Consider the following 229,994-nt stretch of genomic DNA (forward strand, 5'->3'; position numbering starts at 1 on the left):
CGGCCGCACCGCCCGGCACCGGCCGCACCGCCCGGCACCGGCCGCACCGCCCGGCACCGACGGCGGGCGCGCCCCCCGCGCGGTTACGCGTCAGGCGACGCAGGCGAAACCGGCAGGCCCGCCGCCCGCCACGCCTGGAAACCGCCGATCAGATCCGTCGCCCGGTACAGCCCCAACTGCCGCAACGACACCGCCGCGAGGGACGACGCATACCCCTCGTTGCAGACCACCACCACCCGCAGACCGTGCCCCGTCGCCTCCGCCGCACGATGACTGCCCCGCGGATCGAGACGCCACTCCAACTCATTGCGCTCCACGACCAGCGCCCCGGGAATCAGCCCGTCCCGCTCCCGCAACGCCGCATACCGGATGTCCACCAACAGCGCCCCGTCGGCCGCCTCGGCGAACGCCTCCCGCGCCGTCACCCGGTCCAGCCCGTCCCTGACCCGCTCCAACAACTCATCGATGCCCACCGGCTCCGAGCCGTCCCCGCTCACTGCCAGTCCTCCGGACGCTCGACCTGCTCCACCCGCAGCACCGCACCCGTACGGCTGTACCGCCGGATCAGCGGCAGCGGCGGATAGTAGGCATGCACCGAAACCGCATGCTCGGTCCGGGACTCGTTGCGTACCTCATGCACATGATGCGGCCCGAAAGCCCGGCCCCCGCCCGCCCCCAACTCCCTTGAGCGGTCCACCCCTTCGGCGAGCTCCAGCATCCTCCAGCCCTCGGTGGGCAGCCGCGCCGCGAGCGAATCCTCCCGCAGCGCACCGGCCGCCGTGGCGAACGCCCCATGGGAACCGCCATGATCGTGCCACCCCGTCCCGGTACCCGGGGGCCAGCCGATCAGCCAGGCCTCACTGCCACCCGGACCATCGAGGCGCACCCACGTCCGCCCCTGATCGTCGAGCGGCAACGAAGCGATCAGAGCGGTGTCCGCGGCGGTACGGCGGGCGAAGTCGAGCAGCTCCGCCGCACTCGGCGCAGAACCAGAACCGGAGCCGGAACCAGCACCGGGCCCCGCCGTGGCGGAGGAGGCGGGCACGGAAGGGCGGACAGGAGGGCTGACAAGAGGACTGACAGAAGGGCTGACGGAGAGCGACACGAAGGACCGTCCTGAGGAAGTTCGCGAATGCGCGCGTACGGCCGACGGCAACACAAGGGCGCGGCGGCACGGCGCGGAGGGAAAGGCGAATCAGCAGGACGGACGACACACGCAGCCCGCATAGCGGACGAGGTCCATATGGACCCTCCGCCACAGGCGCACATCGGTGTCGGTCACGTTTCGGAGTAGACCATGGACGCCTGCGCCGGTCAATCAGTGTTCGCATGGCGGATGCCCCATGGCGGACACAGCCCACCGACGACCGTTCACCGATGACGGCTCAGCGACAACAGATCACCGATGACAACAATCGACAGCTGTCACTTGACGTCCGCCGTCCGCTCCGCCTCCTCCACCCCCACCGCGCCGTTCCCGGCCTCCCCGCTCCCGGCCCCCACACCACCGGCCCCACCGGCACCCCCGGCAGAAGCACCCCCCACACCCCGCCCCGCCCCACCCCGTACCGCATCGGCCGCCGCGAACAGCTCATCGGGCTGCACCCCGTTGAACGCCGCCACCAGATGACCATCGGGCCGCACCAGCAGCACAGCATGGGCCGGAGCCCCCGGATACGCCTCCGCCACCAGCAGCTCCGCATCCAGCGGAAGGGCACCCACCGCCGCGTCCAGCGCCGGCATCACCCCCGCCGTCAACCAATGACGCCGATCCCACACACCCGTACCCGGAGCCACGAGCACCACAAGCAGCCGGCCCCGGCCCAACCGGTCCCGCAGCGGCACCGTCGCACCGTCGGGCGCCATCACCAGCACATCCGCCGCCGGACCACCCCACTGCGTACCCACCGCGATGTGCGACTCGGCCGGCTCCGGCGCCAGCGGCGAATCCGGGTAAGCCGGCGGAGCACCCAGCGGACCACGCCCCAGATGACCATCCGTCACCAACGCGTCATGACCCCGCGCCGCCCCCGGAATCCACCCACGCAACCCCGCCCCGCCCCGCAGGACCGGCAACGATTGATCGGCCGCACGCAGCCGGGCCGCGACCGCCGAACGCCGCTCCGCCTGATAGCTGTCCAACAGCCCCTCCGACACCCCGTGATGCCACGCCCGGGCCAGCTTCCAGGCCAGGTTCTGCGCATCCCGCAGCCCCTCGTCCAGCGCCTGCGTGCCGAGCGCACCCAGCAGATGCGCGGCGTCCCCCGCCAAAAACGCACGCCGCACCCGCCAGCGCCGCGCCAGCCGGTGATGCACCGTATGAACACCCGTGTCCAACAGCTCGTACGGCCCGGCCTCACCGCACCAGCCCGCCAACGTGTCCCGGATCCGGCCCACCAACGCGTCCGGCGTGACCAGTTCGGCACGCGGCGGAAGCAGCCAGTCCAACCGCCACACACCGTCCCGCAGAGGCCGCGCCGTCACCTCGTCACCACCCGCCCGCCACGGTGGCAACCGGTGCGACAACGCCTCACCCGGCCACGGCAGTTCCGTACGCAACGCCACAACGGCCTGCCGCTCCACCGCCGTTCGGCCCGTGAAGCGCACGTCCAGCAACTTGCGGACCGTGGAGCGGGCACCGTCGCAGCCCACCGCGAAACTCCCGCGCCACCACGTCCCGCCCGGCCCCGACGTGTGCGCGGACACACCCTCCGCGTCCTGCTCCAGCCCATCCAGACGGCTGTGCGGGACGATCCGCACCAGACCCGAGGCGGACACCGCGGCCCGCAACCCACGCGTCAGCGCATGCTGCGGCACATGCACCGGCGACGGCCCGCCGCCCCCCGGCCCCTCGCCGAACTCGACACGACGCAGCAGCTGACCACGCCGCATCGACCGCCACGCAACCCAGCGGGCCCCCTCGTCCCGCACCGCCGCACACCCCAGGCCCGCCACGAACGCCGCGATGTCCGGCCGCAGCACGACCGTACGCACCCCGCGGGGCTCCTCCTTGCCGGGCCCCTCGTCCAGGACGACGGACGGCACCCCCTGCGCGGCCAGCGACAGAGCGAGCGCCAGTCCCACCGGACCGGCGCCGACGACGATCACCGGGTCCACGGCGTGGCTCCAAAGACGCGTCGGGACGGCTTGCAGGTGGCGCGGGGAACCCGGTGCACGATCACAGAACGTATGCAACCCACTGCGCGTGCTTGCGTCAAGTGACGGAGGCAGCGACGCGAACGCCACTGCCTCATATGCCGTCAGTTCGTGGCGGCAGGCGCCACATCCGGCCCATCGGCCCCGTCGGAGGCCGGCGCCGAACCCGGCCCGTCACCGGAGACCGGAGCGGCGGCCGACACCGCGATACCGGTCTTCGCCCGACGCCCCCGCTTCTCGATCCACGTGGCCAGAGCCGACAGCAGCAGACACATCGCCACATAGATCGTGCCGATCACCACGATCGTCGACACATACGGGTACTGGCCGTTGACCTGCGTATTGCTCGCGATCAGACGCGCCGTCTGCAACAACTCCGGATACAGGATGATGAAACCGAGCGACGTGTCCTTCAGCGTCACCACCAACTGGCTGATGATCGTCGGCAACATCGCACGCACGGCCTGCGGCATCAGCACACTGACCATGACCTGCGTCTTGCTCATCCCCAGCGCGTACGCCGCCTCACGCTGCCCCCTGGGCACCGCGTTCACCCCCGCGCGCAGCACCTCCGCCTGCACACAGCCGTTGTAGATCGACAGGCCCAGCGCCAGCGCCCACATCGAATAGTCGGCGAGGAAACCGATCCACACCGCGTAGATCGTGATGAGCAACGGGATCGAACGGAACAGCTCGATGAACGCCGTCGCCACCCACCGCACCGGCTTGTGGTCCGAAAGCCGGCCCACCACCAGCACCACACCCAGCACCAGCGAACCCACCGCCGCCAGACCGAACGCCTTCAGCGTGGCGAGCACCGCCTCGGCGATGTTCTGCCGAATCCCCGCGTAGTTGAAGATGTCCCACATCGCGTAGTCGAGATCGCCCTTGGCCGACAGCCGCACCACGGCCACCACGACCAGAGCGAGCAGGGCGAGCGAACCCACCACCGCATAGATCCGGTTGCGGACGACGGCCTTCGGGCCGGGGGCGTCGTACAGAACGCTGGCACTCATCGGGCGACCTCCATGCGGCGCTCCAGAAGACGGAAGAGACCGCTCATCGCGAAGGTGACGATCAGATAGCCCAGAGCCACCCACAGGAAGACCGGCACGATGTCGTAGCCGTCCTCACTCATCAGCTTCTGCCAGCCGAACAGCTCGGCCACACTGAACGCACCCGCGATCGCCGAGTTCTTCGTCAGCGCGATGAAGATCGAACTCAGCGGCGGGATGACCGTCCGGGTGGCCTGCGGCAGCACGATCAGGCTCAAGGTCTGCGTGAAGCTCATCCCGATCGAACGAGCCGCCTCCGCCTGCCCCAGCGGCACCGTACTGATGCCGGACCGCACCGCCTCGCACACGAACGACGCCGTGTAGAAACCGAGCGCCAGCGAACCCAGCAGGAACGGGCTCATACCGGGGAAGAAGATCTCCGGCACGACGAAGAAGAAGACCAGGAAGAGCAGCGTCAGCGGCGTGTTGCGCAGCAGCGTCACCCAGGCCGTGCCGAAGAACCGCAGCGGCGGCACGGGCGACACCCGGAAACCGGCGAGCAGCAGTCCAAGGACCAGGGCGATGACCGAGCTGACGGCGGTGATCTCCACGGTGCCTATGAAGCCGTCGCGGAACTCCGCGAAATGGTCGAGCAGTACGTTCATGGGGTCTCCGCGTCGGCGGGCAGCGGCTGGGGCATCGGTCGGGACAACGGGTGCAACGGGTGCACCAGGTACAGCGGCTGCACCGCACACAACGGGTGCAGCGGGTGCAGCGGATGGGGCAACGGGCGAGACCTCACGGCCTCGCGAAGAACAGGGCCCGGCGCCCCGTACCGCGTACGGGACGCCGCGACCCGCGTCGATCAGTAACGGGCGACGGCCGGCGGAGCCTGGTACGCCGAACCGGACAGGCCGAGCGTGGCGTCGTAGATCTTCTTGTACGTGCCGTCCTGCTCGTGCTTCTCCAGCGCGCTGTCGATGAAGTCACGCAGCGCCTTGTCGTCCTTGTTCATGCCGATGCCGTACGGCTCCTCGGTGAACGGCTTGCCGACGACCCGCAGCTTCTCCTTGTTCTTGGCGGCGTAGCCCTTGAGGATCGCGTCGTCCGTAGTGACCGCGTCGACCTGCTTGGACAGGAGCTGCTGCACACAGTCCGAGTACTTCGACAGCTCGACGACGGAAGCGCCGTACTCGGGCTTCTTGATCTCCTGGAGCGGCGTGGAGCCAACGATCGAGCAGACCTTCTTGCCCTTCACCGCGTCCTTGCCGGTGATCGAGGTGTCGTCCTTGCGCACCAGGAGGTCGGCGCCCGCCTTGTAGTACGGCCCGGCGAAGCCCACCTGCTGCTTGCGCTTGTCGTTGATCGTGTACGTGCCGACGTAGTAGTCGACCTGGCCCTTGGAGATCGCCGTCTCACGCACACCGGAGTCGACGGTCTTCCACTCGATCTGGTCGGCCTTGAAACCCAGATCGGCGGCGATCATCTTGGCGATCTCGACGTCGAAGCCGGAACGCTCCTTGGTCGACTGGTCCTCGAAACCGAGGTAGGGCTGGTCGGCCTTGGAGCCGATGACCAGCTTGCCGCGCGCCTTGGCCGCCTTGAGGGTCGGCGAGTCGAGCGTGACGCCGGAGGCGACGGTGTACGTGGGCAGCTGCGGCGCGCCGCTGGAACCCGGCTGGGCGGCCTGCTTGTCACCGGCGGAGCCTGACTTGCCGCCACAGGCGGTCGCGGTCAGGGCGAACACGGCGATCGCCGCGACGGCGGCGGACTTGCGGAGCATCATGGCGAACATTCCTTGTGTCGTTGGTCGGTGGTCGTCATCGGTCGGCGACGGCCGTTCTGCTACTGCCCGGTGTCACGAACTGCCCGGTACCAAGGGCCAGTTGACCTTGGATCTCGGTCATCTGTCAGCTGTTGTCCGACAGTCGCCGTGGCCCGACGGCCATCGGGCCACGGCCCCGGCCGTCGTCACCGGGCAGCCGGGCCGTATCGGGCGGCCGGTCCGGCCGGCCGGACCTCGGCGGTCGTCGACAGCGGTCGGCCGGTCAGCGGTCGGCCGGTCCGGGGCGATCGTCGGCAGCCGTCAGATAGCAGTCGTCAGCCGTCAGATGGCAGATGGCAGATGTCGTCAAGCGTCAAGTCGTCAGTGGTGCAGGATCTTCGACAGGAAGTCCTTGGCCCGGTCGCTGCGCGGGTTGCTGAAGAACTGGTCGGGCGTGGCCTCCTCGACGATCTTGCCGTCGGCCATGAAGACGACCCGGTTGGCCGCGGAGCGGGCGAAGCCCATCTCGTGCGTGACCACGACCATCGTCATCCCGTCCCGCGCCAGCTGCTGCATGACCTCGAGGACCTCGTTGATCATCTCAGGGTCCAGCGCCGAGGTGGGCTCGTCGAAGAGCATCACCTTCGGGTCCATCGCCAACGCCCGCGCGATCGCGACACGTTGCTGCTGACCGCCCGAGAGCTGCGCCGGGTACTTGTCGGCCTGCGTCCCCACACCGACCCGGTCGAGCAGGGTCCGCGCCTTCTGCTCGGCGGACTGCTTGTCCGCCTTGCGGACCTTCACCTGGCCCAGCATGACGTTCTCGAGGACCGTCTTGTGCGCGAACAGGTTGAACGACTGGAAGACCATGCCGACATCGGCCCGCAGCCGCGCCAGCTCCCGGCCCTCCTGGGGCAGCGGCCTGCCGTCGATCGAGATCGCCCCGGAATCGATCGTCTCCAGGCGGTTGATGGTGCGGCACAGCGTGGACTTCCCGGACCCCGAGGGCCCGATGACGACGACGACCTCGCCACGGGCGATGGTCAGGTCGATGTCCTGGAGCACATGCAGCGCGCCGAAGTGCTTGTTGACGTTGTTCAGCACGACCAGGTCACCCGACGCCGGTATGGCGTCCTCGGTCCCCTTGGCCACTGATACTCCGCTCATCGGCTTCTTGCTCCGTCCCACTCGGTTGGGGAGGACCGTAGTGGTGAGTTGTGACCAGCGTCATTACATCTGAGCGGAACTTGAGCATAACGATCCGGTAGCGCCGCAGCACTCTGGGTGAACGGGCACCCCGGCGGAATACCGGCTCCGTAACGGATGATGCGAAGGGGCGGGCGCCCCCTTGACCGAAGTGGCGACCATGGGCATGGATTCGGGGGTACGTGCCGTGATGCGGCCGATGAACACTTCGTGCGCGGGCCCCGAGCGGCCTCGACGCAGCCAGGGAGGGGGGCCATGAGACTGCTGCTCGTCGAGGACGACGACCACGTCGCCGCCGCCCTGTCTGCCGTCCTCGCCAAGCACGGCTTCGAGGTGAAGCACGCCCGCAACGGAGAAGAGGCGCTGCAGGCGCTCCTTCCCGACGAGCGCTGCACCAGACCGCCCTTCGGCGTGGTCCTGCTCGACCTCGGACTGCCCGACCAGGACGGCTACGAGGTCTGCGGCAAGATCCGCAAGCGCAGCTCCATCCCCGTGATCATGGTGACCGCGCGCGCCGACGTCCGCTCCCGCATCCACGGCCTGAACCTCGGCGCCGACGACTACGTCGTCAAGCCCTACGACACCGGCGAACTCATCGCCCGTATCCACGCCGTCATCCGGCGCCCCCCGCCCGGCGCGCGGCCCGAGTCCGACGACACCGAACTGCGCTTCGGCCGCGTACAGATCGAGCTGCCCACCCGCCGCGTCAGCGTCGACGGCGAAGGCGTCCAGCTGACCCGCAAGGAGTTCGACCTGCTCGCCCTCCTGGCCCAGCGCCCCGGCGTCGTCTTCCGCCGGGAACAGATCATCAGCGAGGTCTGGCGCACCAGTTGGGAAGGCACCGGCCGCACCCTCGAAGTGCACGTCGCATCGCTGCGCTCCAAACTGCGCATGCCCGCACTGATCGAGACCGTGCGCGGCGTCGGCTACCGGCTCGTCGCGCCGGCCGCCCTCTGAGGCCCGAGAAGCCCGGTGCGCACCCGACTTCTCCCGCTCCTCATCTTCCTGCTCGCGCTCGTCCTGGTCGCGTTCGGCTTCCCGCTCGCCCTGAGCGTGGCCCACGCACAGCAGCAGGCGGTGGTCATCGACCGCATCGACGACACCGCACGCTTCGCGGCCCTCGCCCAGTTCGTCACCGCCCCCGACGGCAACGACACCAGCAGCGCGGAACGGCTCACCACCCTGGAGGAGGAACTGTCGCGCTACTCGACCCTGTACGGGATCAAGGCCGGCGTGTTCTTCCGCAACGGCAGCGCCATGGCGAGCGCCCCCCAGGGCTGGCAGGCGCCCGCCAAGGGCCAGGGATACCTCGCCTTCCACGAGGCGCTCGCCGGACGCCGCAGCCACGACCCGGCCCAGGTCTGGCCGTGGCAGCGCGGCCGCCTGGTCGTGGCCTCGCCCGTGGTGCGCGAGGGCGACGTCATCGCGGTCGTGGTCACCGACTCGCCCACCGGAAGCATGCGCTCCCACACCCTGCGCGGCTGGCTGCTCATCGGGGCGGGCGAGTTGGCGGCGATGCTGCTCGCGGTCGGCGCGGCGGTCCGGCTCACCGGCTGGGTGCTCAGACCCGTACGCGTCCTGGACGCCGTCACCCACGACATCGCCACCGGACGCATGAACTCCCGCGTCGCCGCCGCCGGCGGACCGCCCGAACTCCGCAGGCTGGCGCACTCGTTCAACGAAATGGCCGACAACGTCGAGGAAGTCCTGGAACAGCAGCGCGCGTTCGTCGCCGACGCCTCCCACCAACTGCGCAACCCGCTGTCCGCCCTGCTGCTCCGCATCGAGCTCCTCGCCCTCGAACTCCCCGAAGGCAACGAGGAGATCGCCTCGGTGCGCACCGAGGGCAAGCGCCTGGCCCAGGTCCTCGACGACCTGCTGGGCCTCGCCCTCGCGGAGCACGCCGCGGCGGATCTCCGGCTCATCGACATCGGGGCGCTGGCGGGGGAGCGGGTCGCCGCCTGGCGCCCGCTCGCCGAGGACAAGGGCGTACGGCTGCGCGCGGACGGATCGGCCGCCGCGACCGGCTGGGCGGACCCCGTGGCGCTGTCCAGCGCGCTCGACGCGGTGATCGACAACGCGCTGAAGTTCACGCCCGCGGGCGAGGACGTCCGGGTCTCCGTGGGGGCGCGGGGTCCCCGGGTCAGCGTGACGGTGACCGACCGCGGCCCCGGCCTCACCGACGAGGAACTGGGCCGCGTCGGCGACCGCTTCTGGCGTGCGGGCCGTCACCAGAACGTCAAGGGCTCGGGCCTCGGCCTCTCCATCGCCCGCACCCTGCTCGCAGCCGGCGGCGGAACGATCGCCTACGCCCACCACGAGCCGAACGGCCTGAGCGTGACGGTCACGGTGCCGCGTACGCAGCCGGAGGGGTGAGCACCGCAGGGACGCCGCCCGGCAGCGGCAGCCGACATGTGACAGCGGACAGCCGGCAGCCGACAGCTGACGTGTGACAGATTTCAGATGTCGTCGGTCAGCTCGCGTCGGTCAGATCGCGACCCAGGACCACCGTCACGGCTTCACCGACCGGTAGTAGTCCCGTGCCCCGTCGTGCAACGGCAGCGGCGCCGTGTAGATGGCCGTGCGCAGATCCACCAGTTGGGCCGCGTGCACTTCCCGTCCGATCCGGTCGCGGCTGTTTATCACCGTACGCGTGAAGCCCTCGGTGAGTGCGGCGTTCGTGCGATCCGTGGTGACCAGGAGGTTCGCCACGGCGATCGTCGGCACGGGAACGCCCCGCTGGGCCTTGGGGTAGGCGTCGGCGGGCATGGTCGCCGCCCGGTAGTAGCCCGTGCTGCCGTCCGCCTTGTGGAGCGCCGACACCAGGTCGGCGAGCGGCACCAGCCGGATCGGGTACGCCTCGGACAGCCGCAGGACTGCCGTGGTCGGCAGGCCCCCCGACCAGAAGAACGCGTCGATCTGATGGTGTCGCAGCAGGTCGGGCATGGTGTCGATGCCCGCGGGGACCGGGGTGATGTCGTGCTGCGGGTCGAGGCCGGCGGCCGGCAGCAGCCGGTCGGCGAGCAGCCGTACGCCGGAGCCCGCCTGCCCGACGGCGACCCGCTTGCCGCGCAGGTCCGCCACGGAGCGCACGGGGGAGCCCTGGGGCACGACCAGCTGGACGTAGTCGTCGTACAGCCGGGCGCAGCCGCGCAGCCGGTCCGCGCCCGGCTTGTTGTCCTTGCGGAACTTGTCGACGGAGTCGGCCGTGGCGATGGTGAAGTCGGACACGCCGTCGGCCACTCGTTGCAGGTTCTCCTGGGAGCCCTGGCTGGTGCGGAGGTCGACCTGGACCCTCGGGAGGTCGGAGGCCAGCGCCTGTTGCAGCAGTTCGCCGTAGCGCTGGTAGACCCCGGTGCGTACCCCCGTACTGAAGTCGATCTTCCCGGCGGGGGTGCGGCCGCCGAACGGCACCAGCCACCACAGGAGCAGCCCGAGGGCGACCAGGGCGGCCGCGGCCGCGGTCAGGGCGCGGCGGCGGCTGAGCCGGGGCAGGGCGGGGAGCATGGCTGGATCCTGCCAGTTCCCTGCCCGGGAGGACCAGGGGTGGTTCCGGCGGGTTCGCCTGGCGTACCGGGCTTTCGCGGCCGGTGCCGCCGGGCTCGGCGCTTGATCGGAGCCCTTACCCTGGACGGGTGAGCGGTATCGACGTGGCAGGCGGAGCGGTGGACGGTTTCAAAACGTACGAGGTGCGCACCTACGGGTGCCAGATGAACGTCCATGACTCCGAGCGGCTGTCCGGCCTCCTCGAAGGGGCCGGTTACGTCCGTGCGCCCGAGGGCGCCGACGGCGACGCCGATGTCGTCGTGTTCAACACCTGCGCGGTGCGGGAGAACGCGGACAACAAGCTGTACGGCAACCTCGGCCGCCTCGCTCCGATGAAGACGAAGCGGCCCGGGATGCAGATCGCCGTCGGCGGCTGCCTGGCGCAGAAGGACCGCGACACGATCGTGCAGCGGGCGCCCTGGGTCGACGTCGTCTTCGGCACGCACAACATCGGCAAGCTGCCGGTGCTCCTGGAGCGCGCCCGCATCCAGGAGGAGGCGCAGGTCGAGATCGCCGAGTACCTGGAGGCGTTCCCCTCCACCCTGCCGACCCGCCGCGAGTCCGCGTACGCGGCCTGGGTGTCCATCTCGGTGGGCTGCAACAACACGTGCACGTTCTGCATCGTTCCGGCGCTGCGCGGCAAGGAGAAGGACCGCCGGCCCGGCGACATCCTGGCCGAGATCGAGGCGCTGGTCGGTGAGGGCGTCTCCGAGATCACGCTGCTCGGGCAGAACGTGAACGCGTACGGCTCGGACATCGGTGACCGTGAGGCGTTCAGCAAGCTGCTGCGGGCCTGCGGGAACATCGAGGGTCTGGAGCGGGTGCGCTTCACCTCGCCGCACCCGCGGGACTTCACGGACGACGTGATCGCCGCGATGGCCGAGACCCCGAACGTGATGCCGCAGCTGCACATGCCGTTGCAGTCGGGTTCGGACACCGTGCTCAAGGCGATGCGCCGCTCGTACCGGCAGGAGCGTTTCCTCGGGATCATCGAGAAGGTGCGTGCCGCGATTCCGCACGCCGCGATCTCCACCGACATCATCGTGGGCTTCCCCGGCGAGACCGAGGAGGACTTCGAGCAGACCATGCACACGGTCCGTGAGGCCCGCTTCGCGAACGCGTTCACCTTCCAGTACTCCAAGCGCCCCGGCACGCCGGCGGCGACGATGGACGGGCAGATCCCCAAGGAGGTCGTCCAGGACCGCTACATGCGCCTGTCCGCCCTGCAGGAGGAGATCTCCTGGGAGGAGAACAAGAAGCAGGTCGGCCGCGTGTTGGAGGTCATGGTCGCGGAGGGCGAGGGCCGTAAGGACGGCTCGACCCAGCGTCTGTCCGGCCGTGCCCCCGACAACCGTCTCGTCCACTTCACCAAGCCGGACGACGAGGTGCGCCCGGGCGATGTGGTGACCGTCGAGATCACCTATGCCGCCCCGCACCACCTGCTCGCCGAGGGCCCGACGAGCGCGGTACGCCGCACGCGTGCGGGCGATGCCTGGGAGAAGCGCAACGCCGAGCCCGCGCGGAAGCCGGCCGGGGTGATGCTCGGTCTGCCGTCCGTCGGCGCGCCGGCTCCGCTGCCGGAGCCCACGGGCGGCTGCTCGGTCCTCTAGCCGGACCGCTCCCGCTGCCGGTGTACGGGCGGCGGTGGCAGGGCCCGGGCGCCGGAACCGGACTAGGCTTCGGATCATGCTCGTAGCCGCCGCTGTCTGCCCCTGCCCGCCCCTCCTGGTGCCCGACGTGGCCGCCGGTGCCGCGCCGGAACTCGACGCGGCCCGCGACGCCTGCGCCGACGCGGTGGGCCTGCTCGCCGCGTCGCGGCCCGATCTCCTCGTCGTGGTCGGACCGGCCGAGCAAGGGGGCACGTTCCGGCAGGGTGCGGTGGGTTCGTTCGCCGGGTACGGCGTGGACGTCCGCGTGCGGTTGGGGCGCGGCGAATCGGCGGCTGCCCCGAGTCTGCCGGTGTCGCTCGCGGTCGGTGCCTGGCTCTTGGAGCGCGCGGGATGGGCGGACACCCCGGTCGAGGGGCTCGCCGTCGCCGAGGGCCTCGACCCGAAGGCCTGTATCGCTGCGGGGGAGGAGCTGGCGTCCCGGGCCGACCGGGTCGCCCTGCTCGTCATGGGCGACGGCAGTGCCTGCCGCACGCTCAAGGCGCCGGGCTACCTGGACGAGCGGGCCGCCGGATTCGACGAGATCGCGTCCGCCGCGCTCGGCTCCGCCGACACCGCCGCTCTGATGGGTCTTGACGACCGCCTCGCGCACGAGCTGAAGGTGGCGGGACGGGCGCCCTGGCAGGTGCTCGCCGGTGCGGGCAGCGGCGCCGCCCTCGCCGGGCGGCTCCTCCACGAGGACGCGCCCTACGGAGTCGGCTACTTCGTCGGCGTCTGGTCCTGAAACCTGGTGGGCGTGGTCTGTTTTTGGCCATTCTCGAAACGCCGCACGGAAACGCCGCGCGCCGGGCGCCGCGCGCCGGGCGCCGCGCGCCACACGCCGCATGAAACGTCGCACGCCGCACGGAAACGCCGCACCGAGCCGCATCGCCGAGCCGCCGCACCGAGCCGCCTCACCGAACCGCTTCCGGCCCGTCGTCGGGGCGGCGGCACACCGGAGGGCCGTGGAGCCGGGCAGCTCCACGGCCCTCCGGTGCGCGTGGTTCGGGGTGGGGGACGCCTACTTGCGGACGCCTTCGCCGGCCTCGTTGTCCGCCGCCGCCTCCGCCGACTGCTGCTTGGGGATCTCGACCCCTTCGGCGGCGGCCTCGGCCGGCTCCGCCGCGCCGGACTCGTCGGCGTCCTCGGACACCTCGTGGGCCTCGGCCGCCGACGTCTCGGCGGAGGTGTCGGGGCTCGCCCCCGCCTCGGGCTCGGCCGTCAGCGTCGACCCCGCGGCCTCCTCGGTCGAAGCCTCGGCGGCCTTACGGCGAAACCTTGAAAAAACGCCCATATCTACTCCAAAACGTACTCGTGTGGGCGAAATCCCGCGCCGACCGGAGCGCCTCATTGCGTCGCCCGGCGGCACCGGTCGACAAACCGGCGTTCGGAACCTCGCAACAGGCAACGAACCCGACCGTGTGCCGTCACGTAGCTCGTTCGGGGAGGAGCCGTGAGGTTTGCGAGACTGTGCCGGTGAGAAGTGCAGCTCCCGCACCGCGGGTCATCGCCGTCGTCGGCCCGACAGCGGCCGGAAAGTCCGATCTGGGCGTCTTCCTCGCCCAGCAGCTGGGCGGCGAGGTCGTCAACGCCGACTCCATGCAGCTCTACCGGGGGATGGACATCGGTACGGCCAAGCTGACGCTCGACGAGCGCGGCGGCATCCCGCACCACCTCCTCGACATCTGGGACGTGACGGAACCGGCCAACGTGGCCACCTACCAGCAGCTCGCCCGCGCCGAGATCGACCGGCTGCTCGCCGCGGGACGCACCCCCGTCCTCGTCGGCGGGTCCGGGCTCTATGTGCGCGGCGCGATCGACGTACTGGAGTTCCCCGGCACCGACCCCGAGGTGCGCGCCCGCCTGGAGGGCGAGCTGGAGGAGCGGGGCCCCGGCGCCCTGCACGCCCGCCTCGCCGCCGCCGACCCGGAGGCGGCCCGCGCGATCCTGCCCAGCAACGGCCGCCGGATCGTCCGCGCGCTCGAAGTGATCGAGATCACCGGCCGCCCCTTCACGGCCAACCTGCCCACCCATGAATCGGTGTACGACACCGTGCAGATCGGCGTCGACGTCGGCCGGCCGGAGCTCGACGAGCGCATCACCGTGCGCGTCGACCGGATGTGGGAGGCGGGCCTCGTCGACGAGGTGCGGGCCCTGGAGGAGCGCGGGCTGCGCGAGGGGCGTACCGCCTCGCGGGCGCTCGGCTACCAGCAGGTGCTCGACGCGTTCGCCGGCGAGTGCACCGAGGAGGCGGCGCGCGCCGAAACGGTCCGCGCCACCAAGCGCTTCGCGCGCCGTCAGGACTCCTGGTTCCGGCGCGATCCGCGCGTCCACTGGCTGAGCGGAGCGATGGCGGACCGGGCGGAACTCCCGCGCCAGGCGCTGGCGTTGGTCGAACGAGCGGTTACAGCCTGATCACGTGATGGCATCGGGACGCCCCGCCGGTCATCCCGGCGCTGCTGCCCGTGCCATCATCAAACGTCGATCGACCAGTGGAGTCCGAGTTGGGAGGGCGCGTGGCGATGGAGGCCGGCCCTCGCGACAGAGAGCAGGGATCGCGGCAGGACACCGCGCGCCCCGGCTCGACGGGCCCCGATGCGCCGGTGCCGCACCCCGCGCAAGCGGAATCCGCCGAGGACGCCGCCGACGGCGGGCGGGCGCCGCAGAGCCCGACACCGACACTGGGTTCCGCGGTGCTCGGCGCCTCGGGCCTGAGCCCGGACGGGCCGGAGGACGGCTCCGTCGGAGCGGTCCCCGACGGCGGTGAGGTCGAGGTCGAACTGCGCCCCCAGCGCCGCCTGAGGATCTGGCAACTCGCCCCCATCGTGATGCTCGCCGCCCTCGGCTCGCTCATGTTCGCCTTCCCGCTCGCCTTCGAATTCGGCGACGGCGGACCGGTCGTGGCCATGCTCGGACTGCTCATCAGCTGCTGCGCCGCGGGCTGGGGCATGATGGCCGCCCGCCGCGTCGGCCACACCTGGCCGGGGCTGCCCGGCCGGGGCTCGCGCGAACGCCCCAACTGGCGCGTCCTGGTCCTGTACGTGGTCCTCGCCGCGGTCCTCGTCACGCTCGCCGTCTGGCGCGTGGCACGGCTGCGCTGAGCCCCGCAGCGGCCGACCCAGAGGCCCGCAGCGACCGACCCAGGGCCCCGCAGCGGCCGAACCAGAGGCCCGCAGCAACTGATCCACGGCCGCCCAGCCGCCGAGCCCGGGCCTCGCCGCCGCCCACGGCGGACGCATCGGCGGGCTGTCGGTGGGCCCCCGTACGATTGACGCGTGAACACCTCACCCATCGCCTTCCTCAAGGGCCACGGCACCCAGAACGACTTCGTGATCGTTCCCGACCCGGACAACGCGCTCGACCTGCCGGCCGACGCCGTCGCCCGGCTCTGCGACCGCCGGGCCGGGATCGGCGGCGACGGACTGCTGCACGTGGTGCGCAGCGCCGCCCACCCCGAGGCGAAGGCCATGGCCGACGAGGCCGAATGGTTCATGGACTACCGCAACGGCGACGGCTCGATCGCCGAGATGTGCGGCAACGGCGTCCGCGTCTTCGCGTGGTACCTGGTGCGCGCCGGGCTCGTCGAAGCGGGCGACCTGGCCATCGCGACGCGCGGCGGCGTCAAGAAGGCGCACATCGCCAAGAGCGGTGACGTCACGGTGTCCATGGGCCGCGCCCTGCTCCCCGAGACCGGCGTCACGGTCACCGTGGACGGCCGCAGCTGGCCCGCCCGCAACGTGAACATGGGCAACCCGCACGCGGTGGCCTTCGTGGACGAGCTCGACCACGCCGGCGAACTGCGTGCGGTGCCCCCGTACAGTCCCGCGGGCGTCTACCCGGACGGGGTCAACATCGAGTTCGTCGTGGACCGCGGCCCGCGCCACGTGGCGATGCGGGTCCACGAGCGCGGCGCGGGCGAGACGCTGTCGTGCGGCACCGGCGCCTGCGCGGTCGCCGTCGCCGCCGCCCGCAGGGACGGCGCGGACCCGGCGCTCACCGGCACCCCGGTGACGTACACCGTCGACCTTCCGGGCGGGACGCTCGTCATCACCGAGCACCCGGACGGCGAGATCGAGATGACGGGCCCCGCGGCGATCGTCGCCGAGGGCGTCATCGACCCCGCGCTCCTGGCACGCTGACCGGCCGGGCGGGGCAGGCGCCCCGCCTTGACCGGACCGGTCGGTTTCGAAACGGCGATGGCCGAAACCTTCGCTCGAATGGGTGATCCGGTTCACGCTCGGCGAGAGCGGGACTGCGCCACGTGGTGGGGTCGGTAGCATCAAGCACCGGTCCGACGGGGCACGCCGGTCCCTCATCACCGGTCGATGCCGCCGGAGGTGCCCCCATGAGTGCAGAGGCCCCACATCCTGGTGCTCAGAGCCGCCGCCGCGGCCGCCCCCGGATCGACCTCCGCCGCCTCGGCCGAGCCGCACTGCTCGGCCCGGTCTCCCGCGACCGCCTGCCCGACGCCATCGGGCACGTGGCCGACGCCCACCGGGCCCACCACCCCGACGCCGACCTGGCCGTGCTGCACCGGGCGTACGTCCTCGCGGAAACGTCCCACCGCGGCCAGTTCCGCAAGAGCGGCGAGCCCTACATCACGCACCCCCTCGCCGTGACCCTGATCCTCGCCGAACTCGGCGCGGAAACAACGACGTTGACCGCCTCGCTGCTCCACGACACCGTCGAGGACACCGAAGTGACACTCGATCAGGTGCGCACCGAGTTCGGCGAGGAAGTCACCTATCTGGTGGACGGCGTCACCAAACTGGAGAAGGTCGACTACGGGGCCGCAGCCGAACCCGAGACCTTCCGCAAGATGCTGGTCGCCACCGGCGACGACGTACGCGTGATGTCGATCAAGCTCGCCGACCGGCTGCACAACATGCGCACCCTCGGCGTGATGCGGCCCGAGAAACAGGCCCGGATCGCCAAGGTGACCCGGGACGTCCTGATCCCGCTCGCCGAACGCCTGGGCGTGCAGGCCCTCAAGTCCGAGCTGGAGGACCTCGTCTTCGCGATCCTGCACCCCGAGGAGTACGAGCGCACCCGGATGCTGATCGCGGCCAACTCCGGCACCCTCGACCCGCTCACCGGCATCGCCGACGGGGTGCGCGCGGTGCTGCGCGAGGCCGGCATCAACGCCGAAGTCCTCATCCGGCCACGCCACTTCGTCTCCGTGCACCGGGTGCAGATGAAACGCGGCGAACTGCGTGGCAGCGACTTCGGCCGGCTGCTCGTCCTGGTCGGCGAGGACGCCGACTGCTATGCGGTCCTCGGCGAACTGCACACCTGCTTCACGCCGGTCGTCTCCGAGTTCAAGGACTTCATCGCCGCACCCAAGTTCAACCTGTACCAGTCACTGCACACCGCGGTCGTCGGCCCCGGCGGCGAGGTCGCCGAAGTCCTCATCCGCACGCACCAGATGCACAAGGTCGCCGAGGCGGGCGTCATCGCGCTCGGCAACCCCTACACGGGCGGCCTCGGCGACGGCGCGCAGCAGGCGGGCGACGAGCGGGAGGACCCGACCCGGCCCGGCTGGCTCTCCCGGCTCCTGGACTGGCAGCAGAACGCCCCCGACCCCGACACCTTCTGGTCCTCGCTGCGCGAGGAACTGGCGGGCGACAGCGAGATCACGGTGTTCTGCGCCGACGGCCACACCCTGGTCCTGCCGGCCGGCGCGAGCTGCGTGGACGCGGCGTACGCGCAGTACGGCGCGGTCGCCCACGGCTGTATCGGTGCCCGCGTCAACGGCCGCCTGGCGACGCTCAGTACGGTCCTGCACGACGGTGACACCGTGCAGCTCCTGCTCGCCCAGGACGCCACGTCCGGGCCCTCCGCCGACTGGCTCGACCACGCGAGAACCCCGGCCGCGCGAATCGCGATCAGCGGCTGGCTCGCGGTCAACCCGGAGGGCGTCAAGATCCCGGCCGCGGCCCCTAGGCCGCAGGTCAACGTCCCGGCCGACCGGCGCTCGGGCGGCAATGCGGTGACCGACCTGCCCGATGTGACGGTCCGTCTCGCCGGTTGCTGCACCCCGGTGCCGCCGGACACGGTCACCGGGTTCTCGGTCCGCGGCGCCGCGGTGACCGTCCACCGCCAGGAGTGTCCGGCCGTCGCCCGGATGAAGGCGGTGGGGCGGGCGCCCGTGGAGGTGCGCTGGGGGGAGGCGGCCGCGTGCCGGGTCACCCTGGTCGCCGAGGCCTTCGGCCGTCCCCGTCTGCTCGCCGACCTCACGGAGGCCATCGCCGCCGCCGACGTGGCCGTCGTCTCCGCCACCGTGGAACCCCCCAGTGAACAACGGGTCCGCCACACCTACACCCTTCAGCTCCCGGACGCGGCAGGCCTGCCCGCGCTGATGCGGGCCATGCGGGACGTGGCCGGGGTGTACGACGTGAGCCGGGCGCAGCATCCGGCTGCCGCGGGCTGACGACCGACCCGCGACCGGCAGATGTGGGATGACAGCTTTCATCATCTGACCTCTGCCCAGCGCTGTCTGACCTCCGGGCAGCGCCATCTGACGTCTGCCCAGCACCGTCTGACGCCTCTTCAGCTTCATCCGCAGTCGCCCGGCCCCGTCTGTCACCAGCCATCAGCCATCAGCCATCAGCCATCAGCCATTCGCCGTCCCCCGGCGCCCGTCGCACGCCCCCGTCGGTGGTCCGCGCCCCGGAGCCCCCCGTTCGGGTGGCGCTCATGCGCGTCGGCCGGGTGGGGCCCGCTCCCGCTGGTAGCGGTAGTCCATGCCGCTCACCCCCCGCCGTCCCCGTTCCCGCCGTCTGCGTGCCGTGCTGCTTGCCGCCGCGGCGGCGTCCGTAGTCGCCGCGGCGCTGCCCGCCCCGGTGCCGCTGGGCATCGGGGACCCGCTGTTCCCGCATCTGGGCAACCCCGGGTACGACGTCCTCTCGTACGACATCGGGCTGTCCTATCCGGGCAACAACAGCACGCCCCTGGAGGCCGTCACCACCATCGACGCCGTGGCGACCGACGGCCTGGAGCGGATCAACCTCGACTTCGCCCGGGGCACGGTGCACGGCGTCGAGGTCAACGGGCGGGCCGCGGACTTCGCGAGCGCCGACGAGGACCTCGTGATCACTCCGCAGGAACCCGTCCGCGTCGGCGAGCGGCTGCGGATCACCGTGCGGCACACCAGTGACCCGAAGGCGGCGACCGACGGCGGTTGGGTGCGCACCACCGACGGGCTGGTGATGGCCAACCAGGCCGACGCCGCCCACCGGGTGTTCCCCTGCAACGACCACCCGTCCGACAAGGCGTACTTCACCTTCCGCGTGTCCGCCCCGGCGGACGTGACGGTCGTCGCCAACGGGGTGCCGGCCGCCCGGGAGCGCCACGGCGGCCGGATCGTGTCGACGTACCGCAGCAGTCACCCCATGGCGACCGAGCTGGCCCAGGTGTCGATCGGGCGTTCGGCGGTGCTGCACCGCGAGGGGCCGCACGGGCTGCCGGTCCGCGATGTGGTCCCGGCCGTCGACAAGGACCGTCTCGAGCCGTGGCTGCAGAAGACGCCCGGGCACATCGAGTGGATGGAGCGTCAGGTCGGGCGGTACCCGTTCGAGACGTACGGGGTGCTCATCGCGGGCGCCGAGACCGGGTTCGAGCTGGAGACGCAGACCCTGTCGCTCTTCGAGCGGTCGCTGTTCGTGCGGCCCGAGTTCCCTGCCTGGTACGTCGACTCGGTGATGGTGCACGAGCTGGCCCACCACTGGTTCGGGGACAGCGTCACGCCCCGCTCGTGGTCGGACCTGTGGCTGAACGAGGGGCATGCCACCTGGTACGAGGCGCGCTACGCGGAGGAGTTCGGCAAGCACCCGATGGAGCGGCGGATGAAGAACGCCTACGCCCTGTCCGACGGCTGGCGAGCCGCGGGCGGGCCGCCGGCGGCGCCGCGGGCGACCGCGCCGGGCCAGAAGATCGGCATCTTCCGGCCGGTGGTCTACGACGGCAGCGCGCTGGTCCTGTACGCGCTGCGGGAGGAGATCGGGCCGAAGGCGTTCGACCGTCTTGAGCGGCGCTGGGTGCGCGACCACCGCGACTCGACGGCCTCGACGGCGGACTTCTCCGCCCTGGCCTCGGGGATCGCCGGCCGCGATCTGTCCGGCTTCTTCCGGGGGTGGCTGTACGGGGAGAAGACGCCGGCGATGCCCGGGCACCCCGACTGGCACAGCGCGACGCCCCGGCGCGCCTGACCGGTCACGGGCCGTGGCCCGATGGGCGCGGGGGCCGTGACCGGGGCCCCGCAGGGCCCGGAGGGCCGGAAAACCGGGATGACGGCCCTGGAGGCACCGTGCGACCATCGTTCACGTCGGCGGCGCTGCCGGGGCCGATTCCGTCCGGGAATCATTGGGGCTCATTACGCGTTGTGACCGACACAGCCGGAATCCCCCGCGGGGAGTCCGGTCCGGAATTCCAACGACGTAAAGGATCCAATGACCTCCTCTTCATCTTCTTCCCAGGACGAGCAGAGCTTCGCGGACACGCACCGCACCGAGAGCCTTCGGGCCGATGCCCTGATGGAAGAGGACGTCGCCTGGAGCCACGAGATCGACGGAGCGCGGGACGGCGAACAGCTGGACCGCTCCGAGCGTGCCGCCCTGCGGCGCGTGGCGGGCCTCTCCACCGAGCTCGAGGACGTCACCGAGGTCGAGTACCGGCAGCTGCGCCTGGAGCGCGTGGTGCTGGTCGGCGTCTGGACCACGGGGACGCTCAAGGACGCGGAGAACTCGCTCGCGGAGCTGGCGGCCCTCGCCGAGACGGCGGGCGCCCTGGTGCTGGACGGTGTCTACCAGCGCCGTGACAAGCCCGACCCGGCCACCTACATCGGCTCCGGCAAGGCGCAGGAGCTGCGGGACATCGTGCTGGAGACCGGCGCGGACACGGTGGTGTGCGACGGTGAGCTGAGCCCCGGCCAGCTGATCCACCTGGAAGACGTCGTCAAGGTGAAGGTGGTCGACCGGACCGCCCTGATCCTCGACATCTTCGCCCAGCACGCCAAGTCCCGAGAGGGCAAGGCGCAGGTGTCCCTGGCACAGATGCAGTACATGCTGCCGCGTCTGCGCGGCTGGGGTCAGTCGCTGTCCCGTCAGATGGGCGGCGGCGGCTCCAGCGGTGGCGGCGGCATGGCGACGCGTGGTCCCGGTGAGACCAAGATCGAGACGGACCGGCGGCGGATCCGCGAGAAGATGGCGAAGATGCGCCGGGAGATCGCGGAGATGAAGACCGGCCGCGAGATCAAGCGCCAGGAGCGCCGTCGCAACAAGGTGCCCTCGGTCGCCATCGCCGGTTACACCAACGCCGGAAAGTCCTCGCTGCTCAATCGCCTCACGGGCGCGGGCGTGCTGGTGGAGAACGCGCTGTTCGCCACCCTCGACCCGACCGTGCGCCGGGCCGAGACGCCCAGCGGGCGGCTGTACACGCTGGCCGACACCGTCGGGTTCGTCCGGCATCTGCCGCATCACCTGGTCGAGGCGTTCCGCTCCACCATGGAGGAGGTCGGCGACTCCGACCTGATCCTGCACGTGGTGGACGGCGCGCACCCGGACCCGGAGGAGCAGCTGGCCGCCGTGCGCGAGGTGATCCGTGACGTGGGTGCGGTGGACGTGCCGGAGATCGTCGTGATCAACAAGGCGGATGCGGCGGACCCGCTGGTCCTGCAGCGGCTGCTGCGGATCGAGCGGCATTCGATCGCGGTCTCGGCGCGTACCGGGGCGGGCATCGAGGAGCTGCTCGCGCTCATCGACACCGAACTGCCGCGCCCGCAGATCGAGATCGAGGCGCTGGTGCCCTATACGCACGGGCAGTTGGTCGCCCGGACGCACGCCGAGGGCGAGGTGATCTCCGAGGAGCACATCGCGGAGGGCACCGTGCTCAAGGCGCGGGTGCACGAGGCGCTCGCCGCCGAGCTCGCCCCGTATGTGCCGGCCGCGCACTGAGCGCACTTGACGCCGTAGTGCAGTAGTGCAGGCCGCGAGGCCCGCACCCCTCATCGCAGGGGTGCGGGCCTCGCGCCGTTCGGGGTCACGCGTGCGGCGGTGGGTTACCGGCCGCCGTACTTCGCGCTCATCGAGTCGAAGAGCGCCTTGGCGCCGGCGCCGAGCTGGGGTCCGGCCAGCCAGCCCGAAGTGACCGGGCCGATCGAGGTGTTGGAGACCAGCTGGGCCTTGCCGTCGGGGCCGTTCATGAACCAGCCGCCGCCGGAGGAGCCGCCGGTCATGGTGCAGCCGATGCGGTACATCGCGGGCGTGCCGGGGCTGATGGACAGCTGGCCGGGGCGGTCGACGCACTTGAACATCTGCAGGCCGTCGTAGGGGGGTGCGGCCGGGTAGCCCCAGGCGCCCATCGAGGCGACGGAGTGGGCCTTGGGGGCGGAGAAGTTGACGGTCAGCGCGTTGCCGACGGTCTCCTCCAGGGACTTGGTGCCGTTCTCCGGCTTCACGTGGAGGACCGCGTAGTCGTAGGGGGCGCCGGTGCCGCCGGTCGGGCCGCCGTTGTTGATCCACTCGCCGGACGTGGAGGCCCAGTCGGCCCAGAACACGCCGTAGGGCGCGATCTGTTGCGGCCGTGCGTTGTTGAGGGCGGCCGCCGACTTCCCCTGGTCGTTGTAGGAGGGCACGAAGGCGATGTTGCGGTACCAGCCGCCGGAGCCGCCCTGGTGGACGCAGTGGCCGGCGGTCCACACCATGTTGGACCTGCCGGGGTGGGCCGGGTCCTTCACGACGGTGCCGGAGCAGACCATGGGGCCCTCGGGGGAGTCGAAGAACACCTTGCCGACCGGGGCCGCGTAGTTGTGGTACGGCAGCTTCTCCTGGACGGCCCGGACGGGTGCGGGCTCCGGGTCGGAGATGCCGGTGCCGCCGCTCGCGTCACCGGCGGCCATGGTCTTCTGCGGGTCCTTGGCGGACTTCATCCGGTCGGGCTTCCACAGCCCGGCGATCTCCGGGTTGACGAAGTCCTTGGCCTCGCGCAGCCAGGTGTCCTTGTCCCAGTTCTTCCAGCCGCCGTTCTTGTACTTGTCCAGGTCGACCCCGTGTTTCTTGAGGGTGTCGGCGAGGTCGGACGGACCGCTGGAACCACCGCTCGGCCGGGCGGAGTCCGAGGCGGACGGCTTGCTGTCCGCGCCGTCCCCGCCCGGGCCGCACGCGGTGGCGGTCAGTGCGAGAGCCGCGGCCAGGCCGGAGACGGCGAGCAGCGGACGTATGGATCGCATGAAACGATTCCCCCTGGTGAGACTGCCCCCACGGGCAGGTGTTGCCATGTACTTGTCACGGTGGTGGGCGGACCGGTTCCCGGCCCCCCCACCACGGGCCCCCACTATGCCTGCTCGGCTCGCGGGGGACGCGCGGGGGTCCCGGCGTTCACAGGACCCCCGCACGGCACTACCGTCCGGCGTACTTGGTGCTCACCGAGTCGTAGACGCCCTTGGCCTCCTTGCCCAGGCGCGGTCCGGCCAGCCAGCCCGCGGTGACCGGGCCGATCGAGGTGTTGGAGACGAGCGAGGCCCTGCCGTCCGAGCCCGTGGCGATCCAGCCGCCGCCGGAGGAGCCGCCGGTCATGGTGCAGCCGATGCGGTACATCGTGGGCAGGCTCGCGGCCAGCGAGAGCCGGCCCGGCTTGTCCTTGCACTGGAACAGCTTCTGGCCGTCGTAAGGAGGCGCGGCCGGGAAGCCGTTGGCCGCCATGGAGCTGATCTTCGGCACGGCCGGGGCGTTGAAGTCGACGGGGAGCGCCCCACCGACCGTCTCCTCCAGGGACTTGCCGTTCGAGCCCTTCTCCGGCGTCACGTGCAGCACCGCGAAGTCGTACGGAGCACCCTGGCCGCCGGTCGGGCCGCCGCCCTCGATCCACTGCTGCGAGGTCTGCGCCCAGTCCGCCCAGTACACGCCGTACGGGGCGATCTGCTGCCGGGTGGCCTTCTGCAACTGGGCCGTCGGCAGGGCGGCGTTGTTGTACGAGGGGACGAAGGCGATGTTGCGGTACCAGCCGCCCTTGGCACCCGCGTGCACACAGTGGCCGGCGGTCCAGACCATGTTGGACTTGCCGGGGTGGGCCGGGTCCTGCACGACCGTCGCGGAGCACACCATCGAACCCTCGGGGCTGTCGAAGAACAGCTTGCCCAGCTCCGGCAGGTTCTGGTGGTACGGAGCCTTCACCGCGGCGGCCCTGACCGGCGCAGGGGCCGGGTCCGTGATGCCCTTGTCGCCGGAGATGTCGTGAGGGACGGACTCCTTGGGAGGCTTGTCCGCCTTGCGCATCCGGTCCGGGTCCCACAGGCCCTGGATGATCGGGTTCACGTAGTCCTTGGCCTCACGCAGCCAGGTGGCCCTGTCCCAGTTCCGCCATGCGCCGTTCTTCCACTTGTCCAGGTCGATCCCGTGCTTCTTGAGCTGGTCCAACACATCGCTGGGGATCTGCAGTTGGCCGGTGGCGCTCGCGGTCGCGGAGGCCGACGGCTTGCTGTCGGCCGTGGAGTCGCCGGGTCCGCAGGCGGTGGCGGTCAGCGCCAGCGCGGCCGTCAGACCGAAGGCCGCGAGGGCCGGCGAGACCTTGCGGCGCGTTCCCCTCCCCGTGCGCTCGGCGCTGGACGGGCGTATGGGTCGCATGTCGAATTCCCCCTGGAACTTCGTCTTCACAGCGTCTTCGTCTTCTGCACTCGTGGAACGTGTGGAACGCGTCGAGCTCTCGAACCGCGGCACCGGGGCCCGATGCCGTGATGCGGCCCCCACTATGCCGGTGCCGGTGGGGACGGTCGGCGGCAGGGCCGCGGTTCCGTCCCGACCTCCACGCCCGCCCCCACCGGCGGGACGGTCCCCGCCGACGGGGCGCGCGTCCGGGTGCCCGGGTAAGGCGAACCTTGCTTCGGAGCAAGGAACTTGCGCGCGGCCCGTGATCCGGGGCTGCCGACGTCGTTGGTACGTACGGGGGACATCAGCACAGCGTTCAGCGTGGGCGTACGAGTCGCGCAACGGACGCGACACGGAACCGTCACAGCGGGAGGACCAGCAGTCGTGGCCGTGACCGAACCAGCAATGACGGCACTGCCCGGTGCCCACGAGGGAATCCTGCGCAGGCAGTCCCTCCGGGAGTCGGCGGCCCGCACCTATGCGCGCTCGCTGCCCATCGTGCCCGTGCGGGCACGCGGGCTGACCATCGAGGGCGCGGACGGGCGGCGCTACCTCGACTGCCTCTCCGGCGCGGGGACACTGGCGCTCGGCCACAACCACCCCGTGGTGCTCGAAGCGATCCGCAGGGTCCTCGACTCGGGAGCCCCGCTGCACGTCCTCGACCTCGCGACGCCGGTCAAGGACGCCTTCACCACGGAACTCTTCGCCACCCTGCCGCGCGAACTCGCCGAGCACGGCCGGATCCAGTTCTGCGGACCGGCCGGCACGGACGCCGTGGAAGCGGCCCTGAAACTGGTGCGCACCGCCACCGGACGCACCGGCATGCTCGCCTTCGACGGCGCCTACCACGGCATGACCGCCGGCGCCCTCGCCGTCTCCGGCGGCGCCCACGACGTCCGGGTGACGCGGCTGCCCTACCCGCACAACTACCGCTGCCCGTACGGGGTGGGCGGCGAACGCGGGGCCGAACTCGCCGCCCGCTGGACCGAGCACCTCCTGGACGACCCCAAGGGCGGTGTCCCCACCCCGGCCGGAATGATCGTCGAGCCGGTGCAGGGGGAGGGCGGGGTGAACCCGGCGCCCGACGCCTGGCTGCGCCGGATGCGGGAGATCACCGCGAGCCGCTCCATCCCGCTGATCGCCGACGAGGTGCAGACGGGCGTCGGCCGCACCGGCACCTTCTGGGCCGTCGAGCACAGCGGGATCGTGCCCGATGTGATGGTGCTCTCCAAGGCCATCGGCGGCTCGCTGCCGCTCGCCGTGATCGTCTACCGCGACAGTCTCGACGTGTGGAAACCGGGCGCCCACGCCGGCACGTTCCGCGGCAACCAGCTCGCCATGGCGGCGGGCGCCGCCACCCTCGCCCACGTCCGCGAGAACGGGCTCGCCGACCGGGCCGCCGTCCTCGGGGCGCGCATGCTCGGCCAGTTGCAGGGGCTCGCCGCCGACCAACCCTGCATCGGTGACGTACGGGGCCGGGGCCTGATGATCGGCGTCGAACTCGTCGACCCCGCGCGCGAGGACCTCAGCTCCGGGAACCCGGCGCCCCCCGACCCCGCCCTCGCCGCCGCCGTCCAGCGCGAGTGCCTGCGCCGTGGCCTCATCGTCGAACTCGGCGGCCGGCACTCCAGCGTCGTACGGCTGCTGCCGCCGCTCACCCTCACCGACGAGCAGGCCGTGGCCGTCCTCGACCGGCTCGCCGACGCCGTGGCCGCCGCCGCCCGCACCCCGCACGCGGGGGCCGACGCGGAGGCCGGCGCGCACCGCCGCGCCGGAACCGGACCGGCCCACTGACCCACGACCGCCCCACGACCTCCCAGGACCACCCCGCGAACTCCCGAGGAAGACCGCCGTGAACCCCACCCCCGCACCCGACGCGCCCGAGGCCGAAGGCCCCCTCGGCGCCCACCGCGGCCCGCTCGTCGCCGAGCCGACGAGCGTGCCGCGCCAGAAGGCCGGGATCCACGGCGAACGACTGACCGGCCCGACCGGCCCGGACCCGCTCGACGACGCCGACCCCGAGGCCGCGGCCGAAGCGGCCGCCGTCGAGAACCTGCTGCGCTGCTGGGTGCGGGAGAACGACCTGGCCGCACCCGACGGCCCGCTCCTGCGCATCACGCTGCCCGCCAGCGGCACCGCGCTGCTGGTGCCCGTGCCGTACTGGTCGCCCACCGGCTGGCACCGGTTCGCCCGGCCCGCCCTGCACGGCGGCACGGCCGGTGCCCCGCCGGCCGACGCCGTCACCGTCGCCGCTCTCCTCGGCCGGGAGGCGGGCCTGAGCGGGGGCGCCGACCTGGTGGGCCGCGTCGCCGACTCGGTGCGCCGCACCGCGGACTTCATCGCCGACCGGCGCAGCCGACCCGGCCCGCGCGAGGACGCCGACCTCTTCCTCACCGCGGAACAGTCCCTGCTCCTCGGCCACCCCCTGCACCCCACCCCGAAGAGCCGCGAGGGCCTGTCCGAGACGGAAGTGCGCCGCTACTCACCCGAGTTGCGCGGCTCCTTCCCGCTGCACTGGCTGGCGGCCGACCCCGCCGTCCTCGCCTGCGACTCCGCCTGGACCGAGGGCGGCCGCACCATCGGCGCCGCCCAGCTCGCGCTCCGGTTCGCCGACGGCCTCCAACTCCCGCCCGGCACCGTCCCGTTGCCCCTGCACCCCTGGCAGGCCCGCGACGTCGCCCAGCGCCCCGACGTCGCCGCCCTCCTCGACGCCGGGCTCCTGCACGACCTGGGCCCGCACGGCGAACACTGGCACCCCACGTCGTCCGTCCGCACCGTGCACCGCCCCGGCGCCGACGCCATGCTCAAGCTGTCGCTCGGCGTACGCATCACCAACTCCCGTCGCGAGAACCTCCGCAAGGAACTCCACCGGGGCGTGGAGGTCCACCGGTTGCTTCGGGCCGGCCTGGGCGAGGAATGGCAGGCCGCCCACCCCTGCTTCGACATCGTCCGCGACCCCGCCTGGCTCGCCGTCGACACCCCGGACGGCGAGCCGCTGCCGGGCCTCGACGTGGTGGTGCGCCACAACCCGTTCGCGCCCGGCGACGACGCCGTCTGCATCGCCGCCCTCACCGCGCCGCGCCCCATGCCGGGCCGCACCGCGATGCACTCGCGCCTCGCCGATGTCGTGGGCCGGCTCGCCGCCCGCACCGGCCGCCCCGCCACCGCCGTGAGCGCCGAGTGGTTCCTGCGCTATCTCGACCAGGTCGTACGCCCGCTGCTCTGGCTGGACGGCACGGCGGGCATCGCCCTGGAGGCGCACCAGCAGAACACCCTCGTCCTGCTCGACCCCGACGGCTGGCCCGTCGGCGGCCGCTACCGCGACAACCAGGGCTACTACTTCCGCGAGTCGCACCGCGCGGCCCTGGAGCGCCGCCTTCCCGGCATCGGCGCCACCAGCGACACGTTCGTGCCCGACGCCGTCACCGACGAACGCTTCGCCTACTACCTCGGCATCAACAACATCCTCGGCCTCATCGGGGCCTTCGGCGCCCAGCACCTCGCCGACGAACGCGTCCTGCTCGCCGCCCTGCGGCAGTTCCTCGCCAGGGCCACCGGCCTCGGCTCGCCCCTGTCCGCTCAACTGCTCGACAGCGCGACCCTGCGCTGCAAGGCCAACCTGCTGACCCGGCTGCACGGCCTCGACGAACTCGTCGGCCCGGTCGACACCCAGTCCGTCTACGTCACCATCACCAACCCCCTTCACACCAACGGGACTTGACCCGTACGCACTGCTGAGAGGAGCGTCGCCGTGCCCCCCACCGATGCGAGCACCGACGCCGGCGCAGGCCCCGGCCCCCTACCGGGGGAGGCGGCCGACGACACCCTGGACCTGGAGCTGCCCGACGAACTGGTCGCCCTGTTCGACGCCGACAGCCCCGCGCCGCACACCCCGGCCGCGGACGCGCCCGGCCCCGGCGACCTCGACCCGGCTGACCCCGGCCCGGCGCACCCCGGCCCTGGCGAAGGCGACGGGCCGGCCGCCGAAGCCCGAGCCGGCACCGGCACCGGCGCCGGACCGCTACCCGTACCGGGGGCAGCGCCCCCACCGGGGCTCGCACGCCCGCCCGGAGCCGTGCCCCCGCCGGCGCTCGCCGCGGCGACGACCAGCGCGTCCCCTGCGGAGCCGGAGCCGGGCCCGGCCCACGGCCCGGCCCCCGTGCCGGGAGGCGGCTCGGTGGCGGGATGGCCGGGCGGCCCCCGGCCGGACCTGCCCGCCGCGGTGCCACACCTGCCCGCCCCGGTGCCACACCGGCCCGCCGCGGCGCCGGACCTGCTCGACTCACCCCGTGACTGGGCTCCCGCCGCCACGCCCTTCGGCTCGTTCGACCTCGTCCCCGTGCGTCTCGATCGTGACCTCGCCCTCCTCGCCCAGTGGATGAACGACCCCGCCGTGGCCGCCTTCTGGGAGCTCGCGGGACCCGATTCCGTCACCGCCGCCCATCTGCGCGACCAACTGGACGGCGACGGCCGCAGCGTGCCCTGTCTCGGTGTGCTCGACGGAACTCCCATGAGCTACTGGGAGATCTACCGGGCCGACCTGGACCCGCTGGCCCGGCACTATCCGGCCCGCCCGCACGACACCGGTGTCCATCTGCTCATCGGCGCCGTCGCCGACCGCGGCCGGGGCGTCGGCACCACCCTGCTCAGGGCCGTCGCCGACCTGATCCTCGACAACCGTCCACGGTGCCCCCGCGTGATCGCCGAACCCGATCTGCGCAACACCCCCTCCGTCTCCGCGTTCCTCGGCGCCGGCTTCCGCTTCCACGCGGAAGTCGACCTGCCCGACAAGCGGGCCGCCCTGATGGTCCGCGACCGCGCGCTCAGGAACCTGCTGTGAACGCCCCGCCGCTCCGCATACACCCCCAGTCCCGAATCGGTCCCACCCCGAGGAGTCTTCGTGCCGAACCCTGCTTCCCCCCGTGACTCCCGCGGACCCCTCGACGCCCCGGTCCCGCCCGGGCTGCTGGCCCCGCCCGAGCTGAACCGCGAGGCCTGGGACCGCGCGGGACGCCTCCTCCTCGCGAAGATGATCGGCGCCTTCGCGTACGAGGAGATCGTGCGTCCCACGGTAGAACCCGCCACTGACAATCCCGGCTCCGCCGGCGAAGGCAGAGGTCACTACGGGTTCGCCCTGGACGACGGCAGCACCGTCACGTTCCTCGCCCGGCGCGGCGCCTACGGCGGCTGGCAGGTGGACCCCGATTCGGTGCGGCGGACCGGGCGGGCCGCCCCGGCGGACGAGCAGGCGGGCCGCCCCCTCCCGCCGCCCGAGCCCTTCACCGACCCCGTCCGGTTCCTCGCGCTCGCCCGCCGCACCCTGGGCGTCGACGGCGCCACCTTCGGCCACCTCGTACGGGAACTCACCGCCACCCTCGCCGCGGACACCCGGCTGCACTCCACCGCGCTGCCCGTGGCCCGCCTCGCCGACCTCGGGTACGCGGAGCTGGAGGGCCACCAGACCGGGCACCCGTGGCTCGTGCTCAACAAGGGGCGGCTCGGCTTCTCCGCCGACGACGCCGCACGCTGGAGCCCGGAGGCCCGCACCCCGGCCGCGCTGCCCTGGATCGCCGTCCGCACCGACCTCGCCGGCTACCGGGGCGTCGAGTCGCTCGCCACACCGGACCGCCTCTACGCACGCGAACTCGACGCCCCCGTACGTGAGGCGTTCGCCGCCGCGCTGCGGGCCCGGGGCCTGGACCCGGCGGCGTACCTCTACCTGCCGATCCACCCCTGGCAGTGGACGGAGATGATCCTTCCGTTGTTCGCCCCGGCCGTGGCCGACCAGGCGATCGTGCCGCTGCCCAGCGACGGCGATGTACGCCTGCCGCAGCAGTCCATCCGCACCTTCCTCAACCTCTCTCGCCCCGAGCGCCACACGGTGAAACTGCCGCTGTCCATCCTCAACACCCTGGTCTGGCGCGGCCTGCCGACCGAGCGTACGGTGGCCGCGCCCGCCGTCACGGCCTGGGTGCAGGGCCTGTGCGAGCGGGACGCCTTCCTGCGGGACGAGTGCCGGGTGATCCTGCTCGGCGAGGTCGCCTCCGTCGCCGTGGAGCACCCGGTCTACGACCGCGTCACCGAAGTCCCCTACCAGTACAAGGAGTTGCTGGGGGCGATCTGGCGCGAGCCGCTGCCGCCCAGGCTCGCGCCGGGGGAGCGGGCCCGCACCCTTGCCGCACTGCTGCACACCGACCCCCAGGGGCGGGCCTTCACGGCCGAACTCGTCGCCCGCTCGGGCCTGGCGCCCACGGTGTGGCTGCGGCGCCTGTTCAGCGCCCTGCTGCCGCCGCTGCTGCGCTTCCTCTACCGGTACGGGACCGTCTTCTCGCCGCACGGGGAGAACGCCATCGTCGTCTTCGACGGCCAGGACGTGCCCGTACGCCTGGCGATCAAGGACTTCGTCGACGACATCAACGTGAGCGCCGAGCACCTTCCCGAGCACGACTCGATGCCCGACGACGTCCGCGAGGTCCTGCTCACCGAGGAGCCCTCCTTCCTGACCCAGTTCATTCATTCGGGGCTCTTCGTGGGCGTCTTCCGGTTCCTGGCCCCGCTGTGCGAGGACCAACTGGGCGTCCCGGAGGCCGAGTTCTGGGCCCTGGTGCGCGACGAGATCGTGCGCCATCAGGCCCGCTTCCCCGACGAGAAGGAGCGCTACGAGACGTTCGACCTGCTCACACCCCGCATCGACCGGCTCTGTCTGAACCGGAACCGACTGCACACCGACGGCTACCGGGACCGGCCCGAGCGGCCGCACGCCACCGTGCACGGCACCGTGGCGAACCCCCTCGCGACAGCGGAGTGATCGGATTGTCAGTGGCGAGCCTTAGGCTGGTCCGGCTATGACGAAGCCTTCACTCCCCGAGCTCCTGCACGCCGCCGTCACCGCCGTCGGCGGCGTGGAGCGGCCTGGCCAGGTCACCATGGCCACGGCTGTCGCCGACGCGGTCGACGACAGCTCCCACCTGCTGGTCCAGGCCGGGACGGGCACCGGAAAGTCCCTCGGCTATCTGGTGCCCGCCCTGGCGCACGGGGAGCGCGTCGTGATCGCGACGGCGACGCTCGCGCTGCAGCGCCAGCTCGTGGAGCGCGACCTGCCGCGCACGGTGGACGCGCTGCATCCGCTGCTGCGCCGCCGTCCCCAGTTCGCCATGCTCAAGGGCCGCTCCAACTACCTCTGTCTGCACCGCCTGCACGAGGGTGCGCCGCAGGACGAGGACGAGGGGCTCTTCGACCAGTTCGAGTCGGCCGCGCCCACCAGCAAGCTGGGCCAGGACCTCCTCAGGATGCGGGACTGGGCGGACGAGACGGAGACCGGCGACCGGGACGACCTGACCCCGGGCGTCTCCGACAAGGCGTGGAGCCAGGTCTCGGTGTCGTCGCGCGAGTGCCTGGGCGCCACGAAGTGCGCGTACGGGGCGGAGTGCTTCGCGGAGATGGCCCGGGAGCGCGCCAAGCTCTCCGACGTCGTCGTCACCAACCACGCGCTGCTCGCCATCGACGCGATCGAGGGCGCCCCGGTGCTGCCGCAGCACGAGGTCCTCATCGTCGACGAGGCGCACGAGCTGGTCTCCCGGGTCACCGGCGTCGCCACCGGCGAGCTCACCCCCGGCCAGGTCAACCGGGCGGTGCGGCGCAGCGCCAAGCTTGTCAACGAGAAGGTCGCCGACGGGCTGCAGACGGCAGCCGAGGGTTTCGAGCGGGTCATGGAGCTGGCCCTGCCCGGCCGTCTGGAGGAGGTCCCGGAGGACCTCGGCTACGCCTTGATGGCGTTGCGCGACGCGGCCCGCGAGGTAGTCTCGGCGCTCGGCGCCACCCGCGACAAGTCCGTCCAGGACGAGGACGCCGTGCGCAAGCAGGCCCTGGCGATGCTGGAGACGGTGCACGGCGTGGCGGAGCGCATCACCAACGGCTCCGAGTGGGACGTCGTCTGGTACGAGCGCCACGACCGCTTCGGCGCCTCGCTGCGGGTCGCCCCGCTCTCGGTGTCGGGCCTGCTCAGGGAGAAGCTGTTCACGGACCGCTCGGTCGTGCTGACCTCGGCCACGCTCAAGCTCGGCGGGGACTTCAACGGGGTGGGTGCGTCCCTCGGCCTGTCCCCGGAGGGCACCGAGGGCGACGATGTGCCGCAGTGGAAGGGCCTGGACGTCGGCTCCCCCTTCGACTACCCCAAGCAGGGCATCCTGTACGTCGCGAAGCACCTGGCCACCCCGGGGCGGGAGGGTTCGCGCGGCGACATGATGGACGAGCTGGCCGAGCTGGTGGAGGCTGCCGGTGGCCGCACGCTGGGCCTGTTCTCCTCGATGCGGGCCGCCCAGGCCGCCGCCGAGGAGCTCAGGGGCCGCCTCGACAACCCCATCCTGCTGCAGGGTGAGGAGACGCTGGGTGAGCTGATCAAGACCTTCGCCGCCGATCCGAAGACCTGTCTGTTCGGCACGCTGTCGCTGTGGCAGGGCGTCGACGTGCCGGGCCCGAGCTGCCAGCTGGTGGTGATGGACCGCATTCCGTTCCCGCGGCCGGACGACCCGCTGATGAGCGCCCGCCAGAAGGCGGTCGAGGAGGGCGGCGGCAACGGCTTCATGGCCGTGGCGGCCACGCATGCCGCGCTGCTCATGGCCCAGGGCGCCGGCCGCCTCGTCCGGGCGACCGGGGACCGGGGGGTGGTCGCGGTGCTCGACCCGCGGCTCGCCAACGCCCGCTACGGCAGCTATCTGCGGGCCTCGCTGCCCGACTTCTGGTACACCACGGACCGCAATCAGGCGCGGCGCTCGCTCGCGGCGATCGACGCGGCGGCCCGGGCCGACGGCAAGTAGCACCGCGCGGGGTGGCACCGAGCGGGCACGGGAGCGGACGGACGGGAGCGGGGCCGAGTGCCTCCGGCGCTGTTCCGCCCCCGGAGGGCAGTACCGGAGGGCAGTGCCGGAAGCCAGTACCGGAGACGGCACGGGCCGGGGACAGGGCAGGGCCCCGGGACCGGCGCAGGAGGTCCCGGGGCCCGGTTCAGAGCCGGCGGAGGGGTCAGACCCGCCGGAGCACCGCCACGACCTTGCCCAGGATGGTCGCTTCGTCGCCGGGAATCGGCTGGTAGGCGGCGTTGTGCGGGAGCAGCCAGATGTGGTTGTCCTCGCGCTTGAAGCGCTTGACGGTGGCTTCGCCGTCGAGCATGGCGGCGACGATGTCGCCGTTCTCGGCGACGGGCTGACGGCGGACCGTCACCCAGTCGCCGTCACAGATCGCGGCTTCGATCATCGAGTCGCCGACGACCTTCAGGACGAACAGCTCGCCGTCGCCGACGAGCTGGCGGGGGAGCGGGAAGACGTCCTCGACCGACTCCTCGGCGAGGATGGGACCACCGGCCGCGATCCGGCCGACCAGCGGCACATAGGAGGCGGCCGGCTTGCCCGCGGTGTCGGTGGGCTGGCTGCTGGGCTGGTCGGAGCCGCGGACCTCGTAGGCGCGCGGCCGGTGCGGGTCGCGGCGCAGGAAGCCCTTGCGCTCCAGGGCCATCAGCTGGTGGGCGACGGACGAGGTGCTGGAGAGGCCGACGGCCTGACCGATCTCCCGCATCGACGGCGGGTAGCCACGGCGCTGCACGGAGTCCCGGATGACCTCGATGACCCGCCGCTGCCGATCGGTGAGGCCCGAGCTGTCCGCCCTGATCCCTGGGGGCCGGCCCGGCAGGGAGCGGGCGGGCCTTGCGGGGTCCGCCCCCTGGTTCGTGACTGCGTCATTCATGGCATGCACCGGCTCAAGTCGGGTCTGGGAGCGGTCCTGGGCAGTGATGGTGGCACTGTCTGCGGTGGTGGTCACGTCGGCCCCTCTCGAATTGGTCTCCCTAGCTGGACAACGGTAGTTGCTTTCGAAAGGTTGCGCCAAACACACGTTCGAGTGAAAAATCGCAGAACGCGCTACGCGGCCCTGAGGGTGGGTGTATGTGCGAGTCCCGATGAGGGGCCCGTCGAACGGCAATTCGGTCCATTACGGTACCCTTCACCGCTGAGGCGGACGCTTGGCGACCTGCCTCCGGGGGACCGTTCCGGCGGCCGCCGCGTGTCGCGTACGACGACGGCGCCCCGCGGCACAGTCTGTCATCCGGCACCCCGCGATCCGGTGCTGCGACGCGCCTCCCGTAAGGTCCTCGGCGGCCGGAAATCGGCGGGCCGGGTGCGCCGCCGAGGCTGTCGGCCCGCGACACGCGGTAGGGCCGGATAAGCGGCAAAACCCTAGATCTAGTGGTTGGCTTGGTGCAGCCACCCAGAAGTTGTGGTCCTGGTCCTTCGAGGTCCCGGCCATCGCCTATGCTGGTGGTCGCTTCGCGGGCGGATTTCCGGGCCTGGTGAGGCTATTCAGTCGTGCTGTGAAGGAGGGTTGGGAACCATGCACTGCCCCTTCTGCAGGCACCCCGACAGCCGTGTCGTCGACAGTCGGACGACCGACGACGGCACGTCGATCCGCCGGCGCCGCCAGTGCCCCGACTGCTCCCGTCGCTTCACGACGGTGGAGACGGCCTCGCTGATGGTCATCAAGCGCTCCGGCGTGACCGAGCCCTTCAGTCGCACCAAGGTCATCTCCGGCGTCCGCAAGGCATGCCAGGGACGGCCGGTCACCGAGGACGCCCTCGCCAAGCTCGGCCAGCGGGTCGAGGAGGCGGTGCGGGCCACCGGGAGCGCCGAGCTGACCACCCACGACGTGGGTCTGGCCATACTCGGCCCGTTGCAGGAACTCGACCTCGTCGCGTACCTGCGCTTCGCGTCCGTGTACCGGGCGTTCGACACCCTTGACGACTTCGAGGCGGCCATCGTGGAACTCCGCGAGCGGCAGCCCACCGGGGACCAACCCGGCGAGTGCGAGGCAGGTGCGACCCCCGAGGTCCCCGTGCCCGCCACCGCTGCCGACTGACCGAGGGGCCCGTTGCGGGCCGCGGTCGCCGATCGGCGGCATCCAAGACCTGCCAGGGGTGCGTTTCGGCTGCGCCCGTGGCAACAGACAGACACCGTGCCCTGGGAACATTCAGGCACTTTTGGGCGTTTTTGCCCGCGTATGGGAGGCGGCAATGACAGAGACGGCGAGCGGCCCGGCACGAGGTTCCCGAGCCAAGGGATCCAAGGCCACCAAGGGTCTGCGTATCGAGCGCATCCACACCACCCCCGGCGTGCATCCGTACGACGAGGTGTCCTGGGAGCGCCGTGACGTCGTCATGACCAACTGGCGCGACGGCTCGGTCAACTTCGAGCAGCGTGGCGTCGAGTTCCCCGACTTCTGGTCGGTGAACGCGGTCAACATCGTCACCAGCAAGTACTTCCGCGGGGCCGTCGGCACCCCGCAGCGAGAGACCGGTCTCAAGCAGCTCATCGACCGGATCGTGAAGACCTACACGAAGGCCGGCGAGGACCACGGGTACTTCTCCTCGCCCGCCGACGCCGAGATCTTCGAGCACGAGCTGGCCTACGCCCTCCTGCACCAGATCTTCAGCTTCAACTCGCCGGTGTGGTTCAACGTCGGCACGCCCCAGCCGCAGCAGGTCTCGGCCTGCTTCATCCTGGCCGTCGACGACTCCATGGAGTCGATCCTCGACTGGTACAAGGAAGAGGGCATGATCTTCAAGGGCGGCTCCGGCGCCGGCCTGAACCTCTCCCGCATCCGCTCCTCCAAGGAGCTGCTGTCCTCCGGCGGCAACGCCTCGGGCCCCGTCTCCTTCATGCGCGGCGCCGACGCCTCGGCCGGCACCATCAAGTCCGGCGGCGCCACCCGCCGCGCGGCCAAGATGGTCATCCTCGACGTCGACCACCCCGACATCGAGAACTTCATCGAGACCAAGGTGAAGGAAGAGGAGAAGATCCGCGCGCTGCGTGACGCGGGCTTCGACATGGACCTGGGCGGCGACGACATCACGTCCGTCCAGTACCAGAACGCCAACAACTCGGTCCGCGTCAACGACGCGTTCATGAAGGCCGTCGAGCAGGGCGGCAAGTTCGGCCTGACGTCCCGCATGACCGGCGACGTCATCGAGGAGGTCGACGCCAAGTCGCTCTTCCGCAAGATGGCCGAGGCCGCCTGGGCCTGCGCCGATCCCGGCATCCAGTACGACGACACCATCAACCACTGGCACACCTGCCCGGAGTCCGGCCGCATCAACGGCTCGAACCCGTGCAGCGAGTACATGCACCTGGACAACACGTCCTGCAACCTCGCGTCCCTGAACCTGATGAAGTTCCTCAAGGACGACGGCCTGGGCCACCAGTCCTTCGAGGTCGAGCGCTTCGCCAAGGTCGTCGAGCTGGTCATCACCGCGATGGACATCTCCATCTGCTTCGCGGACTTCCCGACCCAGAAGATCGGCGAGAACACCCGCGCCTACCGCCAGCTGGGCATCGGCTACGCCAACCTCGGCGCCCTGCTGATGGCCACGGGTCACGCGTACGACTCCGACGGCGGCCGCGCGCTCGCCGGTGCCATCACCTCCCTGATGACCGGCACCTCCTACAAGCGCTCCGCCGAGCTCGCCGCGGTCGTCGGCGCGTACGACGGCTACGCCCGCAACGCCGAGCCGCACCAGCGCGTCATGAAGCAGCACGCCGACGCCAACACCGCGGCCGTGCACGTCGACGACCTGGACAACCCGATCTGGGCCGCCGCCACGGAGGCCTGGCAGGACGTGATCCGGCTCGGCGCGAAGAACGGTTTCCGCAACGCGCAGGCCTCGGTCATCGCGCCCACCGGCACCATCGGTCTCGCCATGTCGTGCGACACCACCGGCCTGGAGCCCGACCTCGCCCTGGTCAAGTTCAAGAAGCTGGTCGGCGGCGGCTCGATGCAGATCGTCAACGGCACGGTGCCGCAGGCGCTGCGCCGCCTCGGCTACCAGGAGGAGGCGATCGAGGCGATCGTCGCCCACATCGCCGAGAACGGGAACGTCATCGACGCCCCCGGCCTGAAGACCGAGCACTACGAGGTCTTCGACTGCGCCATGGGCGAGCGTTCCATCTCCGCGATGGGCCACGTCCGCATGATGGCGGCCATCCAGCCGTGGATCTCGGGCGCCCTGTCCAAGACGGTCAACCTGCCGGAGACGGCGACCGTCGAGGACGTCGAGGAGGTCTACTTCGAGGCGTGGAAGATGGGCGTCAAGGCGCTCGCCATCTACCGCGACAACTGCAAGGTCGGCCAGCCCCTCTCCGCCAAGACCAAGGAGAAGGAGAAGGAGGCGGTCACCGCCAAGGCCGAGGAGACCATCCGCACCGCGGTCGAGAAGGTCGTCGAGTACCGCCCGGTCCGCAAGCGTCTGCCCAAGGGCCGCCCGGGGATCACCACCTCGTTCACGGTCGGTGGCGCCGAGGGCTACATGACGGCCAACTCCTACCCGGACGACGGTCTGGGCGAGGTCTTCCTGAAGATGTCCAAGCAGGGTTCGACCCTCGCGGGCATGATGGACGCCTTCTCCATCGCCGTCTCGGTGGGCCTGCAGTACGGCGTGCCGCTGGAGACCTACGTCTCGAAGTTCACCAACATGCGCTTCGAGCCGGCCGGCATGACGGACGACCCGGACGTGCGGATGGCGCAGTCGATCGTCGACTACATCTTCCGCCGCCTGGCGCTGGACTTCCTGCCCTTCGAGACCCGCTCGGCCCTCGGCATCCACTCCGCCGAGGAGCGCCAGCGTCACCTGGACACCGGTTCCTACGAGCCGGCCCTGGGCGACGACGAGCTGGACGTCGAGGGCCTGGCCCAGTCCGCACCGCGTCAGTCCGAGCCCCTGAAGGCCGTCGCCGCGCCGAAGGCGGTCGAGGCCGAGGCCCCCAAGGTCGCGCACAACTCGGCCGAACTCGTGGAGATGCAGCTCGGCGTCAGCGCCGACGCGCCGCTCTGCTTCTCGTGCGGCACGAAGATGCAGCGGGCCGGCTCCTGCTACATCTGCGAGGGCTGCGGCTCGACCAGCGGCTGCAGCTGACACCGCGTCGGCACCTATGGGTGAGCGCACCGCGCTGACCTGAGCGCACCGCCCTGAGCGCACCGCCCTGAGGGGACCGGCACACGCCGGTCCCCTCAGTCGTGTGATGACGTCATCCGTTATCCGTCACCCGTCACCTGTCAGGTGCCGTCTGCGTGCTGTGGACCGGGGCTCAGGGGACCGGGGCTCAGGCGGGTGACGCGCCCATAGCGGCGATGAAGGCGTCCGGGTCAAGGGTGAATCCGCGGATGTCCGCCCGGAATTCCCACGCCCCGGAAGCGCCCCGGACGAACTCGGCGACCGTCGCCGCCCTCGCCCCGGCGACTTCGGCGAAACCGTGCCGGGACAGTTCGGTGTAGCCCTCTCGGATGCGGATGCCGGGATCGGCCACGTCGCCGAAGACGAGGGGCCCGGCCGTCTGCTGGATGACCACGCCGACCACGACGCGCGCGTGTCCCTCCGGCATGCGGCCCAGGTCGATGGTCATGACCTCGTCATAGCCGAGGCCCTGGCCCGTGCGACTGTCGCGGTCGAGGGAGATCGTGCCCTCGGGGGAACGCCGGTCGAAGTACACCGAGTAGGCGGGCGGCCCGTAGCGTGCCGCCGCCGGATAGACCCCCGCCACCAGATCCAGGTCGTGGGCGGGGGAGCCGAGCGGGCTCGGGTCCCATCGCAGTGCCACCTCGACCGTGCCGAGTCCCTTGCCGATGCCGCTCATGCCCACGCCCTCCCCAGGTCCGTCGCCTCCGCGTCCCTCCATGCTGTCACGCTCCGTACCCCCGTGGCTCGAAGTGGACACCGGCGCCGAGGGGTTGGCCCGCCGCGCCCCAGGTGATCGGCCACGGCGGTGACGCCTCGCCCACGCTCCGGATGCCGAGGAGGACGGTGCCCACGTGCTGCGGTCGCCGGGTCCCGAGGGCCGGCGGGACCTCTGCTCGCTCGCCCAACAGGCTCTCCATCGAGCCGACTTGACCGTCGTGAACTGCTACAGCTCCTCGCACCCGCGGTCCCGTTTCGCGGGCCGGATGATGGCGCACGGGTCGCGCCCGGAGTGCGCCGGGCGCTCGTCCGGGACGAGCTCACCACCGTTCGTCCGGACGGCGTCGGAGAGCGCCGCCGGGCGGCCGCAGACGAGCTCGCGGAGGTGTTGTCAGAGGCCTTCGATACCGTGATGGAACGGGAAGATCTCGTACAACCAGGTGCGTCGGCAACGGGGTTGAGTGATCGGGAGGGCCGTCTTGATGTTCGGAAGTGGACTGGGGTTCGGGGTGCTCGGCATATTCCTGCGGACATAGTCCGCCGGAGCCTGACGGGGGCGCGCCGGTGCGCCGTACGATGGCGCGGTGCTGGTCAAGTGGAGTCGCTGCACCGTGGTGGACCGCCGCGGTTTCGAGCGGGGACAGCGGAAATGGGCGGGGCTCCTCGGCGAGCCCGGTTTCCGGGGGCAGGGCGGCGGCTGGAGTCGGCGGCGGCCGGAAGTGGCCCATGTCTTCGGCTTCTGGGAGAGCCGGGCGTTCTACGACTCCTTCATGGCGCGGGCGCACGACCGGCTCGCCGCCACCCAGTCCGGCACGTACAAGGACATCGAGACCAAGCTCTTCGACCACCGCTTCGACGTGAAGACCGGCTTCGAGCCGCGCTTCACCGACGCGGACGTGGTCCGGATCGCGCACTGCACGGTGCACGAGGACCGGGTCGAGCACTTCGCGCTGATGCAGCAGCGGGTCTGGAACCCGGCGATGGCCGGCTCCCCGGGCATGCTGCGCGGGGTGTTCGCCGAGGCGCCCGGCCATGAGTTCCTGGTGCTCTCCATGTGGCGGTCGGCCGCCGAGCGCGGCAAGTACCGGGCCGACCGGGTGGAGCGGCTGTCCCTGCGCGCGGAGACCGAGACGGACGTCGCGGCCCTGACCGGCGATGTGGTGCAGCTCGACGCGGACTGGACGGTCTGACACCGGCCCCGCCTCCCGCGAAGGGGCGGTCTGACACCCGGCCCCGCCTCCCGCGAAGGGGCGGTCTGACACCCGGCCCCGCCTCCCGCGAAGGAGCGGTCCGGCGTGCTGCGGGCGGCGTCTACGCCGGATGGAGGCCGGACAGGTGCTCGATCGCGGCGCGGGCGATCTAGGGTTTGTGTCATGGCAAGACCACGGCGCATCGTCCTCGTCCGGCATGGCGAGTCGGAGGGCAATGCCGACGACACCGTGTACGAACGCGAGCCCGACCATGCGCTGCGGCTCACCGGGACCGGGCTGCGCCAGGCCGAGGCGACCGGGGAACGGCTGCGGGCGATGTTCAAGGACGAGGGCGTCAGCGTCTACGTCTCGCCCTACCGGCGCACCCACGAGACGTTCCGCGCCTTCGGCCTCGACCCCGCCCAGGTGCGCGTCCGCGAGGAGCCGAGGCTGCGGGAGCAGGACTGGGGGAACTGGCAGGACCGCGACGACGTCAAGCTCCAGAAGGCCTACCGGGACGCGTACGGGCACTTCTTCTACCGGTTCGCCCAGGGCGAGTCGGGGGCCGACGTCTACGACCGGGTCGGGGCGTTCCTGGAGAGCCTGTACCGCAGCTTCGAGGCGCCCGATCACCCGCCCAACGTGCTGCTGGTGACGCACGGGCTCACCATGAGGCTGTTCTGCATGCGCTGGTTCCACTGGAGCGTGGCCGACTTCGAGTCGCTGTCCAATCCGGGCAACGCCGAGACCAGGACACTGCTGCTCGGGCCGGACGGCCGGTACTCGCTCGACCGGCCGTTCCAGCGGTGGCGTGCCCCCGAGCCGTACGGGATCACCGGATAGAGTGGCTGGGCGATGACCGCTGACTCCTCCACAGAATCACTCGACACGCGCTTCGTACGCGCCCTGGACAGCCTGCGCGGCCTGTCCGTCGGGGACGCACTGGGTTCCCAGTTCTTCGTCCCCGCCCACTACCCCCTCCTCAAGCGCCGGGAACTGCCCGAAGGCCCCTGGCAGTGGACCGACGACACCGAGATGGCCTGCTCGGTGCTCGCCGTGCTCGCCTCGCACGGCCGGGTCGACCAGGACGCGCTCGCACTGTCCTTCGCCCACCATCACGATTTCGACCGCGGCTACGGCCCCGCCGTCAACCGGATGCTGCGCCTGGTCCGTGAGGGCGGGGACTGGCGGACGCTGGCCTCGGCCCTCTTCAAGGGCCAGGGCTCCTGGGGCAACGGCTCCGCCATGCGGATCGCGCCGCTCGGCGCCTGGTACGCGGACGATCCCGAACAGGCCACGCACCAGGCCGAGATCTCCTCCTACACCACCCACCAGCACCGCGAGGCGGTCGTCGGAGCGATGGCCGTCGCCGCGGCCGCGGCCCTGGCGGCGGCCCCCGCGGGTCCTCCCGCGCCGGGTGATCTCCTGGACGCGGTGATCGCGCTCGTGCCGCGCAGCGCGGTGGGGGCGGGGCTGCGGCGGGCACGCGACATGCTCGACTACGACGACGCGGCCACGGTGGCCGCGGTGCTCGGCTCCGGACGGCGCACCAGCGCGCACGACACCGTGCCGTTCGCGCTCTGGTCGGCGGCGCGCGGACTCGGCGACTACGAACGGGCGTTCTGGACGACCGCACAGGTCGGCGGCGACGTCGACACGACCTGCGCGATCGTCGGCGGAGTGATCGCCGCGGCTCCCGCGGGCGCGCCCCCGGCGGTCTGGCGCGAGCGCACCGAGGCTCTGCCGGACTGGGTCCCGACGAACGCCCGCTGAGGAACGGGCCCCGGGCGGGAACCGCACGGCCCGAACACGGCCCGAACACGGGCTGAGCGCCGCCTGGGAGCCGCCCGTGAGCCGCCTGTGGACCGTCCGGGGAGACCTGGGTGTCGCGGGCCGCCCCCGGCGGCGTAACCTTGCAGGCGCCATGCCGTACGAACCACCCACCCACAGCGTCGAGCGCTCGATTCGCGCCACCACCGGCGCCAAGATCGTCGCCGGTGTCGACGAAGTCGGACGCGGGGCGTGGGCCGGTCCCGTCACGGTCTGCGCGGCCGTCACCGGACTGCGCCGCCCGCCGCTCGGGCTCACCGACTCCAAGCTGATCAGCCCCAAGCGCCGCACCGAGCTGGCCGCGGTCCTGGAGGGCTGGGTCACCGCGTACGCGCTCGGTGACGCCTCGCCCGAGGAGATCGACGAGCTGGGCATGACCGCCGCCCTGCGGCTCGCCGCGGTGCGCGCCCTGGAGGCGCTTCCGGTACGGCCGGACGCGGTGATCCTCGACGGCAAGCACAACTACCTCGGCCTGCCCTGGCAGGTCCGTACGGTGATCAAGGGCGACCAGTCCTGCATCGCGGTTTCCGCCGCCTCCGTGATCGCCAAGGTGCGACGGGACGCGATGATGGCCGAACTGACGGGCACCCAGGGGGAGTACGCGGGATTCGGCTTCGCCGAGAACGCCGGCTACCCCTCGCCCGTCCACAAGGCGGCCCTGGAAGAGCTGGGCCCCACCCCCTACCACCGGCTGTCGTGGTCGTATCTGGACGCGCTGCCCCGGTGGCGGCATTTGAAGAAGGCGCGGCTGTCCGCTGAGGCGGCCGCACTCGAAAGCGGGGGACAGCTCGGCTTCGACTTCTGACCCGGAGGACGGCCGGGGACCCATGGGTTCGAGGTCCGTTCTCCGCAGGGTGCGGCCTCGTTCGCGGAGCCTTTCGGTCCGTTTCCCGGACGTGCGAAAGTCCCCTCTCGCGTCCCGAAATCCCTGGACTTTCCCGCCCAGTTGCGGGGAGACTCCGCCACGATCGCACCTTTGTGCCCACCCGCCGGTGACGCCTTCACCGGCATTTGATAGACATCCACTCATGCCTCTCATCCCCGAGGAGCCTCAGATTCACGAGAGTGCCCAGGGTCCCCGCGTCACCCCGGCCGCCGGCCGCACCGCGCAGACCCCTCGCCCCGTACCCGGCCCGCGTACCGCGGCCGCACCGCGTCCCGGACGTCCGGGCCCCGGCCCGGCCCGGCCCACGCCCCCCGCGCAGCGCTCGCACACCTCCGCCGCGCCGACCCCGCCGTCCGGGCCGCCCAGCCCGGCCGGTCCGCAGATCCAGCTGATCCCGGCCCCCGCCGACGGCGCGCTCGACGCCGCGGGCGAGGCGGTGGACCTGCTGCTCGACACCGGCCGTGCGCCGGGCGACATCCTGGTCCTCACCACCGGTGAGCAGCACCCGTGGGCGGCGCACGAGCTGTCCTTCGGCGAGGACGCCTACTGGGCCCAGCACGACGCCCGGGACGACGTCTTCTACGCCGCCGCGGCCCTGGTCGAGCGGGCCTCGGCCCGCCCGGTGGTCGTCGTCGCGGTCAACGGCGACGGGGACGAGGACACGGCGGCCCGCGCGCTGCCGCTCGCCCTGGCCCGCGCCGGGACGCTGCTCATCGTGTGCGGCGACCCGGAGCGGATCAACACGGCACTCGGCGCCGGAGTCTGATCCGGCCCGGCCGGTCCGATCGCCGGGCCCCGCGCGCTCGACCGGGCGCGCGGGCCGGCCATGCGGTACCGACCGGCCATGCGGTACCGCCGGCCGTGTGATGACGACTGGCTGTGTCATGGCCGGCGGCCGTGCGATGACGACTGGCTGTGTCATGGCCGGCGGCCGTGCGATGACGACCGGCCATGCCGCGAGAGCACGGCCGACCCCGATGCCCGGGCGGGCCGACGCGATGCCGGACCGGATTCCGGGCCGTGCCGAAACGGTTCAGCGCGCGGCAGTGCGCCGGAGCATGTCCACCGCGGCCGTGCCCGAACGCAAGGGCAGCGGCTCGGCCAGTTCGCTCCCGGCGTCGGCCAGTGAGCCCGGCCCCGAGATCGAGCTGGGACGGCGGCCACCGCGCCCCTCGCCGAGCACCTGCCAGCCGTCGCGCGTGAGCGTGATGTACGCGCCACAGCGCAGCCCGTGCAGTGTGCAGGCGTCCCGAAGACCCCACATCCAGGCCCCGTCCTCCTCCGTCCACCGCTCGTCGCCGTCACGGCAGTAGAGCAGTACGGCGGTACGCACGGGGGTCCGGCGGCGCAGGTCGTGCGGGATGACGCGGCGCAGCTGCGCGAGCAGCGCGTTGCGGAACTCCCATCCGTCGGCCGGTGCCGCGCGGCGGGCGAACGACGCGCTGGCGGCGAGCCGTTCCTCGTGGTCGAGGACCGCGACGACGGCGGTCGTGGGCGTCGGACGGTGCCGGGCGTGCAGCCCGCTGACGACCTCGCGCGGATTGCGCAGCAGCGGAATGCCGGCGGCGGCCCATTCGGCGGGCTCCAGGATCCGCCCGAAGCGGTTCGCGGAGTCGGCCGATACGCGGGTGGACGCTGCTGCCGAAGCGGCGGACGGAGCGAATCCGAAGGTCACGGTCCTCCCTTCCGAATACGCGCCCTCAGTGCGGGCGGCGCCGGGTGGGGACACACCACGGCACAGCCCTTCAGGACCACAGGGGGACCGTGCGGGGGCGGCTCCAATTCTTCCCGTCGCGAGGTCGGGCGGCAACGAGCAATTGACGTCGCTGACCTGAATCGACGGGTATGGCACTCATATCCCTGCCCAGCGGCACCCCCGGTCACCCCTGCCCTTACGCCTGGACCGCGAGGACCAGCGGGAACACTCCCGCGGCTCCGGAGCGGCGCAGCAGCCTGGCCGCCACCGCCAGCGTCCAGCCCGTGTCGGACGCGTCGTCGACCAGGAGCACGGGGCCCCCGGTTTCGGACAGGGCTGCGGACAGCGCATCGGGGACGACGAACGCATGGTGCAACGCCCGCACCCGCTGGGCGCTGTTGGACTGCGCGATCGGTGCGCCCGCCGGGCCCTCGGCGTACTCCAGGGACCCGAGCAGCGGCATCCGGCCGATCTCCGCGATCCGCGCGCCGAGCGAGGAGACCAGCGCGGGCCGGGTGCGCGAGGGCAGCGTCACGACACCGGCCGGCCGGGGCGGCGCTTCGGGCCCGCCCGAGGCCCAGCCTCCCCGGCCCTTGGCCCAGTCGGCGAGGACGCTCACCACGGCGTGGACCACATCGTCGGGCACCGGCCCGTCCGGGGCGTCGGGCGCGAGCATCGGGCGCAGCCGGTTGCCCCAGCCGATGTCCGAAAGGCGACCCAACGCCCTTCCGGAGAAGGCCTGTTCACCCGCAGGGATGCGGCCCTTCAGATCGATGCCGATCGCCGCGAGACCGGTGGGCCACATCTTGCGCGGCTCCACCTCCACGCCGGGCCGGGTCAGCTCACCGCGCGCCTCGTCCAGAGCCGTGCCCGACACGTCGGCGCTGAAGCGGACGCCCGCGCAGTTGTCGCAGCGCCCGCACGGCGCCGCCTGTTCGTCGTCGAGCTGGCGGCGCAGGAACTCCATCCGGCAGCCCGTCGTCGAGGCGTAGTCGCGCATCGCCTGCTGCTCGGCGGAGCGCTGGCGGGCCACCCACGCGTACCGCTCGGCGTCGTACGTCCAGGGCTCGCCCGTGCTGGTCCAGCCACCCTTGACCCGGTGGACCGCGCCGTCCACGTCGAGCACCTTGAGCATGGTCTCCAGACGGGTGCGGCGCAGCTCCACCAGGGGTTCGAGGGCGGGCAGCGACATCGGGCGCCCGCTCTGCGCCAGCACGTCCAGGGTGCGCCGCACCTGCTCCTCGGGCGGGAAGGCCACCGACGCGAAGTACTTCCAGATCGCCTCGTCCTCGCGGCCGGGCAGCAGCAGCACCTCCGCGTGGTCCACACCGCGGCCCGCGCGGCCGACCTGCTGGTAGTAGGCGATGGGGGAGGAGGGCGAGCCGAGGTGGACCACGAAGCCCAGGTCCGGTTTGTCGAAGCCCATGCCGAGCGCCGAGGTGGCGACCAGCGCCTTGACCCGGTTGGCGAGCAGATCGTCCTCGGCCTGCTGACGGTCCGCGTTCTCCGTCTTGCCGGTGTACGAGGCGACGGTGTGCCCCCGCCGGCGCAGATACGTGGTGATCTCCTCGGCCGCCGCCACGGTGAGCGTGTAGATGATTCCCGAGCCCGGCAGTTCGTCGAGGTGGTCGGCGAGCCAGCCCAGGCGATGGGCCGCGTCCGGCAGCGAGACCACGTTGAGGCTGAGGCTCTCGCGGTCCAGGGGGCCGCGCAGCACCAGCGCGTCCGAGCCGCCGCCGGTGCCGAGCTGCTCGGCCACGTCCGCCGTCACCCGGGCGTTCGCGGTCGCCGTGGTGGCCAGCACCGGGACCCCCGGCGGCAGTTCGGCCAGCATCGTACGGAGCCTGCGGTAGTCGGGCCGGAAGTCGTGGCCCCAGTCCGAGATGCAGTGCGCCTCGTCCACCACCAGCAGGCCGGTGGCCGCGGACAGCTTCGGCAGCACGTTGTCCCGGAAGTCCGGGTTGTTGAGGCGCTCCGGCGACACCAGGAGCACGTCCACGGCGCCCGCCGCGACCTCCTCCTGCACGGTGTCCCACTCCTCGGGGTTGGCCGAGTTGATCGTCCGGGCGGTGATGCCCGCGCGGGCCGCCGCGTCGACCTGGTTGCGCATCAGGGCGAGCAGCGGCGAGACGATCACGGTGGGGCCCGCGCCCCGGGCCCGCAGCAGCGCCGTCGCCACGAAGTACACCGCCGACTTGCCCCATCCGGTGCGCTGCACCACGAGCGCCCGCCGCTTGTCGGCGACCAGCGCCTCGATGGCCCGCCACTGGTCCTCGCGCAGCCGCGCGGTGCCGGTGGCGTCCCCGACGAGACGGGCGAGGACGGTGTCGGCCTCGGTGCGCAGTTCCGCGTTGCTCGTGTGCTCCATGCCCCCATACAACAGGACGGGTCCGACAATCGCGGACCGAAGCGTCCCCGACCGGTCTGCGGGGACGCACGGCGGGGCGGCCAGTACTTGTATGACCAGCGCTTTTGTCCTGTGGACAACGTTATCCACAGGGGTGGTGGGAAGTCCGTGACCGCGCGAACCTCGGGGCATGCGAGACACGAACGAGCACGACGAATCCCACGACTCCCCGACCCATGACCGCGGGCCGCAGGCGCCCGGGCTCCGCCCTCCGGTGCGGCCCGGGGCCGAGCTCCACGACGCGGAGGCCCACGGCCCCCGGCACTACGGGCCCGAGGCCCCCGAGCCCGCGTTCCACGACCCCGCTGCGCACGGTGCGTCCGCCGAGCCCCGGATCACCTTGCGCGGCCCGGCCGAACTGGCCGACGCGCTGCCGTACTTGCTGGGCTTCCATCCGACCGACTCGATCGTGCTGGTCGCACTGCACGGCGAGAGCGGGCGGTTCGGCGGCCGGGTGCGGGTGGGGCTGCCCGCCTCGCCGCAGGAATGGCCCGACATCGCCGACCAGCTCGCCGAGTGCCTGGTGACCGGAAGCGAGCGGCGCGGACCCCGGCCCGACGGCATCGTCGTCTTCCTCTGCCACGACCCCTCGGCGGACGGCACCGGGCGCCAAGTGATGGAACGGCTGCGGCCGTTGGCCCAGCGGCTCCGCACCGCGTGCGGCAGCCTCGACGTCCCCGTACGCGAAGCGCTGTGCATTTCCGACGGCCGCTACTGGTCGTACTGCTGCCCCGACACCCGCTGCTGTCCGGCCGAGGGCAATGTGCTCGCCCTGCCGGGCACCTCCGTGATGGCCGCGGCCGCCACCTACGCGGGCATCCAAGTCCGGGGCTCCTTGCGGGAAATGGAGGAACGGCTCACGCCCTGGCGGTCCCCGGCGCCGGTGGCCGACCAGGAGCGGGCGCTCGACGCGGCGGCCGCGGCGATGTTCCCCCGCATCCTGGGCGGCGGCGACCGGCGGAGCGTGGCCGACGAGACGCTGGACCTGGCGTCCCGGCTCATGCGGCGCATCGCAGAGGCACCCGTGCCGCCTCGGAACACGGATGGCCTCGGCGGGTCCGGGCGGGGCCCGGGCACCCTGCTGCTCGGCGGAAACGCGGCGGACGAACTCGACGACGGGCTCATCGCCCATGACGAGGCGGCGGCCGTGATCCTGGGCCTCCAGGACCGTACGACCCGCGACTGGGCCGCCGAATGGATGGAGGAACCCGACGCCGGCCCGGCTCTGCGCCTGTGGCGAGCACTGGCCCGGCGCTGCGTCGGACCGTACGAGGACCATGCCGCCGCGCTGCTCACCCTGGCGGGCTGGGTGTCCTGGTCGACCGGCGACGAACCACACGCCCGGGTCGCCTTCGGCCTCGCCCTGCGGGCCGACCCCGAATACCGCTTCGCCCACCTCCTGCACCAGGCCTGCAACCAGGGCCTCGACCCGGAGGAGCTGCGCGTCTGCCTGCGCGAGGAACGCGCCGCACGGCTCGCGGGGCCGGGTGACACCGGAGCCGCTACCGCGCCCGGGGCCGCTTCCGTGCCCGTGCCCGGGGGCACTTCGGCGGCCGAAGCGGCTTCCGTTCCCGAGTCCGCTTCGGAGCCCGAAGCCGAGGTCTCTGCGGGGCTCGTGGCCGAGGCCGCCTCGGAGCCCGTGCCCGGTGGCGCCGCAGCGACGCAACCCGGCCCTCTACCGGCGCCCCGTCCCAGGTCCCGGCGTGACGCCCCCACGCCTTCGGGCCGGCAGGGTGCCAACCGGCAACGACAGAAGGGGAGTTCGGTCCGACCTGGTGGGTCCGGCCGCCCCGAGGCCTCCCGGCCCGGTCCCGCCGGCCCCGGGCCGGACAAGGCGCGGGTGCGGGTGCGCCGACGGGGCGGGGAGCCGGTGACGGGGGAGGAGTGACGGCGGGATGGGGCCGGCCGGCCCCGGGGCGGGAGCCGGGAGGGCGACCCGTCCGTGACCCGGCCATGGCCCGCGGCGTTCACGTGGAGGGCGGCGCGGTACCGGGCACCGCACCCCGCCGACGGGCGGCGGCCTCCGTGTCGGGCGACCGCCCCCGTCCCCGCCGCCGCCCGGACCGCGCAGAAGGGTACGCAATGGCGCCCACCGCACCTCCCCCTCCCGGTACCGGGAGCCCGCCGGGACCGGCCCCGGCGAGGCCCGCCGGACCGCTCGGCGAGCTCCCGGCCGTGCATGCCGCCGTGATCTGCGTGGCCCTGCCGGGCCTCGCGGTGTCGCCGGAACACGGACAGCTCACCGGTCACGGCCTCGAAGGGTTCTACCAGCACGGCCGACGGCTGCTGTCCCGCTGTCAGTTGAAGGTGGCGGGCCGGGACCCGATCGCCGTTCAGGGCAGGTCGATATCGGCGGACCGTGCCCGCTTCCTCGCGGTGGTGCGGACGGCGGCGGACGGCGGGCCCGACCCCGAGATCGCCGTCGAGCGGATCCGGCAGGCGGACGGCACCGAACGCATCACGCTGACCAGCTCGTCGGCGCGGCCGCTGCGCCTCCCGGTGGAGATCGCGCTCGGCAGCGACCTGGCCGACCTCGGCGCGGTGGCCGCGGGCCGCGCCGGCCCCGAACTGCCCGCCAGCGTGCACGACTCGGGCATGCGCTGGACCTCGGGCGCCGCCCATTGCACGGTGACGGCGCAGCCGCCGCCGACCGACGCGCTGGCCTCCGCCGGGGTGCTGCGCTGGGCGGTGGAGCTGGCGCCGGGCGGCTCGTGCACCATCCAGCTGAACATCAGGAACGGGCGGCCCGCACGGCCGCCAGGCCAGGGGGCGAGCCCGCTGCCCTCCCCGCAGGAGGCCAGGGCCGAGGGCGACGACCCGCGGGTGGCGGCGCTGCTGCACCGCAGCGTCGACGACCTGCGGGCCCTGCTGGTCCGCGACCCGGTCCGTCCGGCCGATCTGTACGCGGCTGCCGGGGTCCCCTGGCGGTGCGGGCCGGCGCCCGCCGAGGCGCTCTGGGCGGCGCGCATGGCGCTGCCCCTGTCCACACGGCTCGCCGCGGGCACCCTGCGCACCCTGGCCTGGATTCAACTGGCCGGTACGGACGCGGAGTCGGGGCGCATCCCGGGCCCGTTCCGAGACGCGGGGCCCTATCTGCTGCCGGGCTGCACGGGAGTGGAGGCCACGCTCGCCTTCCCCGTCGTCCTCGCGGAGGCGCGCCGCTGGGGCCTGCCCGAGTCGGAGGTGGCCGAGCTGCTGCCCGCCGCCGAGCGGTGTCTGCACTGGCTGGCCTGCGCCCTGGGCGACGACGGCTACCTCGCCGAGAGCGGCCCCGTCGCGGCCGGACTCGTCCGGGCCGAGACCCAGGCCCACGTCCACCGGGCCGCGCTGCTGGGAGCGGAACTGCTGAGCGAGTGCGGCCGGCCGGGCGCGGACGCCTGGCGCGCGCGGGCCGGGGCGCTCAGGGAACGGTTCCGGACGGAGTTCTGGCTGGACGACCTGGGGGGCGGCCGGCCCGCCGCCGCCCGTACCGCCGACGGCAGGCCCGTGCCGCTGCTCGGCGCGGGCGCGGCCCACCTCCTGGACACGGGCCTGCTCGGCGGCGGCCGCCTCGCCCCCGGGCTGCTGGACAAGGTGCAGACCGAACAGCTGGCCCGACTGCTCGGCGGCCCCGCGCTGGACTCGGGGTGGGGGCTGCGCGGGCTCGCCGTGAAGGAGCCCGGGTACAACCCGTTCGGGCACCGGGCGGGCGCGGTGCGGGTGCACGAGAGCGCGGTCGCCGTCGCGGGCCTGGCCGCCGCCGGGTACGAGAAGGAGGCCGTCTCCCTGCTGCGGGGCGTCCTGGCCGCCTCGGAGGCCTTCGGCCACCGGCTGCCCGAGATGTACGCGGGGGAGCAGCGCACGGCGGGCAGCGTGCCCGTGCCGCATCCCGCGGCCTGCCGTCCCGCGGCGGTCGCGGCGGCCGCCGGCATCCAGTTGCTGACCGCGATTGCCGGGATCCGCCCGGACGCCCCGGCCGGCGCGGTCGCCCTCGATCCGATGCGCTCGGCCCCGCTCGGCGCGGTCCGGCTCGCGGGCCTGAGCGTCGCGGGGGAGCCGTTCACCGTACGCGTCAGCAGGCTCGGCGTCGGCATGGTCGAGCAGGCCGCCGCGGGACTCCAGTTGGGAGGCTGAGCGTGGTGGGCACACCGGGAGGTGCGCCAGGAGAAGAAGTGCCGAACGGTGTCGAAGGGAGTGTTTATCGTCAGGCAGACGACTATGATCGCCGCATGTCGCCCTACGACCCGTCGGCCTTTCCGCCCTTCGCCGTGACCGTCGACCTGGTCGTGCTGACCGTGCGCCGCCACGCGCTCTGCGCGCTCGTGGTGCGCCGCGGGGAGCAACCGTTCCAGGGGCGCTGGGCGCTGCCCGGCGGATTCGTCCGCGACGACGAGGACCTCGCCATGGCGGCGGCCAGGGAACTCGGCGAGGAGACGGGTCTGTGTGCCTCGGACCCGGCGGCCCCGGCGCTCGCCAACGGCGCCCACCTCGAACAGCTCGCTACGTACGGCGACCCTCGGCGTGACCCCCGCATGCGGGTGGTCAGCGTGGCGCACCTCGCCCTCGCCCCCGACCTGCCCGCGCCGCGGGCCGGTGGCGACGCGCACAGCGCGCGCTGGGCCCATGTCGAGGACCTGCTCGGCCAGGAGGGCGGCTTCGGCCGCGACGGCGAACAGCCCGCGCCGCTCGCCTTCGACCACGCCCGGATCCTGGCCGACGGGGTCGAACGCGCCCGGTCGAAGATCGAGTACTCCTCGCTGGCCACCGCGTTCTGCCCGGCCGAGTTCACGGTCGGTGAGCTGCGCAGGGTGTACGAGGCGGTCTGGGGCGTCGCGCTCGACCCGCGCAACTTCCACCGCAAGGTGACCGGCACCCCGGGGTTCCTGGTCCCGGCCGGCGGCACGACGACCCGCCAGGGCGGCCGCCCCGCCCAACTGTTCCGGGCCGGCGGCGCCACACTCCTCAACCCGCCGATGCTGCGCCCCGAGGTCTGAGGGCGCGGCCCGACGTCGCGGCCTGCGTCGCCGTCCGGCGCGGCGGGGTCCCGAGGCCGCGCGCCCGTCGATGCGGTCCGGGGTGCCTGCATGGCGACGCCCGCCCGCCGTTGTGGGCGAGGCCGCCCGGCCGGTCACCCGCCGAGTCGCAGGCTCGCCCCGCGCCAGCGGGCGCGGGCACTCTCCCTCCGCGGCCCGGCAGCCCCGCAGTACCCGGTCGTGCGGCGAGCCGTCCCGCGGCCCTGTGCGCGGGCAACCCCTGCAGTTGCGCTCGCCCCGCCGTCGTACGCGAAGCCGCGCACCGGGCGACCCGGCCCGAAACACCGCCGGACGGAAGGCAGCCGCTCTGCTGCTGTTCGGCGCGCGGGCCCCTCGCGGTTGGCCCCGCACGTGCCGTCCGGCCGTCCCTTTCGCGCCCAAAGGCCTGACATCCGGGGCCACATCACCCCGACCCTGCGCCAAAAGTCCGAAATGTCGCGTTATCTTGCCGGTACCCGCCCTGCCGCCGAGCGGTCTCAACTACCGCGAGAGAAACGATGCTCCAGGCAATCGGACTCACCAGCGCCCCCCGCCGAGACCTACCGCCCGCCGTGGACGACCTCACCTTCGAGGCGAGACCCGGGCAGCTCACCGCGCTGCTCGGTGCCCCGGGATCGGGCCGGACGACGGCCCTGCGTCTGATGCTCGAACTCGAACCGGGCCGGGGCGTGACCTACTTCCGCGGCCGCCCCCTGCATGAACTCGCCCACCCCGCCCGCGAGGTGGGGACCCTGCTCGGCGATGTGCCCGGCCATCCCGTGCGCACCACCAGGGGTCAGCTCAAGCTGATGTGCACCGTGGCCGGGGTGCCGGTGTCGCGTGCCGAGGAGATGCTCGAAGTCGTCGGCCTGTCCGGCGTCGCCGACCAGCGCCTGGGCACGCTCTCGCTCGGCATGGACCGCCGCCTCGGTCTCGCCGCCGCCCTGCTCGGCGACCCGCACACCCTCGTCCTCGACGAGCCGGCCGAGGGGCTCTCGCCCCGCGAGAACGCCTGGCTCTACGGCCTTCTGCGCGGCCACGCCGACCACGGCGGCACCGTCCTGTGCACCTTCGCCGACCCGAAGGAGGCCGCCCGCGTCGCCGACCGGGTGGTGACCATCGAGGGTGGCCGGCTCGTTGCCGACCAGGACGCCACCGCGTTCGCCCGCACCCGGCTGCGCCCGCGCGTGGCCGTCGCCACCCCGCACGCCGCCCGCCTGAGCGCCCTGGTCAGCCGCGAGGCACGGGCCGCCCAGCGCTCGGTCGAAGTGGTCGCCGAGGACGGCAACCATCTGTCCGTGTACGGCAGCAGCTGCGCGGAGGTCGGGGAGACGGCCTTCCGCAACGGCGTACTGCTGCACCGGCTCGCCGACGAGGTCGGCGACAACGGCCCGAGCGTCACCGTCCCACCCCGGGAACGCCCCGAGCGCCCCCGGAGTTCCCACCCGCTGCCCATCGCCCCCCGCCCTGCCCGCACCCCGCTGCGCCCCCTGCGCTACGAACTGCGCAGACTCCTCGGCGTACGCACAACCTTCCTTCTGGCGGCGGGTGTTCTGGCCGCGTCGGCGGTTCTCGCCGTACTGCTCGCGCGGTCCGGGCAGACCGAACCGCCGCGCCTCCTCGCCGGCTGGCCCGCGCTGCTGCCCCTGCCGCCCGCCGCGCTCGGCGCCGGGCTGTTCGGCGCGCTCGCCTTCGGGGACGAGTACCGCTACCCGGCACTCGCCGCCGACCGGGGCACGGTCCCGCGCCGGCTCGGCCTGCTCCTCGCCAAGCTGGTCGTGACCGCCGGGACGGCCCTCCTGCTCGCGGGCCTCGCGGTCGCCGTCGATCACCAGGCCCTGCGCCTGGTCTACGGCGCCGGCGTCATGGGCCCGGCGCGCGAATGGCTCGGCCTCGGCGCGGGCTGGGCCGCACTCGCCGTCGGCTGCGCCTGGGCAGGGCTGCTCGCCGCCGGGATCTTCCGGGCCACCAGCGCGGGCCTGGCTGCCGTGCTCGCCGTGCCCGTCGTCGTCGTACCACTCCTGCGGAAGGCCGTGGACGGGCACTCGGTGCGGTCCGTCGCCGGGCTTCCCGACCGGCTGCGCGACCTGGCCTGGGTGCGGTGGCCGCACGCGCTCGACCACTGGCTCGTCGCAGCCCTGCACCTGATCGCCGAACCGGTCGGAGCCGCGCTCGCGCTCTCCCTCGCCGTTCTCGTCTGCGCCTATCTCCTCACCGGCCTTCGCGCCAGGGCCCGTTGGTGAGTCGCGCACGGCCGCCGCGTGAGGTTCTGTCCACAACTCCCTTGGGAATGCCCGCTTCTTTCCGATAAAGCGTCAATTGCGGGGGTGGCGGTGATCACCCTTTCGTGTGCTTTTCACCAAAGACCTCAAGGGCCACGGGAGTCCCGCCGACAAAGGGTGCATGAGCACCCTTGCGCACACCATGATGACCGCCCGCACCGCCGACGCCGGCCTCGCGGCCCCGGGCGAACTCGACCGCTACCCCTACGGGGAGGCGCGCGCCGCCGACCGGATCGGCGCCCCTTCCTGGGACGGCGGAGACACGGAACTGGGCCGGGTGGGCCGGCGCGCGGCGGGCAGTCGCGGCCGTGGCCTGCACGGTCAACTCGTCCAGCAGCTCGGTCAGATGATCGTCTCCGGCGACCTCGGCGCGGACCGTCCGCTCGTCCCCGAGGAGATCGGCCAGCGCTTCGAGGTCTCCCGCACGGTCGTCCGCGAATCCCTGCGCGTGCTCGAGGCCAAGGGTCTGGTCAGTGCCCGGCCCAATGTCGGCACCCGGGTCCGCCCGGTCGCCGACTGGAACCTCCTGGACCCCGACATCATCGAGTGGCGCGCCTTCGGCCCCCAGCGCGAGGACCAGCGCCGCGAGCTGGCCGAGCTGCGCTGGACCATCGAGCCGCTGGCCGCCCGCCTCGCCGCGGGGCACGGCCGCGAGGACGTTCAGCAGCGCCTCGGGGACATGGTGGAGATCATGGGCCACGCCCTCGCTCAGGGTGACTCGATCACCTTCTCGCGGGCCGATGCCGAATTCCACTCGCTCCTGATCCAGCTCGCCGGCAACCGGATGCTGGAGCACCTGTCCGGCATCGTCTCGGCCGCGCTCCAGGTATCAGGGTCACCGATCACCGGCTGTGACCGTCCCTCGGACGCCTCCCTCGCACACCACGGACGGATCGTGGACGCCCTCGCCAACGGCGACCCGATGGCGGCCGAGGCGGCCATGCGTCAACTGCTCACCGTGCACCCCGAGGTGGAGCGCGTCGTTCCCGCCCCGCGCGAGCACTGAGCGAAGCCCCGCCGCACCAGGCGTGCCGCCGGATCCCGGAGGGGTCCGGCGGGCTCGAATATGGGGTATCTGTCCCTTGTGAGCCCTTGGTCGCCTTTGGGGTGTGACTCGGGCCACGAAGATTGCGCGTAACACTCCTCGAAACCATGCGATGACTTAAGAGGTAACAGTCGAGGAGGGAATGCAGCGGCCACGCGTGGCGCTGTACAGCTCCGAGGTTCAGCCCGCGCCCCCGGCACATCCCCAGCCGGTGGTCGTCGGCTCCGGCCCGATCCTGGGCGGGGCCGGAAGCCGTTTTCCATCGTTTCGAGAGGTTGTTCGTGTCGGCCAGCACATCCCGTACGCTCCCGCCGGAGATCGCCGAGTCCGAGTCTGTGATGGCGCTCATCGAGCGGGGAAAGGCTGATGGACAGATCGCCGGCGATGACGTGCGTCGGGCCTTCGAAGCCGACCAGATTCCGCCGACCCAGTGGAAGAATGTTCTGCGCAGCCTCAACCAGATCCTCGAGGAAGAGGGTGTGACGCTGATGGTCAGTGCCGCGGAGTCACCGAAGCGCACCCGCAAGAGCGTCGCAGCGAAGAGCCCGGCCAAGCGCACCGCCACCAAGACGGTCGCGGCCAAGACGACCGTGACCACCACCAGGACCGTCGCCGCCTCCGCGGCCCCGGCCGAGAGTGTGGACGTGTCGGCCGACGAGGCCGACGACGCCCCCAAGAAGGCCGTCGCCAAGAAGGCGGCCGTGAAGAAGACCGCCGCCAAGAAGACGGTGGCCAAGAAGACCGCGGCGAAGAAGACCGCCGCCAAGAAGGGCGACGACGAGGAAGCCGTCGAGGGCGACGAGCTCCTCGAGGACGCCGCGCCCGGCAAGGGCGACGACGAGGAGCCCGAGGGCGAGAGCAAGGGCTTCGTCCTGTCCGACGAGGACGAGGACGACGCTCCGGCCCAGCAGGTCGCCGTCGCCGGAGCCACCGCGGACCCGGTCAAGGACTACCTGAAGCAGATCGGCAAGGTCCCGCTCCTCAACGCCGAGCAGGAGGTCGAGCTCGCCAAGCGCATCGAGGCCGGCCTGTTCGCCGAGGACAAGCTGGCGAACGCGGACAAGCTCGCGCCGAAGCTCAAGCGCGAACTGGAGATCATCGCCGAGGACGGCCGCCGCGCCAAGAACCACCTCCTGGAGGCCAACCTCCGTCTGGTGGTCTCGCTGGCCAAGCGCTACACCGGTCGCGGCATGCTCTTCCTGGACCTCATCCAGGAGGGCAACCTCGGCCTGATCCGTGCGGTCGAGAAGTTCGACTACACCAAGGGCTACAAGTTCTCCACGTACGCCACCTGGTGGATCCGTCAGGCGATCACCCGCGCCATGGCCGACCAGGCCCGCACCATCCGTATCCCGGTGCACATGGTCGAGGTCATCAACAAGCTCGCGCGCGTCCAGCGCCAGATGCTCCAGGACCTGGGCCGCGAGCCCACCCCGGAGGAGCTGGCCAAGGAGCTCGACATGACCCCGGAGAAGGTCATCGAGGTCCAGAAGTACGGCCGCGAGCCGATCTCGCTCCACACCCCCCTGGGTGAGGACGGCGACAGCGAGTTCGGTGACCTCATCGAGGACTCCGAGGCGGTCGTGCCGGCCGACGCGGTCAGCTTCACGCTCCTCCAGGAGCAGCTGCACTCGGTGCTCGACACCCTGTCCGAGCGTGAGGCGGGCGTGGTCTCCATGCGCTTCGGCCTCACCGACGGCCAACCGAAGACCCTGGACGAGATCGGCAAGGTCTACGGCGTGACCCGCGAGCGGATCCGCCAGATCGAGTCCAAGACCATGTCGAAGCTGCGCCACCCGTCGCGTTCGCAGGTGCTGCGCGACTACCTCGACTAGGTCGCGTTCGTCCGTACGGCATCAAGGGCCCGTTCTCCTTACGGAGGCCGGGCCCTTGCACGTTTCACCGGGTGCGGCGGGTGGCGCCCTGGCTGACGCTGGGTGTGCTTGTGTCACCGAGAGTCAGGAGACCGTATGCCCCGCTGCATCGCCCGGGCCGTCTCAGGGGCGGCCGCCCTTGGGGTCATCGCACTGGGGGCGCCGCTGCCCGCGGCCGCCGACGAGGTCGTCATCGGTGGGCAGCCCGTCAAGATCTCGGACAGCCCCTGGGTGGTGGCGCTGTCCAGCCGTGACCGGTTCGGAGGTACGCGCGCGGGCCAGTTCTGCGGGGGAGTGGTGGTGGGTCCCACCACCGTGCTCACCGCGGCCCACTGTCTGCGCAGCGACGTCCTGGGCGCGGACGTGTCGAAGGTGCGGGACCTCACGGTCATCGCGGACCGCACCGAGCTGCGCTCGACCGCGGGCGAGGAGATCCCGGTGAGCGCCACCTGGACCAACCCCGGCTACGACCCGGGGACCAACGCGGGCGACCTGGCGGTCCTGACCCTGTCCCGGCCGCTTCCCGCGGCCTCCGCGATCCCGGTGGCCGCGACGGGCGACCCGAGCTACCGGGCCGGCACCCGCGCCACGGTCTACGGCTGGGGCGACACCTCGGGCGGGGGCAGCTATCCGACGGCGCTGCGGGCGGCGCCCGTGTCCGTCCTGTCGGACGCGGCCTGTACGCGCGCCTACCCGCCGAACTCGGACGGGACGTACGAGGCGTCCACCATGCTGTGCGCAGGCGATTCCAGGGGCGGCCACGACGCTTGTCAGGGCGACAGCGGCGGCCCGCTGGTGGCCCAGGGACGACTCATCGGCCTCGTGTCGTGGGGCAACGGCTGCGGGCAGGCCGACAGCCCCGGGGTCTACACGCGGGTGTCGGCCATCGCCAGGCCCGCGGGCGGCTGACCGGACGGGCCCGGCGTCCGGACATGAGAACGGGCGGCCACTCCCCCTGCACGGGGAGTGGCCGCCCGTCGCCGGTCCTGGACCGGCCCTGGCTCGTCGTGATGCGAGGTCTCAGTGGTCCTCGTCGCCTGCGGACTCGGGCACCGCCGTGAGGCGGTCCGTCTCGTCCTGTATGTCAGCGGCGATCTTCTTCAGCTCCGGCTCGAACTTACGTCCGTGATGAGCACAGAAGAGCAGTTCGCCGCCGCTGGTCAGGACTACGCGAAGGTAGGCCTGTGCGCCGCAGCGGTCGCAACGGTCGGCGGCCGTCAGGGGGCTCGCGGGGGTCAGAACAGTAGTCACGTCGCCTCTTCTCTAGCTCGACGAGCTGTCGTACCAGGGTCAACATCCAACCAGGCCGAAAACGTTCCCGCTCGTGGCTTTTCCTCGAAAGTTCTTGGTCAAGGTGGCTGTCTGCTGCCGGTTGGCGGCGAATGAGCCGTATTGCGGAGCTTTACGGGTTTCGCGTTGCTTGTCTTGTTTGGCCCTCCCGGCGGGGTTGCCGGTTGTTCATGAGGACGTGCCCGGAGCCTAAATGGTTCATGCCTGAATGGGAACGTGATATCCGCATCACCCCAACGAGGGATCGAACATGTTTGCGACGCTGGACTAGCATGAGGATTCGCGAGGGTTGCGTGACAACGGCTCTACCAGGCCTCGGTACCCTCTGACCGGCGACCGACGCCGGCCCCTTACCCATCGGGGGCGCAATTGAAATTCAGCGAGGAGCGAACTGCGTGACCGCCGAGACGTCCGTTCCGTCCACTGCGCTGCTGAGCGGGGCAGACCGCGACGGCTCCAACTACACCGCTCGGCATCTGCTCGTACTCGAAGGCCTCGAAGCCGTCCGCAAGCGGCCCGGCATGTACATCGGGTCCACGGACAGCCGCGGCCTGATGCACTGCCTCTGGGAGATCATCGACAACTCCGTCGACGAGGCCCTGGGCGGCCATTGCGACCACATCGAGGTGATCCTGCACGACGACGCCTCCGTCGAGGTGCGGGACAACGGCCGGGGCATCCCCGTCGACGTCGAGCCCAAGACCGGGCTCTCGGGCGTCGAGGTCGTCATGACCAAGCTCCACGCCGGCGGAAAGTTCGGCGGCGGCTCCTACGCAGCCTCCGGCGGCCTGCACGGCGTGGGCGCCTCCGTGGTCAACGCGCTCTCGGCCCGCCTGGACGTCGAGGTCGACCGGGGGACCACCCACGCGATCAGCTTCCGGCGCGGCGTCCCCGGCATCTTCACCGAGCAGGGGCCCGACGCGCCCTTCGACCCGGGCAACGGGCTGCTCAAGGGCAAGCGCGTCCCCAAGGGCCGCACCGGCACCCGCATCCGGTACTGGGCGGACCGCCAGATCTTCCTGAAGGACGCGAAGCTGTCGCTGGACACGCTGTACCAGCGGGCGCGGCAGACGGCGTTCCTGGTGCCGGGTCTGACGATCGTGGTCCGGGACGAGCGGGGACTCGACGGAGAGGGAAAGACGGAGGAGACGTTCCGGTTCGACGGCGGGATCAGCGAGTTCTGCGAGTACCTGGCGCAGGACAAGGCCGTCAACGACGTCCTGCGGCTGTCCGGCTCGGGGACCTTCAAGGAGACCGTCCCGGTCCTGGACGACCGCGGTCACATGACACCGACGGAGGTCACCCGTGAGCTGGGCGTGGACATCGCGCTGCGCTGGGGCACCGGCTACGACACGAACCTGAAGTCGTTCGTGAACATCATCGCCACGCCCAAGGGCGGCACCCACGTCTCCGGGTTCGAGCGGTCGGTGACCAAGACCGTGAACGAGGTGCTGCGGTCGGTGAAGATGCTGCGGGTCGCCGAGGACGACGTCGTCAAGGACGACGCCCTCGAAGGCCTCACCGCGGTCGTCACGGTGCGGCTGGCGGAGCCGCAGTTCGAGGGCCAGACCAAGGAGGTCCTGGGTACCTCGGCCGCCAACCGGATCGTCGCGAACGTCGTCGCCAAGGAGCTGAAGGCGTTCCTGACCTCGACGAAGCGGGACGACAAGCAGCAGGCCCGGGCCGTGATGGAGAAGATCGTCGCCGCCGCGCGGACGCGGATCGCGGCCCGTCAGCACAAGGAGGCGCAGCGCCGTAAGACGGCCCTGGAGTCCTCCTCGCTGCCGGCGAAGCTGGCGGACTGCCGCAGTGACGACGTGGAGCGCAGTGAGCTGTTCATCGTCGAGGGCGACTCGGCGCTGGGGACGGCGAAGCTGGCCCGCAATTCGGAGTTCCAGGCGCTGCTGCCGATCCGGGGGAAGATCCTCAACGTTCAGAAGGCGTCGGTCTCCGACATGCTGAAGAACGCGGAGTGCGGGGCGATCATCCAGGTCATAGGAGCCGGGTCGGGCCGTACCTTCGACATCGACGCCGCCCGCTACGGCAAGATCGTCCTGCTGGTGGACGCCGATGTGGACGGGGCGCACATCCGGATCCTGCTGCTGACGCTGTTCCAGCGCTACATGCGGCCGATGGTGGAGGCGGGCCGGGTGTTCGCCGCGGTGCCGCCGCTGCACCGCATCGAGCTGGTCCAGCCGAAGAAGGGCCAGGACAAGTACGTGTACACGTACTCGGACAACGAGCTGCGCAGCACCCTGCTGGAGTTCCAGCGCAAGAACGTCCGCTACAAGGACACCATCCAGCGCTACAAGGGCCTGGGTGAGATGGACGCCGACCAGCTCGCCGAGACCACCATGGACCCCCGCTTCCGCACCCTGCGACGGATCAACATCGGGGACCTGGAAGCCTCCGAGCAGGTCTTCGACCTCCTCATGGGCAACGAAGTCGCGCCCCGCAAGGAGTTCATCACCAGCTCCGCCGCCACCCTGGACCGCTCACGCATCGACGCCTGAGACCGGTCCCCCAGGGCCTGACGAGCGCCGGTCCGCGGAGCTCCCGCGGACCGGCGCTCGCCGTCTCCACCCACGGGTGGAGAGCAAACCTCCACCCGCGATCCACCCCTGGCCCGATGCGTCTGACCAGGTCGTTTCCGTAGCGTCGTAGATGTACGGAGGAGCCGGACCCCGGCTTCTCGTCCGTTTCGTCTTCTCGTCCTCCGGAGGCTTCGATGTCCGCGCTCAACGTGCTGGTGGCAGTCGCGGTGGTGGCGCTGATCCTGGTCCGCCAGTTCAAGCCGCAGCAGCTCGGAGGCTCCGGCCGCAAGTGGTGGGTGGTGCCCGCCGTTCTGGCGTTCTTCGCCGTGAAGGACGGCGGGCTCATCGACCAGCACCACCAGGCCGGGTCCGTCACCCTGCTCGGCGCCGAGCTCGTCACCGGTGTGCTCATGGGCGTCGGCTGGGCCTGGACGTCGCGGATATGGACCGAGCCCGACGGCACGGTGTGGTCCCGCGGCACCAAGGCGACCGCCGGGATCTGGGTCCTCGGCATAGCCCTGCGGGTCGGACTCGCCGCCCTCGGCGCCCTGGCCGGGATCCACATGGGCACCGGCGCCATCCTGCTGGCGCTCGCCGCCTCCCTGATCGTCCGCGGCGGCATCCTGATGTGGCGGGCCCAGCCGGCCCTCGCGTCGTACGGTACTGCTGCCGCAAGCCCCGCCCCGCAGGTGTGGAAGGACCGCGTGTGACCCTGGAGACCTGGCTCGGCTGGCCTTCGCGGGAAGCACTTGCCCGCGAAGGCCTCACGCGTGCCAGACGCAATCTCGCCCGGGCCATCCGGGCCGTGGTGTTCACCGCCCTGCTCTGGTCCACGCTCACCGAAGAGCACGCGCCGGGAGGCTGGGCGTGGGTGGGCGGCATCGCTCTCGTCCTCGGCTGCGCCCTGCTGGGCCGGGCGTTCTTCCGCTTCACCTACGACCACCGGCTCTGGCCCTCGTTGGCCGCGCTGGTGCTGGTCATGGGCGGCGCGGCCGGGGCCAGGGCGGCGGGCTGGCCGGTGCTCGCCCTGGTCATGTTCTGCGGCTGCGCGGTGACCGCCCTGGGACGGCTGCCGCTGGGAGCCGCCGTCCCCTGCACCGCGGTGGCCCTCGCGGCGTACTCCCTTGTCAACAACGACAATTGGCTGACCACCGTGGTGACCGTGGCCGGGCTCGGGCTCGCCGGATATGTGCTGCGCCTCGACGCGGAGGCCCGCGGCAGCGCCCAGCGGCTCCTCGCCCAGGAGCGGGCGGCGCGGGCCGCCGAGGCGGAGTCGGCCGCGCTCGGCGAGCGGGCCAGGATCGCCCGCGAGATCCATGACGTACTGGCCCACAGCCTCTCGGCGCAGCTGGTGCACCTGGAGGCGGCGCGGCTGCTGATCGAGCGGGAGCCTCCCGGGGAGTTCCGGGAGAAGATCCTCGAACGGGTGGTGGCCGCCCGGGGCATGGCGCGCGAGGGGCTCGCCGAGACGCGCCAGGCGCTGTCCGCGCTGCGCGGCGAGATGACCCCGGTGGAGGACTTCCTGCAGGCACTGATCGAGGGAGCCGGCGTCGGCTCCGGTTTCGCCCAGGGCACCGGCGTTCAGGTCGCGGGCGAGCGCAGGGCGCTGCCCGCGGAGGCCTCGCAGGCCGTGCGCAGGGTGGCTCAGGAGGCCCTGACCAATGTGCGCAAGCACGCGCCGGGTGCGGCCGTCGCCGTGCGTCTTGAGTACCTGCCCGATGAAGTCGCCCTGGAAGTACGGGACTCGGGCGGGCGCAAGCGGGCGGGGGAGCTCGCTGTCAGTGGCTGCGGTTACGGTCTTCTGGGGATGAGGGAGCGCGCCGAACTGCTCGGCGGCACCCTGGAGGCCGGGCCGGATGAGGAGGGCTTCGTGGTGAGACTGAGGGTGCCCGCATGAGCGGGAACGGGCCCGAGGCAGGGGCGGGGGCACGGGGGACGATCAAGGTGGTCGTGGCCGACGACCAGTCCGTGGTGCGCGAGGGCATCGTGATGCTGCTCGGGCTGCTCCCCGGCATCGAGGTCATCGGCTCGGCGCGGGACGGCGAGGAGGCGGTCGCCCTCACCGGCCGGCTGGCACCGGACATCGTCCTGATGGACCTGCGCATGCCGCGCTGCGACGGCGTCGAGGCGACCCGCCGCATCCGCGCCGAGCATCCCGGCACCGAGGTGGTGATCCTGACGACGTACGCCGACGACGACTCGCTCTTCCCCGCCCTGCAGGCCGGGGCGCGGGGCTATCTGACCAAGGACGCCGGGGGAGACGAGATCGTCAAGTCGATACAGGACGTGCTGGCCGGGCAGGCGGGCCTCGCCCCCTCCGTCCAGCGCCGCCTCCTGGAGCGCGTGACGGCGCCGCCGCCCGCCCCCGCCGCGCCGGCCGAGCTGCCCGACGGGCTCACCACGCGCGAGGGCGAGGTGCTCGGGCTCGTCGCGGAGGGGATGTCCAACTCCGAGATCTCCCACGCCCTGCACATCTCGACGGCCACGGTGAAGACGCACATCAACAACATCTTCGGCAAGACGGGCATGCGCGACCGCGCCCAGGCCGTGCGCTACGCCTACCGGCACGGACTGTCCCGGCCGCCGGGCAGTTCCCACCCCTGATGAGGGATCTTCGTCACCTAATGGGGTGAAGTGGGCGGCATACGGAGGCTCAGGGCCTCCCGCTCTGCCCATCCTTGGGCACGCGGCCGAACGGGGCCGTGGGCAAGGAGAGTTGTTCGGTGGAGAAGCAGGAGGGGCGTGATCCCGCGGCGGCGCGGATCGACGACCCCTGGTACGACGCCCTGGCCTCCGGCTGGGGCGAACTGGACGGTGAGCCGGCGTCCGCGACCGTGCCCGCCCAGCAGCGCGCGGACGGGGGAGAACGCCTCAGCCCGGCGGAGATCTACCTCGAAGTGCACCGCAGCGCGGCCTTCCAGGAGGTGCGACGCCGCTACCGCCGGTTCGTCGTCCCGGCCACGGCCGCCTTCTTCGCCTGGTACCTCGCCTATGTGATCACCGCGGTGAGCGCCCCCGGTCTCATGTCGCGGCCGGTGGCCGGTGCGGTGAACGTGGCGATGGTCGCCGGGCTGGCGCAGTTCCTGTCCACCTTCCTGCTGACCTGGGCGTACGCCCGCCACGCACGGCTGCGCCGGGACCGGGCCGCGCTGGAGTTGCGCTGGGTGGTGTTCGAGCAGAACCAGCAGAACCAGAACGGGCGCACCGCCCCGCCCGGCCCCGGCGTCAACGGCAGCCGGCCCGCTCGGGGCGACCAGCACGCGCGTCGGCCCGAACCGGGTCGTGGGGCCCGGCGCAACGACGGACAGGGAACGACACGGGGAGCCCACAGGTGATCGTCGGCGGGGACCATCAGACTCTGGCGCTGCTGCTGTTCAGCGCGTTCGTGGCGGCCACGCTCGCCATCACCACCTGGGTGAGCCGCAACCGGCACGGCTCTGCCGAGGAGTTCTACACCGGGGGGCGGCTCTTCTCCCCCCTGGAAAATGGTTTTGCCATCGCGGGCGACTACATGTCGGCCGCCTCCTTCCTCGGTATCTCCGGGCTGATCGCGCTGTTCGGCTACGACGGGATGCTGTACTCGGTCGGGTTCCTCGTCGCCTGGCTCGTCGTGCTGTTCCTGGTCGCCGAACTGGTCCGCAACTGCGGCAAGTTCACGCTCGCCGACGTGGTCGCGGCCCGGATGAGCGAGCGCCCGGTGCGGATCGCCGCGGGAACTTCCTCGGTCACCGTGTCCGTTCTCTATCTGGTGGCGCAGATGGTCGGCGCGGGCAGCCTGGTCGCCCTCCTGCTCGGCGGCACCAGCGACGCCGCGCGGAACTGGACGGTCATCGGGGTCGGCGCCCTGATGGTGGTCTATGTGTCGCTCGGCGGGATGCGGGCCACCACCTGGATCCAGATCGTGAAGGCCGTCCTGCTCATGGCCGGCACGATCACCCTCACCGTGCTGGTGCTGCTGCGCTTCCACGGCAACATCGACGCGCTGCTCGACTCGGCGGCCGACCACAGCGGCCACGGAAGGGAGTTCCTCGCCCCCGGCCTCAAGTACGGCGGTGACTGGACGGCGCGGTTCGACTTCATCAGCCTGGGCCTGGCCCTGGTTCTGGGTACGGCCGGGCTGCCGCACATCCTGTCGCGCTTCTACACCGTTCCGACCGCGCGGGCGGCCCGCCGCTCGGTCGTCTGGTCCATCGGACTCATCGGCGGCTTCTACCTGATGACGATCGTGCTCGGCTTCGGCGCGGCCGCGCTGGTCGGCTCGGCCGAGGTCAAGGCGTCGAACCCGGCGGGCAACACGGCCGTCGCGCTGCTCGCCTACGACCTGGGAGGCGGAGCGGGGTCCACCGGCGGGACGGTCCTCTTCGCCGTGGTCGCCGCCGTCGCCTTCGCGACCATCCTCGCCGTGGTCGCGGGCATCACCCTGGCGTCCTCGGCGTCCGTGGCCCACGACCTGTACGCCTCGCTCCGGCGCCGGCACGCGAAGCAGCGCAGCGAGGTGGCGGTGGCCCGGGTCGCCTCGGTGGGGATCGGGGCAGTGGCCATCGGCCTCGGTCTGCTCGCCCGGGACCTCAACGTGGCGTTCCTGGTGGGCCTGGCCTTCGCGGTGGCCGCCTCGGCGAACCTGCCGGTGCTGCTCTACTCCCTGTTCTGGGGGAACTTCACCACGCGCGGGGCCGTGTGGTCCGTGTACGGAGGCCTGGTCCCGGCGCTGTTCCTGGTCCTGGTCTCGCCGGTCGTCTCCGGCAGCCCCGAATCGCTGTTCCCCGGCGTGGACTTCCAGTTCTTCCCGCTGCAGAACCCGGGCCTCGTCTCCATCCCGCTGGGTTTCCTCGCGGGCTGGCTCGGCACGGTGACGTCGCGTGAGGTGCCGGATGAGGTGGGGTATGCGGAGGCGGAGGTGCGGGCCCTGACGGGTGCGGGGGCTGTCTAGGCCCCCTGCGCCCCGACCCCCCGGGGCTCCGCCCCGGCCCCGCGGGGTTTGCCCTCCGGCCCGCCCGTGACTCGGGGTTGGTTGGGTTCCGGCTCCCTGGGGCTGCGCCCCAGACCCCGGGGGGTTTGCCCTCCCTCCCGCCCGTGCGGCGGGTTGTATCGGCTGAGCCCTGGGGCTGCGCCCCAGACCCCTGCGGGGGCTCTGCCCCCTGCACCCCCGTTCGCGCCTGAACGGCGCTCGTCCTCAAACGCCGGACAGGCTGAAGGTGCCCCAGCACCGGTATGGCCAGGGGCGCGGGGAACTGCGCGACCAGCCACCCACGGTCCGCAGCCGAGAAGGGTTTTGGGGGCGCGGGGAACTGCGCGATCAGCCGCCCACGGCGGGCGGACGAGGGCGCTTTCGGGGGGCGCGGGGAACTATGCGCATGGCGCCCACGGTCCTCACCCTCAAGGGGAGTTGGGAGGCGAGCCCCCACAGGGGGTTGGAGGTGCAGGCCCCTCCACACGGGGCCAGGGGGTTGGAGGTGCAGGCCCCCAAACGGGGCCAGGGGCCAGGGGGTTGGAGGTGCAGGCCCCTCCACACGGGGCCAGGGGGTTGGAGGTGCAGGCCCCCAAACGGGGCCAGGGGCCAGGGGGTTGGAGGTGCAGGCCCCCAAACGGGGCCAGGGGCACAGGCCCTCGCACGGGCTGCCTGGGGTGCAGGGCACGGCGGCCGGTTGGGGATGCAGGGTGGCGTGGCGCGGGACCAGGGGTGGGGGCCTCACACCGCCCAGGCGTATCGGTGTTCGGGGCGGCCCGTTTCGCCGTAGCGGAGGGTCAGGCACAAGCGGCCCGACTGTTCGAGGAGGCGCAGATAGCGCTGGGCCGTCGAGCGGCTCAGGCCGGTGCGGTCGGCGACCTCGTGGGCCGACAGCGGATGATCCGCGGAGTGCAGCACCTCGCGGATCAGCTCGGCCGTCGGTACCGAGTGACGGCTCGGCAAGCCGGTGCGCAGGGCCGCGAAGATCCGGTCGACCTGATCCTGGTCCTGGGCCGCGCACGGCCCGTCGCCGGCGCCGGTGGCCCGGTCCACCGTGCGCCGCAGCGTCGCATACGAGTCGAGCTTGGCCCGCAGCCCCGCGAAGCTGAACGGCTTGACCAGGTAGTGCAGTGCGCCGTGACGCATCGCGGCCTGGACGGTCGCCACATCGCTCGCGGACGTCACCATGATCACGTCACTGCGGTGGCCCCGCTCCCGCATCCGGCGCACCAGGCTGAGCCCGGTCTCGTCGGGCAGGAAGTGGTCGAGCAGCACCAGGTCGATCCGCCGGCGCTCCAGCGCGGCCAGTGCCTGGGCGGCACTGTGCGCACGCGCCACGACACGGAATCCGGGAACCTTCCCGACGTACGCCGCGTTGATCTCGGCGACACGGAAGTCGTCGTCCACGACCAGGACGTCGATCAAGGCGCTCTCCTCACTTCCCCCGCAGGCGGGGCGGCTGCTCCCCGGCGGGACCCCGCAGTTGTATCGCGCGCAAAACGAGCACAACAGGGGTCAGCGCGCAGAAGTGTGTCCAGCGCACACAAGGCTGACGCACCGGCGCGGGCCGCACCTACGGTCCCGCTCCATGAACACTGACACCAGCCCCGCCATCGAGCTGAGGGGCGCCGGCAAGGCGTTCCGTACGCCGTCGGGGGCGCTGCACACCGCCGTACGCGACCTTGATCTGACCGTCGGGCAGGGCGAGTTCGTGGCCGTCGTCGGCCCCACCGGCTGCGGGAAGTCCACCACGCTGACCCTGGTGAGCGGCCTGGACGAGCCCACCGAGGGCGAGGTGCTGGTGGCCGGGGAGCCGGTCGAGGGCATCGGCGACCAGGTGGGTTTCGTCTTCCAGCAGGACGCCGTCTTCCCCTGGCGCACCGTGCTGTCCAACGTCATGGCGGGCCCGCGCTTTCGCGGCGTACCGAAGGCCGAGGCGAAGGAGGCGGCCCGGGCCTGGCTGTCCCGGGTCGGCCTCTCGGCCTTCGAGGACCGCTATCCGCACCAGCTCTCCGGCGGTCAGCGCAAGCGGGTCGCACTCGCCGCGACCTTCGTCAACGACCCCCGGATCCTGCTGATGGACGAGCCGTTCTCGGCGCTCGACGTGCAGACCAGGGCCCTCATGTCGGACGAGCTCCTCGATCTGTGGTCCGGCACCGGGGCGTCCGTCGTGTTCGTCACGCACGACCTGGAGGAGTCCATCGCGCTGGCCGACCGGGTCGTCGTGATGACCGCGGGACCCGCCACCGTGAAGCGGATCTTCGACATCGACCTGCCGCGGCCGCGCAAGGTCGAATCGGTCCGCCTGGAGCCGCGGTTCGTCGAGATCTACCGCGAGATCTGGGAATCGCTCGGCGAAGAGGTCCGCATCACCCGGGAGCGGGGTGCCGCCGATGTCGCCTGACACCGCCGCCGCGGTCGTGGTCAAGGCCGGAACCCGCACCCAGGAGCGCGCCCGGGCCGCCCGCAACCGCCGGTACCTCGTGCAGGGCAGCCGGGTGCTGCTGCTCGCCCTGGTCGTCGCGCTCTGGGAGATCCTGGCCCGCGCCGAGGTCATCGATCCGTTCAACTTCTCGATGCCGTCCGCCATTTGGGACCAGATCCGGGAGTGGGCCGTGCACGGCACGGCACAGGGCCCGCTCTGGGAACAGGTCTGGTACACCCTCTACGAGGCGCTGCTCGGCTGGGTCCTGGGGGTGACGGCGGGCGTCGTCCTCGGCATCACGCTGGGCCGCATCCGCTTCCTCGCCGATGTCCTCGGCCCGTACATCAAGGTGCTCAACGCGATACCGCGCATCGTCCTGGCACCCATCTTCCTGATCTGGTTCGGACTCGGCCCGGCCTCGAAGGTCGCCTCCGCCGTCGTCCTCGTCTTCTTCCCGGTCTTCTTCAACGCCTTCCAGGGAGCCCGAGAGGTCGACCGGAACCTGGTGAACAACGCCCGCATCCTGGGCGCGAGCAACCGCCGGGTCACGCTTCAGGTGGTCGTTCCCTCGGCGACCTCCTGGATCTTCACCAGCCTCCACGTCAGCTTCGGCTTCGCGCTCATCGGCGCGATCGTCGGCGAGTACATCGGGGCGACCCGGGGGCTCGGCCTGCTGGTGGCGGCCTCGCAGGGGACGTTCAACGCGGCCGGGGTGTACGCGGCGATGGCGATCCTCGCGGTCGTCGCCCTCTGCACCGAGGGGCTGCTCACCTTCGCCGAACGCCGGTTGTTCCGCTGGCGCCCCGCCGAGCCGGGCGCCGAGCGCTGACCCCGCCTCCACCCCGTTTTCCGTACGCCACCCACGATCACAGGGACGTGATGATCATGCCAAGCAGCCCCGCCACCCCGCCGAGCGCCTCCAACTCGCCCACCGCGCAAGCCCGTTCGCGACGCAGCCTCGCCGTGCACGGCCTGCGCAACGCGCCGTCGGCCGTCGTGGCGGGCGGGCTCTGCGTCGCGCTCCTGATGACGCTGTCCGGATGCGGCGGCGACTCCGCGTCGGACGCCAAGAGCGCGTCCGGCGAGGCCACGGTGAAGGTGATGGTGGGCGGCCTCGACAAGGTCATCTATCTGCCCGCGATGCTGACCCAGCAGCTCGGCTACTTCAAGGCCGAGGGCCTGAAGGTGGAGCTGCTCACCGAACCGGCCGGCGTGCAGGCCGAGACCGCCCTGATCTCGGGCGACGTCCAGGGTGCCGTCGGCTTCTACGACCACACCCTCGATCTCCAGGTCAAGGGGAAGAAGGTGGAGTCGGTGGTGCAGTTCTCGCACGCGCCGGGCGAGGTGGAGGTCGTCTCCAACCAGGCCGCGGGCAGCATCGCCTCGCCCAAGGACTTCAAGGGCAAGAAGCTCGGTGTCACCGGTCTCGGCTCTTCCACGGACTTCCTCACCAAGTACCTCGCGGTGCGGGACGGCGTGAAGACGAGTGAGTTCACGCCGGTCGCGGTGGGGGCGGGGCAGACGTTCATCGCCGCGCTGAAACAGGGCTCCATCCAGGGCGGCATGACCACCGATCCGACGGTCGCCACCCTCGTGGACCAGAAGCTGGGCAAGGTCCTGATCGACATGCGGACGCCCGAGGGCTCGCAGGCGGCCCTCGGTGGCCCGTACCCGTCGTCGAGCCTGTACATGAACGCGGACTGGGTCCAGAGTCACCGGCAGACGGTCCAGAAACTGGTCAACGCCCTGGTGAAGACGCTGCGTTGGATGTCGGCACACAGCGCGGAGGAGATCGCGGCGAAGATGCCCGCCGACTACGCGCAGGGCGGCAAGGCCCTCTACGCCCAGTCGATCAAGAGCACGCTGCCGATGTTCACCAAGGACGGCGTCATGCCCGCGAACGGCCCGGAAACGGTCGAGAAGGTGCTCAAGGCGTTCAACCCCAACCTCAAGTCCGCCAAGGTCGATCTGTCGCAGACCTACACGACGGAGTTCGTGAAGAAGGCCCCGCAGAGCTGAGCCGCCGGTCCGCCCGATTCCCCGCTCCGCACGCGCTCACGCTCCGCACGCGCTCATGAACCGCTCGGGCGCGTGAACCGCTCGGGCGCGTGAACCGCCCGGGCGCCGCCCCGCCTAGAGCGACGCCGCCCACGCATAGCGGTGCTCCGGCCGGCCCGTCTCGCCGTAGCGCAGTCCCAGGCGTACGCGGCCGGCCCGCTCCAGGAGTTTCAGATAGCGCTGGGCGGTCTGACGGCTCACCCCGGCCCGCTCCGCGATCTCCTGGGCCGACAGCGGACCGTCGGCCTCCTTCAGGACCCGGCGCAACAGGTCGGCCGTGGTGGGGGAGTGGCCCTTGGGGAGGTCGGGTTCGGCGGGTACGGAAAGCGCGCCGAAGATGCGGTCCACCTCCGCCTGTTCGGCCTCGCCGCCGCCGTCCAGGGTGCGGCGCAGCACCGCGTACGCCTCCAACTTGGTCCGCAGGCCGGCGAAGTTGAACGGCTTCACCAGGTACTGGAGGGCGCCCTGGCGCATCGCCGCCTGCACCGTGGCGATGTCCCGGGCCGCCGTCACCATGATCACGTCGGTCTGGTGGCCGAGCCTGCGCAGCTCCCGTACGAAGGCCAGTCCGTTCTCGTCGGGCAGGTAGTGGTCGAGGAGCACCAGGTCCACCGGGCGCTCGGCGATCCGGGCGAGCGCCTCCGCGGCCGAATGCGCCTGGGCGACCACCCGGAATCCGGGAACCTTCCGGGTGTAGGCGGCATTGATGTCGGCGACCCGGGGGTCGTCGTCCACGACCAGGACGTCGATCATCGCGTTCTCGGCCGTCGCGTTCCCGGTCATCGGATTCCCGGTCGTCCGACCCTCGGTCATCGTCTCTCCTCCTCGACCGGCTGCCGAGCCGGACCCGGTGCCTCGTCCACTGTCGGCCCCGGCGCCTCGCCCGGTGCCGAGCCCGACACCTCGCCCAGCGCCTCGCTCAGCGCGTCCGGCAGCACCACGGTGAACTCCGCGCCGCCCTCGGGACTCGTCCCGACCCGCGCGCTGCCGCCCATCCGGTCCGCGAAGCGGCCGACCAGGGCGAGGCCCAGGCCGCGCTTGCCGTATGCGGGCGGCTCCTTCGTCGTCCAGCCCTCGGTGAAGACCAGCTCGCGCCGGGCGGCCGGGATGCCGGGGCCGTTGTCGCGGACCCGGACGACGACGGTTCGTCCCCGGGCGCTCAGCTCGACCTCGACCGCCGCGCCGGGCGCCCCGGCCGTTGCGTCGAGCGCGTTGTCGAGGAGGTTTCCGGTTACCGTGACCAGGCCGCGCGGGTCGACGAGCCGGTCGGGCAGGCCGGTGGCCGGGGACAGGCTCAGGGCGACCCCGCGTTCGGCCGCGACGGTGGCCTTGCCGACCAGGACCGCCGCCAGCAGCGGGTCCCTGACCTTCTCGGTGACCTGCTCGGCCGTCGCCCGGTGCACCCCCACGACCTCGGTGATGAACTCGACGGCCTCCTCGTGCAGCTCCAGTTCGAGCAGCCCGAGCAGGGTGTGCAGCCGGTTGGCGTGCTCGTGGTCCTGGGCGCGCAGCGCGTCGATCAGACCGCGCGTCGAGTCCAACTCACGCCCCAGGCGCTCCAGTTCGGTGCGGTCGCGCAGGGTGGCGACGGCGCCCCCGTCCTCGGTCGGCATCCGGTTGGCGACCAGGACCCGGTGACCGCGCACGGTCAGCAGGTCGGTGCCCTCGACCCGGCCCGCCAGCACGTCGGTCGTACGGCCCGCGCCGAGCACCTCGTCCAGGGCCCGGCCGCGGGCCTCGGGGCCGACGCCGAGCAGACGCATCGCCTCGTCGTTGAGCAGTCTGATCCGGCCGTCACGATCGAGCGCCACCACGCCCTCGCGGATGGAGTGCAGCATCGCCTCGCGTTCGGCGAGCAGCCCCGAGATGTCGGAGAACGCCAGGTCACGGGTCTGTCTGTGGATGCGGCGCGCGATCAGGTACGCGGCGAGTGCGCCGACCGCGAGGGCGCCGCCCGCGTAGGCGAGCAGGCCCGGGATCGCGTTCAGGAGCCTGGCCCGGACGCTGTCGTACTCGATGCCCACCGAGACGGCGCCCACGATCGTGCCGTCGGCCCGCCGCAGCGGGACCTTGCCCCGGGCCGAGCGGCCCAGGGTGCCGCTGTCGATCTCCATGACCTCGTGGCCCGCGATGGCGTCGGACGGGTCGGTCGAGACGGGACGGCCGATCTCCGCGGTCTCGGGGTGGGACCAGCGCACCCCGTGGGTGTCCATGACCACCACGTACTCGGCGTGGGTCGCCTGCCGGATGCGCTCCGCATCCCGCTGCACCGGCCCCGTGGGGGAGGGACGCGAGGCGAGGAGGTCGTCGGCGATCCGCGGCTGGGCGGCGGTCGACGCCGCGATGGCGAGGGCGCGACGCATGGCCTGGTCGTCGAGCTGGGCGCCGAGCGGGGCGAGGAAAAGACCGGTCGCGAGCACGGCGACCCCGGCGGCGATGGCCAGCTGCATCAGCAGCACCTGCGAGAACACCCGCCGGGGCCAGCCGAGGCGCAGCCGGCGCGCGGCCCTCCTGGGCGGTGGGGCGGTCATGGACAGGCACGTTAGACGGCCCGGGTCGCATCCCGAAATCCCCGGCGGTGCACCGGTTCCGGCCGACGAAAGTCGCTTGCGTTGTTTGCGGATATCTTGCGGGCGCCTGTCAGGTCGGCGAGAAAGCCGCAGCATGCGCGATGACAGGGCAGAAAGCGATCGTTCCGGTGCCCAGGACGGTTGTGGCCCGCGATATTCCGGGGCCGTCGCAGGGATGGACGCGCTAACACATCTCTGCAACTCTCTCACCGCTCAGCGCAAATTATGTAGTTCTTCCCTGCAGAAACCCTAGTCGTGCAGATCGGGGACACATGAGAACGCACCGTTGGAGAGGGCGAACGCGGATGAGGGCGCTCGCCGCGACACTCGCCACCAGCCTGTTCGTGATCGGTTGGCCCGCGCTCACCGCCTCGGCGGCCGGCGGACCGGACCTGGCCGCCGGAAAGCCCGCGGCGGCCTCCGGCGCGAACGGCAGCTACACCGCCAAGAACGTCACCGACGGCGACCAGTCCACCTACTGGGAGAGCGCGGGCAGCTCCTTCCCGCAGTGGGTGCAGGCCGACCTCGGCAGCACGAACAGCGTCGACGAGGTCGTCCTGAAGCTCCCCGCCGACTGGGGCGACCGCAAGGAGACCCTGTCCGTGCAGGGCAGCGCGGACGGCACGAGCTTCAGCACGCTGGTGGGCTCCACCGCGTACAGCTTCACGCAGGGCTCCGGGAACACGGTGAAGATAGGCTTCGCCGCCTCACAGGCCCGTTTCGTGCGCATCGACATCACGGCGAACACCGGCTGGCAGGCGGCCCAGCTCTCCGCCCTCGAAGTACACGCGGCGAACGGTTCGAGCAGCACCAACCTCGCCCTCGGCAAGACCCTCACCGCGAGCAGCAGCACCCAGACCTACGCGCCGGCCAACGCCAACGACGGCAACAAGGCGAGCTACTGGGAGAGCGCCAACAACGCCTTCCCGCAGTGGATCCAGGCCGACCTCGGCGCGACCGTGCCGGTCGACAAGGTGGTCCTCAAGCTGCCCGACGGCTGAGGCGCGCGCACCCAGACCCTCAAGCTCCAGGGCAGCGCCAACGGCACCGACTTCACGGATCTGACCGCCTCGCAGGGGTACGACTTCAACCCCGGCAACGGCCTCACCGTGCCCCTCGCGTTCAACGCGGTCACCACGCGCTACGTCCGCGTGCTGATCACCGCCAACACCGCCCAGCCCGGCGGCCAGCTCTCCGAGCTGGAGATCTACGGCCCGGCGGGCGGTGACACCCAGCCGCCGACCGCGCCCAAGAACCTGGCCTACACCGAGCCCGGCACCGGCCAGATCAAGCTGACCTGGGACGCGGCCACCGACAACACCGCAGTCACCGGCTACGACATCTACGTCAACGGCGAGCTGCGCACCAGCGTGGCAGGCAACGTCACCACGTACACCGACAGCCAGCCGGCGAGCGCCACGGTCGCCTACTACGTGCGGGCCAAGGACGCGACCGGCAACCAGTCGCCGAACAGCAACACCGTGACCCGCAAGGGCAGTTCGGGCGACACGCAGGCCCCGACCGCGCCCGGCTCGCTCGCCTACACCGAGCCGGCCGCCGGGCAGATCAAGCTCACCTGGGCGGCCTCCAGCGACAACGTGGGGGTCAGCGGGTACGACATCTACGCCGACAACCAGCTGCTCAAGACCGTGGCGGGCGATGTCACCACGTACACCGACAGCCGGCCGGCCACGGTGACCGTCTCCTACTACGTGCGGGCCAAGGACGCGGCCGGCAACCAGTCCGCAGCCAGCAACACCGTCACCCGCAACGGGACTTCGAGCGGTGACGGCTCCAACCTGGCGGTGGGCAAGCCGATCACGGCCTCTTCGTCCACCTTCACGTTCGTCGCCGAGAACGCCGACGACAACAACACGGCGACGTACTGGGAGAGCGCGCCGGGCGGCTATCCGAGCACCCTCACCGTCAAGCTCGGCGCCAACGCGGACACCAACACGGTGGTCCTGAAGCTCAACCCGGACAGCGGCTGGGGCAGGCGCACCCAGAACATCGAGGTGCTCGGGCGCGAACAGAGCGCGTCCGGCTACACCTCCCTGGTCGCGGCCAAGGACTACACCTTCGACCCGGCGAGCGGGAACACGGTGGCCATCCCCGTCACGGCCCGCATCGCCGACGTCCAGCTCAAGTTCACCTCCAACACCGGGGCGACGGGCGGCCAGATCGCGGAGTTCCAGGTCGTCGGGGTGCCCTCGCCCAACCCGGACCTGGAGGTCACCGCGCTGACGGCGGCCCCCTCCGCGCCGGTCGAGTCGGACGCCGTCACGCTGTCGGCGACCGTCCACAACAAGGGGACCAGCGCCTCGCCCGCCACCACCGTCGCCTTCCAGCTCGGCGGCTCCAAGGCGGCCACCGCGAACGTCGGCGCGCTCGCGGCCGGGGCCTCGCAGACGGTGAGCGCCTCGATCGGCACGCACGACGCGGGAACCTATCCGCTGAGCGCGGTCGTTGATCCGGACAACACCGTCATCGAGCAGAACGACACCAACAACAGCTTCACGGGCAGCCCCCTGGTCATCAAGCCGGTCGACTCCTGCGACCTGATCGCCTCCGGGGTCAACTGGACGCCGAGCGCCCCCTCGGCGGGCCAGGCGGTCGCCTTCTCCGTGACGCTGAAGAACCAGGGCACGCTGGCCTCGGCCGGCGGCAGCCACGCCATCACGCTCACCCTGCTCGACGACAAGGGCGCCACGGTGAAGACCCTCACCGGCGCGTACACCGGGACGCTCGCGCCCGGCGCCACCGCCGCCCCGGTGAGCCTCGGCAGCTGGACGGCCGCCAACGGCAAGTACACGGCGAAGGTGGTGATCGCGGACGACGCCAACGAACTTCCGGTCAAGCGCGTCAACAACACCAGCCAGCAGGCGTTCTTCGTCGGGCGCGGCGCCAACATGCCGTACGACACCTATGAGGCGGAGGACGGTGTGACCGGCGGCGGCGCCCAGGTCGTCGGGCCCAACCGCACCATCGGCGACCTCGCGGGCGAGGCGTCGGGCCGCAAGGCCGTGACCCTGAACTCCACCGGAAACTATGTGCAGTTCACGACGCGGGCCGACACCAACAGCCTGGTGACGCGCTTCTCCATCCCCGACTCGGCGGGCGGCGGCGGCACCAGCGCCAACCTGGACATCTACGTCGACGGCGTCTTCCGCAAGGCCATCGACCTGAGCTCGAAGTACATGTGGCAGTACGGCGCCGAGGCGAGCCCCAACAACTCGCCGGGCTCCGGCGGCCCGCGCCACATCTACGATGAGGCCAACGTCCTGCTCGGCGACACCGTGAAGGCGGGCAGCACCATCCGCCTCCAGAAGGACACCGCCAACTCCTCCACGTACGCCATCGACTTCATCAACCTGGAGCAGGTCACCCAGGTTCCCAACCCCGACCCGGCGGCCTATGCCGTGCCCGCGGGGACCGCCCAGCAGGATGTGCAGAACGCCCTGGACAAGGTGCGGATGGACACCACCGGCAAGCTCGTCGGCGTCTATCTGCCGCCCGGCACCTATGCCACCAGCAACAAGTTCCAGGTCTACGGCAAGGCCGTGAAGCTGGTCGGCGCCGGCCCCTGGTTCACCCGCTTCGCCACCCCGCCCGACCAGGAGAACACCGACGCCGGCTTCGACGTCCAGTCCTCCGCCAACGGCTCGTCCTTCACCGGATTCGGCTTCTTCGGCAACTACACCTCGCGCAACGACGGCCCCGGCAAGGTCTTCAACTGGTCGAACGTCGCCAACATGACGATCGACAACGTGTGGGTCGAGCACATGATGTGCCTGTACTGGGGCACCAACACCGACCACATCACCATCAAGAACACCCGGGTCCGCGACCTGTACGCGGACGGGATCAACCTCACCAACGGCAGCAGCGACAACACCATCAGCAATGTCGAGGCCCGCTCCACCGGCGACGACAGCTTCGCGCTGTTCCCCGCCACCGACATCAACAACGCGGACGAGACCGGCAACGTCTTCGAGAACCTCAGCGCCCTGCTCACCTGGCGGGCCGCGGGATTCGCCGTCTACGGAGGGACCGCCAACACCTTCCGCAACCTGTACGCGGCGGACATGCTGACGTATCCCGGACTGACCATCGGCACGCTGAAGTTCGGCTCCATCCCGGCCCTCGGCTTCGGGACGGATCCCACCACCTTCCAGGGCATATCGCTGGTGCGCTCCGGCGGCCACTTCTGGGGCGCGCAGGCGTTCGGTGCGCTGTGGATGTACTCGGCCGAGTACGCGTTCCAGGGGATCCGCATCACCGACCTGGACATCACCGACCCGACGTACTCGGGAATCATGTTCCAGACGAAGTACAACGGCAGCACGCCGCTCAATCCCATCAAGGACAGCGTGCTCACCAACGTGAGCATCAGCGGGGCGAAGCGGAGCGGGGACGCCTTCGACGCCAAGTCCGGCATCGGGATCTGGGCCAATGAGCTGCCCGAGCCCGGACAGGGTCCCGCCGTCGGCGAGGTCACGTTCAACAACCTCAAGCTGAGCGGCAACGCGCAGGACATCAGGAACACCACGTCCACCTTCAAGATCGACGTCAACCCGTAACGGAGGCCCGCCACGGCTGCCGCCCCGGAGCTCCCGGGGCGGCCTGCCGCATGCCCGCCGACGGGTCCGGACCCGCCCGCGTATCGGCGCGACATCAACGCAAACGGCTTGCATGGCTTGCGCTAGTCTTGCGCTCATGACGCGACGACTTGCTCAGGTGGCGAAGAAGGTTGGAGTCAGCGAGGCCACGGTCAGCCGGGTGCTCAACGGCAAACCGGGAGTCTCCGAATCCACCCGGCAGGCCGTGCTCACGGCGCTCGACGTGCTCGGCTACGAGCGCCCCACCCAGCTGCGCGGCGAACGCGCGCGCCTGGTCGGCCTGGTCCTGCCCGAGCTCCAGAACCCCATCTTCCCGGCGTTCGCCGAGGTCATCGGGGGAGCCCTCGCCCAGCAGGGCCTGACCCCGGTCCTGTGCACCCAGACCAAGGGCGGCGTCTCGGAGGCGGACTACGTCGACCTGCTCCTGCAGCAGCAGGTCTCCGGCGTGGTCTTCGCGGGCGGGCTCTTCGCGCAGATGGAGGCCCCGCACGGGCACTACCAGCAGCTCGCCGACCGCAAGGTGCCCGTCGTGCTCATCAACGCGGCCATCGAGCACCTCGACTTCCCCGTCGTCGCCTGCGACGACGCGGTGGCGATGGAACAGGCCTGGCGCCACCTGGCCTCCCTCGGCCACCAGCGCATCGGCCTGGTGCTCGGCCCGCCCGACCACGTCCCCTCGCGCCGCAAGCTGGACGCGGCCCGCGCGCTGGCCGCGACGGCCGGCACCGACTTCGCCGAGGACCGCGTCGAGCGCGCGATGTTCTCCCTGGAGGGCGGCCAGGCCGCGACCTCGCGCCTGCTGGAGCGCGGGGTGACCGGCATCATCTGCGCCAGCGACCCGCTCGCGCTCGGCGCCGTGCGGGCCGCCCGCCGGCGCGGTCTCGACGTGCCCCGCGACGTCTCCGTGGTGGGCTACGACGACTCCGCGTTCATGAACTGCACCGAGCCCCCGCTGACCACCGTGCGCCAGCCCATCGAGGCGATGGGCCGGGCCGCCGTCGAGCTGCTCTCCGCGCAGATCCAGGGCGGCGTGGTGCCCCCGGGCGAGCTGCTCTTCGAGCCCGAGCTCGTCGTGCGCGGCTCGACGGCGCAGGTGCCGCGCTAGCCGTTTGCGCGCAGCCGTCATCCAGCGCGCCGGGCGTTGCCGCCCGGCGCGCTGTTGCGTGCGCCCACCGCATCCCTTGCGTACAACGGACTGTCGAAGTTTTACGAAATTGGCGCGAGATATTGCGCAGTTGTGCCGCCGGTGGTTGAGTGTGCCGCGCCCCGCTGCCGTCAGCGACGGGCCTTCCACGCTCCTCCCGAAGGGGTCCTCCGATGAGACGCACCTCGTTCAGCCCCGCACGACAGATACGCCGCACGGCCGTCGGCGCCCTGGCCGGCGCCCTCGCCCTCACCGCCCTCGCCGCCTGCGGCACCAGCAGCAGCGACAGCGGCAACGGCGACAGCAAGCCCGGCACCGGATCGAGTGACCCCGCGGCCCCGCTCGACCCGAAGACCAAGGTGGACCTCACCATCGACTGCATGCCGCCGGCCGCGAAGGCCGCCGAGCTCAAGGAGTGGAAGCAGGACGTCGCGACGTTCAACCGGACGTACCCGAACGTCAAGATCGTCGGTAGGTCCACGCCCGGGCAGTGCGAGGAACCCCCGCGCTTCACCGCCGCGCTGAAGGCGAAGTCCCAACCGGACGTCTTCTACTCGTACTTCACCGACCTGCAGCAGGTCCTGGACAACAACGGCGCCGCCGACATCTCGGCCTACGTCACCGACAAGTCCGTCCCCGCCCTGAACAGCATCGACCCGGCCGTGATGGGGGTGTACAAGAAGGACGGCAAGATGTACGGCCTGCCCACGAGCAACTACCAGATGGGCATCATGATCAACCGGAAGCTGTTCCAGCGGGCCGGGCTCGACCCCGACAGGCCGCCCACCACCTGGGAGGAGGTCCGCACCGACTCGCAGGCCATCGCCAAGCTCGGAGGCGGCGTCTACGGCTACGGCGAGTACAGCGCCGAGAACACCGGCGGCTGGCACTTCACCGCCGCGATGTACAGCCTCGGCGGCGACGTGGTGGGCAGCGACGGAAGGGCCGCCTTCGACAACGCGACCGGCAAGCAGGTCCTCCAGCAGCTGCACGACATGCGCTGGACCGACCGGAGCATGAGCCAGACCCAGCTCCTGAAGTGGGGCGACCTCCAGAAGCAGATCACCGCCGACAAGCTCGGCATGTTCCTCGCCGCCCCCGACGACATCGCGTACATGGTCCAGCAACTCGGCGCCAAGTACGAGAACTTCGGCATGGGCCCGATCCCCGGCGGCAAGGCCACGCTCACCGGCGGCAACGGCTACATGATCAAGCAGGGCAGCTCGCCCGACAAGATCAAGGCCGCGATCGCCTGGCTCAACTTCAAGAACCTCAGCCCCGGCAAGGGCCAGTTCGAGTGGGCCCGCACCAAGGCCGACCAGCTGCCCGTCGGGGTGCCGCAGCCCAACTTCTTCACCGGTGACGTGAAGGCCGCCGACCTCAAGTCCCGCACCGACAACGCCACCATGCCGGTCGCCAACTTCGCGCCCTACCTCGCCAAGCCGATCCCGGGCAAGGCCGAGCCGCCCAAGGCGCAGGAGGTCTACAAGGTCCTCGACAACGCGATGTCCGCGGTGCTCACCAACAAGGACGCCGACATCGCGAAGCTGCTCTCGACCGCCCGGACGCAGGTCGACCAGGTCCTGGCGAACCAGTAGCGCGCACGGCGGCAGGGGCCGGAAAACCCTCCGGCCCCGCCCGCCCCGGATTCAGGAGTGACGATGTCGGCCTCCACACTGCCCACCCGGGAAGCGACCCGGCCGCACCCGGGCGCCGAGCTGCCCAGGCAGAGCGGATTCGCCCGAGCGCTGCGGCGCAACCTCACCGCGCACGGCTTCCTGATCGGTGCCGTGCTCTGCTTCGCGTTCTTCTCCTGGTACCCGATGGTGCGGGAGTTCCTGCTCGCCTTCCAGAAGACGAAGGACGGCCGCACCACCTGGGCCGGCTGGTCCAACCTCTCCTACGTCTTCCACGACCCGGCGTTCTGGCAGGCCTGGCGCAACACCCTGCTCTTCACCGGCCTCGCCCTGGTCCTCGGCTTCGTGCTGCCGTTCCTGGTCGCCGTGCTGCTCAACGAATTCCGGCACGGCCAGGGCTACTTGAGGCTCCTCGTCTACCTCCCGGTGATGCTCCCGCCGGTCGCCTCGGTGCTGCTCTTCAAGTACTTCTACGACCCCGGGTACGGCCTGTTCAACCGGGTCTTCGAACTGCTCGGGCTGCCCGCGCAGCAGTGGCTCCAGTCCACCGACACGGCGATGCTGTCCGTGGTGATCGCCGCGACCTGGATGAACATGGGCAGCGCCACCCTCGTCTACCTCGCCGCCCTCCAGGGCATACCCGGCGAGCTGTACGAGGCGGCCGAACTCGACGGGGCCGGGCTGCTGCGCAAGATCTGGCACGTCACCGTGCCGCAGACCCGGCTCGTGCTCTCGCTGATGTTCCTGATGCAGATCATCGCGACGATGCAGGTCTTCACCGAGCCGTTCCTGCTGACCAACGGCGCGGGCCCCGAGGGCTCCACGACGACGGTGGTCTACCTCATCTACCAGTACGCCTTCAACTTCAACAACTACGGCGGCGCCGCCGCCCTCGGCCTGTGCCTGCTCGTCCTGCTCGCCGGCTTCTCGGCGGCGTACGTGCGCCTGAGCCGGGACAGCGACGGCTAGCTCCGCCGGACGTGAGGGTTTCGACTGCGGGCCGTCCGGGGCTGGTCGCGCAATTCCCCGCGCCCCTTGGGGGCACGCGGCACCTCGTCGGACCCCCGTACGCCCCCTCCGCCACAGGACGACTGGAACACGGACTGAGGACCCCATGTCGACACGCACGCTCATCTCACCGGCCACCCTCGGCCGCACCCGGGGCAAGGTCGTCTACTGGACCGTCTTCGGGCTCGTCATGCTCCTGTTCACGCTGGTCTTCGTCGGACCGCTGTACTGGATGGCCGTCAACGGGCTGAAATCCACGGAGGAGTTCACCCGCATCCCGCCGACCCTGGTCCCGCACGGGGTGCACACCGACAACTTCACCAACGCCTGGCGCGTGATGGACTTCGCCAAGCTGCTGCTCAACACGCTCTGGTACGCGTTCGGGGCGCTCGCCTTCCAGCTCGTCCTCGACGTGGCCGCCGCCTACTCGCTGTCCAAGCTGCGCCCGGTGTTCGGCAAGGCGATCCTCGGGATGATGCTGGCCACCCTCATGATCCCGGCCGCCGTCCTGGTCGTACCGCAGTACCTGACCGTGCTCGACGTGCCGATCTTCCAGCGGAACCTGCTCAACACCCCGTGGGCGATCTGGCTGCCGTCCGTCACCAACGCCTTCAACATCTTCCTGCTCAAGCGGTTCTTCGACTCGATCCCGCGCGAGCTCCTGGACGCCGCGTCCATCGACGGGGCCTCACCCCTGCGCACCTTGCGCTCGGTGGTGCTGCCCATCTCCCGGCCGATCCTGGGCGTCGTCTCCATCTTCGCGGTCGTCGGCGTCTGGAAGGACTTCCTCTGGCCGATGCTCACCCTGCCCGACCCCACCAAGCAGACCCTCAACGTGGGCATCTACTCGCTCGCCCAGGGCGTCCCCGAGAACTGGCTCACGGCCGCCCTCGCCATGGCGTCGATCCCCACCCTGCTCATCTTCGTCGTGTTCCAGCGCAACATCATGAGCGGTCTCACCGCGGGCGGCCTCAAGGGCTGACGCCCGCAGCCGCCCTCCCCGCACTCCGCCGCCGGCCCCACCCACCATGCCCCGCTGAACGACGGGGGGCCGGCGGCGGGACCCCACCTGCCCGAAAGGACCGTCACGTGGCAGCCCACGAAAGCGACGACTGGTGGCGCTCGGCCGCCATCTACCAGGTGTACGTACGCAGCTTCGCCGACGGAGACGGCGACGGCACCGGTGATCTCGCGGGTGTCCGGGCGAAGCTGCCCTACCTCGCCGAACTGGGCGTCGACGCCCTGTGGTTCACGCCCTGGTACCTCTCGCCGCTCGCCGACGGCGGCTACGACGTGGCCGACTACCGGGCCATCGACCCCGCGTTCGGCACCATGGCCGAGGCCGAGAAGCTGATCGTCGAGGCGCGCGAGCTCGGCATCCGCACCATCGTCGACATCGTGCCCAACCACCTGTCCAACCAGCACCCCTGGTTCCGGGCCGCCCTGGCCGCGGGGCCCGGCAGCCCCGAGCGGGAGCTCTTCCACTTCCGGCCCGGCCGCGGCGAACACGGCGAACTGCCGCCCAACGCCTGGCCGTCGCAGTTCGCGGGCGAGACCTGGACCCGGGTCGAGGACGGCGAGTGGTACCTGCATCTGTTCACCCCCCAGCAGCCCGACCTCAACTGGGCCCATCCGGCGGTCCGCCGGGAGCACGAGGACGTCCTGCGGTTCTGGTTCGAGCGGGGCGTGGCCGGCGTGCGCATCGACTCGGCGGCGCTGCTCGCCAAGGACCCCGAGCTGCCCGAGTTCGTCGAGGGCACCGACCGTCACCCCTTCATCGACCGCGACGAACTCCACGACATCTACCGCTCCTGGCGGGCGGTCGCCGACGAGTACGGCGCGGTGTTCGTCGGCGAGGTGTGGCTGCCCGACAGCGAGCGCTTCGCCCGCTATCTGCGCCCCGACGAGCTGCACACCGCCTTCAACTTCACGTTCCTGAGCTGCCCTTGGGACGCGGCGCGGCTGCGCGCCTCCATCGACGACACCCTCGCCGAGCACGCCCCGGTCGGCGCGCCCGCCACCTGGGTCCTGTGCAACCACGACGTGACCCGCACGGTCACCCGCTACGGCCGCGCCGACACCGGGTTCGACTTCGCCGCCAAACGCTTCGGCACCCCCACCGACCTGGCGCTCGGCACCCGCCGGGCCCGCGCCGCGGCCCTGCTGTCGCTGGCGCTTCCCGGCTCGATCTACCTCTACCAGGGCGAGGAACTGGGCCTGCCCGAGGCCGACATCCCCCCGGACCGCATCCAGGACCCGATGCACTTCCGCTCCGGCGGCGTGGACCCCGGCCGGGACGGCTGCCGCGTCCCGCTGCCCTGGACGGCCGAACCGTGGGCCACGCCCTGGCTGCCGCAGCCGGCCGGCTGGGCGCACTACGCCGCCGACCGGCAGGGCGGCGACCCGTCCTCCATGCTCGCCCTCTACCGCCGTGCCCTGCTCCTGCGCCGCACCCAACCCGGCTTCGGCGACGGCGGGTTGACGTGGCTGGAGGCGCCGGAGGGGGTGCTCGCCTTCGCCCGCGAGGACGGGCTCCGGTGTGTGGTCAACCTCGCCGACGAGCCCGTTCCGCTGCCCGCCCACCGTGCCCTGCTCCTCGCGAGCGGGCCGCTGGCCGACGGGCTGCTGCCCCGGGACACGGCGGTCTGGCTGCGCGCCTGACCCCGTCCGCCTCCGCCTCCCGCTGCCGGCCGCCCCTCCTCCGCCCCGTCCGGCCATCCCCGCCCCACCCCTCCGCCGTCCCACCACCCTTTCCCCACCCCACGAAGGAAGGACTGTCATGGGCATGATCAGAGCCGCGATCGGTGCCGCTCCCCAGGAGCCCCCACCACCGCCCACCGCGCCCGTCCGGCGCACCGCGTCCGCCGGGCGGGCCGCCGCCGCGGTCGCCGCGCTCGCCTGCGTCGTCGCGCTCGGCGCGGTCGGGCTCGGCGGGGGCGCCCCGGCGTCCGCCGCCGAATCCGCTCCGCTCTCCCCGCTGGCCGTCGCCGGCCGCGGCGCCACCGTGCCGTTCACCGAGCTGGAGGCGGAGGCCGCCGCCACCAACGGCACGGTGATCGGCCCCGACCGCACCTACACCTCGCTGCCCTCGGAGGCCTCGGGCCGCAGCGCGGTGAAGCTGGCCGCGGCCGGGCAGTACGTCGAGTTCACCCTCACCAAGCCCGCCAACGCCGTCGACATCCGCTACAGCGTCCCCGACAACGCGGCGGGCACCGGCATCAGCGCGCCGGTCGAGCTCAGCTCCGGCGGAGCCAAGCTGAAGGACCTCACTTTCACCTCCAAGTACGGCTGGTTCTACGGGAGTTACCCCTTCCAGAACCAGCCGGGCGACAAGCCGCACCACTTCTACGACGAGACCCGCACCCTGTTGGGCAAGACCCTGCCCGCGGGCTCGAAGGTCCGGGTCACCCTGCCCTCGACCGGCGCCACCCCCTGGGCCGTGGTCGACCTCGCCGACTTCGAGCTCGTCCCCGACCCGGTGGCCCGGCCCGCGGGCGCGCTGTCGGTGACGGACTACGGCGCGGACGCGAGCGGCGCCGCCGATGCGACCTCCGCCTTCCAGCAGGCGGTCGACGCGGGCAAGGCGCAGGGAAAGACGGTCTACATCCCGTCCGGCACCTTCAAGCTCACCGATCACGTGGTGGTGGACCAGGTGACGCTGGCCGGGGCGGGTCCCTGGTACTCGGTGCTCACCGGCCGCAGCTCCACCGACCGCACCCGGGCCGCCGGGATCTACGGCAAGTACGTGAGCGGCGGCGGCTACAAGGGCGGCATCCGTCCCTACGAGTCGGGCGGGCCCAGCCGCAATGTCGTCCTGAAGGACTTCGCGCTGATCGGCGAGATCACCGAACGGGTCGACGAGGACCAGGTCAACGGGATCGGCGGGGCGCTCAGCAACTCCACCGTCGACGACGTGTGGCTCCAGCACACCAAGGTCGGGGCCTGGATGGACGGCCCCATGGACGACTTCCACATCAAGAACAGCCGAATCCTGGACCAGACGGCCGACGGCGTCAACTTCCACTGGGGGGTGACCCATTCGTCGGTCGAGAACACCTTCCTGCGCAACACCGGTGACGACGGGCTCGCCATGTGGTCCGACACCGTGACCGACGCCAACAACACGTTCAAGAACAACACCGTGGTGGCGCCCGTCCTCGCCAACAACATCGCCCTGTACGGCGGCAAGGACAACGCGGCGACCGACAACGTGGTCGCGGACACCGTCACCAACGGCGGCGGACTGCACGTCGGCAACCGGTTCGACGGCGTCAACCCGGGCAGCGGGACCGACGTCCAGGGCACCATCACCCTGGCCCGCAACACCACCATCCGGGCCGGCAACGCGGACCTCGGCTGGCCGTTCCCGATCGGCGCGGTGTGGTTCGACTCGCGCAACAGCACCATGGACAAGGCGACGGTGAACGTGACCGACACCGACATCCTGGACAGCTCCTACGCGGCCATCCACTTCGTGTCCGGCACCACCAAGGGCGTCAACTTCAGCAACGTCAACATTGACGGCACCGGCACCTTCGCCCTCCAGTTCAACGACCCGGCCCAGCTCAGCATGACCGGGGTCACCGCGAAGAACCTCGGGTTCTCCGAGCCGGTCTACAGCTGCCTCGGCGGCAACCTCGCCCTCACCCAGGGCGCCGGCAACTCCGGCTGGAACGGCAAGCTGCCCGCCACCTACTGCGGCGAGTGGCCCGCGCCCGACTACCACCACGGCGGCACCACCACGCCGCCCAGCAGCCCGCCGCCCACCGGGCCCAGCTCGCCGCCGCCGAGCAGCCCGCCCGCCGACCCCGACCTCGCCAAGGGCCGCCCGGTCACCGAGACCTCGCACACTCAGGTCTACGACGCGGCCAAGGCCGTCGACGGCGACGCCAACAGCTACTGGGAGAGCGCCAACAACGCCTTCCCGCAGTCGATCACGGTCGACCTCGGCTCGGTGCGGGCCGTCGGCAAGCTGGTCCTGAAACTGCCGCCCGCGACCGCCTGGGGTGCCCGCACCCAGACGCTGTCCGTGCTCGGCAGCGCCGACAACGGTACGTACGGACAGCTCGTCGCGAGCCGGGGCTACGCCTTCGATCCGGCCACCGGCAACCAGGTCGCGATCAGCCTGCCCGCGGGCACCAGCACCCGCTGGCTGCGGCTCACGGTGACGGCCAACACCGGGTGGCCTGCGGCCCAGTTCAGCGAGTTCGAGGCGTACGCACCCTGACGGGACCGACGCCCCGGGCGCGCGGTACCGGAGCCGGGTGGTCAGCCCACGCTGTCGTACAGCTCAAGGGTCAGCCGGGCCACCCGCTCCGGTTCGCGCAAGGAGGGGAAGTGGTCACTGGCGGCCAGGCGGACCAGGCGGCAGCCCGGGATGCGGGCGGCCACCGCCTCGTTGGACCGGATCACCAGCTCCTGGTCGTGCTCGCCGAGGGCCAGCAGGCACGGCACGGCGATCTCGCCGAGCCGGCCGAAGGCGTCCGGGTCCGGCACCTGGTGGCCCAGGTTGTTGAACCACCCCGGGATCGCCGCGCGGATGTGCGCGGCGGCCTCGGGGTCCTTGCCCGTTCCGGCCGCGGCCCAGGTGCGCAGGCCGAGCGAGACCATGCCGTCCAGATCGCCCTGCTGGGCCAACACGGTGATGCGGTCGAGCAGTTCGGTGGATTCGAGGGCCGGGTCGCCGGTGACGCCGGGGCAGAACAGGGCGAGGCCGGCCACCCGCGCGGGGGCGTCGAGTGCGAGGCTCAGGGCGGTCGCGCCGCCCATGCTGGACCCGACGAGCACGGCCCGGCCGACGTCGAAGTGATCGAGCACCGCGAGCAGGTCGCCGGCGAGCGAGTACGGGACGCCGGGTGCGGGGGAGCGCCCGAAGCCCCGCACGTCGTAGCGGATCACGCGGTGGTGCGCGGCCAGCGTCGGCAGGATCGTGTCCCAGACGGAAGAGGCCGATACCCCCGGGTGCAGCAGCACCAGGGGCAGCCCCTCACCACCGGTGTCCTCGGCCCAGACCTCGCCACCCTCGACCGGCACGGTGCATTCCATGGCGGTCAGTGTGGCGGCTCGCCCGGCCGTGCGCCAAGTACCGCTTGAGACAAGCGTGTTGGCCCTTCGCCCCGCGTCAGGAGGGCAGGGGGCGGGGAGGGCGCGGGCCGGTGTAGATGCCGCTCGGGCGCATCCTGAGCGGGCGCTCCGCGTACTCCTCCAGGGCGTGGGCGATCCAACCGGCCGTGCGGGCCACCGCGAACACCGTCTCGCCCGCCTCGGCCGGCATGCCGAACGCGACGCTCATGACGGCGAGCGCCAGATCGACATTGGCGTGCAGCGCGGTGTGCCGGGCCGTCGTCTCGACGACGTCGCGCGCCGCGGCCAGTGCGTCGGCGGCCTGCGGGATTCTCTCCAGGAGTGCGAACAGGGCCTGGGCGCGCGGGTCTTCGCCCGGATACAGCCGGTGTCCGAGGCCGGGTACGCGCCGCCCCGAGCGCAGATGGTCCGCGACAACGGGTGCGGCGCCGCCGCGTTCGAGCACCTCGGCCAGGGTGCGGTGGGCCAGCCCGCTCGCGGCGCCGTGCAGCGGCCCCTCCAGGGCGCCGAGCCCCGCGGAGACGACGGCGTAGGGGTGGGCCCGGGCGGAGGCCGCGACACGCGCGGCGAGCGTGGAGGCGGCCAGGTCGTGGTCGATGAGCAGGGCGAGTGCTGTGTCCAGCAGGCGAATTGACGTCTCGTCAGGAATCTGTGGGGTGAGGCGCTGCCACAGCTGCCCGGCCATGCGGCCCTCGCTCCGGTGCCGCTCGCCGGCCGTCGGGAGGGCGCCGACGAGGGTGGGGATCAGCATGCGGGCGCAGCCGAGCACCGCCGCGGGGTCGAGGTCGAAGCGGAGCGGATCGGCTGCCGAGACCGCCACCGCCGCCACCCGGAGCCGGTCCATCGAGCTGCTGTGCACGGGCAGTGCGTGCGCGGCGAGCCGGGCCGCGTCGAGGAACCGCTGCGGTGCCGTGAAGCGTGGGCTGCGGCTGAATTCCCCGGTCCACACCCACTCCACGACCTCCTCGAAGCCGTGGGCGGTGGCGAGCTCGACCGCGTCGACGCCGCGAAAGTAGTAGCGGTCCCTGTCGATCAGGGTGATGGCGGTGCGGAAGGACAGTTCGCCCGTGGATGCGGCGGCCGGCTCCCGGCGGGCGCCGCGCCGGGCGAGGGCGTCGACCTCCCGGGCATCGAAGGTGGAGCCCCGGCCGCCCGGGGCGCGCTCACTGCTCAGCTGGCCGCGGCTGACGTAGGCGTAGACCGTCTCGGGCTTCACGCCGAGTCGCTCCGCCGCCTCGCGGGTGGTGAGCCGTGCCTGATCCGTCATGGGGTCACCGTATCCAGCACGCCGTCCGCCCCGATCCATATTGATTCGATCAACATTGACAGGTTCAAAGTCAATCATAGACAGTCAAGTCAATATGAGGAACTGAAGGAGGCAGCCACATGGCCGGCACCATCACCGCCCCCGCCGCGGTACCCCGCGGGCTCGCGGGCGTCGTCGTCACGGACACCGAACTCGGCGACGTCCGCGGACGCGAGGGCTTCTACCACTACCGCCAGTACTCGGCCGTCGAGCTCGCCGAGAGCCGCACCTTCGAGGACGTCTGGCACCTGATGTTCCACGGCGAACTGCCCGACGCCGCGGCCCGCGACGCCTTCACCGCCCGCACCGCCGCGCTGCGCCACCTGCCCGACGGCGTACGGCAGGCACTCCCCGGCATCGCCCGCGCCGGAGCCCTGTCCGGGCCGCTCGCCGGGCTGCGCACCGCGCTCTCGCTGCTCGGCGCGGCCAGGGGGTTCCGCCCGGTGTACGACCTGGACGCCACCCGGCGCGCCGAGGACGCGCTGGCCGCGTGCGCCGCCGTGCCCACCCTGCTCACCGCGCTGCACCGGCTCGGCCAGGGTCTCGAACCCGTCGAGCCCCGCGACGACCTGCCGTACGCCGCCAACTACCTCTACATGCTGACCGGTTGCGAGGCCGCGCCCGAGCGGGTCCGCGCCGTCGAGCAGTATCTGATCTCCACCGTCGACCACGGCTTCAACGCCTCCACCTTCACCGCCCGCGTCGTCGCCTCCACCGGCGCCGACGTCGCGGCCGGCCTGGTGGCCGCGGTCGGCGCGCTCTCCGGGCCGCTGCACGGCGGCGCCCCCAGCCGCGCCCTGGACACCCTGGACGCGATCGGCACCCCGGACCGCATCGACGGCTGGATTCGCGAACGCGTCCTGGCCGGCGACCGGATCATGGGCTTCGGGCACCCGGTCTACCGCACCGAGGACCCCCGCTCCCGCATGCTGCGCGGGATCGCGGAGGGCTTCGGCGGGCCGCTCGTGACCTTCGCCGTCGAGGTGGAGCGCCAGGTCGAGGCGATCCTGGCCGAGCTCAAGCCGGGCCGTGAGCTGCACACCAACGTGGAGTTCTACGCCGGGGTGGTCATGGAGCTGTGCGGGCTGCCGCGCGAGATGTTCACGCCCACGTTCTGCGCCGCCCGGGTGGTCGGCTGGAGCGCCAATATCCTGGAGCAGTCGGCGGACTCGAAGATCATTCGTCCGGCGGCCCGCTATGTGGGCCCGCCCCCGCCGCAGCCCGTACCCGCAGTCTGAGGAAGGCCAGGCCCCAGGTGAACAGCCCGAGCAGTCAGATCCCCGTCATCGTCCTCGCGGGCTTCCTCGGCTCGGGCAAGACCACCCTGCTCAACCATCTGCTGCGGGCCTGCCGCGGCACCCGGATCGGGGCCATCGTCAATGACTTCGGCGCCATCGAGATCGACGCCATGACGGTGGCCGGCCAGCTCGGCGACTCCACCGTCTCGCTCGGCAACGGCTGTCTGTGCTGCGCGGTGGACGGGAGCGAACTCGACGTCTACCTCGACCGGCTCACCCGGCCCGCCGCCCGCCTCGACGTCATCGTCATCGAGGCGAGCGGTCTCGCCGAGCCCCAGGAACTCGTGAAGATGCTGCTCGCCAGCGAGAACCCGCGCGTCGTGTACGGGGGACTGGTCGAGGTCGTGGACGCGGCGGAGTACGCCGCGACCCGGGACAAGCACCCCGAGATCGAACGGCACCTGGCCGTCGCCGACCTGGTGGTGCTCAACAAGGCGGACCGGGTGGACGCGGCGGACCTGGCCCGGCTGCGGGGCTCCCTCGCGACGGCGGCCGCGGTGGTGGAGTCCGCTTACGGCCGGGTCGACCCGGAGCTGTTCTTCGACCGCCGTCCGGTCACCGAACGGGTCGGCCAGCTCGCCTTCGACGACCTCCTGGACGACCTCACGGCACCGGGGGGGTGCGCCGAGGGCCACCAGGGCTGCTACGGGCACGACCATCTGCACGCCGGATACGAATCCGTCGCCTTCACCTCGGACGTGCCCCTGGACCCGCGCCGGCTGATGGCCTTCCTCGACACCCGGCCCGAGGGCCTCTACCGCATCAAAGGCTTCGTCGACTTCGGCGCCGCCGACCGCGGCAACCGCTACGGCCTGCACGCGGTCGGCCGTTTCCTGCGCTTCCACCCCGAGCCGTGGCCGCGCGGGCAGCGCCGCCGCACCGACCTCGTCCTCATCGGCGCCGGCATCGACGCGTCCGCCCTGGAGGCCCAGCTCGCCGGATGCGTGAGCGACCACCCGGACGAGACGCCCGCCGACCACGCGATGTGGGGCGTCCTGCGCTACGTACCCGAGCCCGAGGACCCGGAGGAGTCCGGGGAGTCCGGGGCGCGGGAAGGGGCCGAGGGAGCCGGGGGAACGGAAGAGCCCGGGGAGTTCGCCGAACTCCCCGGCCCCGTCGGCTAGTCGGCGCCCGGCGGCGCCGCTTCCCGCCCTACGCGGACGGGCCCGCCAGGACCGCCACGGGGGAGGGCAGCGGGGTGCCCGAGCCGTCGCGGCGCGGGTCGACCTCCGGCAGCTGCGCCGGGGAGCCGTTGGCCTGGGCCGCGCGGACCGGGGCCGGGCCCGCCCAGGCGAGCACCAGCTTGTCCTCGCCCTTCAGGAACCGCTGACAGCGCACCCCGCCGGTGGCCCGGCCCTTGCGCGGATACTGGTCGAACGGCGTCAGCTTCGCCGACACCGCGGCGTCGCCGAGCAGCGTCGCCCCCGAGCCGGCCACCGAGAACACGGCCGCGTCCCCGGCCGGGTCGACCGCCGTGAACGAGATCACCTTGGCGCCGTCGGTCAGCTTGATGCCGGCCATGCCGCCCGCGGCCCGGCCCTGGGGGCGGACCTGACTCGCCTGGTAGCGCAGGAGCTGGGCGTCGTCGGTGATGAAGACCAGGTCCTCGTCGCCGGTGCGCAGCTCGGCCGCGCCGACGATCCGGTCGCCGTCCTTGAGGGTGATGACCTCCAACTCGTCCTTGTTCGCCGGGTAGTCGGGCACCACCCGCTTGACCACGCCCTGCTCGGTACCGATCGCGAGACCGGGCGAGGACTCGTCGAGCGTGGTCAGGCACACCACCGACTCGTCCGGCTCCAGGGAGGAGAGGAACTCCGAGATCGGCGCGCCGCCCGACAGGTTGGGCGCGGACGCCGTGTCCGGGAGCTGCGGCAGGTCGATCACCGCGAGCCTGAGCAGCCGTCCGGTGGACGTCACCACGCCCACGTCGCCGCGCTGGGTGGCCGGCACCGCCGAGACGATGACGTCGTGCTTGACCCGCTTGTCGTCCTCGCCCGCCACGAACCGCTCGGCGCCCGCGGTGCGGGCCAGCAGGCCCGTCGAGGAGAGCAGCACCCGGCACGGGTCGTCCGCGACTTCGAGGGCCACGGATGCGATCGGGGAGCCCGCCGATTCGAGCAGGACCGTGCGCCGGTCGGTGCTGAACTTCTTGGCCACCGCGGCCAGTTCGGCCGAGACCAGCTTGCGCAGCTCGCTGTCCGAGTCCAGGATGCCGGTCAGCTCGTCGATCTCGCCGGTCAGCCGGTCGCGCTCGCTCTCCAGCTCGATCCGGTCGAACTTGGTGAGGCGGCGCAGCGGGGTGTCCAGGATGTACTGCGTCTGGATCTCGCTCAGCGAGAAGTGCTCGATGAGCCGCTCCTTCGCCTGCGCCGAGTTGTCACTCGACCGGATGATCCTGATGACCTCGTCGATGTCGACCAGGGCGACGAGCAGGCCCTCGACCAGGTGCAGCCGGTCCCGGCGCTTGGTGCGGCGGAACTCGCTGCGCCGACGCACCACGGTGAAGCGGTGGTCGAGATAGACCTCCAGGAGCTCCTTGAGGCCGAGCGTGAGCGGCTGCCCGTCCACCAGGGCCACGTTGTTGATGCCGAAGGACTCCTCCATCGGTGTCAGCTTGTAGAGCTGCTCCAGGACGGCCTCCGGGACGAAGCCGTTCTTGATCTCGATGACCAGACGCAGACCGTGCGAACGGTCGGTGAGGTCCTTCACATCGGCGATGCCCTGGAGCTTCTTCGAGCCGACCAGGTCCTTGATCTTGGAGATGACCTTCTCCGGGCCGACCGTGAACGGCAGCTCGGTGACGACCAGGCCCTTGCGGCGCGCCGTGACGTTCTCCACCGAGGCGGTGGCGCGGATCTTGAAGGTGCCGCGGCCCGACTCGTACGCGTCCTTGATGCCGCCCAGGCCCACGATGCGCCCGCCCGTCGGCAGGTCGGGGCCCGGCACGAAGCGCATCAGCGCCTCCAGGTCCGCCTCCGGGTGCCGGATCAGATGGCGGGCCGCCGCGATGACCTCGCCCAGGTTGTGCGGCGGCATGTTGGTCGCCATGCCGACCGCGATGCCGGACGAGCCGTTCACCAGCAGGTTGGGGTAGGCGGCCGGAAGGGCCACCGGCTCCTGCTCCTGGCCGTCGTAGTTCGAGGCGAAGTCGACCGTGTCCTCGTCGATGGACTCGGTCATCAGCGAGGTGGCGTCGGCCATCTTGCACTCGGTGTACCGCATGGCGGCCGGCGGGTCGTCGTTGCCGAGCGAGCCGAAGTTGCCGTGGCCGTTGACCAGCGGAAGCCGCATGGAGAACGGCTGGGCCATGCGCACCAGGGCGTCGTAGATGGAGGCGTCGCCGTGCGGGTGCAGCTTGCCCATCACCTCGCCGACGACCCGGGCGCACTTCACATAGCCCCGGTCGGGGCGCAGGCCCATCTCGTTCATCTGGTAGACGATGCGGCGCTGGACGGGCTTCATCCCGTCCCGCGCGTCCGGCAGGGCCCGCGAGTAGATCACGGAGTACGCGTACTCGAGGAAGGAGCCCTGCATCTCGTCGACGACGTCGATGTCGAGGATCCGCTCCTCGAAGTCGTCGGGCGGCGGCGGGGTCTTCGTGCTGCGGCGGGCCATCGCGGCTGCTGCTCCTTCACGTACCGGATCGGATCTCTGATGCCGACCATTGTGGACCGTCCCACTGACAACGCCGACCGCGACCCGGGAACTTCGCCAGGTGCCCGCGCGCTTGCATACAGTGGCAGGACTTCTTTACGCAGGGCTTCCCCCGCCAGTACTTCACACAGCGGTACTGCACATCGCGAACGAAGGGACGTACATGCCCATGGGTCACACGGCCACAGCGCAGGCCGGCTCCGGCGGTCTGACAGCGACTGAGCACCGACTGGCCAACGGCCTGCGCGTGGTGCTCTCCGAGGACCACCTGACCCCGGTCGCAGCGGTGTGCCTCTGGTACGACGTCGGCTCGCGCCACGAGGTCAAGGGCCGCACCGGCCTCGCCCACCTCTTCGAGCACCTCATGTTCCAGGGCTCCCACCAGGTGCACGGCAACGGGCACTTCGAGCTGGTGCAGGGTGCGGGCGGTTCGCTGAACGGCACCACCAGCTTCGAGCGCACCAACTACTTCGAGACCATGCCCGCCCACCAGGTGGAGCTCGCGCTCTGGCTGGAGGCGGACCGCATGGGCTCGCTGCTCGCCGCGCTGGACGAGCAGTCGATGGAGAACCAGCGCGACGTCGTCAAGAACGAGCGCCGCCAGCGCTACGACAACGTGCCCTACGGCACCGCCTTCGAGAAGCTGACGGCGCTGGCCTATCCGGAGGGCCACCCCTACCACCACACGCCGATCGGCTCGATGGCGGACCTGGACGCGGCGACCCTGGAAGACGCCCGGAACTTCTTCCGCACCTACTACGCGCCCAACAACGCGGTGCTCTCCGTGGTCGGCGACATCGACCCGGCCCAGACGCTGGCCTGGGTGGAGAAGTACTTCGGCTCCATCCCCACCCACGACGGCAAGCAGCCGCCGCGCGACGGCGCGTTGCCCGACACCATCGGCGGGCAGCTGCGCGAGGTCGTCGAGGAGGACGTCCCGGCGCGCGCCCTGATGGCCGCCTACCGGCTGCCCCACGACGGCACCCGCGAGGCGGACGCCGCCGACCTGGCGCTGACCGTCCTCGGCGGCGGCGAGTCCTCCCGGCTGCACAACCGCCTGGTCCGCCGCGACCGCACCGCGGTGGCCGCGGGCTTCGGCCTGCTGCGCCTGGCCGGCGCCCCCTCGCTCGGCTGGCTCGACGTCAAGACGTCCGGCGGGGTCGAGGTCCAGGACATCGAGACCGCGGTCGACGAGGAGCTCGCGCGGTTCGCCGCCGAGGGCCCGACCGCGGAGGAGATGGAGCGCGCCCAGGCCCAGTTGGAGCGCGAATGGCTCGACCGGCTCGGCACCGTGGCCGGCCGCGCCGACGAACTGTGCCGCTACGCCGTCCTGTTCGGCGACCCGCAGCTCGCCCTGACCGCGGTCGACCGCGTCCTGGACATCACCGCGGACGAGGTCCGGGCGGTCGCCGCGGCGAAGCTGCGCCCCGACAACCGGGCGGTCCTGGTGTACGAGCCCACCGCGGCACCCGAGGCAGGCAACGAAGAGGAAGAGGCGGGCCAGTGACGGACGCTGTCGTGACCATGGAGTTCCACCCGCAGCCGACCGCGGGCCCCGCGACCCCGTGGGCCTTCCCGGCCCCCGAGCGCGGCACGCTCGCCAACGGCATGACCGTGCTGCGCTGCCACCGGCCGGGCCAGCAGGTCGTCGCCGTCGAGGTGTTCCTCGCGGCCCCGCTCGACGCCGAGCCCGAGGGCCTGGACGGCGTCGCCACCATCATGGCGCGCGCCCTGACCGAGGGCACCGACAAGCACTCGGCCGAGGAGTTCGCCGCCGAGCTGGAGCGCTGCGGCGCCACGCTCGACGCGCACGCCGACCACCCGGGCCTGCGGGTCTCCCTCGAAGTGCCGGTCTCGCGGCTGCCGAAGGCGCTCTCGCTGCTCGCCGAGGCGCTGCGGGCCCCCGCGTTCGCCGACTCCGAGATCGAGCGTCTGGTGCGCAACCGCCTCGACGAGATCCCGCACGAGCAGGCCAACCCGGCCCGCCGCGCGGCCAAGCAGCTCTCCAAGGAGCTCTTCCCGGCCGCCGCGCGCATGTCCCGGCCGCGCCAGGGCACCGAGGAGACCGTCGCCGCCATCGACGCGGCCGCGGTGCGCGCCTTCTACGAGGCGTACGTGCGCCCCTCGACCACCGTCACCGTGGTCGTCGGCGACCTCGCGAGCACCGACCTCGACGCGATCCTCGCGGACACCCTGGGCGACTGGACCGGCGACACCGCCGAGCCCCGCCCGGTCCCGCCGATCACCGCCGACGACACCGGCCGGGTCGTCATCGTGGACCGGCCCGGCGCGGTCCAGACGCAGCTGCTCATCGGCCGCATCGGCCCCGACCGCCACGACCGGGTCTGGGCGGCCCAGGTGCTCGGCACGTACTGCCTGGGCGGCACCCTGACCTCGCGCCTGGACCGCGTGCTGCGCGAGGAGAAGGGCTACACCTACGGGGTGCGGTCCTTCGGCCAGGTGCTGCGCTCGGGTCCGGACGGCGGTGCCGCGATGCTCGCCATCAGCGGCTCGGTCGACACCCCGAACACCGGGCCGGCCCTGGACGACCTGTGGAAGGTGCTGCGCAAGCTCGCGGCGGAGGGACTCACGGACGCCGAGCGCGAGACGGCCGTGCAGAACCTGGTGGGCGTCGCGCCGCTCAAGTACGAGACCGCGGCGGCCGTCGCCGGGACGCTCGCCGACCAGGTCGAGCAGTTCCTCCCGGACGACTACCAGGCCCAGTTGTACGCCCAGCTCGCGGACACCGGCACCGTGGAGGCGACGGCGGCCGTCGTCAACGCCTTCCCGGCCGACCGGCTCGTCACGGTCCTGGTCGGCGACGCCGCGCAGATCGCGGAGCCGGTCAGGGCGCTCGGCATCGGTGAAGTCACCGTCGTCACGGGCTGATTGAGGCCCCGGACCCGCCGGGCGGGCCCGGGACGGGTGGGACGCGGAGGACCCCGGAGGCGCACGAGCCGCCGGGGTCCTCCCGTATGTCCGGTTTATTGGGGAGGTTGCCTGTCTGTCATGTGGCGTGCGCTACAAAATCCTGTGTGTGTTTGGTGATTGAAAGACGGTCCGTTTAGCGTCGGTCCCGCTGTCCGTCACCACCCGTCGCAGCCGCGGCACCGGACAGTGATCGCCGAGTCCCCGATGGCGCGAGCCAGGGGAGCCGGGGACCCACTCAGTCCCTGGGGTGAATCGGACGCCTCCGCCCGCGGGGGAGCCCGTAGGAGACCTTCCTGCTCCGAACCCGTCAGCTAACCCGGTAGGCGAGATGGAAGGAAAGGACACCGCCGCTACATGGCGTTCACCCGTGCCACCGGGAAGCACCGCGCGCCCAGCCGAATGACGCGCCGCAGCGCGAACATCGCGGGCATCGCCACCCTGGCCACCGCCGGAGTCGTAGGCACCCTCGCCTCCCCGGCCGTCGCCGCCCCGAGCTCCACCACCGACACCGGCCTCAGCCAGGCCATCGTGATCGGCGACTCGATCGCCGACCAGCTGGGCGCCCAGGCCGACGCCCAGAAGCAGGCCGCCGCGAAGGCCCGGGCGAAGGCCGAGGCCGAGGCCGCCGCCAAGCGCAAGGCCGAGCAGCGCGCCCAGGAGGCGCGCGAGGCCAAGGAGCGCGCCGCGCGTGAGGCGGAGCGCAAGCGCCTCAACTCGTTCGTGGCGCCCATATCCGGCAGCTATGTGTCCACCGGCTACAAGACGGGCGGATCGCTGTGGTCCTCCGGCAGCCACACCGGCATCGACTTCCACGCGGGGATCGGCACGTCGGTCCACGCGGTGGGTCTGGGCACGGTCGTCGAGACCGGTGACGGTGGCGCCTACGGCAACAACGTCGTGATCAGGATGCACGACGGCACGTACACGCAGTACGGGCACCTGTCCGTCATCCAGGTCTCCGTCGGCCAGTCCGTCGAGCCCGGCCAGCAGATCGCGCTGTCGGGCAACACCGGCAACACCACCGGCCCGCACCTGCACTTCGAGGCCCGCACCGGTCCGGAGTACGGCTCGGACATCGATCCGATCGCCTACCTGCGCTCGCACGGCGTCAACGTCTGAGACGTCACCGACGCTCCCCGCGCACCCCGAAGGCCCCCGGCACACCGCCGGGGGCCTTCGCCTTTGGCCAAAAGATATGCCTTGGTTCCGGCCCGTCACGTGGAATTAACAAGGCCTGCAATAGAGTCGCGAAAAAGCATTGGTCGACCGCGTTCCGCGGGGAATGAAGCGGAGGTTCGCCATGCGCATTCCGGCGCATTCGGTATGCACGGCCATACGCGACGACATCGTCACGGGTGTCTTCGAGCGCGGCGGCCGGCTGACCGAGGAAGTCCTCGCCCGCCGTTACGGGGTCTCGCGCGTCCCGGTCCGCGAGGCATTGCGCACCCTGGAGTCCGAGGGGTTCGTCACCACCCGCAGACACGCCGGTGCCTGTGTGGCCGAGCCCACCGAGGTGGAGGCCGCCGACCTCCTCGAACTGCGCGTCCTGCTCGAACCGCTGGCCGCGGCCCGGGCCGCGCGCCGCCGCACCGAGGCCCATCTCAAGGTGCTGCGCGGCCTGGTGAGGCTGGGTCAGGACCGGGCCAGGCGGGGCCAGGGCGAGGATCTGCGCTCGCTCGGCGGCTGGTACCACGAGACGCTCGCCCAGGCCTCCGCGAGCCCCGGACTCATCGCGATGCTGACGCAACTGCGGCACAAGGTGGCCTGGATGTACGCGGTCGAGACGCCGGCCCGACCCACCGAGGCCTGGGCCGAACTCGGTGCGATCACCGACGCGGTGACCCGGGGCGACGCCGAACGCGCCCGCTCGCTCACGGCCGTCGCCGCCGAGCGGTCCTTTTCCGCCCATCGGCTGCGCACGGCGGCGCCGGTGAGAACTCCGCAACATCCCGTCAACACGGCGAGCGCCCGCGGTTAACACCGGGGCCGTATACAAAGAAGGCGTATTCGGGGGCGGCACAGTGCTGCCCGGAATTGTTGAGCCCGCCCGGCGATCCGCGGGAAACAAACGGAAAAGCAAAAGGACCGCCGAGCCCCGATACGGGTTCCGCGGTCCTTCGGTGTGATGCCGACGGCGTGGTGCCGACTGGATCAGACGGTCTCGGGGAGCTCCTCGAGACCCTCGGCGACCAGCTTGGCCAGCCGGTCGAGCGCGGCGTCCGCGCCCTCGGCGTCGGAGGCCAGCACGATCTCCTCGCCGCCCTGCGCACCCAGACCGAGCACCGCGAGCATGGACGCGGCGTTGACCGGGTCGCCGCCGGCCTTGGCGATCGTCATGGGGACTCCGGCAGCCGTGGCGGCACGGACGAAGATGGACGCGGGGCGGGCGTGCAGGCCCTCGGCCCAGCCGACGTTGACGCGGCGCTCAGCCATGGTGTTGCCCTTCGAAATCTCTGACGGTTGTCTAGACCAGTCTCTCACGGGGTGTGCGGTGCTCGTACCGACCTTAGGCCCCAGTGTGCCGCCGATCGGCCCTCCCCACCTTGCCCCGCCCCGCACGGCCCCGCGACCCGTACGCTTTCGGTATGACGACGGCGTCCGACCCCGCGTACCCGGCTCACTGGGAGGCCGACGTGGTGCTGCGCGACGGCGGCACCGCGCGCATCAGGCCCATCACCACCGAGGACGCCGAGCGCCTGGTCTCCTTCTACGAGCTCGTCTCGGACGAGTCGAAGTACTACCGCTTCTTCGCGCCCTACCCCCGGCTCTCCGCCAAGGACGTCCACCGCTTCACCCATCACGACTACGTCGACCGGGTCGGCCTGGCGGCCACCATCGGCGGCGAGTTCATCGCGACCGTGCGCTACGACCGGATCAACGCCCAGGGCCGCCCCGCCTCCGCCCCGGCCGACGAGGCCGAGGTCGCCTTCCTGGTCCAGGACGCCCACCAGGGCCGGGGGGTCGCCTCCACGCTGCTGGAACACATCGCGGCGGTCGCCCGCGAGCGCGGGATCAGGCGGTTCGCGGCCGAGGTGCTGCCCGCCAACAGCAAGATGATCAAGGTGTTCACGGACGCCGGCTACCAGCAGAAGCGGTCCTTCGAGGACGGCTCGGTCCACCTCACCCTGGATCTGGAGCCCACCGCGGAGTCGCTCGCCGTGCAGCGCGCCCGTGAGCACCGCGCCGAGGCGCGCTCCGTGCAGCGCCTGCTCTCGCCCGGCTCGGTCGCGGTCGTCGGAGCCGGCCGCGCTCCCGGCGGCGTCGGCCGTGCGGTGCTGCGCAACGTCCTGGACGCCGGGTTCACCGGGCGCACGTACGCGGTGAACAGCGCGCTCGGTCCCGGGCCGCACGCGATCGAGGGCGTCCCGGCGTACACCTCCGTCGGCGCGATCGGCGAACCGGTGGATCTCGCGATCCTCGCGGTCCCCGCCGAACGGGTGCCCGAGGCCGTCGCCGACTGCGGCGAGCACGGCGTCCAGAGCCTGGTCGTCCTGTCGGCCGAGTACGCGGAGAGCGGCGAGAGCGGCCGCGAGCGCCAGCGCGCCCTGGTCCGCCAGGCCCGCAGTCACGGGATGCGGCTGATCGGTCCCAACGCGTTCGGGATCATCAACACCGCGCCCGGGGTGCGCCTCAACGCCTCGCTCGCCCCCGAGGCGCCGCCCGCCGGACGCATCGGCCTGTTCACCCAGTCCGGCGCGATCGGCATCGCCCTCCTGTCGGGCCTCTACCGGCGGGGCGCGGGCCTGTCCACGTTCATCTCCTCCGGCAACCGCGCGGACCTGTCGGGCAACGACTTCCTGCAGTACTGGTACGAGGACCCCGACACCGACGTGGTGCTGCTCTACCTCGAATCCATCGGCAACCCGCGCAAGTTCACCCGGCTCGCCCGGCGTACCGCCGCCGCGAAGCCCGTCGTGGTCGTCAAGGGCGCCCGGCACAGCGGCACCACCCCGCCGGGCCACGCCGTCCCGGTGACGAAGGTGCCGGACGCCACGGTCTCGGCGCTGCTGCGCCAGGCGGGCGTCATCCTGGTCGGCACCGTCACCGAGCTCGTGGACGCCGGCCTGCTCCTGGCGGGCCAGCCGCTGCCCGCGGGCCCGCGCGTGGCGATCCTCGGCAACTCCGAGTCCCTCGGCCTGCTGACGTACGACGCCTGCCTGACCGAAGGGCTGCGTCCGCTGCGGCCGCTCGACCTGACGACCGGAGCGACCCCGGCGGACTTCCGGGCGGCGCTGGCCGCGGCCCTGGCCGACGACGACTGCGACGCGGTCGTGGTGACCGCCATCCCCTGGGTCGGCGAGAGCGGAGCGCTGGAGTCCGGCGACGGCCAGGTCCTCGCCGACGCCCTGCGCGCGGCGGCGGCCGCCGCCCCCGCGAAGCCGGTGGCGGTGGTCCACGTGGAAATCGGCGGCCTGGCCGAGGCCCTCTCGGCGGCGGCCCGTACGGTCCGGCCAACTCCGTTGCTCTCTTCTGCCCCGGCTCAACCAGTGCCGCACGATCCAGCCCCTCCGGCGTTCGAGGAGCGGGGGTCCGGGGGCGGAGCCCCTGGCAGCCCCACCGGCGGGCAGCCGGAGAACGACCCACCCCCGCCCCGTGAGGCACACCGCATTCCCGCCTACCCCGCCGCGGAGCGAGCGGTCCGCGCGCTGGCCGAGGCCGTGCGCTACGCCCGCTGGCGGCGCGAGTCCGCCGAGCCCGGCAGGGCGGGGGAGTACGACGACATCGACGAGCCGGGCGCCGCCGCGCTGATCGACCGCATCCTCGGCCCCGCCCCCGACGCCCGCGGCACCACCCTGTCCACCGAGGACGCCGGGGAACTGCTCGGCCGGTACGGCATCCCCGTGCGCCCCACCCTGCCCGCACCCGACGCGGCCCGTGCCGTCGAGGCGGCGGCCCGCCTCGGCTATCCCGTCGCGCTCAAGACCACCGCCCCGCACCTGCGCCACCGCCCCGACCTCGGCGGCGTACGCCTCGACCTCGCGGACGAGCACCAACTCGCCCGTGCATATGCCGAATTGACGGCCGCCCTCGGCAAGCCCGAGGAACTGGGGCCCGTCGTGCAGGCCATGGTTCCGCGCGGGGTGGACACCGTCGTGCGCGCCTCGATCGACTCCGCGGTCGGCGCGGTGCTGTCCTTCGGACTGTCCGGCGCCGCCTCCGAGCTGCTCGGCGACACCGCGCACCGCCTCATCCCCGCCACCGACCGTGACGCCCGTGAACTGCTGAGATCCATCCGCACGGCACCGCTCCTGTTCGGCTGGCGGGGTTCCGCTCCCGTCGACACCGCGGCCCTCGAAGAACTGCTGCTGCGGGTGTCGCGGCTGGTCGACGACCATCCCGAGGTGGTCGCGGTGGGCCTGGAGCCCGTCATCGTCGCCCAGCGGGGCCTCTCGGTGCTCGGCGCGACCGTCCGCCTGGCCCCCGCTCCACCCCGTACCGACCTCGGCCCCCGACGCCTGCCCAGCTACTGACCGGCGTCCGCCGGGCCGTCCGCCCCCGGCGGGAGCTTAGGATGGACCCCATGGCGAAGACCGGTACGACGACCCAGGGGCTCCGCGCGGCGATCGAGCGCAGCGGCTACTACCCGGCCCTTGTGGCCGAGGCGGTGGAGGCCGCGGTCGGGGGCGAACCGATCGCGTCGTACCTGGTGCACCAGGAGACCACCTTCGACGCCAACGAGGTACGCCGTCATGTGACGGTCCTCGTGCTCACGGACAACCGCTTCATCGTCAGCCACACCGACGAGCAGAACGCCGACACCAGCTCCCCGACGCCGTACGCGACCACCTCCACGGAGTCCGTGAAGCTCGGCCGGATCTCGTCCGTCGTGATGAGCCGCGTCGTCGCCAACCCGGAGTCCTACACACCGGGCACCCTGCCCCGCGAGGTCGTCCTGACCATCGGCTGGGGCGCGGTCGCCCGGATCGACCTGGAGCCCGCCGCCTGCGGCGACCCGAACTGCGACGCCGACCACGGCTACACGGGCAACTCCACCGCCGACGACCTGAGCCTGCGCGTCAGCGAGGCCGGCGACGGCCCCGACACGGTCCGCCAGACGCTGGCCTTCGCGCAGGCCCTGTCCGAGGCGACCGCGGCGGCCGGCCGCTGATGGCGCAGCCCGCCTGGCAGGATCCCGAACCCCTCGCCCTCGACACCGCACCCGTCCCCGAGTACGGCACCGGATCGCTCGCCGATCTGCTGCCCACCCTCGTGGCGGGCCAGGGCGTACCCGGATTCGAGCCGCGCATCGCCGAGCTCGCGCCCGCCGACCGCAACTGCGTCTTCCTGATCGACGGCCTCGGCTGGGAGCAGATCAAGGCGCACCCCGACGAGGCGCCCTATCTGCATGCGCTGCTCGCCACCTCGCGCGGCGGCACCGGCCGGCCCATAACCGCCGGGTTCCCCGCCACCACCGCGACCTCGCTCGCCTCGGTCGGCACCGGCCTCGCCCCCGGCGAGCACGGGCTGCCCGGCTACACCGCGCGCAATCCCGACAGCGGCGCGCTGATGAACCAGCTCCGCTGGAAGCCGTGGACCGACCCGCACACCTGGCAGCCCCACCCCACCGTCTTCCAGCTCGCCGACCGGGCGGGCGTGCACACCGCCCAGGTGTCCTCGCCGGACTTCGAGCACACCCCGCTCACCAAGGTCGCACTCAGCGGCGGCACCTTCCGCGGCCGGCTCTCCGGCGAGGAGCGCATGGACCTGGCGGCGGAGCAACTCGCCGCCGGTGACCGGTCGTTGGTGTACACGTACTACTCCGACGTCGACGGCAAGGGCCACCGATTCGGCGTGGACTCGGACGCCTGGCGCGGCCAGCTGATGTACGTCGACCGGCTCGCCCAGCGCCTGGCCGAGCAACTGCCGCCGCGCGCGGCCCTGTACGTCACGGCCGACCACGGCATGATCGACATCCCCTTCGACGAGCAGTCCCGCATCGACTTCGACGAGGACTGGGAGCTGCGCGCGGGCGTCGCCCTGCTCGGCGGTGAGGGCCGGGCCCGCCATGTGTACGCGGTGCCGGGCGCCGCCCCGGACGTGCTGACCTGCTGGCGCGAGGTGCTCGGCGAGCAGTTCTGGGTGGCGGGCCGCGACGAGGCGATCGCCGCGGGCTGGTTCGGCCCCCGGATCGACGAGCGGGTGTACGGCCGGATCGGCGACGTGGTCGCCGCCGCCCGGGACGACGTCGTCATCACCGCGTCCCAGCGCGAGCCCCACGAGTCCCTGATGGTCGGCAACCACGGCTCGATGACCCCGGTGGAACAGCTCGTACCGCTCCTCGAAGTACGCTCGTAACCACCCCCCCCCACGATCTGAAAGGCCGTCACCTTCCCATGCCCGAGCTGGTGTTCTTCTCCGGAACGATGGACTGCGGAAAGAGCACCCTCGCTCTTCAGATCGAGCACAACCGCTCGGCGCGCGGGCTCCAGGGCATGATCTTCACCCGGGACGACCGGGCCGGCGAGGGCAAGCTGTCCTCGCGGCTGGGCCTGGTGACCGACGCGGTCGAGGCCGCCGACGGCTTCGACTTCTACGGCCATCTCGTCGCCCACCTGTCCAAGGGGGGCCGCTGCGACTACGTCATCGCGGACGAGGCCCAGTTCCTCGCGCCCGAGCAGATCGACCAGCTCGCCAAGGTCGTCGACGACCTCGAACTCGACGTCTTCGCCTTCGGCATCACCACCGACTTCCGCTCGAAGCTGTTCCCCGGCTCGCAGCGGCTGGTCGAACTCGCCGACCGGGTCGAGGTGCTCCAGGTCGAGGCACTGTGCTGGTGCGGCGCCCGCGCCACCCACAACGCCCGCACCATCGGCGGCCGGATGGTCGTCGAGGGCGCCCAGGTCGTCGTCGGCGACGTCAACCAGGCCGCCGACGAGATCGGCTACGAGGTGCTGTGCCGGCGCCATCACCGCCGCCGCACGACGGCCGCCGCGGCCCGCGCCGCCGCCCTCTCCCCGGATGTGCTCCCGGTCGACGCGGTCGACGCCGAGGCGCAGGGCCCGGCTGTCCGCGCCTGAGGCACCGGGCCCGAAAGGCCCTGAGGGCGCGGCCCAACAGGCCCTGGAAACAAGCCTGTTCGCCGTTCGTCCGGCAGACGGTACGAAGGTGTTCGGCATCGGTTCGCCCGAACACCACGACCGCCCCGGCCCGTGTACTCCTGGGGTGTCGCCGCCGTCGCGGCCGACTCCCTCAAGGAGGACACCATGAAGAAGATCATCGTGCGCAAGACCGGCTCGATCCGTCTGACCGCACCGTGCCAGACCCACTACAACCTGTTCGCCTTCTGACCGGCACGCTCCACGACGTGTGCGCAGCGGGGCCCGCGCCTTCATCCGGGGGCGCGGGCCCCGTCCCGATCCCGTACACCTACCGGGAGGCGTCCCGTGCTGCTCGACCGTCCCCTCTCCTTCCACCGGCTGAGTTTCGTGCCCGACGGCGACGGCGTCCTGGTCGGCCGGCCGGACACCGACGACTTCGCCGTACTGCCGCCCGACGGGGCCGCCGCGCTGCGGCGCATGACCGAGGGCCACTCTCCCGCGCAGGCTGCCGCCTGGTACGCGGAGCACTACGGGGAACAGCTGGACATGGCCGACTTCCTCGACACCCTCGGCGAGCTCGGCTTCCTGCGCGGCGCCGACGAGGCCGACCCGCAGGAATCCGGTCCCGATGCCCCGGTCCGCTTCCAGCGGCTCGCCCGAGTCGTCTTCTCGCGGCCCGCGCTCGGCTGCTACGGCCTCCTCGTCGCGGCCTGGCTCGCCGTCATCGCCACCACCCCGGACCTCGCGCCCCACCCGGGCCAGGTCTTCTGGACCGACTCGCTGCTCCTGGTCCAACTCGTCGTGGTGTTCGGCCAGTTGCCCTTCGTCGGGCTGCACGAGGCCTGCCACGTCCTGGCCGGGCGCCGGCTCGGGCTGCCCAGCGAACTCGGCATGGGCACCCGGCTGTACATCGTGGTCTTCGAGACCCGGATGAACGGCCTGCTCACCGTCGAGCGCCGCAAACGGTATCTGCCGTTCCTCGCCGGGATGCTGATCGACCTGGTGGTGGTGAGCGCCCTCGGCCTGACCGCATTCTGGCTGCGCGGCCCCGACGGCGCCGAGCCGGCCGCCGGGCGGCTGCTTCTGGCGATGGCGTTCCCGATCCTGATCCGCTGCGGTTACCAGCTCTTCCTGTTCCTGGAGACGGACGTCTACTACGTCTTCGCCACCGCGCTCGGCTGCCACGATCTGCACGCGGCCACCCGCGCCCTCGTCCTGAACCGGCTGCGCCGCCTCGCCCGGCGCCCGGGCCGCACGGACCTGACCCAGTGGACCGAGCGGGACCTCGCCGTCGCCCGCTGGTACGCCCCGTTCTTCACCCTCGGGGTGGCGGTCCTCCTCGCCCTGGCGCCGCTGGTGTTCGTGCCCCTGTTCGTGCGGACCGTACAGCTGCTCGCGGACGGGATCTCCTCGGCGGGCAGCGGACTGCCGTTCTGGGACAGCCTGGTGTTCGCCGCGCTCAACCTCGTGCAGATCGCCTTCTGGGCCTGGCTGACCGTGCGGGTCCACGTCCGTCGCCGCCGAACCGCCCGGGGAGTCACGTCATGACCGCTCGTCACCTCCACATCACCGGCGCCCGCGCCGCCGACCGCAGGGCCGTGCTCGACGCCGCGGGGCCCTTCGCCTTCACCACCACCTGCCACCAGTGGCTGCGCGGCCCCTGCACCGCGCTCACCGCGCTGCTCCGCCGCCAGGTGCCCGAGGCCTGGCAGGCCTGGCCCGACCTCGTCGACGAGCACCGGACGGCCCTGCTCTACCTCGTGCCCGAACTGGCCGAGCACATCGGGCCGCCCCCGCCCTCGCTGGTGAACGACACCCCGCACGAGGAACGCACCCGGTACTTCGCCGAACGCATGATCCGCGCCACCAGCCACGGCGTCGTCGACTTCCTGCTCGCCCACGCCCGCCGCCGCCCCGGCCCGCCGCTCACCCTCGCCTTCGACGACGTGCACGCGGCCTCCGGCACCGAGCAGGAGTTCCTCGCCCTGCTCCTGCGGCGGGCCGACCCCGGGGTGCTGCGGGTCGCGGTGGCGGCGGGGGAGGGGCCCCTGCTCCCCGAACTCGTCGCCGCGACCGGGGAGTTCACCGAGCTCCTGGTCGCAGCCCCGGCATCGCGCCCCGCTCCCGCGCCCGACGCCCGCGGCTACGTCCGCTCGGACTGCACCGGCGACGACCCCGCGGCGTACGCGGCCTACCGGGCGCTGCCCGCTGAGGTCCGGGCCGCGCTGCACGACGAGCGCGCCGCCGAACTGGAAGCCCGTCCCGATCGCGGCCTGCTGATCGGCGCGATCCCCAACCACCGTGAGCGCGGCGCCGATCCGCACGGCGCGGGCCGCCGCGCGCTGCGCACCGCACTCGAACTGTGCGTGGCGATCGGCTACTCGCAGGCGACCGTCGACCTCGGCATGCGCGGCCGCGCCCTGTGCGACCCGGACACCGACGCCGAGGACTACTGCCACTTCACCGCCAAGGCCGCCAGCGCGCTGGTGCCGCTGGGCCGCTACGAGGAGTGCGTGACCCTGTACCGCGAGCTGCGCCGCCGCTACCCGACACCCCGGGTGCAGATGTCGACCAGCTACGCGCTCGCCGTGCTGCACACCCGCTTCCTGGAGCCGAGGGACCACGACCTGGCCCTGGAGCACATGAACAACGCCCGGGCGCTGGCCGCTCTGGAGCCCGATCCGGTCCTGGGCGCCTACTACCAGGTCTTCCAGGACAACGGGCTCGCCCTGGTCGCGATGCACCGCGGCGACCTGGAGCTCTCCCACGAGCTCACCACGCGCGGCATCGCGCGCCTGGAGCGCGAACTGCCGCCCGACCGCTATGTGGTGCACCGCTCCCAGCTCCTGCACAACCGGGCCCGGGTGCGCTTCGCGCTCGGCCGTCTGGAGGAGGCGCACGCCGACTTCACCGAACTGATCGCCCGGGACCCGCACTACGTCGAGTACCACATGGACCGCGCCGACGTCCGCCGCGGCCTGGGGGATCTGGCGGGCGCGCTCGCCGGGTACGACCGGGCCGTCGAGGTCTCGGTGCCGATGCCCGAGCTCTTCCACAACCGCGGCGGTGTGCGGGCCGAGGCGGGGGACGTCGAAGGGGCGCTCGCCGACTTCGCGCGCGCCCTCGATCTGGAGCCGGCCGAGCCGGCGCCCCGGCTCGCCCGGGCGGCCCTCCTGATCGAGGCCGACCGGCCCCGCGAGGCGCTCGCCGACCTCCGCGCGGGCCTCGCCCTGCACGGCGAGGACGCCCGCCTGCTGTGCCTCACGGGCCTGGCCGAACAGGCCCTGGGGGAACCGGAGTCGGCCCGTGCCGCCTACGACCGGGCGCTGGCGGCCGACCCGTCGAACGTACCGGCGCTGACGGACCGCGCGGTGCTCAGCTTCGAGCAGGGCGACCCGCTCGGGGCGGTCGCCGACCTGACGGCGGCCCTCGCCCTGGGCGGCGAAGACCCCGACGTGCTCTACAACCGGGGCTTCGCCCTGGCGGCCGCGGGCGAGCCCGCCCAGGCGCTGGCCGACTTCAGCCGCGCCCTCGCGCTGCCCGGCGCGGACCTCGCGGGGCTCCTCTGCCGCCGGGCGGAGTGCCTGGCCCGGCTCGGCGAGAGCCGCCGGGCGGCCGGCGACCTGCACGACCTGCTGCGGCTGCACGGCGCGGGTCTGCTGCCGAACGCCGAACCGGCCGAGGCGCTCGGCCTGTTGGACGGGCTGGCGGCGGGCGTGGGAGGCGGGCGCGATGACGGTGGATGCTGACGCCTTCCGGGCGGCCATGGCCCGGGTGGCGGGACCGGTCGCCGTGGTCACCGTGCGCGATGCGCACGGGGTGCCCCACGGCATGACCGTGAGCTCGTTCTGCTCGCTCTCCCTCGAACCGTCGCTCGTCCTGTTCTGCGTGGCCGGCGACGCCTCCTGCCACCGGGTGCTGCGCACGGCACGCCACTGGTGCGTGAGCGTGCTCGCGGCCGGACAGGAGGACATCGCGCGGCGGTTCGCCGCCCGGGGCGAGGACCGCTTCGCCGGACCGGGGCTCGACACCCTCGGCGGTCTTCCGGCGGTACGGGGCTCGCTCGCCCGGCTCCTGTGCGCGTACGAAGGCGTCATCCCGGCCGGTGACCACAGCATGGTGACCGGCCGGGTCGTGGAGGTCCAACTGCCCCCCGCACAGGCCCCGTTGGTGTACCACGCACGCGGCTACCGCACCCTCGCCCCGGCAGCCGCGCGCGCGGAGCTCAGCGGGTCCCGCGGCGCACGGCAGCCCACAGGATGACCACGGCGAGCGTGGCCGGAACGCCCAGCACGAAGCCGAGCACCGCCGCCGCGCCGTCGCCGAGTCCGGCACCGGACGTCACCGCGACGGCCTCGCGCGGCGTGTGCGGCGGGTCCGGATCGCGGCCGAGCAGCGCCGTCGCCCGCTCGGCGAGCGCCTGGCGGCGCAGCCGGGCGAGCGTGCCGCCGGGGATGTCGAGCGCCGCTTCCAGGGCCGTGTCCAGGTCCGGTGGCGGCAGCCGTCTGCCCTGCTCGTAGTCGGAGATCGGACTGTGCGCGGACAGGCCGACGCGGCGGGCCAGGACGCGCATCGACTGCCCGGTCTCGATCCGCTTGCGGCGCAGCAGCCGGGCGAGCTCTCCCGCCGCTGCGCCGGGCGGTCGGTCCGGCTTCCCGGACGCGGCCGTCATGCGCCGCCTCCGCCCACGAGGCGGCCGGCGCCCCACACTTCGGGCGCCACCACCCACACCACCACGGCCGCCAGAACATGGAAGTTCCGGCGCCGTGCACTGTTTCCCCCGCTCATCGCTTTCCCCCTCGGGTCGCGGCATTGTGTGCCGATGGAAGACTGGCCCGCGGGGCCGGTCGCTGTCATGCGCGGTTCCACTGAGCGGAACGCCCGGTGCGCAGGACGCCGCTGATGGCGCATCCGGCCTGCCGCACCGCCTCCGAGAACCGCTCCAGCGGACCCTCGGGGCCGACGAGCGCGCACACCGCGGCCACCGGACGGCCCCGCGGCCCGAGCACCGGGGCGGCCACACAGCTGACCCCTTCGACGAGCTCCTGCCGGTCGAAGGCGATGCCCCGCTCCTGGATCGAGGCCGCCTCCCACCGCCAGCCCGGGGGCAGGGGACCGAGCAGGGGGTTGGGCCGGGCCTCGGCGACGAGCAGCTTGCCCGCGGCCGTCGCCCACGGAAAGACCGAGCCCGCCCGGACCGGCAGCCGCGCGTCGAGCTCGCCGGGGGAGGCCTGCGCGATCAGGGTCCGGCCCTCCCAGAGCACCGCGAGCGTCACCGTCGCACCGGTCGCCGTCGCGAGCCGGCGCAGCGGGGCCCGTGCCGCGGCCCCGAGCCGGGGGTGGGGCTGCCAGGCCTGGCCGAGGCGGAAGAGCTTGGGACCCATCCGGTACTGGCCCCGGGTCCGCTCCACGGCGCCGAGTTCCGTCAGCTGCTGGAGCAGGCGGTGGGCGGTGGCCTTCGGCAGCCCGCTCTCCACGGCCAGCCGGGTCACCCCGGCCTGCCCCAGTCGTTCGATCGCGCCGAGCAGTGCGAAGGCGCCTTCCAGCACACTGCGCGCCCCGGGCCGTGCCGCGTCCCTCATGCGTATCCCCCCGGCGGCCAGTGTCCCGCGCGGGCGCCGCGACGGAACCCCTCGCGGCCGGGCGCCCGGAAGGACGGGGGCGCCTTGCGTACGCCACGGTGGACCGGGCGCGTGCCCCGGCTCGGCCGGCGGCAACTACCCCGGTGGACGGGGGAGTTGGATCGGTCGCCTCACAGGAGCGACCGTACGAGGGTGAACACCGCCCCCTCCGGGTCGGCGACCGTCGCCTGTCGTCCGCTCGCTCCCTCGCGGGGCTGCTGGAGCACCTGGCCGCCGAGCTCGGCGACCCGTCCGGCCGACTCGTCGACGTCGGCGACCTCGAAGTGCGTCATCCAGTGCGCGCCCCGGTCGCGCGGCAGCGCGTTGCCCACGCCGTGCAGCGAGGCGACGGGCTGCCCGTCCAGGTGCAGGGTCACGTAGTCGAAGTCGGCCGAGACGACCGGCTCCAGGTCATAGCCGAACACGGCCTGGTAGAACTTGCCGACGGACGAGGTCTCGCGGGTGACCAGCTCGTTCCAGGCGGGGGTGCCGGGCGCGCCCGCGACGCCGGCCCCGATGTGCTCGCCGCCCTGCCAGATCCCGAACACGGCCCCCGCCGGGTCCGAGGCGATCGCCATCCGGCCGGCCTCGCCCGCGTCCAGCGGGCCGACCCCGACGGTGCCGCCGCAGTGCCGGATGGTCTCGGCCGTCGCGTCCGCGTCGTCGGCCGCCAGATAGGTGGTCCAGGCGATCGGCAGATGCCGGTCGGGCGGCAGCTGGCCGATGCCGGCCACCTCCTCGCCGTCGAGCAGTGCGCGGACGTAGGGGCCGAGCTGCTGCGGCCCCGGCCGGAACTCCCAGCCGAACAGTGCCCCGTAGAACTCCTGGGTCGCGGCCAGACCGTGCACCATGAGGCTCACCCAGCAGGGCGTGCCAGGTGTGCGCCGGGTCTCCGACTGGGTCATCGTCACTCTCTCCTCGGCCGTCGCCATACTGCTGCTCGCGGATGCGGTCCAGGGAACCTGCGCACCCGGGCCGATGCTTCCACCACCTTCGCCGGAGCGCGCCCCGGCCGCGCCGCTTTTGGCGCGTTCCCGCAGGAGGTTGCCCGCTTTGGGGCTTCTCATCCTTTTCCTGCGCGTTACCTTGCCGGTGGACTCTGCGCGAGGATGACCCCATGAATGCCATCATCACCGCACCCGAACTCGCGGCCGAGACGGCCGGTCCCCGGCCGCCGGTCCTGCTCGACATCCGCTGGCAGCTGAGCATGGCGAAGGCGGCCGGCGCGCCCGCGTTCGACGGCCGCGCCGAGTACGAGGCCGGACATCTGCCCGGCGCCGTGTTCGTCGACCTGGACGCGGAACTGGCCGGGCCGCCCGGATCCGGTGGCCGTCATCCGCTGCCGGACGTGGCCGAATTCGGCCGGGTGATGCGCCGGGCGGGCGTGACGGCCGGCGCGCCCGTCGTCGTGTACGACGGCGGCCAGGGCTGGGCGGCGGCCCGGGCGTGGTGGCTGCTGCGCTGGACCGGCCATCAGGACGTCCGCGTCCTCGACGGCGGCCTCGCCGCCTGGACCGGCGAGCTGACCACCGAGGTCCCCGCGCCCGCCGAGGGTGACTTCCGGCCCGAGCCGGGCGCGCTCGAACTCCTCGACGCGGACGGGGCGGCGGAACTCGCCCGCACCGGGGTGCTGCTCGATGCCCGCGCGGCGGAGCGCTACCGCGGCGACGTGGAGCCGATCGACCGGGTCGGCGGGCACATCCCGGGCGCCCTCTCGGCGCCGACCACCGAGAACGTGGGCCCGGACGGCAGGCTGCTGCCCGCCGGCGAACTGGCCGCCCGTTTCAAGGCGCTCGGCGTCTCGGGCACCGAGGTCGGCGTGTACTGCGGCTCCGGTGTCTCCGGCGCCCACGAGGTGCTGGCCCTGGCCGTCGCGGGCATCCCGGCCGCCCTGTACGCCGGGTCGTGGTCGCAGTGGTCCTCGGACGAGTCCCGCCCGGTGGCGACGGGCCCCGACCCGCAGTAGCGCACGGGGCGCCCGGCCGGTGACCGCGCAGCTGCGCCGGGCCCGCACGCGGACTGCGTGCGGGCCCGGCGCCTGCCTGTCCCGGCGACCGCCCTGCTGGGCGGCTAGTCCTGCTTCTTGCGCCGCGTACCGAACACGATCTCGTCCCAGCTCGGCACCGCGGCCCGTCGTCCGGGGCGCACTCCGTCGGCCTCGGCCTGACGGTCGGTGGTGCCGGTGAGCCGGTCGCGGTGACCTGCCACGGTGCGGGGCATCAGGACGTCCGCGTACGCCGAGCCCGCTCCCGCCGAGGCGGCCGGTGCGGGCGGTTCCTCGATCTCGGGCTCGATGGACGGTTCGGTCTCGGGCGGCTCGGGCGGGGCCGAGGGGCGCTCGGGCACGACCATGTCGCCGCGGAAGCTCGGCACGGCTTCGAGCAGGCTGGTGAGCGAGTCGCTCTCCTCCACCACCGGCTCGGGCGGCGGGGGCGCCGGACGCTCCAACTGCCGGTCCAGGGCGCGGTCGAGCGGCCGGTCCCTGGGCAGCCGGGCGATCCGGGGCACGAACGGGAAGCTCGGCTCGGGCACCGTGGTGATGGTGTCGTCGGACTCGCCGATCAGCGAGCGGGCCTCGCCGTCGACGGCCTGGACGAGCCGGCGCGGCGGGTCGTAGGTCCAGCTCGCGGAGTGCGGCTCGCCCGCGACCAGGTAGACGAGCAGGACTTCCCAGGTGCCGTCGTCGCGGCGCCAGGAGTCCCACTGCACGCTGTCCTTGTCGGCGCCGCGCAGCAGCAGCCGCTCCTGCACGGCCTCGCCGAGCTGGGGGCCGGTGTTCTCGCCCGGACGCCGCACCGGAGTCTTCCGCGCCCGCTCCGCCATGAAGGCGCGCTCGGCGAGGACGGGGCCTTCGAACCGGCGTACGCGGTCGACCGGGATCCCGGCGAGCTGGGCGACCTCCTCGGCGGAGGCACCGGCTCGTATGCGCGCCTGGATGTCGCGCGGGCGGAGGTGGCTCTCCACCTCGATCTCGATCTGTCCGAGGCGGGCTCGGTCGTTGCGCACAGCGGCCCGGAGCCGCTCGTCGATCGGAAGCGTGTACTCCGTGCTGTCCGCAGCCTTGAGCACCAGTCGTGTGCCGTCGTTGGAGACGGCCACGACACGCAGTTCGGGCATGGGGACCTCCCGGGTGGTGCCTGCCGACGTCACGTGCGTCGCTGCTTCCGCTAGTCGAGTGTGGCCTGCCCGGGTGCAGCCTGCCACAACATTGCCGAGTTGCCCGGCGTGTCGGGCATGGGCCCTGGAACGCCGTTATGGCACGGTTACCTATTCGCAACGCAGAGTGACCGGGCTGGTCACTCTGTGCAGCAGGCCCCCGTACGGTGCCGCGGCGCCGCCGGTTCGAGTGCCGCGTTCGGCCCCCTCCCGCAGTCCCGGATACCCGTGTGGGACCCGGGGCCCAGGGCTCGCCACAGTACTCCATTCGGGCCACCTGGGTGGACCGGCGCGCCGCCGAAGTTCTCGTGGCGTACGGGAGTTGAACCTGCCCCGAAGCAGCCGTCCCAGGCCCCCACGTGTCCTGCTTCACACAATCCCCGGAACCGGAACTATTCCTTTCGCTCAAATGTCCTTTCTCAGTGCAAGACGGAACAGAAGGGCGAACAAGGGCTGGGCATGAGTGACAAGCCGGACTCCGGGACGGACGAGAAGAAGCGCATCGATCTGAGCGTGCCCCAAGTGGCGGGCAGCGCGCTCGCCGCGGTCGCCGCGGCGGTGCTCGCCTCCACGCTGGGCGTGTACGGGACGTTCATCGGCGCCGGTGTCGTGAGCGTGGTCGCCACCTGCGGCGGCACGGTCTTCCAGCACTTCTTCAAACGGACCGGCGAGCAGTTGCGCGAGGTGACGGTCCAGGCCAAGGTCGGCGCGCGCCAGGTGCCGGTGCTCTCCCCCTACAAGGGTCGGGACGAGAGGACGGCGGAGCCGGGGACCGGCGCCGACCGCACGCGGATGCTGCCGCGCACCGACGCCGAGCGCACGCAGATGCTCGGCCGGGTCGACGAGGACCGCACGCGGATGCTGCCGCAGGCCGACGCGGACCGCACCCAGATGCTCGGCCGGGTCGACGAGGACCGCACGCGGATGCTGCCGCAGGCCGACGCGGACCGCACGCAGATGCTCGGGCGGGTCGACGAGGACCGTACGCAGATGCTGCCGCAGGCGGACACGGACCGGACCCGGATGCTGAAGTCGGTCGGCGGGAATCCGCTGCCGCCCGGCGCGGCGGGTGCCAAGGAGTTCAACGAGGCGACCGTGCACGGCTCCCGGCTGCGCGGCTGGAAGCGCCCGCTGCTGGCGGCGGCCGTGGTCTTCGGGGTCTCGATGGGCGGCATCACCGTCTACGAGGTGCTCTCCGGCGGTGAGGTCGGCGGCAACGGGGGCGGGACGACGCTGACGTCGGTGTTCACCGGAGGCTCCAAGAAGCAGCAGCCGCAGCCGCCGTCGGACCCGGGCGGCGACTGGGGTGACAAGTCGCCCGGCACCGGTACCGGCACCGGCGGGTCGCCGAGCCCGAGCGGGAGCAACGAGAAGGGGACGACCGGGGGAGGCTCCGGCACGAGCGACCCCACGTCCTCGCCGTCCCCCTCCACGTCGCACGGTTCGGGCTCCGACTCCGGCTCGGGCACCGGCTCGGGCGGCACCACCCCGACCCCGACGCCCACCCCGTCCGGTTCGAAGAGCACCGGAACCGACAAGGGCACCACCGACCCGGGCACCCCGGACCCGAAGTCCGGCGCGAGCACCGCCCCTTAGGGCCCGGGCCGCAGAGACCGGGCCACCCGGATCAGTCGCCGAGCACCCGCCGCAGATACGCGTTGGCGAAGCGACGGTCCGGGTCGAGCCGGTCGCGCAGGGCGGTGAACTCGGTGAAGCGCGGGTAGACCTCCGCGAAGTAGGCCGCGTCACGCGTGTGGATCTTGCCCCAGTGGGGGCGCCCCGCGTGCGCGGTCATGATCCGTTCGACCGCGGTGAAGTACGCCTGGTACGGCGTGCCCCGGTACATGTGCACGGCGATGTACGCGGTCTCGCGACCGGAGGCGGTGGAGAGCGCGATGTCGTCGGCGGGCGCGGTGCGCACCTCCACCGGGAAGCTCACCCGCAGCGGCGACCGCTCCACCAGGGCCTTCACTTCGCGCAGTGCTCCGACGACCGCCTCGCGCGGCAGGGCGTACTCCATCTCCACGAAGCGCACCCGGCGCGGGCTGGTGAAGACCTTGTACGGGATGTCGGTGTAGGTGCGGGCGGAGAGCGCGCGGCTGGAGACCTTCGCGACGGCCGGGATGGTGGCCGGCACCGCCCGGCCGAGCGAACACACCACCTGGAAAAGGCCGTTGGACATGAATTCGTCATCGATCCACCCCCGGACCTTCCCGGGCGGCGCGGCCGGTCCTGCGCTGCGGTTGTTGCGCTTGGTGTTGCAGTTGCCGGTGTGCGGGAACCAGTAGAACTCGAAGTGCTCGTTCTCCGTGTAGAGCTCCTCGAAGTCGGCGGTGACCTGGTCGAAGGCCATCGGCTCCTCGCGGGCCGTGAGCAGGAAGACCGGCTCCACGGCGAAGGTGATGGCGGTGACGATGCCGAGCGCGCCGAGACCGATCCGGGCCGCCGCGAAGACCGCTCGCTCCTCTTCGGTCCCCTTCTCGGAGCACGTCAGCAGCGAGCCGTCGGCGGTGACCAGCTCAAGTGCCGTGATCTGGGCGGCGATCGAGGCCGAATCGCGCCCGGTGCCGTGTGTGCCGGTGCTGGTGGCGCCCGCCACCGTCTGCTCCATGATGTCGCCCATGTTCGTGAGCGACAGGCCTTCCCTCGCGAGCACCGCGTTCAGCCGCTTCAGCGGGGTGCCGGCCTCCACCGTGACGGTCATCGCGGCGCGGTCGATCTCGCGGATGCCGGTCAGCAGGTCGGGACGTATGAGCACGCCGTCGGTGGCGGCCGTCGCCGTGAAGGAGTGGCCGGTGCCGACCGCCTTCACCGTCAGGCCCTGTTCGGCGGCGCGGCGCACGGCCTCGGCCAGTTCGGCCGCGGAGGCCGGGGACACTTCCCTTGTCGGTCGCGCGGTGACGTTCCCCGCCCAGTTACGCCAGGTGCTGCCGTTCGCTCCGCTCATCTGCTTCGAGCCCCTCCCGATGCGTCACCGGCCTGCGAAGCCGGCGGTACCCCGAGAACGCCACCGCCGCCGCGAGCGTTCCCGACACGCCGGCCACCAGGTACCCCGCCTGCGCGCCCGCCGCGTCCACCACCCAACCGGCGGCGGAGGAGCCGAGCGCCACACCGACCGCGAGCCCGGTACTGGTCCAGGTCATGCCCTCGGTGAGTTTGCTGCGCGGTACGTGCTGCTCGACGAGGGCCATCGTCGTCACCATCGTCGGTGCGATGAAGAGGCCCGCGACAAAGAGCGCCACGGCGAGGAACGGCAGGTTCCCGGCCAGTTGGAGCGGGATCATACTCACCGCCATCGCGCAGACACCCGCCAGCCACCTGGTGGACGCCGCCCCCTTGAGGCGCAGCAGCCCGAAGACGGCCCCCGCGAGGCAGGAGCCGAGCGCGTACACGGCGAGGACGAGGCTGGCCAGCGCCTTGTGACCGCGCTCGTCGGCGAAGGCCACGGTGACCACGTCGACCGAGCCGAAGATCGCGCCGGTGGCGACGAACGTGGCGACGAGGACCTGGAGTCCGCGCGAGCTCAGCGCCGAACGGCCACTCGTGTGCTCGTGCGGATGCGGCACGGGCTCGGTGCCGCGCTGGGCGGTCAGCCAGAAGACGCCGACGACCAGGAAGCAGGCGGCGATCAGGGGCCCCGCCTCGGCGAACCAGGCGGTGGAGAGCCCGATGGACAGGATCGGCCCCAGGATGAAGCACAGCTCGTCGACGATCGACTCCCACGAGTACGCCGTGTGCAGGTTCTGGGCGTCACCGCGGTAGATCGCGGCCCAGCGGGCCCGGACCATCGAGCCGACGCTGGGAACACAGCCCGCGCCCGCCGCGAAGACGAACAGGGTCCAGTCCGGCGCGCTCTGCTGGGCGCAGACCAGCAGTCCGGTGACGGCGGCGACGGCGGCCAGGGTTGCCGGGCGCAGCACCCGGCGCTGGCCGTGCCGGTCGACGAGCCGGGATATCTGGGGGCCGATCACGGCGGCCGACATGGCGAGCGTCGCCGACAGCGCCCCGGCCAGGCCGTAGCGGCCGGTGAGCTGGGAGACCATCGTCACGACGCCGATGCCCATCATCGACAGCGGCATCCGGCCGAGCAGGCCTGCGGCGGAGAACCCCTTGGTGCCGGGGGCGGCGAAGATCGCGCGGTAGGGACTGGGCAACGGGGCTCCGGTGGTCCGGCGTGACGCGTGCCGGCGCGGCGCGTGCCATCGTGACGCGCGCCATCGTGACGCGTGTAATTAATTCCTAAAGCTTACGACGCTGAAGTAGCGTCCCGCACCGCCTTTTCCGGCTCGCTTCCGGGGGACCTCCGGCCCGGCCCCACCGCCCTTTCCGGCTCGGCCCCGGGGGACCTCCGGCCCGGCCGCCGCGCGTTCCCGCGGCCGGGTTCCGCGCCTGTCACAGGCGGATGGCAGGATCGAGTCATGTCCGTACTGCGTGATCCAGCTCCCGGAGCGGCCGCGGCCGCCGCCCCGTACGACGCCCTGCTGCTGCTCTCCTTCGGCGGCCCCGAGGGCCCCGACGACGTGGTCCCGTTCCTGGAGAACGTGACGCGCGGCCGGGGCATCCCCAAGGAGCGCCTCAAGGAGGTGGGGCAGCACTACTTCCTGTTCGGCGGCGTGAGCCCCATCAACGAGCAGAACCGCGCGCTGCTTGACGCGCTGCGCAAGGACTTCGCCGAGAACAGCCTCGACCTGCCGGTCTACTGGGGCAACCGGAACTGGGCGCCCTACCTCACCGACACCCTGCGCGAGATGGTGGCCGACGGCCGCCGCCGCATCGCGGTCCTCGCCACCAGCGCCTACGCCTCGTACTCGGGCTGCCGGCAGTACCGCGAGAACCTCGCCGAGTCGCTCGCCGCCCTGGAGGCCGAGGGCCTCGACGTGCCGAGGGTCGACAAGCTGCGGCACTACTTCAACCACCCGGGCTTCGTGCGCCCCGTGGTCGACGGCGTCCTCGCCTCGCTCGCCGAGCTCCCCGAGGACGTCCGCGCGGGCGCCCACCTCGCCTTCACCACGCACTCCATCCCCGAGGCCGCGGCCGACACCTCCGGCCCCGTCGAGGAGCACGGCGAGGGCGGCGCCTACGTGCGCGAACACCTCGACGTGGCGCGGACCGTCGCGGACGCGGTCCAGGCCGAGACCGGGGTCGAGCGGCCCTGGCGGCTGGTGTACCAGTCCCGCTCCGGCGCCCCGCACATCCCCTGGCTCGAACCGGACATCTGCGACCACCTGGAGACGCTGCACGGCGAGGGCGCCCCGGCCGTCGTCATGGTCCCCATCGGCTTCGTCTCCGACCACATGGAGGTCCTGTACGACCTCGACACCGAGGCCACCGACAAGGCGGCCGAGCTCGGCCTGCCCGTCGCCCGCTCCGCGACCGTCGGCGCCGACCCGCGCTTCGCCGCGGCCGTGCGCGAGCTCGTCGTCGAGCGGGCCGCGGCCGAGCGCGGCCTGCCCGTCGAGCGGTGCGCGCTCGGGTCGCTCGGCCCCTCGCACGACCTCTGCGCGGTCGGCTGCTGCCCGGCCGCCCGCGGCGCCGCCAGGCCCGCGGCCGCCGGAGCCGACAGCCCGTACGCGTAAGGGAGCACCGATGACCGACCCTCTGCACCGCGAACTGCTCGGCCTCGCCCTGGAGGCCGCCCGGCGGGCCGGCGAGCTGCTGCGCGACGGCCGACCGGCCGACCTCGCCGTGGCCGCCACCAAGTCCAGCCCCATCGACGTGGTGACCGAGATGGACATCGCCGCCGAGAAGCTGATCACCGGCTACCTCGCCGAACACCGCCCCGATGACGGGTTCCTGGGTGAGGAGGGCGCCTCCAGCGAGGGCACCAGCGGCATCCGCTGGGTCATCGACCCGCTGGACGGGACCGTCAACTACCTGTACGGGCTGCCCACTTGGGCCGTGTCCATCGCCGCCGAGCAGCACGGCGAGCGGGTCGCGGGCGTGGTCGCCGCCCCGATGCGCGGCGAGACCTACCACGCGGTCCTCGGCGGCGGCGCGTTCGAGGGCGAGCGCCCGCTGCGCTGCCGCCCGCCGGCCCCGCTGTCCCAGTCCCTGATCGGCACGGGCTTCGCCTACGTCCAGTCGGTGCGCGCCCACCAGGCCGAGGTGGCCCGGCACCTGATCCCGCGGTTCCGGGACATCCGCCGCGGCGGATCGGCGGCGATCGACCTGTGCGACGTGGCGGCCGGGCGACTCGACGCGTACTACGAGCGCGGCCTGAACCCCTGGGACATGGCGGCCGGCGACCTGATCGCCCGCGAGGCCGGCGCCCTGACCGGCGGCCGCCCCGGCCAAGCCCCCTCCCGGGACCTCACCGTCGCCGCCTCCCCGGAGCTCTTCGGCCCCCTCCAGGCGCTCCTGGAGGAGCACGGGGCCTGGCACGACTGAGGTCCCCGCGGCGCCCCCGGGCGTGACGAAACCCCGGCGCCGTCCCGTGGCGCCGGGGTTTCCTGGTGGGTGGGGTGGGCTCAGACGGCAGCGGCTACCTCTACGCCGTGCTCGGCGGCCAGACGGTGGAGATCGTCCAGCTCGGCCTGCTCGACGTCGGCGAGGAAGTCGTCGCCGGTCTCACGCGCCCGTGTGAGGTCGGTTTCCGTGGTCCTTATGCGCTGCAGAAGTCCTGCGGTGAAAGCGTCCATGGTGCGCCCCCTCGTCGTGGGTCGGTGGCACGGGATGTGCCGACGGTGGGTCGCGACCACGACGTGAGGATGTGGCATGCCACAGACAGGGCGTGATCGCGGGGTGTGCAGTCGTCTTCCCCAAGCCCACTCTCGAAGAAACCTCAACTGCCGCGCCAATCCTGTTCATTCCCGCGCAGGCGCCCGCTCCTGGCCGGAAACCGCAGGTGGGCGGCGGGCCCCGGTCCGGCACCGTCTTACCGCCGGTTTATGGCCGTAAGGGGCAGGATGGAAGCTCACAGTCACTGGTTCAGTGCACAGATCCGCCCGCGGACGACGCGGGTCCCTACGGAAGGAAATGCGCCGTGCGCGTACTCGTCGTCGAGGACGAGCAGCTGCTCGCCGATGCGGTGGCCACCGGACTGCGCCGGGAGGCCATGGCCGTCGACGTCGTGTACGACGGCGCCGCGGCCCTGGAGCGGATCGGTGTGAACGACTACGACGTGGTCGTGCTCGACCGGGACCTCCCGCTCGTCCACGGCGACGACGTCTGCCGCAAGATCGTCGAGCTGGGCATGCCCACCCGGGTCCTGATGCTGACGGCCGCGGGGGACGTGAGCGACCGGGTCGAGGGCCTGGAGATCGGCGCGGACGACTACCTGCCCAAGCCGTTCGCCTTCACCGAGCTGACCGCCCGCGTCCGCGCGCTCGGCCGGCGCACCACCGTGCCGCTGCCGCCGATCCTGGAGCGGGCCGGCATCAAGCTGGACCCCAACCGCCGCGAGGTGTTCCGGGACGGCCGGGAGATCCAGCTCGCGCCCAAGGAGTTCGCCGTCCTCGACGTGCTGATGCGCAGCGAGGGCGCGGTGGTCTCGGCCGAGCAGCTCCTGGAGAAGGCCTGGGACGAGAACACCGACCCGTTCACCAACGTCGTCCGGGTCACCGTCATGACCCTGCGCCGCAAGCTCGGCGAGCCCCCGGTGATCGTCACCGTGCCGGGCTCGGGTTACCGGATCTGACGGCGATGGCCGCCACCCCGGCGCCACCCACCGCGCCCCCGAAGCCCACCTGGGCCCCGAAGTCGGCCGAGCCGCCCTTCCCGTGGCTGCGGCCCACCATCCGCATACGCCTCACACTGCTCTACGGCGGCATGTTCATGATCGCCGGGATACTGCTCCTGTCGATCATCTATCTGCTGGCGGCGCAGGCCCTGCACGCGGGCAGCAGCCCGTTCAAGATCGTGGAGGCGCAGAACCTCACGCTGTCCAGCAGCAGCTGCCAGCTCCCCAGGAGCGGCACCGTCCCGGAGTTCAACGACGCGATCAGCGTCTGCATGGCCCAACAGCGCCAGCACGCCCTGGACAACCTCCTGAGCCGTTCCCTGCTCGCCCTGGTCGGCCTCAGCGTCATCGCCTTCGCCTTCGGGTACGCCATGGCCGGCCGCGTCCTGTCGCCGCTCGGCAGGATCACCCGCACCGCCCGCCGCGTGGCCGGTACGGACCTGAGCCGGCGGATCGAGCTGGACGGGCCCGACGACGAGCTCAAGGAGCTCTCCGACACCTTCGACGAGATGCTGGACCGCCTGGAGCGGGCCTTCACCGCCCAGCAGCGGTTCGTCGCCAATGCCTCGCACGAGCTGCGCACCCCGCTGGCGATCAACCGCACGCTGCTCGAAGTGCACCTGTCCGACCCGGGCGCCCCCGTCGAGCTCCAGCAGCTCGGCAAGACGCTGCTCGCGACCAACGAGCGCAGCGAGCAGCTCGTGGAGGGCCTGCTGCTGCTCGCCCGCAGCGACAACGAGATCGTCGACCGCAAGCCCGTCGACCTGGCCGAGGTCGCCTCCCGCGCCATCGACCAGGCCAGGGCCGAGGCCGAGGCCAAGGGCGTCGAGCTGCGCGGCGAGCGCGGGCCCGCCGTCGTCCAGGGCAACGGCGTCCTCCTGGAGCGCATCGCGCTCAACCTGGTGCAGAACGCGGTGCGGTACAACATCGCGGAGGACGGCTGGGTCGAGGTGGTCACCGAGCTCAAGGACGGCCATGCGACCCTGCTCGTGACCAATACCGGACCGGTGGTCCCGGCGTACGAGATCGACAACATCTTCGAGCCGTTCCGGCGGCTGCGCACCGAGCGCACGGGCAGCGACAAGGGCGTCGGCCTCGGCCTGTCCATCGCCCGGTCGGTCGCGCGGGCCCACGGAGGCCGTATCATCGCGGAGCCCCGCGAAGGCGGCGGCCTCGTGATGCGTGTCACCCTGCCGGTCTGAGACGCTGCTCGAAGCCGTTTTGACAGTTCGCTTTGCGCGGAATTTTCGGGAACTGTTCCTGTGGCTTTCATGTGTGATCAGTCACAGGGGCAAACTTCCGGCCACCTACTCTCCGTGATCGATAAATCCCCTGGAATCCCGGGAAAAGTCCGGGTTTCCGGGGGGTGAGATCACGGGAAGTACACGAGGTGGCGCTGGTGAAGTGCGACATTAGGACCGTGTACGGTCCCGATCGCCATCCAAGACGATCACTCTTGAGGAGTGCGGTTGGGTGTCGATTGAGTAACAGACCTTGATGTGAGGCAAAATCTCCGCCTCAGGTCGGGCACAAGTCCGGCCTCTCACGCGTTACGTGCGCTGAGACACCGCAACTACCCAAGAGGGGGAGAGCGACATGGCAACGGACTACGACACCCCACGCAAGACCGACGACGACGTCGATTCCGACAGCCTTGAAGAGCTGAAGGCCCGGCGCAACGACAAGTCCACCTCGACCGTCGACGTCGACGACTTCGAGGCCGCCGAAGGCATGGAACTGCCCGGCGCGGACCTGTCCAACGAAGAGCTCGCCGTCCGCGTCCTGCCCAAGCAGGCCGACGAGTTCACCTGCATGAGCTGCTTCCTCGTGCACCACCGCAGCCAGCTGGCCCGGGAGAAGAACGGCCAGCCGATCTGCCGCGACTGCGACTGAGCAGGCAAGCCGTGACAGGCGCGAAACCGCCCCGGAAGCGACCGTTCCGGAGGAAGGGTGCCCCGGGTTCCACCGAGGCCCCCCAGGGCGGCACGGGCCCGGCAGGAGGCATGGAAGCCCCCGCAGAGCCGGACCGTCACCCTGCGGTGAGCGCGGTCGAGGGTGCACGTGACGCCGAGCGGGGCCACCAGGCCTCGCTCGAAGCAGCGCTCACGGCACCGGAGACGGCACAGGCGGGGCCCGCGGCCGGGGCCCGGCGCCTTGACGCCCTGCGCAGGGGCGCTCTGGAGAAGGGCGTTCCCGCCCTGAAGAAGAGCGTTCCGGTGCTCAAGAAGGGCGTACGCAAGAGCGGCGAGGGCGTGAAGGCCTCGCTCGGCCACCTTGCCGACCGCGTCATCGACGTCGCCCCCCGCATTCCCGTGCGGGATCTGGCGACGTTGCGCACGCAGTTCCCGGGCCTGGGCCCGGAGGAGATCGCCGACAAGCTGATCGCGGGCGCCGCCAACGGCACCTCCACGGTCGGTGCGGGAGTCGGCGCGGCAGCGATGCTGCCCGTCCCGCCCGCGATGCCCGCCGAGCTGGCAGCGGAGATCACCGGCGTCGCCGCCATCGAGCTGAAGCTCATCGCCGAGCTGCACGAGGTCTACGGAATGCGGCCGCCCGGCACCCTCACAGAGCGCTCCATGGCGTATCTGACGTCCTGGACCGAGGAGCGCGGCATCGACGTCACCAAGCCGACGTCACTCAACTTCGCGCTCGGCGGCCAGATGAAGCGCGAACTGCGCCAGCAGATCATGAAGCGCATGGTGCGCAACCTGCCGAACCTGACGCCGTTCATGGTCGGCGCGGCCGTCGGCGCCGTGATGAACCGCCGCGACACCAAGAAGCTCGCCGGGCACATCCGCAAGGACCTGCGCGAACGGCAGGTGCCCTGGGACGCGCTGCCCGAGCTGCCCGCCCTGGAACAGCCGGAGAACCCGCTGCCGCCGGGCCCCGGTCCCAAGGAACTGGGCCGCTGACGGGCCGACCTCGCCGCGGGCCGGGCCCGACCGCCGAAGGGCGCTTGCGCCGAGGTGCCAGACCGTGCCGAGGTGTCAGACCGTGCGGGCCGCGTTCAGGGCCGCCTTCAGCGCCTCGGGGTCACGGGTCGACAGATAGGCGTACGGAGTCGGGTCCGCCGGGTCCGTGATCTCCACCTTCACCGCCGTCGGGATGTAGGCCCGCAGCAGCATGAACGCCCGCGGATCGGCCTTGTGCAACCGCCAGGCCCGCGCCTCGTCGGCGTCCAGGACCTCGGCCTCGCCCAGCGCCCGGACCGGAATCCGGGCCTCACCCGCGACCAGCGTGTCCGGCAGCACCCGGATCCGCACCGAGCCGTACGAGCTCACGACCACCCACGACACCGCCGTGCCGCCCACGAAGCCCGCCAGCATCGGCAGGGTGCCCACCGGCAGCAGCATCAGGGCGCACGCGAAGCCGACCAGCAGGGAGATGAACCACCACGAGCGGGGCGCGGTGAGGCGTTCTGCGTACTGCGGGGCATTGGGCTGCATGGAAGCTAGCTTGGCACGGCGCGACCTGCGCCTTGACCGCGGGTAAGGTCTGCGCCTGTGACTGCTACATCTGCGTCCCTGACGCCCCCGGCCGACGCCATAGCGCCGGTGCGGCACCCCGATGCGCCCGCACCCGGCGAGCTGCTCGGTGCGCACTACGGGCACTGCTTCGGCTGCGGCGACGGACAGCCCCACGGACTGCACCTGGCCGCCCGGGCCGGAGAAGGCGTGACCGTCACCGCCGAGTTCACCGTACGGGAGGCCCACCAGGGTGCCCCGGGCCTCGCCCACGGCGGGGTCCTCGCCACCGCGCTCGACGAGACGCTCGGCTCCCTGAACTGGCTGCTGCGGGTCATCGCGGTGACCGGCCGCCTGGAGACGGACTTCGTCCGCCCGGTCCCGGTCGGCACGGTGCTGCACCTGGAGGCCGAGGTCACCGCGGTCGCCGGCCGCAAGATCTACTCCCGGGCCACCGGCCGCATCGGCGGTCCCGAGGGACCCGTGGCGGTCCGTGCCCAGGCCCTCTTCATCGAGGTGAAGGTGGACCACTTCATCGACAACGGACGTCCGGCCGAGATCCAGGCCGCCATGTCCGACCCCGACCAGGTCAGGCGCGCCCGCGCCTTCGAGGTGAACCCGTGACGCGTGAACCCGTAGATGTCCTCATCCGCCGAGTCGACCCGGAGGTGCCGATCCCGGCGTACGGGCACCCGGGCGACGCCGGCGCCGATCTGGTGACCACGCAGGCCGCCGAGCTCGCGCCGGGCGAGCGGGCGGTCCTGGCGACCGGCGTCTCCATCGCGCTGCCCGACGGCTACGCGGCCTTCGTGCACCCCCGTTCCGGGCTCGCCGCCCGCTGCGGTGTCGCCCTGGTGAATGCCCCGGGGACGGTGGATGCCGGGTACCGTGGAGAGATCAAGGTGATCGTGGTCAACCTCGACCCGCGCGAGAGCGTGCGGTTCGAGCGTTTCGACCGCATTGCCCAACTGGTCGTCCAGCAGGTCGAGAAGGTGCGCTTCCACGAGGTGGCGGAGCTTCCCGGCTCGGCGCGGGCCGAGGGGGGCTTCGGGTCCACCGGCGGTCATGCCGCCGTGGACGGTTCGGCCGCCACTGGCGGCACTACGGGTGGGAATCGATACGCTTCGGTCGTATCCGACCGGGAAGGACAGTGACGTGTTCGGACGTCGCAAGAAGAGCGGTACCGCCGAGGACTCGGCGGGCGAGGCCGAGCAGGTTGTCGAAGGCACCGAGGCCGACGAAGAGACGGCCGGTGCCGGTGACGGGGCCCAGGTGCGCAGGATGAACCTGCCGCCGGCGCCCCGTCCGGACGGACCCTGGGACGTCTCGGAGGTGACCGAGCCCGGCGAGGGCCGCGTCGACCTCGGCGGACTCTTCGTCCCCGGGGTCGAGGGCATGGAACTGCGGGTCGAGGTCGCGGGCGACGCGATCGTGGCGGCCACGGTCGTCCTCAACGACAGCGCGGTCCAGCTGCAGGCCTTCGCGGCACCGAAGAAGGAAGGCATCTGGGGCGAGGTCCGCGAGGAGATCGCCTCCGGCATCACCCAGCAGGGCGGCGTCATCGACGAGGTCGAGGGCCCGCTGGGCTGGGAGCTGCGCGCGCAGGTCCCCGTACAGCTGCCCGACGGGACCAACGGCGTCCAGCTGGTGCGCTTCGTGGGCGTCGACGGCCCGCGCTGGTTCCTGCGCGGTGTCATCTCCGGCCAGGGCGCGGTGCAGCCGCAGGCCGCCGGGCTCCTGGAGACGATCTTCCGCGACACCGTCGTGGTGCGCGGCGAGGGCCCGATGGCACCCCGCGACCCGATCGTCCTGAAGCTCCCCAACGACGCGCAGATGGTGCCCGAGGGCGTGCAGCAGGAGGACCAGGAGGGCTCGCGCTTCTCCGGCGGCATGGGCCAGCTCCAGCGCGGCCCCGAGGTCACCGAGATCCGCTGACCCCACCCTTTTTCCGCGCCCGGTGGGCCGCGCTCCCTGACCGGTGCGCGGCCCATCGGCGCGTCCGGGGTCTGTTCGGGACACCAACGGGCAGCCCGCACGCGCCACTTGACGGCCGCGGTTGCCCGCGCGGCCCCCGCGTGCCCGGGCGGCGCGGGCAGATCTCCCGTGATCCATTGCCCGGCCCGGCGCAATCCACCCATACTGGCGCCCGGTCGCGCACACGTACGTACGGGGGGACAACGCATGACGCGGGGCACCACAGGACAGGGCGGCACGGCCGTCGTGGGCGAGCGGCCGGGCGGCCCGATGGTCCGGGTCGAGGACCTGCACCGCTCGTACGGAAGCGGCGCCGCCGCCGTGCACGCGCTGCGCGGGGTCTCCTTCGAGGTGCCGCGCGGCGAGCTCGTCGCCCTCAAGGGGCGCTCCGGCTCCGGCAAGACCACGCTGCTCAACCTGCTCGGCGGCCTCGACCGGCCGGACGCGGGCACGGTCACCGTCGACGGCACCGACATCGTGGGCCTGGGCGAGGAGGGACTGCTCGCACTGCGCCGGGACCGGATCGGTTTCATCTTCCAGTCCTTCGGCCTCATCCCCATCCTCAGCGCCGCCGAGAACGTGGGCGTCCCGATGCGGCTCAGGAAGACCGACCCGCGCGAGCGCGAGGAGCGCGTCGCCCTGCTGCTCTCGCTCGTCGGCCTGGGCGACCACGCGGGGCAGCGCCCCGGCGAGCTCTCCGGCGGCCAGCAGCAGCGCGTCGCCATCGCCCGCGCCCTGGCCAACCGCCCCGCGCTGCTGATCGCGGACGAGCCCACCGGACAGCTCGACGCCGACACCGGCCTCGCGGTGATGGAACTGCTGCGTGCCGTGGTCCGCAGCGAGGGCGTCACCGTCCTGGTCGCCACCCACGACAGCCAGCTCCTCGGCTTCGCCGACCGCGTCCTGGAACTCGGCGACGGACAGCTCGTCGACCACGGGCCCCGGCCGACCGGGACGTGAGCGCGGGGGCGGCCGTCAGAATCGCGTCAATACGCGGCCCGCGCCCCACCCCCACCCCATTTGCCGCAATTGTTGGCCGTAAGGTCGACGCAGAGTACACGGCTGCCTGCGTACGCAGCTGAATTCTGAAAGACAATGGGGCCATGGCACGCGGCAAGCTTCGGATCTACCTCGGTGCGGCACCGGGCGTCGGCAAGACGTACGCGATGCTCTCCGAGGCCCACCGCCGGGTGGAGCGCGGTACGGACTGCGTCGTGGCGTTCGTGGAGCACCACGGCAGGCCGCGCACCGAGGTCATGCTGCACGGCCTGGAACAGGTCCAGCGCCGCGAGATCGAGTACCGCGGCGGCCTCTTCACCGAGATGGACGTCGACGCCGTCCTGGAGCGCGACCCCGCCGTCGCCCTGGTGGACGAACTGGCGCACACCAATGTGCCGGGCTCGCGCAACACCAAGCGCTGGCAGGACGTCGAGGAGCTGCTCGCCGCCGGGATCGACGTGGTGTCCACCGTCAACATCCAGCACCTGGAGTCCCTCGGCGACGTCGTCGAGTCCATCACCGGGGTGCGTCAGCGCGAGACGGTGCCAGACGAGGTGGTGCGGCGGGCCGACCAGATCGAGCTCGTCGACATGTCGCCCCAGGCGCTGCGCCGCCGCATGGCGCACGGCAACGTCTACCAGTCCGACAAGGTCGACGCGGCGCTGTCCAACTACTTCCGGCCCGGCAACCTCACCGCACTGCGCGAACTCGCGCTGCTCTGGGTCGCCGACCGCGTCGACGAGTACCTCCAGCAGTACCGCGGCGAGCACGACATCAAGTCGACCTGGCAGGCCCGCGAGCGGATCGTCGTCGGCCTCACGGGCGGCCCCGAGGGCCGCACCCTCATCCGGCGGGCCGCCCGCATGGCCGCCAAGGGCTCCGGCAGCGAGATCCTCGCGGTGTACGTGGCCAGGAGCGACGGGCTCACCTCCGCCTCGCCCAAGGAACTCACCGTCCAGCGCACCCTCGTCGAGGACCTCGGCGGCAGCTTCCACCACGTCATAGGCGACGACATCCCGGCCTCGCTGCTCGCCTTCGCGCGCGGCGTCAACGCCACCCAGATCGTGCTCGGCTCCAGCCGCCGCAAGGCCTGGCAGTACATCCTGGGCCCCGGCGTCGGACAGACCGTGGCCCGCGACTCCGGGCCCGACCTGGACGTCCACATCGTCACCCACGACGAGGTCGCCAAGGGCCGCGGCCTTCCGGTGGCGCGCGGCGCCCGGCTCGGGCGGGCCCGCATCGTGTGGGGCTGGGCGGCGGGGGTCGTGGGACCCGCCCTGCTGACCGTGCTGCTCACCAATGTCGACGCGGACCTCGGGCTCGCCAACGACATGCTGCTCTTCCTGAGCCTGACGGTGGCCGCCGCCCTGCTCGGCGGCCTGGTGCCGGCGCTCGCCTCGGCCGCGTTCGGCTCGTTCCTGCTGAACTACTACTTCACCCCGCCCGTCCACAAGATCACGATCGCGGACCCGAAGAACATCGTCGCCATCGTCATCTTCGTCCTGGTCGCCGTCTCGGTCGCCTCCGTCGTCGACGTCGCCGCCCGCCGCACCCACCAGGCCGCCCGGCTGCGCGCCGAATCCGAGATCCTCTCCTTCCTCGCGGGCAGCGTCCTGCGCGGCGAGACCAGCCTGGACGCCCTCCTGGAGCGGGTCCGCGAGACCTTCGCCATGGAGTCCGTCGCCCTGCTGGAGCGCGCCGGTGACGTCGAGCCCTGGACCCGGGCCGGCAGTGTCGGACCGCATCCGGTGGCCCGCCCCGAGGACGCGGACGTGGACATGCCGGTCGGCGACCACATGGCGCTCGCCCTGTCCGGGCGGGTCCTGCCCGCCGAGGACCGACGGGTGCTCGGCGCCTTCGCCGCCCAGGCCGCCGTCGTCCTGGACCGCCGGCGCCTGGTCGGGGAGGCCGAGGAGGCCCGCAAGCTCGCCGAGGGCAACCGCATCCGCACCGCGCTGCTCGCCGCCGTCAGCCACGACCTGCGCACCCCGCTCGCTTCGATCAAGGCCGCCGTCACCTCGCTCCGCTCCGACGACGTCGAATGGTCCGACGAGGACCGCGCCGAGCTCCTCGAAGGCATCGAGGGCGGCGCCGACCGCCTCGACCACCTCGTCGGCAACCTCCTCGACATGTCCCGCCTGCAGACCGGCACGGTGACCCCGCTCATCCGCGAGATCGACCTCGACGAGGTCGTGCCCATGGCGCTCGGCGGCGTCCCCGAGGACAGCGTCGTCCTCGACATCCCCGAGACGCTGCCCATGGTCGAGGTGGACCCGGGCCTTCTGGAGCGGGCGGTCGCGAACATCGTCGAGAACGCCGTCAAGTACAGCCCGCTCGACAGCCCCGTCACCGTCGCCGCCAGCGGCCTCGCCGAGCGCGTCGAGATACGGGTCACCGACCGCGGCCCCGGCGTCCCCGACGCCGCCAAGGACCGCATCTTCGCCCCTTTCCAGCGCTACGGGGACGCCCCGCGCGGCGCCGGAGTGGGCCTCGGCCTCGCTGTCGCCCGGGGCTTCGCCGAGGCCATGGGCGGCACCCTGGCGGCGGAGGACACCCCCGGCGGCGGCCTGACGATGGTGCTGACCGTCCGGGCCGCCCCCGGCCGGGGGCGGGCCCCCGTCGACCTCTCCGCGCAGGTCACCTCGTGAAGCCCGCCGTGCCGTCCGTCATCGCATCGTCAGTCACCGCAGAAGGCAGGTATCCCAGATGACCCGGGTGCTCGTGGTCGAGGACGAGCCGCAGATCGTGCGTGCGCTCGTGATCAACCTCAAGGCGAGGAAGTACGAGGTGGACGCCGCCCCCGACGGCGCGACCGCCCTCCAGCTCGCCGCCGCCCGCCACCCCGACGTGGTCGTGCTCGACCTCGGCCTGCCCGACATGGACGGCGTCGAGGTCATCCGGGGCCTGCGCGGCTGGACCCGGGTCCCCATCCTGGTGCTCTCCGCCCGCCACACCTCCGACGAGAAGGTCGAGGCGCTCGACGCGGGCGCCGACGACTACGTCACCAAGCCCTTCGGCATGGACGAGCTGCTCGCCCGGCTGCGCGCGGCGGTCCGCCGGGCCGAGCCGGTCGGCGGCGCGGACGGCGCGGACGACGTGGTGACGGTCGAGACCGAGGGCTTCACCGTCGACCTCGCCGCCAAGAAGGTCAACCGCGACGGCCGCGACGTACGCCTCACGCCCACCGAATGGCACCTCCTTGAGGTCCTGGTCCGCAACACCGGCCGCCTGGTGAGCCAGAAGCAGCTGCTCCAGGAGGTCTGGGGCCCCTCCTACGGCACCGAGACCAACTATCTGCGGGTCTACATGGCCCAGCTGCGCCGCAAGCTGGAGGGCGACCCCTCGCACCCGCGCCACTTCATCACCGAACCGGGCATGGGCTACCGCTTCGAACGCTGATCCCATCCACCCCTGCCGGACCGGCTCGCACCGGCGCCGTATCCCGGACTTGTACGTGCTGACCACACGCTTTGATCCGGCGGGGGAGTACCCCGGTACGCTTTCTGTATGAGTGCTGACCTTCGTACCGAGAAGCCCGCGGGACGCTTCCGCCGGATGCTCGACCGGCTGTCCACCTCGCAGGAGGACCTGCACTCCGCGGAACTGCAGGAGGACACGCAGGCCACGGGGTGCACCCGCATCTCCGAGTGCAGCGACCGCCAGATAGTCAAGGTGACTGGTACCTTGCGGACCGTCACCCTGCGTCCGCGGGCGGGCGTGCCGGCCCTGGAGGCCGAGCTCTTCGACGGCACCGCCCCGCTGGACGTGGTGTGGCTGGGACGGCGCTCGATCGTGGGCATCGAGCCGGGCCGCAAGCTCATCGCTTCGGGCCGGATCTCCCTGAGCCACGGCCGCCGGGTCCTCTTCAACCCCAAATACGAACTCCGACCGCTCGGACAGGAGTAGCCGGTGACGTCAGTCGACAAGCCGACCACCACCCCCACCTCCACCCCGCCCGCCGACGCGAAGGCGGTGACCGAGGCCGCGCTCTTCGAGGCGTTCGGCGGGGTGCGCGGCATGGTGGAGACGGTCCTCCCGGGACTGCTCTTCGTCACGATCTTCACGATCAACAAGGACCTGCACACCTCGGCGATCGCCGCCCTCGCGGTGTCGCTGCTGCTCGTCGTGGTCCGCCTGGTCCGCAGGGACACCATGAAGCACGCCTTCAGCGGCGTCTTCGGCGTGGCCTTCGGCGTGGTCTTCGCGATGATGACGGGCAACGCCAAGGACTTCTACCTGCCGGGCATGCTCTACACGCTCGGCCTGGCCCTCGCCTACATCGTCACCACCGTGTGCGGAGTGCCGCTGATCGGGCTGATCCTCGGCCCGGTCTTCAAGGAGAACCTCTCCTGGCGCACCCGCAACCCGGGCCGCAAGAAGGCGTACGCGAAGGCCAGTTGGGCCTGGGGCCTGATCCTGCTCGCCAAGTGCGCGATCCTCTTCCCGCTGTACTGGTGGGCCAACACCTCGCAGCTGGGCTGGATCCTGATCGCCCTGAAGATCCCGCCGTTCCTGCTCGCGGTCTGGCTGACCTGGGTCTTCCTCGCGAAGGCCCCGGCGCCGATCGACGTCTTCGCCGAGATGGAGGCGGAAGAAGCGGCCGAGAAGGCCCGCAAGGCCGCCGCGCGCGAGGAAGCCGGGGCGTAACGCCCGTACGCAGCACGGCGAAGGGCCCGGAACCGCCATGGTTCCGGGCCCTTCGTGCGTCCGGCGGGATCAGCCCTCGCGGCGGACCGACAGGAGGTCCTCCAGCTGCTCCTCGCGGGCCTGCGCGGCCACGAACAAAAGCTCGTCGCCCGCCTCCAGAGTCTCCTCCTGGCTCGGCGTCAGCACCCGCGTGCCCCGGATGATCGTCACGAGCGAGGTGTCCTCGGGCCACGCCACATCGCCGACCTGCGTGCCCGCGAGCGCCGACTCCGGCGGCAGCGTCAGCTCGACCAGGTTGGCGTCGCCGTGGCTGAAGCGCAGCAGGCGTACGAGATCGCCGACGCTCACCGCCTCCTCGACCAGGGCGGACATCAGACGCGGCGTCGAGACGGCGACGTCCACGCCCCACGACTCGTTGAACAGCCACTCGTTCTTCGGGTTGTTGACCCGGGCCACCACCCGCGGCACCCCGTACTCCGTCTTCGCGAGCAGCGAGACGACCAGGTTCACCTTGTCGTCACCGGTGGCCGCGATGACCACGTTGCAGCGCTGCAGCGCCGCCTCGTCGAGCGAGGTGATCTCACAGGCGTCCGCGAGCAGCCACTCGGCGAGCGGCACCCGCTCCACCGAGATGGCGGTGGGCGCCTTGTCGACGAGGAGCACCTCGTGCCCGTTCTCCAGGAGCTCGCCCGCGATGGAACGGCCCACCGCGCCGGCCCCGGCAATCGCCACGCGCATCAGTTGCCGCCCTCCTCGGGACCCTGGGCGAACGCCGCCTCGACCTTTTCGACCTCGTCGGTACGCATCATGACGTGCACCAGGTCGCCTTCCTGCAGGACCGTCTGGGACGTCGGAAGGACCGCTTCCCCCAGCCGGGTGAGGAACGCGACGCGCACGCCGGTCTCCTCCTGCAGCTTGCTGATCTTGTGCCCGATCCACGACGTCGAGGTGTGCACCTCGGCGAGCTGCACCCCACCGCTCGGGTCGCGCCACAGCGGCTCGGCGCCGGACGGCAGCAGCCGCCGCAGCATCTGGTCCGCGGTCCAGCTGACCGTGGCGACCGTGGGGATGCCCAGGCGCTGGTAGACCTCGGCACGGCGCGGGTCGTAGATCCGCGCCGCCACGTTCTCGATGCCGAACATCTCGCGCGCGACCCGCGCCGCGATGATGTTGGAGTTGTCACCGCTGGAGACCGCCGCGAACGCGCCGGCCTCCTCGATGCCCGCCTCGCGCAGGGTGTCCTGGTCGAAGCCGACCCCCGTCACCCGGCGCCCGCCGAATCCCGAACCCAGCCGACGGAAAGCGGTGGGGTCCTGGTCCACCACCGCGACGGTGTGCCCTTGCTGTTCCAGGGCCTGCGCGAGAGCGGCTCCCACTCGCCCGCAGCCCATGATGACGATGTGCACGTCCCCTTACCCCGCACTCCTGGTCGCCCCGATGACCTGCGCAAACACCCTGCTCACTACTTCCTTCTCGGCTAGCCGGGCAACAGCGTGGCAACAGAAATCCACGTTGCCGCGTGACGAGCTTATGCGGCCCGCCCCGGGAAGCACTCACTCAGTGCCCCCGGGGACGGCCACGGCCCGGGGGAGGCGGGTGCGCCTTATTCGGACAGAGCGCTTACGATCCTCTGCGTGTCCAAACTGACCGACGTGCCCAAACGGATCCTGATCGGCCGGGCGCTGCGCAGCGACAAGCTGGGAGAAACGCTCCTCCCCAAGCGCATCGCACTTCCCGTCTTTGCCTCCGACCCGCTCTCGTCCGTTGCGTACGCACCCGGAGAAGTACTCCTGGTGCTCTCCGTGGCGGGTGTGTCGGCGTACCACTTCAGCCCCTGGATCGCCCTCGCGGTCGTGGTGCTGATGTTCACCGTGGTCGCCTCCTACCGGCAGAACGTGCACGCCTACCCGAGCGGCGGCGGCGACTACGAGGTCGCCAACACCAACCTCGGGCCGAAGGCCGGACTCACCGTCGCGAGCGCCCTGCTCGTCGACTACGTCCTGACCGTGGCGGTCTCCATCGCCTCGGGCATCGAGAACCTCGGCTCCGCGATCCCGTTCATCGTCGAGCACAAGGTGCTCTGCGCGGTCGCCGTGATCGTCCTGCTGACGCTGCTGAACCTGCGCGGCATGAAGGAGTCCGGCAAGCTCTTCGCGATCCCGACGTACGTCTTCGTCGCCGGCGTCTTCGTCATGATCGCCTGGGGCGCCTTCCGCGGGATCGTGCTCGGCGACACCATGAAGGCACCGACCGCGGACTACACCATCAAGGCCGAGCACCAGGGCCTCGCGGGCTTCGCCATGGTCTTCCTGCTGCTGCGAGCCTTCTCCTCCGGCTGCGCGGCGCTCACCGGCGTCGAGGCCATCAGCAACGGCGTCCCCGCCTTCCGCAAGCCGAAGTCGAAGAACGCGGCCACCACGCTCGCCCTGATGGGCGGCCTCGCCGTCACCATGTTCTGCGGCATCATCGCGCTGGCCATGTCGACCCATGTGCGCATGGCCGAGAAGCCCGGCGAGGACCTGCTGCACAACGGCACCCCGCTCGGCTCCGGCTACGTGCAGAACCCGGTGATCTCCCAGGTCGCCGAGGCCGTCTTCGGCCACGGCAGCTTCCTGTTCGTCGTGCTCGCCGCGGCCACCGCGCTCGTGCTGTTCCTCGCGGCGAACACGGCCTACAACGGCTTCCCGCTGCTCGGCTCGATCCTCGCCCAGGACCGCTATCTGCCCCGCCAGCTGCACACCCGCGGCGACCGCCTCGCGTTCTCCAACGGCATCGTGCTCCTGGCCGGCGCCGCGGTGCTGCTCGTCGTGATCTACGGCGCGGACTCGACCCGCCTGATCCAGCTGTACATCGTCGGCGTCTTCGTCTCGTTCACGCTCAGCCAGACCGGCATGGTCCGCCACTGGAACCGCCACCTGGCCACCGAACGCGACCCCGCCAAGCGCCGCCACATGGTCCGCTCCCGCGCGATCAACGCGTTCGGCGCGTTCTTCACCGGCCTGGTGCTCGTCGTCGTCCTCGCGACGAAGTTCACCCACGGCGCCTGGGTCGCGCTGCTCGGCATGGTGATCTTCTACGGAACGATGACCGCGATCCGCAAGCACTACGACCGGGTCGCCGCCGAGATCGCCGCCCCCGACGAGCCCACCGACGACAGCCTGCGGCCCTCGCGCGTGCACTCGATCGTCCTGGTCTCCAAGGTCCACCGCCCCACCCTGCGCGCCCTCGCCTACGCCAAGCTGATGCGCTCCGACCAGCTGGAGGCGCTCTCCATCTCGGTCGACCCGGTCGAGACGAAGGCGCTGAAGGAGGAGTGGGAGCGGCGCGGCATCAACGTACCGCTGAAGATCCTCGACTCGCCCTACCGCGAGATCACCCGGCCGATCATCGAGTACGTCCGCAGCCTGCGCCGCGAGAGCCCGCGCGACGCGATCAGCGTGTTCATCCCCGAGTACGTCGTCGGCCACTGGTACGAGCACCTGCTGCACAACCAGAGCGCGCTGCGGCTCAAGGGCCGCCTCCTGTTCACGCCCGGCGTCATGGTGACCTCCGTCCCCTACCAGCTGGAGTCCTCCGAGGCCGCCAAGAAGCGGGCCCGCAGGCGCGCGGACTGGAACGCCCCGGGCGCGGTGCGCCGCGGCCCCGTGGCCCGGCCCAAGGAGCCGAGCAACAAGAGCTGAGCGGTGCGGCGCGGGTGCGCTGTGGTGCCGGGTGCCATGCCGTGCCTGTGCCGCGCCGTGCCTGTGGCGGGCCGTGCCTGTGCCGCGCCGTGCCTGTGGCGGGCGGCCGGGCGATCCCCACGTAGACTGGTGGGCTGTTCGCCCGGCCGCCCGCCGTTTTCCTCCCCCCGACCTGGAGTCACCCACCCATGCAGCAGAACGCATCCGAGCCGTCGGCGTCGGCATCCGAGCCGTCGGCGCCCGAGCCGTCGCTGTCGTCGTTGGTCGGTGAGGAGTACGAGGTCGAGGTCGGCCCCGTCGCGCACGGCGGCCACTGCATCGCCCGCACCGCGGAGGGCCGCGTCCTGTTCGTACGCCACGCCCTGCCCGGCGAGAAGGTCGTGGCCCGCGTCACCGAGGGCGAGGAGGACTCGCGCTTCCTGCGCGCGGACGCGGTGCGCATCGTGGAGGCGTCCAAGGACCGGGTCGAGGCGCCCTGTCCCTTCGCCGGCCCCGGCAAGTGCGGCGGCTGCGACTGGCAGCACGCCAAGCCCGGCGCCCAGCGCCGCCTGAAGGGCGAGGTCATCGCCGAGCAGCTCCAGCGGCTCGCGGGCCTCACCCCCGAGGAGGCCGGCTGGGACGGCACGGTCATGCCCGCCGAGGGCGACAAGCTCCCCGCGGGCCAGGTCCCGGCGTGGCGCAGCCGCGTCCAGTACGCGATCGACGACGAGGGCCGCGCGGGCCTGCGCAAGCACCGCTCGCACGAGGTCGAGGTCATCGACCATTGCATGATCGCCTCCGAGGGGATCTCGGAACTGGGCGTGGAGAAGCGGGAGTGGCCCTCGCTCGCGTCGGTCGAGGCGATCGCCGCGTCCGGCTCGCACGACCGCCAGGTCGTCCTCACCCCGAAGCCGGGTGGCCGCCTGCCCCTGGTGGAACTCGACAAGCCGGTGTCCGTGCTCCGGGTCGAGGAGAAGGACGGCGGAGTGCACCGCGTGCACGGCCGCGCCTTCGTCCGCGAGCGCGCGGACGGCCGCACCTACCGCGTCGGCATGGGCGGCTTCTGGCAGGTCCACCCGCAGGCCCCCGACACCCTGGTGAAGGCCGTGATGCAGGGGCTGATGCCGCGCAAGGGCGAGATGGCGCTGGACCTGTACTGCGGCGTCGGCCTGTTCGCCGGCGCGATCGCGGAGCGGGTGGGCGAGACGGGCGCGGTGCTCGGCATCGAGTCCTCCAAGCGCGCCGTCGAGGACGCCCGCCACAACCTGGCCGACCTGCCCCGCGTCCGCGTGGAACAGGGCAAGGTCGAGCAGGTCCTGCCCCGCACGAAGATCACCGAAGCCGACCTGATCGTCCTGGACCCGCCCCGCGCCGGCGCCGGCAAGCAGACGGTCAAGCACCTGGCGGCCCTGGGCGCCCGCCGCATCGCCTACGTCGCCTGCGACCCGGCGGCCCTGGCCCGCGACCTGGCGTACTTCGCGGCAGCGGGCTACAAGCCGCGGACGCTGCGGGCGTTCGATCTGTTTCCGATGACGCACCATGTGGAGTGCGTGGCGATCCTTGAGCCGGTGCGCGAGGAGGGCTGACCTGCAGGTTCAGGCGGTGTGCGCTATGTGCAGTGTGGGCGTTACGGGCGATATCTTGACGCTGAGACGACACTCTCCGAGGGGTCCTGACGCTCCTGCTGATGGGGCGTCAGGTACTCTTCGTCACTGGTCAGACGGACTGCTCGCGGCGCGGGCATGGCCGGTTGCCGCAGGCCGTGTCCTCGCGCTTGAGGACGTCGTGGAGCGCTGGGCGCCATAGGATCCCCGGCACCGCGCGTGGACGGTGCTGATCTGCCCGGTCGGCTCCGCGCGTTCGGTACGGTCCAGCGATGGTGGGCAATGCAATGGAGGGGGCCGTCAGCAAGCTGACGGCCCCCAAACAGTCGGGGCTAGATTTCTGGCGGAACGAACGTAGCCCTCAGGACGGAGTCTGGCCCGCGTTCCCCATCAACGGCGTGGCAGCCAGTTACGTAGAGGTGCTGGACAGGTCAAGGCAGCCACGTCACCCGCTTCAGCAGTCGCGGCGAAAGCCTTCACTCGTTGAGTACCCTCTGCAGGCCCGGGCCCGTCATCTCCACGACGACGGCCATGTCTCTCAGCCCGTCCGGCAGGTTCGCGCGCTGCTCTTCAGTACCCAGCAGGACACTATCCGGAAGAGCGATGGCGGCGCCAAGACGGTCGGCCAGTTCAGCGATGATGTCCAGGATTCCACCGGGCGGGAAGCGGTGCACACTGACGCCGTCGGCACTCACGTCCACCTCCGCCTCTCCGCCGTCGGCTGCCCGGACAAGCAGTTCGTTGTCGTCCTGGTCCGCGTTCACGGCATGCGGTACCAGGACCTCCCTGACCACCCGCTGGTCCAGCGTTTCCGCTTCGCCGTCCACGAATCGGTGCAGGGAAATCGCATATCCCATGTCCTTCAGGCTCCTGATGTCCCGGGTGGAGACGCTGCTCGACGCGCGGCCCTGCCGAAGCCGAAGCCGAAGCCTCGGCAGAGCCCCTGTGCGTTCGAGTCACGTAGAAGGACCCGCCAAGATCAGCAGGGCGAGCGGATCCTGGTCGTCCCGTTCCACGGTGAACCCAGCAGCGCGCAGAATCGCAAGCACGGCTGTCTGCACATGACCTGCCGCCTGCACGAAGTACTGGAAGACAGGCCCCCCGTCCGGACGGCTCGTGTCGAACGCGCCATGTACGGGCAGGTCGCACTTCCGGTAGACGGAGGCTGCCGGCGGATGACCGAAGCCGGCCACGTAGAGCGGGACTCGGCCGAGAGGCGGTTCAATGCCGATCTGGTAGCGCGCGAGATCGCGCACAAGGACGTTTCGGGAGAGGTGGCGGCGTCAGTTCAGCCGATGCGACTCTCCACGGGCTATGGGAGACAGGGAGATCGACTCACCTCGATCGCCTCTTCACAGCTCATACCAGTCTGAACGAAAGTCGGCTACATGTTCCTCGATGACATCGCGACGTGGATCGTCCGGGAGCAGAGTCAGCTGCGTGAGAAGCGAGTCAACCTGTCCCAAGAGGGTCGGGTCCTTGTCCTGCATGCGTTCAATATTGGGTTCTACGAATGTGTCCAAGTAGGTGTACAGCGCCTCGGCCAGACCTGCCGGTGCCCTGTCAGGGGGAGGGATTTCCCATTCGCGTACCAAGAATTCAGCGGGCGCGGTGAGGATCCAGCCGATGTATACATTGCTGGCAAAAACGAAGTCGAAACCTTGGGCTGCTCGCACGCGTATAAGCCCGTGTGGCCCGGGTTCTGCGTCTCTGAACGTGCAGATCAAATGTTGAGCACTCTCATCTACCCACCTAATTTCTGTTGGTCTCACGTCGAAATTCTCGAGTGAAAGAGAATGAAACGCGCCATATGCAAGTGGGGCGGAAAGCCAAGGGGTGAAATCCCGGGCGTCCGGGGCCCTGCACTCGGGGACAGCCAGCGTGAACCCGCGTAGCATGGCGTCGTCCTTACCGAACCGGATCTCGTCGTCGCCGGACCACAGCCAGTCTACGCTGCCGAATGTCTCGGCGAGCAGGGATTCATGCGTCTGCTGGTCGGTATGAGGGGAAACTGAAACAAACCCGCCGGGCAGCGAGTACCCAGGGGAATGAGCTAGTGGACTCCCTGCAACGGTGACTGAGAGGGAATCAGTCAGGGCTAGCCGAGAATCGCGAGTGATGGCATCGTGCATGAGGGTTCCTCATCTCAAGGGCGTTGCGGGTGGAAGAGTTCCGCCCTTGGGTGTCGGGATCTTGCCGTCGACGATCATATCTCTCGTTACGGCAGGACCGGGGTCGGTTGGTGAGCCACCCCAGGCTGCTGCGCCACTATCATTCTTGGGGCCAGAAGGACCATAGCTGGTGATCACGTTTCCAGCCTTGCCACCCTTGCTCTCCATGACGACGATATCCTCCCCCGTATGGAAGATCAGGCGTTCTGCCCCTCCATTTGAGATGTAAACCCCGTCAGGATTGGAGAGTATTTCGACTTCTCGTTCGGGAGTGAGATGGCCGTGGTACCCGGTTGCCGTTCGGCGTTTTCCTTCCGCTGCCCGGTCGATTGCCTTGTCGATGACCTTGGTCACCTTCGTGCAGTCGTAGAGCCCAAGCGGATCGAATCCGCTAAGTGGATGATTCACATACGCCGCGGGCTGAGGGCCGCCAGCAAGACCCAGGGGGTCTGGTGATAGATAGTTCGCTGTCTCTGGGGAGTAGTAGCGGAAGTAGTTGTAATTGAGCCCGCTCTCGGTATCCGCGTACTGGCCGGGGAAGCGCAGCGAGCAGTACGCGGACGCCTCGGTGTCAGAGGGCGCTGGGTGGTGAATCCCCCACAGACTGGTCCGATGCTGCCAGGCGACGTGACCGTCAGCAGTCACAAGTTCTGTCGGCGTACCGATGGAGTCGGTGATGATGGCGTGGAAGCGGAGGCCGGGGCCGGAGTCCTGGTCTTCAGCCAGCTGGGATAGGTAGGACCTGCCGGGCACGCGGGGGCGATGGTCTGACTGAGTCAGGGGGCGATGGGTGCCAGGGACGTAGTCCCAAGTGGTGGCCCTTCCTTTGGTATCGATCTGTTCCGCCAGGCGAGTGTCGTCCCAGGTGAAGTCTGTACGGTCGGCCTTCGAGCCGTCTTTGGCCAGGCGATATTTGGCTATGCGGCGGCCGAGAGGATGCCGCAGTCCTTCGGCCCCGAGTAGGGACACCGAGCCGTGACGCTCCGGGCGCCCGAGGGAGGGGAGATGAGGCGGAAGAGAGCTCTGACTTGCAGTTTTCCAGACGCCATTCAAGCCGACACTCCTCCGATGACGTATCACGCTGAAGTGATGCCCTCGGAGGCGTCGTGACGCGCTTTCGATGCTCGTTCTGATGGAGTGTCAGATGTGTTGCTCCGCCGGTCAGGGCTCCCGTCACCGCGCTGTGAGCGTTCAGATCGTCGGTCCCCCCGGCTCCCCACCCCTGAGCAGGCTGACCGATGATCCCGCCCGGTCATCACTGCCCGCACCCGACTTCGCCTCGCCCGGGCCCTGGTGGCCGGCCGTCGACCCCTTGGGGAGCAGCCACTGCCGTCACCCCGGCCGCGCCCTGCCTGGTCCGCCGACGGTTTCGTCAGGTCCGGGTCGCAGGGGACACACCGGCAAGCCGCCGCAACCCTGTGGACACTCCACCGGCCAACTCTGGGCGCCCGATGTACCCCCGCACCCCGTCCGTCCAGCATTCACCATCGTGGTAGGACCTGCGGTTCCGCACCCTCAGGGACGGAGTCGAGGCCGAGAGGGGGCGATTCACCTCGACCGCTGCTTCACAGCTCGTACGGGTCCGAACGCAAGTCGGTCACGGGTTCCGCGATGACATCGCGATGTGGATCGGCCGGGAGGGAGCCGGCCGTGCGAGCAGCGAGTCGACCTGTTCCAGGAGAGCCGGACCCCTTTCCTACATGATGTCGATCTTGGGCCCTACGAAGATGCCCAAGTAGGTGTACAGCGCCTCGGTGAGGCCTGCCCTTGTTGAATCCCCGCCTCCCGCACCCCCGTTGCTCACCCCCCCCGGCCGGCGCTTCCCCCTGCCCACCAGGCCACCCCACCCGACCCTTTCGATCACCCACCCCTGCCCTCCTACCCCTTGCATCGCACTCCCGCCCCGCATATTCAGGGAAGTTGACGATGTCAGGCCAGCAAGTCGGAAGAGAGAGCCCGTGCACGATCAGGAGAAGGCCGCCCGGAGCAAGGGCGCCGCTGTCCGTACCGCGGAGGTGGGGCGTGCGGCGGGGCCGTCCGCGCAGCAGCGGGGTGTGCTGGGACTGCAGGGCAGCGTGGGCAATGCCGCCGTCGTGCAGATGCTCCGTCAGGCCGACCACGCCTGGGCCCAGGAGGAGCACCGGCACGGTGCCGGATGCGGCCACCAGCAGGCCGAGTCGGTGCAGCGCTCCGCCGTGCACGACGTGCTGCGCGGGTCGGGCAGTCCGCTCGACGACAGCACCCGTACGGACATGGAAGCGCGCCTGGGCGCCGACTTCTCCGACGTCCGCATCCACGACGACAGTGCCGCCAAGGCATCCGCCGCCGAGGTCGGCGCCCGCGCCTACACCAGCGGCAACCACGTCGTCATCGGCGCGGGCGGCGGCGACAGCCACACCCTGGCGCATGAGCTGACGCACGTCATCCAGCAGCGCAAGGGCCCCGTCGCCGGCACCGACAACGGTGACGGCCTCAAGGTCTCCGACCCGTCCGACCGCTTCGAGCGCGAGGCCGAGGCGAACGCCCACCGGGTCATGTCGTCCGCCCCGCAGGTCGACACGGACGTACAGCGCGAAGCCGCCACCGACGTCCAGCGCGAGGTCGCGCCCGGCCCCGCGGCGGCCTCCCTCCCCGCCGTGCAGCGCGTCTTCGACCAGGACAACCCCGGGAACCCCCAGAACGTCATGACGACCGAACACTGGGAACGCCAGGCCGGGGTCATGGGTGGCGACGGCAAGGCCACGAAGGAGATGACCAAGACCAAGACGGATCTCATGGCGTCGGCCAAGAAGGCGAAGAAGGGCTACAAGGCCGACAAGCCGCGCACGATCGACGAGATCATCAAGACGGTCGGCCCGGCCCTGCTGCAGCAGCTCCAGGGCCTGCCGGAGACGTCCGGGCGACTGGAGCTGTACCGGTCGATGAGCCTCGGCGAGGCGCAGAGCATCCTGGGCTACTGGGGTACCGCCGAAGCCCGTACCGCCGTCGAGGAGTACATCCGGGGCGGCGAGGGCTCGGCCAAGGACTTCCGCACGCAGGGGCTCAAGGGCATGACCGTCGGCTCCCACCTCGGCGACAGCGGTCAGGCGGACGCCTACTACGCCATGATGACGGAGAACTACCAGGTCCAGCTGCGCTTCACGCTGAAGCCCGGGGCTCACCAACTGCTGTTCAACTCGGACCACATGGCTCTCGGGCCCGGCTACAAGACCGAGCTGATCCGCAAGGGCGAGGGCGGCGGCCACAAGAAGGCGAACGCCAACGAAGGCACGCTGCCCGGCTACATCGGGGTGAAGGCGGAGGACAACGAGCCCTACAGCATCGGCATCGCGCAGGGCGCCAACGGCAAGAACGGCCGTGAAGTGGGGCCGAGCCAGCTGCTGTTCCAGCTGTTCCTGCAGGACGTCTCGCTGGTGAAGGACAAGACGAACACCCTGGGCGGAGAGTAGGTCACCGTGTGATGCGGCGAACGGCGAAGTCCTCTCCGGCGAACGTGAGTTGACGATGGCCCCTGACGGAACGTCAGGGGCCATCGAGGGCGTCCGGTTCACTGGGGCCGGCCGTACCGGCTGGCCCCAGTGGGTGGATCAGACGAGGTCGAACCGGTCCAGGTTCATGACCTTCGTCCACGCCGCCACGAAGTCGCGTACGAACTTCTCCTTCGCGTCGTCGCTCGCGTACACCTCGGCGACCGCGCGCAGCTCCGAGTTGGAGCCGAAGACCAGGTCGGAACGGGTGCCGGTCCACTTGACGTCGGACGAACCGGTCTCGCGGGCCTCGAAGGTGTTCTGGTCGGCGGACGTCGACTTCCACGTCGTGCCCAGGTCGAGCAGGTTGACGAAGAAGTCGTTGGTCAGCGTTCCCGGCCGGTCCGTGAACACGCCGTGCGCGGACTGCTGGTGGTTGGCGCCGAGCACGCGCAGACCGCCGACGAGGACGGTGAGCTCCGGGGCGCTCAGGGTCAGCAGGTTCGCCTTGTCGAGCAGGAGGAACTCGGCCGGAAGCCGGTTGCCCTTGCCCAGGTAGTTGCGGAACCCGTCGGCCGTCGGCTCCAGGGCGGCGAAGGACTCCACGTCCGTCTGCTCCTGCGAGGCGTCGACGCGGCCCGGCGTGAAGGGCACCTCGACGCTGACCCCGCCGTCCTTGGCGGCCTTCTCCACGCCCACCGAACCGGCCAGCACGATCAGGTCGGCGAGCGAGACCTGCTTGCCGCCGGACTGGGCCGAGTTGAACGCCGACTGCACGCCCTCCAGGGTGCGCAGGACCGTCGCGAGCTCGTCGGGCTCGTTGACCTCCCAGCCGCTCTGCGGCTGCAGCCGGATGCGCGCGCCGTTGGCGCCGCCGCGCTTGTCGCTGCCGCGGAACGAGGACGCCGACGCCCACGCCGTCGACACCAGCTGGGACACGGTCAGGCCCGAGGCGAGGATCCGCTCCTTGAGGGAGGCGATGTCCTGCGCGTCGACCAGGTCGTACGTCCGGGCCGGCAGCGGGTCCTGCCACAGCAGTTCCTCGGCCGGGACCTCCGGGCCGAGGTAGCGCACGAAGGGGCCCATGTCGCGGTGGGTCAGCTTGTACCAGGCGCGGGCGAACGCGTCCGCGAACGCCTCGGGGTTCTCCAGGAAGCGCCGCGAGATCTGCTCGTACGCCGGGTCGACGCGCAGCGAGAGGTCGGTCGTCAGCATCGTCGGGGCGTGCTTCTTCGCCGCGTCGAACGCGTCCGGCACGGTGTCCGAGCCCGCGCCGTCCTTCGGCCGCCACTGGTGCGCGCCCGCGGGGCTCTTGAACAGCTCCCACTCGTAGCCGAAGAGGATCTCGAAGAAGCTGTTGTCCCAGGCGGTCGGCGTGTTCGTCCAGATGCCTTCCAGGCCACTGGTGATCGCATCGGCGCCCACACCGGTGCCGTGGGTGCTCTTCCAGCCGAGGCCCTGCTGTTCGAGCCCGGCGGCCTCGGGGTCGTCGCCGACGGCCTCGGAGGGGCCCGCACCGTGGGTCTTGCCGAAGGTGTGCCCGCCGGCGATCAGGGCGACGGTCTCCTCGTCGTTCATCGCCATGCGGCGGAACGTCTCGCGGATGTCGCGCGCGGCGGCGAGCGGGTCCGGGGTGCCGTTGGGGCCCTCGGGGTTGACGTAGATGAGGCCCATCTGGACGGCGCCGAGCGGGTTCTCCAGCTCGCGGTCGCCGGTGTAGCGCTGGTCGTCGAGCCAGTTGGTCTCGGGGCCCCAGTACACGTCCTCGTCGGGCTCCCACACGTCCGCGCGGCCGCCGGCGAAGCCGAACGTCTTGAAGCCCATCGTCTCCAGGGCGACGTTGCCGGTGAGGATCAGGAGGTCGGCCCACGAGATGCTCTGGCCGTACTTCTTCTTGACCGGCCACAGCAGCCGGCGGGCCTTGTCGAGGCTCACGTTGTCCGGCCAGCTGTTGAGCGGCGCGAACCGCTGCTGCCCGGCCCCGGCGCCGCCCCGGCCGTCACTGATGCGGTACGTGCCCGCACTGTGCCACGCCATGCGGATCATCAGCGGGCCGTAGTTGCCGAAGTCGGCCGGCCACCAGTCCTGCGAGGTGGTGAGCACCTCGGCGATGTCCCGCTTGACCGCCGGGAGGTCGAGGGCCTTGAACGCCTCGGCGTAGTCGAACTCCTCGCCGAGCGGGTTCGCCACGGCCGGGTTCTTGGCGAGGATCTTCAGGTTCAGCCGCTCCGGCCACCACTGGCGGTTTCCGCCGCCCTGGGTCGGGTGCGGGGCGCGCTCGTGCGCGACCGGGCAGCCGCCCGTGCCTTCCAGTTTGGGGTCGGTGACGATTGCATCGGGGTTCTCGGACATGGCAATCCTTCTTGACTCGGTGGATCACGGTGCTGAGGAACTGCGGGCGGTGAAACGGCCGTGACGCGGGCCTCGCCGAACGTCCGCGGCCTCGTTACGGTCACGGGGCCGGGCTGGTCAAGTAGCGTGCCGCGCACACGACTTGGCAGGACAATACGGCCCACGCGATCACACGCCCCGGAAGGCGGCGAGGTGGCGGCGGGGCGGCTGTTGACCCGGGTGGTCATGGGCGGGGCGGCGCACGGGGCGGAGCCCGGCACCTTCGCGGCGGCGATCCCCCATGACGTCTGTGTCTCCCGGGTGGGTTGGGTCCTGTTGCGGGTGGGACCGGAGTCTTCCGATCCCTAGGCTAGCGGCGTCATCGATCCTACGATGGACCTTGTCCAAGTCAAGAAGTACACCAAATCCGTATCCCTTCGGGTCTCGGGATCCCGCACGGCCGACGGTCCCCTCGGGTCCTGGGAATCCCGCACGGGCCGACGGGAATCTCGTGGGGAACCGGGGGAACCCGCTGGAGCCGATGGATCTTTGCGGGTCTTGGCGGGTTCTGACGGGCCCTACGGAAGGCGGGAGCGCCCTGGCACACTTCGCCTGTCGCGTCGACGCCTGTCGCACTGGCACCCGAACCGTCACCGCCGGAACCATCGACCCCTGAACCGTCGACTCCTGAACCGTCGGCTCCTGAACCGTCGGCTCCTGAACCGTCGGCTCCTGAACCGTCGACTCCTGAACGTCGACTCGTCCCACTGTTGACTGACCCATCGACCCCTGAACCGTGGACAGGTGAACCGGTATGAGTGACCTGCTCGAACGGCTGCGAGGGCGCGGCTGGCGGATGACTTCCCAGCGGCGCGTCGTCGCGGAGGTACTGTCCGGCGATCACGTGCACCTGACCGCCGACGAGGTGCACGGCCGTGCGGCGCAGCGGCTCCCCGAGATCTCCCGGGCGACCGTCTACAACACGCTCGGCGAACTGGTCTCGCTCGGCGAGGTCCTTGAGGTCTCCACCGACGGCCGGGCCAAGCGCTACGACCCCAACGCCCACCAGCCCCACCAGCATCTGGTCTGTTCCCAGTGCGGCATCATCCGCGACGTCCACCCCGTCGGCGACCCGTTGGACGACCTCCCGGCCGGGGAGCGCTTCGGCTTCACGCTGGCCGGGGCCGAGGTCACCTACCGCGGCCTGTGCCCGGCCTGCACCCAGAACCCGGCCTGAGTCCAGGTCTCGTCCTGAGTCCAGAACAGAACCCGGCCTGAATCCAGGACTCGTGCCGAGTTCAGGGCCTCCCTGAGCCCGGGACCCGTCCTGAGCCCGGGATGCGTCCTTGGCCCGGGACCCGTCCTGCGCCCGGCTCCGTCCGGGAATGAGTCATAGCCGACACCCCGCGAGCCGTGTCGAAGTTGGGCTGAACGGGTGACCGGCGTCATCATGGCCGGATGCAGATACAGCACGTGGGCGAGGTGGTCCGGTGAGCAGGTACGACGTCACCGACGAACAGTGGGAGGGGCTCGCCCAGGTCGTGCCGCTGCGCGGCCGCAACGAATGGCCGTCCAGAGCGGATCACACCACGATCCCCGGCGACTACGCGACCGTCGAACAGCGGCGCTTCGTCGTCCTGCGCGTACAGATCTTCGCGGATGCCCGTGAAGTGGCCGAATACCTCATCGCCCAGATCCCGGTCCTGCTCGACCTGACCGGCGCCGACCCCGAAGTCGCCAAGCGCATCCTCGACTTCAGCACCGGTGTCGTCTTCGGCCTCGGCAGTGGAATGCACCGCGTCGACCGCAATGTCTTCCTGCTCGCGCCGGCCGGCACCGAAGTGGAAGGCATCGCCGCGGCGGCCGTCCCGCACCCCTGACACCGCAGCCGCGCCCGCGTTCGTGAGGGCACGGGTACCGGCGGCGTCCCGCATTCCCGGCGGTCCCGGTGGCCGTGACGGCCCCGGCGGCCGCGCCACCCGACATCCTGCTCTCGCCCGCTCGACCACCCCGCCCGCTCCACCCCCGGGCCCGTCCCGTTCGCTCCACCGCCCCGCCCAGGACCGTCCCGCAGCGCTGTGCCGTCCCTCATTCGTAGGAAGGTCAACGAGGCGGAACGGTTCGTCAGTTTTCGGGCTGCGTACGGTCCCGGTCATGACCACCGCGACCACCAACAGTGACCGAACCGGCCGACCCGATCGACCCACCGTCACCGAATTACGACTCTCCGCCTTCCGGACCCACCGCGGCGCGGCCATCCCGCTCGGCCCCCTCACTCTGGTCACCGGGCCCAGCGGCAGCGGCAAGTCCAGTGTCCTGGAAGCGTTCGAGGCCCTTGCCAGGCTCGGCTCCGGCGCTGCGCTCGGCCAGGTGTTCCGCGACCCCGCGGGCTGCGTGCCCGAACGCGCCGAGGCCGACGAGCAGGGCCGCCGCGGCTTCCGGATCGGCTGCACCGTCGACGGGCCGGCCGGGCCCGTCCGCCTCGATCTCGCCGTTCAGGCCGAACCGGAACTCCGCGTCGTCGGCGAACGTTTGACGAGCGAAGGGCAGACCCTGCTCAGCACCGCACTGCGCGATCCGAGCCGCTCCACCGTCCAGGCGGCCTGGCACACCGCGGGCGCGGTCCCCGTCACGCGCGCACCGCTGCCCGACGACCGGCTCGGCACCGCGCTCCTGCCGCTGCGCGTCGCGGGCAAGACCGAAGGACAGTTGCGCGTTCTGGCCGCCGCCGAACAAGTCGTCGTGGCCCTGCGCTCGGTCTTCCCCTGCGACCCCCAGCCCCAGCGGATGCGGGCGCCCGTCGTCCCCGCCCAGGCCGCCGGTGACGGCCGGCTGCGGCGCGGCTGTGACAACCTCGCCGAAATCCTGCGGCGCACCCGCACCGAATGCGGCATCCGCCACGGCCGCCTCGTCGCCGCGGCCAGGGCCGGCTGCGTCGGCCCCGTCACGGGCCTCACCACCGAGGAACTCGCCGACGGCACGGTACGAGCCGTTCTCGCACGCGGTGCGGCCCGGCACGGCACCCCCGTGGACCGGCTGGGCGAGGGCGAACTGCGCTACCTCGCCCTCGCGCTCGTCCTGCTCACCGGGCCCGGAGTCCTGGCTGTCGACACCGTCGCCGAGGTGCCGCCCGCCATGCAGACCCTGACGATCCTCGCCGACGGCCTGGACCGCGCGCTCGACCCGCGCCAGAGCCGCGAACTCATCGCGCTGGCCGCCGAGATGTGCGCCCGCGGCCACATCCGGCTGCTCGCGGCCGTAGGCGACGGCGTGAGCGCCCCGAAGACCGACGGAACGACGGTGGTAGACCTGGGGCCGTGAACCAGGAACTCGACGTACCGGCCCTGCAGCGCAGACTCGCGGCCTTCGCCGCCGCCCGCGACTGGCAGCCGTACCACACCCCGAAGAACCTCGCCGCGGCCCTCAGTGTCGAGGCCTCCGAACTGCTCGAAATCTTCCAGTGGCTGACCCCCGAGCAGTCGGCCCGGGTGATGGCCGACCCGGACACGGCCCACCGTGTCAGCGACGAGGTGGCAGACGTCCTCGCCTATCTGCTCCAACTGTGCGACGTGCTCGGAATCGACGCCCTGGCCGCCCTCTCCGCCAAGATCGACCGCAACGAACTCCGTTTCCCCGCACCGGAACCGCTCAAGCCGCCGAACAACTCGCCGACGAACACGGAGAGTCACTCTTTCGAGTGACCGAGATACTCACAATCGGCTTGCTGTGCACAGATTTCCGATTTCCTCTGGCTTTCCGGGCCACTGAAGCTCACGCTAGGTAGTGGACGCGACGCTCGTGTCCGCCATACGAACGGGGAAAGCGGATGGATGCGGTACGGCTCCTGAAAGTCAGCCAACACGCCCTGGCCCAGAACCGGGACGTCCTCGACATCGTGGCCGAGGCCTGGCAGGCACAAGCCCTCGCCCAGGCCATCGGCGGCCACCTCGCGACCACCGGGCCGCCGGAACTCCGGGGCGAGGCCCGCGGCCTCAGCGAGGCCGGCAGCCGGGGCTGCGCCGTCCTCGACCACCCGGGCCTGCGCCAGGGCGGCGTCCGTGCGTCCCAGCTCTCCGAAGTGACGGACGCGGCAAGTGCGTTGACCTCCTTGGGGGCCCTGCTCGGCGATGTCGCGATGGCCCTCGTGTCGGTGGCCTGCGCGACCGACGACGAGGGGCTGTACTGGCAGTGCATGGAGGCCATCGACGCCGCCGACGAATCGAGCGACCGCGTCCGCGGGATGCTGCGCCGGCTGGCCTTACGGGACGGGGACAGATCGGCCGAGGCGCTACGCAAATCGGCGACGGGTCCGCCATGACGCGGGCAGTGCCCCGGCCCGGCTGCGGGGCGGCTTCACGAACGGCTCGGGTGCCGGACTGGCTACCGCTCGGCTGCCGGGTCGGTCGATGGGTCACGCGACGGTCCGGGCGACGGATCGGAGGACGGGCCGGGCGGACGGGTCGGGAACGGGGCCGGGGGACGTTTTGGGAAAGGGGCCCGAGGACGGTTCCCGAGGGCGGTTGGGAAGGGGCCGGAGGATTCGAGTGCGGGGGACAGGGAGTGCGGAGGAGCATCGAGCGCCGGAGAGCCGACCGACTGCTGGCGAACCGTGGATATGCGGGCATCAACTGGCCTGCACGGGAAGGAGGTTCGTGTACCAGGCGCCGCGGAAGGCGGCGGCATATCGGGCGCGTTGAACGCGGCGGCCACGTCGGGGGGATCGGGTGGTTCGGGTGCAGCGGGCGCGTTGGGCGCGGCGGCCACGTCTGGGCGGCGGATGGCGCCGAGTCGTCCCGCGACGGTGGCGAAGGAGTACCGGACCCCGGGCCCGCACTCCGCTCAGCCGCCGCCACCCTCGCCGGACCACTGGCTGCCCGAGGATCACCCCCGGGCCCGGGCCTCCTAGCGGCTCTCGCCTCCGCGCTGCCCGCGCTGCTCGCTGCCGTGCGCCGACTGAGCCTCCTGTGCCTGCTGCGGCTCGTCCGAGCCCTGGTCGGACGGGGTGCGCTCGGCGGTGGACTGCAGATCCGCGTCGAGCTGCGTCAGATCGGCGCTCAATGCCGCCATCAGCTCTTCCATCTGCTGCAACAGCCCCTTCGGCGCACCCTCCCGCCCGGCTGCGGACTGCGGCGCCGACTGCTGCGGCACAGTCTGTTCGGGCACGGCTTCCTGGGACATGGCGGCCTCCTCGGCCCAAGCCCTCCCGCGGGGCGGGCGGGGCGGAGAATCGGTCGACGCACCGGCCAAGGCCGCCGACACGCGGGCCGGGCGGTCCGGCTCCGCCCGAGCCAACGAACGTTCGGCGATAACGTCACTGGTCAGAGGGGTCGCGACGGGCCGGAACAACGAATATTCACCCGACCGGGCTTTCGTTGAGCAGGTGGCGCGAACGGGGTTGACGGCGGTCCGACGGTGCAGGATGGAGACATGGATCTTCGCATCTTCACCGAGCCCCAGCAGGGCGCCGGCTACGACACCCTCCTGACCGTCGCCAAGGCCACCGAAGACCTCGGCTTCGACGCCTTCTTCCGCTCCGACCACTACCTCCGCATGGGAACCGCCGACGGCCTCCCGGGCCCGACCGACGCCTGGATCACGCTGGCCGGGCTCGCCCGCGAGACCAAGCGGATCCGCCTCGGCACCCTCATGACGGCCGGCACCTTCCGGCTGCCGGGCGTACTCGCCATCCAGGTCGCCCAGGTCGACCAGATGTCGGGCGGCCGGGTCGAACTCGGCCTGGGCGCCGGGTGGTTCGAGGAGGAGCACAAGGCGTACGGCATCCCCTTCCCGAAGGAGAAGTTCGCCAGACTGGAGGAGCAGCTGGCCATCGTCACCGGACTCTGGGCCACCGAGGTGGGCCGCACCTTCGACTTCAACGGAACCTACTACCAGCTCAGCGACTCTCCCGCGCTGCCCAAGCCGGCGCAGGCCAAGGTGCCCGTCCTGATCGGCGGACACGGGGCGACCCGTACACCGCGCCTCGCGGCGCAGTACGCGGACGAGTTCAACATCCCGTTCGCCTCCATCGAGGACAGCGAGCGGCAGTTCACCCGGGTACGGGCGGCGGCCGAGGCCGCCGGACGCCGGGCGGACGACCTCGTGTACTCCAACGCGCTGGTCGTCTGCGTAGGCAAGAACGACGCGGAGGTGGCCCGGCGGGCCGCCGTCATCGGACGGGAGGTGGAGGAACTCAAGGCCAACGGACTCGCGGGTTCACCCGCCGAGGTCGTGGAGAAGATCGGCAAGTACGAGGCGACCGGCTCGTCCCGCATCTACCTCCAGCTGCTCGACCTCGACGACCTGGATCAGCTCGAACTGATCTCCTCGCAGGTGCTGCCGCAGCTGACCAGGGCCTGACGGTGCGGCCCGCCCGGACACTCGCAGCGGCTCTCGCCGAGGGGGCGGTCGTCCTCGACGGGGGACTCTCCAGCCAACTGGAGTCCCAGGGCTGCGACTTGAGTGACGAGCTGTGGTCGGCCCGGCTGCTCGCCGACGACCCGCGGCAGATCCAGGCCGCGCATGCGGCCTACGCGAGGGCGGGCGCCCAGGTCCTGACCACGGCCGGCTACCAGGCCACCTTCGAGGGCTTCGCCCGACGAGGACTGAGCCACGGAGAGGCGGCGCGACTCCTGGCCAGGAGTGTTGAACTGGCGCGCGGGGTCGGGGAGTTGGACGGGCCCGGGGATTCGGGTGGGGTGGGGGAGTCGGGCGGGGTGGGGCGGGGGAGGGGGGAGGGGGGAGACCCCCCGACCCCCGAGCTCTGGGTAGCCGCCTCCGTCGGCCCCTACGGCGCCTTCCTCGCCGACGGCAGTGAGTACCGGGGGCGGTACGGGCTGAGCGTGCGTGAGCTGGAGCAGTTCCATCGGCCGCGCATCGAGACGCTGGTCGCGGCGGAGCCCGACGTGCTGGCGCTGGAGACGGTGCCGGACGCCGACGAGGCGGAGGCGCTGTTGCGGGTGGTCGAGGGGTGCGGGGTGCCGGTGTGGCTCTCGTACAGCATCGAGGGCAGGCGGACCCGGGCAGGTCAGGATCTGGCCTCGGCGTTCGCCCTGGTGGCGGGCCTCGATCAGGTGATCGCGGTCGGGGTGAACTGCTGCACCCCCGCCGACGCCGACCGGGCGGTGCCCCTCGCGGCCTCGGTCACCGGCAAGCCGGTGGTGGTCTACCCGAACAGCGGTGAGCGATGGGATGCGGAGGGGCGGCGCTGGGCGGGTGGGGCGACGTTCGACGTGGGGCGTGTGGGGGAGTGGTTGGCGGCGGGGGCGCGGCTCGTCGGCGGGTGCTGCCGGGTGGGGCCCGCGGAGATCGCCCAGCTGGCGGCCCGGGTGCGCGGGCGGGCAGCGTAGGGCTGCCCCGTACGTCGGCGGTCGGGCGGCCCGGGTGCGCTGGCGGTCGGGCGGTACGGCCGCCGGACCGATGCCCGATGCCCGATGCCCGACGCCCGTGTCGGCCGGGGCACGAGGCGGGCCCCGGCCACGGCGCCCGTCGGCCCGGGCTCAACGCGGCTCGCGTCCTGCCCCTGCGCGGGGTCCCTGCGCGGGGTTCAACGCCGACCCCCGCCCGGCCAAGCCGTGCTCAACGTCGGTACTGTGCCGCGTCCTTGCCCGATCCCGCGCCCTCGGTCTGCTCTGCTGCTGAGCCTTGTCCGATCCCGATCCCGATCCCGATCCCGATCCCGATCCCGATCCCGATCCCGATCCCGATCCCGCGCCCTCGACCTGCTCCGCTGCCCCTGGTCCTTGACCGATCCCGCTGCTCCCGGGGGGTGCCGGGCCGCTGGCCTCCGGGCCTTGCCCGACCCACTGCCCCGGGTGTTGCCGGACCCGCCGGCCTCCGGGGCTTGCCCGGTCCCGTGTCGTGCTCGGGGAAAACCGCTGGTGGGAGCGGAGGTAGCCGCGTGATACTCGCGGGGTGTTCCTGACGATAACCACCACCGGCACCCCTGAAAGCCCTGCTACCGACCTCGGTTTCCTGCTGCACAAGCATCCCGACAAGGCGCAGCGCTTCTCCACCTCCCACGGCACGGCGCACGTCTTCTACCCCGAGGCGTTCGTCGAGCGCTGCACGGCCGCGCTGCTTCTGGAGGTGGATCCCGTCGCCCTCGTGCGACGGGGTCAGGGCAAGGGCCGGGGCGGTGCGCCCGACGCGGCGCTCGCGCAGTACGTCAACGACCGCCCGTACGCGGCGTCCTCGCTGATGTCCGTCGCGCTGGCCGGCGTGTTCAAGAGCGCGCTGCGCGGGGTGTGCGCCGCGCAGCCGGAGCGGGCGGCGGCGCCTCTGCCGCTGCGCGTCGAGGTACCGGCGCTGCCCGCGCGGGGCGGCGCGGAGCTGGTGCACAAACTGTTCGGGCCGCTCGGCTGGAGCTCGGTGAGCGCCGAACCGATCGCGCTCGACGAGCGGTTCCCCGAGTGGGGCGACTCGCGCTATGTGCGCCTCGTTCTGGAGGGTGAGCTCCGACTCGCCGACGCGCTACGGCAGTTGTACGTCCTGCTGCCCGTGCTCGACGACGCCAAGCACTACTGGGTCGCGCCGGACGAGGTCGACAAGCTGCTGCGGGCAGGGGACGGCTGGCTGGCCGACCACCCCGAGCAGAAGCTGATCACCAGCCGCTATCTGTCGCGCCGTTGGGGCCTGGCCCGTCAGGCGATGGAACGTCTTGAGCTGGTGCGACTCGCGGAGGCGGACGGTCTGGACGTCGAGCAGATCGACAACGCCGTCGACGAGAGCACCGACACGGCCGAGAAGCCGGTGCCGCTCGCCGCGCAGCGCCGTGCCGCGATCCTCGCGACCCTGGAGGCGGCCGGGGCGAGCCGGGTGCTCGATCTCGGCTGTGGACAGGGGCAGTTGGTGCAGGAACTCCTCAAGAACGCGCGCTTCACCGAGGTCGTCGGGGTCGACGTGTCCATGCGGGCGCTGACCGTCGCCGCGCGGCGGCTGCGCACCGATCGGATGACGGAGCGTCAGGCGGAGCGGCTGACGCTGATGCAGGGCTCGTTGGCGTACACGGACAAGCGACTGAAGGGATACGACGCCGCCGTGCTCAGCGAGGTGATCGAGCACCTGGACCTGCCGAGGCTGCCGGCGCTCGAGTACGCGGTGTTCGGGTCGGCCCGGCCGCGCACCGTGATCGTGACGACGCCGAACGTCGAGTACAACGTCCGCTGGGAGACGCTGCCCGCCGGGCACGTGCGCCACGGGGACCACCGGTTCGAATGGAGCCGTGCCGAGTTCGCGGCGTGGGCGAGTGCCGTGGCCGAACGGCACGACTACGCAGTGGAGTTCGGGCCCGTCGGCCCGGACGACCCTGAGGTGGGCCCGCCCACCCAGATGGCGGTGTTCACCCTGGCCGCCGAGGACCACCAAGGCGACCTCGCCCCCGCGGTGACCCGCACCTTCACCACCGAATCCACCGAATCCACCGAACCCACCGAATCCCCCACCCCCACCGAACCCACCACCCCCACCGCCCCGACTACGCCGAAGGAGGCGACGGCAGCATGAGTTCCGAGACTGACACCGAGACTGACACCGAGACGGACACCGAGGCGAAGACCGGCACCAGTGCGCACGCCCCCGCCGCCCCTGCCATCTCCGCCGCCCCTGCCATCTCCGGCGCCCCGGCCATCTCGGACGCCCCGGACACCCCCGAAGTCTTGCCCGCCACGAGTCGCCCCCGGGCCCTCCCCGTCACCGATCTCTCGCTCGTCGTGCTCGTCGGGGCCACCGGATCGGGCAAGTCGACGTTCGCGCGGCGGCACTTCAAGGCGACCGAGGTCATCTCCTCGGACTTCTGCCGGGGTCTCGTCGCGGACGACGAGAACGACCAGGGCGCCTCCCGGGACGCCTTCGATGTGCTGCACTACATCGCGGGGAAGCGGCTCGCCGCGGGCCGGCTGACCGTGGTCGACGCCACGAACGTGCAGCCCGAGAGCCGCAAGCAGCTGGTGCGCCTCGCCCGCGAGCACGACGTGCTGCCGATCGCGATCGTCCTGGACCTGCCGGAGGACGTCTGCGCGGAGCGGAACGCGCAGCGCCCCGACCGGGCCGGAATGCCCCGGCACGTGATCGGCCGGCACCGGCGGGAACTGCGGCGCGGGCTGCGGGGGTTGGAGCGCGAGGGCTTCCGCAAGGTGCACGTCCTGCGGAGCGTGGAGGAGGTGGAGCGCGCCGAGATCGTCATCGAGCGGCGCTACAACGACCTCAGGCACCTCACGGGTCCCTTCGACATCATCGGTGACATCCACGGCTGCCGGTCCGAACTGGAGTCCCTGCTGGGCAAGCTGGGGTACGTCGACGGCGTCCACCCCGAGGGGCGCACCGCGGTCTTCGTGGGAGACCTCGTCGACCGCGGGCCCGACAGCCCCGGCGTGCTGCGCCGTGTGATGGGCATGGTCGCCGACGGCAACGCGCTGTGCGTCCCGGGGAACCATGAGAACAAGCTCGGGCGTTACCTGAAGGGACGGAACGTCCAGCACACGCACGGCCTTGCGGAGACCATCGAGCAGCTGGAGAAGGAGGACGAGGGCTTCAGGGAGCAGGTGAGGGAGTTCATCGACGGGCTCGTCAGCCACTATGTGCTCGACGGCGGCAGCCTCGTCGTGTGTCACGCGGGTCTGCCCGAGAAGTATCACGGGCGCACTTCGGGCCGGGTCCGCTCGCACGCCCTGTACGGGGACACGACCGGCGAGACCGACGAGTTCGGCCTGCCGGTGCGCTACCCGTGGGCGGAGGACTACCGCGGCCGGGCGGCGGTCGTGTACGGACACACTCCCGTGCCGACCGGTGTGTCACCGGGACTAACAAGGCTACCACTAGCCTGACCTGCGGAAACGAGATCGTCCAGGTCAAGGAGCAGGCGCAAGCTCTCGGCTTCAGGGCCAGGGACGCCGTCGAGAACTTCCGCGAGAAGTTGGCGCTGGCGGGGGGTGACTGTGATCGTCCGCGAGTCCTCACCGCCTGCCTGCTGAGCAACCAGCTTGCGCATCCGCCGGGCATGCGCCTCGGCAGGAGTCTCTGACAGTGGTGGAACCGCACGCAGCATCCTGACCTTCTCCTCTTCACAAGGTGGTCAGATCGTAGCTCCGGTGCAGGGCAGACCGCAGGGTTCCGGCGGAACAAGCTGAGGAGGGGGAGGGGCTCCTGACCTGCGTCATACGCCTGTCATACGCTCCAGGGAGGCCTCGATCGGTGCGTACCTCACCTTCATGAGGCCGACCCTCCCTACGGGCCACTCGCCTTGCTGCCAGGCGTAGCGGTAGCAGTGGGCGAGCCAGGCCGCAGCGTCCTTCATCGCGCCTGTGGTCGTCGGGTGAGCCTTCAGGAGGAGGTCCAGGTCAGCCATCAGCTTCGGGTCATTGCGTACCGTGATGATCTTGGGAGGCTTATCTCGGGAAGAGTCGCCGGAGAGGCCCATTAAATCTTGCTCCTAAACAAAATAAGCAGACACCCCAAGTTGGAACCGAGGGGGTGTCTGCGCGGGCTGTGGTGGACTACTACGGAACAGCGTGGGGCGAGGTGTGGGCAACGTACTGGGTGCCCGCGCTCCGCTCGTTAACGACGCTCTTGGTGACGGTGGTTGACGTACCGCAGCGGGGACACTCGATGGATTCGCCGACCGAGTACGGGCCCGGATCGGGTGTCCATTCGCCATTGAGGGGGTCGATCGGGGTGGTCCAGCGGTCTGCCTCAGTGGCGGTGTAGAGGGCAGTGTCAGTCGTACAGGTCATAAAGGTTATCATTGGCTGGTTGGTGGACTGCTTGATGTTCAGTCAGGCTTCCCTGTTACCAGCGGCTTGCTCAGCGCGTTCGCCGTGATTGCTCATGCAGGCGAAGTCCACGCACTTTGCGCAGTGCCTGCATTCGCTCCTGCTGTAGCCCTCGGGAAGAGGCTTGCCGCAATCGGCGCACCTTTTAACTGCCGTCGCTGTCTCTTCCCTGAGGTCGTCAATGCTGGCCTGGATCTTGAACCAGATAGCCTGGGTAGCGGAGTCGCCCTTGAGACGCTCTTCGAGAGCTGCTATCTCCGCCTGGTCGAGGGTCACGCTGATCTGGGTGTAGCCGGACAGCTGCGTGGCCTTGCGCTCTTCTTCGGCGAGGTTGGATTCGTACTCGGCCAGGGCTGCCATCAGGCCGAGACGCAACTTCCCCTCCGCTCCGGTTAGTTCCGTGCCGTCGGCGGTGAAGACGCGGATTCCTCGGTCGGTTGCCTGGCTGATCAATGAGAGCACGCGAGTGCTGTTGCGGCTGTAGGTCTCCGACTTCTCTGAAATCAGGACATGGGAGACCCGGTTTTCTACGTCGGCGAGGGCTTGCTCAACCACGTCGCTGCTTCCGGCGCCTTGCCGTACGTCAACGACCTCGTAGCCCTGTCGTTCGGCGAAGGCCCGACAGGCTGCTTCTTGGAATTCAAGTCCGGTGCCAGTCGCGGATCGGGTGTAGATGAGTGCCTTACTCATTTGTCAGTTCCCCCCTGGAGCTGCCACGGCACGACGGATCTTCCCGGCGGCCTCTTCAGACAGCATTACCGTGTCGGCAGCGCCTCCGCCGTACGCAAGGATCGTCTTATCCTCGCCCATCTCTGCGAGAACGGTGTCCAGGAGCACGCGTACCGCGTCCGTGGGCTTGTTGACCTCGACTGCCAGGTCCTGAATAGAGATCACGTCAGTTCTCCTTATCCGCGAAGCACACCGCTGCGTCCTCAGGGAGCACGAGTGGCCACGCCAACTCCTCAGTAGTCACGTAGACCATGCCTGAGGTGATTCGGACGTCCGTCACTGTGACGGGGACAGCCTGCTCCGCAGATTCAGGCGCCGCGTCGATAACTACGCTTCCGTCGATCTCGTGCATCTCATAGTCGCCCAGCTCGCTGGCCTTGATGAACTCTGGTGCCACAGAGTCCTCGCCCCAGTTACCGGTGATGTGCCTGTCCAGCCCCTGCATGCCCATCTCGGCCCTCTCTCACGTTCCGAAACCGTTTTCCCCTGCTCAGACGAGCAGAGACCTCACGAACTTCGTAAACGCCGACTGCGCAGCCCGCTTAGCGGCATCAACGTTGGCGGCGAATCTGCCAACATCTCTCAGCGAGAGCATGTATGAGCAGCTACCGCCCCATGTCTCAGACAGGTGCACGACGGAAGCGACTTGCTCTCCGTTTACCCGGCCGATCCAGCGTTCTCCTTTGGGGTATGTCTCGTCCTGCTCCCACTCGATCCGTCGCACTTTGGTCTGTGGCTTGTCGACCACGTCAATGCTCCCTTGTTGCACGTCGCGTCGCCCCTCGGCTGGCCCCCCCTCGGCCGTGGAGCGGGTGCGCTCACTCTCCAGCACGTCAAGATAATCAGAGGCGTCTCGGTTACCAGCCTCCGCTGCACGCTGCCACCACGGCTTAGCGATCTCGTCCGAGTGCAGGAGTTCCATCAGCTCCGCAATGCGCCGGAGCTGAGAGGGCTCGTGTGCCGCCTCCTGACCCAATAGGTCAGTTAGTTCTTTCTTGGGGTTTCTGTCCATGGCTACAGCCCTCGCCTCAGCTTCATCTCAGAACTCCTTATCCTTGTTCAGATTGAGCAGCGAAGCAACGCTGTCGGCGACGTCCTTCGTGTTGTAGATCGCCACCAACTGAGATCCGCGACCCCGGTACAGGTACTCCCGCATGACGGCGAACGCCTCATCGCCCTGCACCGTGCGCGGCTCGACCACGTAGCCGGTGGTGATCTTCCTGTCCGCCATAGTTGCAGCCCCTTCGGTCATTCGTCCCCGACGTGCTTTACGTCCGTGCCCCTCATGTTGGCCACGCGAATAAATCGGCACGCGTGTCTGGTCTAAAGGCTGTCCTTGATGTTCTGGGCCACTTGCACGCCGAAATGCTGCTTCTTCGGATTTGCTGCGTGAGCGGGCTCGCTGGTCCACTTCACACGATAGCCAACTCGCCATACGTAGCTGACGATTTCCAACTCTTCTCTGACTGTCGCTACCTCGTACTTGTACAGATCTGCGCCTGCGTCGGGGGAGTGTTCGAGGAGGTTCTCTCCCAACCCCAAAACCCAGTCGTCCCATTGCATCTTGGTCATGCGCTGGCCGTCTTGCTTGGCTGCCTGCCGGGCGATCTTCAGCATTTCCTGGTTCTGGCGCTGAAGGCACTTGAGTTCGCGTTGCTCGCGCCAGTCCTTGAACTTCGCTATGAGAGTGGGCACTAGCTGCCTTTCTTCGGGCGAGGAGCCTTAACCGCAATGACTTTCTCGCCGCCCAGTACCGGTTTGTCCTCCGGTCCCTTCCAGTGGCCGGGGATGAACTGCTGACGGTGGTCGTCGATGCTGCGGTAGTAGGTGTTGCGCCAGTAGCCGTTGACCCACCACTGGTGCTTCCAGTTCGTCTCGGCTGTGGCATTGCTAGCGTGTGGAGGTGTCTCTTGGCGTCGATGCAGCCGCACGATGCGCACCGGCTGGTCGGGCTTCTGGATACCGGCGTTGCTAAAGCGTCGGGCGTCGCCCTTCTTGATGCTGGGGCCGGGCTCGGGGCTTGCGATGTTCTCCTGCTTGCTGAGCGCCCAGAAGGCTGCGAGGAGTTGCTGGTAGTGCTCCGGGGTTGCCCCTTGTGGGGGTGGGGCGCCTTGGATCATCTCGCCCCATTTGTTTCCGTAGGGCCAGACAACGGAGGCTGCGGTGTAGAGCTTGGGTACCTTGCCGACGAGGTATCGGTCGCCCACAGCGGCGGCGACGGCCTCCGTGGAGGTGAAGGGGATGATACAGATGCCGTCTTCGACGATGGACTCGGGGCGGTCGCTGGGGAGAGGGAACCAGAGCATCGCGTGAATGGGGAGCGCGTGAGTGCCGATGTCGGCCAGAGGTTGCTGGAAGAAGACGAGCCCGTACGAGGTGAGGGGGTCATCTTCTCGGAGCGGCTGGTCCGGCATCGTTGGCCCGGCCTGCTCGACAAGCTCACACATGCTGGTCTCGGCCAGATAGAGATCGGCGAACTGGGCACCGAATCGGGTGATGTCCGCGAGGCGTCGGGCTGTCTCGGCGATCTGCTGCTGCTCGCGTCTTACCTCGCCGGGGACGTAGTTGTGCTGGTTCTGCGCCTTACGGAAGCTTTCGGCGACGCGGAGTTGCTCTTCCGTGAGGGGGCGCTCGTCCATGAGGACGCGCATGGTTTGCTCGCCGAGTTCGCCCGTGAACCAGTCGAGGAGCTGTTTGCGGGTGTTGGCAGCTCGGGCGGCATCGGCCTGAAGCGTCATGGTCGTCGTACCTACTTGTCCTGGTGTACAGAGGGAGGTACTTGTGGAGGTGCCTCCGCATACGGCAGGGAGCCTATCCGGTGGGTCGGACAGGCTCCCTGTGTGTGATTGTGCAGCTTTACCGGTGGCCGCCGAGTTCCTCGAAGAGGATGCCTCGCTGGAAGCCGTCAACGTAGGCGTTGACCAAGAGCTTGCGGAACTGCCCATGCGGCGACGTCTTCGAAGCACGTGTGTCGAGCATGAAGGTGGCTCGGTCCGTTGCCACACGCTGTGCCGTCGGGAGGTCGATGGCGCGTGCCCACTGTGCGAGTACTTCTTGCTGGCCCAGAGCGCTCCAGTCTCGGAGGAGCTTCTCGGCATCTGTGAGGCGCATATGGCTGATGGCGGGCCCGAAGGCTTGTGCCATGAGACTGTCACCGGCCGGGCCGACACCGTGAATGAATGCGTGTCGCCATTCGTCAGGCATGTTGTTGCCTGTGGTGGCCTTGTAGTAGATCGCCGCAACCATGAAGGCTTCCAGCCAGGCACCGGCGAGGGCTGACAAGGCGTTTTGAGGTGGTGCGTCTTCGTCGGAGGTGACGTCGAGGGCGCGTCGAGTGGCTGCGCGAAGGACCAGCTCGGGGTTGATGTGCTTGGCGATCTCCCGTTCGAGATCAGTCCCGCTCTTGTCGAGCCGGTCCACTTCCTCGCGGACAGCTGCCAGCCTCTGGAAGTCGGGGTGAACGGCCGGATTGCTCACGCTGCCTGAGCCTTCGCGTATGCCTCACGGATCTCGGCGGAGACACGGCCACGGTCGTTGATGCTGTAGCCCTGCTCTTTCGCCCAGGCACGGATCGACGCGCTGTCGTTCCCCTTCGAGGCGCCCGCAGTGCGCGGCCGGTTGTTCGCCGTCCGACCGCCAACCTTTCGCCCTGCTGTGACGTAGGGGGAGAGCAGGTTCCGAAGCTTCTGGCCGTTCTTCGTGCTGAGATCGATCTCGAAGCTCTTGCCGTCGAGTCCGAAGGTGACGGTCTCGTTGGCTTCCCCGCCGTTGATGTCGTCGATGAGGAGGACCTGAACCTTCTGTGCCACTGCGTGCTCCTGGTATTGAGATGGGGTGTGCGGATGGTATCTGGGGTTACTTCTGAACGGGAATGATGGTTCCGTCCAGGTTGACCGAATCGCCGTTGGCGTTGACGAAGATGGGTGGCAGCCACTTCACCTTGCTGAGCGCGCGGCCCTTACCGTGCCGGAAGGTGTGGAGATGGGCCCGGCGCACGTGAGGCTGCATGGTGCGCTTACCGGCGGCCACGGCGCTTCGGCGGTCGTTCTCGATGAGTTCGCGCGTGGACTTGATGGCCGCACCTACGTGCCAGCCCAACTCGTGCACTTGCAGGGGCTTCTGCGGGCGCTCACCCTTCTTGGCGGGCTTGCGCCCGATGGGCCTGCGACGGGTATCTGCCTTCTCCGAGCAGACGTAGAGCAGGTGGGCCAGGCCGAAGTGCACCAGGCTTTCCATGTACTGGCGCTTTTCCTCTGGAGACGCGGAGTCGGTCAGCAGAGGTTCCCAGCGGAAGTTGCGCAGTACCTCATCGATGGCACGGCGGATCGTGAAGCTGTCGTCGGTCAGCGCGAACGAGATGCGGAGGCTATCGATGTCGACGACGTTGCCGACCTTGTCCACGAGGTCTGAGTTGAACGTCAGCTGGTACTGGGCGACGTCGGGATCGTTTGTGCCGCACAGAGTGTTGTCCGAGCGCCGCCCGGTGACGTACATGGCGCGGAGGATGCCTGGGGCGTCGTCCTTGTGGAGGACGTGATGCCCCTCGGTGAAGACGAACACCGGGTTGGGGTGCGGGAGTTGATGAAGGACTCCGCCGGGCAGTAGATCGCTGGTGTCCATGTCGGCAAGGGTGCGCATCATCGTCGGGTCTACGTCGTAAACGATTTTCGTCCGGTACCAGAGCTGGTTGATGGCCCAGTCGCCTGCGGTGATCTGAAGGGAATCGAGGATCCGTTGGCTGGGGGCGTGGAGTTCAGCCTCGCTGGCTCCGCCGTTGAGGAGAGCCTTGGCGTAGGGGAGCGCTCCGAAGCTGCGCAGGTGCTGTTCCCAGGCATCTGCCTGTAGCGCCTGCATGGATTCGACGAGACTGACCGCAGTGAGCGGCACCGGTCGTTGGAAGGGGAATGCGCTGTGCTTGGCCATGACTTCCTTGTAGTTCCTGGTTAGACATCTGTGTCGATGAGGTTGTGGGCATCCTCCGGATCTGCTTCTTCCTCATCCTCGCGGCAGATCCAGGTCTGCTACTGATGTGCGCTTCCTCAATGGTGGTTTTCCTGGACACCAGCCGAGCTGGGTTAGGTGTGCCCCCAGTTGGTTGGCCTTGGCGTACTTCCGGACAGTGGAGACTGACAGGCCGGTTTGTTCCGCCCATTCTTTCGCAGAAAGCACAAGGTCAAATGCCTCGTAGCCCTTAACTGTCATGTTGTGCGTCGTACCCTCGCGGGTGACGGTGGTAGCAGCAGTGATCGGGCCTAGCGGGCGCTCGGCTTTCGGTGTTGTAAGCGCCTCTTCCAGGCTCCACTCCTTATTCCGCACCCGGTCGCCTAGGGTGTAGCGGTCGACGACGCAGCGTGGGTCCTGCGCCCAGTCCGATAGCGATTTCGTCTCGTCGAACGCCGTGTACTGATCCTCGCTTTGAGGTTTCCAGGCAGCCCAAGTCATCGCCTTTTCGATAGGCCAGCCAAGGACTTTGAGCCTGTAGTTCAGGGATTGCGGGGTGACGATGCAGCGCTCGTCCCGTGCCCAGGCTCCTGCCGTCTTCGCTTCGCTAAATGCTGTGTAGGTTTTTCGCGGTTTCCTGGGCCCGTGCCCTGTCTTCGGCGGGGTGGTCATTGCCTCTTCAAGCGGTACGTTTTCTTTCCGTACGCGTTTGTAGAGGGTGGGGAGCGAGACGCGGCAGCGTGCATCGCGACTCCACTCGGCCAGACTCTTGGATTCGTCGAAAGCTGTGTACTGCTTAGTCACACTGGCTCCCACGCTCGTTTACTGCGTCGGGAGACGAGCTGTCGGGGTCGGGTGGCATCCCAATGTCTTTCAGGTCGAGGGCCAGGGCAACCCGTTGCGTGACTGCTTCAGTGTGCTGACGGAGTTCTTGCAGGATCCAGCGATGAGTGTCCCTGCGACGGTCTTCTGTATCGAACCGCCGCCGCAGTTGGTAGAGGAAGTCGTAGCGGATCTGGCAGCACAGTCCGAAAGCGTCCCCGGAGGCAACGATGCCAGAGCCGCTCATGCCGCGTGGGCCCTTTCCAGAATTCGGCGGGATTCGGCGAGAACCTTCTTGCTGGCGAGAATCTCTTTCGGGAGTTTCAGGTAGTTCTTGTGAGCTTCTTGGAGCTGCTTCTGAGGAGCGGGCCGTTCCCGGTTGGATGCGGTGGTCAGCAGATTGAGGCGTGCGCGGGAGACGGCCGCCGGAAGGTCCTTGATCTTGTTCAGGTTCCTCTCGCCCGTGTGGCGCTGAAGCGTCTCGACTGCCTCGCCCAGGAGAGCTTCCTGCTTAGGCACCATGCCCTCGTAGAGGTCGACGAACCACTCGCAGAGTTCCTCGACGTCGAAGATGACGGTGGTGTTGTACTCGTACACCTCGGCCGGGAACGGCTCCTCCGGGGCGGCGTGCAGGAGGTTGCGGTAGCGCTTGAACCGGGCCATGGTCAGGCCCGTCAGATCGCAGAACTCCTGGGCCGAGATCATGACGTAGTTGCTCAAAGTGTCCTCGGTTCGAGCTAGGCGTGCGTGTCGATCAGGTTCTCAGCGTCCTCGGGGTCCTCGCCTTCCTCCTCCTCGCGGCGGATGCGCTCGTCGGTCTCCGCGCGGCGCTCCTCCACCGTCTCGTGCATGTGAACGACAACGTCCTCGGGGGCGAGCCAACGGGTCTGGGGACGGGCGCAGGTGCAGATGAGACCAGCACCCTGGATGGAGGTGCAGTTGATGCTGTGAATGGGGCGGTGGCTGGTGAAGCCCATGGCGTCGAGGAGGGCGAGCTTCTGCTCGGGGGTGAGGTCCTTAGCCTGGGACAGGTCGTCGATGTCGTACCTGCCTCGGGTGTAGAGCTTGCTCGCCTCGGTGTCGACGTGTGCCAGCTCGGCACGGATACGGTCGAGGTGCTCGCTGATCTCAGTCACGGCTTCTCCTTGTTGATGAGCTGGCCGAATGCGGCGCGCTCGGCTCCGGCGAGCCTGCTCGTGTAGGTGGCGAGGTGTTCCTTCATGCGGGCGGCTTCTTCGATGAGCCAGGGTTCCTGCGTGGAGGTGTCGACCTCGAAGTTCGGGTAGATCGCTTCGAACTCCTTGGCGACGCTTCTCATGCGCTGGATTCGGAGGACAGGGTCTTCGGCCTTGGAGGCTTCGCGGAAATCCTCGGCCAGCTTCTCGCCTTGGAGGGTATTGAGGACGGTGGGACTGTTCCCCTTGCCGGTGCGGGCCCACAGTCCCTGCATCGCCGCCACTGTGTTGTTGACATATGCCTTGTACTTGCTGGCGGGGTACTTGAAGTCGGGCAGGAAGTCATGGAACTGGTAAGTCAGCTTGAGCATTCGCATGTTTCGCAGACTGGTGTCGATGCTGTGATCCCGCATGACGTCCATGAACTCCACGACTTTCGCCATAAAAACGTCGTTGTCGAACTGGGAGTACTTTTCCTGGCGCTTGCCCCAGTCCCAGCCGGGCAGTGCTTCCAGCAACTTGGTGCGTGACGGCAGCAGGGTGCCCTGCTTGTAGTTCGACTTCTGTGACTTGGCGAACTGGCCCAGAGCATCGCCCTTCGGAGTGACGTAGGTGGTCTTGGGCATCTCGCCGGTGAACTCCATGTACGCCTTGAGCTTGCCGTAGCGGTCGAGCCAGGACTCGGTGGTGTTGGCCAGGACGTGGAGCTTAAGAGCCTCGTGGAGCTTGTCCTGGAGGGTCGCGTCCTCGCCGAGGATTTCGATGGTGCCGGGCCAGGCGATCGACTGGTCTTTGCCGGTGAACTCCTGCTCGCCGAGGTCCATGCGGGCCTGGGTGAAGGCGGCGTCCATGCGCTCGTCGAAGTCACGGAGGCTGGAGAGGACGGCCCATACATGACGGAAGTCCGAACCTGCGAGGACCTGCTCGGGGCTTTCGCCGGGGGCGAGGTAGACGGGCAGGACGATGACGGAGGGCTTGTCCTTGCCGGGGTGCAGTCGCAGGGCACGGCCGACGGCCTGAGCGATGGCGATCTTGCTGGTTTTGGGGTCGGCGAAGACCACACTGTCCACACTTGGCACGTCCACGCCCTCGGTCAGGACCTGGATGTTGGAGAGCACGGTGGCGCTTCCCTCGGCCGGGTGTGCCAGCTTTCCGAGGACCTCGCGGCGCTGGGTCGGGCTGCTGAGCCCGTCGATGTGGAGGGCCTGAATGGGCACCGAGGTGACCTTGGAGGCGGTGTTGGCCAGGGTGTCGGTGAAGATGCGCGAGCGGTCCCTGCGGCCGTGGAAGGCGATGATTCGCCGCAGGCCGTACTCCTCGATGGCGCGGGCCACCGCGATCTGTGCGGCGACCTGCGAGGTGGTCAGCTCCTCCTGGCGTGGCATCCCCTGCTGGGAGAGGAGGACCTGGTGGACCTCGGTGTCGGTGACCAGGACCACGGCCACGCGGAAGTCGGAGAGGAGACCGCGCTGGATGGCGGAGCCGAAGGTCAGCTCGTACACCCGTTCGCCGTAGAGATCGGGGTCGTCCATGCTCACGACGTCCTCGGTGCCGTCTCCGGCCGGGTGGATCTTTGCCGTCGCGGTCAGCGAGATGCGTGTGGCGGCCGGGATGCGCTGGTCGTCGAGGACAACCGCATACGCGCTGCCGCCCGGACCTGCGGTGCGGTGTGCCTCGTCGAGGACCATGACGTCCAGGGCGGGCAGGTTGGCGCGGATCTCGTAGGCTTCGGCAACTCGGGCGGCGGACTGGTAGGTGCACAGCAGCAGCCGGATGCGGCCGGAATCGGCGCTGAGGAAGTCGGCGATACGGCCCGGCTCGGTGGTGGCGTTCGCCTCACCCACGGACGGGTCGCTGTAGACGAGGAGGCCGTCCACGCCGCCGGGCACATCGCGCTGCCAGTCCTCGTACGTCTGGCGCAGCAGTTCCTTGCTGGGGACCAGGAGCATGACCCGGCCGCCGGTTCCGGCCCGCTCCAGGGCGGCCATGCGTCCGATGAGGGTCTTGCCGGTGCCGCAGGCGAGTACGGCGAGCGCGCGGCCGGAGGGCCCTATGGCACGAATAGCTTCCAGCGCTTCGATCTGATGCGGACGCGGTTGCACGACGCGCTCCGTCCTTTCGTTCCGGGTACCGATGGCAGCTGAGGGGCAGGGCCGTTCAGTAGTCGTCGTTCCATCGCTCGCCTGCCACCGTGGGGTCGAACCAGCCCGGGGGGGTGTCGCTGTCGGGGTAGCGCTCGCGGACCTTCCGGGCGTACGCCTCGGACGCGGCGTGCCCGGCCTCACAGCGGTAGATGATCGTCCCGGTGCCTGCCCTAGACGGCTGCCCGGTGACGGAGCCCTGGCAGGTGTGATCGCTCTTGTGCCGGTCGAGGCACTGGCGCGGCTCGGCGGTCTGGCTCACGGTGTTCCCCCCTGTGGGTGCAGGTTATGTCGTACCTAGCGGCGTGGATCAGGTGTTCTTCGGCTCGCGGCGTCCGCCGCGCTGGATCGGGCTGGTCAGGGCCTTGGGCACGCTCATGCCCTGCTTCTTCAGCCGGGCGGTGAAGGTTGCCCTGGACAGCCCCTCGATGCGCGAGGGGTGCTCGTACCACTCCCGGGCGGTCTTGCTCTCGCCGTTCCACTCGAAGAGCTGCTTGTCGTAGTAGTCGCCGGTCTTGCGGCCCTTCTCCAGGGTGGGGTCGATGTACTGGCCGTTGTAGGTGTTCTTGGGCGGCTCCGGTGCCTTGCCGAGGTCGTAGAGGTTCTGGTCGATGCCGCCGTCGGGCCAGAAGACGACCTCCACCGACTGCGGTCCCCACACCTTCTGTCCCTTGGTGGAAGCGAGGCGCTCGGCCGAGTCCCCGACCCCCAGATCCACGGTGGCGACCTTGATCGGATTGGCGCCCGGACCGGCCTTGAGCGCGTTCGCGCGGAACCACGCCCGGTCGTAGTGCTTGCCGTTCTTGTACAGCTCCGCCAACGCCTCCTCGGCCGCCTCGTCGAGGTCGGAGAGGTCGTTCAGGCCGTCCAGATCGTTCATCGTCTGCTCCTCATGTCGTCGGTTGCGCCCTCGTGCGAAGGGACGTGAGCGCCCTGTCCCGGTCATGAGCCGGGAAGACTGGCGGTCCAGTACAGGGCTGTCGTATCTACTCGCCCAGCCACACCCTGTGCTCGTCGCCCCACATCCAGACGTAGTGCATCGTGTTGTCGAACTGCTCCACGCTGCCCGCGTTCGAAAGGTCCTTGATCAGGTTCGCCAGGACCAGCCCCTCGCCCCGCTCGTCGGTGTAGGGGCCGGAGCGAAGCTGCTCAAGCTGCTCGTCGGTGCGGTAGAGGCGGGAGCGGCGCAGCTCGTCGCAGATGGCCTTCTTCATCTGCTCGAAGCGTTCGGCGCCCTCGTCGGTGCTGAGGTCGAGCCCACGAGCGGCTTCGATGTGCTGCTGTACGTTCAGCTCTTCGTGCCAGGCGTTTACCGGGCTCATCGCTTCTTCTCCTTGTAGGTGACGAGGCGGATCACCACGTCGTTGGGGGGTGTCGCCTTCGCTGAGCAGGTCGGAGACCCAGTAGGGGCGCACCCAGTTCAGCTTCTGGATCTCTCTTCGATCGCGGAGCTGTCGCGCTCACGCTCATACGCCGCCATGAAACGACGGTCGTCCACGGACCGGTGCTGAATAAACTCGCGCTCCTGCCGGAGTTTGGTGAGTTCAGACTTCAGCGTCGTCTCCCTTTCAATGATCCAGGCGACCCGCGCATCGTCCTCGCGGCGTCGGGCGGAGACGACGTGGTACCGCTCGTCACGGTCTTCGGGTTTGGTGTGCACCTGTGCCAGTTCCAGGCGCTTTTCGAGGAAAGGCTCCATCTCGGAACGGACCCAGTAGAGGTCGAAAGCGCCATGGCCTCTACCCGGGCTGCTCTCCGGGCTGCGCCACTTCTTGCAGACTGCGTCAGGCATGTCCGCGTGACGTGACTTCCACTTACTCAAGGTGCCCCGGGTGTATCCGGTACGGTCCAGGATCTCCGGGGAGGAGATCAGCTCGCCCTCGCGTCCCTTGTACTCATCGCGGTACCACTCGACACTTGACATGCTCAGTCCTTAGTCGCCTCCAGTAAACGCGAGCCATCGTAACTGTCCTTCGGTTCGTAGTACTAGGACAGTCTTTCCCGGCTGGGGAAGTAGGGACGGACCTCTTCGGGCAGGAACCGCGCGCAGAACGTCAGCAGGTCCCGGGCCGCCAGCAGCCGGGCGTACTGGTTCATCCCGTCCATGCTCAGATCCAGCGAGCCGGAGAGCGGCCAGTGGAAGTTCTGCCGGGCCCGGTCAATCAGCTCCAGCACCGCCGGGTGGTATCCGTGCTCCTGGTACACGAGCCGGGCCGCCTTCGCCGCCTCGGCCTTGTGGAAGTCGACGAGGTGGCGCATCCCGTCCCGCTGCATCTTGGTGATCGTCTCGGCAGGCGTCTGCGCGGCCAAGCCCTCGGTGATCCTGGCCGCCTCGTCCTCCATGTCCTGGAGCCGACGGGGCAGCGTTTGCAGCTCGAAGCGCCACCGCTCGAAGCGGTTGTAGTCGTAGCGGGCGTCGCGGTACGCCTTCCAGATCGCACCGTCGCGCCACTCCATCTCCAGCACGGCGTCGACCAGCTCGACCTTCCGCAGCGGCCACGTTCCGGACGACAGCCGCTTGTGCAGGTCGATCAGGTCGCCGACCTTCAGGGCCTCCAGCACCGGCTTGCGGGAGTGGTTCAAGCGCTTGCGGTGCATGTCCTCGTAGTCGCGCAATTGCTCCCAGAGCTTGTCGATCTCGGCGGCCCGCGTCTCGAACTCGGGCAGCGACACGGCGTCGACCAGTTCTTTCATCAACTCCACCCGTGTCCGCAGCCACGGGTCGACGATGTTCAGGTAGCCCTTCTCCGTCATGACGTCCTCATATTGGCCAGGGAGCAGCGACCGGCTTACCACCGGCCTCTGACATCCGTCCGGGAAACGAGAAACGGCAGGACGCGGGAGACCTGCTTCGTCCGCGTTCTGCCGTCAGCACCCTGCGCCGGGATCGAACCGGCGATGAGCCCACCAGGGCCAGGGTTGTCGTACCTATCGCACGGGCCCGTAGCCGGGGCCGCGCAGATCGAGCTTGAGGAGCATGGTGGTGGCCTCCTCGACGGCCTCCATCAGGGTGCGGCTGGCGTAGTCGCCGAAGAAGTTCCCGTCCGGGGCGCCGTTGCTGTAGAGGTACCAGCCGGTGTCACCCGGCTCGCTCTTGGACCGGCGGCGCTTCTCCAGCTCGTACGTCACGCCGAACAGCTCGGCCTGGTACTTGCCACTCGCCTGGCGCTCCCAGCCGATGCCGCCGTCGGCCTCGATCAGCTTCTTGCCGCACCACTGGATGCGCCTAGCCATGGACCGGCTCCATCAGGGAGGCCAGGGAGCGGTAGCGGGCACCGAAGGCGGTGGCGGCAGCACCCGGATCGGAGCGGTAGGTGCCCAGGTCCCACTCGACGGGCGTGCCCTCGGCCGGGATGGTGGCGACGACGAACTCCGTCTCGCTCTTCTGGGCGAGGATCAGGCGGCGCCCGGCGACGGGGGCGGCCAGCTTGACCTCCCACCCTCTGATCACCATCGGAGCGACCGGAGCACCCGGGGCGGCAGGCACGTAGATCCGCAGCCCGTTCAGGCGAGCGTCGGCGAAGGTCCCCTTGGCCTGCGGGACGATGCCCTCGGTGCCGGGCGGGTAGTTCTCCTCCATCGCGGCGTCACTGGCGGCTCCGTAGGTGTCGAACAGAACGCCGCCCACCCGCTCGACGCGGGCCTGATCCGCCTTGAGGGTCACCGCGACTTCCTCGACGGCCTTCTCGAACCCCGTGCCGCCGCCAGAGTGCTGAACCAGGGTGTACTTCGTCTGCGACTTCATCGTCTCTCCCAGTGTTTTCGGGCATGAAAGAGCCCGGCCGGGGATTCGAACCCCTACACCCCACACATCTCGGACCGGGCTGATAATCAGTAGTGCTGCTACTCGCTGAACTCCACGCTGAACGCGCTGGACGACTCGGGACGGATGATCAGAGGGCTGCCGCCACGCACGACGAGCCTTCCCTCCTCGACATGAACGAGCACCCTGCCGCGATACGGCATAGCGTTCTCGGCGAGCCGGAAGCCGACTCGTGTATCACGCGGAAGCGGCGCGACCACCTCGTGGGAGGTGGTCCAGTACGTGTTGGAGTCCGGATTCTCTCCCTTCAGCTCCGCCACCTGCTCACGCTCCGCCGCGAGATCACGTCGGAGCTGACGCAGCTCCTCCTGCGCCCACTTCGGGAGGCGTGCCTCCCGCGCAGCGCTGTCCGTCTCACTCACTTCGAATCTCTCTCCACTCGAATGTCCAGGGGGCCGTCGTACCCATGCTGGCGCGCGACCCACTGACCAGCGGCCTTGTAAGAGGCGAAGCCATCCTTGTACTGACCGGCCGCCTCTTTCACGTCGGAGTCCTCGTAGATGTCGGCCCAGTACTTGCCGTTCTCGCTTCCGATTCGAGCACCGCCTGCCGGAAGCGTGACGATGGCCTTGCCCGGCTCGATGATGTCGACGCGCACCACGACTGGTTGCTGCTCGCTCACAACTACTCCCGGACAGTGGCGACCAGGTCGGCCTGGAGGAACTGGAGGGACGTGCCATCGTCGAGCGTCAGCACGTGGCCCCGGACCAGGTCGTCGGCCAGGCTGTGCGCCGAGGAGGTCAACCCGGCGTATCCACGCTCGACCGAGCGGCGGCCAAGCCGCTCCAGCGCCAGCTCAGCCGCGTTCTTGAGCGAGTCGGAGGAGACGGTGCTGCCGGAGTATAGGTGCGGTCCCATCGGCCTCCACGGCTTTCGGATGACCCGGTCACTCGGGTCCATCTCCTGCACCAGAAGCACCCAGGCGTCGCCCACCACACGAGGGGCACGGTCCAGCGCGGCGTCGGCGTCCTCGTTGACCTTCGCCAGACCTCCCTCCAGCTCAGCCAGGATGCGCAGGCTCTCCTTGTCCTGGAAGTTCTGCGCGAGACGCTTGACGGCCAGCTCGTAGTGGTGCAGGCGGCCTTCTAGCCGCGTCTTCTCCGGGTCGGTCGAACTCACGCTCACAGCTCCCGTACGGCGATTTCGAAGGAGTACACGTTGTACCGCGTACCGTCGGCCGGGAGGTCGGCATTCAGCTTCTTCTGCCGGTCGGCGGCTGCACCGACCTCCTCCCACGCGTCGAACGCCTTCGACGTCGGGTCCTTCAGGGCGGCCTCGTACGCCCAGCGGGCACCGGCCGGACTCTTGGCCACGACGAACCAGGACTGGATCTCGATACCGGCGGTGGCCTCGTCGATGATCCGCTTGGCCTCCTCCCGAAGGTGCTCGTCCTTGATCTCCTCGGGACGCTCGTAGTCGCCCTCGTGGAATCCGGCGACGACAGACCCGCTCAGCCCGTAGCGGTAGTCCGGGGAGCCGTTGACCAGAGCGACCAGCATGTACGGCGACCACTCGTCGTTCGCGATCTTCTGCTTGGTCTCCTCCCGCAGATCCTCGCTGTCCGACCAGTCGTCGGTGACCAGGAAGTCAGGGTCGATCTCGACACGGATGCCGATCTTGGTCTTGGGCATTCGAACTCCTCGTGCTTGCGATCAGGATTGGAATGAGTGCCCGGCGGAGGACTCGAACCTCTGCGCCCCGGAAGTCTCGGGCCGGGCAGTTGTCGTACCTACAGCTCGCGCCAGGTCTGGGTGGACGCGTCGAAGTAGTGGATCTCGGTGCAGCCCGCGTTGGGCCTGCCGAAGTCGTCGAGCGGGCCGAAGTCGTCGTCGCCCCCCGCACCGTCGGTGGTGATGATCCGTCCCGTGTAGCTCAGGACCTGATCGGAGACGTACATGCGGAACGTCCGACCATCGCCCCGGCGCAACCGCACCTGGATCTGCGGGTCGATGTTGTGTGGCCCCATGGTGCCGGTCTCGTCACGTCCCTCCGACGGCTCGTGCTCGACGTCGATGACCCATCCGTATGCGGCATGACGGGTTTTATCGGCCAGCATCTGGCGGACGTATTCAGGTCCCGGCATTGCTCTGATCCATCTCTCGGTCTGTGTCGCACTTCTTGCACAGGCAGAACACGGACGCGCCCATCAAGGCCGGGACGTAGTCCTGATAACAGATGTTCTCGTCACCTCCGCCGCAGTCGCGGCAGCGGTCGGAGTTGTCCCGGACGATGACGAAGCCACGGTCGTCGTACCTACGCGGCACACTGATCACCATCCTGACGCTTGGCCCAGAACACTACGGGTTGGCCACCTGGCGGAACGAAAGTCACGCCGTCCCGGCTGTACCAACGAAGCCGGAACTCGATCGCGTCATCCCCGGTATCGTCGCGGTACCGCTCGACCTTCTCCACCAGACGGCACCAAGCACACGAGCACACGCTCCACTCAGGGTGGTTGCCGAAGTTGTCGCATCGCTCGGCCCACTCGTCCATCCGCTCGGTCAGAAGATCTTCCAGCGCCAGGACCGCGTCGTCCGCGTCCTCGACGCACTGCACATCGCTAGCCCCCGGCACGTGACCTACCAGGTTGAAGCCGACGTGATAGTGGTGAGCCATCCCTACATCCTCCTCAGCCGGTCGTGGTCAGCGCACATTGCGCAGAGATAAGACGGATGCGGGGAGGAACGCATGAGTACTCCTTGGGTATTAGAGGTGCTCGGCCTGCCGACGGACACTAGCTGTCGGCGTCTGGGAGCGCACCAAGAGAGCAACAGATTCCTATTAGTTGCTCCTCAAGTATGCGCAGGCATGAGAAAGCCCCGGCTTTCAAAAGCCGGGGCAGATGTCGTACCCATGAGAGCCTCGCGCCGGATTCGAACCGGCTGTTCGACCTTCGGGGCCGTTCTCGCACGCTTGGGTCAGCGGACCCAGTCAGAGGGCAGGAACCCACCCTTCCTCAGCCACTCATCCAAAGCCTCGAACGATTCACGGATCTTCTCGACGGCAACGATCCTTTCGGCCTCGTCGTAGTCGTCATCCGCCTCATACTCCCGGAACCCTTCGCGAATGTTCCCCAGGGCAACGTTCGGGTCCACAGACCTTTCCTTCCTAGTAAGTGCCGCCGAGATATTTGACCGCGATGCGCTCTGCTTCACGACGCGTGCTCGCCCTCATGCCATCGAGTAAGAACTCGGATGTGCCGACCCTCCCGTAGCAATCGCCGAAGATCGGGGACCAGAGCAGCTGCCCGTTCTCATTACTGAACTCGATCTTCCCCGCCTTCAGCGGGCCCAGCTTGCGTGCACGAACGATCAGAGACATGCCTCTCCTTCAGAGCGAGCGGATGTACGGGATCATGACGGTTCCGCACTCCGGGCAGAACACGTGGTGGCTGCCGCAGACCGAGTACGCGCCGCACGTGAGGTGCTCCTCGTCGGCGTCGTCCTCGTCGTGACAGTCCTGAATCACCCCGTTCGGGAACAGCTCCTTAAAGGTGGCGAAGCTCCCGCCATACGTCACCAGTTCCGATCCCTGGACGGTCAGACTGTGCTCGTAGTTCTTCGGGCACCCCAGCTCGTAGTAGTCGTACTCGTACCAGTACGAGCGCTCAGTGGTTGAGTCGGTGTAGATCGTGTACGCACCCGAACTGTGGTTAGTCACCTCAGCAATAGCCGCGTACTCATAGCCGTCGTGCCCGAAAACGTAGATGGACAAGTCCTCGTCGAGATTGTTCTCGTGATTCGGAGTGAAGACAGACAGGACCTCGTCGCCGTTGTCCGGGTCAAGCTCCAGGGTCTTCAGGAACGCCCGCAACATGCTGGTCTCGTCGGCGTACATGTCGATCTCATCCGTGATGGAATCCTTGAACCGATCCCAAATCTCCTCCATCTCCTCAGCCTTGCCAGCCGTCCGCTGCTCAATCCATTTGTCCGAGTCGACGATGATGCTGTACCCGTCATTCCAGGCACCATTGCTCTTGTCCGTATCATCGATCCGGTTCATCGGACCCAGCGGCTCGGAGTACGGCCCGGATACATGACGCTCGTCGGGCTGCGCCACGATCGCGTATCCCTTGTCATCGGCCATCGGAATGGTGGTCTGCATGGTTCCCTCCCACGGACGTGAAGTTGGGCGCACGGATGTCGTACCTAGCGCCTGGTGAACCGCAGGGGAATCGAACCCCCACCCTCGCGGGCAACCATTCGGCTCTGCCTACCTACTTTCCGTTCGTATCGGCATGGCGCTCGCACTGAGCTTGCGCCTCTTCCAATTCAGACAGCTCCAGGCACACCAGGTCAGACGACGGGAGACGGTCCGGTACACAGACCCACCCCGTGTACTGCCACGCTGGGGACCGCAACGCTCCGTCCGGCTCGAAGTAGGGAAGACCCGGGGTCAATACGCCAACCACGATGTAGCGAACACCATCGATGGTCGTCTCCCACTCCCGATTTCTTCCGTCCCATTCCTCCGACGAGGTCAGATCCTTCTCAACCCACTCAGCCACGGCGCTTCCTGTTCTGGAACCAGGATTCCTCGGTGTACCCCATCAGATCGTGGTCATCGAGGCCATCGAGCCACTCGTCACACTCAGCCTTGAACTCCTCATACGTCGAGATCGTGGGAGCGCCCTTGGCATAGTCGTAGACATTCAGCGCGTGGGCCGGGGACGAGTCGCTGCCCGTCATGAAGACGTCGATGTAGGGACCGTGACTCCAGACGAAGCGCACACCAGACTCGTGCGCATACTTCAGCTCCTCATCCCACTGCCCGCTGGCAACTGCTTCCAGGGCTTCGTCGAACTCCTCCAGGACCTCGAAGGCCGGGTCCATCGGACCGTCCTCGGAGCCGTTGGTGAACTCGTCACGCTTGCTGCGCATGTGCGGAGCGCACAGGACCTTATCCGCCTCCTGCCGCGTACCGTCGGAGCGGGTGGTCCAAGCGAAGAAGACGCGGGCCACGGCCGGGGTGTTGTCGTCGCAGAACTGGCAGAGTTTCGCGGTCATGTCAGATTCCTTCGATGGAGTACTTAATCGTGACGATGCGAATGCGGTCGGCGGACACACCATTGGTCTGGGCCTCCGCTGCCTGGTCCAGAACCACCTGCTTGTCGGGTGAGTCCCAACCCGCGCGCCAGTCGCCGAGCTCCGGCGCCCAGAGGAACAGCTGGTAGAACTGTCCCGCACCTGTCTCCTGTGTCGGACTGTGATCGAGTTCGATCCTCACACAACCCTCCCTAGTGATCGATGTGGTCGCAGGGCTCCGGCGTGCTGCTGGAGAGCACAACCATTCTCCCCTCCTTGTACCGTCCCGTTGCTCGGGTGCGAGCGGCCCAGCGAGGGCAGTCCCCGTGCCAGGTGACGCCTTCCTTGTCGGTGAATGTGAAGTACAGCCGCTTCTTCACTGATCCCGCTCCTTCAGATTCCGTCGAACTCTACGAAGCCACCCGACCTCGGGTCCTGGACGTAGTACACGTACAGCTCCTGTGCCGGGGCACCGTCACCGGCCGAAACACTCATCGATCCCTCTCGCAGCCCGTAGGTGAACTGGATGCCCCGGTACTCCTCGCGAACCTCGTTCAAAGAAATCGGGCGTTTGAGTTTCCTGATGATGGGCGCGATGTTAGGAACGTTGATCTGAACGAAGTTGAACAACTGCTCGTCAAGGTCGATCATGGCTTTCCTCCTCTGAAGCAGATCGGATAGAGGTCGAGTGCCCGGCAGCGGATTGCGCACCGCTACACCCTGTAAATCTCGGGCCGGGCGAAGTATGTGTAGTGCCTCGCACTCTCTGTTCCTATGGGAAGGGTCAACATGCGAGTGAATCTTTTTCCGCGTCGTCAGACACACTCTGTCGTGGTTGCTTTCGCTTCACAGCGATAACGTCCACGAGTCACCTAGGTGTCGTAAGCGCGGATTTATTTTACGACGGCTGCTGTACCCCGACTCCTGCCCTATTACCTACTGCGTCACCGCATTCGGTCTCGATCGCTAGGAGTGGCTGTCGTGTTCGCTTACTCCAGCCATAGTCAGATTTCTGACTATCCCTTCGTCGCTCGCTTGCACGTTTCCACCGTCGGCCGTCTGCTTGCTAGGCAGAACGGACCTACTTCCTTCCACAAACTTCGTGCACCGCCAGGTGGGGTATACCCTGCCCGCAGAAACCCGAAGTCGAGTCCGGTTTTTATGTAGCTCCCCAGAGGGAACATTCAAAAGGAACAGACGTTGCGAGTTATGCCGCTCGTACGGTTCACATCCCGGAGGACATGACTTCCCTATGGAGGGGGAAGACGGGCGGATTAGTCATGGTTAGCGCCCCTAAGATGACTTGACGGGTTACTGACGGAAACCATCTATGCCGTACGTGATCGGACACAGAAGTAACCGGGGTCGGCCGTCAAGGTTTTCAGAGCAACCAAGACAATCCCTCGCACGCTTTTCAATTATCGAGTAGTGGAACTCACCGTAGAAATCCCGGTGTCACCGCCCCCGAAAAGGCCCCGAAGCGCCTTCCCGGTCTTGCTGTGCTAGACCCTACCTCTACTGTCTTAAGGTTATAAACCCTTGGTCAGTCGAGCTAGGTTGGCGCCCAGTAAGCAGCTCTACCAGCCCGCTTCCCGCTTGCCGTGGCCTACGCTATCACACTGTCCCTGGCCTTGAACCCTAGGTCAGTGTGTCCGTTGGGCCACCCCGTCCGACCGGCGCCGTCGTGGCCGCTTGTCGTTCGGTGCCCCGACCCTACCACACTGGCTAAGTGTTGGAACCCTTGGTCAGTGGCGCCGGTCAAGGCATCCCGTCCTGCGCCGCTGAGAGGCATTCACCCGCATCGTGCGAGTTACTCCGCCCCCTTGGCTTGCGCTTTCCGGGGTGTCCCGCCCCCGCCGCCGTGGTGGCCGGTTGGGGTGGAACGGGGATGACATTACGGGGGTGTCTAACCCCTGTCAACACTTGGCCAGTCGCGAAGCTGTGACCAGTGGCGACGCCACGGCGCCCCGTGGGGAATCCGGGGCCCCTAGGCCGCTGTAGGGCCCGTGCGCCTCCCGTGGGCACCCTTCCCGCCCCGTTGCCCCGTGTGCTCCCCGTAGGCCGCTGTAGGGCCCGTGCGCCCGTGCGTGCTCGGTACGACGTCCGGCGCCCCGTCGGTATGCGCACCCAGGGGGAGGGCGCGACGCGTCACGGCCCCTACTGAGCAGCGGGAAAGTTTCGGGGCGTCAGTTGATCAAGGTCAAGGCTGACATAACCCTATGCAACAAGGGTGCGTGCGCTCCGGCGCGAGTGGTCTACCTACGTACGCAATTCAACGACTGCCCCTCGCTGGTTACGGCACGTGAAAAGGTGTCGGCGAAAGGTTTTCGGGGGGAGAGGCTTAGTGGTCCTCTACCTAGGCATATAGCAACATGTAGCGCGCGTGGTCCGGGGTGGCTCCAAGCTCAAAGCTGTGACGCTATGTGCGTAGCAACTCCCCGTGATTGCTGATGGTCCGTTTGTCAGGGGTCGCCCCTAGCTGACATGCCGTCAGTTCTGGCAGTATCAGTGACTGTTGGCTACTGAGGTAACCCTTACCTGACGCCTCGTCAAGAACGCGCAGCGTGACAGCATTTCTGGGGCGACTGTCCGCATCGTGAGCTAACGATCATGGTTTCAGTTGACAGCTCGGAAGGTGACGGCTAAGTCAGCCCGTCGACTACGACCAAACTGTAATTTGGATGTAGTCATACTGGCCCACAGGCGCTATTTCGGTACATCTGCGAAATCCATCTGACGGCACGTCAGTATGTGTTCCTCGCCACTAAGGCTCACCTTACGTTGCATAAAGTGACCCCCCACCCTTAAACGATCTTCCCGCCAAAGGCCCCCCTGGTCGCGCTTGCGGCTGGCCATCTTACGCGGCGAGGCAGTATCAGCACGCTCCGTCGACAATGCGCAGCGTCACGTCCGCCTAAGCGCTTTCTTTCACCGAGGGTTGCCGACGACCCGTCAGATACTACGGTCGGTCGTGCGCCATGAAAGTCAAGAACTACTTTCTGCTACGGCTTTCTGAAAGGTCGTCAGAAAGGTGAGGCGGGAATGGATGCCCGGCCGCGAGGAACGTGCCGTCGCTAGACTTGGCGCATGACAAAGCCTTTTCGCTTGCCAAGCCGACAGGCAGTGCGGCTCAAGACCGAGCTGGCTGCACACTCCTGTGCCGTAGTAGTGCTCGGCATAGTGGTACCTCTGCTCGGTGCACCCTGGTGGGGCACGTTGGCCTGCGCCGTTGCCGTGGTGTTGGTTCTTCAGCTCGCACGCACCCAGTGGATGCTTATGCGGCGCAGCGCGCCTCTGTTGCCTCTCCTCGACGCTCTAGTCCCCTATGGCCGTGGGTTGTCGTCGGGGGAGGGCCGTAGCTTCGAGCGCATCGGCGGCGACACCGATGTGGTCTGCCTGGCTGGCCGTCGTTCCTCAAGCCTGTCGTTCATTCGGTCCTCTGAGGAAGAGGTCAGGGCGTTTACGGACCACGCGCCTAACGAGCACGTTCGTCTCGTTAGCGATCAGATCGTGATCACAGGGCCTGTGGCCTTTCAGTACTCCGTCGTCGATTCCACGGACTCCGCAGACCCGCTGCGCACCGACTCACTGAGTCTGGTGCAAAGGTGGTCGATGGTCCGTATGGGCGCTAAGACTGGTGTCATGGTCCCGTCCTCAGACGATGTGAAGGCGCTGCTGCATCACCTTGAGAACAGCGACTTCGTGAGGGACATCAAACCTCGGCGCTCCGACGGCAACAACTGAGCCTGCGGGCGCGGCGGTTGATGTGACCGAGGTGGTGAGCACGCCCGGTCGGTAGTGAATACGCCGAAAGCCCCCTGCTCGCAACAGGGGGCTTTCGGCGGACGGGGCCCGCTGTAATCGGGTCCTACGCGTTTCGACGCTACCAGGCGGTGGTGCTCAAAAAGCAGCGAGCCCGGCCTACAACAGAGCGACCGGGCTCGTGAACTGCGCGGAGGGCCTGGCTCTGGCAGGAGTTGGCCCTTCGTCTAAGTCGACACTATCAGGGAGTGGTACTTCGGCGTCGGGCCTTCTCGAAGAGTGCTCTGCCGACGGGCAGAGTGAGGCCGACGAAGAGGAAGACGATCGCGAGGCCGGAGAGGGCGGGCGACAGCTTCTCCTCCAGCTTCAGCGACCACGGGGATCCCACGGTGTAGGCGATCAGGTAGCTGCCCTTCGATGCGGTGTAGCCGATGCCGAAGATCGCTGCGATGGCGGAGGCGCCGTAGCCGAAGGTTGACCAGGGGCGTCCGGGCCAGTTGAGCGTGGCGGACTTCGTGCACATGAAGGCCAGCTCGCAGCAGGTGATGAAGACGTAGCCGAGGTAGACCAACAGGTAGATCCTGATGGGGACTTGGCTGGCGAACTCGGTCGTGAACTGGGTGCCGGGGATGTTGGCCTTGAGCCAGAGCGGGATCATCACCAGGACGACGGCGATGGCGATGGTGGCTCGCTGGTAGATGGCCGTGCGCAGGTACTCGGGGTCGTAGGCGATGTCGACCATGGTGAGTTGGAGGCTGGCGCACCAGGCGATGGCGCAGATGTGGGCGGCCAGCTTGGGGAGGTTGCTGACGCCGGTCAGGTCCTCAACTGCGTTGGCTACGGCGGGAATCGCGAACGCCACGCCGATGGTGCAGATGCCGAAGGCGAAGGTGATGCATTTGTTGGCGACGGTCGGCTTGCGGCGGACTCGGTAGATGCAGGCGGCGGTGACGATGACGCCGAGGGCTGTGCAGAAGCCGAATATGAGGCCGTCGAGCGGCGTGCTGGTTGTGGTGCTGTTCAAGGGCTAGAGACCTTCCAGGGAGTCGGCGGCGTATTGGGCGGCCTCTTCGCTGCTGCGCCGTCGTCGGTATCGGCGGCCGGTGTCGCCAGAGTCGCTCTCTGTGTCGATCTCGTCCGCAGGAACAGTATGAGGGAGCCCTAGCTGCTCTCGGCGGTCCTGGATTTGGCGGAGCAGGCTGTCGAGGTCGGCCTGGTCGAGGCCGTCGAGGTGTCTGACGATGTCGAGGGCTCGGGGGTTGTGCTGGAGAACCGTGAGCGCCGCTATGTCGTCCCACCCCGGAAGGAAGAAGGGCGGAGGTGTATCGAGAACAGACGCCAGCGCCGCGATGGTAGAGACGGTAGGGTTGTCGTCTTTGCCGCTGCGGAGGTTGGAGAGTGCGCCGACCGAGCCTCCGCGCGTGTGCCCGGGGAGGGCTTGGATTGCAGCGGAGAGAGCCCTGTTGGAAGGGGGTTCTCCGTCGGGGCCGGGGCGCCGTCGCAGGAGGTAGGCGAGTTTGGCGGCGAGGGTCAGCACGGGCGGCTGCTTGTACGTGTGGTCGTGTCCAAGGCCGTGTCCTTCTGCCATCCCTACGCCTGCGGTCGTGTGCGAGGCAAACGTTACTGCCCCATCGACAGGCTGATCACTTTAGTTGACAGCCTGCTTGCATGCCGTGGATGATCCCAGGGTGGGCATATGCGCTAAAGCGCTCTGACCTGCATGTTTGGTGTGGAATCGACGCTTTGGCTACGCGGTGGGGGACGCAGTCTGTGGGGCTGGGGCGTCCTGGCGAGGGGAACCAGGTGGCAGGCGGCAGCGTAGAACTCGATGTGGCCTCGGCGGAAGCGCAGGCTCTTGAGGCCTTGGGTGCTTTGAAGTACTGCGTGTTTCGCCTCAACCGAGTCACGGGAGAGGTGCGACTGGTGCTGGACGAGGCGATGCTGCATCGCTTGCTGGGTGCCGGGGTGGATCAGTCGGCGGCGTAATCGGGGTGCCGAGTCCAAAGGGTGCCGAGCTGGAACCGTGTCTCCACCCCGAAGAGCGCTTTGATCTCAGCGATCTGCTTGCCCAGGGTGCGGAGGCTGACGTGGAGCGTGTCAGCGATCTGGTTGTCCTCGTAGCCGTCTTCCATAAGGCGCAGGATGGCGCGTTGCTGTGGAGTGGTGGTTCGCTGGGCGGCCTCTTGGGCAGCGCCGCCGATCCACTGCGCAGCGCGCATCCACTGAGTGTCGAAGACGTTGCGGAGGACGGCGACCACTGCCGGGTGCGTGACGAGCCAGCATGGGTTGTCTTCGCTGGGGGTGTCGAGGTAGTCCGACACGTAAGCGTGTGAATTGTCGATGATGACCATCCGCTCGAAGGGCGGGGTCAGCGTGCGGATTTCAGCACCTGCTTCGGCGATTGCCCGGCTGTACTCCTGCTCGGGCTGTCGGCCTCGGGCGGCGTGGGGGTAGATGGTGCGGATGCGCACCCCGCGTGCGGCGAGTTTGGCGTCCCTGTCTTTGGTGGCTGCGGTGCTCGCGGGACGGTCGCGGGGGTGGCAGGTGACGACTTCGTGCTTTGCCTGGGCGGACGCGGCCGTCATGCTCGCGTTGGCCTGCTTGATGCCGGGGAGGAGGGTGACTCCGCCGGACTGGGCAGCTGCCTGGGGGAGTGAGTCGAAGAACTTGGGCAGTGCGCGGAGCGCTGCGACGTGGCGTTCGAGGCCATCCAGGAGCTGTGTGGTGCGGTTGCGCTCGGCGACGTGGGTGTCAAGTCGTGCGTAGGCGCCGTTGTTGAGGGGGACAGGGGTGATCAGCCCTTTGCGAACGAGCTCGGCGAGTGCGGGGTCGCTTGGGTCGGGGACGTAATCGTGGCGGATCTGGAGGTAGAGGGCGCTGGCTTGATCCGACAGCTCCGTGTTGTCCGCATTTGTCGACTCTTCGCTTTTCACCCTTTTCGCTCCTTGCTTTGATCGGCAGTGCAACTACTGGCAGCGGCTAACTTCTTGCATCTCGGCTGGGAAGCGGACAGCCTACCCTCAGTCACTCACAGAGTCGCACGGGCATTCGAGAAGCTTCCTGAGGGAAACGGTGCACGGCGACATCCTGCGGATGGGCGAGCTAGCGGCGGCTGTGGCGGAATGCCTGGCAGCCCTTTCGCTCACAGGCCGTCAGTTTCAAGTAGCGCTAGCCAGTTGAGGGGTGGACATGATGAAGGTTTCGCTAGTTCGGGGGCTCGTTGCGGCGGCTGGTGCCGCGCTGTTGGCTGTCGGAGGGTTCGCTGCCGGACATGTGGGCGCCAGTAGCAATCAAGCCGACATCACGTGGAACGGGATTGTGGCCCCGGCTGGCGGGGCGTCGGCGGCTGGGGGAGCTGCGGAAGTGCCGGGAGACATCACCTGGGACTAGCGCGGCTGGCTGTTCGGCGAGCCGCTTGAGGACAGCCGATTGAGCCGGGCCTGTCTCGCTCTGCGGGAAGGGCGGAGGCCTCGGTGGCAAGGGATCTGCACAATGAGGGGGCACACGTGAGTTCGGCTCCAGCCGAAGCGGGTCGGAACGAGAGGGTAGCGGGGGCGTCCGGGGGCGGGGTCGGAGGACCGTCTGCGTCTCGCCAGGCGGTCGTCGAAGTCGGCCCCAGAGCAAAGATAGTTGCGGTCAACATCGCCTCGGATGAGGCGATCATCGCGGACCTGTGCGGGGGCCTCCGGGCGCTGAAGTACCAGGTGAACCTGGTGACGGGTGAGGTGATAGCCCTGGTGTTGGAGTCGGATCTGATCGGGCTCCTCGACCGGGTGCCCGTCAGGCGGGACGCCTGACGGGGGGTAGCAACGGCGGGAACCCTCTCCCTGTGACGGAGTGAGTTCCCGCCGTTGCTGTGAGCAGACTTATGGCATCTCTTAATGAGCAAGAGTTGCGGAACATGTGATCAGCCAGGTATCAACTAGGTGTCGTGAGTAGCGGAGGGTGGCGAACACAGGTTCGGATCCCGTTGTGATGCTCCTTTGCAGAATCAGAGAGGCACCTGCCTGATGAGGACAACATGCAAGCGGCGGCTGCCCGATGGCACCGTGTGCGGAGCAACGGTGCAGGGTCACCCCTACCGGGTTGAGCTGAACCGGGACGTCATCCTGGATCTTTGGCGCTGCGGGCCGTGTGTGCTGGAGCTGGAGCCTGCCCTGGTGCGGGAGCTGCGGGATGCCGAGCCGGATGACCTGCCAAAGCCCCTTCGTGCTGACTCCCGCATCCAGCCTCTTCGCGCAAGGCTCCATCAGGACGTCACCGGGGTCCTGGCGACTACGGAGGACATCCGTGCTTGGTTTCAGAAGCTCATTAAGACGAGCCCTGAACAGCTGACGGAGGAGCAGGAGGAGCTGGTCAGGTCGTGGCCGAAGAATCTTCAGGGGAGGATCGGCCGCGTCCCCGAGGAGCTGATCACGCTCTGGCGGACGCTGAGGCCTCAGCTGGCGGACGCACCCAACATCCTGGACATCGAGCCTGATCAGGTCTTTCGCGGGCTGCGCGAGGCACTCATCGACAACCCCGAGTCGTTCTCGAAGGAGGAGCGCAGCATGATCATGGACATGCAGGCAGGTGTGCCCCTGACGCTCGAAGTTGTCGCCCTGTACGCACGCCGCGAAGCAGCGGTGCAGAAGGTGAAGCGGTCCTGAACGCACTCGCGGTTCGTTAGAGGCCTGCCCTATGGGGGCAGGCCTCTTTTTTCGCGCCGCACCAACAGAACAACAGTTGAAGATATGTTGGTCAACTGTTAGCGTCAGGGGTATCCGGCGTGTCCGACACGCCGGTCACCCGGGGGCCGTCGCCGCTGCCGTGGTGCAGGGAGGGGGAGCCCAAGCGATGAACCAGAAGACCAACTTCAACAGGGCCGAGCGCGCCGTCGATGAGTGGCTGGCAACCAAGAACGGCCGAACCCGAAGCGAGTACACACGCGACATCAGCCGCTACGTGACGTACTGCGTCGACCGCAGCGTGGATCCTCTGAAGGCCCGGCCGGACACCGCTGCGGGGTGGCTGGCATCGCTGGAGGCCGACTACCACCTCAGCAGCGCAACTCGACTGCGAGCGCTGCGAGTTGTCTCGGGGTTCTACTCGTACGCCATCCGCTGGGACTACGCCAAGAAGAACCCGTTCTGGGACGTGTCGAAGCCGAAGCCCGCCAACCAGACAGCGCTGGGCATGTCGATGGACGAGTCACAGAGCCTGGTGCGCGAAGCATTCTGGACATCAGAGCGCCTACACGCGCTGGTGGTCACCCTGCTGCTGCTCGGCGTGCGGGTCAGTGAACTCCTGAACGCCGACATCGAGGACATCCAGAGCGAGGGCGGTCAGCGAGTCCTGCGCATCCTGCCGAAGGGGCGGGACGAGAAGGTCCTCGTGCCGCTGCCCGACATGGCCTTTGCGGCCATCATGGCCTACGTCGGAGATCGGACCTCGGGCCCCATTTTCATCACCCGCACAGGGCGCAGGCTGTCGAGGACCGGAGCGTACGACACGATCGTGCGCCTCGGCGTCCGAGCTGGCATCCAGCGGCTGTTCCCGCACCTGATCAGGGCCACGACGACCGGTCTGCTCCTCGCGCTCGGCGTGAAGTTGGAGCGGGTCCAAGAGGTCATGCGCCACAAGGACCCGAAGACCACGATCGGCTACGACCGGCAGCTTCAGCATCTGCGTAACTCGCCAGTCTTCATCCTGGAGAAGGCACTCAACGCCCAGTTTGCGATGGCTGCATGACAGGTCGCCACATACCGTCCTACTGTCCGGCGGCCCACAACACCAGCCAGATCCAGGCGACGTGCAGCTGCGGATGGGCCCAGGAGCCCATCGACTGCGGCAGCCAGCTTCGCTCCTACCTCATCTATGCCGACCATCTGCGCGAGGACGCCGTCGAGCGTTCCCGGCGCGACGCAGTCTCGTACGACCAGCACGACAGGAGAGCAGCATGACGTACGACCCCCTGGCCCGAGTCAGGCAGTTCCACGACGCCGTCGGTGTGGAACGTGAGCACACCTCGGCCGACAGGGAGAACCTGGTGCTCCTGCGCCGCACTCTCATCGAGGAGGAGACACGGGAGGCCGCTGTCGAACTGACCCGACTGGCCCGCAGAGTGGGGCGCCGTCAGATCGGCCGGAGCGCCCGCATCGCGCTGGCCAAGGAATTGGCCGACCTCCTGTACGTCACCTACGGAACCGCCGACGTCCTCCACATCCCTCTGGACCAAGTCTTCGAAGAGGTCCACCGGAGCAACATGTCCAAGCTCGGGCTGGACGGACGTCCGGTGCGCAGGTCCGACGGCAAGATCCTCAAAGGTCCCAACTATCGTGAGGCGGACGTCGAGAGCGTCCTGTACCCGACCGTCTCCGGCTTCTGGGACGCGGCATGATCATCGAACGCCTTGAGACCTGCTTTTCACGCGCCGACGCTGTAGCGGCCCTGCACTCCTGGGCCGAGGTGACCAAGCGGATGGGGCAAGCACCTCGCTACGGAGTGAAGATCGGAAAGAAAATCCGCCTGGGCGCTGCCCGATCGGAATGGCCCATATACCTGGTGGACAATGGCACAGAGTCAGAGGCCGCCTGAATACGCCGCACCCAGCCCCCGTGTCCTGTCGATGCGGGGGCTTCGGCTTACCCGAATGCGGGAGCGAAATCCTAGAATTTGGAGGGCACTTATACTCTCGCCTCCTGCTAGGAGCCCTCATGGCGAAGAAGTACGTCAAGCCGAAGCCGCTCCCGCCAGCCGGAAGCAACCTCACGAGCCGCAGCCCTTACACGAAGCGGCAGATCGACCGTCTCCAGTACCAGTCACGGAAGAATGCGAGCCCCAAGGTACAGGCGCGGCTGGAGGCCTTCGAGGCGGGAGAGGACACGAATGGCCTGTTCACCTTCGATACCTATCCCGACCACACGGTCAATCCGCAGCGGCCCCGGACTGTAGCCGCTGGGTACGACTACAAGACGCACACGCTGCGCCTTGAGTTCCGCAACGGCGAGGACGGGCGGGGCAGCCACGGCGGCGCCGTCTACGAGTACTACCGCGTCTCCGAGAGCCAGTGGAGGCACGTCCGCAAGGCACGGTCGGAAGGCCGCTACATCAACTCCACCCTGAACGGCCATCCGTACCGAAGAATCGCCTAGCGGAGGACCCCACGATGAACCCTGAAGTTATCGCCGCTTTCCTCGGCGGCGGGGGTATAGCCTCCCTTGCGGCCTGGACGAAAGTCTGGCAGGACCGGAGGAGCGCCCTGCGCGAGGAACAGCGCGACATTCGCGAAGAGCAGGAAAGCGCCCTCAACCAGTTGCGCCGCTATGTGCGGGAGCTGGAGGAGCTGCTGCGTTTCTACCGTGAGAGCAGCATCGATTATTCGGTGCAGCTGCGTGAGCACGGGATTGTTCCGCAGACCACGGCGAGGATGCCTCCGTCGCTGATCCTGCCCGACTGACGTACGCGATACCAGTTTGGTCATGTCCCCGATTACGGTCCGGGGCATGACCAATTTCTTTGTCCGAATTATCGGAGTGAACCGGCGGCAGCGGCTCGCCTTCACCACCTGGACCCAGGAGATGTCTGCGCCGTACCGGCGGTGCGACAGGACCTGGGTGCTCCGCGTCGGCGGACGCAAGGCGCTGGCCGTCGGCCGCTACACGCGCGTCCTGGCGGACGAGGAAGAGGCCATGGGGCGGATCTTCCGCCCCAAGGCCCTCCTGCCCGAGGAGGGTTCGCATGCCTGAGCCCGAGGAGTATCAGGAGAGCGTGTGTGACGCTGTGCGGCACCTCGTTGCGGAGGCCGCGACCGACCTTGACGATGAGTGGACTCTGCTGCAAATGCTGGGAGTTGAGCGCTGATGGGGCTCAGCCGTCGTCTTCGTGAGGTGCTCCCCGGCCACCGCTTCCGGGACCGTGTGGCGCGGCGGTCCGCCGTCATGGCGCAGGCCGACCTGATGGACTGGGCGGACCAGGGCGTCACCCAGCTGTCGCGGACCATGACCGAGCTGCGCAAGAGTCCGGGAGCTGAGGAGCTGGAGGCTGCCGCCGACGGGCTGGTGGTGGTCGCCGTGGTCCTGGAGGAGATGGCCCGGCGTCAGCGGGCGGGCCTGTAATGCTGGGTCAGCGTCCGGCGCCCGGCAGGTCCCTGACGTCCAGTCCCCGGTAGAGCGCGGCGTAGACGGACTGCTGGTAGATCCGCGTATGCAGCCGGGGGAGCGGGAGGAGCGCCAGGACCCGCGTCCCGAGTGCGGCCCAGACGTGGGTGAGAGGCTGGCTCATGGACCGGGCCGCGAACTCGCCGGGTGTGCGGGAGCGGTCCAGCGGGCTGTCGAGCAACGTCTTGGTGGCAGCCTTCGCGAGGACGGATCCGGTCCGCAGAGCCACTGCGATGTACAGGGGAACCGATAGCAGGCAGGCATAGATGCCGACCATCATGAAGATGTGGGCCACGCTGCCGCGCTCACTGCCTCCCGCCAGGGCGGCCACGAAACCTATGACGAGCATCCCGAACACGCCTATGTAGGACAGGGTCGCCAGCGGCCGCCGGGTGGGCGTGTAGGGCGAGTAGCGGAGGGCCTGCTCCCCGGCCCAGGCCCTCCGCTGTGCCACGTACTCGGGCCCGTGCTCCTGCATGTCCCGGTGCTCGTCCACCAGATCGGCTGCCCACTGCACTCCGGCCGAGAGCCAGCTCGCCCCTGTCAGCCCGTCCATAGCTCCCCCTGCGCCTCTTTGAACGTGTGATCGGCAGGCTACCCCACACGCTCCGAATGCGGACCGCTTCAGGAAAGCCGAGCTGCTACAGAGATCGAGTGAAGTAACTAATTCAGCCGGACCACTCATAGCCTCAATTTCCGACAGGGGAATTGAGGAGCTTTTCATGGATGCGTCAGCCGGTCAGGAAGATTCGCTGGACTCGTATATTCCGGAGTCCACGGCGCATGAGATAAGCCAGGAGACGGTGGACAGCATCGTCGACAAGATGCTCCTTGTCGTGGATGAGCTGTCCGGCCATCCTCTGAGGCACTATCAGATGCCCTTGGCCCGGCGGATCCTTGAATCGATGATCCTCGGTGATGCGAAGACTCTTACGTCCTGCATGGCCCGTCAATCCGGTAAGACGGAGACGATCGTCAATACCATCGCAGCGGCAATGATCATGTTTCCGAAGCTTGCGCCGATCTTCCCGAACTTGATGGGCCGATTCAAAGAAGGCGTCTGGGTGGGTGCCTTCGCGCCCGTCGATGACATGGCCGACAACCTGTACGGTCGTTTCGTTTCCCGGCTTACGTCCGAGCGCGCTCAGGAAATCATGGACGACCCCGAGATCGACGACCGGGTCATCGGCAAGGGCAGGGAACTCAAGCTCTCCAAGTCCGGCTCCCTGGTACGCAAGCAGACCTGTCATCCGAGGGCGCAGATCGAGGGGCGTACCTATCACGTGGTGCTCGTCGATGAAGCTCAGGTGGCCGACGAGCGCGTCATCAACAAGTCGATCTCGCCGATGCTCGCCTCGACTCGCGGCACCATGGTCCTCACCGGTACGCCCACGTACACCAAGGGCGTTTTCTACAAGGTCATCCAGCAGAACAAACGTTTCGCCAGCAAGCGCGGCGAGCGCCAGAACCACTTCGAGGCCACCTACAAGGACGTCGCCAAGGCCCACCCGGACTACGGGGTCTACGTCGAGGCCGAGAAGCTCAAGATCGGTGAAGACTCGGATGAGTTCAAGCTGTCCTACCGGCTGATATGGATGCTCGACCGAGGGATGTTCACCACGGGCGAAAAGTTCGAAGGCCTGAGCGACACCAGCATGCAGGTCGTCAAGGCGTGGAACCGGACTCCGGTACTCGTCGGCATCGACCCGGCCCGCAAGCAGGACTCGACTATTGCCACGGTCACCTGGGTGGACTGGGACCACCCTGACGAATTCGGCATGTACGAGCATCGCGTACTGAACTGGCTGGACCTCAGCGGCCTGGAGTGGGAGGAGCAGTACTACCGCCTGGTCGACTGGCTCAGCTCCTACAGCATCTACGCCATCTGTATCGACGTCGGAGGTGTCGGTGACGTCGTGGCCTCGCGCCTGAAGATATTGATGCCTGGCGTCGAAATCATCGAGTGCAACTCGGACTTGGGCGCCCAGTCGAAGCGGTGGAAGCACCTGATGGAGTTGATGCGGCAGGGCAAGATCGCCTGGCCTGGCCACTCGAAGACGCGCAGGCTCAAGGTGTGGAAGCGTTTCCAGGCGCAGATGGAGGACGCGGAGCTGCGTTTCCAGGGCCCGAATATTGTCGTCGAGGCCCCCAACGAGGTAGGCGCCCACGACGACTACGTAGACTCCCTCGCGCTTTCTACCTGGGCGTCCGCTGAACTGTCCATGCCGGAGATCCAGACGGCTAACAACCCGTTCTACGAGCGCTAGCAAGTGCGCGGACCTACAGGTGATGACCAGTCGTGATCGCCTGATGGTGCGGAGGGGCGGGGTCTACGATCCGCCAGGTGACTACTCTCGATGCGATCCGGGTGACAGCAGCCTCGGTGACACCGGTCTGGCTGCCGTGGTTGACAGGGCTGGGCGCGCTGACGGCTCTTGCCACTCTCCTCCTTGCACGCGCTGCCGAACGGCGTCGCTATGCAGGCCTGGTCTCCGCCCTGACGGGCCCTCACGTGCACGACTGTCCCGCCGTGGCCAACATTGCGGAGGGCGAGTGGTCGGGACACCACTTTCACACCGTCATCGTGGAGAACGGATCGGAACTTCCCGTACGCGATGTCGTCGTCTCGCTAAACGCCCCTTATGCAGACCTGCTACCCGAAGAGCGGCCGGAAGTGTTTATTGCTGTTGGGGCTGTTCCTGCGAAGGACAAGCGGGAAGTGGAGATTGGGCACATCGGGCAGCTGGATCCGCAGTTCCCCACACTCGTGGAAGTGCACTTCACGGATGTCAGAGGGCGCTCGTGGCATCGGGACACGCTGGGAAAGCTGAGACGTAGCCGAGAAAGGCCAGGCGCTCGTTGGCGCGGCAGAAATCGCGGAGCCGTGTAGGGCCTAATACCGGTTTAATGGCTCCACCCTGGACAATTCGTGATGACACACGACCTGTCAGGAGGCAGTATGGGTACGCCGTCTGAGCCCACAATCGACGAGCTGAAGGCACAGATTGCGCAGCTCACCGCAGAGAACGGACAGCTCAAGGCCGACAAGACTGCCCTGACCAGCGAGCGTGACCGTGCGCTGCTCGGGTGGCGGCCGGTGAACTTCTACGACTCCAAGGGAGACAGGCCGGGCGACCGGTTCCTGACCAAGGGCTGGAGCAACGCCTCGGTGGACGCACGGTTGCCGAACTACCCGAGCGCGTTCACCGGCACCTTCGGGGCCACCCAGACGAGCCCGGCCCCTGCCATCACCTTCACTTGGACCAAGCCAGCCGCCGCCCCGGCGGGGTACGAACTCCAGCTGCACGAAGGGGAGATCGGCGTGAACCCGGCCGACCCCAGCCGCGTCTTCCGCTTTCAGCTCGACGGCAGCCTGACCACATACAAGCTCGTCCTGACCGGACACAAGATCCGCAGCAGCCGCTACCGCTTCACGCTGGTCGCCCTCGACGCAGCCGGTCGTCGCTCCAGCCCTGCCGTCGCGGTGGTCACGGCGTAGTGAGCGGCCAGCCTCCTGCCGGATTCGAGAGCGATCCATGGTGGATCCCCGGGTGGACCTCCCAGAACCCCATCCGGCATGACCAACTCCCGCCCCCAGTGACTCCGTTCCCTCCCGGTATCGACCAAGTGAAGATCACTACCACCTACCTGTGGGGCAGCGACGCGGATGTCTACCGCGCCAGCATCCTCGTCCGCGCCAGCGCGCCGCTGACCGACACCACCACCGGCATCCGCGTCCTGCCTCAGACCAGCCGCATCCCTATCCGCGATGGGCAGCTCGCCATGACCCTCCCGGCATCCGACGGCCCTGCCATCAAGGCCCCCTTCAGCTATTCGGTCTGGGAAGTTATGCCTGGAGGGCGTCGGTTCATGATCCGCGTCCCCTCGGGTCTCGGCGCCGCAGTCCAGCAGCTCCACGCCCTGGAGGTCGACGAGCCTTACCAGTCCATTCCTGTACCGCGACTGAACAGCCGCACCTACAACTGGATGAACTGGTGAGGCTGGCCCGGCGCTGAGTCTGAATGGGATGATGCGCGTATGGTGCATAGGGATCGGCAGGGCCAGGAAGTCACCTCCGGCAGGTGGGCGGACCTCAGGAGCGACTGGACGTACTGCGTCGTCGCCGAGGACGAGGCCGGGGGCACTCAGGTGCGCACGATGTGGGAAGGGATTGACGACGTCATCGGAGCGATGTTCACCACCGGCATCTCCCGGGACGGCGGCCGGACATGGCAGACCCGTCACGAAGACGCCCGCACCGAGGGTGAAGCCCTGAGCCGCCATCGTGAGGTAACCGAGAAAATTCGGAACCTCGCAAAAACCAGCTTCTAACACCTCAAGTGACGCGGGGCTGACCATGACGTGAGTGCACTCTCACGAATGAGGTATCACTATGCCGTCCAGCCCGCTCGCACCCGTTCCGGGAGTTCCGGAACGGGGCCGCCCCGAATACACCGACAAGAACGCCAGCAACACCGCCCGCAAGGGCCGCCTCCGCTTCGAGGAGGGAATCGGCACCGACACGGACGTCCCGCACGACTTCGGCGTAGGAGTCCTTTCCGGTTACGAAACGGCGCCCGGCCGCCCGAATCACAACAAAATCATTTGGAAGAAGCCCGCCGAGGAAACGCTCAAGGAGCGGGCTCATGTCGGTTCTGCCGCATGGCCGGAGGCTCCCGAATTCTTGCAGCCGTTCGCTGAGGGGGCGGGTTCCGGCGCCGAGTTGAAGTTCCAGGCCGCCATCCGTGACGGCGGGCATCAGTTCCGAAAGAACTACGCCAAGATCAGCGACTGATCCCGAAACACCTGAGAGCCCCGCACTGCCTTTATGGTGCGGGGCTCTTCCCTGCGCTGGCAGTCTTAACAGAAACGCCTGTGCGGCCTCAAGAATTGGACTCGCATCTGAAACCGAGTTCAAGTGAGGCCGTATGTCGTCGGTTGCTTTCTATCCTCCGGCCATGCGCGCGGCCTCCAGTGACCTCGCTATCAGCATCAGCCCTCTAGGCCTTGTCGAATTGAGCGACGAGGAATTCGAGGTCCATGGGCAGCGTCTCTCCAGGTACTCGACGAACTGGGCCTTCTACCTGGGCTACCACCACTCCTACCGCCGGGAGGCGGGGGAGACCCAGAACACGATCAACTACACCGGAGCCCTCTGCCGCTACGTCAACCACTTCGTTTTTGGCGAGGGAATCCAGTTCGAAACGAAGAAGAAGTACGACCACGTTGTCCCCGCCCTCTTGCGCCGCGCCTGGGAAGAGGACAACGACAAAAAGTCGGTGCTGTACGAGATAGGGGAGAACGGCGGCGTCACGGGCGACGCCTTCATCAAGGTCGCCTACGAGAAGCCCCACACCGACACGGCAGGACGCAATCACCCCGGCCGCGTGCGCATCCTTCCCCTCTCCAGCGCTCACGTTTTCCCGGAGTACCACCCGCACGACCGAGAGAAATTGGTTCGCGCAAAGGTCAAGTACAAGTTCTGGGGAACTGCGACTGACGGAACCCGGACCACCTACACGTACACGGAAATCCTCACGGACGAGCGGATCACCGAGTACATCAATGACGATCTCGTCGACGACCGGGTAAACCCCCTCGGTGTCGTACCCCTGGTTCACATCAAGAACGTTGGCGTCTCCGGCTCGCCCTGGGGAAAGAGCGACATCGACGACATCATCCCGCTCAACCGCGAGTACAACAACATCACCAATGACATCGCGGACATCATCGCCTACCATGCAGCGCCGATCACCATTGTCACGGGCGCCAAAGCAACCAACCTGGAGAAGGGGCCCAAGAAGGTATGGTCGGGCCTTCCTAAAGACGCCTCCGTGTTCAACCTGGAATCGGCAGTCAATCTTCAGGGGCCCCTTCAGTACCTGGAGATCCTCAAGAACTCGATGCACGAGCTGAGCGGCGTGCCCGAAAGCGCCCTCGGCAAGGCCCAGCCCGTAAGCAACACCAGCGGAGTGGCCCTGGCGATCCAGCACTTCCCGCTAGTCCAGCGAGCCAGCCTCAAGCAGATGCAGTACGGGCTCGGCATCAAGAAGATCAACGACCTGATCCTCCTCACCCTCTACACGTACGAGCCACAAACCAGAATCTACGACGCCAGCACTGAGGGAATCAAGTCGGATGCAACTCAGCCCGACGAAATCGACATTCACGATCCGGAGGCCTACCAGGCCGACGTCGTCTGGCCCAGCCCGCTTCCAGTCGACAACATCGTCAAGCTCAACGAAATCCAACTGAAGATGGCATTGGGCTTGGAATCCAAGCGCTCGGCCCTCAATGCCCTCGGCGTTGAGTTCCCGGACGAGAAGCTCCGCGAGATCGAAGACGAGCAAAAGCAGGATGTCATGGCCCAGGGAGTCCTCGAATTTATCAAGGCAGCCATCGACGCTGGTATTTTCGAGGCCGTAGGAATCCAGCCCGACGCGGCAGGAACCAACGACCAGAAAACCTCGGGCAAAACCGGGCCCGCACAGACCACCGAAAACTCAGGGATGACTCTGAAGTTCGGGATGGACGCCAAGAAGATTTTCGATCAAGTGGTGACCATGGCGCACGGCTCCAAAACGCCGGAGCGACCCAGGGACAACAACACGACTAACTCCAACGACGACGCGAGGTAAGCAATGTCGAACGCCACACTCCCCACCCCTGCGGCCGGGACCGACGACGGGAACGGCCAGACCATCACGGTCGCCGTACCGCCGCAGGAGACGCCACGGACCTTCACCGAGGACGACCTCAACAAGGCACGCCAGCAGGAGCGCGAAAAGCTCTACGGCCGCCTGGAGGCGCAGGACGAAACCCTCAAGCAGCTGAAGGCCGACCTCGACGCCCGCGAAACCGCCCGCAAGGCGGAGGAGGCCGCTGCTGCCGACGCCATCGCCCAGGCCGAGAAGGAGGCCGAGGAAAAGCGGCGGCGGGAACTGTCGGCAAAGTCGCTGCTCGCGGAAAAGGAAACGGAGTGGGAGACCAAGCTCGCCTCGCTCCAGGCACAGATTGCCGAACGCGACGCCCTGGCCGCCAAGGAACGGCAGTTCAACGAGCTTCAGCAGTACCAGGCACAGGCCCTGGCCGCAGCCGCCGACGAGATCGCTCCGGAGCTGCACGACCTCGTCCGAGGCAACACCCGCGAGGAGATAGACGCCTCCCTGGCAGCGATGAAGGCCAAGTCGGCGGCCATCGTCCAGAGCCTTCAGGCCGCACAGACGCAGGCACGGGCCCAGATGCAGGGCACCCAGCCCACCGGCTACGGCATAGGTCCCGGCGGTTCCATCCCGGATACGCGCCAGCTCACCGTTCAGGAAATCAACGACATGGATATGAGCCAGTTCGGAGAGCTGCGGAAGCAGCTCGGCATCGGACAGTCGGCCAATAGCCGAGGCCTCTTCGGCTGATGCAATAGGACTGTCGAGGCCCCATCCCTAGCGCTGAGGGATGGGGCCTTACGGGTTTCCAAGCTAACACCCTTACTGGTTGGCCACTCAGACTTAATCTGAACGGAAAGCGCGCTGGTAACTCCAGACAAGGAGGCGTGCCAGTGAGAGCGCGAGACCGGTCTATATCGCCTACATCAGAAGGACTACGATATGCCCTCTGCGATCACTGGTACGGGCCAGCTCGGTGCGAATCCGACGGCGTACCCGGGCACCAATACGCAGCTCACTCCGGCCATTCAGACGATCTGGAGCAAGGAGATTCTGTTCCAGTCAATGCCAATTCTTCGCTACGAGCAATTCGCCGTGAAGAAAACCGAGCTTGGGGTTGCCCCGGGTCTTCAGATCAACTTCATGCGGTACAACAATCTGGAGGGCGCCAAGCAGCTCGTCGAGGGCGTCCGCATGGAGACTCAGGCGCTTTCCGCGTCTCAATTCTCGATCACGGTCGCCGAGCATGGGGCGGCAGTGGCCGTCTCTGAGCTTCTCCTCAATGCGTCTTTCGATGACGTAATGGCTAGTGCCTCCCGGCTCCTGGGCCGAAACATGGCGATGTACCTCGATGGCCAGAGCCGCGACGTGCTGCTTGGTGCTACGTCGGTGATTTACGGCCGGGACAAGTTCAAGCCGGGCCAGCCGATGACCAACATGTCGCCGTACGACAAGGGCGGCGTGGCCACAGGTCGAGACACCCTGACCGAGCACTACCTCACCTCTGCCGTCATCAAGGACGGAGTCGAGACCCTCGCCGCGAAGAACATCCCGAGGCTCGGGGACACGTATGTGTGCTTCATCCACCCTCACCAGTCGCGCTGGCTGCGAGAGGACCCGTCATGGATTGAAGCCACCAAGTACGCGCAGCCCGGAATGTTCTCGCTAGGGGAAATAGGCAGGATCGATGACACTATTTTCATCGAGACCACGCAGATTAAGCAGCTGACCAACTCGGCGGGCAAGGCGGTCTTCCAGTCGAGCATGATCGGCGACAATGCCTTTGGTCACGCGATCAGCCTTCCGGTGGAACTCCGGGATGGCGGTGTGCTCGATTTCGGGCGCGAACACGCGCTCGCCTGGTACAGCGTGTACGGAATGGGGATGATTACGGATCAGTCCGTGGTCACCATCGAGACCAACTGATAACTGCATAATGCAGGAAGGCCCCCAGTTTGTTACTGGGGGCCTTCGTCTGTACCTCGGATATCAGGGGAGCAGCAGGTTCTTCTGGTTCTCCTGAATGCTCTGGGTGAAGAGGCGGTAGTCCTTCTCAGAGACGAGGGTGGGGCGGATGCTGGGGTCATCTGCGTCGTTGGAGTCACGGATAGCCACGAAGCCGTCTACGAAGGCGACCTCAAGGCAGTTGTTCGAGCCATTGGAGTACTCGCTCTTCGCCCACACGGCGTTGGTGAGGTCGACCATGTTCTTCATGCGTAGCTCCCGGAGTTGCGCTCATGCGTGGCCCCCAGCATCGGGGGAGCGTTGCTGAGTATGAGCGGCTTGCTAGCGGCCGACAAGATGACGAAGCCCCCAGCGAGGCGCTGGGGGCTTCGTTGCAAGGTAGTCGAGGTCAGTGCAGCTGGTCTTGCTTGACCGCTTCTACGAAGGCGTGCCAGGAGTTGGCAGGGAAGACGAACGCACCCCGCGAGCGCTGCTTGGAGTCGTCCACCGCTACCAGGTTGGTGCCGAGGGCCTGGTACTCAAGGCACTGCCCGTTCGTGTCGCCGCTGTAGGACGACTTGATCCATCGGTCAGCAGGGAGGTCGTGCCGCATCATCAGAGGTGCCTCTTACTTCTTGTCAAGATCCCGAGCGATTCGCGAGATCAGGTCCATGGACTGCCGCGACGATAGAGCGGCTGAGCGTAGCTGGTCAAAGGTTCTGCGGTATCTCTCAACGGGCCATCTTCCTCCAGGTAGAGGGCGCCGTCGAGGTAGTCGAGGCCTACGACGTCCAGATCCATCGGGTCTGGGTAGCTGTAGATCGTGAAGGGCCCGTCGAGACCGGCGTAGACGCCTTGGGCGTACGGGATGATCTGGATCGTCAGGCCTGGTGTGCCGTCGAGTTCGAGGAGTTTGTTGAGCTGTTCGACCATGACGGCGCTGCCACCGATCTCTCGGTGGAGGACGGCCTCGTCCAGGACGCAGAAGTACTGCGGTGGTTCCTCGCGGTTGAAGATGGACTGGCGTTCCATTCGTACAGCAAGAGCAGCGTCGGTCTCCGGATCTGAGGTGGGCCGTCCCGTGCCTCCGATGACTGCCTCGGCGTAGCCCGCCGTCTGAAGCAGTCCAGGTACAACCATCGTCTGGAAGGCGAAGAGCCGGACTGCCTCAGCTTCCAAGGACAGGCGCTCTTGGAAGTCCGGCCGCAGAGTGTCGCCGTACTGCTGCCACCAGCCCTTCCGCTTGCTCTCGCGTGCGAGCGTCAGCAGCGCTGCCTTGAGCTTCTCATCCTCGACCTTGTACAGGTTGAAGAGGGCTTTCAACTCCAGTCCACGGATGCCCTGACGAGCGTTCTCGATACGACTGATCTTGGACTTGTCGCCATCGATGGCGGCTCCTGCTGCGTCCATGCTGACGTCAGCTGCCTCGCGCAGGCGCTTCAGCTCTGCCCCGAGGCGTCGTCGGCGAACTGTCGGCCGTGGATGTGCTGGCATCGCTGTTCCTCCCGTGCGTAGGTCGGCGTCCAGTGTGCCGTACACATCGCCTCCAACGGTTGGCATATGCCAGGTCGATGACCCGATCGAAGTGTATCTCCAACATTGGAGCACGAGCTGTTGCAAATAACTCTCCATCGGGTGCACTCTGTTGGACACCACAACGGCGATTGCGCTCAACTCGCGTACATGCAACGGCTGTTCGATCCAGGTGACGTTGCTCGCGCGGGGTCAGGAGGCGGCGTGAGCACTCCCCAAGCACCAAGTACGCGGCACGAGTTCACGATTCCGCTGCCAGTGAGGCCGAAGGAGCTGTCTGGCATCCGACGCATCGTCAGCGCGCACCTGCGCTACTGGCGCCTCGAAGGGCTGTTGGACGGTGCGTGCTTGATCGTCACAGAGCTAGTGGCCAACGCGCATCAACATGCGCCTGGTGCGGGCGAGTTGACCCTTCGCAGGGTCAGGGGAGAACTGAGCATCATCGTCAGCGACGAGTCGCCTGACCCGCCGGTCCTTGGGCAGCTGGACGACGCTGCTGAGAGCGGTAGGGGGATGCTTCTCGTGGACCAGATTGCTGACCGATGGTGGGTCGAGCGGACGGCGGTAGGCAAGCGCGTCCACTGCACGCTGGCACTCCCGTCGCCGGATCGGGCGTTAGCGCCCGCGCAGCAGCTTGTGGCGTGCGGGGCGTACCTGAGTTCGGAGACTCCAGCATGGTGAGTCGAGCAGACGTGGTGATCGAGGTCGAAAACTACCTGGCTCAGCATCCCGCCGAGGAGCGTCCTCTGCTGCCGCTGGTAGAGCTGCTGAAGGGCGGGGCCGCGCACAAGGATCCCTGCCGTTGCCCGAGGGTCCTGTCGGCTGGCGTGGTAGTTGACGATGATCAACGGGCGCTTTGCTTGTTCCGGGCGCCGAAGTTCGTGTGGCGGCCGTGCGCAGAGGAGCTTGAGCAGCCGCCGAATCTGATCTCGGGTGCCTACGCAGCCGTTGTGGATGCGACGGGGCTTGAGGGGATATGGGCACCGTCCAGGCAACTCAACCCTCTGTCGATCGACATCAGTAACGTACCAATGGATGCTGCACCATGCGAAGTCAGCTGGGTCTCGTACACATTCAGCTACCTATTGCGCTTTCCGGGATCCGGGTCTTCCAATTTCCCGAATGGGTCGGTGAGCGCTAGATGGACTCCGCTGGAAAGGCTGTCGGTAAGTCGGCTGAACAGGCGGCTGGCGGGTGCGACTCGACGCCGCTTCCCAGACCTCAAGACCGTCCCCATTTCGGACCTCCGCTGATTCGCGTAGGGCTGGGGTGCTTGAGCGTCATCCTCGTATGGCTACTCGTCTGCTGGCTCGTAACCGCATTCGTTGATCGCTACGGCTACCTGTAGAGGGTGCCGCCCAGATACAAGGAGCGAGGATGCCCACGGAAGATTGGTCGGACATAGCTAAGGCGCTCAGGGTAATGCGTAAGACAGCAGAAGCCACTCCCGAGGTGCAGCATTATGTTGAGGTTCGTCGAGCCGCCGTAAGCCTGGCTTCTGCCCTTAGCGAGGCGATTGAGCACGAAAGGCCCCGGCTGGTGCCTGCTAGTCGCGCTATCCGCCCGTGTGGGGACCGCTGTAATGAGTGCCGTGAAGCCGGAAGGCAGTAAGTGGGACGGTGTGGCAATCAAAGAAATGAACCGCGAGTTCTTCGTTGGAGACGTTGTCAAGGACTACCGAAAGGGTCTCATCGGCCTCGTAACAGCAGAGCCCTGCGCGGCAGCAAAGACCGTGTTGCTCGAAGCGGTTTCCGGAATGTCCTGGCGTTGCTTGAAAAGAGACACCTACCATATGGCCGGTCGGCTACCGCCAAGGATTTTGCGCTCCGACAACATGAATCGGGTTGAGTTGTACCCGTCGGATGTGCGGCTGAACGACTTTATGATCATCGATCGCGTCCCGCGCAGAGTGCTGAACATCATGGGCGGAACCCGGGTGCCAGCAATGCGTCGAACTCTCGTCCTCGAAGGCGTAGAGCGGCCGGTAAACGTGCAGAGCCCCCGCGCATACTTCCGACTGGACACGCTTTCGTGATCACTAAAGCAATCCTGTTCCTCACGCTTGTTTCCGTCGGTGCCATATTCACCGCTGTATGGATTGAGGTGAACCCCTAATGTCCAGCTCAGATGGCTTACCCCTTCTCGCCACGCTCACTATGAGTGGGGGGCCAAGGGCCTGGCAGCAAGCGCGCCAGCTCGAACAGGTTCGGGAACTGGCTGGGGAGCTGGAGTCGCTCTTCGCGCTTCTCCCCATAGCGCATTCGGATCTCCAGGAGCCGCACGGCGGCGAACTCTGCATCTGGCAGGGAGACAAGGTGCGTCTCGGGGAGAAGTGCAATCCGAGCCTGTTCACTGGCAAGCGGTGGAAAAGATTCGTCACCCAGGATGGTGTGCGCGAGGGCCGGGGGCGAGTGGGCGTAGGGCTTTGCATCGAATCGCCGAGCCGATGCCTCTTCGCCGGAGGGATCTCCATACCCGAATGTAATATTCGCAGGGATGCGAGCAGGGAACTTATCGAGAGGGTGATGAACGACCTTGATTCCCGTGAAGTTCCTCAGCAAGGCATTGGAGTACCCTGTCAGAGAATTCCTGGCAGCAAGGGAAATATCCGTGCCGGTCTCGTTCGACACGCAGTTCAACACTCCGGACGACTTCCCTGAGTGTCCACAGTGCTCCATTGTCAGCGAGAGAATCAGGTTCTCCGGCTATTTCATTCGCTTCCTGCCTTGCACGCACCTGTTCCAAATCCCACAGACTCCAGAGCCCAAGGACTGACAGCTTTCCATTCGCCACTGTCTTCTGCTCTAGATTCCGCACTGTCTGAAGGGCATTCGGATGACTTCTCGATATCTCGACGAGGTGACCGCAACAGTTTTGCGCGGAATCCTCAAAGCATGGCGAGAAGAGTGTATGGATGTTCCCGGGCCGAACCGGATCTATGTAGAGCTGGAAGGCCTCTCCTGCGGGGAATGCTCTCTCTTTTCCGACACTATTACCGTCGTAGGTGGCCTGATGACGTACGACGACTGTGGCCACGGGTTCCTGATTCCGTGACGCCCCGCGCCAAACCCACAGACCCCCAAACCCGGTCGACCTCAGTGGCATCGGGTTTGGGTGCAACAGAAGAGGTTCGTGATGGTCGCCAGGTATCTCGACGAAGCGTCAGCGCCGTTGATCAAAGAGCTACTCAAGCACTGGGAGATCGAAACCTCCACCTCGGTCCCGACATTGATCTACGTGGAGGACGAGTTCCCCTCCTGCGGCCAGTGCTTCCAGAACAGCGAGTCGATCCGTGTATCAGACGACATGCTTACGTACGTCGCTTGCGGCCACACGTTCCGCATCCCGTAACTCGAAAGAGTGAGGCAGTACGGGATCATGGCAGATCGGGTAGCCGCCTTTGGAATACTCCGTCCCTCCCCCAGAGAGGCTGAGTTGACAATGGCCCTGATCTGTCCGCACTGCAACCTGCCAGATGCCGTGGCATACATCGAAAACGACACTGGCATTCATCCGTTTCCCTGTTTGCACTGTCCAACTCCTCATCCAATCGTCGGCAGCCGTCACGAAAAGATCGCGGGCGGCTATGCGTGCCGGACCGAGGAGTGTTCCGGTTACGTCTACGACGTGTACTGGTTCAACGGATTCGGTCGGCTGGACGCCGTAGTGCGACAGCCGTGCGTAAAGTGCGGGGAAACCCGAACAGCGGAGTTGAGGAACCATGGGACATCAGGTTCAGGAAAACCGTCCGTGCCCGACCCCCGGGTGCGGCGGGTCAGTCGCGGATATCTTCCAGGTCGATGACAACGGTAACAGGACCAAGATCAACGTCGTGGCCTGCGGAGTGTGTGGCGCTGGCGCGTACTGATTCTCCCTCTCCGTTCATGGTCGCTGCGGCGACGTGATCGGAGAGGGCCTTGCTCCCCCGACCGGACAACCCAGAGTAGGGACAGGTCGTGTCCCATCACTGAGAAGACGCGCTCAGGCTCCCGGCCCGGTCCGCCCCCTTGGGGTGCCGCCTCAGGGAGCTGTCACTCCCCGGGGCGGTGAGGGAAAGGGCCCCGCCACCCCGACGCATCGGACGCGTCTGGGTGGCGGGGCCTCTCTACGACAGAGAACGGTTCTTCAATGAGTGATCAGGGCGAAGATGTGGACTCGTGGGGAATCCGCGTGCGCGTCTGCCAGTGCGGACGGTGGACGTCGGTCGGGGCCGGAGGTAGGGACGAGGCCCCATGACCGCCAACGGTGAGGATGTGACCTGGCATGGGATCCCAACCAGCCAGTGCCTATGCGGGCGTTGGAGCACAATACGGGGTAGAGGCGCGAAATGCTGCGTGCCCTGCGCGAACGCGAACAGCCCCGAGGGTCCGTCTGCTCGGGGCTACAGCCACCAATGGCTCTGCGAGGTCCAAGAAGACATCCGGTGCAACTACCCGGTGCGTTTACGCAGGGGTGAAAAGATCTGCCCAAAGTGCGGGGGGTCCATGCTGGAAAAGGCCCCATACAACGCGTGGGATCTGTTGCACAGTGAGCCCTCGAACCCCGACCAGTACGTCTGTCAAAAGCTCATGTGCCAGTGGCGAGGTACGCCCACCGTCCTATAGGTGCGAACCGACTCGACGGGGCGGCGCCAGAGGCGAGGGCCTTGGGACTAAATGCCTTAGGCCGGTATGCGATGACGCTCAAACCTGCTTCATCGCATACCAGCAGCCCAAGCGTTTCTGAGCTGTAACTGCTCCAAAGAATCCCTGCGAAGATACTCCGCAGGGATTCTTTCATTTTGAGGAGCAGACATGTCGACGCCCGTGAAGCGCACCGTGACCAGTCCGCGAGACACCACTGGACGCGCGAAGCAGGAGCTGGAAAAGAACCGGGATATCGCTGAGAAGGAAGCCGCCAAGGGGCAGCTTCTGGATGCGCAGGTAGCCGAAGAGGCCCGCGCTGAAGTGATCGACCTGACCTCCCCTCAGGATGTCGAGATCGTGGAGTCTCCCGTCATCGTCAGCGTTTCAGACCGCGAAATGCGTGTCGTCGAGGACCTGGAAGACGTGACGATCGGATACGGCAACACGTTCAGCTTCGAGGCCGGGCGTACTTATAAGGTTCCCGCCTTCGTTTACAACCACCTGGCGGAGAAGGGCTACGTGTGGGGCGCCTGATCGCCCCCGCAGACAGCCCAGCCGACGAGGAGGAGGAGTAGGCGTGGCCATCGACATAGGCCAGAAGTACCAGCTGACTGCCGTCGACGGCATCGGCATCGGATACGGCAAGTTGGAGACCGGTATCGTCGTCCAGGTCGTCGACATCTTGCCGCCCGGCGAGCACCCCAACCCCAGCGGCGTTGAGGGCTACGTGGTGTTCCTGTACCTCGATGACCGGACGCCCACAGGCGAGCCGATCGAGCGTCTCATCGGCTACGGCGAGGCCTTTTTCAGCGAGCACTTCCAGGTCTATGTGGCACCTCCGCCAGACCCGCATCCGGAGCCAGACCCGAACCCTGAGCCGAGGCCGATACCGCCGACTCCCGTGCCTGGCAGTGAACCGGCTCAGATTGGTCACTGACATGACCTCCTACGTCCCGCGCCAAGCGGGCGATGACGTGACGCGCGCCGTGGTCGGCTCACCCGACTTCGGCAATACCACCGTGACTGCCTATCTGCACAACTTGTGGGCTGCACAGCCGAATCGGACGGCATTCCTTGGCATGCTGCCCAAGGGCCTCCTCCAGGACTTGGCTTCGATGGTGGCGGGACCTGATGGTGTTGCGGCGTTCACCAGTGCGGTGTCGGCGGTGCCGACGCGCACCGTCACGCGTCGGGCGCACCTCCTGACCCGTGATCCCGGCCGCGACATCACCATGAGCACTCTTGGGCAAGGCGAGGTGGTGGCCGACGGCTACTTGGCTCAGCCGCTCACCCTGGGGCCCGTCACCATCGACGCCCAGGGCCGCACGACAGCTTCCAACGCAGCCGACATTCAATTCGGGCCCGTCACCAGCGGCTCAGTGGAGACAGTCATCACGGTCACCCACGTCGCTCTGACGGTCGTGACATCAGATGGCCAGAGCCGGGTGCTGTCGGTCATCGAGGTGGCGGAGCCCTTCGCCCTGCGGGTGGGGGAGTCGGTCGCGATCAAGGCCGGGACACTCAGGGTGGGGGTGGCGTGAGTGGCGAGTCGGATCACGGTAGGTCTGCGTGAGCTATGGCTGGAGAGCCTCGTCGACCAGGTCTCGTCAGCACCGGCAGCACGAGTCGCACGCTGGTATGCACTTCTGACCCACCGTCTCTGGCGGTACGGCGGAGTGTCCGCCTGGCTGACCTGCCTGCCCACCGAGGCCCTGACGGGTCTCCAGACGCAGTTCTCCGCACGGCCGGATGATGTGTTGGCCAAGCGGAACGGCGCGGAACCCGTGACCGCGTGGGTAGGCCTTCTCAAGAGCGATCCGCCGGACGCGCTGGTATCCGGAGCAGAGCTGGCTGCCAACCACCAGCTGTCAGCGGCGGGCTACCTCCCTCAGCGACTTCTGTGCGACGGAGGGATCACCATCAACCCCGACGGCTCAGTCTCTGTCACGAACTCCAATTTGCTGGTCTTCGGACCCTTCACTGGAGCCTCAGGTTCTGCTGCGTCGGTGACCCATCTCGCCGTCATGCCAGGCGATTGGTCGGCTCCGGCCGGGATGCCCCTGGCCTACGTCGCTATGGACGCCTCTGCCGCCGCCTCGCAAGGGGACTGCCTCATGCTTCCCCCAGGTGCCCTGCGGATTGAACTCCCCGCCAGTCCAGTGCCTGTGACCGAGCGAATAGGAATGCTTCAGGCAACGGTGGAAACCCCGGGCCTGCCTGGCTCGCTGACCGGAGCCGTGCGTCAGATGAGCCGCACCATCTCCGACAGCACGGGAATCAGCGGTCTCCTGACCCAAGCACACGACGACGTCATCACCGCCCTGGCGGCGGAATGGAAGAACAGCCCAACACTGGTCTCAGCAATTCTCGCCACACGCTCGACAGCACCGCGCAGCTACCTCTACACCGCCACGAAGTATGCGCGGCTGCTCACCACTGATCCAGGCCCCAACCCATCCATGAGTCAGGTCCTCGCAGCCGAGCTGGTGGCCACCGGCTACATGCCTCAGATCATCACCCTGAGCGGCACTGGCGCCACCGCATCGAATCCAGCCCGACTGACCTTCGGAGCCTTTACCGACCCTGCCGGATCCGGCCAGGCCGCCACACACGTCGCCGTGACGTCACACCCGTCCACCGGCCGGGTGATGGCGGTCCTGCCGCTCTCCAGCCCAGTGACGGCCAAGCGCTACGAGACCCTCTCCATCCCTGAGCAAATCGTCCAGTTGGGAGTCGGCTGATGGCAGACCAGGCACGCATCATGAGCCGAGTACGGGGACTCCTCGGCGATTTCGGCACCGAATTCCGGGACGTCCTCACCGGTACCGGCGACCTCGACGAGTACGACCTCTCGGAGAGGAACGTGAGCGTCACCAAGGCATTCCGCCTCCAGGCCGGACAGACCACCGACCTGGCCGCAGGCACGGACTACACCCTCGTGCCCCGAGAGGGCCGCATCATTCTCCGCGACGGCCTCGGCGTCCTGCCGCTGGGCGCTGTGGTCATCGTGGAGGGCCGAGCGAGCGGCATGTTCGACGACGCCGAGCTGTCGATGCACCTCCAGGACGCCGTACTTCAGCACTGCTCGGATCGTGTCATCACGGTCCGCTATCGCTCGAAGGAAGGGTTTTACCGCTACGACGACGAACCTGTAGGCATCAGCAATCTGCCCGAGGTCGAGGAGTTGCCCCTGGCCACCCTCGCGGCTGTCAACGCACTGTGGGCAGTGGCGACCGACGCAGCCTCCGACGTAGACATCAGCACAGCCGAGGGCACCCACATCAGCCGCTCCCAGCGCTACACCCAGCTCTTGGCCCAGATCGAGAATTTGGAGACCCGTTACAAGGAGCTGTGCCAGCAGCTGAACGTCGGTCTCTACCGTATTGAGCAGTCCACCCTGCGGCGCGTCTCCCGGTACAACAACCGCTTGGTACCTGTGTTCACCAGCCGGGAGTATGACGACTCGGCTTACCCGACCCGCCAACTGCCGCCGATAGACCGGCGTAACGAGGACGCATCGGGAATCCCCTCGCCCGTCATCTCCGGGCTCACCGGGTGAGGGCCGACTGGAAGCGTGGCCGGTTCACCGCGTCCTACGAAGCCACGCGCATCGACAAGGGACTTCGGGCCTGGCAGCGAATCAAGGGTGACGCAGTGGACTGGTTCCGCCTCTCCCAAGAGCGCTCCGCCATGCACGACGTGTACGACGAGGGAGCCCATGGGGGCCGCGCCTTCGACCCTCCCATCTCCGTCCCCGTCATGGACGTGTCCCACGACCAAGGCCTCGCCGACCGCACCCCTCACGGCATGTACCAGGTCGCACCCCTGTACATCACGGCCTCCCTGCGCCAGCTGGCGCGTGTGGGCATCACGCAGCCGGACACCGACAACTACCTGTACTTGAAGGACTGGATCGGCTACAACGGATTCCTCTTCAGGATTGAAGAGTTCCAGGCGCTCGGGCGGCTGCACCGGCATGATTTCGTCGTGTCGCTGAAGCTGCAAGAGATCAAGCCCGACGAAATCACCGCAGATCCACAGTTCGACGATTACCGGAAGTTCCAGCTGCGCCACGTCCGGCCACCTCGATGAGTTAACAACCTGCCATATCCCGGTGTGATTCTTGACCTGCCGAGTCGTCTTGCGAGGTCGCGTTCATGCCATGGCTCCTTAATGAAGATGCCGCAATGCGGCGGAAGCTCCAGGGTCTCACCGTCATCGACGGCGCCCTGGAGCTTCCCGTAGGTGTGCGCTTCTCCCTGCCTGAGAGCGAGTTGGCCGACCAGACGTTTCCGCTGATTGTCATCGAACGGACGCGCGCGGAGCGCGACGCGCGCCGGGAATTCCGAGGACGGGTGCAGCTCGGGTACGCACCTGAGGGAAGCAAGCCGTGGGCTGACATGGCCGACCCTTCTGCGTCTCCTTACTTCACGGACAACCCGATCCCTTACCTGATCGACTATCAGGTCACGGTCATGGCTCGAAAGCAGAGCCACATTACCGAACTCACGGCAAAGCTGGCGGCCGTCGAGTTCCTTCCCGTTCGCTTCGGCTATCTGGAAATCCCCGAGGACGCGACCATCCGGAGCATGGAACTCTCTGGAGGCCCGGAGTTCCATACCGGCTGGGACGAGTACCGAAAGCGGCTCTTCCAAGTCGCCTACCTCGTCCAGATCACCTCTGAGGTCCTCGGCACCGTGTACGAGCCCAAGAAGGCCGAGAAGGTCATCACCAACGTCGGCGACACTCAGGCCCCTTGGCCTTCCTAGAAGGAGCATGCATGGCGAACTATAAGCGCCCCGGGATCTTCGTCGATGAGACGCTGAATCCAATCGTCGTCAACGACACCCCCACCGGAGAGTTCGTCGCTGCCTTCGTGGGCGAGCACGACTACGGTCCTGCCCTGCCCACCCTGGTCAGGTCGTGGGCTGAATTCACCAGCCTGTACGGCGGGCTCGGCGACGGCAGCCACCTCCTTCCCTTTAGCATCCACCAGTATTTCTCCAATGGCGGCGGATCCTGCTATGTCGTGCGCGCTGTATCAGCCGACGCCAAACAGGCTGAAGTAGTCCTCAAGGACCGGCAGACCGGCGACGGAGTCACGCCCCGGGATGTCCTGCGTCTGCAAGCGAAGGCGCCTGGCACATACGGCAACGGCATCGCCGTGACAGTCACCGACGCGGGCACAGGCCCCGGCCGATTCAACCTGTCCCTGCGAATCGGCGGGGACACCGCCACGGCGATGACCGAGCGGTTCAACGACGTCACCTGCGATCCGACAGACACCCGCAACGTGGTCGCCATGGTCAACTCGCCCACCACCGGCAGCAAGGTCATCGCAGCGACCTACCTTGGCGCCGCTCCCTGGAAGGCCATCTACACCCCGTCCGTCACCGTCGACCAGGCCCTCGCTGGCGGCATCAACGGAGTCGCCGCCCCGGACCTCACGGCTGCGACAACGCGGCTTGAGGAGACCAACGCCTGCCTCACCATCAACCTCCCCGGCATCTCCGACGCAGCCACCCTCAATCCGATCATCGACTGGGCCGAGCGCTACGGCTACGCCTGCCTCGTCATTGACGCACCAGCCCTTCCTGACGGCACCCCCACCGAAGTGGCCGTCGCCAAGTACAAGGAACTGTCGCCGCTCAGCAATACGGGCACCACCCCCGCACCGCTCCGCGCCTCGTCCTACGCGGCCGTGTACGGCCCGTGGGTGCTCACGGCTGACGCTGCCGTGGCAGCGGTGGGCGCCACGCGGCTGCTCCCGCCGGGCGGCGCGGTTCTGGGCCAGTTCGCCAAGTTCGACGTCACCTACGGCCCACATCGCACCCCGGCGGGCCAGGAGGCGGTGCTGCGGTCGGTCTACTCCACCGCCTACCGGTTCACCGACTCGCAGCTCGATGACCTCAATCAGGCCGGAATCAACATCATCCGACGCGTACCCAGCGCCGGATTCGCCATCATGGGCGGCCGGACCATGAAGGCCGGATACCCCGACCGCTACATATCGGTGCGGCGATTCCTCATCTACGTCCGAAAGTTGCTGGTCGAAAGCACTTCTTTCGCCGTCTTCCAGCCCAACACACCGGATCTGTGGGCCTCGCTGGCAGCCATCGTCACCCAGCGCCTGACCGAACTGACCCAGGCCGGGCAGCTCAAGGGCAACTCCCCGCAAACCGCCTTTCGCGTCGTCTGCGACGAGTCCAACAATAGCGAGCAGACCGTCTCCAACGGCGAAGTTCACATTGATGTCGGCATCGCACTGGTGCGCCCGGCGGAATTCATCGGCATTCATATCGGCCAGTTCGAAGGCGGCGGCACCGCCACCGAGTCCCTGTAACGAAGGAGTTGCCACATGGCAGGAAAGACCCGGGCGACGGTAAGCCAGAAGTCGTCCCTTGCCTCCATTTCGACGGACCCGCTCCGCTCGTTCAAGTTCCACGTCCAGATCCACGGCCCTCAGTCCCTTCAGAACGCCTACCCGAAGTTGGGTTTCATGGCGGTGAGTGGTCTGTCCATGACGACTGACGTCATCGCTTACAGGACCGGCGGGCTCAACACCACCACGCAAAAGCTCCCGGGGCAGAGCGACTTCAGCCCGATTACCTTCTCCAAGGGTTTGTGCCCGGGAGACCAGCAGCTGCTTGACTGGATGTATCAGCTCTTCAACGTCATGCAGGGGGTTGGGCAGACCTACGACACGAATACCGATTTCCGAGCGACTATTGACATCATGCTGATCGACCATCCGGTAACCAAGGGGACGGCCAACGTCATGGCTGTCTGGCGTGTCTACAACGCATGGCCCACCGCCATCGCATTTGGCGACCTCGACGCCGGACAGAACATGTACGCAGTCCACCAGATGACTTTTGCACACGAAGGGTTCGACTTCAAGGTAGCCCCGAACGCAAAGACCAGCGTCACCCTCTGACGAGTACTAGACAGCACCACAGGAGAAGCGATATGAGTGCCGAAAAGCTGGCCTACAACTGGAATTTTGATGACCAGGCGGCGGGGCCGTCCATCAACCCGATGGAGAACGCCACGGCTGCCAACGCGGCCATGCAGCAGGTCCTCGTGAACTCGACAGGGCCTGCACCTGCTCCGCCCCTTCCATCCGGCAGCCAGGTCCCCCTCCCGGTGGGCATCGAGATCAACGGCACCCTGATGCGCGACGCGGAGATCCGTGAGCTGACCGGCGCGGATGAGGAGAAGCTCAGCAAGGTCAGCCGCAGCAGCGTCAGGTTTTTCGACACGCTGCTCAAGCTCGGAGTGGTGAGCCTCGGCAATGAGCCCGTCACACCGGCCCTTCTGAAGGGGCTGTATGTGGCTGACCGCGACGCTCTGATGCTGGCCATCCGCATCGCCACGTTCGGGCCGCAGCTGGAGCTGGTAGGGGTGAGTTGCCCCACCTGCCGCGAGCTGGTGGACTTCACGGTCGATCTGTCCACGGTGGAGCTGCGAGGGCTGCCTGCGGGGGAGACCCGGGTGGAGCTGCGCGATGGCCGGTGGGCGTATCTGCGCTTCCCCACTGGCGAGGACCAGGAGCACATCCTGGCGGCCGTGGACGCTACGTCGGCAGAGACCAACACCGCGCTCCTGGAGCGGTGTGTCACTTACATCGAGAGTCCGGCGGCTGGCATCCGTGTACCGGGAAGCGCCGACGTAGCACGGCGACTTGGCATAGCCGACCGGCGGACCATCCTCATGTATCTCGCCGACCACGCGCCGGGCCCACAGCTCATGAGCCTGTCCACCGAGCACGAAGCGTGTGGCGAGGAGGTACCGCTGCCGCTCACGGTGGCGGACATCTTTCTCGATCTCTGACGTCGAGGCGGCGCTCACCGATTTCGAGTCGCTGGTCTACGCCTACGCATGGCCACCGAGCGAGTGCAAGGCACTGACCGTCCGCGAGCGCCATTACTGGCGCGACCTCGCGCTGTGGAACAAGGAACGGAAGGAGGCGACGGCTACTAATGCCATCCAATGACCCCGGCGTGAGGGGCGAGCCCAACGTGGCCGGGCGCCTCCTCGGCACCGCCTCCGTGGCAAAAAGCGTCGATGATCTGGAAGCACAGATCAAGGTGCTGGCCACAAATGTGTCGCGCATCAACAAGGCCTTCCAGAAGGCCTTCCAGAGCGCTGGAGTCGGCGTCGGCTCGGGGCTGGGGAGCAAGCCGACCGCTTTTCCCTCGGCCAACTCGGCATCGCCTGCGGGCCAATCGCAGGTGGGCGCACAGAACTCGCGGACAGCTCAGGCTGCCGATGAGCGGCGCCAGCGTGAGGACGCTGCGCGGCGCCAGCGTGAGCAGGCCAACCGTGACCGCCTCGATGCGAATGCCCGCCGGGCTGACGAGGCGCGACGGCAGCAGCAGGCCATGCGTGATGCGCAGGATGAGGCACGCCGCGTGCGGGATGAGTCCATCGCGCGGGCTCGTGCTGCTCTGACGATGCGCGTAGGTGGTGCGGGCGGCATTCCGCCGCGTCCCCCCTACCGCCCGGGTCCGGGGAGTTCGGGCGGCCCTGGCAGTCCGGGTGCGGGCGGTAGCGGTGGAGGCGGCAGCCTCTTGGGCGGCGGATGGGGAACTCCCTCGGGTCCCAGCGGTGCTGGCGGCGCCAATCGCCTGTATTTCGGGCTGGGCCAGGCTGCGGGCCGAGCCGTGTCCTGGGGTGCCGGGAAGTTCAGCGCGCGCGCCGACCACATGCAGGACCAGGCGTACGAGATGGACCGCTACGCCAGTTTCGCGTACAGCAACTGGGGCGACACAAGCAAGGGCTACTGGTCGCAGAAGAACAGCCTGCGCAATGACGCCATGCATTCCTCCACGGCGCTCAGCACGGAGGACCTGAATTCCGGCCTCTTCGAGGTCGACCGTCGCCTGGGAATGGGTCGCGACCTTCCCGAACGGCGCATCCTGCACAAGCAGGCGTCAGGCTACGCACTGCTCGACCCGTCGATGGGCGTGGCCGATTCGGCGCGGATGATGACGGCAATGTACACGCCGCAGGCCTCGATGCTTTATCAGGTCATGGGCATGGGTCCGACCATCGGCGCGGGCGGTAGCCGTGTGTCCCAGTCGCAGCTCAACTCCAACATTCTCAGCCAGGTCTTCCGTAAGGGGTACACGTCGCAGAACGTGCGGGCGGCGTCCGAGCAGGGTGGCTCCCTGCGCACCACCCTTGAGGCGCAGGCCCGGCAGATGGGCCAGGACCAGGACTGGGTCGAGCAGCGGCTCAACCAGCTCCAGTCACAGGCGCGCTGGCAGGAATCCAGCGGGGGCACGGCCGACGAGTACGACAAACTCCTTCAGGACGCGGGTGGCACAGGCTCGCTGGCCAAGAAGGCCCGCGACAAACTCACCGACGGCGGCCTGGACGTCGACAACCTGATCAACCAGAGGAAGCGGCAGGAGGGCGAGGAGCGCCGCCACGACAGTCAGATGCAGGACGGTTTTGCGCCCGCACTTCAGGCAACCACCGATGTGGTCATCAAGTTCAAGCAAGCGTTGAACTCGGTCCTGGAACTGCCGGGCGTCAAACACGCCGTCGGTGGAGCGCAGGGCGTTGAAGCCGGAAGCGGCGGCCGTTTGACGAGCACGCTCAGTGGTGCCGGAAGCGGCGCGCTCGTCGGGGCGGGCATCGGCTCGATTGTCCCAGGCATAGGAACTGGAGCCGGAGCACTGGTCGGCGGCATCGTCGGCGGCGTCGGCGGGCTGATCGGAGGCGGCGCGTCTGCGGGAGGTGGATCGGGCAGCGGAAATTCTTCAAGCAGCTCCTCTAAGAATTCAACACGCGCTAACCTCAACCAAGGGTCGGCCAACGGAGCGATCCGTGCCGCTATGTCGCAGCTGGGTGTCGACTATTCGTGGGGAGGCGGAGGTCCTGGCGGCCCTTCAAGGGGATTTGCGCAGGGCGCCAAATACGTCGGGTTCGACTGCTCCAGCCTGATGCAGTATGCCTACGCCAAGGTCGGCGTGAAGCTTGGCCGTACTACACAGCAGCAGATGACCGAAGGCAAGGGCGTCGACTACAAGGACCGTCGCCCTGGTGACTTGATGTTCCCGAACTCGGGGCACGTTGTCATGTATCTGGGCGGCGGGAAAATCGTGCATGCCCCCAGAACGGGGCAGAAGATTCGCGTCGACTCGGAAGACCATTTCGGGAAGTATGTGGCTGTCCGCCGGTTCCTCGCGGGTGGCGGCGACACTTTTGCGAGTGACGATCGGGGATCCTCCTCCTCAGAGGCCGGAGCAGGCAACGACAACTCCGCTAAAACCGGCAGCAGCACCATAGGTGCGGTCACCAACGCCTATGGCAGCGTCAATGAGATCGACGCGCTGGCGGCAGCTCTCGGCGCTGGCGGCCAGGGGCCTGCCGGGTCCGGGACATCCGGCAAGTCTGCGAAGAGCGCCGAGGGCGGTGATGATTCCGCTGGAGCGGACGTCGACTCCGGCGGCTACAACTGGGGTGCCATCAACGGCCGTTACACCAAGGTTCCAGCACCTCCTGGCTGGGTGAAGGCCGCTATCCAGCGTGGCATGGCCGCAAAGAATGTATCCGGCGCAAAGTGGGCACGTGGCCTGACGGCCATTTCCTACCGGGAGTCGGCGTACAAGTCGGACGCCCGTAACGACTGGGACAGCAACGCCAAGTCGGGCGATCCGAGCGTGGGCCTCTTCCAGGTGATCGGCAGCACGTTCAAGGCGTACCGCGCCAAGTCTCTGCCCAACAGCCAGAGCGACCCGGCAGCTTCTGCCGCAGCCGCCATCGGTTGGATCAAGGCGCGCTACGGCGGGATTGAGGATGTACAGCAGGCCGACCCCGACAAGCCCCCCAAGGGCTATGCCGTGGGCGCCTGGGATCTCCCGCAGGACGAGATCGCCCAGGTCCATAAGGGCGAGATGATCGTGCCCGCCCGCACAGCGAAGACCATTCGCAACGCCCTGCTCCAGGAATCCATCCCGGTGAAGTCGACGACCAACGAGGTGGTGCAGGGAGGCCGACGGGGGAGCGGTTCAGCTGGAAGCGGCGTGTCCCTCCAGTTCGCCCAAGGGGCCATCACCGTCTGCATCCAGGGCTCCGCGAGCAGCAGTGCGGCCACTCAGGCGGGACGCCAGATCGTAGACGCCATAGCCGCCGACCGTCGTATCAAGGAAATCGGGGTGGGAGCCTAGTGTTCTCGCGCATACACAAAGAACTGAATCTCGACCAGCACAGCAACGGCCAGGTCGACCCCCGCCAGCTTCCCACAGGAGGAATCGGCTGGTGGGGAGGGAACATCGGGTCCGGCAAGGACGACCACCTGACGTTTCCCAGCGGGTACATCGTCACGGATACCAGCCAGGTGCCGAAGAAGGACCGCAATCCCTATTACCTTCAATTCGCCTACAATCCGTCGACTGTCAGCGTCACACATAGCCTGGACATGGCCAACATGATGCCAGCGGAATGGCAGAGATCAGAGTCGGACACGGGAACCGCAGTCCTGCCGATTGCCTCGTCCTGCTCCTTCAGTCTCTTCTTCGACCGGACCTACGACATTCTCAGTGGCCGTAAGACGCCCCAGGCGAAGTACGGGGTGATGTTCGACCACAATGCGCTGTACAACATCGTCGGCATCAACTCGAAATCCCGGACGAGCAGTGCGGCCGGTGCCAGCAGTGATCCGGAAAGTACACCGTCCTCGGACATCGGAAGCCTGCCGGACACGGTGACAGGGCCCATGCAGATGCGGCCGGTCTACGCCTACTTCGGGGGCGGAGACAGCCTGTTCTACTACGGATTCATCAGCAATATATCGATCGACTATGTCCACTACACGCAGAGTATGATTCCGCAGCGCTCCTCGGTCAGTCTGACGATAACTGGTCTGCCGCAGCCGAATTAAAGTTGAGGGCATGATAGGCAGCACTTCGCGTTACGCAGCGAACACTATTGAGGTCGTCACTGATGAGAACGGGGAGTCCCGCCGTGTGATTGTTCCTGCGGCTCCGGAAGAGATTCGTGCACGGGTTGTCAGATACCGCTGGAGCGATCAGGACAGAGTTGACTCGGTGGCATACGAGTACTACCAGGACCCGGCTCAGTGGTGGCGTTTCGCCGACGTGAATCCCGAGATCCTTGACTGGACTGACGTGAAGCCGGGCACGATCGTCAGGATTCCCTATGCCGATTAAGACGTTCGCTCCGCACGTGAGCATCGTGTGCCCGAAGGTGGCTGCCGCCCGCCAGTACGTGACGCGGATGGATGCGCATTTCGCGGAAGGCGCCCATCCTGTGGTCGAGTTGACGGTCCAGTTCTCCGCGCCGCGCAGCGAGAGTATCCAGGGCTGGCTCCTCAACTCGGGCCGCCTGCTTGCCGAGGGGACCCCTATCCACCTGGTCTACGGCTCAGGACCTCACCAGGCCGTCGACTTCTATGGGTACGTCCACGCGCACCGCATCGAAAGCGCTGAGACAGACGCGAAGTTCATCATGAACGCGGAGGTGTCCGTCACCTACACACTGACGGGGGCCACCAGCGACATGCAATCCCAGCAGAATCGCTCCTGGTCGTCGGCGTCGCCGTCCTTCATTGCCAGGACCATCTGCCGTGGCTACCGCCTGGCGCCCCTCATCCAGCGGAGCACGATCTCCGTGCGCACGGAACGTGCCCAGATCGCCCAGAGCGATTTTACTTTTCTGCGGGACCTTGCAGCGGAGTACGGACTGCGGCTCGTCGTCGACAACACCTCGCTCTATCTCACTCAGCCGTTGGTGTCTCTGCGGCGGAGCCGGGAGATCCCCGCCTTCCACCTCACCAAGATCCCCGGCATCAAAGACACGGTCTACACCTTCGACATGGTCTCCGGAGAGCTGGAGCCTGCTGGCGGCAGGCGCCAGCGCGTCGAGGCCTACGGATACAACCGCAGCACCCGTGTCCTGTCGCGGACCGTGGCACGTGCTTCGGCCGGAGCCCGGTACACCGTGTACGCCACCGACCGCCCGAGTGCGAGTCAGGCCGAAGCCTCCAGCAACGCTGCGGGAGCGTCGGCCTCCGGCGCCCTGTGGGTGCAGGCGAGGGCACGCGTGCGAGGGGACGCCAGGGTCAAGGTGGGTCACGAGATCTGGCTCCAGGGAGTGGGCATGGGGCCGTCGGCCATCGGTACGTGGATGGTGCGCGAGGCGTCCCACCACATGGAGATCCACCCCACCGACTCCCGGCTCTCGACCTACCGGTGCGATGTCATGGTGGGCCGCAACCGCAGTGACGGCCTGGACGCGATACACAACACCGATCTGGGCCCGGCCAGTTCGACGACCGCCCTGTCCAATGGGCGCTGGCACGCCCAGTACATCGGAGCGCGCTGATGAGTACTGCGACCTACCAGGCAGTGGTGGCCAGCACCAGCGATCCGCTGGCACGGGGCCGTGTTCGTCTGCAAGTGCCTCAGCTCTCCGGAGCAGCGACGCAGTGCTGGGCTCGCCCCGCCTTTGCCGGAACGCGTGTCCCGGCGGTGGGGGAGCAGGTGTGGGTGCTCTACGAGGGTGGTGACACCTCCCAGCCGGTCTATCTGGCGAGCCCGGTGGCACCTACGGCTGATGATTACGATCCCATCGAGCCGCTGATGACTGTGCAGAAGGCACCTGTCACCTACCTGGGAGTCCAGGGCTCTTTCTTTCTGTTCGATGCCGCGTGGGACAACGTAGCCACCGTGGTGCCACCGTCGGGCAGCCTGTTCATCTCGGTATCCGGCACGCTTTTCGCGGGGAAGAAGACGACTTCGCTGGCATCCCTGTCGTGGGCGGTCTATGACGAGGACGCGCGGGCCTATGTGCTGCTCGGCGGCCGGGCGGCTGAGTTCTCGCGCCAGGGCACCAAGGTAGGGGTGACGGCGCCGGGTGTGAACGGTGCCTCAGGCATGAGGCGCTGGCTGGCTCAGGGGCTGACCCCCGGGCACAACATCACGGTCCGGCCGATGTACCTCTTCGTGGACGGAGAAGCAGGGGACTACACCAAAATCGCTGACGGTCGGCTGGTGGTCGAACCGGTGCCGCTGTCGCCCTCCCCTCCGATCGCCACCCAGCAGTCCCGGCCGCCGAAGTTCATGAACGCCACCGACACCTACTTTCCTGAGGATGAGCTGGCAGAGATCACGGCCGTGGTCCCTCCCTCGGGCAAAGTGTTCGTGTCGATCTCGGGTCTGATGTCGCCGTCGTCACCGACAGTTGGCAACGGGCTGTGGTTCAGCTGGACGGCGAGCGGAACAAGCGGCTGGACAGACCAGCTCAGCAGTCAGGTCAAGCAGGCCGCGAGCATCAATTACAACGCTGCGTGTGCGGGTACACGCCGGACCCTGCTCACCGGGATGACTCCGGGCGACGTGGTCCGATTCCGTCCGGCGTATGGAACCAACAGCTCGCTCAGCGCCACCACATTCCTGGCCCAGAACGGTCAGTTCGTCATTGAGCCGGTCATGGACAGCCCCGACCTGCCCGTCCAGGGCACCATGCAGCGGACGCAGCCCATCTACCTGGGCCAGTCCACATGGATCGACTACACACCCGCCCAGTGGGCTCCCATCACCACCAAAGTGCCCCCGACCGGCGCTCTCGCGGTGAGCGTCAGTGCATCCATGTGGTCGGACGAGTCGGACACCAGCGAGTTGCGCCTGGGCTGGAAAATCACGGGCGACTACGCGTGGAGCGGCGACGGAGTCGCGCATGTCCTGACGACCAAAGGCAAGGGCTTCGGCCTCTTCGACACCAAGCGGTACATCCTCACCGGCCTCACACCCGGGTCCACCGTCACCGTCACCCCGCAGTACTGGTGCTCCGCCAACTCCACAGCAGGCACCAACGGACAGACGAACCAGATATCGGGCGCACAACTCGCCGTCGAGCCCATCCGCGCAGGCAACCCCGCGCGCCTTGCACAGCAGCTGGCCGCCGGGACCGACCAGACGGCACACATCCAGACGGTCGCCAGCACCCGGGTACGGGACGCGCTGCGTCCGGCCGATGGGGATGCTTATGTGATGGCGGACTCCGAAACCATCGTGGCCAAGGTCAACGGCAAGTGGCTCACCCTCGCGGAGAAGAAGCCCTACATACTCGTCCACGCCGACAGTGTCCCTCTCAACAGCACCTCCTCCACGTTCCCCTGGACTGCCGTCCTGGTGCAGAACGACAGCGGTCTCTACTCGCCGCAGGAGCCGGACGCCGTCTATACGACCAAGGACGGCGTCTACGAAATCAAGGTGAACTGCACGTGGGGCGTGACGATCCCGTCGGGGCGTATCTGGCTGACCGCTGGCGGAAAGGGTTTCCGCGTCTGGTCGCTCGAACCGAACTCGTCGAACGCGCAGGGTGTTTCCGGCGTGGTGATGTCGACACTGCGCGCGGGTTCAAAAATCCAGCTGGGCCTGCGGTCCGGCGGAACGGGGACGGCAACGGACGTACGGATGGCAGTCGAATACAAGGGCCCCAACACCAGCGGAAGGTTTGACAATGTCTAAGCAGCTGTCGGTTCCCTTCTCTCTCGATTCCAGCGGCAAGGTGGCTGTCGTGGAACATCCTGACCGCCAACTCGCCCAACGGGTGCGGGCTGTTGTCGCGACCTCGCCGACGGAACGCGTCATGCAGCCTGATTTCGGAACGGACCTCCGCGCCTTCCTCTTCGCCTCGAATGATGCCATCACACGTGATGCCCTCCGGCACACCGTGCAGGCATCCACCAGCCGATGGGAACCCAAGGCCGTCGTCAAGGCCATTGAGCCGGTCATGCGGGAGGACGAGCAGGGCATTGCAGACGTGTTCGTCGACATTGGCTACTCGAATACCGACCCGGAAGCAACAAGCGCGCAGCCAGAGGACATTGTGATCCGCCCTGGCGGGCGGGTCGACGTGTACTAATAGGTTTCTTGGGGCTGGACGCAGAATTGGAGGAACCTGCGTCAACGGCCCCAGGAGATGGAATGGCGGAAAGAAAGCCCGGAGTGAAGTCCATCGACTACACGTCAAAGGACTTCGACGGTTTCCGTGAGGCCATGCTCAACCACGCGGCTCAGATATTTCCTGAATGGACCGGCCGGAGTACCGCTGACTTCGGCGTGACCCTGGTCGAGGTCATGGCCTACCTCGGGGACATTCTGTCCTACTACCAGGACGCCGCCGCCCGTGAGGCCTTCCTGTCGACCGCGACCCGCCGCGAGTCGATCCTCGAATTGGCCCGCATGCTCGGCTACACCCCGGACGTCGCGGCACCCGCCGCCGGATCGGTCGTCCTGGCGACGGAGGAGTCACAGGCCGCCGCCGTCTTCGTCCCCAGCGGCACCCGGCTCACCACGGATTTCATCGAGGCCCTGGACCGGCCGCTGATCTACGAGACGATGCAGGACGCCACCCTCGCCGCAGCTGGCGGGTCGGCCACCATCCCCGTCATGGAGGGTGAGACCGCAGGCACCACACCCCTGCGCATCCTGCGTAATACAGCCGAGGAGCAGGAGATCACCTGCGAGACGCTCGGTGTGTCAACTGGGTCTGTCGAGCAGGCGTTTGTCTTGGCCGAGGCGCCCGTCGTTCTCGACAGCATCCGGGTCTTCGTGGACGAGGGCAGTGACGCGGTGGAATGGCAGCAGGTCACCTCGCTCCTCGAATGGGGCCCGCTCGACAAGGTCTTCCAAGCCGGTGCCGACGGCCGCTCGACGACCCTGGTGTTCGGGGACGGTCTGACCGGCTCGGTCCCGTCGATCGGGCAGACCGTGTACGCGGCCTACCGCACAGGTGGTGGCACCGTCGGGAACATTCAGGCGAACTCGGTCCGGGACATCATGAACGGACAGGCCGGTGTCTACATCGTCTCGTCCAGCGCGATGACAGGTGGCCGGGACCCGGAATCACTGGAATCGATCCGCGTCAACGCGCCCAAGGCGCACCGGACACAGGACCGTGCGGTCAGCCAGCGCGACTACGCCGATCTTGCGTTGTCGGTGCCGGGCGTCGCGAAAGCACGTGCGCTCTCCAATGCCACAACGTCCGTGAACGTGCGCATTGTTGGGGCAGCGAATGCGATCCCCACTCTCGATCTGATCGACAAGGTGGAGCGGTTCCTCCAGGGCCGAGCCGTCGCCGGAGTACGTGTCTCGGTGTCGCCGGGCGACCTGGTCAAGGTGAACATGGGCAAGCCTGACGACCCGATCGTGCTGGGCCTGTACCCGAATCACCGCAGAGAAGACGCCCTCCGGGCGGGCAAGCAGGCTCTCCAGCAACTCCTGTCCGACGCCAGCAGTTCGTTCGGCATGACCATTCCGATTTCCCGTGTGTACCGGATCCTCGACGGCATTCCGGGAGTCGAGTACGCCCGCATCAGCCTCTTCGCCAGGGCCGACGGAGTGCAGTCAGGGGCTCAGGACGTCATCTGCCGGGACTGGGAAATCCCGGTGCCCGGTGATCTGTACATCGTCACCGACGGAGGTCTCTAGTGCCCAGTCAGTACCCCAAAGCCGTCCGCCGCTGGCCGCAGCATGCCAACCAGCGCGATTATGTGATGGCGGAGGACGTCAACGAGATCCAGGACGAGATCGCGGGCATCGAGAGCACCCTGGGAGTAATGCCCACCGAGTACGTCGACAGCACGGGAAAGACCACGAAGTACACGTCCGTTGACGCACGGCTCGACAACATGCAGCGGGACATCGAGAGGCTGGCCTACCAGCAGACAGGCCTCTTGGACGCCGCGCGCACCGGGTGGAACCTGCCGATCGCGTCCATCCGCTCCAGCGGCACCCTCATTCCGCAGACCGTCAACGCGGACCAGCCCAACCAACCGAGCAGCGACTGGCATCCCGCGCGGTTCGATGTCCCTGTCATCGACCCTCTCGGTCTGGCGGTCCGGCCCACGTTCTCGCTGACCTGCCCGCAGACCGGCTGGTGGGTCGTCGCCGCCCGCACCATGATGTGGATCCCCTCGCGGAAGCCAGGCACCAAGTCGACCGATCACTCCCTCTTCACCAGCATCGACATCGAGGGCCTGTCCACCGACGTGGCCACTGACAGCGATACGGCCCCGATGGGAACCAACGGGTTCCACCTGGTCAATCCGACCTATGCCGGTCCCTGGTATCAGGGCGAACGGCTGTCCGTCAGCATCCGGCACATGGGAAACCTAAAGATCGCCAACGCGCCCGTGAACGACCCCATCGGGCCGCAGACCGCGTTCACCTGGATCGGACTCACCTACATCCGGGCACTGCCCTCACAGTTCGTCACGCGCCCGCCGTGGGACGCAGATCCGCTGCCCCAGTAGCCAACCGCAGCCCTGATCCGAGGTACCAGACATGGCCCAGTACGGTCTCGACTTCTACGCCCAGTCCAAATACGGCGCGGACGTCCGCGTCGAGTTCAGCGTAGAACCCATGACGGCCACACCCACAGACGCCCGCACGATCCAGCTCACCTGGTCCCCGTCCAAGGAGGACAGTTGGGTCCGCCTGCGCCTGGTGCGCAACCCGCACGGCATCCCGGGCGACGCGGACGACGGCGACGTGCTGATGGAGAGCGACCACCAGGGCCTAGTATCTACCTACCTCGACACCGACCTGGTCCCCGGCAGGTACTACTACTACGCCGTCTTCGTGTCTGCCCCCTTCGTCGCCTGGTCGTCGGCCTCGACCTACCAGCCCGGCGACTGCGTCACCTACCAAGGTGTCTCCTACATCTGCCAGGTGACCCATAGCGGAGTCATCCCTGGCGGTGCCTCCAATGCCTGGAGCGTCACCACCACTGCCACCGTGTGGGTCCGCGCAGGCGGTGCGGCCAGCCTGTCTGTCGCTGACCACCGCTACGCCGAGCGCATGTACCAGCTGATACCTCCGGCCTACCGCACCGCCGCCGAGGAAATCACCGGCCTCGAAGGGGGTGTCAGCAACCAGACGCTGGCGAAGTATCTCGCGCTGCCGGGCTTCGAGTTCGATGTCATGAAGACGGAACTCGACAACGCGATGCGGCTCAGGGACCAGCAGCACAGCACCATCACGCAAACCGAGCGGGCGGCTGACTCTCTCGGCCTGGAGTGCCCGCTGTCCAACCGCGCCACGCTGCGACGCCGCCGCGTGGACAACTCGACCCTCACCGCCAGGCTCAAGGGATCCGAGGACGGGTTGCGGCAGCTGATCCAGGACGTGACGGGATGGGACGCCGAGTTCAGCCGCACACCCAACCTGCTCATCGACCAGGACCAGTCGGGTATCTGGCACCCGGTCTACCAGGACTGGAAAGCCGGAATCCGGTACGCCGCAGGCGAATACGTCATGTACGGCGGCCAGATCTACCGGGCCAAGACGGCCGCCAAGCTGATCAGTGCGCCCTCGCTGCTCCCGGCCACCGCCGTCCAGAGCCAGGGGCAGGTGGTGGCTCAGACGGACAAGATAGGCAGTCGCGTGTTCGCGAAGGGATTCAAGGACGGCGAGTCCTTCACCCTCACCGTCACCGTGGACACCGCAGCCACCTATGACGTAGCCGCCCTCTACACGACGAGCTACGACTACAGCATCATGACCACGGCCCTGGACGGTCAGATAGTCAACACCTTCGACGGGTACTTCCGCACCATCGCCTCGGCAACCGTAAACATCGGACGGTTCGCTCTCACGGCGGGCGCACACACGCTCACCTTCACCTCCCGTGGGCGAAACGCCGCTTCCGGAGGATGGCAGATGGGCGTCAACTCCTTCACGCTCACACCCATCGACAGCCGGTCGGCGCCAGTCGCACCCACCGGCCAGCCGGACTCCGCCCTGTTCTGGGAGCCGGTCACCGCAACACCGCGCGACTGGGCACTGCAAAGCAACGCCGTCACGATGGACCCGTCCACCTGGTGGCTGCGCAAGGACGGAGCGGCCACCCGCATGCCGCCGGGCACCCTCGGCATTCAGAGCGGCATGACACCCGTCGCCGGAACCCAATACGCAGGGACGAGCCTGACGTTCACCACGCCCACAGCGGGCGAGTCCTACACCCTGTCCTCCATCTCGCCCGCCCAGACGCGTACATGGGACCCGACGGTCACCTACCGCGTCGGCAGCCTCGTCACCTACAACAGCCGCACCTGGGAAGCCATCGCCACCGCCGGAAGCGGACAGGAGCCCGGCAAATCCAAGAGAGTCTGGCGCCCCTCACTGGTCACCGCAGGACAGGTCACCCCCGACGCGAGCCTCGTCACCAGCTACGGCGTGCCCATTCCCCGGGTCTACGCCTGGACCCCCGACCGCACCTATGCCCGACGCGACATCGTCTCCTACGGCCGGTACCGGTTTGAGGCCGTGGCACCGAGCCAGGGTGTCCGACCGCCCGCCTCACCCCAGGACAGCGTCGCCTGGTCATTCGCCGGGGGAGACGTCGAAATGGTGACCGCAAGTGCTCACGCACGCCTCAGCACCGGCACGAAGCTCACCAACCTTGCCTGCGAGGTCGCCTGGTACGACGACAGCGCCACCCTCATGGCCAACATCGACTCATCCAGCCGCTCCTCTACAGGCGTCCTCTACGACCGCTTCGACGTGAACCTCGATGACCTCAAGGGCACATCCGTCGGCGCCACGGACACCGAGACATGGACCACGACCGGAGGACGCTGGCCAGTATCCGGGGGAGCCGCCCATGCTGAGGGATCCACAGGTCCGGGAGGCACCTACCTCACCACGCTCCTGACCCGGCCCTCGGCGATCAGCGCGGACACCACGGGCGCCAAGCCGTTCACCATCTCGGCAACCGTCCTGTCGCGGCCCGCCGATCCCCTGGCGATGCAGGGCCTCGCGTTCTTCATCACCGATCCAGCCTCGCTGGTCGTCTTCACCCTGGCTGCGCGGGACGGCCTGTACCGGGTCACCCTGAGCAACGGCGCGTACCAGGCTGTCCGACTGGGCGCCTGGCCCGAGTTCAAGGACGGCGAACGGATCACCGTCTCCTACACCGGAACACGGACCATCTCCGTCAAGAAGTCGACGGGCATCAAGTACGGCGTCACCGAGGTACTCCGCTACACCAACGCGTCGGACACTGCCATGGTCGGAACCTACGTGGGCCTCGTAGAGATGAAGAGGTAGCCCAATGAACTACATGAACGTCAATGACGGTGCCTACCTGAGCGCCTTCGACTCGCCACTCAAACTCACCGTCCGCGTGCCCGCGCTACGAGGTACGACAGCAGCACCCATCACGGGCAGCGCACGCGTCTTCGCCGCCTCCGCCTATGGCGCGCTCGCCGATTTCGCGTTCACGCCGTACAACACCCTCACCGACACCGACCGCACCGCCCTGATGGATCCCGCAACGCTGATGGTGACCGGCACCGGCACCCTGGATACCAACGACGGATGGTCGCGGGCCTACGTCACCTCCACAGTCCCGCAGGGCAGCAACATCGGGGCACCGGGCAGCACCTACCGAGGCGCCCGCTACGCAGAGGTACGCGTGCGTCTGCCCCAACTGGCCCAGGGGGTACAGCCGCAGATCAGTGCCGTGATGGTGGAGCGCCAGACGACCCTCAACCTGCTGAGCCACGACGCCGCCTACCAGCTCTACTCGTGCTGCTACACCGGCAGCAAATGCGACGTCGTGCTGTCCGGAGACCGCGTCGTGGTGGGTTCCCGCTCACTGATGTGCACCGTGACGGATGCTTCGGCAACCGGTGGAATCGGACCCGTGCCAACGTTCGCGGCGCTCGCTCCGATCCGGGCAGCCGCCCCTATGCTGCTGGTCTCCGGGTCGGTGGCCACAGCTGCGGCCGAGACGTTCGTGCTGCGAGTGGCCTTCTACGACGCCGCCAGGGCCCTCATCTCCAGCCAGGACAGCCCGCAGTTCACCACGCGGGGCTCCTACGACTGGGCCGCCAGGTCGTTCCCCATTCGGCCACCGGCCACCGCCGTCTACGCCAGCGTCGTCCCCTCGCTCCAGCCGTCTCCCACACTTTCTTCGGGCACCGCTTTCTTCGCCACCGCGATGGGAGTCCGCTACCAGTCCCTGCGCTCGGTGCCCCCGGCAATGCCCGGCTACCGCGCAGCTCGCCACATGTACATCGACCTCAAGGCCAGCCGCGTCAACCTCTGCCGCAATCCGTCGCTGACAGACAACACACCCGTGTGCTGGCTCTCCCACACACCAGGCACTGCCAGTACAGCCGCACCCGTGCGCACCTACGCCGGGCGGACGCGGCCTGGCGCCGCCGAGTACACGGCTACGGCCACAGGTACCACTGCCTATCCCGAGGGCACGCGCATCGGTCTCGGCTCGACCGTGAGCCACCAGACCTCGGCCACACCCCTGGAGATCATCAACCTCGGTAAGCGGCACATCCTCTCCGCCTACATCTCCGAGCAGGCCGCCAACACCCTGCCGGTGCGGCTGTTTGTGGAGGTGGCAGAGAACGTCCCCGGCAAGGGCACGGTACGCACGGTGTACCAAGGTGAGTCGACTGCCGAGGTCCGTGCAGCCAAGCCGGAACGTGTGGAGGGTGGTTGGGTCCGCGTCTCGCTCGCCTGGACGCCCCCGCCTGGCACGAATCGGTGGGTCTCGGCATGGGTCGGGCCGGACCCGGTGAACTTCATCAACGGCGCCACCAGCAGCTTCTTCCTCGACGACATCCTCCTGGAAGAGGGCAGCACCCTGCTGAGCTACTTCGACGGCGGCAGCCACCACCCGGACTACCTCTGGGAGAACGCCGACGCCACCGAACATGCCCGCTCACACTTCTACCGCGAGCGTCGCACCCTCCAGCGCCGCCTCGCACAAGTCATCGGCGACCACATCGAGTTGGGCACTCCGTACGACCTGCGCTACGCGACCCCGCCGCGCCCGTTGCCGCAGGACCCGCTGCCCGTTCAAACAAGCACCTTCTCCTGAGAACACATGTTCAACACTTGTTGATGACATGTTGGGAACATATTCTGGCGCTACGTCGCCCTACTACCAATCGGAGCATCATGGGCCAGCACACTGTCGCCGTCGCGGGCAACGGAACTATTAGCCAGAAGGCTGTCTTCGACCATCTCACCGATCATTTCGGCTACGAAGCGGCGGAGGACGGCCTCAGACCTACCGAGCGGGCGGTCGAGGAGGTTGAGTTCGTCTTCCTGGCGCACCCCGACCTGATCACCCGCACAGTGGGATACGTCTACCGGTGGACCGGAGAGGCCGACATCGGCTATACGGCCGTCTACTCCGAAGAGCACCCGGACCACAGGGCGGTGCAGCGCATCGTCGAGCAGGCCGACGAGAGCCACGCCTCTGGCGATGTTGCAGCCATCTATGCCGACGTGCTCTCTCTCCTCGAAGCGCGGCCCGGCAAGACGACCCTCGTCATCCTGTCGGACCCGGATGACGATGACGGCAAGGACGCCGGGGTCGACGAGCTGGCCATCGGTGCAGCCGAGGCCGGACTCGAAGTGCTGGACCTGGGCTGCGGATTGGCGCCCTACGCAGTCCACAAGGCCACCCAGCGGGCCCTGGAAGACCAGGAGGAGCCGGAAGTCCCGGAGGGGGCGGAGTCTGTAGAGGGGGAGGCCGCCTCGGACGCCGACGGCCTCCAGGAGGAGATCGCCGAAGCGCACCGCGCCAAGGCCACCAGCCCAGTCGAGCCCGAGGAGGAAGCTGCACAGGCACCCGAGTTGAGCGCGGTCGTCCTCCAGCTTGCCGAGGTAGTCGCAGAGGTCCTCAGCAGTGTCGAATCCAGCCTGCGCTGCAACCTCGACCAGGCAAGCTCGGTGCTCTACGACGTGCGCGACGCCCTGAAGTCCATCGGGCAGCCGGTGAGCCCGCCGCAGGCCGCAGAGGTCCACCCGGAGGGGGGCGAGCATGCCTCCGCAGAGCCCGTTGATGCTCCCTCCGTGGAACCTCCTGAGGGCCTGAGGAAGGGCTGGTACAACGCCGACCTGGATGAATATCTGCCCTTCCGGGGGCGCCCTCGCCGCGATGTCGAAAAGCACGACATCATTCAGAATGCTGACGGGGTTTGGGAGAAGTACGAGCCCCAGGCCGCCTGACCCGGACATGGAAAAGGGAGTACCCAGACTGGAGAGAGGCAGTCTGGGTACTCCCTTTTGTGGGTCACCAACCCAGAATCAATATAGAGGCGCCAGCGTGAAATGCGCAAGAGCCCTCTTCGGTCGTGGAGGGTAGTAACTCGCAGCATAAAGTTGGTGTGGGGCGCGTCACAGGATTCCTGCGGAATGAAAACGGGCCGAGCGGGGTTTCTCTGGCCGTTACCAGCATCAAGGCGAGCAGTACCGGCAGGTCAACTGCCCTACGGACTGCGGAGCAGCCATCTTCGAGAATAATCAATGTGGCAGCTGACATCCCATGGCGCTCCTGAGCTTGCGAAGGATGGGCGAAGCCCTTCGGTGACACACGCATGTGTTTCCTCTGGATAGAAAGGGGCTGCGCCCTATCAGTCGCCTGGCGGCTCCTGAGCGCACGGGTACCAACTACTCCGAATTTCTTGGTCTCTGGTTGAGATCGCTCTCAGTTCCTGTCTAGTGTTCCCGTGTTCAGTCGATACGCCTGATGGCGCGGGGGAGAGAGGACCTGAGCATGCAGGAGCAATGGAAGCCGCGAGAGCTGACGAAAAAGCCACGGCGTGCAAACTCCAACACGGATGACGCGCTCAATCCGATGAAGGCTATCCAGAGCACGCTGTGGGATGCGCCGGATCCTGCGCCCGCCAGGCGGCGTCAGGACAAGCCGGTCGAGGCGTGGAAGGCCAACGATCTCATCGGCCACTGGTCCCGGCGCATAGACCAGGCCCGCTGGGCCGACCACCTCATCGGACACACCAACCGAGCCGGACTCGGCGCAACATTCCGCGAGGCCCTGGACAAGGGGCACACTCCGGCCGCGCTCAAAGCGTCGATCGACAGTTTCTTCGCCAACTCTCGGTACCACGACGCCAAGAGGCCGTGGACCCTGTACCGCGCCGTGCTCAACGACCTCCTGCCCGTTGCACCTGCCGCCGTCAAGCCCGACCCCTGGGCCACGGCTCAGCAGACCGAGGTTCCCAAGGAGATCACTGAGAACTGGGGCGGCTATCCCGACAGCAGCAGCGACCCATGGGCGGCTGCGGTGAAGCAGCGATGAGGACGGCCGACTCCTCCTACTACTGGCGGCAGATGAACCTGCCGGGCCGGAACTGGGGCGTCAAACTCGGTGACCTCGATGACCCCTGCCAGGAGCTGATCAACTTCCACCTGGACTGGCCCAACCGATACATCTCCCAGCAGACACCGCTCAGCCAGTTCCCAGACGACCGCTCACGCCTCGGAAGAGGCGTCATGCTCTCCGGCGACCCTGGGAGAGGCAAAACCACCCAGGCATGCGCGGCACTTGTCTCCATCTGCCGCCGGTACCGAGTGGAGGGCCTCTTCGTGCGCTTCTCCGACTACGTGCAGACCAAGATCAGCAGCTTCGCCCTGCAAAGCAAGGTCGACAAGGGACTTGGCGGAGAGGCTGCCCTTTTCGAGGTAGAACGTTTCGCCGATCTCGAAGGCCGCCTCTACAGCGTTCCGCTGCTCGTACTGGACGACGTCGGGAAGGAGCACCGCACGGCATCGGGATACGCGGCGCAGCAGTTCACCACACTCCTCCGGCACCGCCACGACGCCATGCTGCCGACCATCGTCACGACGAACCTGCGCGGGGGCGAGTGGGCCGCCGTCTACGACGAGAGCGCCGCCTCATTTGCCATGGAGGCGTTCGACATCGTCTACATCGAAGGGCCCGACCACCGTGCTCACCCCTCGAAGGGTGCGTGATCATGGCCCACGTTGAACACAAGCTCATCGCCAAGATCATCCAGACCGGCGAACTCGGCGCCGCCATCCGCTCCGGCATCAAGCCCCGGCACTTCCACGACCCTGACCGCCGCCACGTCTACGCCTCACTGCTGGCCTACCAGCAGGAGTACGGCGCCTGCCCCACTGCTGATGTGGTGGCCAAGGACTACCCGACCGTCAAGCTGCCGGTCACGGTCGACGAGCCCCTCGCCTACCTGATCGACTCCATTCGTGAGACCAAGCGGCGGTCGCTGACGGAGAAGGGTCTCACCCTCGCGGCCGAGGCATGGGAAGACGGCGACACCGAAGAAGCGGTCCGCCTCGCGCGCGAAATGCTCCAGACGATCGCGGACGACGTCCCCACCGGCATCGACTACAACCTCACCGAGAACGGCTCCGAGCGCCTCGAACGCTACGCGCACTACGCGGAGTTGGACGGTAGCCTCATCGGCCTCCCCACGGGATTCGAGTCGCTGGACAAGGCCACCCAGGGGCTCCAGCCGGGGCAGCTCATCGTTTTCACGGGCCTGGCCAAGAGCGGCAAGACCCAGCTCGCCATCGCCGTAGCGCAGCACATCAACTCGCTGGGGCACACCGTCCTTGTCTTTTCCTTCGAGATGGTTGCGAGCGAACTCGGAGAACGTGTCGACGCCATATCGGCACGTGTATCCCTCTCGAAACTCCGCTCCGGTGAGCTGAATACCATGGAGTTCAAGCGCCTGGAGAAGGCCGTCAACGAGATGGAGGAAAACGGTACCCCCTTCATCATCAGCGAAGACGTAAAAGCCCACACCACCATCGGAAGCATCCAGGCCAAGATCGACGAGGTGAAGCCCGACGTCGTCGTCATCGACGGTATCTACTTCCTCCGGGATGAGATCACGGGTGAGAAGATGACCAATACGGCGCTCACCAACATCTCC

215 protein-coding genes, 1 tRNA gene, 3 pseudogenes and 1 riboswitch (1 of these 220 running past the window's edge) are annotated in these 229,994 nt (G+C 69.1%); of the genes and pseudogenes, 135 read left to right on the forward strand and 84 right to left on the reverse strand.

Annotated features, from left to right (window positions below; translation table 11 throughout):
* Positions 1–83: 83 nt before the first annotated feature.
* From IE267_RS20940 to IE267_RS20970, 8 genes are all read right to left on the reverse strand, one after another.
* A complete protein-coding gene (locus tag IE267_RS20940; protein ID WP_167152861.1) occupies positions 84–497 on the reverse strand; it encodes a rhodanese-like domain-containing protein in 414 nt (137 codons plus the stop codon).
* The gene (locus IE267_RS20945) at positions 494–1,045 is read right to left on the reverse strand and encodes a cupin domain-containing protein (protein WP_193587844.1); all 552 of its coding nucleotides are present in this window, start codon (positions 1,043–1,045) and stop codon (positions 494–496) included. Before IE267_RS20945 ends, IE267_RS20940 begins: the two co-directional genes overlap by 4 nt.
* A 150-nt stretch (positions 1,046–1,195) precedes the next feature.
* A complete protein-coding gene (locus IE267_RS40450) occupies positions 1,196–1,282 on the reverse strand; it encodes a putative leader peptide (protein ID WP_311605579.1) in 87 nt (28 codons plus the stop codon).
* A gap of 143 nt (positions 1,283–1,425) precedes the next feature.
* A complete protein-coding gene (locus IE267_RS20950) occupies positions 1,426–3,117 on the reverse strand; it encodes an FAD-dependent monooxygenase (protein WP_189764242.1) in 1,692 nt (563 codons plus the stop codon).
* Between the two features lie 143 nt (positions 3,118–3,260).
* Positions 3,261–4,172, reverse strand: a complete 912-nt coding sequence (locus IE267_RS20955; RefSeq protein WP_167152859.1) for an amino acid ABC transporter permease — start codon at positions 4,170–4,172, stop codon at positions 3,261–3,263.
* Entirely contained in the window at positions 4,169–4,816 is a 648-nt protein-coding gene (locus IE267_RS20960) for an amino acid ABC transporter permease (RefSeq protein WP_161246404.1), read from the reverse strand. Before IE267_RS20960 ends, IE267_RS20955 begins: the two co-directional genes overlap by 4 nt.
* A 200-nt stretch (positions 4,817–5,016) precedes the next feature.
* The gene (locus IE267_RS20965; protein WP_167152857.1) at positions 5,017–5,937 is read right to left on the reverse strand and encodes a glutamate ABC transporter substrate-binding protein; all 921 of its coding nucleotides are present in this window, start codon (positions 5,935–5,937) and stop codon (positions 5,017–5,019) included.
* Positions 5,938–6,297: 360 nt separating this feature from the next.
* Entirely contained in the window at positions 6,298–7,083 is a 786-nt protein-coding gene (locus IE267_RS20970; RefSeq protein WP_161246400.1) for an amino acid ABC transporter ATP-binding protein, read from the reverse strand.
* Between the two features lie 294 nt (positions 7,084–7,377).
* Here IE267_RS20970 and IE267_RS20975 point away from each other — a divergent pair, with 294 nt between their 5' ends.
* Complete coding sequence (locus tag IE267_RS20975) at positions 7,378–8,079, forward strand: response regulator transcription factor (protein WP_161246398.1); 702 nt, start codon at positions 7,378–7,380, stop codon at positions 8,077–8,079.
* Between the two features lie 15 nt (positions 8,080–8,094).
* Entirely contained in the window at positions 8,095–9,498 is a 1,404-nt protein-coding gene (locus IE267_RS20980; protein WP_167152856.1) for a sensor histidine kinase, read from the forward strand.
* A gap of 135 nt (positions 9,499–9,633) precedes the next feature.
* On the opposite strand, the gene IE267_RS20985 is transcribed toward IE267_RS20980, so the two are convergent.
* Positions 9,634–10,629, reverse strand: a complete 996-nt coding sequence (locus tag IE267_RS20985; protein ID WP_189764243.1) for a TAXI family TRAP transporter solute-binding subunit — start codon at positions 10,627–10,629, stop codon at positions 9,634–9,636.
* Positions 10,630–10,757: 128 nt separating this feature from the next.
* Between IE267_RS20985 and miaB the strand changes: the two genes are divergently transcribed.
* Both miaB and IE267_RS20995 read left to right on the forward strand, forming a co-directional pair.
* A complete protein-coding gene (gene miaB / locus IE267_RS20990) occupies positions 10,758–12,278 on the forward strand; it encodes a tRNA (N6-isopentenyl adenosine(37)-C2)-methylthiotransferase MiaB (RefSeq protein WP_373304575.1) in 1,521 nt (506 codons plus the stop codon).
* 76 nt (positions 12,279–12,354) lie between these two features.
* Complete coding sequence (locus tag IE267_RS20995; RefSeq protein ID WP_189764244.1) at positions 12,355–13,059, forward strand: class III extradiol dioxygenase subunit B-like domain-containing protein; 705 nt, start codon at positions 12,355–12,357, stop codon at positions 13,057–13,059.
* Positions 13,060–13,335: 276 nt separating this feature from the next.
* On the opposite strand, the gene IE267_RS21000 is transcribed toward IE267_RS20995, so the two are convergent.
* A complete protein-coding gene (locus tag IE267_RS21000; RefSeq protein ID WP_161250293.1) occupies positions 13,336–13,608 on the reverse strand; it encodes a hypothetical protein in 273 nt (90 codons plus the stop codon).
* A gap of 182 nt (positions 13,609–13,790) precedes the next feature.
* On the opposite strand from IE267_RS21000, the gene miaA reads away from it, so the two are divergent.
* From miaA to hflX, 6 genes are all read left to right on the forward strand, one after another.
* Positions 13,791–14,729 carry a tRNA (adenosine(37)-N6)-dimethylallyltransferase MiaA gene (gene miaA / locus IE267_RS21005; protein WP_189764245.1) on the forward strand — a complete coding sequence of 313 codons (939 nt, stop codon included), beginning with the start codon at positions 13,791–13,793 and terminating at the stop codon, positions 14,727–14,729.
* Between the two features lie 107 nt (positions 14,730–14,836).
* On the forward strand, positions 14,837–15,415 hold the full coding sequence (locus tag IE267_RS21010; RefSeq protein WP_167156118.1) for a hypothetical protein: 579 nt from the start codon (positions 14,837–14,839) through the stop codon (positions 15,413–15,415).
* A 174-nt stretch (positions 15,416–15,589) separates the two neighbouring features.
* Entirely contained in the window at positions 15,590–16,453 is an 864-nt protein-coding gene (gene dapF / locus IE267_RS21015; RefSeq protein ID WP_167152852.1) for a diaminopimelate epimerase, read from the forward strand.
* Between the two features lie 206 nt (positions 16,454–16,659).
* Positions 16,660–18,744, forward strand: coding sequence for a RelA/SpoT family protein (locus IE267_RS21020; RefSeq protein WP_161245464.1), 2,085 nt, complete (start codon positions 16,660–16,662; stop codon positions 18,742–18,744).
* Between the two features lie 313 nt (positions 18,745–19,057).
* On the forward strand, positions 19,058–20,521 hold the full coding sequence (locus tag IE267_RS21025; RefSeq protein WP_189764247.1) for a M1 family metallopeptidase: 1,464 nt from the start codon (positions 19,058–19,060) through the stop codon (positions 20,519–20,521).
* 240 nt (positions 20,522–20,761) lie between these two features.
* Positions 20,762–22,264, forward strand: coding sequence for a GTPase HflX (gene hflX / locus IE267_RS21030; RefSeq protein WP_161245466.1), 1,503 nt, complete (start codon positions 20,762–20,764; stop codon positions 22,262–22,264).
* Between the two features lie 104 nt (positions 22,265–22,368).
* On the opposite strand, the gene IE267_RS21035 is transcribed toward hflX, so the two are convergent.
* On the reverse strand, positions 22,369–23,538 hold the full coding sequence (locus IE267_RS21035) for a trypsin-like serine peptidase (RefSeq protein ID WP_189764248.1): 1,170 nt from the start codon (positions 23,536–23,538) through the stop codon (positions 22,369–22,371).
* 169 nt (positions 23,539–23,707) lie between these two features.
* Positions 23,708–24,931 carry a trypsin-like serine peptidase gene (locus IE267_RS21040; RefSeq protein ID WP_189764249.1) on the reverse strand — a complete coding sequence of 408 codons (1,224 nt, stop codon included), beginning with the start codon at positions 24,929–24,931 and terminating at the stop codon, positions 23,708–23,710.
* Between the two features lie 405 nt (positions 24,932–25,336).
* Between IE267_RS21040 and IE267_RS21045 the strand changes: the two genes are divergently transcribed.
* The 5 genes from IE267_RS21045 to IE267_RS21065 all read left to right on the forward strand — a co-directional run bounded on the left by IE267_RS21045 (position 25,337) and on the right by IE267_RS21065 (position 33,768).
* On the forward strand, positions 25,337–26,746 hold the full coding sequence (locus tag IE267_RS21045) for a diaminobutyrate--2-oxoglutarate transaminase family protein (RefSeq protein ID WP_189764250.1): 1,410 nt from the start codon (positions 25,337–25,339) through the stop codon (positions 26,744–26,746).
* Between the two features lie 58 nt (positions 26,747–26,804).
* Entirely contained in the window at positions 26,805–28,673 is a 1,869-nt protein-coding gene (locus tag IE267_RS21050) for an IucA/IucC family protein (RefSeq protein ID WP_189764251.1), read from the forward strand.
* A 354-nt stretch (positions 28,674–29,027) separates the two neighbouring features.
* Positions 29,028–29,792, forward strand: coding sequence for a GNAT family N-acetyltransferase (locus IE267_RS21055; protein WP_229861369.1), 765 nt, complete (start codon positions 29,028–29,030; stop codon positions 29,790–29,792).
* Positions 29,793–29,852: 60 nt separating this feature from the next.
* Positions 29,853–31,760 (forward strand): IucA/IucC family protein, encoded by a 1,908-nt coding sequence (locus IE267_RS21060; protein ID WP_373304576.1) that lies wholly within the window; start codon positions 29,853–29,855, stop codon positions 31,758–31,760.
* Positions 31,761–31,797: 37 nt separating this feature from the next.
* Positions 31,798–33,768, forward strand: coding sequence for an ATP-dependent DNA helicase (locus IE267_RS21065; RefSeq protein ID WP_161253983.1), 1,971 nt, complete (start codon positions 31,798–31,800; stop codon positions 33,766–33,768).
* A gap of 205 nt (positions 33,769–33,973) precedes the next feature.
* On the opposite strand, the gene lexA is transcribed toward IE267_RS21065, so the two are convergent.
* Positions 33,974–34,765, reverse strand: coding sequence for a transcriptional repressor LexA (lexA, locus tag IE267_RS21070; protein WP_189764252.1), 792 nt, complete (start codon positions 34,763–34,765; stop codon positions 33,974–33,976).
* Between the two features lie 567 nt (positions 34,766–35,332).
* Here lexA and nrdR point away from each other — a divergent pair.
* Complete coding sequence (gene nrdR, locus IE267_RS21075) at positions 35,333–35,854, forward strand: transcriptional regulator NrdR (RefSeq protein WP_167152845.1); 522 nt, start codon at positions 35,333–35,335, stop codon at positions 35,852–35,854.
* Between the two features lie 154 nt (positions 35,855–36,008).
* A complete protein-coding gene (locus tag IE267_RS21080; protein ID WP_167152844.1) occupies positions 36,009–38,903 on the forward strand; it encodes a vitamin B12-dependent ribonucleotide reductase in 2,895 nt (964 codons plus the stop codon).
* A gap of 187 nt (positions 38,904–39,090) precedes the next feature.
* Here IE267_RS21080 and IE267_RS21085 read toward each other — a convergent pair whose 3' ends face one another.
* Both IE267_RS21085 and IE267_RS21090 read right to left on the reverse strand, forming a co-directional pair.
* Positions 39,091–39,621, reverse strand: coding sequence for a TerD family protein (locus IE267_RS21085; RefSeq protein ID WP_167156114.1), 531 nt, complete (start codon positions 39,619–39,621; stop codon positions 39,091–39,093).
* Positions 39,622–39,667: 46 nt separating this feature from the next.
* On the reverse strand, positions 39,668–39,862 hold the full coding sequence (locus tag IE267_RS21090) for a hypothetical protein (RefSeq protein ID WP_189764253.1): 195 nt from the start codon (positions 39,860–39,862) through the stop codon (positions 39,668–39,670).
* 384 nt (positions 39,863–40,246) lie between these two features.
* Between IE267_RS21090 and IE267_RS21095 the strand changes: the two genes are divergently transcribed.
* From IE267_RS21095 to IE267_RS21115, 5 genes are all read left to right on the forward strand, one after another.
* A complete protein-coding gene (locus IE267_RS21095; protein ID WP_167152843.1) occupies positions 40,247–40,852 on the forward strand; it encodes a YdbC family protein in 606 nt (201 codons plus the stop codon).
* 183 nt (positions 40,853–41,035) lie between these two features.
* Positions 41,036–41,695, forward strand: a complete 660-nt coding sequence (locus tag IE267_RS21100) for a histidine phosphatase family protein (protein ID WP_167152842.1) — start codon at positions 41,036–41,038, stop codon at positions 41,693–41,695.
* 12 nt (positions 41,696–41,707) lie between these two features.
* Positions 41,708–42,625, forward strand: a complete 918-nt coding sequence (locus IE267_RS21105) for an ADP-ribosylglycohydrolase family protein (RefSeq protein ID WP_167152841.1) — start codon at positions 41,708–41,710, stop codon at positions 42,623–42,625.
* A gap of 151 nt (positions 42,626–42,776) precedes the next feature.
* Positions 42,777–43,487, forward strand: a complete 711-nt coding sequence (gene rnhB / locus IE267_RS21110; RefSeq protein ID WP_167152840.1) for a ribonuclease HII — start codon at positions 42,777–42,779, stop codon at positions 43,485–43,487.
* A 223-nt stretch (positions 43,488–43,710) separates the two neighbouring features.
* Positions 43,711–44,334, forward strand: coding sequence for a hypothetical protein (locus IE267_RS21115; RefSeq protein ID WP_189764254.1), 624 nt, complete (start codon positions 43,711–43,713; stop codon positions 44,332–44,334).
* Between the two features lie 267 nt (positions 44,335–44,601).
* Here IE267_RS21115 and IE267_RS21120 read toward each other — a convergent pair whose 3' ends face one another.
* Entirely contained in the window at positions 44,602–45,243 is a 642-nt protein-coding gene (locus IE267_RS21120; RefSeq protein WP_167152838.1) for a hypothetical protein, read from the reverse strand.
* Positions 45,244–45,460: 217 nt separating this feature from the next.
* Positions 45,461–47,632, reverse strand: coding sequence for a RecQ family ATP-dependent DNA helicase (locus tag IE267_RS21125; RefSeq protein ID WP_189764255.1), 2,172 nt, complete (start codon positions 47,630–47,632; stop codon positions 45,461–45,463).
* Between the two features lie 169 nt (positions 47,633–47,801).
* On the opposite strand from IE267_RS21125, the gene IE267_RS21130 reads away from it, so the two are divergent.
* The 7 genes from IE267_RS21130 (at position 47,802) to IE267_RS21160 (ending at position 58,772) form a co-directional block, all read left to right on the forward strand.
* Positions 47,802–49,559: a DUF4192 domain-containing protein gene (locus tag IE267_RS21130; protein ID WP_189764256.1), complete on the forward strand. Its 1,758-nt coding sequence runs from the start codon at positions 47,802–47,804 to the stop codon at positions 49,557–49,559.
* Between the two features lie 194 nt (positions 49,560–49,753).
* A complete protein-coding gene (locus tag IE267_RS21135) occupies positions 49,754–51,784 on the forward strand; it encodes a glycogen debranching N-terminal domain-containing protein (RefSeq protein WP_189764257.1) in 2,031 nt (676 codons plus the stop codon).
* A 95-nt stretch (positions 51,785–51,879) separates the two neighbouring features.
* The gene (locus IE267_RS21140; RefSeq protein ID WP_161250053.1) at positions 51,880–52,644 is read left to right on the forward strand and encodes an NUDIX hydrolase; all 765 of its coding nucleotides are present in this window, start codon (positions 51,880–51,882) and stop codon (positions 52,642–52,644) included.
* Between the two features lie 536 nt (positions 52,645–53,180).
* Entirely contained in the window at positions 53,181–54,905 is a 1,725-nt protein-coding gene (locus IE267_RS21145; RefSeq protein ID WP_189764258.1) for an ATP-binding cassette domain-containing protein, read from the forward strand.
* A 160-nt stretch (positions 54,906–55,065) separates the two neighbouring features.
* A complete protein-coding gene (locus IE267_RS21150) occupies positions 55,066–55,950 on the forward strand; it encodes a FadR/GntR family transcriptional regulator (RefSeq protein ID WP_189764259.1) in 885 nt (294 codons plus the stop codon).
* A gap of 320 nt (positions 55,951–56,270) precedes the next feature.
* Positions 56,271–57,824 carry an RNA polymerase sigma factor gene (locus IE267_RS21155; protein WP_161257483.1) on the forward strand — a complete coding sequence of 518 codons (1,554 nt, stop codon included), beginning with the start codon at positions 56,271–56,273 and terminating at the stop codon, positions 57,822–57,824.
* Between the two features lie 135 nt (positions 57,825–57,959).
* Positions 57,960–58,772, forward strand: coding sequence for a S1 family peptidase (locus IE267_RS21160; protein ID WP_189764260.1), 813 nt, complete (start codon positions 57,960–57,962; stop codon positions 58,770–58,772).
* A 111-nt stretch (positions 58,773–58,883) separates the two neighbouring features.
* On the opposite strand, the gene IE267_RS21165 is transcribed toward IE267_RS21160, so the two are convergent.
* The gene (locus IE267_RS21165) at positions 58,884–59,114 is read right to left on the reverse strand and encodes a DUF7455 domain-containing protein (protein WP_120720925.1); all 231 of its coding nucleotides are present in this window, start codon (positions 59,112–59,114) and stop codon (positions 58,884–58,886) included.
* A 434-nt stretch (positions 59,115–59,548) separates the two neighbouring features.
* Between IE267_RS21165 and IE267_RS21170 the strand changes: the two genes are divergently transcribed.
* The 6 genes and pseudogenes from IE267_RS21170 to IE267_RS21195 all read left to right on the forward strand — a co-directional run bounded on the left by IE267_RS21170 (position 59,549) and on the right by IE267_RS21195 (position 66,617).
* Positions 59,549–61,666: a DNA gyrase/topoisomerase IV subunit B gene (locus tag IE267_RS21170; protein ID WP_167152832.1), complete on the forward strand. Its 2,118-nt coding sequence runs from the start codon at positions 59,549–59,551 to the stop codon at positions 61,664–61,666.
* Positions 61,667–61,881: 215 nt separating this feature from the next.
* Entirely contained in the window at positions 61,882–62,397 is a 516-nt protein-coding gene (locus IE267_RS21175) for a DUF1453 family protein (protein WP_161257492.1), read from the forward strand.
* Positions 62,394–63,584 (forward strand): sensor histidine kinase, encoded by a 1,191-nt coding sequence (locus tag IE267_RS21180; RefSeq protein ID WP_189764261.1) that lies wholly within the window; start codon positions 62,394–62,396, stop codon positions 63,582–63,584. The genes IE267_RS21175 and IE267_RS21180 overlap by 4 nt, the downstream gene beginning before the upstream one ends.
* Complete coding sequence (locus tag IE267_RS21185) at positions 63,581–64,291, forward strand: response regulator transcription factor (protein WP_167152830.1); 711 nt, start codon at positions 63,581–63,583, stop codon at positions 64,289–64,291. Before IE267_RS21180 ends, IE267_RS21185 begins: the two co-directional genes overlap by 4 nt.
* 119 nt (positions 64,292–64,410) lie before the next feature.
* Positions 64,411–64,861, forward strand: a pseudogene (locus IE267_RS21190) (DUF485 domain-containing protein); the annotation flags it as partial.
* A 160-nt stretch (positions 64,862–65,021) separates the two neighbouring features.
* Entirely contained in the window at positions 65,022–66,617 is a 1,596-nt protein-coding gene (locus tag IE267_RS21195; RefSeq protein WP_189764472.1) for a monocarboxylic acid transporter, read from the forward strand.
* A 759-nt stretch (positions 66,618–67,376) separates the two neighbouring features.
* Here IE267_RS21195 and IE267_RS21200 read toward each other — a convergent pair.
* Entirely contained in the window at positions 67,377–68,060 is a 684-nt protein-coding gene (locus tag IE267_RS21200) for a response regulator (RefSeq protein WP_161257448.1), read from the reverse strand.
* A 163-nt stretch (positions 68,061–68,223) separates the two neighbouring features.
* Between IE267_RS21200 and IE267_RS21205 the strand changes: the two genes are divergently transcribed.
* The 3 genes from IE267_RS21205 (at position 68,224) to IE267_RS21215 (ending at position 71,079) form a co-directional block, all read left to right on the forward strand.
* Positions 68,224–69,039, forward strand: a complete 816-nt coding sequence (locus IE267_RS21205) for an ABC transporter ATP-binding protein (protein WP_189764262.1) — start codon at positions 68,224–68,226, stop codon at positions 69,037–69,039.
* Positions 69,029–69,889 (forward strand): ABC transporter permease, encoded by an 861-nt coding sequence (locus IE267_RS21210; RefSeq protein ID WP_167152828.1) that lies wholly within the window; start codon positions 69,029–69,031, stop codon positions 69,887–69,889. The genes IE267_RS21205 and IE267_RS21210 overlap by 11 nt, the downstream gene beginning before the upstream one ends.
* Positions 69,890–70,086: 197 nt before the next feature.
* Positions 70,087–71,079, forward strand: coding sequence for an ABC transporter substrate-binding protein (locus IE267_RS21215; RefSeq protein WP_189764473.1), 993 nt, complete (start codon positions 70,087–70,089; stop codon positions 71,077–71,079).
* A 114-nt stretch (positions 71,080–71,193) separates the two neighbouring features.
* Here the strand turns inward: IE267_RS21215 and IE267_RS21220 are convergent, their stop codons facing one another.
* Both IE267_RS21220 and IE267_RS21225 read right to left on the reverse strand, forming a co-directional pair.
* Positions 71,194–71,871, reverse strand: a complete 678-nt coding sequence (locus IE267_RS21220) for a response regulator (RefSeq protein WP_167156107.1) — start codon at positions 71,869–71,871, stop codon at positions 71,194–71,196.
* Positions 71,872–71,927: 56 nt separating this feature from the next.
* Positions 71,928–73,649 carry a sensor histidine kinase gene (locus tag IE267_RS21225; protein WP_189764263.1) on the reverse strand — a complete coding sequence of 574 codons (1,722 nt, stop codon included), beginning with the start codon at positions 73,647–73,649 and terminating at the stop codon, positions 71,928–71,930.
* 311 nt (positions 73,650–73,960) lie between these two features.
* Between IE267_RS21225 and IE267_RS21230 the strand changes: the two are divergent.
* The 7 genes and pseudogenes from IE267_RS21230 (at position 73,961) to IE267_RS21260 (ending at position 87,323) form a co-directional block, all read left to right on the forward strand.
* A pseudogene (locus IE267_RS21230) lies at positions 73,961–78,268 on the forward strand (discoidin domain-containing protein).
* Between the two features lie 136 nt (positions 78,269–78,404).
* Positions 78,405–79,412 (forward strand): LacI family DNA-binding transcriptional regulator, encoded by a 1,008-nt coding sequence (locus tag IE267_RS21235; protein WP_100575894.1) that lies wholly within the window; start codon positions 78,405–78,407, stop codon positions 79,410–79,412.
* Positions 79,413–79,624: 212 nt separating this feature from the next.
* The gene (locus IE267_RS21240; protein WP_189764264.1) at positions 79,625–81,049 is read left to right on the forward strand and encodes an extracellular solute-binding protein; all 1,425 of its coding nucleotides are present in this window, start codon (positions 79,625–79,627) and stop codon (positions 81,047–81,049) included.
* 63 nt (positions 81,050–81,112) lie between these two features.
* Entirely contained in the window at positions 81,113–82,057 is a 945-nt protein-coding gene (locus tag IE267_RS21245) for a carbohydrate ABC transporter permease (protein WP_189764265.1), read from the forward strand.
* Positions 82,058–82,202: 145 nt separating this feature from the next.
* A complete protein-coding gene (locus IE267_RS21250; protein ID WP_167152822.1) occupies positions 82,203–83,078 on the forward strand; it encodes a carbohydrate ABC transporter permease in 876 nt (291 codons plus the stop codon).
* A 107-nt stretch (positions 83,079–83,185) separates the two neighbouring features.
* Positions 83,186–84,757: a glycoside hydrolase family 13 protein gene (locus IE267_RS21255; RefSeq protein WP_167152821.1), complete on the forward strand. Its 1,572-nt coding sequence runs from the start codon at positions 83,186–83,188 to the stop codon at positions 84,755–84,757.
* A gap of 118 nt (positions 84,758–84,875) precedes the next feature.
* Positions 84,876–87,323 carry a discoidin domain-containing protein gene (locus IE267_RS21260; protein ID WP_373304577.1) on the forward strand — a complete coding sequence of 816 codons (2,448 nt, stop codon included), beginning with the start codon at positions 84,876–84,878 and terminating at the stop codon, positions 87,321–87,323.
* A gap of 41 nt (positions 87,324–87,364) precedes the next feature.
* Here the strand turns inward: IE267_RS21260 and IE267_RS21265 are convergent, their stop codons facing one another.
* On the reverse strand, positions 87,365–88,141 hold the full coding sequence (locus IE267_RS21265; protein ID WP_189764266.1) for an alpha/beta fold hydrolase: 777 nt from the start codon (positions 88,139–88,141) through the stop codon (positions 87,365–87,367).
* A 76-nt stretch (positions 88,142–88,217) separates the two neighbouring features.
* Positions 88,218–89,447 carry a citrate synthase gene (locus IE267_RS21270; protein WP_189764267.1) on the reverse strand — a complete coding sequence of 410 codons (1,230 nt, stop codon included), beginning with the start codon at positions 89,445–89,447 and terminating at the stop codon, positions 88,218–88,220.
* A gap of 119 nt (positions 89,448–89,566) precedes the next feature.
* Between IE267_RS21270 and IE267_RS21275 the strand changes: the two genes are divergently transcribed.
* Positions 89,567–90,724, forward strand: coding sequence for a citrate synthase (locus tag IE267_RS21275; RefSeq protein WP_167152819.1), 1,158 nt, complete (start codon positions 89,567–89,569; stop codon positions 90,722–90,724).
* A 17-nt stretch (positions 90,725–90,741) separates the two neighbouring features.
* A complete protein-coding gene (locus IE267_RS21280) occupies positions 90,742–91,908 on the forward strand; it encodes a CobW family GTP-binding protein (protein WP_229861355.1) in 1,167 nt (388 codons plus the stop codon).
* 28 nt (positions 91,909–91,936) lie between these two features.
* Here the strand turns inward: IE267_RS21280 and IE267_RS21285 are convergent, their stop codons facing one another.
* Complete coding sequence (locus IE267_RS21285) at positions 91,937–94,399, reverse strand: DNA gyrase/topoisomerase IV subunit A (RefSeq protein ID WP_189764268.1); 2,463 nt, start codon at positions 94,397–94,399, stop codon at positions 91,937–91,939.
* Between the two features lie 208 nt (positions 94,400–94,607).
* Between IE267_RS21285 and IE267_RS21290 the strand changes: the two genes are divergently transcribed.
* The 4 genes from IE267_RS21290 (at position 94,608) to IE267_RS21305 (ending at position 99,347) form a co-directional block, all read left to right on the forward strand.
* On the forward strand, positions 94,608–95,945 hold the full coding sequence (locus tag IE267_RS21290; RefSeq protein ID WP_167156099.1) for a M16 family metallopeptidase: 1,338 nt from the start codon (positions 94,608–94,610) through the stop codon (positions 95,943–95,945).
* A 17-nt stretch (positions 95,946–95,962) separates the two neighbouring features.
* The gene (locus IE267_RS21295) at positions 95,963–97,327 is read left to right on the forward strand and encodes a M16 family metallopeptidase (protein ID WP_189764476.1); all 1,365 of its coding nucleotides are present in this window, start codon (positions 95,963–95,965) and stop codon (positions 97,325–97,327) included.
* 223 nt (positions 97,328–97,550) lie between these two features.
* A riboswitch (cyclic di-AMP (ydaO/yuaA leader) is annotated at positions 97,551–97,710 on the forward strand.
* Positions 97,711–97,723: 13 nt separating this feature from the next.
* Entirely contained in the window at positions 97,724–98,488 is a 765-nt protein-coding gene (locus IE267_RS21300; protein WP_161245480.1) for a M23 family metallopeptidase, read from the forward strand.
* Positions 98,489–98,669: 181 nt separating this feature from the next.
* Positions 98,670–99,347, forward strand: coding sequence for a GntR family transcriptional regulator (locus IE267_RS21305; protein WP_167152816.1), 678 nt, complete (start codon positions 98,670–98,672; stop codon positions 99,345–99,347).
* Positions 99,348–99,520: 173 nt separating this feature from the next.
* Here the strand turns inward: IE267_RS21305 and IE267_RS21310 are convergent, their stop codons facing one another.
* Positions 99,521–99,802, reverse strand: a complete 282-nt coding sequence (locus IE267_RS21310) for an HPr family phosphocarrier protein (protein WP_161245482.1) — start codon at positions 99,800–99,802, stop codon at positions 99,521–99,523.
* Between the two features lie 152 nt (positions 99,803–99,954).
* Here IE267_RS21310 and IE267_RS21315 point away from each other — a divergent pair, with 152 nt between their 5' ends.
* From IE267_RS21315 to IE267_RS21350, 8 genes are all read left to right on the forward strand, one after another.
* Complete coding sequence (locus tag IE267_RS21315; RefSeq protein WP_189764269.1) at positions 99,955–102,840, forward strand: bifunctional acetate--CoA ligase family protein/GNAT family N-acetyltransferase; 2,886 nt, start codon at positions 99,955–99,957, stop codon at positions 102,838–102,840.
* 50 nt (positions 102,841–102,890) lie between these two features.
* Positions 102,891–103,478 (forward strand): DUF5998 family protein, encoded by a 588-nt coding sequence (locus IE267_RS21320; RefSeq protein WP_100576078.1) that lies wholly within the window; start codon positions 102,891–102,893, stop codon positions 103,476–103,478.
* Positions 103,478–104,665, forward strand: coding sequence for an alkaline phosphatase family protein (locus IE267_RS21325; protein WP_189764270.1), 1,188 nt, complete (start codon positions 103,478–103,480; stop codon positions 104,663–104,665). The genes IE267_RS21320 and IE267_RS21325 overlap by 1 nt, the downstream gene beginning before the upstream one ends.
* A gap of 38 nt (positions 104,666–104,703) precedes the next feature.
* Positions 104,704–105,387: a thymidine kinase gene (locus IE267_RS21330; protein WP_167152813.1), complete on the forward strand. Its 684-nt coding sequence runs from the start codon at positions 104,704–104,706 to the stop codon at positions 105,385–105,387.
* Between the two features lie 132 nt (positions 105,388–105,519).
* Positions 105,520–105,657: a hypothetical protein gene (locus IE267_RS21335; protein WP_167152812.1), complete on the forward strand. Its 138-nt coding sequence runs from the start codon at positions 105,520–105,522 to the stop codon at positions 105,655–105,657.
* A gap of 96 nt (positions 105,658–105,753) precedes the next feature.
* Positions 105,754–106,956 (forward strand): hypothetical protein, encoded by a 1,203-nt coding sequence (locus tag IE267_RS21340; RefSeq protein ID WP_189764271.1) that lies wholly within the window; start codon positions 105,754–105,756, stop codon positions 106,954–106,956.
* On the forward strand, positions 106,953–109,157 hold the full coding sequence (locus IE267_RS21345; protein ID WP_189764272.1) for a tetratricopeptide repeat protein: 2,205 nt from the start codon (positions 106,953–106,955) through the stop codon (positions 109,155–109,157). Before IE267_RS21340 ends, IE267_RS21345 begins: the two co-directional genes overlap by 4 nt.
* Positions 109,141–109,671: a flavin reductase family protein gene (locus IE267_RS21350; RefSeq protein WP_189764273.1), complete on the forward strand. Its 531-nt coding sequence runs from the start codon at positions 109,141–109,143 to the stop codon at positions 109,669–109,671. Before IE267_RS21345 ends, IE267_RS21350 begins: the two co-directional genes overlap by 17 nt.
* Here the strand turns inward: IE267_RS21350 and IE267_RS21355 are convergent.
* From IE267_RS21355 to IE267_RS21365, 3 genes are all read right to left on the reverse strand, one after another.
* Positions 109,634–110,080, reverse strand: a complete 447-nt coding sequence (locus IE267_RS21355; RefSeq protein ID WP_167152808.1) for a helix-turn-helix domain-containing protein — start codon at positions 110,078–110,080, stop codon at positions 109,634–109,636. The genes IE267_RS21350 and IE267_RS21355 overlap by 38 nt on opposite strands.
* Positions 110,081–110,261: 181 nt before the next feature.
* Complete coding sequence (locus IE267_RS21360; protein WP_189764274.1) at positions 110,262–110,990, reverse strand: IclR family transcriptional regulator; 729 nt, start codon at positions 110,988–110,990, stop codon at positions 110,262–110,264.
* A 170-nt stretch (positions 110,991–111,160) separates the two neighbouring features.
* Complete coding sequence (locus IE267_RS21365) at positions 111,161–111,934, reverse strand: VOC family protein (protein ID WP_161248679.1); 774 nt, start codon at positions 111,932–111,934, stop codon at positions 111,161–111,163.
* Positions 111,935–112,146: 212 nt separating this feature from the next.
* On the opposite strand from IE267_RS21365, the gene IE267_RS21370 reads away from it, so the two are divergent.
* Positions 112,147–112,995: a sulfurtransferase gene (locus tag IE267_RS21370; RefSeq protein WP_167152807.1), complete on the forward strand. Its 849-nt coding sequence runs from the start codon at positions 112,147–112,149 to the stop codon at positions 112,993–112,995.
* Between the two features lie 104 nt (positions 112,996–113,099).
* On the opposite strand, the gene sepH is transcribed toward IE267_RS21370, so the two are convergent.
* Complete coding sequence (gene sepH, locus IE267_RS21375) at positions 113,100–114,146, reverse strand: septation protein SepH (protein WP_167152806.1); 1,047 nt, start codon at positions 114,144–114,146, stop codon at positions 113,100–113,102.
* A gap of 498 nt (positions 114,147–114,644) precedes the next feature.
* Here sepH and IE267_RS21380 point away from each other — a divergent pair, with 498 nt between their 5' ends.
* Entirely contained in the window at positions 114,645–115,781 is a 1,137-nt protein-coding gene (locus IE267_RS21380; protein WP_229861356.1) for a hypothetical protein, read from the forward strand.
* 31 nt (positions 115,782–115,812) lie between these two features.
* On the opposite strand, the gene IE267_RS21385 is transcribed toward IE267_RS21380, so the two are convergent.
* Both IE267_RS21385 and IE267_RS21390 read right to left on the reverse strand, forming a co-directional pair.
* Positions 115,813–117,132 (reverse strand): D-arabinono-1,4-lactone oxidase, encoded by a 1,320-nt coding sequence (locus IE267_RS21385; RefSeq protein ID WP_189764275.1) that lies wholly within the window; start codon positions 117,130–117,132, stop codon positions 115,813–115,815.
* Complete coding sequence (locus tag IE267_RS21390) at positions 117,101–118,339, reverse strand: MFS transporter (protein WP_167152803.1); 1,239 nt, start codon at positions 118,337–118,339, stop codon at positions 117,101–117,103. Before IE267_RS21390 ends, IE267_RS21385 begins: the two co-directional genes overlap by 32 nt.
* A 264-nt stretch (positions 118,340–118,603) precedes the next feature.
* Here IE267_RS21390 and IE267_RS21395 point away from each other — a divergent pair, with 264 nt between their 5' ends.
* Together IE267_RS21395 and IE267_RS21400 are read left to right on the forward strand one after the other, a co-directional pair.
* Positions 118,604–119,761, forward strand: coding sequence for a ferrochelatase (locus IE267_RS21395; RefSeq protein WP_189764276.1), 1,158 nt, complete (start codon positions 118,604–118,606; stop codon positions 119,759–119,761).
* Positions 119,762–119,771: 10 nt separating this feature from the next.
* The gene (locus IE267_RS21400) at positions 119,772–120,572 is read left to right on the forward strand and encodes an inositol monophosphatase family protein (RefSeq protein WP_167152801.1); all 801 of its coding nucleotides are present in this window, start codon (positions 119,772–119,774) and stop codon (positions 120,570–120,572) included.
* A gap of 80 nt (positions 120,573–120,652) precedes the next feature.
* On the opposite strand, the gene IE267_RS21405 is transcribed toward IE267_RS21400, so the two are convergent.
* Positions 120,653–120,823 (reverse strand): hypothetical protein, encoded by a 171-nt coding sequence (locus tag IE267_RS21405; RefSeq protein ID WP_167152800.1) that lies wholly within the window; start codon positions 120,821–120,823, stop codon positions 120,653–120,655.
* A gap of 344 nt (positions 120,824–121,167) precedes the next feature.
* Here IE267_RS21405 and IE267_RS21410 point away from each other — a divergent pair, with 344 nt between their 5' ends.
* From IE267_RS21410 to IE267_RS21425, 4 genes are all read left to right on the forward strand, one after another.
* Positions 121,168–121,821, forward strand: coding sequence for a response regulator transcription factor (locus IE267_RS21410; RefSeq protein ID WP_189764277.1), 654 nt, complete (start codon positions 121,168–121,170; stop codon positions 121,819–121,821).
* Positions 121,822–121,826: 5 nt separating this feature from the next.
* The gene (locus IE267_RS21415) at positions 121,827–123,065 is read left to right on the forward strand and encodes a sensor histidine kinase (RefSeq protein ID WP_161257708.1); all 1,239 of its coding nucleotides are present in this window, start codon (positions 121,827–121,829) and stop codon (positions 123,063–123,065) included.
* A 394-nt stretch (positions 123,066–123,459) separates the two neighbouring features.
* On the forward strand, positions 123,460–123,756 hold the full coding sequence (locus tag IE267_RS21420) for a DUF4193 domain-containing protein (protein WP_100575921.1): 297 nt from the start codon (positions 123,460–123,462) through the stop codon (positions 123,754–123,756).
* Between the two features lie 11 nt (positions 123,757–123,767).
* Positions 123,768–124,775, forward strand: a complete 1,008-nt coding sequence (locus IE267_RS21425) for a hypothetical protein (RefSeq protein ID WP_189764278.1) — start codon at positions 123,768–123,770, stop codon at positions 124,773–124,775.
* A 75-nt stretch (positions 124,776–124,850) separates the two neighbouring features.
* On the opposite strand, the gene IE267_RS21430 is transcribed toward IE267_RS21425, so the two are convergent.
* Positions 124,851–125,309: a DUF3093 domain-containing protein gene (locus IE267_RS21430; protein ID WP_167152798.1), complete on the reverse strand. Its 459-nt coding sequence runs from the start codon at positions 125,307–125,309 to the stop codon at positions 124,851–124,853.
* 57 nt (positions 125,310–125,366) lie between these two features.
* Between IE267_RS21430 and IE267_RS21435 the strand changes: the two genes are divergently transcribed.
* From IE267_RS21435 to IE267_RS21470, 8 genes are all read left to right on the forward strand, one after another.
* Complete coding sequence (locus IE267_RS21435; protein ID WP_167152797.1) at positions 125,367–125,951, forward strand: PaaI family thioesterase; 585 nt, start codon at positions 125,367–125,369, stop codon at positions 125,949–125,951.
* A complete protein-coding gene (dut, locus tag IE267_RS21440; RefSeq protein WP_161257696.1) occupies positions 125,948–126,481 on the forward strand; it encodes a dUTP diphosphatase in 534 nt (177 codons plus the stop codon). The genes IE267_RS21435 and dut overlap by 4 nt, the downstream gene beginning before the upstream one ends.
* A 1-nt stretch (position 126,482) precedes the next feature.
* Positions 126,483–127,262: a DUF3710 domain-containing protein gene (locus tag IE267_RS21445; protein WP_167152796.1), complete on the forward strand. Its 780-nt coding sequence runs from the start codon at positions 126,483–126,485 to the stop codon at positions 127,260–127,262.
* 246 nt (positions 127,263–127,508) lie between these two features.
* Positions 127,509–128,261, forward strand: a complete 753-nt coding sequence (locus IE267_RS21450) for an ABC transporter ATP-binding protein (RefSeq protein WP_189764279.1) — start codon at positions 127,509–127,511, stop codon at positions 128,259–128,261.
* 143 nt (positions 128,262–128,404) lie between these two features.
* A complete protein-coding gene (locus tag IE267_RS21455; protein WP_189764280.1) occupies positions 128,405–130,948 on the forward strand; it encodes a DUF4118 domain-containing protein in 2,544 nt (847 codons plus the stop codon).
* A 58-nt stretch (positions 130,949–131,006) separates the two neighbouring features.
* The gene (locus IE267_RS21460; protein ID WP_167152793.1) at positions 131,007–131,699 is read left to right on the forward strand and encodes a response regulator; all 693 of its coding nucleotides are present in this window, start codon (positions 131,007–131,009) and stop codon (positions 131,697–131,699) included.
* A 108-nt stretch (positions 131,700–131,807) separates the two neighbouring features.
* Complete coding sequence (locus IE267_RS21465) at positions 131,808–132,206, forward strand: OB-fold nucleic acid binding domain-containing protein (protein WP_100575930.1); 399 nt, start codon at positions 131,808–131,810, stop codon at positions 132,204–132,206.
* Positions 132,207–132,209: 3 nt separating this feature from the next.
* Complete coding sequence (locus IE267_RS21470; protein ID WP_161257680.1) at positions 132,210–132,947, forward strand: DUF3159 domain-containing protein; 738 nt, start codon at positions 132,210–132,212, stop codon at positions 132,945–132,947.
* Between the two features lie 69 nt (positions 132,948–133,016).
* Here IE267_RS21470 and IE267_RS21475 read toward each other — a convergent pair whose 3' ends face one another.
* Entirely contained in the window at positions 133,017–133,685 is a 669-nt protein-coding gene (locus IE267_RS21475; protein WP_053725471.1) for a potassium channel family protein, read from the reverse strand.
* Positions 133,685–134,353, reverse strand: a complete 669-nt coding sequence (locus IE267_RS21480) for a potassium channel family protein (protein WP_100575932.1) — start codon at positions 134,351–134,353, stop codon at positions 133,685–133,687. The genes IE267_RS21475 and IE267_RS21480 overlap by 1 nt, the downstream gene beginning before the upstream one ends.
* A gap of 228 nt (positions 134,354–134,581) precedes the next feature.
* On the opposite strand from IE267_RS21480, the gene IE267_RS21485 reads away from it, so the two are divergent.
* Together IE267_RS21485 and IE267_RS21490 are read left to right on the forward strand one after the other, a co-directional pair.
* Positions 134,582–136,627 (forward strand): APC family permease, encoded by a 2,046-nt coding sequence (locus tag IE267_RS21485; RefSeq protein WP_161257674.1) that lies wholly within the window; start codon positions 134,582–134,584, stop codon positions 136,625–136,627.
* A 188-nt stretch (positions 136,628–136,815) separates the two neighbouring features.
* Entirely contained in the window at positions 136,816–138,192 is a 1,377-nt protein-coding gene (locus IE267_RS21490; RefSeq protein WP_189764281.1) for a class I SAM-dependent RNA methyltransferase, read from the forward strand.
* A 494-nt stretch (positions 138,193–138,686) separates the two neighbouring features.
* Here the strand turns inward: IE267_RS21490 and IE267_RS21495 are convergent, their stop codons facing one another.
* The 4 genes from IE267_RS21495 to IE267_RS21510 all read right to left on the reverse strand — a co-directional run bounded on the left by IE267_RS21495 (position 138,687) and on the right by IE267_RS21510 (position 141,434).
* Positions 138,687–139,067 (reverse strand): hypothetical protein, encoded by a 381-nt coding sequence (locus tag IE267_RS21495; protein WP_189764282.1) that lies wholly within the window; start codon positions 139,065–139,067, stop codon positions 138,687–138,689.
* A 99-nt stretch (positions 139,068–139,166) separates the two neighbouring features.
* Positions 139,167–139,466: a hypothetical protein gene (locus IE267_RS21500; RefSeq protein ID WP_189764283.1), complete on the reverse strand. Its 300-nt coding sequence runs from the start codon at positions 139,464–139,466 to the stop codon at positions 139,167–139,169.
* 96 nt (positions 139,467–139,562) lie between these two features.
* Positions 139,563–140,342 (reverse strand): hypothetical protein, encoded by a 780-nt coding sequence (locus IE267_RS21505; RefSeq protein WP_189764284.1) that lies wholly within the window; start codon positions 140,340–140,342, stop codon positions 139,563–139,565.
* 9 nt (positions 140,343–140,351) lie between these two features.
* Positions 140,352–141,434 carry an RHS repeat-associated core domain-containing protein gene (locus IE267_RS21510; RefSeq protein ID WP_229861357.1) on the reverse strand — a complete coding sequence of 361 codons (1,083 nt, stop codon included), beginning with the start codon at positions 141,432–141,434 and terminating at the stop codon, positions 140,352–140,354.
* A 905-nt stretch (positions 141,435–142,339) separates the two neighbouring features.
* On the opposite strand from IE267_RS21510, the gene IE267_RS21515 reads away from it, so the two are divergent.
* Complete coding sequence (locus IE267_RS21515; protein ID WP_373304578.1) at positions 142,340–143,830, forward strand: eCIS core domain-containing protein; 1,491 nt, start codon at positions 142,340–142,342, stop codon at positions 143,828–143,830.
* A 138-nt stretch (positions 143,831–143,968) separates the two neighbouring features.
* Here the strand turns inward: IE267_RS21515 and katG are convergent, their stop codons facing one another.
* Positions 143,969–146,200, reverse strand: coding sequence for a catalase/peroxidase HPI (katG, locus tag IE267_RS21520; protein WP_167152775.1), 2,232 nt, complete (start codon positions 146,198–146,200; stop codon positions 143,969–143,971).
* 793 nt (positions 146,201–146,993) lie between these two features.
* On the opposite strand from katG, the gene IE267_RS21525 reads away from it, so the two are divergent.
* From IE267_RS21525 to IE267_RS21545, 5 genes are all read left to right on the forward strand, one after another.
* Positions 146,994–147,416 (forward strand): Fur family transcriptional regulator, encoded by a 423-nt coding sequence (locus IE267_RS21525; RefSeq protein WP_167152774.1) that lies wholly within the window; start codon positions 146,994–146,996, stop codon positions 147,414–147,416.
* 253 nt (positions 147,417–147,669) lie between these two features.
* The gene (locus IE267_RS21530) at positions 147,670–148,059 is read left to right on the forward strand and encodes a cell division protein SepF (RefSeq protein ID WP_161251283.1); all 390 of its coding nucleotides are present in this window, start codon (positions 147,670–147,672) and stop codon (positions 148,057–148,059) included.
* A gap of 274 nt (positions 148,060–148,333) precedes the next feature.
* Positions 148,334–149,500, forward strand: coding sequence for an AAA family ATPase (locus IE267_RS21535; protein ID WP_229861358.1), 1,167 nt, complete (start codon positions 148,334–148,336; stop codon positions 149,498–149,500).
* The gene (locus IE267_RS21540) at positions 149,497–149,880 is read left to right on the forward strand and encodes a nucleotide pyrophosphohydrolase (RefSeq protein WP_189764286.1); all 384 of its coding nucleotides are present in this window, start codon (positions 149,497–149,499) and stop codon (positions 149,878–149,880) included. The genes IE267_RS21535 and IE267_RS21540 overlap by 4 nt, the downstream gene beginning before the upstream one ends.
* 125 nt (positions 149,881–150,005) lie before the next feature.
* Positions 150,006–150,497 (forward strand): DUF6099 family protein, encoded by a 492-nt coding sequence (locus IE267_RS21545; protein ID WP_167152771.1) that lies wholly within the window; start codon positions 150,006–150,008, stop codon positions 150,495–150,497.
* 584 nt (positions 150,498–151,081) lie between these two features.
* Here the strand turns inward: IE267_RS21545 and IE267_RS21550 are convergent.
* The gene (locus IE267_RS21550) at positions 151,082–151,357 is read right to left on the reverse strand and encodes a hypothetical protein (RefSeq protein ID WP_167150888.1); all 276 of its coding nucleotides are present in this window, start codon (positions 151,355–151,357) and stop codon (positions 151,082–151,084) included.
* 249 nt (positions 151,358–151,606) lie between these two features.
* Here IE267_RS21550 and IE267_RS21555 point away from each other — a divergent pair, with 249 nt between their 5' ends.
* From IE267_RS21555 to IE267_RS21570, 4 genes and pseudogenes are all read left to right on the forward strand, one after another.
* Positions 151,607–152,536, forward strand: a complete 930-nt coding sequence (locus IE267_RS21555; RefSeq protein ID WP_167152770.1) for an LLM class F420-dependent oxidoreductase — start codon at positions 151,607–151,609, stop codon at positions 152,534–152,536.
* A 2-nt stretch (positions 152,537–152,538) separates the two neighbouring features.
* Positions 152,539–153,525, forward strand: a complete 987-nt coding sequence (mmuM, locus tag IE267_RS21560; RefSeq protein WP_189764287.1) for a homocysteine S-methyltransferase — start codon at positions 152,539–152,541, stop codon at positions 153,523–153,525.
* 565 nt (positions 153,526–154,090) lie between these two features.
* The gene (locus IE267_RS21565) at positions 154,091–155,680 is read left to right on the forward strand and encodes a 3' terminal RNA ribose 2'-O-methyltransferase Hen1 (protein ID WP_189764288.1); all 1,590 of its coding nucleotides are present in this window, start codon (positions 154,091–154,093) and stop codon (positions 155,678–155,680) included.
* A 152-nt stretch (positions 155,681–155,832) separates the two neighbouring features.
* Positions 155,833–156,957: pseudogene (locus IE267_RS21570) on the forward strand (AAA family ATPase); the annotation flags it as partial.
* 371 nt (positions 156,958–157,328) lie between these two features.
* On the opposite strand, the gene IE267_RS21575 reads toward IE267_RS21570, so the two are convergent.
* From IE267_RS21575 to IE267_RS21750, 36 genes are all read right to left on the reverse strand, one after another.
* Complete coding sequence (locus IE267_RS21575; RefSeq protein ID WP_189764289.1) at positions 157,329–157,592, reverse strand: hypothetical protein; 264 nt, start codon at positions 157,590–157,592, stop codon at positions 157,329–157,331.
* A gap of 355 nt (positions 157,593–157,947) precedes the next feature.
* Positions 157,948–158,634 (reverse strand): recombinase family protein, encoded by a 687-nt coding sequence (locus IE267_RS21580; RefSeq protein ID WP_189764290.1) that lies wholly within the window; start codon positions 158,632–158,634, stop codon positions 157,948–157,950.
* Positions 158,635–158,637: 3 nt separating this feature from the next.
* Positions 158,638–158,838: a hypothetical protein gene (locus tag IE267_RS21585; RefSeq protein ID WP_189764291.1), complete on the reverse strand. Its 201-nt coding sequence runs from the start codon at positions 158,836–158,838 to the stop codon at positions 158,638–158,640.
* A gap of 1 nt (position 158,839) precedes the next feature.
* The gene (locus IE267_RS21590; protein ID WP_189764292.1) at positions 158,840–159,124 is read right to left on the reverse strand and encodes a hypothetical protein; all 285 of its coding nucleotides are present in this window, start codon (positions 159,122–159,124) and stop codon (positions 158,840–158,842) included.
* 39 nt (positions 159,125–159,163) lie between these two features.
* Positions 159,164–159,685, reverse strand: a complete 522-nt coding sequence (locus IE267_RS21595; protein ID WP_189764293.1) for a hypothetical protein — start codon at positions 159,683–159,685, stop codon at positions 159,164–159,166.
* A gap of 27 nt (positions 159,686–159,712) precedes the next feature.
* Entirely contained in the window at positions 159,713–159,904 is a 192-nt protein-coding gene (locus tag IE267_RS21600; RefSeq protein ID WP_189764294.1) for a hypothetical protein, read from the reverse strand.
* Between the two features lie 92 nt (positions 159,905–159,996).
* A complete protein-coding gene (locus tag IE267_RS21605) occupies positions 159,997–160,368 on the reverse strand; it encodes a hypothetical protein (RefSeq protein ID WP_189764295.1) in 372 nt (123 codons plus the stop codon).
* The gene (locus IE267_RS21610) at positions 160,368–161,411 is read right to left on the reverse strand and encodes a hypothetical protein (protein ID WP_189764296.1); all 1,044 of its coding nucleotides are present in this window, start codon (positions 161,409–161,411) and stop codon (positions 160,368–160,370) included. The genes IE267_RS21605 and IE267_RS21610 overlap by 1 nt, the downstream gene beginning before the upstream one ends.
* Before the next feature lie 118 nt (positions 161,412–161,529).
* Positions 161,530–162,150, reverse strand: a complete 621-nt coding sequence (locus tag IE267_RS21615) for a hypothetical protein (protein WP_189764297.1) — start codon at positions 162,148–162,150, stop codon at positions 161,530–161,532.
* Positions 162,147–162,482, reverse strand: coding sequence for a histone-like nucleoid-structuring protein Lsr2 (locus IE267_RS21620; protein ID WP_189764298.1), 336 nt, complete (start codon positions 162,480–162,482; stop codon positions 162,147–162,149). The genes IE267_RS21615 and IE267_RS21620 overlap by 4 nt, the downstream gene beginning before the upstream one ends.
* A gap of 46 nt (positions 162,483–162,528) precedes the next feature.
* Positions 162,529–163,596, reverse strand: a complete 1,068-nt coding sequence (locus IE267_RS21625) for an AcrVA2 family anti-CRISPR protein (protein ID WP_189764299.1) — start codon at positions 163,594–163,596, stop codon at positions 162,529–162,531.
* Between the two features lie 72 nt (positions 163,597–163,668).
* Positions 163,669–164,418, reverse strand: coding sequence for a hypothetical protein (locus IE267_RS21630; protein WP_189764300.1), 750 nt, complete (start codon positions 164,416–164,418; stop codon positions 163,669–163,671).
* A gap of 261 nt (positions 164,419–164,679) precedes the next feature.
* Positions 164,680–165,156: a hypothetical protein gene (locus tag IE267_RS21635; protein ID WP_189764301.1), complete on the reverse strand. Its 477-nt coding sequence runs from the start codon at positions 165,154–165,156 to the stop codon at positions 164,680–164,682.
* Positions 165,157–165,173: 17 nt separating this feature from the next.
* Positions 165,174–165,572, reverse strand: a complete 399-nt coding sequence (locus tag IE267_RS21640; protein ID WP_189764302.1) for a hypothetical protein — start codon at positions 165,570–165,572, stop codon at positions 165,174–165,176.
* Positions 165,569–167,713, reverse strand: coding sequence for a DEAD/DEAH box helicase (locus IE267_RS21645; protein WP_189764303.1), 2,145 nt, complete (start codon positions 167,711–167,713; stop codon positions 165,569–165,571). Before IE267_RS21645 ends, IE267_RS21640 begins: the two co-directional genes overlap by 4 nt.
* Positions 167,714–167,768: 55 nt before the next feature.
* Positions 167,769–168,014: a hypothetical protein gene (locus IE267_RS21650; RefSeq protein WP_189764304.1), complete on the reverse strand. Its 246-nt coding sequence runs from the start codon at positions 168,012–168,014 to the stop codon at positions 167,769–167,771.
* Between the two features lie 48 nt (positions 168,015–168,062).
* The gene (locus tag IE267_RS21655; protein ID WP_189764305.1) at positions 168,063–168,632 is read right to left on the reverse strand and encodes a hypothetical protein; all 570 of its coding nucleotides are present in this window, start codon (positions 168,630–168,632) and stop codon (positions 168,063–168,065) included.
* A 106-nt stretch (positions 168,633–168,738) separates the two neighbouring features.
* Positions 168,739–169,074 carry a hypothetical protein gene (locus tag IE267_RS21660; RefSeq protein ID WP_189764306.1) on the reverse strand — a complete coding sequence of 112 codons (336 nt, stop codon included), beginning with the start codon at positions 169,072–169,074 and terminating at the stop codon, positions 168,739–168,741.
* A gap of 98 nt (positions 169,075–169,172) precedes the next feature.
* Positions 169,173–169,676 carry a hypothetical protein gene (locus IE267_RS21665; RefSeq protein ID WP_189764307.1) on the reverse strand — a complete coding sequence of 168 codons (504 nt, stop codon included), beginning with the start codon at positions 169,674–169,676 and terminating at the stop codon, positions 169,173–169,175.
* 62 nt (positions 169,677–169,738) lie between these two features.
* Positions 169,739–170,506: a hypothetical protein gene (locus tag IE267_RS21670; protein WP_189764308.1), complete on the reverse strand. Its 768-nt coding sequence runs from the start codon at positions 170,504–170,506 to the stop codon at positions 169,739–169,741.
* A 174-nt stretch (positions 170,507–170,680) separates the two neighbouring features.
* On the reverse strand, positions 170,681–170,986 hold the full coding sequence (locus tag IE267_RS21675; protein WP_189764309.1) for a hypothetical protein: 306 nt from the start codon (positions 170,984–170,986) through the stop codon (positions 170,681–170,683).
* On the reverse strand, positions 170,979–171,497 hold the full coding sequence (locus IE267_RS21680; protein ID WP_189764310.1) for a hypothetical protein: 519 nt from the start codon (positions 171,495–171,497) through the stop codon (positions 170,979–170,981). Before IE267_RS21680 ends, IE267_RS21675 begins: the two co-directional genes overlap by 8 nt.
* A gap of 98 nt (positions 171,498–171,595) precedes the next feature.
* Positions 171,596–171,937: a DUF7239 family protein gene (locus tag IE267_RS21685; RefSeq protein WP_189764311.1), complete on the reverse strand. Its 342-nt coding sequence runs from the start codon at positions 171,935–171,937 to the stop codon at positions 171,596–171,598.
* A complete protein-coding gene (locus IE267_RS21690; protein ID WP_189764312.1) occupies positions 171,934–172,197 on the reverse strand; it encodes a hypothetical protein in 264 nt (87 codons plus the stop codon). Before IE267_RS21690 ends, IE267_RS21685 begins: the two co-directional genes overlap by 4 nt.
* Positions 172,198–172,199: 2 nt before the next feature.
* Positions 172,200–172,694: a hypothetical protein gene (locus IE267_RS21695; RefSeq protein ID WP_189764313.1), complete on the reverse strand. Its 495-nt coding sequence runs from the start codon at positions 172,692–172,694 to the stop codon at positions 172,200–172,202.
* Positions 172,695–172,696: 2 nt separating this feature from the next.
* Positions 172,697–173,206 (reverse strand): hypothetical protein, encoded by a 510-nt coding sequence (locus IE267_RS21700; RefSeq protein ID WP_189764314.1) that lies wholly within the window; start codon positions 173,204–173,206, stop codon positions 172,697–172,699.
* Between the two features lie 98 nt (positions 173,207–173,304).
* Positions 173,305–173,658, reverse strand: coding sequence for a hypothetical protein (locus IE267_RS21705; protein WP_189764315.1), 354 nt, complete (start codon positions 173,656–173,658; stop codon positions 173,305–173,307).
* On the reverse strand, positions 173,645–173,839 hold the full coding sequence (locus IE267_RS21710; protein ID WP_189764316.1) for a hypothetical protein: 195 nt from the start codon (positions 173,837–173,839) through the stop codon (positions 173,645–173,647). Before IE267_RS21710 ends, IE267_RS21705 begins: the two co-directional genes overlap by 14 nt.
* A complete protein-coding gene (locus IE267_RS21715; protein WP_189764317.1) occupies positions 173,829–174,191 on the reverse strand; it encodes a hypothetical protein in 363 nt (120 codons plus the stop codon). Before IE267_RS21715 ends, IE267_RS21710 begins: the two co-directional genes overlap by 11 nt.
* 302 nt (positions 174,192–174,493) lie before the next feature.
* The gene (locus tag IE267_RS21720; protein ID WP_189764489.1) at positions 174,494–174,670 is read right to left on the reverse strand and encodes a hypothetical protein; all 177 of its coding nucleotides are present in this window, start codon (positions 174,668–174,670) and stop codon (positions 174,494–174,496) included.
* Between the two features lie 13 nt (positions 174,671–174,683).
* Complete coding sequence (locus IE267_RS21725) at positions 174,684–174,896, reverse strand: hypothetical protein (RefSeq protein ID WP_189764318.1); 213 nt, start codon at positions 174,894–174,896, stop codon at positions 174,684–174,686.
* A gap of 9 nt (positions 174,897–174,905) precedes the next feature.
* The gene (locus IE267_RS21730) at positions 174,906–175,679 is read right to left on the reverse strand and encodes a hypothetical protein (protein ID WP_189764319.1); all 774 of its coding nucleotides are present in this window, start codon (positions 175,677–175,679) and stop codon (positions 174,906–174,908) included.
* 52 nt (positions 175,680–175,731) lie between these two features.
* Positions 175,732–175,800: transfer RNA gene (locus tag IE267_RS21735), tRNA-Ser, on the reverse strand.
* A 274-nt stretch (positions 175,801–176,074) separates the two neighbouring features.
* Positions 176,075–176,581 (reverse strand): hypothetical protein, encoded by a 507-nt coding sequence (locus IE267_RS21740; protein ID WP_189764320.1) that lies wholly within the window; start codon positions 176,579–176,581, stop codon positions 176,075–176,077.
* A gap of 1 nt (position 176,582) precedes the next feature.
* Positions 176,583–176,801 (reverse strand): hypothetical protein, encoded by a 219-nt coding sequence (locus IE267_RS21745; RefSeq protein ID WP_189764321.1) that lies wholly within the window; start codon positions 176,799–176,801, stop codon positions 176,583–176,585.
* Positions 176,802–176,992: 191 nt separating this feature from the next.
* On the reverse strand, positions 176,993–177,250 hold the full coding sequence (locus tag IE267_RS21750) for a hypothetical protein (protein WP_189764322.1): 258 nt from the start codon (positions 177,248–177,250) through the stop codon (positions 176,993–176,995).
* A gap of 2,436 nt (positions 177,251–179,686) precedes the next feature.
* Here IE267_RS21750 and IE267_RS21755 point away from each other — a divergent pair.
* On the forward strand, positions 179,687–180,343 hold the full coding sequence (locus IE267_RS21755) for a hypothetical protein (RefSeq protein WP_189764323.1): 657 nt from the start codon (positions 179,687–179,689) through the stop codon (positions 180,341–180,343).
* 259 nt (positions 180,344–180,602) lie between these two features.
* Here the strand turns inward: IE267_RS21755 and IE267_RS21760 are convergent, their stop codons facing one another.
* Both IE267_RS21760 and IE267_RS21765 read right to left on the reverse strand, forming a co-directional pair.
* Entirely contained in the window at positions 180,603–181,385 is a 783-nt protein-coding gene (locus IE267_RS21760) for a hypothetical protein (protein WP_229861359.1), read from the reverse strand.
* A 3-nt stretch (positions 181,386–181,388) separates the two neighbouring features.
* Positions 181,389–181,898, reverse strand: coding sequence for a hypothetical protein (locus IE267_RS21765; RefSeq protein WP_189764324.1), 510 nt, complete (start codon positions 181,896–181,898; stop codon positions 181,389–181,391).
* A 266-nt stretch (positions 181,899–182,164) separates the two neighbouring features.
* Between IE267_RS21765 and IE267_RS21770 the strand changes: the two genes are divergently transcribed.
* Entirely contained in the window at positions 182,165–182,347 is a 183-nt protein-coding gene (locus IE267_RS21770) for a hypothetical protein (RefSeq protein WP_189764325.1), read from the forward strand.
* On the opposite strand, the gene IE267_RS21775 is transcribed toward IE267_RS21770, so the two are convergent.
* Positions 182,332–183,294, reverse strand: a complete 963-nt coding sequence (locus IE267_RS21775) for a helix-turn-helix transcriptional regulator (RefSeq protein WP_189764326.1) — start codon at positions 183,292–183,294, stop codon at positions 182,332–182,334. The genes IE267_RS21770 and IE267_RS21775 overlap by 16 nt on opposite strands.
* A gap of 573 nt (positions 183,295–183,867) precedes the next feature.
* Here IE267_RS21775 and IE267_RS21780 point away from each other — a divergent pair.
* The 10 genes from IE267_RS21780 to IE267_RS21825 all read left to right on the forward strand — a co-directional run bounded on the left by IE267_RS21780 (position 183,868) and on the right by IE267_RS21825 (position 188,457).
* Positions 183,868–184,158: a hypothetical protein gene (locus IE267_RS21780; protein ID WP_189764327.1), complete on the forward strand. Its 291-nt coding sequence runs from the start codon at positions 183,868–183,870 to the stop codon at positions 184,156–184,158.
* Positions 184,159–184,425: 267 nt separating this feature from the next.
* On the forward strand, positions 184,426–185,010 hold the full coding sequence (locus IE267_RS21785) for a hypothetical protein (RefSeq protein ID WP_189764328.1): 585 nt from the start codon (positions 184,426–184,428) through the stop codon (positions 185,008–185,010).
* A gap of 187 nt (positions 185,011–185,197) precedes the next feature.
* Entirely contained in the window at positions 185,198–186,091 is an 894-nt protein-coding gene (locus tag IE267_RS21790) for a tyrosine-type recombinase/integrase (RefSeq protein WP_189764329.1), read from the forward strand.
* Positions 186,088–186,303: a hypothetical protein gene (locus IE267_RS21795; protein WP_189764330.1), complete on the forward strand. Its 216-nt coding sequence runs from the start codon at positions 186,088–186,090 to the stop codon at positions 186,301–186,303. Before IE267_RS21790 ends, IE267_RS21795 begins: the two co-directional genes overlap by 4 nt.
* A complete protein-coding gene (locus IE267_RS21800) occupies positions 186,300–186,740 on the forward strand; it encodes a pyrophosphohydrolase domain-containing protein (protein WP_189764331.1) in 441 nt (146 codons plus the stop codon). Before IE267_RS21795 ends, IE267_RS21800 begins: the two co-directional genes overlap by 4 nt.
* Positions 186,737–186,937: a hypothetical protein gene (locus IE267_RS21805; RefSeq protein WP_189764332.1), complete on the forward strand. Its 201-nt coding sequence runs from the start codon at positions 186,737–186,739 to the stop codon at positions 186,935–186,937. The genes IE267_RS21800 and IE267_RS21805 overlap by 4 nt, the downstream gene beginning before the upstream one ends.
* 119 nt (positions 186,938–187,056) lie before the next feature.
* Positions 187,057–187,494: a KTSC domain-containing protein gene (locus tag IE267_RS21810; RefSeq protein WP_189764333.1), complete on the forward strand. Its 438-nt coding sequence runs from the start codon at positions 187,057–187,059 to the stop codon at positions 187,492–187,494.
* A gap of 14 nt (positions 187,495–187,508) precedes the next feature.
* A complete protein-coding gene (locus IE267_RS21815; protein ID WP_189764334.1) occupies positions 187,509–187,799 on the forward strand; it encodes a hypothetical protein in 291 nt (96 codons plus the stop codon).
* Positions 187,800–187,845: 46 nt separating this feature from the next.
* Positions 187,846–188,088, forward strand: coding sequence for a hypothetical protein (locus IE267_RS21820; RefSeq protein WP_189764335.1), 243 nt, complete (start codon positions 187,846–187,848; stop codon positions 188,086–188,088).
* 114 nt (positions 188,089–188,202) lie between these two features.
* Positions 188,203–188,457, forward strand: a complete 255-nt coding sequence (locus IE267_RS21825) for a hypothetical protein (RefSeq protein WP_189764336.1) — start codon at positions 188,203–188,205, stop codon at positions 188,455–188,457.
* A gap of 7 nt (positions 188,458–188,464) precedes the next feature.
* On the opposite strand, the gene IE267_RS21830 is transcribed toward IE267_RS21825, so the two are convergent.
* Entirely contained in the window at positions 188,465–189,055 is a 591-nt protein-coding gene (locus tag IE267_RS21830; protein WP_189764337.1) for a hypothetical protein, read from the reverse strand.
* 166 nt (positions 189,056–189,221) lie between these two features.
* Here IE267_RS21830 and IE267_RS21835 point away from each other — a divergent pair, with 166 nt between their 5' ends.
* The 9 genes from IE267_RS21835 (at position 189,222) to IE267_RS21875 (ending at position 197,087) form a co-directional block, all read left to right on the forward strand.
* The gene (locus IE267_RS21835) at positions 189,222–190,766 is read left to right on the forward strand and encodes a terminase large subunit domain-containing protein (RefSeq protein ID WP_189764338.1); all 1,545 of its coding nucleotides are present in this window, start codon (positions 189,222–189,224) and stop codon (positions 190,764–190,766) included.
* A 77-nt stretch (positions 190,767–190,843) separates the two neighbouring features.
* Complete coding sequence (locus IE267_RS21840; RefSeq protein WP_189764339.1) at positions 190,844–191,389, forward strand: hypothetical protein; 546 nt, start codon at positions 190,844–190,846, stop codon at positions 191,387–191,389.
* 69 nt (positions 191,390–191,458) lie between these two features.
* Complete coding sequence (locus IE267_RS21845; RefSeq protein ID WP_189764340.1) at positions 191,459–191,998, forward strand: hypothetical protein; 540 nt, start codon at positions 191,459–191,461, stop codon at positions 191,996–191,998.
* 128 nt (positions 191,999–192,126) lie between these two features.
* Positions 192,127–192,498 (forward strand): hypothetical protein, encoded by a 372-nt coding sequence (locus IE267_RS21850; protein ID WP_189764341.1) that lies wholly within the window; start codon positions 192,127–192,129, stop codon positions 192,496–192,498.
* 39 nt (positions 192,499–192,537) lie between these two features.
* Entirely contained in the window at positions 192,538–192,831 is a 294-nt protein-coding gene (locus IE267_RS21855) for a hypothetical protein (RefSeq protein WP_189764342.1), read from the forward strand.
* A gap of 61 nt (positions 192,832–192,892) precedes the next feature.
* Entirely contained in the window at positions 192,893–193,294 is a 402-nt protein-coding gene (locus IE267_RS21860) for a hypothetical protein (RefSeq protein WP_189764343.1), read from the forward strand.
* A 163-nt stretch (positions 193,295–193,457) separates the two neighbouring features.
* Positions 193,458–195,137 carry a phage portal protein gene (locus IE267_RS21865; RefSeq protein ID WP_189764344.1) on the forward strand — a complete coding sequence of 560 codons (1,680 nt, stop codon included), beginning with the start codon at positions 193,458–193,460 and terminating at the stop codon, positions 195,135–195,137.
* A 3-nt stretch (positions 195,138–195,140) separates the two neighbouring features.
* Positions 195,141–195,911 (forward strand): hypothetical protein, encoded by a 771-nt coding sequence (locus IE267_RS21870; protein WP_189764345.1) that lies wholly within the window; start codon positions 195,141–195,143, stop codon positions 195,909–195,911.
* Positions 195,912–196,103: 192 nt separating this feature from the next.
* Positions 196,104–197,087: a N4-gp56 family major capsid protein gene (locus IE267_RS21875; RefSeq protein WP_189764346.1), complete on the forward strand. Its 984-nt coding sequence runs from the start codon at positions 196,104–196,106 to the stop codon at positions 197,085–197,087.
* A 63-nt stretch (positions 197,088–197,150) separates the two neighbouring features.
* Here the strand turns inward: IE267_RS21875 and IE267_RS21880 are convergent, their stop codons facing one another.
* From IE267_RS21880 to IE267_RS21890, 3 genes are all read right to left on the reverse strand, one after another.
* The gene (locus tag IE267_RS21880; RefSeq protein ID WP_189764347.1) at positions 197,151–197,375 is read right to left on the reverse strand and encodes a DUF397 domain-containing protein; all 225 of its coding nucleotides are present in this window, start codon (positions 197,373–197,375) and stop codon (positions 197,151–197,153) included.
* Between the two features lie 139 nt (positions 197,376–197,514).
* Positions 197,515–197,721, reverse strand: coding sequence for a DUF397 domain-containing protein (locus IE267_RS21885; RefSeq protein ID WP_189764348.1), 207 nt, complete (start codon positions 197,719–197,721; stop codon positions 197,515–197,517).
* Between the two features lie 47 nt (positions 197,722–197,768).
* Positions 197,769–198,737 (reverse strand): helix-turn-helix domain-containing protein, encoded by a 969-nt coding sequence (locus IE267_RS21890; RefSeq protein ID WP_229861360.1) that lies wholly within the window; start codon positions 198,735–198,737, stop codon positions 197,769–197,771.
* A 51-nt stretch (positions 198,738–198,788) separates the two neighbouring features.
* On the opposite strand from IE267_RS21890, the gene IE267_RS40455 reads away from it, so the two are divergent.
* The 27 genes from IE267_RS40455 to IE267_RS22025 all read left to right on the forward strand — a co-directional run.
* Positions 198,789–199,319, forward strand: coding sequence for an ATP-binding protein (locus tag IE267_RS40455; RefSeq protein WP_373304579.1), 531 nt, complete (start codon positions 198,789–198,791; stop codon positions 199,317–199,319).
* Positions 199,320–199,330: 11 nt separating this feature from the next.
* Positions 199,331–199,891, forward strand: coding sequence for a hypothetical protein (locus tag IE267_RS21900; RefSeq protein ID WP_189764350.1), 561 nt, complete (start codon positions 199,331–199,333; stop codon positions 199,889–199,891).
* 329 nt (positions 199,892–200,220) lie between these two features.
* On the forward strand, positions 200,221–200,673 hold the full coding sequence (locus tag IE267_RS21905; protein ID WP_189764351.1) for a hypothetical protein: 453 nt from the start codon (positions 200,221–200,223) through the stop codon (positions 200,671–200,673).
* 2,758 nt (positions 200,674–203,431) lie between these two features.
* Positions 203,432–203,797, forward strand: a complete 366-nt coding sequence (locus tag IE267_RS21910; protein WP_189764352.1) for a hypothetical protein — start codon at positions 203,432–203,434, stop codon at positions 203,795–203,797.
* A 43-nt stretch (positions 203,798–203,840) separates the two neighbouring features.
* Complete coding sequence (locus IE267_RS21915) at positions 203,841–204,200, forward strand: hypothetical protein (protein ID WP_189764353.1); 360 nt, start codon at positions 203,841–203,843, stop codon at positions 204,198–204,200.
* 1 nt (position 204,201) lies between these two features.
* Positions 204,202–204,804, forward strand: a complete 603-nt coding sequence (locus tag IE267_RS21920; RefSeq protein ID WP_189764354.1) for a hypothetical protein — start codon at positions 204,202–204,204, stop codon at positions 204,802–204,804.
* A 135-nt stretch (positions 204,805–204,939) separates the two neighbouring features.
* A complete protein-coding gene (locus IE267_RS21925; protein ID WP_189764355.1) occupies positions 204,940–206,004 on the forward strand; it encodes a phage tail fiber protein in 1,065 nt (354 codons plus the stop codon).
* Complete coding sequence (locus IE267_RS21930; protein ID WP_189764356.1) at positions 206,004–206,822, forward strand: hypothetical protein; 819 nt, start codon at positions 206,004–206,006, stop codon at positions 206,820–206,822. The genes IE267_RS21925 and IE267_RS21930 overlap by 1 nt, the downstream gene beginning before the upstream one ends.
* Positions 206,819–207,355 carry a hypothetical protein gene (locus tag IE267_RS21935; protein WP_189764357.1) on the forward strand — a complete coding sequence of 179 codons (537 nt, stop codon included), beginning with the start codon at positions 206,819–206,821 and terminating at the stop codon, positions 207,353–207,355. The genes IE267_RS21930 and IE267_RS21935 overlap by 4 nt, the downstream gene beginning before the upstream one ends.
* Before the next feature lie 65 nt (positions 207,356–207,420).
* A complete protein-coding gene (locus IE267_RS21940) occupies positions 207,421–208,032 on the forward strand; it encodes a hypothetical protein (RefSeq protein WP_189764358.1) in 612 nt (203 codons plus the stop codon).
* An 11-nt stretch (positions 208,033–208,043) separates the two neighbouring features.
* Positions 208,044–209,606 carry a phage tail sheath family protein gene (locus IE267_RS21945; protein ID WP_189764359.1) on the forward strand — a complete coding sequence of 521 codons (1,563 nt, stop codon included), beginning with the start codon at positions 208,044–208,046 and terminating at the stop codon, positions 209,604–209,606.
* Between the two features lie 15 nt (positions 209,607–209,621).
* The gene (locus tag IE267_RS21950) at positions 209,622–210,200 is read left to right on the forward strand and encodes a phage tail protein (RefSeq protein ID WP_189764360.1); all 579 of its coding nucleotides are present in this window, start codon (positions 209,622–209,624) and stop codon (positions 210,198–210,200) included.
* Positions 210,201–210,232: 32 nt separating this feature from the next.
* Positions 210,233–211,096: a T4 family baseplate hub assembly chaperone gene (locus tag IE267_RS21955; protein WP_189764361.1), complete on the forward strand. Its 864-nt coding sequence runs from the start codon at positions 210,233–210,235 to the stop codon at positions 211,094–211,096.
* A gap of 149 nt (positions 211,097–211,245) precedes the next feature.
* The gene (locus IE267_RS21960; RefSeq protein ID WP_189764362.1) at positions 211,246–214,443 is read left to right on the forward strand and encodes an NlpC/P60 family protein; all 3,198 of its coding nucleotides are present in this window, start codon (positions 211,246–211,248) and stop codon (positions 214,441–214,443) included.
* Positions 214,443–215,156: a hypothetical protein gene (locus tag IE267_RS21965; RefSeq protein WP_189764363.1), complete on the forward strand. Its 714-nt coding sequence runs from the start codon at positions 214,443–214,445 to the stop codon at positions 215,154–215,156. The genes IE267_RS21960 and IE267_RS21965 overlap by 1 nt, the downstream gene beginning before the upstream one ends.
* Positions 215,157–215,166: 10 nt before the next feature.
* Positions 215,167–215,445, forward strand: a complete 279-nt coding sequence (locus IE267_RS21970; protein ID WP_189764364.1) for a hypothetical protein — start codon at positions 215,167–215,169, stop codon at positions 215,443–215,445.
* Positions 215,435–216,619: a hypothetical protein gene (locus IE267_RS21975; protein ID WP_189764365.1), complete on the forward strand. Its 1,185-nt coding sequence runs from the start codon at positions 215,435–215,437 to the stop codon at positions 216,617–216,619. Before IE267_RS21970 ends, IE267_RS21975 begins: the two co-directional genes overlap by 11 nt.
* On the forward strand, positions 216,619–218,766 hold the full coding sequence (locus IE267_RS21980; RefSeq protein WP_189764366.1) for a phage baseplate assembly protein V: 2,148 nt from the start codon (positions 216,619–216,621) through the stop codon (positions 218,764–218,766). Before IE267_RS21975 ends, IE267_RS21980 begins: the two co-directional genes overlap by 1 nt.
* Positions 218,759–219,163 (forward strand): GPW/gp25 family protein, encoded by a 405-nt coding sequence (locus IE267_RS21985; RefSeq protein ID WP_189764367.1) that lies wholly within the window; start codon positions 218,759–218,761, stop codon positions 219,161–219,163. Before IE267_RS21980 ends, IE267_RS21985 begins: the two co-directional genes overlap by 8 nt.
* A 62-nt stretch (positions 219,164–219,225) precedes the next feature.
* Entirely contained in the window at positions 219,226–220,731 is a 1,506-nt protein-coding gene (locus IE267_RS21990) for a baseplate J/gp47 family protein (RefSeq protein WP_189764368.1), read from the forward strand.
* Positions 220,731–221,555 (forward strand): hypothetical protein, encoded by an 825-nt coding sequence (locus IE267_RS21995; protein WP_189764369.1) that lies wholly within the window; start codon positions 220,731–220,733, stop codon positions 221,553–221,555. The genes IE267_RS21990 and IE267_RS21995 overlap by 1 nt, the downstream gene beginning before the upstream one ends.
* A 31-nt stretch (positions 221,556–221,586) precedes the next feature.
* Positions 221,587–224,352, forward strand: coding sequence for a carbohydrate-binding protein (locus IE267_RS22000; RefSeq protein ID WP_189764370.1), 2,766 nt, complete (start codon positions 221,587–221,589; stop codon positions 224,350–224,352).
* Positions 224,353–224,365: 13 nt separating this feature from the next.
* Entirely contained in the window at positions 224,366–226,147 is a 1,782-nt protein-coding gene (locus IE267_RS22005; protein ID WP_189764371.1) for a hypothetical protein, read from the forward strand.
* Between the two features lie 80 nt (positions 226,148–226,227).
* Positions 226,228–227,286, forward strand: a complete 1,059-nt coding sequence (locus IE267_RS22010; RefSeq protein WP_189764372.1) for a hypothetical protein — start codon at positions 226,228–226,230, stop codon at positions 227,284–227,286.
* Positions 227,287–227,833: 547 nt separating this feature from the next.
* Entirely contained in the window at positions 227,834–228,376 is a 543-nt protein-coding gene (locus IE267_RS22015; protein WP_189764373.1) for a hypothetical protein, read from the forward strand.
* Entirely contained in the window at positions 228,373–229,050 is a 678-nt protein-coding gene (locus IE267_RS22020) for an ATP-binding protein (protein WP_189764374.1), read from the forward strand. The genes IE267_RS22015 and IE267_RS22020 overlap by 4 nt, the downstream gene beginning before the upstream one ends.
* Before the next feature lie 2 nt (positions 229,051–229,052).
* A protein-coding gene (locus tag IE267_RS22025; protein ID WP_189764375.1) for a DnaB-like helicase C-terminal domain-containing protein crosses the window boundary here: on the forward strand, positions 229,053–229,994 show its 5' portion. Its footprint extends 345 nt past the window's final position; only the first 942 of its 1,287 coding nucleotides appear in the window; the start codon lies at positions 229,053–229,055; the stop codon falls past the right edge of the window.

The sequence above is a fragment of the Streptomyces xanthochromogenes genome (assembly GCF_014650455.1).
GTDB lineage: Bacteria > Actinomycetota > Actinomycetes > Streptomycetales > Streptomycetaceae > Streptomyces > Streptomyces xanthochromogenes.

Excerpts from the sequence above, each read along its gene's own strand:
- IE267_RS20955 (WP_167152859.1), bottom strand. The coding sequence starts at position 4,172 with ATGAGTGCCAGCGTTCTGTACGACGCCCCCGGCCCGAAGGCCGTCGTC.
- IE267_RS20960 (WP_161246404.1), bottom strand. The coding sequence starts at position 4,816 with ATGAACGTACTGCTCGACCATTTCGCGGAGTTCCGCGACGGCTTCATA.
- IE267_RS20965 (WP_167152857.1), bottom strand. The coding sequence starts at position 5,937 with ATGATGCTCCGCAAGTCCGCCGCCGTCGCGGCGATCGCCGTGTTCGCC.
- IE267_RS20970 (WP_161246400.1), bottom strand. The coding sequence starts at position 7,083 with ATGAGCGGAGTATCAGTGGCCAAGGGGACCGAGGACGCCATACCGGCG.
- IE267_RS20975 (WP_161246398.1), top strand. The coding sequence starts at position 7,378 with ATGAGACTGCTGCTCGTCGAGGACGACGACCACGTCGCCGCCGCCCTG.
- IE267_RS20985 (WP_189764243.1), bottom strand. The coding sequence starts at position 10,629 with ATGCTCCCCGCCCTGCCCCGGCTCAGCCGCCGCCGCGCCCTGACCGCG.
- IE267_RS20995 (WP_189764244.1), top strand. The coding sequence starts at position 12,355 with ATGCTCGTAGCCGCCGCTGTCTGCCCCTGCCCGCCCCTCCTGGTGCCC.
- IE267_RS21000 (WP_161250293.1), bottom strand. The coding sequence starts at position 13,608 with ATGGGCGTTTTTTCAAGGTTTCGCCGTAAGGCCGCCGAGGCTTCGACC.
- IE267_RS21010 (WP_167156118.1), top strand. The coding sequence starts at position 14,837 with ATGGAGGCCGGCCCTCGCGACAGAGAGCAGGGATCGCGGCAGGACACC.
- IE267_RS21020 (WP_161245464.1), top strand. The coding sequence starts at position 16,660 with ATGAGTGCAGAGGCCCCACATCCTGGTGCTCAGAGCCGCCGCCGCGGC.
- IE267_RS21025 (WP_189764247.1), top strand. The coding sequence starts at position 19,058 with ATGCCGCTCACCCCCCGCCGTCCCCGTTCCCGCCGTCTGCGTGCCGTG.
- hflX (WP_161245466.1), top strand. The coding sequence starts at position 20,762 with ATGACCTCCTCTTCATCTTCTTCCCAGGACGAGCAGAGCTTCGCGGAC.
- IE267_RS21035 (WP_189764248.1), bottom strand. The coding sequence starts at position 23,538 with ATGCGATCCATACGTCCGCTGCTCGCCGTCTCCGGCCTGGCCGCGGCT.
- IE267_RS21040 (WP_189764249.1), bottom strand. The coding sequence starts at position 24,931 with ATGCGACCCATACGCCCGTCCAGCGCCGAGCGCACGGGGAGGGGAACG.
- IE267_RS21065 (WP_161253983.1), top strand. The coding sequence starts at position 31,798 with ATGACGAAGCCTTCACTCCCCGAGCTCCTGCACGCCGCCGTCACCGCC.
- nrdR (WP_167152845.1), top strand. The coding sequence starts at position 35,333 with ATGCACTGCCCCTTCTGCAGGCACCCCGACAGCCGTGTCGTCGACAGT.
- IE267_RS21080 (WP_167152844.1), top strand. The coding sequence starts at position 36,009 with ATGACAGAGACGGCGAGCGGCCCGGCACGAGGTTCCCGAGCCAAGGGA.
- IE267_RS21085 (WP_167156114.1), bottom strand. The coding sequence starts at position 39,621 with ATGAGCGGCATCGGCAAGGGACTCGGCACGGTCGAGGTGGCACTGCGA.
- IE267_RS21090 (WP_189764253.1), bottom strand. The coding sequence starts at position 39,862 with ATGGAGAGCCTGTTGGGCGAGCGAGCAGAGGTCCCGCCGGCCCTCGGG.
- IE267_RS21100 (WP_167152842.1), top strand. The coding sequence starts at position 41,036 with ATGGCAAGACCACGGCGCATCGTCCTCGTCCGGCATGGCGAGTCGGAG.
- IE267_RS21105 (WP_167152841.1), top strand. The coding sequence starts at position 41,708 with ATGACCGCTGACTCCTCCACAGAATCACTCGACACGCGCTTCGTACGC.
- rnhB (WP_167152840.1), top strand. The coding sequence starts at position 42,777 with ATGCCGTACGAACCACCCACCCACAGCGTCGAGCGCTCGATTCGCGCC.
- IE267_RS21115 (WP_189764254.1), top strand. The coding sequence starts at position 43,711 with ATGCCTCTCATCCCCGAGGAGCCTCAGATTCACGAGAGTGCCCAGGGT.
- IE267_RS21125 (WP_189764255.1), bottom strand. The coding sequence starts at position 47,632 with ATGGAGCACACGAGCAACGCGGAACTGCGCACCGAGGCCGACACCGTC.
- IE267_RS21130 (WP_189764256.1), top strand. The coding sequence starts at position 47,802 with ATGCGAGACACGAACGAGCACGACGAATCCCACGACTCCCCGACCCAT.
- IE267_RS21135 (WP_189764257.1), top strand. The coding sequence starts at position 49,754 with ATGGCGCCCACCGCACCTCCCCCTCCCGGTACCGGGAGCCCGCCGGGA.
- IE267_RS21140 (WP_161250053.1), top strand. The coding sequence starts at position 51,880 with ATGTCGCCCTACGACCCGTCGGCCTTTCCGCCCTTCGCCGTGACCGTC.
- IE267_RS21145 (WP_189764258.1), top strand. The coding sequence starts at position 53,181 with ATGCTCCAGGCAATCGGACTCACCAGCGCCCCCCGCCGAGACCTACCG.
- IE267_RS21150 (WP_189764259.1), top strand. The coding sequence starts at position 55,066 with ATGAGCACCCTTGCGCACACCATGATGACCGCCCGCACCGCCGACGCC.
- IE267_RS21160 (WP_189764260.1), top strand. The coding sequence starts at position 57,960 with ATGCCCCGCTGCATCGCCCGGGCCGTCTCAGGGGCGGCCGCCCTTGGG.
- IE267_RS21175 (WP_161257492.1), top strand. The coding sequence starts at position 61,882 with ATGTCCGCGCTCAACGTGCTGGTGGCAGTCGCGGTGGTGGCGCTGATC.
- IE267_RS21185 (WP_167152830.1), top strand. The coding sequence starts at position 63,581 with ATGAGCGGGAACGGGCCCGAGGCAGGGGCGGGGGCACGGGGGACGATC.
- IE267_RS21205 (WP_189764262.1), top strand. The coding sequence starts at position 68,224 with ATGAACACTGACACCAGCCCCGCCATCGAGCTGAGGGGCGCCGGCAAG.
- IE267_RS21210 (WP_167152828.1), top strand. The coding sequence starts at position 69,029 with ATGTCGCCTGACACCGCCGCCGCGGTCGTGGTCAAGGCCGGAACCCGC.
- IE267_RS21215 (WP_189764473.1), top strand. The coding sequence starts at position 70,087 with ATGACGCTGTCCGGATGCGGCGGCGACTCCGCGTCGGACGCCAAGAGC.
- IE267_RS21220 (WP_167156107.1), bottom strand. The coding sequence starts at position 71,871 with ATGATCGACGTCCTGGTCGTGGACGACGACCCCCGGGTCGCCGACATC.
- IE267_RS21225 (WP_189764263.1), bottom strand. The coding sequence starts at position 73,649 with ATGACCGCCCCACCGCCCAGGAGGGCCGCGCGCCGGCTGCGCCTCGGC.
- IE267_RS21235 (WP_100575894.1), top strand. The coding sequence starts at position 78,405 with ATGACGCGACGACTTGCTCAGGTGGCGAAGAAGGTTGGAGTCAGCGAG.
- IE267_RS21240 (WP_189764264.1), top strand. The coding sequence starts at position 79,625 with ATGAGACGCACCTCGTTCAGCCCCGCACGACAGATACGCCGCACGGCC.
- IE267_RS21245 (WP_189764265.1), top strand. The coding sequence starts at position 81,113 with ATGTCGGCCTCCACACTGCCCACCCGGGAAGCGACCCGGCCGCACCCG.
- IE267_RS21250 (WP_167152822.1), top strand. The coding sequence starts at position 82,203 with ATGTCGACACGCACGCTCATCTCACCGGCCACCCTCGGCCGCACCCGG.
- IE267_RS21260 (WP_373304577.1), top strand. The coding sequence starts at position 84,876 with ATGGGCATGATCAGAGCCGCGATCGGTGCCGCTCCCCAGGAGCCCCCA.
- IE267_RS21265 (WP_189764266.1), bottom strand. The coding sequence starts at position 88,141 with ATGGAATGCACCGTGCCGGTCGAGGGTGGCGAGGTCTGGGCCGAGGAC.
- IE267_RS21270 (WP_189764267.1), bottom strand. The coding sequence starts at position 89,447 with ATGACGGATCAGGCACGGCTCACCACCCGCGAGGCGGCGGAGCGACTC.
- IE267_RS21275 (WP_167152819.1), top strand. The coding sequence starts at position 89,567 with ATGGCCGGCACCATCACCGCCCCCGCCGCGGTACCCCGCGGGCTCGCG.
- IE267_RS21285 (WP_189764268.1), bottom strand. The coding sequence starts at position 94,399 with ATGGCCCGCCGCAGCACGAAGACCCCGCCGCCGCCCGACGACTTCGAG.
- IE267_RS21290 (WP_167156099.1), top strand. The coding sequence starts at position 94,608 with ATGGGTCACACGGCCACAGCGCAGGCCGGCTCCGGCGGTCTGACAGCG.
- IE267_RS21295 (WP_189764476.1), top strand. The coding sequence starts at position 95,963 with ATGGAGTTCCACCCGCAGCCGACCGCGGGCCCCGCGACCCCGTGGGCC.
- IE267_RS21300 (WP_161245480.1), top strand. The coding sequence starts at position 97,724 with ATGGCGTTCACCCGTGCCACCGGGAAGCACCGCGCGCCCAGCCGAATG.
- IE267_RS21305 (WP_167152816.1), top strand. The coding sequence starts at position 98,670 with ATGCGCATTCCGGCGCATTCGGTATGCACGGCCATACGCGACGACATC.
- IE267_RS21310 (WP_161245482.1), bottom strand. The coding sequence starts at position 99,802 with ATGGCTGAGCGCCGCGTCAACGTCGGCTGGGCCGAGGGCCTGCACGCC.
- IE267_RS21315 (WP_189764269.1), top strand. The coding sequence starts at position 99,955 with ATGACGACGGCGTCCGACCCCGCGTACCCGGCTCACTGGGAGGCCGAC.
- IE267_RS21320 (WP_100576078.1), top strand. The coding sequence starts at position 102,891 with ATGGCGAAGACCGGTACGACGACCCAGGGGCTCCGCGCGGCGATCGAG.
- IE267_RS21325 (WP_189764270.1), top strand. The coding sequence starts at position 103,478 with ATGGCGCAGCCCGCCTGGCAGGATCCCGAACCCCTCGCCCTCGACACC.
- IE267_RS21330 (WP_167152813.1), top strand. The coding sequence starts at position 104,704 with ATGCCCGAGCTGGTGTTCTTCTCCGGAACGATGGACTGCGGAAAGAGC.
- IE267_RS21345 (WP_189764272.1), top strand. The coding sequence starts at position 106,953 with ATGACCGCTCGTCACCTCCACATCACCGGCGCCCGCGCCGCCGACCGC.
- IE267_RS21350 (WP_189764273.1), top strand. The coding sequence starts at position 109,141 with ATGACGGTGGATGCTGACGCCTTCCGGGCGGCCATGGCCCGGGTGGCG.
- IE267_RS21355 (WP_167152808.1), bottom strand. The coding sequence starts at position 110,080 with ATGACGGCCGCGTCCGGGAAGCCGGACCGACCGCCCGGCGCAGCGGCG.
- IE267_RS21360 (WP_189764274.1), bottom strand. The coding sequence starts at position 110,990 with ATGAGGGACGCGGCACGGCCCGGGGCGCGCAGTGTGCTGGAAGGCGCC.
- IE267_RS21365 (WP_161248679.1), bottom strand. The coding sequence starts at position 111,934 with ATGACCCAGTCGGAGACCCGGCGCACACCTGGCACGCCCTGCTGGGTG.
- IE267_RS21370 (WP_167152807.1), top strand. The coding sequence starts at position 112,147 with ATGAATGCCATCATCACCGCACCCGAACTCGCGGCCGAGACGGCCGGT.
- sepH (WP_167152806.1), bottom strand. The coding sequence starts at position 114,146 with ATGCCCGAACTGCGTGTCGTGGCCGTCTCCAACGACGGCACACGACTG.
- IE267_RS21380 (WP_229861356.1), top strand. The coding sequence starts at position 114,645 with ATGAGTGACAAGCCGGACTCCGGGACGGACGAGAAGAAGCGCATCGAT.
- IE267_RS21385 (WP_189764275.1), bottom strand. The coding sequence starts at position 117,132 with ATGAGCGGAGCGAACGGCAGCACCTGGCGTAACTGGGCGGGGAACGTC.
- IE267_RS21395 (WP_189764276.1), top strand. The coding sequence starts at position 118,604 with ATGTCCGTACTGCGTGATCCAGCTCCCGGAGCGGCCGCGGCCGCCGCC.
- IE267_RS21400 (WP_167152801.1), top strand. The coding sequence starts at position 119,772 with ATGACCGACCCTCTGCACCGCGAACTGCTCGGCCTCGCCCTGGAGGCC.
- IE267_RS21405 (WP_167152800.1), bottom strand. The coding sequence starts at position 120,823 with ATGGACGCTTTCACCGCAGGACTTCTGCAGCGCATAAGGACCACGGAA.
- IE267_RS21415 (WP_161257708.1), top strand. The coding sequence starts at position 121,827 with ATGGCCGCCACCCCGGCGCCACCCACCGCGCCCCCGAAGCCCACCTGG.
- IE267_RS21420 (WP_100575921.1), top strand. The coding sequence starts at position 123,460 with ATGGCAACGGACTACGACACCCCACGCAAGACCGACGACGACGTCGAT.
- IE267_RS21430 (WP_167152798.1), bottom strand. The coding sequence starts at position 125,309 with ATGCAGCCCAATGCCCCGCAGTACGCAGAACGCCTCACCGCGCCCCGC.
- IE267_RS21450 (WP_189764279.1), top strand. The coding sequence starts at position 127,509 with ATGACGCGGGGCACCACAGGACAGGGCGGCACGGCCGTCGTGGGCGAG.
- IE267_RS21455 (WP_189764280.1), top strand. The coding sequence starts at position 128,405 with ATGGCACGCGGCAAGCTTCGGATCTACCTCGGTGCGGCACCGGGCGTC.
- IE267_RS21460 (WP_167152793.1), top strand. The coding sequence starts at position 131,007 with ATGACCCGGGTGCTCGTGGTCGAGGACGAGCCGCAGATCGTGCGTGCG.
- IE267_RS21465 (WP_100575930.1), top strand. The coding sequence starts at position 131,808 with ATGAGTGCTGACCTTCGTACCGAGAAGCCCGCGGGACGCTTCCGCCGG.
- IE267_RS21475 (WP_053725471.1), bottom strand. The coding sequence starts at position 133,685 with ATGCGCGTGGCGATTGCCGGGGCCGGCGCGGTGGGCCGTTCCATCGCG.
- IE267_RS21490 (WP_189764281.1), top strand. The coding sequence starts at position 136,816 with ATGCAGCAGAACGCATCCGAGCCGTCGGCGTCGGCATCCGAGCCGTCG.
- IE267_RS21495 (WP_189764282.1), bottom strand. The coding sequence starts at position 139,067 with ATGGGATATGCGATTTCCCTGCACCGATTCGTGGACGGCGAAGCGGAA.
- IE267_RS21505 (WP_189764284.1), bottom strand. The coding sequence starts at position 140,342 with ATGCACGATGCCATCACTCGCGATTCTCGGCTAGCCCTGACTGATTCC.
- katG (WP_167152775.1), bottom strand. The coding sequence starts at position 146,200 with ATGTCCGAGAACCCCGATGCAATCGTCACCGACCCCAAACTGGAAGGC.
- IE267_RS21525 (WP_167152774.1), top strand. The coding sequence starts at position 146,994 with ATGAGTGACCTGCTCGAACGGCTGCGAGGGCGCGGCTGGCGGATGACT.
- IE267_RS21535 (WP_229861358.1), top strand. The coding sequence starts at position 148,334 with ATGACCACCGCGACCACCAACAGTGACCGAACCGGCCGACCCGATCGA.
- IE267_RS21545 (WP_167152771.1), top strand. The coding sequence starts at position 150,006 with ATGGATGCGGTACGGCTCCTGAAAGTCAGCCAACACGCCCTGGCCCAG.
- IE267_RS21550 (WP_167150888.1), bottom strand. The coding sequence starts at position 151,357 with ATGTCCCAGGAAGCCGTGCCCGAACAGACTGTGCCGCAGCAGTCGGCG.
- IE267_RS21555 (WP_167152770.1), top strand. The coding sequence starts at position 151,607 with ATGGATCTTCGCATCTTCACCGAGCCCCAGCAGGGCGCCGGCTACGAC.
- IE267_RS21575 (WP_189764289.1), bottom strand. The coding sequence starts at position 157,592 with ATGGGCCTCTCCGGCGACTCTTCCCGAGATAAGCCTCCCAAGATCATC.
- IE267_RS21580 (WP_189764290.1), bottom strand. The coding sequence starts at position 158,634 with ATGAGTAAGGCACTCATCTACACCCGATCCGCGACTGGCACCGGACTT.
- IE267_RS21590 (WP_189764292.1), bottom strand. The coding sequence starts at position 159,124 with ATGGGCATGCAGGGGCTGGACAGGCACATCACCGGTAACTGGGGCGAG.
- IE267_RS21595 (WP_189764293.1), bottom strand. The coding sequence starts at position 159,685 with ATGGACAGAAACCCCAAGAAAGAACTAACTGACCTATTGGGTCAGGAG.
- IE267_RS21600 (WP_189764294.1), bottom strand. The coding sequence starts at position 159,904 with ATGGCGGACAGGAAGATCACCACCGGCTACGTGGTCGAGCCGCGCACG.
- IE267_RS21610 (WP_189764296.1), bottom strand. The coding sequence starts at position 161,411 with ATGACGCTTCAGGCCGATGCCGCCCGAGCTGCCAACACCCGCAAACAG.
- IE267_RS21625 (WP_189764299.1), bottom strand. The coding sequence starts at position 163,596 with ATGGCCAAGCACAGCGCATTCCCCTTCCAACGACCGGTGCCGCTCACT.
- IE267_RS21655 (WP_189764305.1), bottom strand. The coding sequence starts at position 168,632 with ATGAACGATCTGGACGGCCTGAACGACCTCTCCGACCTCGACGAGGCG.
- IE267_RS21660 (WP_189764306.1), bottom strand. The coding sequence starts at position 169,074 with ATGAGCCCGGTAAACGCCTGGCACGAAGAGCTGAACGTACAGCAGCAC.
- IE267_RS21665 (WP_189764307.1), bottom strand. The coding sequence starts at position 169,676 with ATGTCAAGTGTCGAGTGGTACCGCGATGAGTACAAGGGACGCGAGGGC.
- IE267_RS21670 (WP_189764308.1), bottom strand. The coding sequence starts at position 170,506 with ATGACGGAGAAGGGCTACCTGAACATCGTCGACCCGTGGCTGCGGACA.
- IE267_RS21675 (WP_189764309.1), bottom strand. The coding sequence starts at position 170,986 with ATGGCTAGGCGCATCCAGTGGTGCGGCAAGAAGCTGATCGAGGCCGAC.
- IE267_RS21680 (WP_189764310.1), bottom strand. The coding sequence starts at position 171,497 with ATGAAGTCGCAGACGAAGTACACCCTGGTTCAGCACTCTGGCGGCGGC.
- IE267_RS21700 (WP_189764314.1), bottom strand. The coding sequence starts at position 173,206 with ATGCCCAAGACCAAGATCGGCATCCGTGTCGAGATCGACCCTGACTTC.
- IE267_RS21705 (WP_189764315.1), bottom strand. The coding sequence starts at position 173,658 with ATGCCGGGACCTGAATACGTCCGCCAGATGCTGGCCGATAAAACCCGT.
- IE267_RS21715 (WP_189764317.1), bottom strand. The coding sequence starts at position 174,191 with ATGGCTCACCACTATCACGTCGGCTTCAACCTGGTAGGTCACGTGCCG.
- IE267_RS21725 (WP_189764318.1), bottom strand. The coding sequence starts at position 174,896 with ATGTCTCTGATCGTTCGTGCACGCAAGCTGGGCCCGCTGAAGGCGGGG.
- IE267_RS21730 (WP_189764319.1), bottom strand. The coding sequence starts at position 175,679 with ATGCAGACCACCATTCCGATGGCCGATGACAAGGGATACGCGATCGTG.
- IE267_RS21740 (WP_189764320.1), bottom strand. The coding sequence starts at position 176,581 with ATGACCGCGAAACTCTGCCAGTTCTGCGACGACAACACCCCGGCCGTG.
- IE267_RS21750 (WP_189764322.1), bottom strand. The coding sequence starts at position 177,250 with ATGATCGACCTTGACGAGCAGTTGTTCAACTTCGTTCAGATCAACGTT.
- IE267_RS21755 (WP_189764323.1), top strand. The coding sequence starts at position 179,687 with ATGACAAAGCCTTTTCGCTTGCCAAGCCGACAGGCAGTGCGGCTCAAG.
- IE267_RS21790 (WP_189764329.1), top strand. The coding sequence starts at position 185,198 with ATGAACCAGAAGACCAACTTCAACAGGGCCGAGCGCGCCGTCGATGAG.
- IE267_RS21795 (WP_189764330.1), top strand. The coding sequence starts at position 186,088 with ATGACAGGTCGCCACATACCGTCCTACTGTCCGGCGGCCCACAACACC.
- IE267_RS21800 (WP_189764331.1), top strand. The coding sequence starts at position 186,300 with ATGACGTACGACCCCCTGGCCCGAGTCAGGCAGTTCCACGACGCCGTC.
- IE267_RS21805 (WP_189764332.1), top strand. The coding sequence starts at position 186,737 with ATGATCATCGAACGCCTTGAGACCTGCTTTTCACGCGCCGACGCTGTA.
- IE267_RS21810 (WP_189764333.1), top strand. The coding sequence starts at position 187,057 with ATGGCGAAGAAGTACGTCAAGCCGAAGCCGCTCCCGCCAGCCGGAAGC.
- IE267_RS21815 (WP_189764334.1), top strand. The coding sequence starts at position 187,509 with ATGAACCCTGAAGTTATCGCCGCTTTCCTCGGCGGCGGGGGTATAGCC.
- IE267_RS21820 (WP_189764335.1), top strand. The coding sequence starts at position 187,846 with ATGACCAATTTCTTTGTCCGAATTATCGGAGTGAACCGGCGGCAGCGG.
- IE267_RS21825 (WP_189764336.1), top strand. The coding sequence starts at position 188,203 with ATGGGGCTCAGCCGTCGTCTTCGTGAGGTGCTCCCCGGCCACCGCTTC.
- IE267_RS21830 (WP_189764337.1), bottom strand. The coding sequence starts at position 189,055 with ATGGACGGGCTGACAGGGGCGAGCTGGCTCTCGGCCGGAGTGCAGTGG.
- IE267_RS21835 (WP_189764338.1), top strand. The coding sequence starts at position 189,222 with ATGGATGCGTCAGCCGGTCAGGAAGATTCGCTGGACTCGTATATTCCG.
- IE267_RS21845 (WP_189764340.1), top strand. The coding sequence starts at position 191,459 with ATGGGTACGCCGTCTGAGCCCACAATCGACGAGCTGAAGGCACAGATT.
- IE267_RS21855 (WP_189764342.1), top strand. The coding sequence starts at position 192,538 with ATGGTGCATAGGGATCGGCAGGGCCAGGAAGTCACCTCCGGCAGGTGG.
- IE267_RS21860 (WP_189764343.1), top strand. The coding sequence starts at position 192,893 with ATGCCGTCCAGCCCGCTCGCACCCGTTCCGGGAGTTCCGGAACGGGGC.
- IE267_RS21865 (WP_189764344.1), top strand. The coding sequence starts at position 193,458 with ATGCGCGCGGCCTCCAGTGACCTCGCTATCAGCATCAGCCCTCTAGGC.
- IE267_RS21870 (WP_189764345.1), top strand. The coding sequence starts at position 195,141 with ATGTCGAACGCCACACTCCCCACCCCTGCGGCCGGGACCGACGACGGG.
- IE267_RS21875 (WP_189764346.1), top strand. The coding sequence starts at position 196,104 with ATGCCCTCTGCGATCACTGGTACGGGCCAGCTCGGTGCGAATCCGACG.
- IE267_RS21880 (WP_189764347.1), bottom strand. The coding sequence starts at position 197,375 with ATGAAGAACATGGTCGACCTCACCAACGCCGTGTGGGCGAAGAGCGAG.
- IE267_RS21885 (WP_189764348.1), bottom strand. The coding sequence starts at position 197,721 with ATGATGCGGCACGACCTCCCTGCTGACCGATGGATCAAGTCGTCCTAC.
- IE267_RS21890 (WP_229861360.1), bottom strand. The coding sequence starts at position 198,737 with ATGGAGAGTTATTTGCAACAGCTCGTGCTCCAATGTTGGAGATACACT.
- IE267_RS40455 (WP_373304579.1), top strand. The coding sequence starts at position 198,789 with ATGCAACGGCTGTTCGATCCAGGTGACGTTGCTCGCGCGGGGTCAGGA.
- IE267_RS21905 (WP_189764351.1), top strand. The coding sequence starts at position 200,221 with ATGAGTGCCGTGAAGCCGGAAGGCAGTAAGTGGGACGGTGTGGCAATC.
- IE267_RS21910 (WP_189764352.1), top strand. The coding sequence starts at position 203,432 with ATGTCGACGCCCGTGAAGCGCACCGTGACCAGTCCGCGAGACACCACT.
- IE267_RS21920 (WP_189764354.1), top strand. The coding sequence starts at position 204,202 with ATGACCTCCTACGTCCCGCGCCAAGCGGGCGATGACGTGACGCGCGCC.
- IE267_RS21930 (WP_189764356.1), top strand. The coding sequence starts at position 206,004 with ATGGCAGACCAGGCACGCATCATGAGCCGAGTACGGGGACTCCTCGGC.
- IE267_RS21940 (WP_189764358.1), top strand. The coding sequence starts at position 207,421 with ATGCCATGGCTCCTTAATGAAGATGCCGCAATGCGGCGGAAGCTCCAG.
- IE267_RS21945 (WP_189764359.1), top strand. The coding sequence starts at position 208,044 with ATGGCGAACTATAAGCGCCCCGGGATCTTCGTCGATGAGACGCTGAAT.
- IE267_RS21950 (WP_189764360.1), top strand. The coding sequence starts at position 209,622 with ATGGCAGGAAAGACCCGGGCGACGGTAAGCCAGAAGTCGTCCCTTGCC.
- IE267_RS21955 (WP_189764361.1), top strand. The coding sequence starts at position 210,233 with ATGAGTGCCGAAAAGCTGGCCTACAACTGGAATTTTGATGACCAGGCG.
- IE267_RS21960 (WP_189764362.1), top strand. The coding sequence starts at position 211,246 with ATGCCATCCAATGACCCCGGCGTGAGGGGCGAGCCCAACGTGGCCGGG.
- IE267_RS21970 (WP_189764364.1), top strand. The coding sequence starts at position 215,167 with ATGATAGGCAGCACTTCGCGTTACGCAGCGAACACTATTGAGGTCGTC.
- IE267_RS21975 (WP_189764365.1), top strand. The coding sequence starts at position 215,435 with ATGCCGATTAAGACGTTCGCTCCGCACGTGAGCATCGTGTGCCCGAAG.
- IE267_RS21980 (WP_189764366.1), top strand. The coding sequence starts at position 216,619 with ATGAGTACTGCGACCTACCAGGCAGTGGTGGCCAGCACCAGCGATCCG.
- IE267_RS21985 (WP_189764367.1), top strand. The coding sequence starts at position 218,759 with ATGTCTAAGCAGCTGTCGGTTCCCTTCTCTCTCGATTCCAGCGGCAAG.
- IE267_RS21990 (WP_189764368.1), top strand. The coding sequence starts at position 219,226 with ATGGCGGAAAGAAAGCCCGGAGTGAAGTCCATCGACTACACGTCAAAG.
- IE267_RS22000 (WP_189764370.1), top strand. The coding sequence starts at position 221,587 with ATGGCCCAGTACGGTCTCGACTTCTACGCCCAGTCCAAATACGGCGCG.
- IE267_RS22005 (WP_189764371.1), top strand. The coding sequence starts at position 224,366 with ATGAACGTCAATGACGGTGCCTACCTGAGCGCCTTCGACTCGCCACTC.
- IE267_RS22010 (WP_189764372.1), top strand. The coding sequence starts at position 226,228 with ATGGGCCAGCACACTGTCGCCGTCGCGGGCAACGGAACTATTAGCCAG.
- IE267_RS22015 (WP_189764373.1), top strand. The coding sequence starts at position 227,834 with ATGCAGGAGCAATGGAAGCCGCGAGAGCTGACGAAAAAGCCACGGCGT.
- IE267_RS22020 (WP_189764374.1), top strand. The coding sequence starts at position 228,373 with ATGAGGACGGCCGACTCCTCCTACTACTGGCGGCAGATGAACCTGCCG.